Genomic DNA, 230686 nt, shown 5'->3' with positions numbered 1-230686 from the left:
CATTGAATAGCCTCATGATATTCAAACTTCTCAGCATGCGCGTGACCCTGTTGAAGAAGTCGTTCCACCGTTCCAGGAAACATGACGATTTTTTCGTTCTGATATATCTTCTGTTTTCTTTTCAACTTCGTCACTCTCCCCATTCTTCCATAGTTTATCATATGTGCTTTTACTGAACACGCAAAATCATGAAACAATTCATGTTGGTAGGTTTACAACGTTTTCGTCGGGGTATTTTATTATTAGAAATTCCCTTATTGGTGAAATGAGATTGTGTTCAACCCCAATGGCTCACTCGGCATTCCCCTTCTGAGTGAGCTTACATAGACCCTCTATATAAATAGAATCTATTCCCCAAAACTTTACTCAGATGTAATACCTGAGTCCCCACCCGTGCTTTAGGAGAAGCAACGTCCTCTAAAGCATTTTTATTTTGCCTCAACAAATGTATTGAAACAACAAAAAACGACTTCATGAGAACATTCTCATGAAGTCGTTTTATTCATTTCGGCTTAGTATACGATACCGTATAATGCTTTGATGTGTGATAAGTAACGAATGTTTGAAGCTTCTTTCATCAATGTTGCTGGTAAGCCACGTAATTCAGTGTTGCTTCCACCGACAGTTGCTACAGCATCTTTACGACCTAAAGAAGCTAATGTACCAGAGTTAACTGGAGTGAAGTCATTCATTTCACTACCTTTTAAGTATGCGAATACATTGTATCCAACTAATTCGCCCATTTGCCAAGCATTTTGAGCTGTTGGAGGGTATGGACGATCCGTTTCTTTGTTTGCACCTGGAGGGTATGCAGCTGCAGCGTCACCTACTACAAATACATCTTTATGTGATTCTGATTGTAGGAAGTCGTTTACTACTGCTTTACCACGGTTACATACAAGACCTGATTCTTCTACGATTGGGTACTGAGCTACGCCACCAGTCCAAACAAGTGTGTTTGCAGTAATTGTTTGACCGTCTTTAAGAGAGATCACGTTACCTTCAACACCTGTTACAGGAAGGCCTGTTAAGAACTCTACACCACGATTTTCAAGCGATTTTGTTGCGCGCTCGATTAACTCGTCTGGTAATACAGGTAAGATTTTTGGACCTGCTTCAACTAGCTTGATTTTTAAATCTGCTGGTTGTACGCCGTATTTAATTGCTTCTTTCGTCATGTGGTCAACGATTTCACCAACAAGCTCAACGCCTGTTAAACCACCGCCGCCGATTACGATTGTAGCATCTGCTTCGTTGCGAGTTTTTGCGTATTCTTTAATACGACCAATGATGTGCTCGCGAATTTTGTTTGCATCTTCAACTGATTTAAGAACCATTGAGTTTTCTTCTAATCCTGGGATACCGAAGAAACCTGTTTTAGAACCTACAGCTACTACTAATACATCATAAGTTAAAGTTTCGCCAGTTGATAATTTAACTGTTTTGTCGTCAGCTGAGAATGCATCAGCTTTTGCGATTTTAATGTTGATGTCTTTTCCTTTGAAAAGTTTAGAAAGTGGGAATGCTACCGCTTTCTCTTTAATAGTACCGCCAGCTAAACGGTGTAATTCAGTGATGATTTGGTGAGTTGGGAATTGGTTCACAACTGTGATTTCTACTTCTTCTTTAGTTGCAAATTGACGTAACGTTAATGCAGATAATACGCCGCCATAACCTGCACCTAGAATGACGATTTTTTTTGACATTATAGTTAAACCTCCATGTTACTAAGTGTTTTAAAAATTATTTTGAAGCTTTGTTTTCTTTTGAAACTTCTAAGAATGCGTTTGCGAAACGGAAGACACCCTGTACTTGTGGGTCTTTTAACAGTTTTAAAATACCGAATAAACCGATTGTTTCGTTGCTTTCAGCAGCACGATCTTTTGCTTCAATTGCAGTAGCAGCAAGTGATTTAGCAGAGTTTACGACTGGTTGAGCCATTTCTGTTACAGCACCAACAGCATCGCTGCGGAATACATCATCAGTAGCTAAAGTTTGTGCTACGTCATATGCTTTTGTTAAAGTTGTTACCATTTCTGTTAACTTTGGTAATTGGTCCACTAGTTGAGTTAGTGATTCTTGTACTTCAGGTTTTAATAATTGATCTAAAACGTCTAATTGTTGTTGGCTTACTGCCGGTTGTACTGATTGAGTAGTCTGTTCTGACATATCCAATTCTCCTTTACAATAGCTATTTCTTCTGTCGGGAATTCCCGAACGTTTTACTTACATAAGAGTCATATTATTCATACAATTCTCATCTTACTATTACATGATGCCATGTAATGGTAGCAACTGCAACATCTGTTTTCTAGACATATTTATTGCTTTTAAACACCTATAAACTAAAGGACTATACTGTCATATTTCTTTAATACCCTTTTTCGATTTATCATAAAAATATATGACGTATTTTTATTGAAAAATGAGAAAAATTCATATAAAAGAAAGAGAATTTCGAACTTAAATTTTATAGTGTGTTCACTTCATTTATAGCTTCCATGTTGCATTATACACCTCAATTTCAGGAATTCCAATAGAACTGAAAGCTTTTTTTCGCTCAACTATTCTATGACTTTGTTCAAAGTTTCACAAATCCTCACAACCATGCGTTTTCACGCCACTTTTTATTCTTAAAAAAATATTTTATCATTAAAGAATCTTAGACGTTCTAAATGATTTTCTCACCCTTTTCCCTAAGAAAACATGTATATATCTTATAAAGCTTACACAAAAATGTCACTTGCCTTTTTCATTAAAAAAAGTGATACAAACCTTGTATTCTCAACATTCTGAAATGTTAAAATGTGTTTAAATACTATAAAAAAACTTCCATACACAGATGAAAGTTTTCTTACTTTATTTAATAATTTGTTTGCGTAAAAAATAGGCAATAATCGGTTGAATAACGAATAAAATATAAAAAGCACGAAATACTTGATATCCCGCAACAATTGATAAATTTGCATGAATCGCATGCGCAATTGCCCCCATTTGATCCATACCACCTGGCGCTAAACTCAAAAGTGCTGTCGCGTAATCTAAATGATTTACTTGTGCAAAAATAATACCTAGTAGCATCGCTACAATAAATAATGCAGCTGCACTTGTTACAGCGAGCGCAATCGTCCGTCCTTTTTGCTCTAACTCCCTCGGTTTCATCATCATGCCGATATTAATCCCAATCATGAGTTGTGCAAATGACAAAATCGGATTCGCTAATTCCACTCCTACGACGCCTATGTTTTGTAAAATAGCGGTAACGAGCGCTGGTACAAGTAAAAAAGCAGTCGGAAATTTATATTTTTTACCTATAAAGGCTAATAATATACAAATAAGTAGAATGAGCACTGTTTCAAATGACATCCATTCCGATACATGCTCTGTTTGTGTCGGGACTGTTGTTAAATGAAACGTTGTCAATAGTAGTGGCATTCCAATGACAATAAATAATAAACGAATTGTCTGTGTCACCGTGACAACAGTTAAATTCACACTTTTCATTTCCTCAGCCATCATAATGATTTGCGTCATACCGCCTGGAATACTGCTTAGGAGTGCTGTAGGGTAGTTCACTGCTGACTTCTTTGATACAACCCATGCAATGCCCGCACTAAGTAAAATAAGTAAAGTCGTCATGCCAAACATATATGGTAATTGCCTGCCAATCTCTCGTACAGCCTCTCCTGTAAGTGCTTGACCGATTGTATAACCAATTAACACCATTCCAATACTTTTATACGATTTAGGCCAATAAAACCATTCTGAACGTAAACTATTACCTATCAAAACAAAGAGTAATGGTCCGAGTAGCCACGGTACAGGTATATGAAGTTTTGAAAATAGTAATCCTCCACATATGCCGACAATTGCTGTAAGTAAAATTCTTTGAAGTTTCAAAATCTCGTCGCCTCTTTTCAACTTTTACGTTATCACATTCTTTCGTGACTGAAAATAGTTGATATTTATTTAATCGGTGTAAGTCGTTCGAGTAATTGCTGACTTTGTAAATCGAGACCCGTAAACGTGACATGTACTCCTTCTTGTTCCAATTGATTCTTTATTTCAAGAACTTTCGTCACTGCGGTTTCATCCCAAATACGACTATTTGAAAAATCAAATTCTAACTTCTTTCCTTGAAAGTTTTCTACAATAGGTGCTAACTTTTCAGCTGAGGCAAAAAAGAGTGGACCTGTAATTGTGCATGTTTCACCTGTTAGTAAAAAAGTCGGCGTTGCGCTTTTCACCATGAAACGAATCGCACTCATCAACACGCCCACACCTACACCAATCGCTAAATTATGCGTTGCCAAAATCACTATTACAGTTGTAATCATAATGAAGCTCTCTGATTTTGGTGCTTTTCGTATGAAGCGAATCGTTTTAAAGTCAAATGTCGTAAAACTCACCATTATCATAACTCCTACTAAAACAGGCATCGGAATTTTAGAGACGACATCACCAAGAACCAATATTAAAAATAATAAAAAGACACCTGCTGTTAATGTAGATAGTCGACCTCGACCACCTGACTTTACATTGATGATAGATTGACCGATTAAAGCACAACCAGCCATACCACCGAAAAAGCCATTTACAATATTTGCGATTCCTTGACCGCGTGATTCTTTATTTTTATTTGACGTAGTTTTTGTATAACCGTCTAAAACTTGTGCAGTAAGTAAAGATTCAAGTAATCCAACAACTGCCAGTGCTAAAGCATACGGTAAAATAATTTGGAGTGTTTCAAAATTCAAAGGAATATCTGGTAAGAAGAATGTCGGTAATGTTGTTGGCATTGTGCCTAAATCACCAATTGTCAGTAATGAAAAGTTCCCAAATATCGCGAGCGATGTCATGATAACAATCGCAATGAGTGGTGCTGGAATTATTCGAATAAATCTTGGTATCACATAAACTAGAATCAATGTAACGATTGCAAAAGCATAAGTTGCAACTGAACCATTCTTTAAATATGGTAATTGCGCTAAGAAAATCATAATGCCTAGTGCATTAACGAATCCTAACATGACTGAATTAGGTATGAAGCGCATTAGTCTTGCAACTCCAAAAATCCCCATAAAAAACTGTATAATACCCGTTAAAATTGTTGCAGCAAGTACATATTGTAACCCGTGATTCGCCATTAGCGTGACGAGTATGAGCGCCATTGCTCCAGTCGCTGCAGAAATCATTGCGGGTCTTCCTCCGACAAAAGCCGTCATGACAGCCATTGTAAATGAAGCGTAGAGTGCGACTTTCGGATCGACACCGACAATGAACGAAAAGGCTAGAGCTTCTGGAATTAGCGCTAAACCTACTACAATCCCTGCTAAAACATCAGCACGAATAGATGAAAACCATTGTTCTTTTATAACTTGCAAAAAAATCACCTTTCTCATATGGAATAAAAATAGCGTACAATAGAAGTAATCGTAACAAAAAAAGTTTCATAAGTATATACTTTTGGGAAGGAGATTATTATGCGATATGGTTATAAAAGACCAACTGTTTGTGATAACGACGTTACACAACAGTTGGTACAAGTAAATTTGGATGATGTACATGAAGAGAAGCACGGTTTAGCAAAAAATAGAGAGGTATTTGAAGAACTTCTCATGCAATTAACAACAGAGGATGAGTTATATGTTCAAAACATTGAGGTGTTGGCAGATTCTACACAACAATTAATCGACGTCCTACAAATTGCTGAACGAGATGAATTTACAATTATTTTCTTGGATGAATGTATGTGTTCAACAGAATTATTTAAAAAATCATTATTAGATGGTTTACGTTACTTTTCAAAATTACAATCTATCTTTAAACGCCATGCTTCAACTTTCGCATTACAAGAGGCAAAAAAACGCGGAACTGTTATTGGGAGACCTAAAAAGTCAGATGTACAGATGCAACGTGCAATTGAAATGTATTATAGTAAACAATATACATTACACCAAATTAAAGAAGAAACAGGTATTTCAAAATCAACGCTCTATCGTCAACTCGATCAATAAAATAGCCATAATAAATGGGTTGAGACAAAACATTTCACTTTCCTTTTTAGCGTTTGCAACGAAAAACTGGAACCGCGCTACAGCACGATTCCAGTTTTTCTTATGTTCATGTGGGATGGTGTTTTTTACACGTATGTCCCAACCTGTTTTTCTAAATGTCCCAGATAGGAATTGAACCTACGACCTACAGCTTAGGAGGCTGTTGCTCTATCCTACTGAGCTACTGAGACAGTATACAACAGATAAGTATATGCCTCTTTTTTAAAGCTTTCAAGAATAATTCTATTACTTTTTACGTTCTGCTGCATATTCAGCTGTTGCTGTAAATACAACATCTGATGAAGAGTTTAATGCTGTTTCACAAGAGTCTTGAATGACGCTAATGACTAAACCTACTCCAATTACTTGAACAGCTAAATCATTCGGAATACCAAGCAAACCACATGCTAATGGGATTAATAATAGTGACCCCCCTGCAATACCTGAAGCACCAGCAGCTGAAATCGCTGTGACAACCATTAGGATGATTGCTGTTGCGATATCTACATTAACACCTAATGTATAAGCAGCTGACATCGTTAAGACAGAGATTGTAACTGCTGCACCTGCCATATTAATTGTTGCACCTAACGGAATCGAAATCGCATATGTGTTTTTATCTAAACCAAGTTTTTCACAAAGCTCCATATTCACTGGAATATTCGCTGCTGAACTACGTGTGAAGAATGCTGTTAAACCACTTGTTTTTAATGAAGCCCATATTAATGGATATGGATTACGACGCGCTACAACAAAAACAATTATCGGGTTGATAACAAGCGCAATTAATAACATTGAGCCAACTAAAATACCAATCAACACACCGTAATGCTTTAATTCTCCAAAACCACTCGTAACAATTGTATTATACATAATTCCAATAATACCGAATGGCGCTAAGTTGATTACCCAGTGAACTACTTTTGAAACAGCTTCTGATAAGTTCGTGATTACTGTTTTTGTTGTACTGCTTGCTGCTTTTAATGCTAGTCCTAAAACAACTGCCCATGCAAGAATACCTATGTAATTTGCATTGATTAATGCATCTACTGGATTCGATACAATATTATTTAAAAGTGTTTGCATAACGCCCCACACATTTTCTGGTGGTTGTAAATCTGTATCACCTGTTTTTAATGTTAATTTTACAGGGAATAATTTAGCGGCAATAACCCCCACAACACCTGCAATAAACGTTGCAAATAAATATAAGAAGACAATGCCCTTCATATTTGTTTTTTGTCCACCTACATGACTTGCTAATGCATTAATAACTAATACAAAAACTAAAATTGGTGCTACTGCTTTTAATGCACCTACAAACAATGTACCAAGCATCGCTAACCAAGTTGCACTTGGAAAGGCAACTGCTAAAACTGCACCAAGGATGATCCCCATAACGATACGTAGAACAAGACTTGTATCACTCCACTTTTGAAATAAATTCCCCATATTTTTTCCTCCAAAATTATACAAATATAAATAATAAATTCATTTTTCCACCTGAGAAAACACAATGTATTCTCATAGAATACAGTTTAACATAAACAATTTAAGTTTTATAGATTATTTTTTATATTAGAATATATTTTTTTCGTTTTTTCTTTTTACATAATTAATTATTCTGTAAAAACAAAATATTTTACACTATTTAAAAAGTGTAAAACTGAAAAAATAAAGTTCTTTTGAACTAATATTTATATACTCTTTTAAATTTATGTGTATTTTTTTACAAAAATATCTACATGTTTATTCATTTTTTAAAAAAAATTACATAAATACAGTATTTTAAACACGATTTTTACATTCAACAATGGTACTATAGATACAAATATAAAAAATAGGGGTGTTTTCCATGTTTTTCTTAAAATCAAAAGCAGCCACAGCTACATTGCAAACGAATGTAGAGCATGTTGGTATTTCATTAACCGATTCAGACTATCTGTTACAACTCGATATGATTGATTTAAAAAAACATGATTTGCAAATCGTTCAGGCACTTCATTCTTATATGTTGCCGCATATGCCAAAAATTGTAGAACATTTTTATAAAGCGATTTCTACTCCACCGCATCTGGCTAAAATGATTCAAAATCATAGCTCAGTTGAACGACTAAGCCAAACACTTTATGGTCATATTGAGCAAATGTTTGCTGGTAAAATTGATGCGGCATATATTCAAGCACGAAAACAAGTAGCACATGCCCATGTGAAAATTGGTTTATATCCTAAATGGTATTTAGGTGCTTTTCAAAAATTGGAATATGAAGTACGCCAAATTATAAAAACGCTTCCAATACCTATACATGAACAGTTCCAAGCAATCGATGCATTCGGTAAAATCTCTAGTTTTGAACAACAACTCGTTTTAGAAGAGTACAATCGTTATTCCGATCAATTAATTGAACAACAGCGAGAAGAAGTGAACCGGAAAGTACGAGAAGATTTAGGCTCTGTTGCTGATCATTTAAATACGCAAGCATCTCATACATCAGAAGCTGTAAATGAATTAATGAATCATACTGTCTGTGTAGAAAATAGCGTGAAAACAACTGTAAAGGAATCTTTAGATACGAAAGAAGCATCTGATAAAGGACTTGCACAAATGCAGCACCTAAGTGAACAAACTGAGGCAATCCATGTTAAGACAAATGAAATGACTTCGATGGTTCAGGCATTGAATAATTCTTCTACTGAAATGAAAGATGTGATTGAAATGGTTAAATCAATTGCAAACCAAACGAATTTACTAGCACTTAACTCTGCAATTGAAGCTGCGCGTGCTGGAGAACATGGAAAAGGTTTTGCAGTTGTTGCTGAAGAAGTACGTAAATTAGCCGATCAAACAAAAACATCTGTTGAGCAAATTGCTCTCTTAATAGAAGAATCCAATGAAGTAACAAGTGAAGTTGTGGAAGTGATTCATCAAATCCAACAACTTGTAATCCAAGGTACAGAACAAAATGAAGTGCTCAAAGAATCCTTTGATGATATTTCAAGTAATATTACAAAAACGATTGGTGATATTAAGGAAGTCGGCGAACAAGTAAGTGAATTAGCAAGCGGTATTTCTTCCATGTCTTCCACTTCAAGCGAACTACGAAATTCAGCTAAAGAGCTAAATGATACGATTCATGCATTTTAAAATAAAAATGAGGTACCGCTTAATCGCGATACCTCGTTTTTTAGTCTTCTAATTTTAAAGATTTTGTAGTTGATGCATGTAATTCTTTGAATAGAGCTTCATCTTCCACTAATTGTTTACCGTATGAAGGAATCATCTCTTTAATTTTTGGTTCCCATTCGTTCATTTTTTCTGGGAAACATTTGTTAATTACATCTAGCATAACTTGTACAGCTGTAGAAGCACCTGGTGAAGCACCTAATAAAGCTGCTACTGAACCATTTGCGCCAGTGATTACTTCTGTACCGAATTGTAGTGTACCTTTACCCTTGTCTGTGTCTTTGATTACTTGAACACGTTGACCAGCGATAACGATTTCCCATTCTTCATCTTTTGCTTGTGGAACGAATTTACGTAATTCTTCCACACGTTGTTTTTTATTTAACATTAATTGTTGAATTAAGTATTTTGTTAAGCCCATTTCTTTTGCACCACATGCAAGTAACGTGAAAATGTTATTCGGCTTAATTGATGTGAATAAGTCTAAGTTTGAACCTGTTTTTAAGAATTTTGGAGAGAATCCTGCGAACGGTCCAAATAATAAAGCTTTTTTACCATCGATATAGCGTGTATCTAAGTGAGGTACTGACATTGGAGGAGCACCTACTTCAGCTGTACTGTACACTTTACCGTGATGTTGATCTGCTACTTCTTGGTTATTACATACTAACCAAAGACCACTTACAGGGAAACCACCGATGTGTTTACTTTCAGGAATACCTGTTTTTTGTAATAAGTGTAAGCTACCGCCACCAGCACCTAAGAATACAAACTTCGCTGTTTGCGTAATGATTTTACCATCAGCTGTTTTCACTTTTACTTCCCAACGACCGTCAGCATTTTGTTTAATGTTTTCAACTGAAGCATTATAAGTTGCTTCTACACCATCTTGTTCTTCAAGACTAGACATTAAAATACGTGTTAATGAACCGAAGTTAACATCTGTACCTGATTCAATACGTGTTGCAGCGATTGGCTCGCTACTTGTACGACCATTCATGATTAATGGAATCCATTGTTTTAATGTTTCTTGATCTTCTGAGTATTCCATTCCATCGAATAAATGGATTTTTGACAGTGCTTCAAAACGCTTTTTAAGGAATGCTACATTATCTTCGCCTTGTACCATACTTAAGTGTGGAATTGGTTTAATGAATTCTTCTGGGTTTTGGATATGACCATTTTCCACTAAATAAGACCAAAATTGACGTGACACTTGGAATTGTTCATTTACGTTGACTGCTTTAGAAGTTTCAACAACACCATTTTTTTCAGGCGTGTAGTTTAACTCACATAATGCCGAGTGACCTGTACCCGCATTATTCCATTCATTCGAACTCTCAAGGCCTGGTTTATCAAGTTTCTCAAATACTTTAATGTTCCAGTCTGGTGCTAATTCTTTTAAAATTGTACCGAGAGTTGCACTCATGATACCAGCACCAACTAAAATAACGTCAGTCGAAGTTTGTTTGTTACTCATGCTTACCATCCTTATATACTAAATTTTGCCGAAAAAATGTATGCGCTAACACAAAGGGTCTTAACAAATTACATACTTACTACATTGCATACAATTTTCAATATCAAAAATATCCTTTTCCTAGTGTATCACAATTATTTTTAGAATAACACTAGACCGAAACAAGTGATAATTCTGTGAACAAGAATCAACAAAAAACATACATAACATAGATTTTTTTACCATTTAACTAACATAAATTGTGAATATATAATGGAAAAAATGTGATAAAAAGCGAAGAATAGACATTCATTTTTTGAATGACTGTTCATCAAGTTTGTTCAATGACCTTATTTTTTCACTTAAATTTATTATGAAATGTAGCAATTAAAGTTATATAACGATATAAATTCACATAGGTATAACGTCTTATTTTCCAACAAATTACCACTGCTCTATAACAGATAGACTAATTTTAGAAAATTTCTATTTTTTATGTTCCTATAAGCTTTTCTTGTATTATAATAATAAAAAATAAATGTTATACATGAGGAGATTTTATATGAAACTAAATGCTCAACAGATTGAGATTATTGAAATTTTAGAAAAAGATGCACGTATGCCTTTAGAAGATGTGGCAAAAATGGTGGGGTTCTCTTTAGAAGAAACAACAGCGATTGTCAAGCAATTAGAAGATGAGAAAATCCTTGTTCGCTACATCTCACTTGTTGACTGGACAAAGGTTGAAGAACACCCGGGTGTGCGTGCAATGATCGATGTGAAAGTAACGCCAAAACAAGGTGTGGGCTTCGATGATATCGCAGAACGTATTTATCGTTTTGACCAAGTTCAATCGGTTTATCTTATGTCAGGTGTCTATGATTTATCTGTTATAGTGGAAGGTAAATCAATGAACGAAGTTGCAAACTTTGTTTCACAAAAACTTTCAACACTTGATTCTGTTATTTCAACAACAACACACTTTATCCTAAAAAAATATAAACATGATGGCACTGTTTTAGAAACGGGTAAAGAAGATCAACGAATCGTGGTGTCACCTTAATGACATTAACCAAAAAATCTTACGTATCGAAAATGGTGAATGAACTTAAGCCATCAGGTATTCGCCGTTTTTTTGACCTTGCAGCAAGTATGGAAGGTGTCATCTCACTCGGTGTAGGTGAACCTGATTTTGTTACGCCTTGGCATGTGCGTGAAGAAGCCATTCGCTCGCTTGAGATGGGTTACACAGCCTATACTCCAAATGCCGGGCTACTTGAATTACGTCAAGAAATTGCACATTATATGGAAAAAGAATTTGATGTTTCATATCATCCTCAGAATGAAATTATCGTTACAGTTGGCGCAAGCTCCGCAATCGATATTGCGATGCGTACCATTTTAGATCCCGGAGACGAAGTCATTGTTGTTGAGCCATGTTTCGTATCTTATGTTCCAATGGTCGAACTTGCTGGTGGTAAAGCCATTACAGTTCAAGCAACAAAAGAACATGATTTTAAAATCTTACCGAGTCAATTAGAGGCAGTCGTTTCTGAGCGTACAAAAGCGATTATGTTATGCTCTCCTAATAACCCAACAGGTACAATGTTAAATAAAACTGAGCTTGAAGCCATTGCACAATTTGCGATTGAACACGATGTACTAATTATCGCCGATGAAATTTACGCTGAACTCGCTTATGATGAAGGGTACACAAGTATGGCAGCCATTCCTGGAATGCATGAGCGTACGATCTTAGTATCCGGATTTTCTAAAGGCTTTGCAATGACAGGATGGCGTTTAGGTTTTGTTTGCGCGCCTGAACCAATTGCTGAAGCAATGCTAAAAATCTTCCAATATCAATTAATGTGTGCTTCTACGATGTCACAATATGCAGCTATCGAAGCGTTGAAAAATGGTCGTTCAGAAGTTGAAAAGATGGTAAAAAGCTATCGTCGCCGTCGTAATTTCATCGTCCAATCTTTCAATGATATGGGGCTTTCATGCCATAACCCAGGCGGTGCATTCTATGCATTCCCTTCAATTAAATCTACTGGACTAACATCACAGGAGTTCGCTGCACAACTTTTACAACAAGAAAAAGTAGCTGTTGTACCAGGTGATGTTTTTGGTGAAAGTGGCGAAGGTCATATTCGTTGTTCATATGCTGCTTCACTTGAACAATTACAAGAGGCTTTAAAACGAATCGAACGTTTTATTCAAAACTTTAAATAAGCATGATTGGAATCATATACACATATGGTTCCGATTTTTTGTGTAGTCATATTGAATTCGGGTATGGATTAATGGTGTATTTTATGCCAATTCATAAGCATATTTCTTTTTTCTATTTCCAAAAAAGCATATACTACTAAATGTAGAACAGAATCGAAAGGATTGATAAATTTGCCACAATCATTAGAAGGTAAAGTAGCATTCATTACAGGAGCAGGACGAGGTATTGGTCGTGCTGTAGCAGAAGCATTAGCAAAACAAGGTGTAACAGTTGGGCTACTTGCTCGTACAGAACAACAAGTGAAAGAGGTAGCTGAAAAAATCATCGCTGATGGTGGTAAAGCTGCTTTTGTAACTGCAGATGTGACAAATTTAGAAGAAGTCGATGCAGCAATTGATTCACTAACAAAACAAACAGGTAAAGCAGATATTCTAATTAACAATGCAGGAATTGGTGAGTTCGGTACACTGTTAGACCAAGATCCATTAATGTGGAAGAAAATTGTTGATACAGGCATTTTCGGTACGTACCATGTAACACATGCAGTATTACCACAATTAATCGAGAAAAATGAAGGCGATATTATTAATATCTCGTCTACAAATGGTCTAAACGGCGCTGCAACATCTACTGCTTATTCAGCTGCTAAATTCGGTATTATCGGCTTAACTGAGTCATTAGCTCAAGAAGTACGCCGTAATAACATTCGTGTTACAGCGCTTGCACCAAGTACGGTTGTAACAGAATTAGCACGCGAATCTGGTTTAATTGATGAGTCAAAAGTAGATCGCATGATGCATCCTGAAGACTTTGCAGAAGTAATTGTTAACCAATTAACATTACCAAACCGTATTTATGTAAAACAAGCAACAATTTTAGGTACAAATCCATACTAAAATCTCTTGAACATAAAAAAGCTGGAATCGCGCTGTGGTGCGGTTCCAGTTTTTTGTTACAAACGCTAGTGAAATGTCTTGTCCCAGCTTGTTTTTTATGTACTTTATTTTACTTCATACATCGAAACGTCTACGTTCACAATATACTCTGGCTTTTCTTTACCACGATTATTGCGATGCCCTGCAATATGTTCTGGGCTTTTCTCCCACGCTTTCCATGCTTCTTCTGACTCCCAACGTACCATCATGATGACTTCTTCTTCACCACGACGTACTTTCTTTTGAAGAACAGTTTTATCAATAAAGCCAGGTTGTTGCTCCACTAATCCCCCACCCTGCTTAAATTTTTCAACTACAAGATGGCCATTTCCTTCTGTTACTGTAAAGCGACGTAATTGTACAATCATATGTAATCTTCCCTTCTTTTCCAATTATCTTTATCTTACTAAATAAATTGAATGACTGTCAATGAAAATGATTATCATTATTATTTAAAGATGATTAATTTGAGTTTCTTCCTATTATATATACAAAAAACTAGCATCGTAAAAATACGATGCTAGTTACATGATTAGAACATTTCTGAAGTTGTTTTTGCTTGCATGTGTAATTGTAAGTAATCTGGTCCGCCTGCTTTTGAGTCTGTACCTGACATATTGAAACCACCGAATGGTTGGTAACCTACAATCGCACCTGTACAACCGCGGTTGAAGTAAAGGTTTCCGACATGGAATTCTTTACGTGCTTTTTCTTGATTTAAACGGTTTTTCGTAATAACTGCACCTGTTAAACCGTACTCTGTATCGTTCGCAATTTGAATTGCTTCATCAAAGTCTTTTGCTTTTGCAATCGCTACTACTGGTCCGAAGATTTCTTCTTTCATAATACGTGCACTTGGCGCTACATCTGCAAATACTGTTGGGTGTACAAAGTAACCAACTGAATCGTCTGCTGTTCCACCTACTAATAATTTACCTTCTGTTTTACCAATTTCGATATATGAAGTAATCTTTTTAAACGCCGCTTCATCAATTACTGTTGCCATGAAGTTATCTGGGTTTGTTGGATCACCAATTGTTAATTCTTTTGTTAATTCTTCTACACGCTCTACTACTTCATCGTACACATCTTCTACGATGACTGCACGAGAACATGCTGAACATTTTTGACCTGAGAAGCCGAATGCTGATTTCACAATTGATTGCGCTGCTAATTCTAAATCTGCCTCTTTATCGACAACAATTGTATCTTTACCGCCCATTTCAGCGATAACACGTTTCATCCAAATTTGTCCTTCATTTAGTACTGAAGCACGTTGGTTAATACGTAAACCTACATCACGTGAACCTGTGAATGATACGAAGCGTGTGCGTGGGTGGTCAACTAAGTAGTCACCTACTTCTGCGCCAGAACCTGGTACATAGTTCACAACGCCTGCTGGAAGACCTGCTTCTTCTAATACTTCGATAAATTTATAAGCAACTACTGGTGTTGTAGAAGCTGGCTTTAATAATACTGTGTTACCGGTTACAACTGCTGCCACTGTTGTACCAGCCATGATTGCGAACGGGAAGTTCCATGGTGAGATTACAATCCCTACCCCTAGAGGAATGTAGTCGTAACGGTTGTATTCGCCCACGCGGCTCTCTACTTTTTGACCGTCTTTTAAACGAAGCATTTGGCGTGCATAATACTCTAAGAAGTCGATTGCTTCTGCTGTATCTGCATCTGCTTCATTCCACGGCTTACCTGCTTCAAGTGTTAATAGTGCTGAGAATTCAAATTTACGACGACGAATAATTGATGCCGCTTTGAATAATACATCTGCACGAATTTCTGGTTCTACTTGACTCCACATTTTGAATGTTTCATCTGCTACTTGCATCGCTTTTTCAGCTAAATCTTTCGTTGCTTTTGAAACTGTACCAATTACTTCTGTTTTCTTTGCTGGATTGTAAGAAGTGATTTGATCTTCAGTCGTTACACGTTCGCCACCAATAATGAGTGGATATGCTTGACCTAAGTAACCTTCTACTGTTGCTAATCCTTCTAAGTACGCTGCTTTATTCTCTTCTTTCGAAAAATCTGTAAATGGTTCGTGTTTGTATGGAATCATGTATATTTCCCCCTTGTTTTTGAAGTGCCAAATTATTTTGCACATAAATTTCTCAACTAAGTATATAATGCAATATTATTTAGCATTAATCAATAGGAATTTTCTAAATTTTTTAAAATTCCCTCAAAATTTTTAAACTGATGGTAAAATAAAGGGAAGAAGCGCGGTACAGGAGGAACATATGGAAAAGCAAAAACTATTACATATCTATCAATACATTATCGAACAAGGCGATACAGGAATCCGTGTTGTAGATGTAGAAGGAAACCTCATCATCTATAATCAAAAGATGCGTGAGCTTGAAGGCATCGATACGATTGACTTTGAAAACTATCGCGCCCATGAAATTATAGATTTTGAAAATGAACAAAGTGAAATTTATCATGTACTACAATCCGAAAAACCATTAATCAACCATAAAAAGACGTTTTGGAATAAGAAAAATCAAGAAGTCACATATATTAGCAACATCTATCCCCTACATGAACAACAAGAATTAATCGGAGCAGTAGAATTCGCACGCGATATTACACAACTCGAATTTATGATGTACCGTCCTCTTCGAAGGTACGGTGCTCCACTAACATTTGATATTATTACAGCGGTTTCTGCTGTCATGAAAGATGTCATTCAAAAAGCGAAAATCGTAGCACTAAGTAAGATGCCTGTTCTACTCATTGGCGAATCTGGAACAGGAATTGATATGATTGCGGAAGGTATTCATCATGATTTACAGCAACCAAACCAAGCTTTTGTTACGATGATTTGTCGTCGCGATGAAGAAACGATTTTAAAACAGTTTGAAAAATATATCGCAAAAGAAGAACAAATTACGTTCTTCGCTGAGCGCATTGAATATTTATCTATTGAGGCACAGGAAAAAATTGTAGCTTTATTTGAACAACATCCACATCATGGACATATGATGATTGCGAGTGTTGGTAAAGATCCCATTGATTTAATTCAGGAACAGGCACTTTCTAAAAACCTGTATCGTCTTTTTTCATCAATTACAATCTATATTCCGCCGCTACGCGAGCGAAAAGAAGATATTATGCCTTTCATTAACGATTATTTCCAGCGTCATCGCGATCAATACGGTTCATCAATCGAGGCACTCTCTCCTGAAGTAACGGAATTATTTTTAAATTATGATTGGCCTGGTAATTTAAAAGAGCTTGAAGTTCTTCTTGATGAAATGACGAACATCATTACAACTGAAACCGTCATTGATGTAAACTTACTCCCACCTCATTTCAAGTGGAAAATTCAAAATAGCTTACCGACAGAAGAACAAAATTCAAGTGAGTTATTTATTATTGAAAACTCGAACGACCTTCGCCCCCTCGACCACTACATGAAAGAAGTTGAGGCATATTACATTACAAAAGCACTCGAAATGCATGATGGGAATATTTCTAAAACAGCCGAAGCACTTGGCATTCGTCGCCAAAGCCTCCAATATCGCATGAAAAATTTTCAAATTGACGCAAAACAGTTTGTGAAGTAATAAGGTTTTGAGTAATAAGAAGACTTCAATTGACTAGTTTCATGTGAATTCGAACATTCGTACAGCAAAACGGGGCATTCGTTGATCGAAATGGGACATTCGAGAGCGGAAATAGGTCACTCACCTAAAAAATTGCATACAAAAAGGAGCCGCCATCATGTGCGACTCCTTTTTTGATTACTTTTTCGATTTTTTTGATAAGCGGCCTAGTAAGAATGTTGCTGCACCAACTGCAAGAACTGTATTTGTCTTTTTATTGAATACTTGTTTCGTTACAAGTGCCATATTTTGTGGACGTTCTGCTAAACGACGCATGAAATATCCATACCAGTCATTACCAAATGGTAAATATGTGCAGAAATTATAGCCTTCACGTGCTAAATCGTATTGCATTTCTTTACGGAAGCCGTATAACATTTGGAATTCGAACTTGCTATTTGGAATATTGTTGTCTTTTACGAATTTTTTCACATGATTGATTACGTTATGATCGTGTGTCGCAATCGATGTGAACTTGCCATTTAATAAATGCTGTTCGATTAGACGTAAATAGTTTTGATCGATATCTTCTTTTGATTGATACGCTACTTCTGGACTCTCTTTGTACGCACCTTTTACAATACGTAATCGGAAATTCTTATATTTTTCAATGTTTGCTTCTGATTCGAAGAAGTACGCTTGAATTACAGTACCTACATTGTCATATTCTTTGTGTAGTTCTTCAAGTAAGCTGAATGAGCTTTGAAGACGTGCATAGTTTTCCATATCGAAGTTTACGAAAATACCATATTGATGTGCTAAGGCTACAACTTCTTTTAAGTTTTCATAGCAGAAATCAACATCGATATCTTGACCTAATTGAGATGGTTTTAGTGAGATATGCGCATCTAAGTTTTCATCATGAATCGCTTGAATCACTTTTAAGATATTCTCTTTTGCTTCTGTTGCAGCTGATTTTTCAAATACAAATTCCCCTAAATTATCTACTGTACATGAAATGTTCGCCTTATTTAATTCTTTAATTGTTTTAACTACTTCTGGAATTGTTGTACCTGCTACAACACTTTGCGCCCCCATACGTAAACCATATTTTTGAGCCATTCCGTTTAATACTTGATTTTCAGATAAATACATAAATACATCACGTAATGCCATGAAAATTCCTCCCTAACACCCTAAATTTGTTTGCAACGAGATTATAACACTATATTTTTCGAAATTAAAAGAACAATTTTTATTTTTAAAAAAAGAAAAAGAAAAAAATTATTCTAAAATCCTTGATACACCTAGCTTTCAAAGACAACAAATTTTTTTCTTTGTAAACGCTTTTTTACGCTCTTACTTCATGCAATCTATTATTTTTCTGAAAAAACAATTTACTCGATGTAGTATATCTATTTACAAATTAAATGAGAACCTGTATCATATGATTAAAGTTTCTTTAAGGAAACATTTTTAGTTAAGGTGAATATTATTTTATATAAGAAAAAGAAAGGGTTGTGGGAAAGTGTTAACTGTTCAAAACTTAACCGTCTCTTATAGTGGTAATCGTCCAGCTGTTGAAGACGTATCATTTGAAATTAAAAAACCTGCACTCATCGGGATACTTGGTCCCAATGGTGCAGGCAAATCAACATTAATCAAAGGTATTTTAAAATTAGTATCGAGTAAAGGAACTGTCTTATTCAATCAACAGCCATTCAGTAAAATACAACGAGAAATTGCTTACGTTGAACAAAAAAGTGCGATTGATGATACATTTCCTATTACCGTACGCGAATGTGTCTCTTTAGGTCTCTACCCTAAAATGAGTTGGTTTAAAAAAATCTCGAAAACACAGTGGGAACAAGTCGATGCCGCTTTAGAAAAAGTAAATATGTTGTCTTACAAAAACAATCAAATTGGTGAGTTATCTGGTGGTCAATTCCAGCGCGTATTAATCGCTCGAACACTTGTACAACAAGCAAAATTCATCTTTCTAGATGAACCGTTTGTAGGAATTGATGCGACAAGTGAACAAGTCATCATGTCTCTACTTCGTGAACTGCGCGATGAGGGAAAAATGATTCTAATTGTGCATCATGACTTAAGTAAAGTCGATGATTATTTTGATGAAATTCTTATGATGGATCAACATCTTATTGCTAAAGGTCCCACAAAAGAAACATTTACAAAAGAACAGCTTGCTAAAACATATGGTGCTGCACTTGGATTAGGGGTGTTATAACATGTTCTCAAACTTTATTGATGGACTAACTAATTATGAGTTTTTACAAAATGCACTGGTCACATCGATTGTAATTGGTGTCGTCGCTGGTGTCGTTGGTTGCTTTATTATTTTACGCGGAATGTCTCTTATGGGGGACGCTATTTCACACGCAGTACTTCCCGGTGTCGCCATTTCGTATATCTTTAGTATCAATTTCTTTATTGGCGCTATTTTATTCGGTCTTTTCGCATCAATCATTATCACATTCATTTCGAACAATAGTAAAATAAAGGGCGATACAGCGATTGGAATCACCTTTAGTTCGTTCCTAGCACTAGGTGTTATTTTAATCGGGTTTGCGAACAGTTCAACAGATTTATTCCACATTTTATTTGGAAATGTTTTAGCTGTTCAAGATGTTGATAAGTGGTTAACTATTGGTATTGCTGCGATTGTACTTATCATTGTATGGCTGTTTTTCAAACCATTACTACTCACCTCTTTCGACCCAAATATGGCGAAAGCATTCGGTGTACGCGTCAATGCCTACCATTATTTACTAATGGCACTTTTAACTGTTGTATCTGTTACAGCGATGCAAAGTGTCGGAACCATTTTAATCGTAGCTCTACTCATAACACCTGCTGCTACTGCTTACCTCTATACAAAGAGTTTACGTAACATGATTTTCTTATCCGCCTTTTTCGGAGCGCTCGCTTCAGTAATCGGCTTATTCATTGGTTACTCATTCAATTTAGCAGTCGGTTCGACAATTGTTCTAACCGCTACTAGTATCTTTTTAATTAGCTTTTTAGTATCACCAAAACAAATTCATTTAAGAAAGAAGGTTCTTCGTTCATGAAAAAATCAACCATTTGGATGAGTCTTATATTGATTTTATCCATCGCTCTTGCTGCATGTGGTAACGGCGAAGCAAAAAAAACAGAGACAGATCGTAAACAAGTTGTTGTTACAAACTCGATTCTATATGATATGACGAAAGAAATTGCAGGTGATAAAGTCGATGTACATAGTATTGTACCTGTCGGAAAAGACCCACATGACTATGAAGTATTACCAGAAGATATTAAAAAAGCAACGGATGCTGACTTAATTCTTTATAACGGTTTAAACCTTGAAACAGGTGGTGACGCATGGTTCACAAAACTGATGAACAATGCAAATAAGAAAGAAAACCGCGATTACTTTGCTGTATCAGAAGGTGTTGAACCTCTTTATTTAGAAGGTAAAAATGCAGATGGTAAAGAAGATCCGCATGCATGGTTAAGTCTTGAAAACGGTATGATTTACGTGAATAACATTACACAAAAATTAGTGTTATTAGATAAGGATAATAAAGACTATTATGCTAAAAACGCTGCAGATTATACGCAAAAACTAATGAAATTACACCAAGAAGCGAAAGAAAAATTTAGTAAGATTCCAAAAGACAAGCGTATGGTTGTCACAAGTGAAGGTAGTTTTAAATACTTCTCTCTTGCATATCAAATTCCTTCAGCTTACATCTGGGAAATCAATACAGAAGAAGAAGGTACACCAGATCAAATTAAAAATTTAGTTGATCAATTACGTAAATCAAAAGTACCTGCCCTATTCGTTGAAAGTAGCGTAGATGATCGCCCAATGAAGACCATTTCAAAAGAAACAGGTATTCCAATTCATGCAAAAATCTTTACAGACTCTATTTCTGAAAAAGGCGATCATGGCGATAGTTACTACAACATGATGAAATGGAATTTCGACCAAATTTATGATGGCTTAATGAAAAAATAACACTTTTTAAAGCAGCGAGATAATTCTCGCTGCTTTTATTTTATTAAAATTTATATTAATTTAATTGATTTATCATATAATTAAAATTAAAATATTTAATATGAATTTTAAGGAGTGACGAATTTGGTTGAATTATTAACCCATTGCCCCATCTGTGATCAAACATTAACTGTTCAAAAACTACATTGCGAGAGTTGCCATACAATAATTGAAAATAACTTTTCATTATCACGACTGATGACCTTATCAAAAGAACAACTACATTTTGTCGAGACATTCTTACTTTGTCGAGGAAATATTAAAGAAATGGAAAAGAAACTACAGATTTCATATCCAACTGTTCGAAATCGCTTAGATGCCATTGTGGAATCTCTAGCGGATACACATACACATGATGTTTTAACGGATATTCAAAATAAAAAAATAGATGCAGATGAAGGTATTGAACAAATTCGCACATGGAAGGAAGAAAAATAATGCAAGAGAATTTAACACGTATTTTAACAATGGTTCAAGATGGTACAATCTCTGTTGAACAAGGAACTGAATTAATCGAATTATTAAAAACTCCTCCTCTAAAGGAATCCACTGACAAAATACTACGTGTTCGTATTCAGTCCGATCAAACTGAAAAAGTAGAAGTGAATTTACCAATCACACTGGCAAAAATACTTTTACAAACGAGCGAACAAATTTTACCGAACATACCACAATTGAAGGACTATGTGACACAAATCGACTTAGCACAACTGAGCTATGCTGTTGAACATGAATTAACTGGAACGATTGTTGACATTCAATCCGCAAATGGTGATTATGTTTCCATCTTTATTGAAGAACAATGATGCGTATTCATATTCAAACAACTGATTATAATTTGCGACTCCCGATTCCCTATTTATGTATGACAACTCTCTGTAAAGCGGCACAAATCACGCGCACTGCATCCTATATTGAAAGAAAAATACCGATGCTGCCAAAGTTTGATACTATTTTATATTTAGTTAGACATTGTAAAAAATATAAAGGGTTACATCTTATAGACCTTTCGACGAAAGACGGCACAGTCATTCAAGTAAGACTGTAATATTCCCCAGGAAATAAACGATTGTGAAGTCATTACAACGGGTATAGAGCCTCATAGAATAGTTGCTCTAGGAGGAAACTATATGACAAATCGTATGTATAGGATTGGCGAATGTGTCGTACTCAAAAAGACTTTAAAGATTAATATGGCATATGATGGTTTAATATATTTTCAAGAAATAGACGCTGAGTTAGGTCGTGAACCTTTTCTGATTATAAATGGTTTAAAAAATCGTTCTTATACTGTTCGTGAGTACGATTGGATGATTAATGATGAGATGATTGAAGGACGTGTCGGTGAAGTAGAGGAATGAAAGAAAGACTGCGACAATTTACTGTCACAGTCTTTTATTATTATGATTTTTTAGCTTGTTTTTTCTTCAAGTATAATTCACGCATCTTCTCCATCTTCTCTTGTTGGTTTGTGCGTGTTGGCTTTTGCTTTTCGTGGTATTTTGTCACCGCTGCTTGCCCTTTTGTATCTAATTGATATTTCCCCATTGAACTCACCTACTTTTTTTCAATGATTCTATTATACAATGAAAAATCATAACATATACATTTTTTTCAGTTTGTAGTTTTCTTCAAAGTGAGGTAAACTATTAAAAATTATAAAGGCGATGAAAAGAAGAGTAAATTTTGTATAAATCTACAGAGACCTCTATTAGCTGAAAAAGAGGGTTTTATACTTTATTGAACCAAGTCTTGGAGCTGTGTATCGGATTTAACATGATGGTACAACGGATTCTCACGTTACTGAGATAGAGTATCACTATTTTTTAGTCGTACTTGATAAGATTCCTATAGTGATATATGGAATAAACTGAGGTGGCACCGTGACTAAGTTCACCCTCAAGATTCATTTCTTGGGGGTGAACTTTTTTATTTCATATAATTTATAGAAATGTGGTGCTGACATTGAAAAAAACATACATTTTATTATTACTATTAGGTCTTGGTATCTCAAATATTGGTGCATGGATTTATTTAATTGCATTAAATTTAAAAATTTTTAATCAAACTCAATCTGCATTATCTATTGCTATTCTATATACCCTTTCCCCTGTCGCTATGCTAGTTGTTAGCTTTTGGGCAGGGTCACTCATTGATCGACTAAATATACGAAAAATGATGATTTTCTTAGATTGTTTTCGCGCTATCTGTATCTTATTCATTCCAACTACGAATTCACTAATCGGTATTTATATTTTATCTTTTTTAGTACAACTTAGTAACGCTATTTTCACAACCGCTTCCACTGTTTATATTACAAAACTCATTCCCGTTAATGAACGACAAAAGTTTAATTCACTCAAAATTCTTATTCAATCTTGTGGTGCTATTTTAGGTCCAATTATAGCAGGTGTCTTATTATTATTTATATCTACAAATCAAACAATTTATTTTAATACATGCATTTTACTTTTCTCTGCTAGTATTATCTACTTTTTGCCAAACGTACAAATATCTCAAACAGAAAATACAGATTTATCTTTCAAGGTAATTAAAAAAGATTTCCTCACTATTGTAATGTATAGTAAAAAAAATCACTTTATTTTCGTTATTTATTGCTTCTTCTTAGGTATGACTATTTTTATGACAGCGATTGATTCCATTGAGGCTGCTTTTTCTAAAAGCGTAATTGATTTAACAGATGCAGAATATGGGTTTTTACTTAGTATTTTTGGAACTGGTATTCTATTAGGTTCTCTTATTAATACGTTATTTGCAAAATATTTTTCATTATCTTTTTTGATTGGTATAGGTACGTTAACGACAAGTATTGGATACATCAGTTATTATAGCTCTTTCAACTTTTCACATGTTTTGATTAGTATGTTATTCATTGGATTTTGTCTTCCGTTTTCACAAACAGGCTTTATAACTTTTTATCAAAACAATATACCTACCTCTATTTTAGGAAGATTTCAAAGTATCGTTGGGGTTGTAGAAGCTATTGGAATCATTATTTTCACATTAACTCTTGGATATTTATCTACTCTGTTTTCATTGCGGCTAGTTGGCATAATCGGTTCTTTTCTATTTTTCTTATTTAGTTTATTCCTTTTTTATATAATATATTTTAAAAAGAAAAACTTCCCTTACTAAAGTCATATTATACCGTTTTCTCATTACAGATGATGGAATATTTGTTAGACTAGTAGAAAGGAGTGAACCGTTTATGATGTTTCTAACAGTTATGGCATTATTTTTATTTGGTATTATGGCGTTATCAGGTGTCATCCTACTAATTTTAGCCATTATCCGTCCAAAAACACGCAATACAAAATTCATCTTACCTATCGTTTTATTAGTCATTTCAGGTATTGGAATTGCTTCTATGATGAGTCTATTTTTCATTACACCTAAAGAAGGAACTGTGCAAGAGTATGAAAAAACAGAGAAGCTTACACAGAATATGACGATTGATGGAAATGCAGCGAAAGTGTTTGTTGAAGTTCCAAAATCAGCCGAAACACCTGATTTTTCAAAACAAGCAGATCAAATCGTACAATCTGTACGAAAAGAACATGCAAATGTACGTAAAGTGATTATTCTTTGGAATCGTGAAGGTTCCAATCAAAAAATAGCGAAATCTACATTCCATAAAGAAGGACAGGATTTCGTGTTAGATCATGAATGGTCTGAATAAAAAGTAAGAGGCTCTGGGATAACTCCCTAAGCCTCTTTTTTATACATTCTTTTGCTCTTGCCACATACTTAAAATGCCGAGTATTAATAATAAACAAACACCTGTGAATGTCAAAGATGACCATGTTAATCTCGGGTCGAGTAATTGAAAAAAGAAAGTGAAGACAAGAATGAAGCACAGCGACATCATGACGATGAACGTCTCACAATATTGAATGCCTTTCTGTAATAGATACATGGGAATTAATACCTCCATTATGGTCACCATCATAATCCACGCGATATTTTCGAGAAAATAAAGTATCAATGTATCATATGTAGCGATAAACGACAGAATAATAATAGCGATAAAACGCTTCGACAAAATCATCGAACTACTCCAACCAAGTGTACTTAATTGTTTTGAATAGATGGTACAAAGAACAGCTCCTAAGCCACAAAAAATACTCGTAACGATTCCCCAGCTATTTTCAACGCGCCATTCTGTCACGCCTGAATTCCCTGAAAAAATGGCGTAGATGAGTAATAGACAAGCTCCAAGTGTACCAAGTGCAATCCACCACTGTATGCGCGGAATATGAACGCGCGTTCGAAGTGCAATAACAAGAACAAATAGCGGTCCTACCCCATCTCCAAAGAACTGACAATCGCTGGTTCAATATATTTTAATGCAAAATAAAATCCCATAAATGCCAATACAGATGCTAGATTTAATTTTAATAATGGCAAAAAAGCTCGCTTCCACTCGACTTGCACACGTTGTTTCATCGCCACCATTTGAAAAAATATAGCGGTTATGAAAAAACTAATACCTGTGAATAGAAAAGGATGAACGAGTTGTACTTTATTCGCATAATAGACCTGACTAATCGATGTTAAAATAGCCGATGCTAATAAGCTCACAATCCCCACTACATACATTTTTCGCTGCTTCGATTGTACAATTTCCAACACGTTCTCCCCTCTCCGACATATTCCATTCATTATAGATGAATTGTCAGAAAATTCAAGAGATATATCATTTTATATCCATATTATATTGAATATACGCTAAAAATTCTTCAACTGTATATTTCTCTAATCCCTCTTGTTTATATCTACGTACTGTTACGCTATTTTGTTGTTGCTCTTCATCACCAAGTACGAGAATATAAGGAATTTTCTTCATCTGCGCCTCTCTTATTTTCTTCCCTAGTTTCTGGTTACGCTCGTCTACTGCTACACGAATATGTGCTTGTCGCAATTGATTCGCTACTTCCTCTACATACGCTGCATGTGTATCAGCGACTCCAATGACTTGAACTTGAATGGGAGCTAACCATAGCGGGAATGCTCCGTTAAAATGTTCAATAAGAATCCCTAAAAAGCGATCCAGTGAACCAAAGACAGCGCGATGAATCACAACAGGACGTACTTTTTCATTTTGCTCATTTACATAAGTTAAGTCGAACTTTTCAGGTAGTTGGAAGTCGAGTTGTACTGTTGCACATTGATGGCTACGCTGAATCGCATCTTGAATGTGAATATCGATTTTCGGACCGTAAAACGCACCGTCTCCTTCATTCACTGTATAAGCGACACCTCGTTTTTCTAACACACGCGAAAGAGCTGCTTCCGCTTCATCCCACACTTCTAAGTCTCCCATATAATCTTCTGGACGTGTCGAAAGTTCAATTGTGTAATCAAAATCAAAGACGCGATACACATGATCAATGATTTGAAGTGCCAGCTCAATCTCTCGTTCAATTTGGTCTGGTCTAACGAAAAGATGTGCATCATCTTGGCAAAATGAACGAACACGCAATAAACCATTCAATGCACCGCTAAACTCATGTCGATGTACATGACCGAATTCTGCCATACGAATCGGTAAATCTCGATAAGAGCGCAGCGTATTCTTATAAATTAACATGTGCCCTGGACAGTTCATCGGCTTCAATGCAAACTGTTGATTATCCACTTGTGTCACATACATATGCTCCTGATAATGTTGCCAATGTCCCGATTGCTCCCACAAACGCTGATTCATCATAAGCGGTGTTTCCACTTCTTCATAGCCATACATTGTCTGAACCTCACGCAAGAAATGTTCTAGTTCACGACGAATGACTTTACCATTTGCTAAGTAAAAAGGCATTCCCGGTGCTTCCTCTGAAAACATAAACAACTCAAGCTCTTTTCCAAGCTTACGATGATTTCTCTTTTCTGCCTCTTCTAAAAATTTGAAATGCGCCTGTAAATCTTCTTTTGACGCAAAAGCCACACCATAAATTCGCTGCAACATTTGACGATTCACATCACCACGCCAGTATGCCCCTGAAACATGCAATAATTTAAAATGCTGTAATTTCTGTGTTGTCGGTACATGTGGTCCACGACACAAATCGATGAATTCTCCTTGTTCATAAATCGTGATTACTTCACCTTCTGGAATGGCATCAAGCAGCTCCAACTTTAATGCATCCTCTTTAAATAATTGCTTCGCTTCCTCACGCGACACTTCTTTTCGTGTGATTGCTAGTTGTTCCTTCACAATTCGATGCATCTCACGCTCAATCTTTTTTAAATCCTCTGGTATAAGCGTATGCGCTAACTCGATATCATAATAAAAACCATAATCTATTACAGGCCCCACTCCAAAACAAGCATCTGGATACAGACGTTTTACTGCCTGCGCTAACAAATGAGCTGTTGAATGACGCAATACAGACAATCCCTCTGGTGACTCCGCATCATACAACCTAATTTCGGCATCCACAAGAATCGGCTCTGTCAAATCTGTTGTCGTCGTGTTCACACTACCTACAATTGATTTTTTCGCTAAACTCGGACGAATTGACTTAGCAATTTCGGTTAGCGTTACACCTTTGGCAAAGCTTTTTTGCTCGCCATTTGGAAACTGAATAACTACTTCTTGATTTGACATACGATCTCTCCTTTTCTTTTTTATAAAATAAAAAAGCACCTATCCATCCCAAAAGGGACGAATTGATGCTCTCATATCCGTGGTTCCACCCAAATTCCTACCGCCATTTACAGCAGTAGCTCATTGTCGCAGTTAACGCCTGTCTTACGTTACTAGTTTCCTAGTACAGCTCCAAGGGAGTAAAACGATTGGTCCAATCAGGGAACTTTCAGCCGGTGATTCCCCTCTCTTTCGATTTTCGCTCAAACGCCTCATATCCTCTTCAATGCTTTTGAAATTGAAATTAGTAACTAACTTAACCCATTCATTTTCAATTGTCAAATAGTTTTTTGAATTTTTTGAATAAAATATTAGAAATAGATTGAAAATGCCTTGTCCTTTATTTTGGCTCTAATTCAATAATCTCAGATTTATTATTGTATTGGATTCCAAATGGAATAGTTGAATCTTCTGTAATACCGCAGTCGTCACAAGCAACCTTTTCAAATTGAACTTTATTATCTTTTAACTCTAAATTCTCAGCTTTTCTATTGAATTTATTTGCAAGCGAATATTCGTAGTTAATCTTTGCAGGTGCTGGCTCTTTTCCTATGTACATAATAACTAAATCAAAATCCCCTGACTGATCATTATCAGAAGACACATATTTATTCTTCCAATCTTTCGACTCTCCACTAAATATCGTCGTATTTTCACAAGCCGTCAACAAAAATAGCTGCGAAAATAAAATAAAAGCAATTATTTTTTTCAAAATAGACCTCTATCTTATATGTAATATTTAAACATTATCATACAAATTAATTATAATAAAATCTAAATCAAATTTTTGATATACATTTATACACTTTTAAAGGATTATTTAACCATAAATACAAAAAGGTGGTTTAAAATGAAGGTTATAAAGACTCTTATTATATTATTTGTATTACTTATACTATCATCATGTACAAATAGCTCTACTATTAGTAAGCAAGAGATTATAAGTGCTGAAGAAAATGCATATCCAGAAGGGGTTAAAGACGGAACTGTAAGTACGAAATTCTACGAATCTTTTAAAAAGTGGCATTCGATATACAAAGAAACATCCACTACTTTTGACAAATCATTACGTGAAGTTTTATTTATACACCGTTCAACAACAGATGAACAAGCTCAAACTTTTTCTGACGAATTAAATTATATACTAATCTACAAACAGAAATGGGATCAAGTAAGTAATGACTTACTTTGGTCAACAAATACCCCAGCTGACGAAGCTATATTGAACGCTACCCAAAACATTGAATATTCTTTTGAAAATTACATGAATGCGGTCCTTGTTTTCATGGAGAACAAAGGTGAAAGCAAAAATTTAGATGCTGCTACTACCAAATATGGAATTGATAATAATCAGCTAGAAAAATTACTAAGTGATTATAAGATTTATGAATAGCCGCCTAAGTTTGTAAAAGAAAAGGTTATGATTCTAAAGTATAAAAGGAGAGATATTAAATTTTCTCTCCTTTTTCATTATTTTATCTTTACAATATAAATCTTCTATAAGAATATACTTTAAACAGAAGTAGTCTTAGAAACTTTAACCTAACGAATCATGAATGGTCTCCTGCTTCTTTCCTATAATATTTCTCATCAAACTCTGACAGAAATAGCGTAGGTTCAATAATTTTATATTCTTTATAATCAAAGTTTATATTATCTTTTCCAAACTCTATTCACTTCTTTAAGTTTTGTTTTTTCAAAAGTTAATTTATAAATATCTGGCATGCCAAGCTCTTTCCAAAAATCAAATCCATACCGCTTATCAAAAAAATTCATAATTAGAACCATAATATTACCATGTGTTCCTATTACAATATTTTTACCCTCATACTTTTCTAGTACTTCTATCGTTGCCTTAACGCCTCTTTTTTGAGCTATAAGATTAGACTCTCCACCTTCCCATGAAAATGTTTCATCTTCCCATACTTTTGTAATTGCTTCATCAAAATTTTCAATTGGCTTTTCAGACAAGTTTCTTTCTTTAAAGTCACTCTCAATTATTAATTCTTTATCTGTTAATTGAGCAATCCTCTCAATTGTTTGCACTGCTCTTTTATATGGACTGGATATTACATAATCAATATTTTCTTTTTCAAGTATCTCTGTAATTCTTTCTACATCAATTATACCTTGGCTGGATAAAGGTCTTTTTAATTCATCCACAGTATAAATAGAATGAGCATGCCTCACAAAATATAAATTTGTCATCAATTATTCTCTCCTAATCGGTTTATTACTATATTTTAATAAGAATATTCCATCAACTGATTGTAAATTAAAATAAAATTTAGTTATTTATATTAATACAAAATTGTATTAACTAATTCTTTTGACATACTATATCTCTTAATAAAATAAACTTGAAGATAAAAGAACTTTATAACGGTATTGTAAGAATTAAAAAAGATACTCGTATAGTGTTCTAAATTGTACAAGCTAGTGTAAAATTTGCATAAAGAACTTATTTTTATAGGTATCTTCTCTAAAACAGACCGAGTCTATGTCGGTTACTCAAAACTATGGTACTACATTATGTATTTAATAAGCACATCAAATTTAAGAATATTATACATTTGATAATCTACGTAATCTCTCGTATTTTTTAAGTGTTAACATCATTCGTATCATCTGTTCAAAGTCTTCTTTTTCTACCATTTTTTCGATAATTTCTAGCATTATATAGTATTCTATTAATTACCATTCTAAATCAGGTACTCTTTCAATAAATTTTTTCCCATCAATAATTCCATTCGTAAATAATTCTTCAGCTGTTAGGAACTCTTGTGTGTATGAATCCTTAGAACGTGTTAATAAATAGCTTTTTTCTTTACCGTATAGTCGACTTATCCACCATTCTTCTGATTTATAGGAAAAGCTTAGTTCCTGTTCTTCATCTACTATTCCTTCTTTAAATTCTTTCCACTCTTTTTCGCTCACTTCTTTCACCTCTTCACTTTTATTATTTTAGTACCTATTAAAATCGTATTATCATTTATGGAGATGAGCATGCTTTTTAGGATCACCATGATTTACATAATATATCTATGTCAGTTTTTCCCGTAGTACCTTCTGGTATTCAATTTTCCATCTTTATAACGATTTTTTGTTAATTTTTTCAAAACCAAATCAACCTTTAACTATAATTATAGGTTGATTTAAATAAAATATGAAAAAAAGAGTATTTTTGTTTCAGATAATTCCTTTACTTTTAGTCATACAAAAAAATCTTCCTAATATATTAGGAAGATGATTACATAAACTTATTCTTATTATAATCCATTTCAAAAAAGTAAGAAGGGATTATTTTAAGGATTTCACTACATTTTTTAATCCCCGTTATAATCCCTTCACGTTTGACAAATCCTTATACACCAAGGATTTAAACTCTCTAACTTGTATGTCCCAGGAGGGATTCGAACCCCCGACCGACGCCTTAGAAGGGCGTTGCTCTATCCAGCTGAGCTACTGAGACAGTGTTGCTTGAGAAAAGTGAATTTCTCAAGGACAATACTTATTATAGACAAAGCTAGATAATATGTCAACATTATTTTTTTGGTATAGAAAAATAGTGTTGTGAAATGATTTGTTGGTCGGGTGTTTTGAATGTGACTGTGAATTCGTCTTGATCTTCTTCCCATTCAATTGTTGCATAGCTCTTCGGATTGCCGCCTCTTGGTAACAGGAGACTTCCTGGGTTTAAAAAGAGTGTGCGTCCTACTTGTTGTGCGCCGAGTACGTGCGAGTGTCCGAATAATACGATGTCTGCTTCTACTTCTTGCGCTTTATAATCAAGCGGTGTCAGCGTCATTTTAATATTGTATAAATGTCCATGTGTCATGAAGATGCGGCGTTCTCCAATCGGTACAACGAGTTCATCTACATAGTCGGAATCAAAGTCGCAGTTCCCTTTTACGCGGTACATCTCGTGAAAACGGGGATCATCATAACTTAACTCACTGTCGCCACAATGAAAGAAAGCATTTGCTCCCTGTTCTTGTTCATATACTTGTTCAATGATTTCTGCATTACCATGTGTGTCACTTAACACAACCACTTTCATCTAGCCAACCACCTTATCGAATTAGAGATTGATTTTTTCTTGTAATAGCTTGAGTGCATTACCGCGGTGTGAGATTGCGCCTTTTTCAGCTGGTGACATTTGTGCCATTGTTAGTCCTTTTTCAGGTACGTAGAAAATTGGATCATAACCGAAGCCATTGTCGCCGCGACGTTCTTCTAAAATAATGCCTTCACATGTGCCGAATACTGTTTGTGTTGGATAATCTGGACCTGTGATGGCTAAGCAGCAACCAAAGCGTGCTGTGCGTTCTGCTTCCGGTACACCTTGTAAATTCTTTAATACTTTTTCGATATTTGCAGCATCGTCATGGTCGCCTGCATAACGTGCTGAATACACGCCTGGCTCGTCGTTTAACGCGTCAATCATCAGTCCGCTATCATCTGCTATTACAAGAAGATTCAACGCTTTAGAGAGTGTTTCTGCCTTTAAGATGGCATTCTCTTCAAATGTTGTTCCTGTTTCTTCTATTTCCATATCTGGGGCTACGTCAAACATCGTTACGACTTCATAACCAAGTGGTCCAAAGATTACTTCAAAATCTTTTGCTTTTCCTTTATTCTTTGTGGCAATTACTACTTTTTTCATTCTTCCTTACCTCCTGTACAATGTATGTCTATTTTAGCATAAACGGTGCATAGACACGAAAAAACATGCTGGAACAAAACAGGTCACTTCCCTTTTTTAGCGTTCACAACGAAAAACTGGAACCACGCCACAGCACGATTCCAGTTTTTCTTATACTCATATGGGATGTGTTTTTTGTACTTATGTCCCAGCATATTTTTATTTTGCATATATGTATGCAATTATAATTCAATTTTCTCTGCTTGCAGCTCAGGAAGCTGTAGCCAGTCATCTACAATCTGTTGAAACATCGGTACAGATCCTGTTGCAAAAAAACGATGCTTCGCATGATGTGTCGATTTGTTTTCTAGACTGTAATATGCAAGTAAATCTTTTGCATGGAGCGCCGTCTCTTTTGCGGATGACACAACATGTACATCTTCTCCTACTACTTTCTCAATGAGATGTTGAATAATTGGATAATGCGTACAGCCTAAAATCATCGTATCATAAGAGATTGTTTTCAACGGAGATAGCACTTCTTCTACAAGCTTTTCTGCAAAAGGCCCTTCATATTGACCACTTTCAACCATAGGTACAAGGGGTGGACATGCAAGCGAATAGATTTGACTTTTAGAATAAAGCGAACCAATCGCTTCCTCATACGCGCCACTCTTTACTGTCCCCACTGTTGCGATGACCGCAATTTGATGGGTTTTTGTCTCTTTCATTGCAGCCATAGCACCTGCATTAATTACGCCAATCACAGGAAAGTCACAGGTTTTTTGAAGTGGTTCAAGCGCTACTGCTGTTGCTGTATTACAAGCAATAACTAGCATCTTGATTCCCATCTCTTTTAACTTCTGTGCCATCTGTGTTGTAAACTCCACTACTTGTTTTGCCGTTCGTGGCCCATATGGACATCTGGCTGTATCGCCAATATAATAAATCGTCTCATTTGGTAGATAGCGAAGCATTTCTTTTGCAACGGTTAATCCACCTACACCCGAGTCAATCACACCGATGGGAGCATTCACACTAACCGCCTCTAATCTTTTATTGTTAATCTTCATTCATACGAACGTATAATTTTTGTAATAGTTCCGATAATTGTTGGATTTCTTCATTTTCAAAATCACTTACAATATCAACTAAATATAATTGTCTTTTTTCGATTACTTCTCGAATAATCTTTTCGCCTTCTGGTAAAAGATGAATGCGCACGACACGTCGATCTGCTGTGTCACGAACTCGTTGTACAAGTTCATTCTTCTCCATACGATCGATTAAATCTGTCGTTGTACTAAAAGCTAAATACATACGATTTGATAAATCTCCAATCGTCATATCGCCTAATTCATCAAGCCATTGTAAAGCGATGAATTGTGGTGGGGTAATCGTGTAATTCGTTAAAATTTCACGTCCCTTTTGTTTAATAATCGCTGCAATGTGTCTTAAGTCTTTTTCTAGTATACAGATATTTTGTGCATTTACATCGAAACCTTCTTCAGCCATTTAGTTCACTCCTATTTCGTACATAGTATTTCCATATACGAATGATCATTAATTATATTGTGAATGTATTTCTGAAAATTGGCAAGCCATCTCGTATAAATTCTTAAAAAACTTAATGAATTCGTTGGATTTGTGGCATGGACCACTTCTCTGCCCTTCCAGTATGTGCATTCATTTGAACGAGTGTACCACGTCCTGTTAGACGTACTTCTCCATTCACAACACCCATATAATGAATGTCTACTGATGAACTACCCAATTTTGCAAATTTCGCAAACATTTGAATGGTCTCTCCAAAGAAAATTTGCTTTAAAAAATCACATTGTAAATCAGCTACAACAGGAACAATCGGTGAATCAGGTGAAAGATTGGCTCCTACTAATTCATATTCTTTCATTAAAGCAATACGCGCCTGCTCAAAATAGACGAATGGAACCGTATTATTCAAATGTCCAAATAAATCGGTTTCTGAAAAGCGCACCTCAATATCAATTGAAAATGTAAACTCTTTTTGCCATGCTTCAAAATCTTGAATATAACTCTCTTTCATCTTTCATCCCTCCAAACTGAATAGTTATTCATATTGTAACAAATTTCAAGTTCTTTGAAAAAGAATAGCCTTTCGTCTGACGAAACAATCAAAAAGCAGGAACCGCTTATAGGCGATTCCTGCTTCGAATTATAACGTAAATTTACGTATTAAATTAGTCAACCATATGGTCAGAACCGAAGAAGTTTCTGAACATTTGAACTGTTGCTGAACGGTTAAGTGAAGCGATAGAAGTTGTCAAAGGAATACCTTTTGGACAAGCTGCTACACAGTTTTGAGAGTTACCGCAGTTAGATAAGCCGCCGTCTCCCATGATTGCATTTAAACGTTCGTCTTTGTTCATTGCACCTGTTGGATGTGCGTTGAATAGACGTACTTGAGATAATGGAGCTGGTCCCATGAATGAAGAGTGAGAGTTTACGTTAGGGCAAGACTCTAAGCAAACACCACAAGTCATACATTTTGAAAGTTCGTAAGCCCACTCACGTTTACGCTCTGGCATACGTGGACCTTCACCTAAATCGTAAGAACCATCGATTGGAATCCATGCTTTTACTTTTTTAAGTGAGTCGAACATACGAGAACGGTCGATTTGTAAGTCACGAATTACAGGGAATGTGCTCATTGGTTGTAATTTTAATGGTTGTGGTAACTTGTCAACAAGTGCTGAACAAGATTGACGTGGACGACCATTGATTACCATTGAGCAAGCGCCACATACTTCTTCTAGACAGTTCATGTCCCATGTTACTGGTGTTGTTTTCTTACCATCAGCAGTTACAGGGTTTTCACGAATCGCCATTAATACCGAAATTACGTTCATATTTGGACGGTATGGTACTTTGAATTTCTCCCAATATGGTTGAGAATCAGCGCTGTCTTGACGTTGTACTTCAACATCTAACATTTTTTGTTCTGCCATGATTAGTGAGCACCTCCAGTATAGTCACGTTTACGTGGTTTAATCATTGAACAATCTACTTCTTCATAGGTGATGATTGGATCGAATGAAGGTGTGAATTGAGCAATTGTTGTTTTTAAGAAGTTTTCATCGTCACGTTCTGGGAAGTCTGGTTTGTAGTGTGCACCACGAGACTCATCACGTAATAATGCTCCTTTAGCCATAACACGCGCAAGAGCAAGCATGTTTTTCAATTGGCGAGTGAATTGAGCACCTTGGTTAGACCATTTGTTTGTATCATTGATGTTAATGTTGTTCCAACGTTGTTGTAACTCCTCTAACTTCACTAATGTTTTTTCTAAACGGTCGTTATGACGTACAACTGTTACGTTTTCAGTCATTAATTCACCAAGTTCTTTGTGTAATAGGTAAGCATTTTCTGTACCGTTAAGGTTTAGAATTTCTTCCCATTTCTCTTCTTGTTCTTTTACTGCTGCAGCGTAAAGCTCTTCTGGAAGATCTTCAACGTGCTTATCTAGGCTCTTAATATATTCAGTTGCTTTTGGACCTGCTACTGAACCACCGTAGATTGCAGAAAGTAAAGAGTTTGCACCTAGACGGTTACCACCGTGTTGAGAGTAATCACACTCACCAGCAGCGAAACATCCAGGAATTGTTGTTTGTTGATCGTAGTCTACCCATAGACCGCCCATTGAATAGTGAACAGCTGGGAAGATTTTCATTGGTACTTTATGTGGATCGTCACCAACGAATTTTTGATAGATCTCGATGATACCACCAAGTTTAATATCTAACTCGTGTGGATCTTTGTGAGATAAATCTAGGTATACAACGTTTTCACCGTTGACACCAAGTTTTTGGTTGATACATACGTCGAAGATTTCACGAGTTGCAACGTCACGAGGAACTAAGTTACCGTACGCTGGATATTTTTCTTCTAGGAAGTACCAAGGTTTACCGTCTTTGTATGTCCAAATACGGCCACCTTCACCACGTGCTGATTCTGACATTAAACGTAGTTTATCATCGCCAGGGATTGCAGTTGGGTGGATTTGGATAAATTCACCGTTTGCATATTTAGCGCCTTGTTGATAAACGATTGATGCAGCAGAACCTGTGTTGATCATTGAGTTTGTTGATTTACCAAAGATAATACCAGGGCCACCTGTAGCCATGATTACAGCATCAGAACGGAATGCTCTGATTTCATGTGTAGTTAAATCTTGTGCTGTAATACCTTTACATACGCCATTCTCATCTAATACTAAACCTAGGAATTCCCAGCCTTCGTATTTCTTAACTAGACCTTCAACTTCCCATTTACGAACTTGTTCATCTAGTGCGTAAAGAAGTTGTTGACCTGTAGTCGCGCCTGCGAATGCAGTACGGTGATGTAGTGTACCACCGAAACGACGGAAATCAAGAAGACCTTCTGGTGTACGGTTAAACATAACGCCCATACGGTCAAATAGATGGATGATACCAGGTGCAGCATCACACATTGCCTTTACTGGTGGTTGGTTTGCTAAGAAGTCTCCACCGTAAACAGTATCGTCAAAGTGAATCCATGGAGAATCCCCTTCACCTTTAGTGTTTACAGCGCCATTAATTCCACCTTGCGCACATACAGAGTGTGAGCGTTTAACAGGAACTAATGAGAATAACTCAACTTCAGTGCCTAGCTCAGCAGCTTTCATAGAAGCCATTAAACCTGCTAGACCTCCACCAACTACTATTAATTTACTTTTCGCCATTTTCCTCTCACTCCTCGTTCAATTAGTAGTCAAGCGCTTTCATACTTTCATCATAAGAGTTAATTATGCGAAAGCTAAGATCGCCATTACGCCAACTACTGATAACAGTACAAAGAAAATCATTGTAATGTAAGTTGTAACTTTTTGTGATTTTGGAGATTGAATAAGTCCCCAGCTTACTAAGAATGACCAAATACCGTTTGATAAATGGAACGTAGCTGCAATGATACCAACAATGTAGAAAATAAGCATTCCTGGATTTGATACAACGTCAGCCATTAAGTTGTAATCAATTTCGGCACCATTGATTGTTTTTTGTAAACGTGTTTGGAAGATGTGCCAAGCGATGAAAATCACAAGGAAAATACCTGTTACACGTTGTAACATGAAGAACCAGTTACGAGTTGTTCCGAAACGGTTCAAGTTTGGTTTCGCAGTGAACGCAATGTATACACCATAGAATGCATGGAACATTAATGGGATATAGATTACTACCCACTCAACGATTGGTAAGAATGGAAGACTTTCCATTGTAGCTGAAGCTTTGTTGAATGCTGCTTCACCGTTTGTAGCTGAATAGTTGATTAACAAGTGGACCGTCACGAATAGACCTACAGGAATTAGACCTAGTAGAGAATGTAGACGACGCCAGTAAAACTCTCGATCTTTCGACAAGACTGTTACCCCCCTTAATACTTAAAGTAAATCCAAGTCAAAAACTTCACGACTAATTTGTCTGACATTCTTTGACTGTTTACTTTATCATGGTACAATATTATGACAAGTTCATTGTACTCCCACTCCCAATGAACGTCAAGGTTACCAACGTTTTTCAGCAGTATCAATTACTCCGAAAAAATAGTATCAAAGTCGATTTTTCGCTATTTGAAAGCGTTTTTTTCTAAAAAGGACAAAAATTCGACAAAAAATATGAAAGAAGGATTTACACATGTCTACAATGGAAATGAAAAATGTTACAGCTTTTGGTTACGAAATTATTCGCGACCATATTCTCTCAACAATTGTTGGTAAAAATGAGGCGGATATCCTCTACTGGTGCGGTAAAGAAACTGCACGTAAGTTCCCACTACTTGAAATTGAGGAATTACCTGCCTTTTTCGCTGAGGCGTCATGGGGTGTTCTCGAGCAAACGAAATTAGGTAAGTCTGAAGCTATCTATGTCTTAACAGGCGATGCAGATATTTTAAAATTTGAACAACGCTGTTTCCGAATTGAATCTGGTTTCATCGCTGAACAAATTCAAAAACATAATGGCTTCTTAACAGAATGTTATGAAGAAGTAGATGTAAAAAAAGGTCGCGTAACATTCCAAGTGAAATGGGATTTAAAAGATCCAATTCATCAAGAAGAAGTAAAATAATGCGTACATACAAAAAGCCCCTTCAAATTCGCAAGGGACTTTTTGTTTTATCCATTTAATTTTCTATTGCCACTGCTGCTTTTGATAATTCAAACTGTTCATGTAAGGCATTCGCCGCTTTAAACATCTCTTCTTGTGGTACAACGACGGATACTTTGATTTCAGATGTGCTGACCATCTTCACCGGAATGCCTAATCTAAATAAGCAATCAAACATCGTCGCTGCAACACCTGGATTGGATGCCATACCTGAACCGACAATCGATACTTTTGCAAGTTCTAGTTCATGATCAATATAATCATAACCTAATGTATTTTTATATTCCTTTAACACATTTAATGTTTCTTCTAATTGTTCTTTTTTCACTGAAAATGATACCGTTGGTGATGCGTTTGGAATGATGGATTGTACAATGATATCCACATTGATATGGTGCTTCGCTAATGTTGTGAAGATGTTCGCTAATGACCCCATATATGCTTCGCTAAAATAAACTGTTAAACGAACGATTTCTCCTTCGAATGCTACTCCTCGTACAACTAAATCTTTTTCCATTTGAACTTCCTCCTTTAAAACGGTTCCTTCTACTTGTTCATAACTTGAACGAACAGACATGGGCATTTGATAATTTTTCGCTAATTCAACAGAGCGTGGATGTAAAACACCTGCTCCTAAATGTGCTAATTCGAGCATTTCATCATAACTTAATTCTGCTAATTTACGTGCATTTGGTACGAAGCGTGGATCACTTGTATAAACCCCATCAACATCGGTATAAATATCACAGCGTTCTGCTTGAATCGCAGCTGCAATCGCGACAGCTGTTGTATCTGAGCCACCTCGACCAAGTGTCGTAATATTACCTTCATGATCAATCCCTTGAAAACCTGCTACAACGGCTACTTTCCCTTCATTTAAACAGGTCGTGATTTTCTCACAATCAATCTGTTCAATGCGTGCATTACTCGCAACATCATCGGTCATCATACCTGCCTGCCACCCTGTAAAAGACTGCGCAGGTACATCTAATTGGTGAAGCGCCATCGTCAGTAAAGCTGTTGTAACTTGTTCACCTGTAGATAGTAGTACATCCATCTCACGTTTTGATGGATGTGTCGATACATGGTTCGCCATCTCGACTAAATGATCTGTCGTTTTTCCCATCGCTGAAACGACAACAACCACTTTATTCCCCACTTCCACTTCTTGTAAAACTCTTTTCGCTACATTTTGAATACGTTCCGGTGTTGCCACCGATGTGCCACCAAATTTCATAACATAAGTTCCCATACGTTCTCCCCCTACATATTGTAATGTGGGTTCTCTCAATAAAAAAAGCAGCCAAACATCGAAATGTTGGGCTGCTTATGCATGTCTATTCAAAAATGAACATTCATGTGAGATAGCCCTCCAGAGTGTACACTCTGACAATTCTGCATTTATTCAATACAGAACCAGCAATGAAGTCGTAGTTCCTTCATCACTTCGGCAGTTTCCCCTTTCACCTTCTTTCACTGAGTTACTACACTCTCAAAAAGGCTACTCTTGACACCTGCTCCTCTATCATCACTTTTTCAGTGATTTTTAATTAACGTTACTTTATCACAATATTTGGCAAAAGACAATTATTTTTTCAGAAAATGCGCAATTACGGCACTAGCCAGATTTTTCGGTAATCCAGCAGCAATTAATTCTTCTTCTGTTGCCTCTTTAATTTTTTTCATCGAACCAAAGTGTTTTAACATTTGCTGTTTCCGCTTTGGCCCAACACCTGGAATGTCATCAAGTTGCGAAGTGAGTGCATTCTTCTCACGTAATTGACGGTGAAAATTAATCGCAAATCGATGCACTTCATCTTGAATACGTTGCAGCAAATAGAACCCTTCACTCGTTCTTTTCAGTGGAATAACTTGTGGCGGATTACCATAAAGTAACTGGGCTGTCTTATGCTTATCATCTTTTGCAAGACCTGCAATCGGAATATCAAGGCCTAGTTCATCTTCAAGTACTTCACGCGCGACTTCCATCTGTCCTTTCCCACCATCTGTTACAAGTAGATCTGGAAGTGGTAGTCCTTCTTTTACAACACGTTGATAACGTCTTCTTAATACTTCACGCATCGCACCGTAATCATCATGCGCAGAAGCTGTTTGAATTTTAAATTTACGATAGTCTTTTTTACGCGGGCGACCATCTTCAAATACGACCATCGCAGATACCGTATCCGAACCGAAAATATGTGAGTTATCAAATGCTTCAATGCGAAGTGGTGTTTGAATATTCATCGCATCACCTAATTCTTCACATGCACCAATTGTTCGCTCTTCTTGGCGCTGTAGCATATTAAATTTCTCATCAATTTTCACATGCGCATTTTGTGTTGCTAAATCGAGCATTTCTTTTTTATAGCCGCGATGTGGCGCATGTACTTTAATGTCTAAAGCCTGTTGCAACATCTCTGCGTCCACTTCTTTTGGTATGATAATTTCAGACGGTTTTAAATGGTTCGCTTCTTCATAAAAACGCGCAATAAAAGTTGTAAATTCGTCTAGTGGTTCACCATATGAAGGGAATAATGATACATCGCGCTCAATCAACTTCCCTTGACGAATAAAGAATACTTGAACACACATCCATCCTTTATCCACTGCAAAACCAAAAATATCACGATTCGTAAAGTCCGTCGTCTTCGTAATTTTTTGTTTCGCCATAATTTGGTCGATATTCGCAATTTGATCGCGTAACTCTTTTGCTCGTTCAAAATCGAGTGCTTCAGATGCTTTATACATCTTTTCCTCTAGTTCCGTCTTTACATGCTCATGTCCGCCATTTAAAAAGTCTGTAATCTCTTGAATCATCTCTTTATATGCATCTTTTGGTACATCTTTTACACAAGGGGCTAAACATTGTCCCATATGATAATATAGACAGACACGATTAGGCATGACATCACATTTTCGCAGTGGATAGATACGGTCTAATAACTTTTTCGTTTCTGCTGCTGCATAAGCATTCGGGTAGGGTCCAAAATATTTTGCACGGTCTTTCTTAACTTTTCGCACCATTAACAAACGTGGATGCGGTTCATTTGTTATTTTCAAATAAGGATACGTTTTATCATCTTTTAACATGATATTATATTTTGGATCATGTAATTTAATTAAGTTCAATTCAAGTAAAAAAGCCTCTAAATCAGAAGATGTTACAATGTAGTCGAAATCGACAATCTCTGAAACAAGGCGTGCTGTTTTCTCATTATGCGAGCCTGTAAAGTAAGAGCGCACACGATTTTTCAGTACTTTCGCTTTACCGACATAGATGACTGTTCCTTGACGATCCTTCATTAAATAGCAACCTGGTTGGTCAGGGAGAACAGCTAATTTTTGTTTGATTTCGTTCATTTCATCACCTTCAAAAAAAGAGACTGTACCTGTTATGCAGGACAGCCTCTATTCAAGTTTAATTCACGATTACATGTGTTTAGCTAGTAAATCTGCTAAAGCTTCTTTCGGGTGGAAGCCAACTGTTTTATCTACTGGTTTACCATCTTTGAAAACAAGTAGTGTTGGGATTGACATGATGCCAAATTGAGCAGCTGTCTCTTGGTTTTGGTCTACGTCCACTTTTACGATTGTTGCTTTACCATCTAAGTCTGCATCTAGTTCTTCAAGAACTGGCGCAATCATTTTACAAGGTCCGCACCAAGTAGCCCAAAAGTCTACTAGTACTACACCTTCTGCTACGTCTTGTTGGAATGATTCGTCTGTTGAATATACAATTGCCATAATTTATTTCCTCCTCTTATATAAACGATATGTTTGAATTATAGCATGGAACGACTTGAATTCGTATAAATATGCCTACATAATCGTCTCTTACTTCATTTTCATACAAAAATCTTGTATTTTATATTTCAAATCCATGATTTTATTTTATTATATTAAAAAAAGAGTTAACTTGCCAATCTTTCTGCTTCACTTTTGACAAAAGAAAACTGTTCCTCTGAAATTCAAAGGAACAGTTCTTTTTATTATACGCTCGCTTTTAATGCTTTTACTTCTTCAATTAATAGCGGCATCACTTCAAATAAGTCACCAACAATACCGTAGTCTGCTACTTTGAAAATATTCGCTTCTGGATCTTTATTAATCGCTACAATAATTTTCGAGTTCGACATACCAGCTAAATGTTGGATGGCACCTGAAATACCAACTGCGATATATAAGTCAGGTGTTACAACTTTACCTGTTTGACCGATTTGTAATGAGTAATCGCAATATTCTGCGTCACATGCACCACGTGATGCACCAACTGCACCGCCAAGTAAGTTTGCTAACTCTTTTAGAGGAGCAAAACCTTCTTCGCTTTTCACACCACGACCACCTGATACGATGACTTTTGCTTCTGATAAATCTACACCATCTGTTGCTTTACGAATTACGTTTTCAACAACTGTACGTAAATTTGTAATATCTACTGATAATGTATCGACTGTACCTGTTTTGCCTGCTTCTGCTTCAAGTGGTTCAATGTTATTTGGACGAACCGTTACGAATAACGGCTCGCTTGCTGCTTCCACTTTTTCAAAAGCTTTACCCGAGTAAATTGGACGAATGAACTGCGCATCGTCGCCTTCTCCTTCAATTGACGTTACATCCGAAATCAAGCCTGTTTGTAAACGACTTGCCACTTTTGGAGATAAGTCTTTACCAAGAGCTGTATGACCTAACACAATTGCTTCTGGCTTTTCTTGGTCTACAACTGCAAGTAGTGCCTGACTGTAACCATCTGCTGTATAGAAATTCAAGTGTGGATGTTCCACTAAAACAACGCGATCTGCGCCGTACTCGAATAATGAATTGGCTAAACCTGAAACATCTTGACCAAATAGCGCTACTACTACTTCGCCACCATCTGAAATTTTCTTCGCTGCGCTAATTGCTTCAAATGAAACATTACGTAATGCGCCTTCACGTGCTTCTGCTAATACAACTACTTTTTTAGACATATGTTCTTCCTCCAATCAATTTTTCATCGTTTGTTAAATGACTTTTGCTTCTGAACGTAATAACGAAATTAATTCTCTCGCTTGGTCACGAATCTCACCTTCGAGAACTCGACCAGCTTGTTTTTCTGGTGCTAAGAATACCTCTACAGTTTTGATTTTTGGTTCTACATCGTCTTCATCTAAATCTAAATCATCTAATTCTAATTCTTCTAAAGGTTTCTTTTTCGCCTTCATAATACCTGGTAATGAAGGGTAGCGTGGTTCGTTTAGTCCTTGTTGTGCTGTTACAAGAAGTGGTAGAGATGTTGTAATCTCTTCTGAGTCACCTTCTACATCACGCACAATTTTCACGTCACGTCCATTTAATTCAAAACCTGTAATTGTTGTTACATAGTTAATATCTAATAATTCTGCTAGACGTGGTCCGATTTGACCTGAGCCACCGTCAATTGCAACATTTCCTGCGAAGATTAAATCAACATCTTGCTCTTTTAAGTGAGCTGCTAAGATTGTTGCGACAGAGAATTGATCTAAGTCTTCTACATCTTCTTCTGCGTTGATGAGTACTGCTTGATCTGCACCCATCGCTAATGCTGTACGAAGTTGTTTTTCAGATTCGTCATTACCAACCGTAATAACTGTTACTGTCCCACCTTCGCTATCGCGCACTTTAATCGCTTCTTCAATCGCATACTCATCATACGGGTTGATGATGAATTCTGCGCCGTCTTCTTGAATTGCGCCACCTGAGATGACGATTTTTTCCTCGGTATCAAAAGTTCTTTTCACTAATACATAGATGTTCATAATGTAAACCTCCTAAATAGTATTATTTTCCTTTAAATACTGCTTGACGTTTCTCAACAAAGGCTGTGATTCCTTCTTTCGCATCCTCTGTTGCAAATACGCGACCAAATGCTTGTGCTTCTTCATCAATTCCAGTGTAAAAACGATCTGTTTTTGAGAAGTTCAGCATATCTATTGTAGCTTTCAAAGAGATTGGACTTTTTAGTGCGATCTTTTTCGCAATGTCGAGTGTTTTACCCAACAGTTCCTCTTCTTCAAATGCCGCATTGGCTAAGCCCCAGTTTACAGCTTCCTCTCCTAAGATTGGATCACTTGTAAACATCATTTCAGCAGCTTTCGCTGAGCCAACATACCGCGGAAGTCGCTGTGTTCCTCCGAAGCCAGGAATTAGTCCCAATGAGAGCTCAGGTAATCCAAGCTTTGCCGTTTTAGAAACATAGCGAAGATGACAGCTCATCGCCAATTCTAAACCGCCTCCTAAAGCTGCGCCATGAATCGAAGCGATGACAGGTTTTTCGAACGTTTCAAGACGTTCAAAAATAGATTGTGCTTCAGAAACATGTGCTGTGATATTTGGAACGGATAGAAATTCCTTAATATCTGCGCCGGCTGAGAAGAATCTTCCCTCGCCATGGATTACAACAACTCTCGTTGAATGGTTTTTCTCAATTTGATCAAGTGCTTCTGCAATCTCTTTTACAAGTTGTTGACTCATTGCATTTGCTGGTGGTCTTACGATTGTAACGATTGCGACACCGTCTTCATTGTTTAGCTTTAGAAATTCCATGTTCTTACCCCTTTTCGTATATGTTGTTATAGAAATATAGGTAAGTGGAAAAACTTACCTATATTCATTTTAACCTTTAATACCATTTAATAACAATTGATATACTTTTGGTGCTTGTGCAGTTAAGTCGAATTTGTGATCTTTCATAACCCATGATGTCGTCACTTCATCAACTGTTCCAAAAATCAATTGTCGTGCTAAGCGAAGATCCATATTGGCATCAAACTCGCCAGCTTTTACCCCTTCTTCTAAAATGGTATCCAGTTGTTCAAGATATTCTTTTAATACGGCGTTGATTTTTAGGCGAATATCACGATTCGATTGTCGTAATTCTAATTGTGTGACACGCGCTAAATATTTATCATTCGACAACACGCGGAAATGGTTCGTAATCATAAATTCGAGCTTTTCAGCCGCTGTCGTATTTTCTTGATTAACTTCTTGCAAGCTTTCAATAAATACAGCCATCTTTTCTCGGAACACCGAGATTAAAATATCTTCTTTGTTTTTAAAGTATAAATAGATTGTGCCATCTGCTACACCAGCTTGTTTTGCAATTTTAGATACTTGCGCTTGATGATAGCCATTATCTGCAATTACAATAACTGCGGCATCAATAATTTGCTTATACTTCGGTTTTTCTCTTTTCATACAAATCACACCACTTTTCCAAACAATAATGAATGGTTATTCATTCATAGTGTTATGATATTATTCATTGAAAATAATGTCAAGCATTCTCTGTCATTATGCCTGTTCTTGTCGTGATTGTTGCTGTTTTTCTTTTTCTTCATCAATTAAAGCGCGACGTAAAATTTTACCAACTGCTGTTTTTGGTAGCTCTGCTCTAAATTCGTAAATGCGCGGCACTTTATACGCAGCTAAGTTCTCACGGCAGAATTTATTCAAATCTGCTTCTGTTGTTGTCGCACCTTCACGCAATACGATATATGCTTTAACCGTCTCACCTCGATATGGATCTGGAACGCCGGCTGCTACACACTCTACTACATCTGGATGTTCATACAATACTTCCTCGACTTCACGCGGATAAATATTATAACCACCTGCAATAATCACATCTTTTTTACGGTCTACTACATAGAAAAAACCGTCATCATCCATATAACCAAGGTCGCCTGTTTTTAGCCACCCATCTTCTAATGTCATCGCATTTTCTTCTGGACGATTCCAATATCCCTTCATAACTTGTGGACCTTTTACAACGAGTTCACCGATTTCGCCGTTCGCTCTTGGACGTTCGATTGACCCATCAACAATCATGGCATCTGTATCTGGCCATGGAATACCGATTGAATTTTTCTGACGAATGTTCTCGAATAAGAGATTAGCATGTGTAACAGGTGATGATTCTGTTAAACCATAACCTTCGACTAATTTACCACCTGTCAATTCTTCAAACTGTTCTTGTACTTCTGCTGGTAGCGGAGCCGAACCACTAATACATGCTTTAATAGAAGAAAGATCATATTTTTTGATTTGCGGATGATTAATTAAGCCAATATAAATTGTTGGTGCGCCTGGGAATAATGTCGGACGCTGCTTTTGAATCGTCTTTAAAATCATCTCTGCATTAAACTTCGGTAATAGCACCATCTTGCCACCTTGCATGACTGTATACAGTAGAACGGTTGTCATACCATATACATGGAAAATTGGCAAAATTCCTAAAATAACAGGAGGTTCACTTTGGGCATTCGGTTCTGTTAACCATTCGGCACACATTCGTGTATTCGCAATGAGGTTTTTATGTGTCAGCATAACTCCTTTTGGAAAACCTGTCGTACCGCCTGTGTACTGAAGCAATGCTAAATCTTCTTCAAAATTAAAATCAATCGTTGGTTCAATCGCTTGTGACGTTTTTAAAATCTCCATAAACTGATGGCTAACTCCACTATGGGCAACGTGGACTTGCACACCTTGTTCTTTTTTCTGCACGTACGGATATAACAAATTTTTAGGGAATGGTAAGTAATCTTTAATACTTGTAATAATGACATTTTCAAGTGCCGTATTTTTAAATACTTTCATAATACGTGGATATAAAATATCTAAGCTAACAATTACTTTTGCACCTGAATCTTTTAGCTGATACTCAATTTCTCGCTCTGTGTATAACGGATTCGTCATGACAACTGTTGCACCGGCATAAAGTGCGCCGTAATAAGAGATGACCGTTTGGGGTGTATTCGGGAGCATAAGCGCGATTCGGTCTCCTTTTTCAATACCTAATTGTTGTAAGTATTGGGCAAACTTTAGTGCAGATTCATGTAACTCTTTGTACTTAATGTCTTTTCCCATAAAGTGAATAGCAATTTTTTCAGGGGTGTTCCTTGCGGCATTTGTTAAAAACTGTTGTAACGGAATTTCTTCATAATCCAAATTTGCACGAATATAATTTGGATAATGCTTCAACCAAACCTTCTCAGTCATTTCAATCCACTCCTTATAAAATTTGTTAAATATTACTTCTTATTATATAGAAGTTTGTGAACGCTTTCAAATGATGAATAAGAAAAAAATGCATTTTTCCAACAAAAACGAAACAAAACATACAAAGTTTTCACATTTTCCTATATACCAACACTTTAACACAAATGAATGACTATTCATAGAAAATGTTCAGAAAAATTCTATTTCATTATAAATAATTGTCTTTCATGTTCTTTTTACACTCGAATACGCTATGTTATTTATGAAAAAATAAAAAAACCAGCGTGATTTTTACATCACACTGATTTTCATTAAGAAATACTCGCACCGATGACAAAAGATAAACCGATGGAGATAGCAAAGGAAATAAAGCCAACTGAACGATTATCTTTTGCGATCTCTTCATCAATTTTAAATGAAGGTGTTAAAAACTCATATAATAAATAAGCAATAATTAAGAGAATAAAGCCGAATAGTCCCCACCCAAGCATTTCTGGGAGTGAATTATTCTTCTCAATCGAGTAGCGAAAAATATTGCAAATCCCTAAGATTTTACCTCCTGTTGCAAAAGCAACAGCCATATTACCATTTTTAATCTCTTGCCAATTTTTATAGCGTGTAACAGCTTCGAAAATAGCCATTGACACAATTAAACAAAGGACAACCACACTATAATATCCTGTCATAATAACAGCAGGATGTTGCCAAAACGCATCCATGAACGAAAACCTCCGTCCTTCTATCTATTTTAATTCGGCGATTGTAACACCGAACCCACCCTCGCTCGCTTCACCGAAATGATATGATTTTACACGTGGATGACGTTTTAATAAATCTTGTACACCTTTTCGTAATGCTCCGGTTCCTTTACCATGAATGATGGATACGCGATGATAGTTCGATAACAAGGCATCATCAATATATTTTTCTGTACGATATAGCGCATCTTCATAGCGCTCACCACGTAAATCAAGCTCTAATTTCACAGCTTCACGTCCACGTACATTCGTTACGTTAACAGACTCTTTTACTTTTTCAGGCTTGATGTATTCTAAATCTGCTTCATCTAGCTTCATTTTTAAAATACCCATCTGTACAACCCATTCATGATCCGATGCTTTTTCAATTAATACACCTTTTTGACCATAAGTTGTTACTTTGACTTCATCACCTTTTTGCAGTTGCTGTGCACGTTCTTGAATTTGACGTTGCTTTTTCAACACTTTATTTTCTGCTGGTGCAGCATCTTCTAAACGTTTACGCGCTTCAATAATTTCATGTTCTTTTACAACTTTATGTGCATTCATCTGCATTTTGTGTAACTCATCAATTACAGATTCTGCTTCACGTTTTGCTTCTTCTACAATTTTCTTCGCCTTTTCTTTTGCTTTTGCTTCTAATTGTTCTTTTAGCTCATCGTATTCTTTTAAGCGTGCATCTAAGTCTGCTTGTAAAATACGTGCTTCCTCTAATAGTCGCGCACTTTCTTCCGCATCTTTTTCAGATTTCAAACGAGATTCTTCTAATGAAGCAATCATCGATTCAACTTCATGTGTCTCTGTTCCTGTGTAAGAACGTGATGTTTCGATGATGTGTTCAGGTAGACCTAGTCGTTTCGAAATTTCAAAGGCATTTGAACGTCCAGGTACACCGATTAATAAGCGATATGTTGGACTTAATGTTTCGACATCAAACTCCACACTTGCATTAACGACAGCTGGACGATTAAATCCATAAGCTTTTAATTCCGGATAATGTGTTGTTGCCATAACGCGCGCACCACGTCCATGTACTTCATCTAAAATTGAAATAGCAAGTGCGGCACCTTCTTGTGGATCTGTTCCTGCACCTAATTCATCAAATAGGACAAGTGAATTCTCATCAAACTTTTGTAGAATATCTACGATGTTTACCATATGACTTGAGAATGTCGATAAACTTTGTTCGATTGACTGCTCGTCACCAATGTCTGCAAATAATTGATCAAATACGGCTAACTCTGAACCATCTAATGCAGGTACTGGAATACCTGATTGCGCCATCAATGTACATAGACCGACTGTTTTTAAAGTAACCGTCTTACCACCGGTATTTGGTCCTGTAATCACGATTGCTGTAAATTCGCGACCAAATTCAATATTATTGGCAACTGCAATATCACGATCAAGTAGCGGGTGTCTCGCTGCAGTTAATTTAATATAGCCGTCTGCATTCATTGTTGGTTTTGAACATTTATTCGCTTGTCCATATTTAGCTTTTGCTAAAATGACATCGATTTGACCTAGTACTTGTACCATGACGAATAATTCATGCGCCACTTCTTGTACCATACCTGATAGTACACCTAAAATACGCTCGATTTCTGCTTTTTCTTTCACTTTTAAACTATGAATTTCGTTATTCGCTTGCACGACTGAATCAGGTTCAATGTAAAGTGTTTGACCAGATGAAGATTGGTCATGCACAACACCACCATAGTGGCTACGATATTCAGCTTTTACAGGAATTACAAAGCGGTCATTACGAATCGTAATAATCGAATCTGATAACATTTTTGCAGCATTCGTGCCACGCGTTAAACTCGCTAAACGTTCACGTACACGTCCTTCTTGCATACGTAATTGCTGACGAATTGTACGAAGTGCTGAACTCGCTGAATCTGTCACATGAGCATTATCATCAATACAGCTATTAATCTCATGTTGTAGTCCTGTTAAAATCGGAAGTTGTTCCTTTTTCTCTTCAAAATAAGGAATCTCTAAGTCTTCGTCTATCATTATTTCTTCGATGAATTCTCTAAAAATACGACTAGCACGAATAGTTGACGAGATCTCCATCAATTCTGATGGACTAAGTACACCGCCAATTTGTGCACGTCTCGCGCTTGGACGAATATCAAAAATGCCACCAAGTGGTACATTCGAGCGAAGACGTAAAATGGCAAGTCCCTCGTCCATTTCATCTAATAAACGATTTACTTCTTCTAAAGTTGTTTCTGGTTTTAATTGTTCAATCGTTGATTTACCAATTGAATTCGTACAGTAATTAGCAACCTGTTCAATAATTTTTTCATATTCTAGTGTTTTCAATGCGCGTTCTGCAATCATTCAAAACACCTCCTCATTTATTCGTTAAAAACTCCATAAAGCGCTCAAATGACCATGTATTCACAATTAAATCTTTATGAAGCCATGCTTTTTGCGCATATTTTGTACCGATCTCCATATAACGTAACTGTTCAATAGCATGTGCATCTGTATTAATCGCAACTTTCACACCTGCTTTTGCAGCCATTTCTAAATGTTCGATACATAAGTCCAGTCGATACGGATTGGCATTCAGCTCTAAAATCTTACCGTATTCTTTTGCCCATGCAATCAATTGTTCCATATCTGGATTATATCCATCACGCTGATGAATAACCCGTCCTGTTGGATGGGCAATCATGTCAACATGTGGATTTTTCATCGCCGTATGCAATCGTTCCATAATTTGTTCTTGTGGTTGACTAAAACTTGAATGAATCGACGCAATAACAAAATCTAAATTCGCCAGTACATCATCTGAAAAATCAAGTGTGCCATCTGGTAAAATATCCATCTCTGTACCGCGTAATAAGTGAAAGCCTTCTACTTGTTTATTAAAAGTGAAGATTTCTTCTTGTTGTTGTAGCAGTCGTTCTGGTGTTAAACCATTCGCTACTTTTAAATATTGCGAGTGGTCGGTAATCACACCATGCGTATATCCCTTCTCGATTAAAGCTCGTCCCATTTCTTCGACTGTATGCGCACCGTCTGACCATGTCGTATGCATATGCAAATCTGCGCGAACATCTTCTATTGTAACAAGCTTTGGTATATCCGTATAGCTTTCAAACTCACGTTTTCCTTCACGTAAAGTCGGTGGAATGAAAGGTAAATCAAAGTGTGCGAAAAATTCTGTTTCGGTTTGGAAAGTTTGCATCGTACCATCTGCTAATTCCACACCATATTCACTAATTTTTTCACCGCGTTCTTTTGCGATTTGGCGCATGCGCACATTATGATCTTTAGAACCTGTAAAGTGGTGAAGTGCTGTTGCATACTGTTCAGGTTCTACAATGCGAAAATCGACATTCGGTGCATCTTCACCTGTTAAAACAACGGATATTTTTGTATCGCCAGCTGCAATTACTTCTGCTGCTTCTACTTGCGCTAAAATAGCTTCTTTTACAGCAGTCGGTTCATTTGTCGCAATCATATAATCTACATCTTTACTCGATTCTTTGATTCGTCGATAACTACCTGCCACTGAGAACGTATCGATTTCTTCAATTGAAGCAAGAATCGCATCTAACTTCGGCACGATTGTTTCTAATTGCCAAAGCGGATGACTTTCTGAACGCTTACCCAACTTTTCAAGTTCAGTGAGAATTTTTTCTTCGGTCTTTTTAGCAAAACCAGCAAGTTGCTGTACACGCCCTTCTTCACAAGCTGCTTTTAACGATTCAGCTGAATCAATGCCGAGTTCAGCGTATAATTTTGCAATTTTCTTACCGCCGAGTCCTGGGATTTTTAATAAAGGTGGCAGTCCTACAGGTACTTCTTGTTGTAATTGCTTCAACTCAGATGACTCGCCAGTTTCAAGCAATTCCGTAATAACGGAAGCCGTTCCTTTACCAATTCCTTTTAAAGCTGTTACGTCATCTATTTCTTCCATACTGCGCGGATCGTTTTCAAGTGCTGCACCTGCTTTACGATAGGCAGAAATTCGAAAGGCATTTGCGCCTTGTAACTCTAAATAGGTAGCAATCTTTTCTAGTACTTTGATAACTTCTTTTTTATTCATGTTCTTCAAACTCCTTCTGAAAAAAAGAGCTACTCACGAAAAACGGAGCAGCTCTCTTTGATTAGGTTGGTGGTATGTAATTACTGTAAATACACGAACCACATCTTTTGGAACATCGATGATAAAATCGGTGTAAATTCCAATATGACTTTCGTTAAAATTGAGCTTTCTACATATTTTTGAATCGAATCGATTGGTAGTAATGCTAACACATATAAAATGATGAATAACATAATATAGCATTGTACAAAACCAAGTAATGAACCGAGGAAGCGATTGAATACGCCGAGTACTGGTACATCCTTTAAGAAATCAAAAATTGAGAATAAGATGCTTAATACAATTTTAATAACAAAGAAAATAATAGCAAATGCAAGCAATTGATAGAATGTTAAATTCAAATCAAGTGCGTCATTGGCAAACTTCAGTGCCGTATTTTCCGTAACTGCTGGATATGGAACCCATAGTACGATTTTCTCTGCAAAAGGCTTATAATAAATATAAGCCACGATTAGCGCAACTAGTAGACCGACCAAGTTCAACAACTGCGTGATGAACCCTTTTTTATAGCCGGATACAAGTGCTGCTATAAATAATATAATGATAAGTAGGTCAATCATTCACTTCATCCTTTTGTTTATTCAGTTCCGCCTCTAAGGCTTCATATTTTTGTTGCAGCTTCATTAAATCATTTACTGCGTTGGCAGCAGTAAGTACAGCGAGTTGGGTACTGCTAAGCACAGGGTTTGCAAGTTTGATCTCTCGCATACGCTCATCTACTGTGGCAGCGACAGCACGCATATGAGCAGTTGACTCTGGTCCAACCATATTGTATGTTTGACCATATATTTCAATGGCAATGCGATTTTTCGGACAATCTCCCAACAGTATCCCTCCCTTAAAAATCTCATTCTCATCATACCATGAAATCATTCATTCTGTGAATAATGATACAACGAAAGGTGTTAAAAATATGTCTAATATTGTCATTCAACTAACAAAAGAAGCACAACAGAAAGTTCACGCGCATTACACACCCTATAAAGTCGAGCGTAATGCACCTGGGGTTGTATTTGCAGCAAAAGCAAATGGAGTCTCGATCACGTCTTATCGCTCTGGAAAAGTTATGTTCCAGGGTGGACGTGCGGCAGAAGAAGCGCAACAGTTCGGTATACCAAACCCATCAAAGAATGTGACGTCATCGAAGGGCGATACGTTGCCTGAAGATTTTGCATCAAAGTCTGTCATCGGTTCAGATGAAACAGGTACGGGTGATTACTTTGGCCCGATTACAGTTGCAGCTGTCTATGTTCCTGCTCATCAAATTGAACTGGTAAAAGAACTTGGCGTGAAAGATTCAAAAATGCTAACAGATGACTTCATGCGAAAGATTGCACCTGATTTGATTAAGACACTTACGTACTCACTACTCATCTTACACAATCCAAAGTATAATGAAGTGCAAGCGAAGGGCTGGTCTCAAGGGAAAATTAAAGCCGTTCTTCACAATCAGGCACTCAAAAAAGTCTTAGCTAAAATTGCACCTGAAAAACCTGAAGCCATCTTAATTGACCAATTTGCTGAGCGTAATACGTATTATAATCATTTGAAAAACGAAAAGGAAATCGTACGCGAAAATGTGTTATTTGCTACGAAGGCTGAACAACTTCATCTCTCTGTAGCTGCCGCTTCGATTATTGCACGCTATGCTTTTTTACGTGAGATGGACCGTCTATCAAAAGAAGTCGGTGTGACTTTACCAAAAGGAGCTAGTGCAAAGGTCGATGAAGTTGCTGCGCAAATTTTATTGACGCAAGGTGAGGACGCACTTTATGAAGTGACGAAATGGCACTTTGCGAACACGACGAAAGCTTCTCGAATCGCTTCTAAAAAACGTCTCATTTAATCAATACAACAAAAAGGAGGAATTCCCCCATAATGGAATTCCTCCTTTTCTTATGCTCGATTGATTATTCGCCTTTTACTGGTTCGTCAGCAGTTAATTCTACTTTTTCGATACCATCTTTTGCTAAGTAATCAATTGTCCAGTTTTTAACGCGTTTGTTCACAGGAATGATTTCCGTACGGAAGTACATTGGAACTGTTGCTGCGTTATCTGACATGAATTCTTGCCACTTACTGAATGCTTCTGCACGGTATTTTGGATCTAAAGCTTCTGGTGAATCGATGTCTAATAATAATTTTTCAAGTTCGGGTGAAGTATAACGGCTATAGTTGAACTGAGCTGCTTTTGAGTAAAGACCGATTGGTGATGGGTTTGTACCTGTACCCCATGCTGCCATATACATATCGATATCTTTATCGTCTGCTTTTACTTTTTCATAGAATGAGTTGAACTCAATTAGACGACCTGTTGATAATTCTACTTTTAGACCAACATCTTTCCAGTTTTGGATGTAGAATTGTACAATTTTATCATCTTTATCTGATCCAGCCATACCTGCTAACTTAATTGTAAGTGGTTTACCGTCTTTATCTTCACGGTAACCGTCGTTGTTTGTATCTTTATAACCTGCTGCGTCTAATAATTCTTCAGCCTTTTTCTTGTCGTATTTGTAGCCTTTTAATGAATCATCATAGAATGACGAGAATACTGGTGGAATTAAAGAGTTAGCACGTGTACGTAAACCATCATAATATACATCTGCTACTTCTTCGATATTCATTGCGTAAGCAATTGCTTGACGTAATTGTTTATCGTTCATTTTTGCATTTTCATCTACTACAACTTCTGATTTTTTAGAATCCCATTTACCTAGTTTGAAACCTAAGTAAGAGTAAGCTAATTCTGGACGACCTAAAATTTCAATGTTTTTGAAGTCTTTGATTGAAGCGTAATCATTTGCTGGGTAGTTTGGTACTGAAACATCGTATTTACCTGCTTTTAATGCTGCTGCCATTGAAGCTGAAGGAACAACTTCGATAACTACTTTGTCTAATTTTGGTTGACCTTTGTAGTAGTTTTTGTTCGCTACTAATTCTACTGATTCGCCTTTAACGATTTTGTTAATAACGAATGCACCTAATGTTACAGGGTTTTTACGTACTGCGTCTGATTTTTGTAAATCTTTTACAGCGATTTTTTCTAACTGATGTTTTGGAGCTGCGTAACCCCATAAACCGTCACCGCCAGAGTAGATTGCTGGTGAGATCTTTTTGAATGAGATTTCAGCTGTGTAATCATCAATCTTTTTAATACCTGAGATGTCTTTTGCTTTACCGTCATGGTATTCTTTTGCGCCTACGATATTTTGGAAGTCTGTATCGTAACGTACACCTGTGTAGTCTTTATCGCCGATGATATAGTAAGGATAGATAACATCATCAATTGTAAATGGTTGATCATCTGACCATTTAACGTCTTTTTTGATTGTAATTGTTGCTTTTTTAGCATCTGTATCTACATCTAATTTTGCAAGACCATCATTATCGATTAAGAAGTCTTCTTTTGTTGTGAAAATTGAGTTTGAAGTATAGCTTAAGATTTCTGCATCATATGCATCTTCATATACTTCGTAAAGGAATAAACCTTTGAATGGTGCATCTGATTGTAATGCTACTTTTAATGTACCACCCTTAATTGATTCGTCTTTATTCGTCGTTTGTAACGGGAATTTTGACGTATCTACTTTTTCTTTTTGGTTACTTTTTTCGCCGCTCTTGTCGCCGCCGCCACATGCTGCTAATACAAGCATGATCGCCGCAAGAACTGTTAGTAATAGCCAATTCTTTTTGTTCATTTCATTTCCTCCCCTTTTTTAACCTAATCTTTGTTTTGAATCTGCTGCTCGACGTAAAGCTTGTCCAACATAATTTATTGCCAGCATCAATACGAGAATGAGTATTGACGCGGGTAACCATACCCACCAATTGTTTTCAAGAACAACTGGGTTACTTGCAGCCCCTACCAATGTCCCTAAACTCGGTACATTTGGCGGTAGACCAAATCCTAAATACGTAAGACCTGTTTCAATGCCGACATTTCCGGCAAAGTTCAGTGTCAGCTCAACAATTAGTAATGAGCTAATGTTTGGCAAAATACCTTTTAACATAATGGCAAAATTGCCTGTCCCCATCGTTTTAGAGGCACTTACATAATCACGTTTCCCCTCGGAGAGCACTTTACTTCGAATTAACCTCGCTGTTCCTACCCACAAGAATGCGCTCATGATGAGTACAAATGTGGTGACATTATATTTTGGAACAATCGTTACGAACACGATGATGATCATCAATGTTGGTAATGTCATGTAGAAGTCCATAATACGCATGATGATGGCATCAACGATTCCGCCAAAGTATCCAGCGGCTAAACCAATACCAACACCAAGTACACCTGTAATTAACGTAATCGCAATGGCAATCGTTAACGAGTTACGTGTACCGAGAATTAACTGACCTAGGATGTCACTACCACCCTGATCTGCCCCTAGAATGAAACCATTCGTTCCCGGTTGTGCAAATTCATCATATAGACTAATTTGCATTAATTCTTCTCGGTCAATCGTGAATGCCCAAACGAATGTGACAACGATAATACCGACTAATACGATGAGTGAAGTCATCGCTAATTTATCTTTTTTAAACTCACGCCATACAACCTTTAATCCAGTTGCGGGCGTTCCTTCATCTTGTTGTAAGAGTGTTTTTTCTTCAATTTGTTGCATCTTTCTCACCTCTTTATTTTCGATTATGTCCTAATCAATACGGATTCGTGGATCAACGATACTCATTACAATGTCGGAAATTAAACTACCTAGTAAAGATAGGAATCCGAATAATAGTACGAGCGCTGTAATAACAGAATAGTCACGCTGCCCTAATGATTGAATGAATAGTTGCCCCATTCCTGGATAACCGAAAATTGTTTCGATAAAGATGGAACCACCAAGTAAACCTGTAATTGTAAAACCAATGAATGCTGCAATTGGTAATAATGAATTACGGAAAATGTGTTTTGAATAAATGACCTTCATCGGTACACCTTTACTTCGCGCTGTTTTTACATAATCTTGTGTTTTTGCATCGATTACTTCTGAGCGTAAGTATTGAATGATTGTTGTTGTACCTAATAAAGCGAATGTAATACCTGGTAAGATAAGATGATAAATTTTATTCCATACATAATCCCATGTGCCAGGGTCATATTTCACATCGACCGTTCCACTAGTTGGGAACCAATCGAGTTTATAACCAAATAAGAATAAGAAAATTAAGCCAAGTACAAATGTCGGAATCGCATATGTAATGAAGCTATATAATACTGTTCCTTTATCAAACCAAGTACCTTGATAACGACCTGCATAAATTCCAAGTGGAATCGCGATTAAATATAAAAGAATGACACTGAATAGTGATAACCAAAGTGTATTTAATGCACGTTCTCCGATTAGGCTAGATACGCTATCTTTGAATGCATAGCTTGTTCCAAAGTCCCCTTGAAGTGCATTCGTAATCCAATTCCAATACTGTACATACCATGGATCATTCCAGCCTGCTAACTCACGTAATTCTTCGATACGGTTCGGGTCTGTTTCAGGTGTTACAAGACCTGTTAATGGATCGCCCGGCATCAATTTAGCTAACCAGAAAATGATTAAACTTAATACAATTAGTTGAGGAATCATAATTAAGATTCGTCTGACGATGGTTTTCCACATACTATTGTGCCTCCTTCTCAGCTGCTGACATCGCTACTTTATGCGTAGCTGAAATGACTTGAAGTGGGTAAACCTTTCCGTCTGCATCATAGTACTTTTGAGCATTTTCACGGTAAGCTTGTTCCACTGCACGACGCTCCATTTTTCGTTCAAAGCGTGTCTCAGGTTCGATTGTTGGAATTGCAGATAATAAACGGTTCGTGTAAACATGTTTTGAATGTTTATAAATATCTTCTTTCGTTCCCTGTTCAACAAAACGTCCTTTATACATGATAGAGATATGATCACACATATGGCGAACAACACCTAAGTCATGCGAGATGAATAGATAACTTAACCCATATTCAGTTTGAATATCTTTCATAAAGTTCAGAACTTGTGCTTGTACTGATAAGTCAAGCGCTGATACAGGTTCATCGGCAATAATCATCTTCGGCTTACACGCTACTGCACGCGCAATTCCTAGACGCTGCTTTTGACCACCAGAGAATTCATGTGGATATTTTAATAAAGCTTCTTCTGACATCCCAACGATTTCAAGCAGCTCAATCATATGGCGCTTTTCTTCTGTTGGTGATAGATTCATAAAGTTACGAATCGGCTCTGCTAATACATCTTGTACACGTTTTCTAGGATTCATCGCTGACGTTGAATCTTGGAAAATCATTTGAATATCACGTGTGAATGCACTATTACGTGTACGACGTTTATTCGTTACATCTTCACCTTCATAAATCACTTGACCTGATGTAATTTTTTCGAGTCCAATAATTGCTTTTCCTGTTGTCGACTTCCCTGAACCTGATTCTCCGACTAAACCATAAGTTTTGCCTTTTTCAAATTCCATCGATACACCATCTACTGCATAGACATGGTCTACTACTGTATTAAAGAAGCCACCTCGAATTGGATAATGTACATGTAAATCTTTAATTTGTATGAAGCTCATGATTTAGTCCTCCTTCCTCATGTTCAAAATGGAAGTCTTTCCAGCACGTACAACGTACAAAATGTTCTGGACTGATTTCGTGTAGTGATGGATTGTCCTCATGTTTAGAAGGATCAATCCAAGGAATACGTGGTGCAAAACGACAACCCGTTCTTGGCATTTTCGTTAATGTTGGAACCATTCCATGGATAACTTCTAATCGATCTTGGTCGTGATCCACTTGTGGAATTGAATTTAATAATGAACGTGTATATGGGTGCTTTGGATGGCTGAACAGCTCTTCAACAGATGCGAGTTCAATAATTTGTCCAGCATACATAACTGCTACACGATCAGCCACTTCAGCTACTACACCTAAATCATGTGTAATCAAAATAATTCCCGAATTCGTTTCTTCTTGTAAGTCATTTAATAAATCTAAAATCTGTGCTTGAATCGTTACATCTAAAGCAGTTGTTGGTTCATCCGCAATCATAATTTTCGGTTTGCATGCAATCGCAATCGCAATGACAACACGCTGTCTCATCCCACCTGACAATTGATGTGGATATTGTCTTGCAACACGTTCTGGATGACTAATACCTACTTGATCTAATAATTCTAAAACACGTTTTTGACGTTCTTGTTCACTTAATTTTGTATGGTATTTTAATGTTTCGGCAATCTGATCGCCAATACGCATGAGTGGATTAAGGGCTGCAAGTGGGTCTTGGAAAATGAAGCCAATGTCATTTCCTCGAATTTTATTCAGTTGGTCTTCTTTTAATGTCGCTAGGTTCTGATCGTTGTATAAAATCTGACCATCTACTTTTGTATTGTTTGCCACATGTAAACCAACAATAGAAGTGGCTAACGTACTTTTACCACAACCTGACTCCCCTACAATTGCTAACACTTCATTCTCACGTAGTGTTAAATTGATATCTTCAATTGCTGCATAATACTGATCTTTGATTCGGAAACTTGTATGTAAGTTTTCAATTTTTAGTAATTCTTTTGATGTATTCAAAATATTGCCCCTTTCCAATCTAGCTCGAATATTCTAACTATTCAAAGCGTATGATTCTTTTTATACATACGATGTATAAATTTCGAATACCGAAACAATTAGACTTTTAAAATAAATTCCCTTATGCAATTCATGCATAAATTCCGATTATCGGAATTTTCTTAAAGGGAAATATGTTTTATTTGTCTTAATATAACACAATTTTTAATTTTTTGTCTATTTTTTGTAAAAAATTTTTAAAATATTCTTAAAAACGAGAAAATTGAGTTTACTTTTATGTAAATCCATTTCCTATATTTTGCATTATAGCATAGCAATAACATATAACATATACTTTTTTCCAAAAAAAGAAGAAGAAAACCACACAAAATAGAATTTTGTGTGGTTTAACGAGCATTTTAAATTATCGAACCTCTACATTCGCTTGTTCTTTTAACGCTGCCATTACTTCATCATGCACTGCTACGACTTCTTCATCCGTTAATGTTTTCTCTGGATTAAAGTACGTTAATGTAAATGCAAGTGACTTTTTGCCTTCTGGCATGTTTGCACCTTCATATAAATCGAATACATGTACTGATTTTAATAATGTACCACCAGCTTCACGAATAATTGCTTCAATTGTTCCTGCCTCTAATGTACGATCTACAACTAATGCAATATCACGTGAGATGGATGGGAAGCGTGGAATTGGTTGACAAACTAAAGGTTCCACTTCTGCTCCAGCTAATTGTTTAAAGTTTAGCTCTGCTACATATGTCTCTTTTAAGCCAAGTGCTTTTTGTTCTTTCGGGTGTAATTGTCCGAAGAAACCTACTACTTCACCATCTAATACGATTGATGCAGTACGACCTGGGTGCATACCTTCTTGTTTTGAAGTTACGTACTGAATACGCGCAGATAGACCTAATTTTTCAAGTAACCCTTCGATTACACCTTTTAACACGAAGAAGTCTACTTGCTTATGTTCGCCTTGCCATGCGTTTTCAAGCCATTTACCTGTCATAACGATTGATAGATGTTCTTCTTCATTTGGTAAGCCATCTTCGCCTTTACCTAGGAATACAGAACCAATTTCGTATAATGCGACTAATGGAATTTGACGTGATACATTATGCACTGCTGCCTCGATTAAATGTGGTAATAAACTTTGGCGTAATGTACTATGTGCCTCACTCATTGGCATCATAAGACGTGTTGTTTCTTCTGTTTTTAATGCGTATTTTTGCGCTAATTCATCTGATGTTAATGAGTATGTTAACGCTTGGAATAAACCACTGCCTTCTAAATGATGACGTGTTACGCGACGTTTTTCTTGATATGGTGTTAAGCCACCTACTGATGTTTCTGCTACAGGAATTGTTTTTGGAATCTCGTCGTAACCATACATACGCGCGATTTCTTCTACGATATCTTCTTCAATTTTAATATCTTGACGACGTGTTGGCGCATCTACGATTAATAAACCGTTCGCTGTTTCTACATCAAAACGTAGACGTTTTAAAATCGATACCATCTCATTTAATGAGATTTTCATACCTAGACGTGAGTTGATGAAGTCAGGTGACACAGCTACGCGAGCTGAAGTTTTATCTAATTCATCTACAAGTACTGTTCCTTCTAATACTGTTCCACCAGCGATTTCAGCCATTAACTGCGCTGCACGTTCTGCTGCTGGTAATACGCGGTTCGGGTCAATCCCTTTTTCAAAGCGCGCACTCGCATCACTACGTAAGCCTAAATCTTTTGATGTGTAACGAACAGATAACCCTTCAAAGTAAGCCGATTCAATCACAACGGTTGTTGTCTTATCTGTTACTTCTGAATCGAATCCACCCATAACACCTGCTACTGCAACTGGCTCTTCACCATTTGTAATTACAAGGTTCGAAGCTTTTAATGTGCGGTCTTTTCCGTCTAGTGTTTTAATGTTTTCGCCTTCTGTCGCTAAACGAACAACGATTTCACCTGTTTTTAGTGCATCGTAATCGAATGCATGAAGCGGTTGACCATATTCCATTAAAATATAGTTTGTAATATCAACTACGTTATTTAATGGACGAACGCCTACAGCCATTAATGCTTGTTGTAACCATAATGGTGATTCCGCAATTTTTACATTCTCCACAACTTTCGCTGCATATAGTGGATTTTGTTCTAATGCTTCTACACGTACATTTAATACGTCTGCTGCTTTTTTCGTTGTTGCTTCATACTTGATTTCAGGTAGGTGAATTTCACGATCTAGAATTGCCGCTACTTCATAAGCTACACCTAACATACTCATGGCATCTGAACGGTTTGGTGTAAGACCTAATTCTAATACCACATCATCTAAACCTAATACTTCAACTGCATCTGAACCTACTGGTGTATCTGATGGTAATACGTAAATACCTTCAGCATATGCTTTTGGTACAACTTTACCTTCGATACCTAGTTCTTGAAGTGAACAAATCATACCGTTTGATACTTGTCCACGTAATTTAGCTTTTTTAATTTTTCCGCCTGGTAAATGTGCGCCTGGGCGTGCAACAATGACTTTTTGTCCTACCGCTACATTCGGTGCACCACAAACGATTTGTGAATATTCTTCTTCGCCAAAATCAACTTGGCAAATATTTAATTTATCTGCTTCTGGGTGTTTTTCTTTTTCTTTTACTTCTCCAACCATTAGCTTTTTAAGACCAGCTGATAAGTCGATGATGCCATCTACTTCAATCCCTGCTCGTGTAATTTTTTCTGCTAATTCTGCTGGTTCAAAACCTGAAATGTCAACATACTGTGCTAACCATTTTAATGATACATACATGCGTTATTCCTCCTAATCTTCTGCTCTTTGGAATTGTTCTAAGAAACGAACGTCATTCGTATAGAAATCACGAATATCTTCTACACCGTAACGTAACATCGCAATACGTTCTTGTCCCATACCAAATGCAAAGCCTGTTACTTTTTTAGGATCATATCCTGCCATTTCAAGTACGTTCGGGTGAACCATACCTGCACCTAGAATTTCAATCCAACCTGTGTTTTTACATACATTACATCCTGAACCGCCACATTTGAAGCATGAGATATCCATCTCAACTGATGGCTCTGTGAACGGGAAATAGCTTGGACGTAAACGAATTTCGCGTTCGTCACCGAACATCTTCTTCGCAAATACATCTAATGTTCCTTTTAAATCACTCATACGAATGTTCTCACCGATCACTAAACCTTCAATTTGATTGAATTGGTGTGAATGTGTTGCATCATCGTTATCGCGACGGAATACTTTACCTGGGCAAATAATACGGATTGAAGAACCTTTTTTCTCTTCCATCGTACGCGCTTGTACAGGTGATGTATGTGTACGCATTAAGATTTCTTCTGAAATATAGAATGTATCTTGCATATCACGCGCTGGGTGACCTTTTGGTAAGTTTAATGCTTCAAAATTGTAGTAATCTTTTTCTACTTCTGGACCTTCTACTACTTCATAGCCCATACCGATGAATAAGTTTTCGATTTCTTCTGTTACACGTGTTAATGGATGTGCATTCCCTACTTTAATTGTGCGACCTGGTAGTGTTACATCAATTGTTTCTTGAGCTAATTGTGCTTCCACTGCTTTTTCTTCTAATTCAACCATACGTGCTTCTAATACTTCTTGTACTTCGCCACGTACTTCATTCACAAGAGCCCCCATTTTTGGGCGTTCTTCGGCAGGAAGTTTACCCATGCCTTTTAATAAATCTGTAATTGGACCTTTTTTACCTAAATAAGCAACACGTACATCATTTAATTCTTTTGTATTTGTTGCTGCTTGAATACGATCCAATGCTTCTTGTTTTAACTGTGTTAATTGTGCAGCCATTTCCATCGTAAAATTCCTCCTTTTATTGGATGATCAACCTGTTGTAAGCATAAAAAAATCGCCCCTTAAAAAAGGGACGAGGATTATATCGCGTTACCACCCTAGTTATTGCATACGTTCATGCAATCACTTCGTTGAATTAACGGCTCATTTGCCGGCGTACCTTTACAGCTAATGCTGGTCCCGGACGCTGCTAACGGGGTGAACTTCTTCTATTATAGAGGCACATCTCCACTTTCAGTCTATGGTGGACACTCCCTAATTGCTTATAATAGCGTACTTTTCCCGATCATCGCATTTGAATTATGTGTTCATACTCAACTATTATAAACGCTTTAATGCCATACTTCAAGTGTTACTCGGCAGTTGCAAAGTGATATAGAACAATTCCAGTCGCTACTGCTACATTTAATGACTCAGCGCCACCCATAATCGGAATGATGACATTCTTCGTCGTTTTTGTTAGTAATTCTTTTGAAATACCACTACCTTCATTCCCCATAATGACTGCAAATGAAGGTGTCTTTTGTACTTGGTTATATACCACAGATGTCGCATCAAGTGCTGTTCCATAAATCGGAATATCACGTTCTTGTAATTGTTCTACCCAATCTACTAGCTCACCGCGCAATACAGGTAAATGGAAAATAGAACCCTGTGTTGATCGAATTGTTTTCGGATTGAATGGGTCTGCACTACCTTTTCCTAAAATAACAGCATCCATCCCCGCTGCATCTGCTGTTCGAATCATCGTACCGACATTACCGGGGTCTTGTACAGCATCAATCAGTAAAAACTTCTTCCATGAAGACTTTACTTCAAAATCAGGTTGTTTGCAGTGTGCAAAAATGCCTTGTGTACGTTCTGTCTCTGCCAATTCTGCTGCGATTGCCGCTGTTACTTCTACCATATAAATGTTGTCAATATTCCATGTAGCAGGAATTTCAACACCTTCTCGTACAATTAAGTTTAAAACATCTGTACCTTGAAGTGCTTCTTCTACTAAATGGAAACCTTCTACTAAAAACTCACCAGATTGGTCACGTTCTTTGCGTGTTGTTGCTAATTTTTTCCAATATTTCACTAATGAATTTGATAATGATTCAATTCTTTTCATTCATAAACCGCCTTTTTACATCGTTAATACTATTTTGCCAAACTGTGTACTCTCTTGCAACTGCTGAAATGCTTGTGTCGCATGTTCGATGGCATATGTTTGTTCAACGATTGGGCGAATGTGATGTGCTTCCATGAAAGAAAGACATGCACGAAATTCTTCTCGACTCCCCATTGTCGTCCCATGTAATGTGTACTGACCGTAGAAAAAGTCACGTAAATTAATCGTTGTTTCATCTGCTGTTGTTGCGCCGAATGTTACTAGTGTACCACCCTTTTTTAAAACAGCCAATGAACGATTAAAAGTTGCTGCACCAACGCTATCAATGACAAGGTCGACTGTCTCATGCTGAAGTGCCGCGTTCCAGTCCTCTGCTGTATCAATTACGAGATCTACACCGAGTTGTCGTACTTTTTCACGCTTCTCTTCTGAACGTGAACTCGTAATAACTCGCGCGCCTATATTCTTCGCAAATTGAATCATAAATGTCGCAACACCGCTACTTCCACCTGGAATAAATACCGTCTGCCCTTTTTGTAATTGTCCTTTTGTAAAGAGTGCACGATAACCTGTTAATGGAGCAATCCCAATCGTCGCTGCTTCTTCCGTTGATAAGTAGTCCGGTTTTCGTTCAATTTGTTCTGCTGAAATGACGATTTTTTCTGCAAATGTCCCTTGATCTGGTAAACTTAAAATTTCAAAGTCCTCAGGTGGAGCAGGTGTATTATCGAACCAACGAAGAGAAGGATTTATAATAACTTCATCGCCGACTTGCCAACTCTCGATATCTGCTGATACCTGTTCAATAATACCTGTTGCATCTGAACCTAAAATTAAAGGTGCCGCATCTTTCGCTAAACGATTCGGTGTATAAAGGTCCCGACGATTAACACTCGCTGCTTGAATACGAACGAGTACTTCTCCATCTTTTAGTATAGGTTCTGGTCTTTCTCCTACGTGAATTTCGTTTTTTTCTGCATAAACCGCTTTCATTGACATTCTTCCCTTCATTTTTAGTTTATTTATTCATTATATCATTTTTTATATTGCTATTTTAAGAAAATTATATATACTTGAAATTATCAGAATTTTTTAAAAGGTGTGGATATGATGAAAGTTTTAGAATCAATTAGTTCATTTACAGGAAAGTACTTTGCTTTTCTTGTACTCGGAGTTGCTGTCATCTCATTCTTCTTCCCGACAGCATTCCTACCATTCGGAGGCTATATTACAATCATGTTAGGGATTGTCATGTTTGGAATGGGTTTAACATTAAGTGCAAAAGATTTTAAATTAGTTTTAACAAAGCCGCTACCCGTATTGATTGGGATTGTTGCACAGTTTACAGTGATGCCACTAACAGCTCTTGGTATTGCGTACTTACTACAATTGCCACCTGAATTAGCGGCAGGACTTGTATTACTTGGATCCGTACCAGGTGGAACTGCTTCAAACGTAATGGTTTATTTAGCAAAAGGAAATGTTCCTTTATCAATTACAATGACATCTGTATCCACATTATTAGCACCATTCTTTACACCGGTGATTTTATACTTCTTAGCTGGACAGTGGATGCCTGTTAATATGTCTTCGATGTTTATGTCGATTGTACAAGTTATTTTAGTACCGGTTGCACTTGGTATCATCGTTCGTAAATTAGCACCAAACTTAATCGACCGCAGTGTATCGGTTGTACCATTAATCTCAGTTGCTGCCATCATCTTAATCGTTGGTGCAGTAGTTGCAGGGAATCAAGAGAAAATCGCAACAGCTGGCTTAATTATTTTCTTAGCCGTATTCTTACACAATACAGCTGGTTTAGTTTTAGGTTATTACGCAGGAAAGATGTGCGGACTTTCATTATCAGACCAACGTGCCATCTCCATCGAGGTCGGTATGCAAAACTCTGGTTTAGGTGTAGCACTTGCTACAGCACACTTAGGACCACTTGCTGCTATTCCAAGTGCATTCGGTGCTGTATGGCATAATATTTCAGGACCAATTATCGCAAGTTACTGGGCACGTCGTCCGATTCCAAATGAATCAAAGCAACAAGTTTCAATTGAAAAGAAACATGCATAACAAAAAGAGAAGTGGGAGGTTAATCTCTCACTTCTCTTTTTTGTTCTCGTTTTATCCAAGTACGGATACAAGTACTGCTTTTTGTGCATGTAGACGATTCTCTGCTTGTTGGAAAATATATGAGTTTTCGCCGTCAATAACAGCTGTCGCAACTTCTTCTTCACGATGTGCTGGTAAACAGTGTAAAAACATATAATCTGGTTTCGCGTATGCAACAAGTTCAGAAGAGATTTGGAATCCTTCAAAGTCTCGTAGGCGTTTTGCTGATTCTTCTTCTTGGCCCATTGAAGTCCACACATCTGTGTAAATTACATCTGCATCTGTTGCCGCTTCAATTGGATCATTCGTAAATGATACCGTACTACCATTTTGTGCTGCGATTGTTGCTGCTTTTAACATGACTTGTTCGGATGGTTCATATCCTTTTGGTGCTGCTACAACGACATCCATTCCTACATGTGCTGCTGCTACCACAAGTGAATGTGCTACATTATTTCCGTCACCAATATACGCTAGTTTCAATCCTTTGAAGTGCCCTTTTACTTCTTTAATTGTTTCAAGATCAGCTAAAGCTTGGCATGGGTGTGAGATATCTGTTAAACCATTAATTACAGGAATTGATGCATGTTCTGCTAATTCTTTCACCATCGCATGTGAATTTGCACGAATCATAATACCATCTACATATCCTGATAATACATGTGCTGTATCATAAACCGACTCACCACGACCGATTTGTAAATCGCGTGCATTCATATACATACCTTTTCCGCCTAATTGGTGCATACCTACTTCAAACGAAATACGTGTACGTGTTGAATTTTTCTCAAAAATCATCGCAAGTGTTTTACCTTCTAATAGTTTCGGACACTTACCTTCTTTTGTAATCGTTTTTAATTGAATCGCTAAGTCGATTAATTGTTGTACTTCTTCACTTGAATAATTCACTAATGATAATAGATCTTTTCCTTTTAAGCTTGTGACAATTTGTAATTGTACCTCTTCTAATAATTTCACACTGCATCGCTCCTGTACGTTTAATTGTTAATTCTCATTATATGTATGTATATTTATTCTGTCAAATGAATTTTTATGTTTTATCTGACTATTTTATCATTTCTAGTAAGATTAGATAAAAAAAGAGTTCGAAGCAGCATATTCGCTTCGAACTCTTGTATGTTTATTCAAATGTAATACGTTGTACTGTTTCAGCATCTAGCTTTTTAATCACTTCAATCACTAATTTCACTGTATTTTCAAAGTCATCGCGATGTAAAATACCTGCATGTGAATGAATATAACGTGTCGCAATACCAATCGAGATTGCTGGTACACCGTTTGCTGTAATGTGAATAGAACCTGCATCCGTACCGCCACCTGGAATTGCTTCATACTGATATGGAATTCCTGCTTCTTCTGCTGTATCAACGACTAAGTCACGTAACCCCTTATGACCGACCATTGATGCATCATAGACAATGATTTGTGGACCTTCACCCATTTTAGAAGCTGCTTCTGAAGGTGAGATTCCTGGTGTATCTCCTGCAATACCGACATCTACTGCAAAACCAATCGCTGGATTGATTTGATGCGTAGCTGTTTTTGAGCCACGTAAGCCCACTTCTTCTTGTACAACACCACAACCGTAAACAACGTTTGGATGTTGTTCATCTTTTAAGCCTTTTAATACTTCAATCGCAATCGCACAACCGATACGGTTATCCCACGCTTTTGCTAGTAAGAATTTATCGTTTTTCATCACTGTAAAATCGAAGTATGGTGCAATCATATCACCAGGGCGAATCCCCCACTCCATTACTTCTTCTTTCGAAGTTGCACCAACATCAATAAACATCTGTTTAATGTCAACCGGCTTATTACGTTGTTCTGCTGGTAAAATGTGCGGTGGTTTTGAACCGATAACACCTGTGACTGTCTCACCTGAACGTGTGACGATTTGAACGCGCTGTGCCAACATTACTTGGCTCCACCAACCGCCAACTGTTTGGAATTTAATAAAACCACGATCATCAATTTGTGTCACCATAAAGCCCACTTCATCTAAGTGTCCAGCTACCATAATTTTCGGACCATCTTCTTGTCCCACTTTTTTTGCAATTAATGAACCGAGACCATCTGTTTCGATTGTATCTGCATACGGTTCAATGTATTGCTTCATGACATCGCGCGCTTCCTTTTCATTACCTGCAATCGCACGTGCATCGGTTAAATCTTTTAGCATGGTTAATGTTTGATCTAATTTCATCTTGAGAAATCCCCCTTGTTGAAGAATACTTCCATTATACAACAGCTTTTAATATCCTGTACGTTGTCGCTCATAATTTTTTTCGTTTTTCGAAATATATGCATCGATAATTTGCTGTGCATCGAATTGTAATGTGCGTGCAATCGCACCATAGCACTTCCAAATCTCTTCATAATTTTCGCGTTCCGGCTCATTTCCAAACACGATAATCGCTTGTTGTGTCTGTAAAAATAATTCTGTTAAAGAAGCATCACGTGCATCTGTTGGCCATTCTGTTAAATCATTAAAACCTTTCATAATACCAAGAGATAATAAAAAGTGTACTGAGTCTACGAATTCTTCTAAAATAACAGCATCTTCTGAAGGACCTTTTGTACTCCAAAATTTGAAACAGCGTGTTTCATTCGCAAGTTCTCCTAATTCTACTAATAACGCTAATGTTTTTTCACGAAAGACATCAAAATCAATCCCCTGTGTCTTTTCGATAAATGCATCTAATTCTTTTTGCATTGTAAATAATTGTTGTAAATTCACGTTCATCATCCTTTCATATGTATAGTATCGAAGTGATCAATAGCTGACAATAAAAAATACCCATCTATTAGAGCGAAGATTGTAAATCCAATAACAAAATGAAGCTTTCTTATTTTATGTCGCCAAATCATCATACCTAAAAATGTACCGAGTCCACCACCGACAATTGTTAAAATCCATAGTGTACGCTCTCTAATACGCCACTTGTGACGAATGGCTCTACTTTTATCAATGCCCATCACAATAAAACCAATCACTGATAATACAATAATCCAAATAGCCATATATACCTCATTTCTATTCGCTTGATTAGTATAACAAAAAAAGAAGAAGGAATCGCTTCGTTTGCGCCCTTCTTCTTACTTATTTTTATTTTTTCACAACATAGGCTTTATTCGCACTAATATATTGTCCTGTACCAATTTTTAAACGTGGCGTTCCTGCAGCGCTCCATGTAACTGCTGTCACTTGAAGTTTTTTACCTTTTGCAATCGTACGTGTCTTATTAGCGAATGACACAGATGTATAAACACCTACATTTGTTTTTGTTTGAATCGTTTTTGGATTTACATAATAATAATCTGAAATATTATTTACAACAGAGCGTGTATAAGCTTTGTTTGCACTCACATAATAACCAGTTGATGTTTTTAATCGTGGTGTTCCGCCATCTGTATAGTCGATGTCTTTAATCGTGAATACGCTATTTGTGCTGTAATTTTTTAATTTTGTCGATGTACTAAATGTCGTACTTTTGTATAAACCTTGTGTCACACGTAACAACGCTTTTTTCGGCACTTTTGTGATATATTCATCAATATCTGAACGTGTTTTCACAACATAGGTACGGTTTGCTGTAATATAGTTACCGTTTTTTAGTTTTAAACGTGGTGTTCCAGATGCACTCTTTTCAACAGCTACAATATCTAATAGCATATTTTTAGGGTGACGTTTTACTTTCGCACTTTCTTTAAAAGTACGTGAATTATATTCATATGCTACTGTTTTTGTTGCAATTTTTTTAGGGTTACTTGTATAGTAACGTGGATTTGAGACAGGTTTTGATGTTGATTGCGTGAAGTAACTTAGGCTTACACCATTTAAACGGTTTAAATCAACATATGTACCAATTCCATCTACTTTCCCTTGGTCTGTAAACTGCCATAATGCATGTGGATATGCTGGTTTAGTTGAACCATAGCGTGGAATCCAGACAAAATCTGCTTTTGATGTATCAAGATTTAATTTATCATATAGATGATTCGCTATGTATAAGCCGATTTTTTTATCTGTATATTTACGTAATTCCGCAACGAATGAATTGACGATTGCACGCATGCTCTCACCAGATTCACTTGTGAATTCTTCTACGTCAATCACATAAAAATTTGCATCTTTACTTGCACGGTTATAAAAATCACGCGCTTCTACTTTAGCATCTGCTGTGTCAGTTGCTAAATGATACGCATATACGCCAAATGGCACATTATATTTTTTAGCACTTGCCTCATAACTTTTATGCCAACGATCTTCTAATACACTTCCATATTGTGTACGAATAATCGCTAAATCAATAACTTTTGAAGCCTTTGCCCAGTCAATATTCCCTTGGTGATGCGAGATATCGACAATAACGGGATCTGTGTATGATTTTGTGCTTAGTGTACGACTTTTAGCGTTCACCGGGTTTGTATCTGTGACATATGGTGTGCCTTCCCATTCGATTTTACGATCAGGATTTGCTGGTGCTAACGTCCCATCTTGTTCTACTGCAGAAGCCGAATTACTTTGCCATGCGACTACTATAAATAACGCAAATAAAAGTGATAGACACCATTTCAATTGTTTTTTCATTTTCCACTCTCCTTTTCAAATTTTTGAGGATTTTATAGCCTGAATTGACTATCCAAATCATAACAAATTTTCCTCTTTACTTATGACACTTTTACGCGTCATTTTAATTTCATATATTAAAATAATATTACATTTTATTTCACCTTGTAATATCCATACTCTTTTTCTTCTATCTGGTTATCTTTTTGAAATAAATGCGTATTTTATATACGCTTTTCCTCATTTTTTAGTATGAATCAAAAAAAGAAGCTAGGTCCTAAAACCTAACTTCTTCTCTATTATTATTGTTCATACCAAGGGATTTGTTTAAATAATGTCTTTTTAGTTGAGACATATTTACCATCTGCTAATTTGAATCGTGGATAGCCTAACTTATTATAAACCACGTCTTGAATATCGAGTACTGTACCGACTGGAACCATCTCTGGATCTTTTTGTTGATCACCGAAAAGTAATGTATCGTATTTATAAATTACTTTTTGTGTACGTAACTTTAAAGATGAATCATATTCTAAGAAGTAGTTTTGAATAGTTGCTGGTACTTCGACTACATCATTTTTATCTGCTGAGATAAATCTGCCATTAATAATTGCAAAACGATTTTCGCCTGAACCATTATAAACTACACGACTTACATTAAAAATCGTATTCGCTGGAACAAACTCTGGTGATGTATTACTTGTTGATGAACGATATGAATATAAATTACGAATTGTCATGACTTGTTTTACATTATCATTTGTTGTATAGAAATTCGACGTAGCAGAAGTTTTTAATACTAAACTTTTACTAGCACTAATATATGAACCATCTGCTAGTTGAAGGCGTGGAATACCTGTTGAAGATTTCACTACCTTTTTAACTTTTAAACGTGTTCCCTCTTTGTAGCTTTTCTTTTTATTTTTTTTATCAAAGCTTGTTTTCTTATAAACATTTACAGGTTTCTTTAAAAGAACATATTTAGGATTCGTTACATAATATTTTTTAACGAGTTCTGAGTTTGAAATTGTTGTTACTTTATTTGTAAAGTATTCTAACTTTGTTCCACCTGCTAAACGATTTAAATCAACATTTCCATTGATTCCTGGAACGCGTCCGCTATCAGTATATTGCCAAAGTTGATGTTTATAAATGGGGCCTGAATAACCATAACGTGGAATCCAGACAAAATTAAATTTACTTGCATCTAATTTGAATGATGAATACTTGTGGTGCGCTACATATAAACCAATTTTTTTATTCGTTAATTTACGCATTTCCTTCATATACTCATTAATAATAGTACGCATAGAGTACCCTTTTTTATTCGTCTGTACTTCTACATCTAAAACATAAAATTCTGTATCTTTACTCGCACGATTATAGAATGAGCGCGCTTCTGCACGTGCTTCTGCTGGTGTACCAGCTCTTACAAAAGAATAAACACCAAATGGCACATTGTATTTTTTAGCATTGGATTCATATGTACGATGCATATAATCTTCTAATTTTCCATCTTGTGTACGAATAATCACTAAATCAAGCGCTTTTGATGCTTTTGACCAATCAATATTACCTTGCCATTTTGAAATATCTGCAATAACAGGATCATTTGCAGATTGTTTTACAAGTTTTGCATTGGCTGGGTATTCCCATTTCACAACACTCTCAGGTTTTGCAGTATTTTTATGTGTCTTGGCTTCACTATTTTGCGAGAATCCAAAGAGACTAAATACAACAAGTAATAGGGCTAAACCATAAACTTTTTTCATCTTTCCCTTCCTTTCACGTTCTCTCTATTCTTTCTTCTTTTATTATATCGTATAAGAAGAAAGAATTATTATTACAAACAAATAACATTTTATTTTTTATTATTTTTTTATCCATAAAACCTTATTTTAATATTATTACGTGAAATAATATTAAAAATTACTATGTATATACCTAAAAAAGCAAAAGAAAGTTCAATCAAAATAAGTATTAAGAATTAGTCATAATAATGGAATCAAAAGTAGGCTAAACAAAAATTTCACTTCGCTTTTTTAGCGTTCACAACACAAAACTGGAACCGCGCCACAGCGTGATTCCAGTTTTTCTTATGGTCATATGAGGTATTATTTTTACACGTATGTTCTAGCTTGTGTTATTTAATTTTTCAAACCCGATACAACTCCATGTTAAATCGAATTAAATATTCATTGCTGGTCCAAAGAATTCGTAATGAATTTGGTCACGACTCATGCCCAGTTCAGTTAGAGAAGCAATCACTTCGTGCATGAATCCTACAGGTCCACATAAATATACTTCACCTGTTAAATCAACTTGCTCAGCTAACATTTCTTTCGTAATTTTCCCTGCTACATCTGAAGCGTGTTGTACATATGTCACATTTTCAGGAATGGCAATACGGCATAACGCTTTTTCAAATGCATGCTCATTTAAGTGGGATGCACTATGAATCAATTTCACTGCGGCTTTATTTTCGCTTGCTGCTTTTTCAAACATACTAATTAATGGTGTAATTCCAACACCGCCTGCGATGAATGTGACTGGTTTTTCTGTTGCTTCATAAACAAATGAACCAGCTGGTGCACTAATTGATAGCGTATCGCCAACTTGTACATAGTCATGTAAATAGTTCGATGCTTTACCGATTGGTGTATTTTTTTGATCGCGTTTAACAGAGATACGGTAGCTTTCACCATCATATGATTTTGATAAGCTATATTGACGATTTAAAATATATTCTTCGTTTGGATCTTTTACTTGTACCGTAATATATTGTCCAGGTAAATATTCTGGTAATGCTGAACCATCTGCTGGTTGTAAATAGAATGATGTAATGAGTGCATTCTCAGCTACACGCTTCACAACTTTAAAGTCTTTAAATCCACGGAATCCACCTTGTTTATTTTCAGCTTCTTGATAAAGCGCTTCTTCTTCTTGGATAAAGACATCTGCGATTACACCATATGCTTCTCCCCAAGCTTGAATAATTTCATCTGTTGCTGCATCACCTAATACTTCTTTAATTGCACGTAGTAAAAATTCTCCTACGATTGGATAATGCTCTGGTAATACACCTAAACTACGGTGCTTTTGTGCGATTTGTTTTACAACTGGAATAATCGCAGGTAAGTTTTCAATGTGTACAGCTGCTGCATAAACTGTATTTGCTAAAGCTGTTTGTTGACGACCTTTTTCTTGGTTCGCGTGATTAAAAATGTTTAATAAAGCTGGATTTGCTTCAAATAAATTTTTATAAAAAGTTTTTGTAATTTCTACTCCGTGTACTTCTAATACAGGTGCAGTTGATTTTACGACGTCCATTGTGTGTTGAGATAACATGTGAATCATCCTCTCTTTTTTTTACACCCTTAGAATAATCCTATTTTTCATTTAAAGCAATATACAAAATACATCTTTAACAAAAAAGACATATTTAAAATACATCTTTAAAATTTATAAATTATTTTCTTTACATGCTATAATAAAAGGAGTTGGAGGTGAATTCTGTTGAGGTTGACACTATATACAGATTATTCTCTGCGCGTTTTGCTTTATCTTGGCGCAAAAAAGCCAGATGAATTATCGACAATTAAAGATATTTCCGATGCTTATGGTGTGTCTAAAAATCATTTAATGAAGGTGACACATGAATTAGGAAAAATGGGGTACATCGAGACAATCCGTGGTCGTGGTGGTGGTATTCGTCTCGCTATGCAACCTGAAGAAATTAATATTGGGAAGCTCGTCCGACAAACAGAAGAAGATTTTTATTTAGTCGATTGCTTTAATCCTGAATCTGTTGGTTGCGTTATTTCACCCGTTTGTAATTTAAAAGGCGCGTTAAATAAAGCACTACATGCATATATTGCTGTACTTGATGAATACCATCTAAGTGATTTTTTAACATCAAAAGAAAAATTAGCTGCGTTATTATTTGATTCTTAATATACAGCATCCTTTCCTTTTGAGGATTAAATATTTATATGTACAAAAAGAAGTGATAGGAATAAATTCCATCACTTCTTTTTTTGTTGCATATAAAAAAAGAGCCAAGTCCGAAGACTCGACTCTTTCATCATACCTGAATGTATGAATTATTTTGCGATTGCTTTTTTAGCAGCGTCTGCTAATTGAGCGAATGCAGCTGCATCGTTTACAGCTAAGTCAGCTAACATTTTACGGTTTACTTCGATTTCAGCAAGTTTTAAACCGTGCATTAAACGGCTGTAAGAAAGACCGTTGATGCGAGCAGCTGCGTTGATACGAGTGATCCATAATTTACGGAAATCACGTTTCTTTTGACGACGGTCACGGTATGCATATTGACCAGACTTCATTACTGCTTGGTTCGCTACTTTATAAAGTGTGTGTTTTGAACCGAAATAACCTTTTGCTAATTTTAAAACCTTTTTACGACGCTTGCGCGTTACTGTACCGCCTTTTACGCGTGGCATAGTTCATTACCTCCTGTATTTATCACTCTGATAAATAGTATATGTGTGTGTTTTCTTATTATTTCATGTAAGCTAATAAAGATTTGATGCGTTTGTAATCACCAGATGATACTAATGATTGTTTACGTAGGTGACGTTTAGCTTTTGTAGATTTGTTAGCAAATAAGTGAGAGCCGTATGCACGGTCACGTTTTAATTTACCAGTACCAGTTCTTTTGAAGCGTTTTGCAGCGCCACGGTGTGTTTTCATTTTTGGCATTTGGATTTCCTCCTATTACTCATAACTTTAATAATTATTGTTTCTCGTTCTTAGGTGCTAAGATCAAGAACATGCTGCGGCCTTCCATTTTCGCACGTTGTTCAACAGTTGCTACTTCTTTACAAGCCTCCGCAAAGCGATCTAATACGCGTTGACCAATCTCTTTGTGCGTAATAGCACGACCTTTAAAGCGAATAGATGCCTTTACTTTATCTCCTTTTTCAAGGAATTTGATTCCGTTGCGTAACTTCGTTTGGAAGTCATGCTCGTCAATCGATGGTGAAAGTCGTACTTCTTTAAGTGCAATAATCTTTTGATTTTTGCGAACTTCACGATCTTTCTTTTGTTGTTCGAATTTGAATTTACCGTAATCCATAATACGAGCAACTGGTGGCTTGGCTTGTGGAGCCACAAGGACAAGATCCAAATTTGCACGTTCTGCAAGTTGCAGTGCATCGTTTCGAGTTTTAACACCTAATTGATCGCCATTGTGATCGATTACGCGTAATTCGCGAGCACGGATACCTTCGTTTACATACATGTCTTTGCTAATAACAATCCACCTCCAAGTAGTATTAAAATACTGCGTTTGGGCAAGGAGCCCTGTTCGGTACAGATATTTCGATGTCCATAAAAAAAGACGGACATTAGTCGAAATGTCCGCCCGCGTATATGTTGACATGCGAAATATGCATGTTCGATTCATCAATTAACCTGTCAATACCTTCTAAAAGGATCGATTCTCAGGTGAGAAGCGGGCAGCCTCTACTTCAACCACAAACTCTGTATTTGTTTACCTCAATTATAATATCACCTTTTTTTAGGTAAGTCAAACATTATTCTGCTATAAACCATGCTAATTTTTTCTTTCCATTCAAACGATTTAAATCGACATAGCCTTCAATTCCCTTTATGCGTCCTCGTTCTGTGTACTGATGTAAGTCACACGGGAACTTCGGCTTTAAAATCGTTTTGCCATCTAGATGATAGCGTGGAATCCATATGAAGTCTGCTTTTGTTAGATCTAAACAAAAAGTATAGTATAGATGATGCGCAATGTAGATACCTACTTTTTTCGCACCTAAATTCCTTAGTGTACGAATAAAAGCATTCGTCCCTGCACGCATATCAGACATCGACTCCACTTCAACATCGGCCACATAAAACAAAGGCTGCTTTACTCGATTTGCACGCTCGTAAAAGTCTTGTGCTTCTTTTTCAGCGTCTTTAACAGACGTAAAACGCGCAAATGCATACACACCATACGGAATAGCAAATTGACTACAACCTTTCGCATGTTGTTCATATAAAACATCTTTTACATACGAACCATCCTGTACACGTAAAATGGCTAAATCACATACTTTCGAAAGCTCCTCATAGTTCACACGATTTTGCCATTTTGAAAAATCAACGATATACCCCATCTTCTTCATCTCCTTTTATATTTTATATAGAAGAAAAAAGATTGCGCGAGACAAAAAATGAGAAGCCGCTAGACAATACGACTTCTCATTTGAATACTTATTATTTTACTGTAATCTCTTTTGTAATTGCATCCACAAACTCGTCTAAAGAAACTGTTTCTGAATCTTTTGAGCCGTAACGACGAACATTTACTGCATTTGATTCAACTTCTTTATCCCCTAATACAAGCATGTAAGGAATTTTTTGCATTTGTGCTTCACGGATCTTGTAACCTAATTTTTCGTCACGGTAATCCATTTCTACACGTGCACCTGCAGCGATTAAACGTTCTTCAACTTGTTTTGCATAGTCAAAGTGCGCATCGTTTGATACAGGAATAATTTGAACTTGAACAGGTGCTAACCAAGTCGGGAATGCGCCTTTGTATTCTTCAATTAAGAAGGCTACAAAGCGTTCCATTGTTGATACAACACCGCGGTGAATAACGACTGGACGGTGTTGTTTACCATCTTCACCTACATAGTTTAAGTCGAAGCGTTCTGGTAATAAGAAGTCTAATTGTACTGTTGACAATGTTTCTTGTTTACCAATCGCTGTTTTTACTTGTACGTCTAGTTTTGGACCGTAGAATGCAGCTTCGCCTTCTGCTTCATAGTAATCTAATCCTAGCTCGTCCATCGCTTCTTTTAACATGCTTTGTGCTTTTTCCCACATTTCATCGTCATCGAAGTATTTCTCTGTATCTGCTGGATCACGATATGATAAACGGAATTCATAGTCTTCTAAGTTGAAGTCTTTATAAACCGCTTGGATTAACTCTACTACTTTTTTGAATTCATCTTTAATTTGATCTGGGCGAACAAATAAATGCGCATCATTTAAAGTCATACCTCGTACACGTTGTAAGCCTGATACTGCTCCTGACATTTCGTAGCGGTGCATTGTCCCAAGTTCTGCGATACGAAGTGGTAAGTCACGGTATGAACGCATTGCTGATTTGTACACCATCATGTGGTGAGGACAGTTCATTGGACGAAGTACGAATGTTTCGTGATCTACTTCCATTGGTGGGAACATATCTTCTTGGTAATGATCCCAGTGTCCTGAAGTTTCATATAATGATTTTGAACCTAAAACAGGTGTATATACGTGTTTGTAGCCTAATGCTAACTCTTTATCTACAATATAACGTTCAATTGTGCGACGTACTGTTGCACCGTTCGGTAACCATAATGGTAAACCTTGACCTACTAATTGGCTTGAAGTAAAGATGTCTAATTCCTTACCAATTTTACGGTGGTCACGCTCTTTTGCTTCTTCTAACATTTGAAGATGATGTTTTAAATCTTCTTTTGTGAAGAATGCAGTTCCGTAAATACGTTGTAGCATTTTGTTATCTGAATTCCCTCTCCAATATGCACCTGCAATTGATAGAAGTTTGAATTCTTTAATTTTATTTGTTGATGGTACGTGTACACCACGGCAAAGGTCGAAGAATTCGCCTTGTTCGTAGATTGACACTTGCTCATCTGCTGGAATTGCTTCTAGTAATTCTAATTTGTATTCGTCATCAATTTCTTCAAAACGACGTTGTGCTTCTGCACGAGATACATCATGGCGTACAACTTCTAAGTTTTCTGCGATGATTTTTTTCATCTCTTTTTCGATTTTAGGGAAATCTTCAGAAGTAATTGGTTCTTTCGAATCGATATCGTAGTAGAAACCACCTTCGATTACAGGACCAATACCTAATTTTACATCTGGGAATAGACGTTTTACTGCTTGTGCTAATAAATGGGCAGTTGAGTGACGTAACACTTCTAATGCTTCATCATCTGAAGGTGTAATAATCGCGATTGTGCCATCTTCATTTAGAGGTGTTTTTGTATCAACTAACTCACCATTGAATTTACCAACGATTGCTTTTTTACGTAATCCTGGGCTAATTGCCGCTGCTACTGCATCTGTTGTAATTCCTTTTTCGTACTCTTTTACAGACCCATCTGGGAATGTTAATTGAATCATTTCTGACATATCCATTCTCTCCTTTTTATTATTTCGAAAGCTACGGGCCACAAACGGGAGATTTTTTGCATACAAAAAAGCATCCTCCCTAAAGGGACGATGCTTGCGCTCGTGGTTCCACCCTTCTTCCTTCCATGCAGAAAAAAACCTGCAAAGACGAAGCTCTCGATCGGCTAACGGGCCGCTACCGTCGACAATTACTATTCGTTCACTGTCGCTGCTCCAAGGTGGTAAATCATTAGCCGTCACTAGAATACTCGCACCACTGTATTCCTCTCTGAAAGTCGCACTAATCATTGTTGTCCTTATCTGTGCATTTACATATTAATGTAACCTATTATAAAACTTCAGAATCGAACTCGCAACTATTTTTTAGAATTCAAGCACTTCTATGTTAAATCGCGTAAATTTAAGCCTTCCACTTGAATTGGTTCTGTAATTGCTTTGATTCGTTCCATAATTCGCTTCGCTTTAATTGGGTCCTGTCCACCACGTGCAGTCTGAGTAAAGAATACTTCAAGACCACTATAATCAAGATTCGATGTAATAAATGTCGGCAATTGTTCTGCCATACGATAATGCAGAATAGACCCTAAAATTTCATCTCGCGTCCATTCTGATAACTGTTCAGCTCCTAAATCATCAAGCATTAACACAGGTGCTTTTTTCACAAAATCAAACTTTTCTTCTAATTGTGGTGTACCAATCGCATTTTTTAATTCACGTAAAAATTCAGGTACATAGACAACGACAGATTGAATTTGCAAAGCTGCTAATTCATTCGCAATCGCTCCAATTAAGAAGGACTTCCCGACACCAAAATCACCATATAAATAAAATCCTTTACGTGGTAATTCCCCCGTCTGCTTCACTTGGTCAACAAAGTTTTGCGCTGCCTGCAATAAATTTTCACGATCTTCACTATAGACGCGTACATCTGATAATGTCGCACGTAACACATCTTTTGGCATGTGCATACTCGCAATCATCTTCTCCGTATGACGGCGTTCATCTTCAATACGTTTTTGCTGACAAGGTGTATATTCTAAATCAATTAAACCACGTGTTAGCGATAATTTTGGTGTAAAGCCATTGATTGTATTCACACACTGCTGTACAGAAGGACACTTCGAACAATCTTGTTGTTGATTTTTAAATTCATACAACTTGCCTAATCCACGTTCTAAAACAGAGCGTGTAATCGCACCTTCATTCTCTTTAAAAAATTGCTGAATAACAGGGTCTTTTAAAAGTTCTTCTTGAATCGACTGTAGACGTTCTTGAAATTTGGCATCCATTTGTTTTTGTAATTCATTTTGAATCGGTTTCAACGTACAACACCTCCTCAGGATTTCTTCTTCATACGATATTGACGTTCTAACTCTTCAAGTGATGCCTGACTTTTTGGCTTCTCTGATGAATTAATCCATGCTGGTAATTCTTTTTTCTCAGGATTCCCGTAAGTCGTACGGCTATATTTTTGAGCGCGTGACTTTCGATAATTTTGTCCATATTGAATGGCTGTTTCAATCGTTTGAACCGACTGTTTACGCCACCCTGAAGCAATCGCCTCTAAGAATGGTAAATTCAAATTCCCTTCACTTGAGAAATGAGCATAATGAATTAACGTATTTAATAAAGGTCGTTCCCATTCATACATCGAAGCAAACTGCGTCACTGCTTTTAATTCATGTGCAAAAGGCTCTTTGCCATCTGCCAACATTTGAAGAAGAACAGGTGGTTCAATTTTTTTCATTAAACTTTTGAAGGTCTCTTCGATATTTTTTAGTTTAGCAGCACTTGCTTTACCTGGTTCAAATTGATAAAGAACGTAAGCTGCCGCCTGAAGCAATTCAAACTCCGCATGCATATCTTCGATTGTAGTCGCCTTTTTCACTGTTGGATTTTTTTGATCCATGAATTGACGTGCCTCATTCATCGCTTGCGTAGCGGTTTCAATTCCTTTTTTACGCCAATCTGCTGCAATCGCTTGAATATACTTTTTACTAATATGACCTGGATTATTCAACGAGATATAATGAATTAATACATTCACAACAGGTGGTGTAATATCATATTGTGTAATTAAACTTTCATACATTTCAAGTTCATGGTCAAATACTTGCTTCCCGTCATTCACAGCGATTAAAACATCAATTGGTCGAGCTTGTTCAAAATACTGTACCAACTCGTCTTGTTTACTATTCCATTCCTTCGCCTGCTCATGTGCTTGTTCAGGTGGCAGCATTTTCGAAATAGCTGGTGGTGTTTTGGAAATCGTCAATTTATAATATTCACTCGCTGATTTACGCACCGCATCTGTCGTTAATTCATCATCACTATTCGCCATCATGAGTACATGCTTCATATCAATTGCTGATAAACCATACATAAATGCAACTTTTGCAATCGTTTCTTTAATCTCAGCGGTAATCAAACGATGTGGAATCATATTTTCAGATAACCCAGACATCAGTAACGGAAAATCAAAGGATTGATAGTAAAATGGTATTTTCGATGGTTTTTCAGCTATATCATGCACCATCATATTTTTTGGCATATGTTGTTGAATCGGTTGATAGACATCTGTAAATTGACGTGAAATTTCCGTCATTCCTTCGATTGCTACACGTTTCGGTGTAAAACGCTGCAATAAACGGCGATATGCATTCTCACCAATTTTACTGAATAAAAACATCGATAGAAGTGGATCTTCAAAGAAACGTCTTGCTTCTAAAGGTGGTAAAATTTCATACGAAAAATAATGTAAATCATCTGTTTCTTTTTTATACGTACGTAATAATCCAATCGCTTCAAGCGCAATACGTGCGTTGAAAATAGCTCCAATCGACATATCAAGTCCATTCATCAAATGGTAGTGTGTATAGTCTCTACCTTCTTCATCTTCCCCTTCAGCCCACAACAAAAAATACAGACTAATTGGTTCAGGTCCAATTAAAGGCTGATAAAGTAGCGTAATTAACTTTCTTTCATAACTTGAAAGAGGAAATGGAATGTGAATTGTAAATCGGTCTACAGAATGTAGTTCATTATTTAGTTTCAATTCAAACTCCTCCTCTTTTGTTTAATCTTCTTTTGAGTCCGATTCACTTTCTTGTCGCTCAATTAACTCACGTAACTCATGAATAAATACATTAATATCTTTGAACTGACGATAAACGGAAGCAAAACGCACGTAAGATACTTCGTCAATTTTTGCTAAGCGATCCATTACTTTTTCACCGACATCTTCTGATTTAACTTCCGCAATACCGGCACTTCGTAAGTCTTGTTCAATTGCAAAGACAACATCTTCAAGCTCACTTAATGCAACTGGTCTTTTTTCACATGCACGAATAAGTCCGCGCAACACTTTTTCGCGGCTAAATTCTTCACGCGAGCCGTCCTTTTTCACGACAACTAGCGGCATCTCTTCTACTTTTTCAAATGTGGTGTAGCGAAACCCGCATGATTCGCATTCGCGGCGACGACGAATGGCTTTATTATCATCGACAGGTCGGCTATCAATCACTTTTGTTCCATTGTACTGACAACTTGGACATCTCATAATTTTTCTCTCCTGAATTAAATACTATTTAGTTTATCTATTATAACAAAAAAACGTGTGATGTACCGAACAATCCCTATATTTTTTAAGGGAAATACTACTGAATACAGAACAATAAAAAAACTGTAAGCAAAACGACTTGCATCGTTCTACTTACAGTTTAAATTATTGCGATTAAATTAAGCTTGTACAGCTGCTAATTCACGCGCTACTTTTTGTGTTAAATCTACTACGCGAGTTGAGTAACCCCACTCGTTATCGTACCAAGCAAGTACTTTTACTTTGCGTGTACCCATAACCATAGTTGTTAAACCATCAACTGTTGCTGAAGCTGGGTTTGTATTGAAATCTACAGATACTAAAGGTTCTGTTGTGAAATCTAATACACCTTTTAATGATGTTTGAGAAGCTTCGATGAATGCAGCATTCACTTCTTCAACTGTTACATCTTTGTTTAAGTCTACTACTAAATCTACAAGTGATACATTTGGTGTTGGAACACGTAGAGCCATACCATGTAATTTACCTTGTAATTCAGGTAGTACAAGTGCTAATGCTTTTGCAGCACCTGTTGAAGTTGGAATAATTGATTCCGCACAAGCACGTGCACGACGTAAATCTTTGTGTGGGTTATCAATATTTTTTTGGTCATTTGTATAAGCATGAACTGTTGTCATAAGACCGTTATCAATACCGAACTTGTCATTTAAAACTTTTGCTACAGGAGCAAGGCAGTTAGTTGTACATGAAGCGTTTGAAATAACATCATGTTTTGATAAATCTAATTTGTCATCATTTACACCCATAACGACTGTAATATCTTCATTTTTACCAGGTGCAGTTAAAATAACTTTTTTCGCACCAGCTTCTAGATGTAAAGCAGCTTTGTCGCGTGCGTTAAATTTACCTGTTGCTTCGATTACAATATCCACACCTAGTTCTTTCCAAGGTAATTTTAATGGATCGCGCTCTGATACAAGTTGTACACGTTTACCGTTTACAATTAGTGCACCTTCAACCGCTTCAACAGTACCTTCGAAACGTCCGTGGTTTGTATCGTATTTTACTAAATGAGCTAATGTCTCCGATGGGTAACTCGCATTGATGGCAACGATGTTTAAATCATCTTGAAGTATCGCCTGACGGAACACCATACGTCCGATACGGCCAAATCCGTTAATAGCAATAGAAACTGTCATGAAATATATCCTCCTGTTTTAAAAGAAATTCTTTTAAATGTGTTATTTGAGAATTAGTATAACACATTTATCTGGAAGTAGAACATATTTACACACAAAAACAAAAGTTTTTATTTTCTGACAACTTTTTTCTATCACTTTTTTGATATTCTTTTATGTTTTATACTAAACCCCATTCTTTTAAAATATAGTTCAACTGCTGCTCTGTTTTTTCCAATGTACTTTCATTGTAGATGACCGCATCGGCACCTTCTTCTTTCACAGATAGAGGGAGTTGCGAGCTAATTCGCGCTCGCGCTTCTTCCTCATTCAATTGGTTCCGTTCCATCAAGCGCTCCAGCTGTTTTTCTTCTGATAACGATACCACAAGAATTTTTTCAACAAAGTGTTGTAACTTACTTTCAAACAATAATGGAATATCCATAATAACGACTTCAGCCCCGTTGTTAAGCCATTCATCACGCTGTCTCAACATCTCTTTTCGAATCGCCGGATGAATAATTCCATTTAAAATAGCTCGCTTTGATGGGTCATGAAAAATGAGATCGCCCAATTTCTTTCGATTCAATGAACCATCTTCTAATAAGATTTCTTCTCCAAAAGCAGCTACGATTTCTGTCAGTGCTGGCTCCCCTGGTTCTACAACAAGACGTGCTACTTGGTCCGCATCGACAATTGGAAAACGATATTTTTCGAGCATTTTCGCTACTGTACTTTTCCCACTTGCTATACTTCCTGTTAATCCAATAATCATTTTGACATCCCCTATTTTTGACAATTTGGACAGTAATACGAATTCCGTCCTGCTATGATTTTCTGTTCTGAATTAGTATGACACATTGGGCAAATATTCATCCCGTACATTTGTAAACGGTCCTGCATACCGCCTGCTTCACCATTAATATTTCGATAATCTGAGATTGATGACCCACCATATGCGATACTTTCGCTCAAAACTGCAACAATCTCGTCAAATAGCTGTTCTTTCTCCGCCCCGCTTAATTGGGATGTAATTCGTCCCGGATTAATTTTCGTTCGAAATAAAGCTTCCGTTGCATAGATATTGCCACAGCCACATAACACATGTGAATCCATAATGACCGCCTTAATTTCTTTTTTACTGTACTTCGGTAACGCACAATATGTTAAAAAATGGTCTTTCGCAATAGCATCGAATGGCTCAGGTGCTAACGCCATTAATGGCGGATGATCTTCAATCTTTTGTAAGAAGCGCATCTCACCAAAACGACGGATATCTGAATAGATCAGCTTCTTTCCATTATCAAGTGTAAATGTCACATGGGCATGTTTACGGAACTTTTCTTCTGGAATTTCCGATACATCATGTACATCAAAAAATGCACCGCTCATGCCCAAATGATTCACTAACTTATACGTGACACCCGCATACTCTAACGTAAAATAAATATATTTCGAACGACGTGCAACATCTTGAATCGTCATTCCTGTCACAGCTTCTACAAACTCATCCGGCTGCAACCCTTTAATAATACTTTGTTTACCTGCTTCATGGCTTGTATAAATCGTCGGCGAAATTGTCACACGTTCAATCGTTCTACCTGTTACAGTAGGTTGTAGTGAACGTACGACTCCTTCTACTTCTGGTAATTCTGGCATATCATTTCACTTCCTATTTCGCATCGTACCATGTATAACCAGCAGAATAATCTGCTCTCAGCGGCACATCTAACTTCACTGTATTCGCCATCACTTCTGGTACGAGCTTTTCTAAAATTGCAATTTCTTCTTCTGGTGCTTCAAAAATCAATTCATCATGTACTTGCAATAACATTTTCGCCTGTAATTGATGCTCTTTTAAAGCTGCATCCATATCAATCATCGCTTTTTTAATAATATCTGCTGCACTACCTTGAATTGGTGTATTCATCGCTGTACGTTCAGCAAAACTACGTAAATTGAAGTTACTTGACTTTAAATCAGGTAAATAACGTCGACGATTTAATAGCGTTGTGACATAACCTTTTTCTTTTGCCATCTTCACCATATCATCCATATATGTTTTAACACCTGGGAAACTTGCGAAATAACGTTCAATAAACTCTGCTGCTTCTTTTCTCGAGATATCTAAGTTTTGAGATAAACCGTAGTCACTGATTCCATAGACAATCCCAAAGTTAACTGCTTTCGCCGCACGTCGCATAGACGAAGTAACTTCATCTTCTTCTACATGGAATACGTTCATTGCTGTATTCGTATGGATATCTAATCCGTTTAAGAAAGCTTGCATCAAGTTCTCATCTTGTGACATATGCGCGAGTACACGTAACTCAATTTGTGAATAGTCGGCTGCGAATAGTTGCCACCCTTCCGTTTCAGGTACAAAGGCTTTACGAATTTTACGTCCTTCTTCTAAACGAATCGGGATGTTTTGTAAGTTTGGATCAGTTGAACTTAGACGACCTGTTGCAGTTAAAGCTTGTTGATAGCGTGTATGAATCTTATGGTCATCTTCATGAATTTCTTTCATTAACCCTTCAATATAAGTCGATTGTAACTTCCCTAATTGACGGTATTGTAAGATGTGTTCGATAATTTCATGTTCAGGTGCTAGCTTTTCTAAAACATCTGCTGCTGTTGAATAACCGGTTTTTGTCTTTTTTATAACTGGTAATTGAAGTGTTTCAAATAGAACAACACCTAGTTGTTTAGGCGAATTAATATTAAATTTTGTCCCTGCAAGCGTATAAATTGTCGCCTCAATTGCTTGTAGTTTTTCAGTTAATTCTTCGCCCATATCAGCTAATGTCTCTTTATTAACGCGAATACCACATGTCTCCATCTTCCCGAGAATATGTGCAAGCGGTAGTTCAATATCTGTATATAAATCATATTGTTCATTTTCTTTTAGCTTCGAAAGCAATGGTTCGCGCGTCGTATAAACGGCTAACGCTTGGCGACATACATGTTCTGCTAATACTTCTTCTGATGGTACTGCTCGTTTTGCGCCTTTCCCATAAATAGATTCTTCTGTTTGTACATTTGTATAGTTGTATGCACGTGAAACAGACGCAATATCTTCAGAGGCAAAAGCTGGATCATCAATGTATGCAGCTAGTAATAAATCGAATTCAACACCCTTTAATTCAATTTGATCACGCGCAAACGCAACTTGATGTTTTTTCAAATCAAATACATATTTTTTCTTTGCTTCACCTTGTAAATAAGCTTTTACTTCTTCCGATTGGAGTACATCTTCATATGGCATATAGTAAGCAGCTGTATCCGTAACGAATGCAAGTCCAAGTGCTTTTGACGTATGGTAATGCGCATTCTCCATCTCCAAATGAATGGCCATACCATCTACGAGCTGTTCAGCAGTTAAATTCGAAACAATTTGATGTTCGAGTACGGTTGTTTCCTGTGCTTCCGATTCATATTCGCTTTTTTCAAGTAATGTTTTAAAATCAAGCTCTTGCCATAAAGCGAATAGGGCATCTACATCTGGACCTTCCCAACCAAGTTCATCTACTACCACTTCAATTGGTGCATTTACTTCAATCGTCGCAAGTTGTTTACTCATTTTCGCTTGTTCTTCATTTGCAACTAACTTCTCTTGTAACTTTGCACCCTTCACTTCACTTACATGCGCATAAATCTCTTCTACTGTTGGGTATTCTTTCAATAGTTTAATTGCTGTTTTTTCTCCTACGCCTGGCACACCTGGAATATTATCAGATGAATCGCCCATAAGACCTTTCATATCAATAATCTGTTCAGGTGTTAAACCATACTTTTCTAAAATATGTGCTGGCGTATAGTGTTCGATATCCGTCATACCTTTACGCGTTATGTAGACGGTTGTTTTGTCTGTTGCCAGCTGTGTTAAGTCTTTATCACCTGAGATAATAACCACTTGCATATCTGCTTCTTCTGCTTGTTTCGCAAGTGTGCCAATGATATCGTCTGCTTCATACATTTCTAATTCATACTGCTTCATATTATAAGCCGATACAAGTTTTCGGACATATGGGAATTGTTCTGATAATTCTGGTGGTGTTTTTTGACGCCCACCTTTATATTCGGTGTACGTACTGTGACGGAACGTTGTTTTCCCTGCATCAAATGCTACAAGCATATGCGTTGGTTGTTCCTCTGCTAGAATTTTTTGTAACATCATTGTAAACCCATACACTGCATTCGTATGAATCCCTTGATGATTTGTTAATGGGGGTAAAGCAAAAAACGCACGATATGCTAAACTGTTTCCATCTAGCAACAGTAATTTTTTTTGTGTCATTCCCTCACACTCCTGTTCGTATTTTCTTCTTCTCTATTCTATCATGCTATGCAGTCAAAATAAAAAAAACGAAAGGAACTCACCTTTAGGGAAGGTTGAGTTTCTTTCGTATACAAGGGGTCTTTCTTTTTGGATTCATGTTATGAAGGGGGTTTCATGTGTTTAGTATAGCAAGTCGTTATGAAGTTTCTATTAGCCTTTTGTAAATTCCATGTAAATTACGATGCTAACGGAATATAAATACGCATCGTCGTTCCTACACCTTCTTCACTTTTTACAATAATTCGACCATTATGTGCTTCAACTAAATGTTTTACGATTGCAAGCCCTAAACCCGTTCCACCTGAATTACGACTTCTCGCACGATCTACACGGTAGAATCGTTCAAAAATACGCGGAATTTCTGCTTGTTTAATACCAATTCCTTGGTCAGCAATTTCGACTACACCGTATTCACCATGTGTTAGTACTTTTAAATCAATTCGTTTGTCTGGTTTCGAATAGGATACGGCATTCGCAAGTAAATTGACAACAATTTGCGTAAGGCGATTCGCATCTCCAAGTACACGAACCTCTCCTTCTTCTTCTAAATGTACATCCATATTCTTCTCTTCAATTTGAATATGCGCCATTTCCATCGCACTTTTTACAACTGCATTGAAAGAAGTTGGTGCTACATCAACTTTGAATCCTTCTTTTTCAATTTTCGACAGCTCTAATAAGTCTTGTACAAGCATTTGCAGTCGATTACTTTCTTTATACATAATCTCTAAAAACGATAACAATGTTTCTTCATCTTGGTAAGCACCATCTAGAAGTGTTTCTGAGAAGCCTTTAATCGATGTAATCGGCGTTCTTAGCTCATGTGACACATTCGCAACGAAGTCTTTTCGCACTTGTTCTAAGTTCTTCAGTTCCGTAATATCGTGCATGACAATTACAACACCTAGCCAATGACCATGCGCTCCAATAACAGGCGCGCCATACACTTCCATATGTTTAATTTGTTGATGAACGGTTATTTCAATTTGCTTACGATACGGTGTTTCCGTCATAAAAACATGATCGACAAACTCCTCTAAATTTTCATCAACACCAAGTTCTCGAAAAACATGTTTTTTAACGTCATCATGATTTTTATTGAATAACTTTAAAAAACCATCGTTTACAACAGAAATTTCACCTTCACGTCCAATCATAATTAAGGCACTTCCCATATTATTAATAAGGGTTTTGAGACGCTCTTGCTCAATCTCACGAATCATTGTCATATCTTGTAGATTACGCGCTAAAACATTAATCGACTTACTAAGTGCTGTTGTAGCTACATCAGATGATTCGTATGCACGTGCACGGTAATTCCCTTGCGCTAATTCTAAAGCGGTCTGTGTTACATGTTCCACAGATAGCGATAATTTCTTTAACAGTCGATTCGTTGTGAACATGAGTAAGACGAACGCAATAAATAGCACAATAACGAGGATGAGCCAAAAATGCCAGCGTGTTGTAATTAAATCATTTGATAAGAAACTATCTGGAAGTTGCTTCACTAGCTCTTGTTGTTGTTTATCCGTAATCGGAATTTTTTCAGAAGTAAAATAGTCACTTAAATGTTGCTGTGCTTCTTGTAAATTAGAACGCACTGTATTTTCCATATAAACAGGAAAAAGCTGGCCTAATACAAAGCCAAGACCAGCTAAAATTGCGGCATACAAGCACGCAAATGCAATTAATAGGCGTACTTTTAATGTATTCATGACCCTTTAGGCTCCTCAAACTTATAACCTAAACCACGAATCGTTTTAATATATTTCGGTTTACGACTATTTTCTTCGATTTGATCGCGTAAATGGCTAATATGCACGTCTACAATACGTGTATCTCCTGCAAAATCATAATGCCAAACGGCACTTAATAATTGATCTCTCGTTAACACACGGTTTTTATTCTCTAATAGATAAACTAGTAGTTCGAATTCTTTCGGTGTGAATTCAAGCTCTTTATTGTCTAATGATGCTTCAAAACGTTCAGGATATACGCTAAGCGGACCAATATGATACGTTTTTTCAGAGTCAGAAAGTTTTTCTTTCTCATCATTTGTTTGTGCAGATTCTACTACTTTTGAACGTCGTAAGACTGCCTTCACCCGTGCAATGACTTCACGCGGACTGAATGGCTTCGTCATATAGTCGTCTGCACCAAGTTCTAAACCTAATACTTTATCAAATTCATCATCTTTTGCTGTTAACATAATGATTGGTGTATCAATTTTTTGAATGCGTAACTCTTTACACACTTCCATACCATCTCTCTTTGGTAGCATGAGGTCTAGTAAGATCAAGTTTGGACGATGTTCGATTGCTTTTTGAAGCCCTTCTTCACCGTCATTCGCAATCATTACCTCATACCCTGCTTGCTTAAGATTGTACTGTAATAAAGTCGCAATCGATAGTTCATCTTCTACTACTAAGATTGTGTTTGTCATGTTTATGCCTCCGCTAATGTATTGAAACCCCCATTTCAAACATTCGTGCATATAATCTTACAATTTAGGTGGTATAACGTTTACAGTGCCAGATACAACAATCTGTTCTTCGTTATTTTTTCCTTCTACTTGTAAATGTAATTCATTCATTTCTGCATTCTTTACTACTACTTTTAACGATAGATGTAGCGTTTCGTAGTGATGCAATGGTTTAGGATAACGTAGTGAAATAGCTGATATATACGAACCAGGTCCAGGCATGTATTTGGAAATCGCAGATGTTACAATACCCGATAACATAATAACTGGTACAACAGGCTTTTCATATGTAGTAAGTGCTGCATATTCCTGCTGGATATATAGCGGGTTCTGATCATTCGTTAACCCTAAATATAACAATAAATCTTTACTCTCAATATTTTCTGTGATTTGCAGAGATGTGCCAACATCGATTTGATCGAATGTTTTACCCACTTTATAATCTTTGCTTAGTAACACAGAATTCCCCCTTTGTAATCTACCATATATTTATAGTATCAAGAATTGTATGAAAAATCGAGTTGTATTCGTAAAAGAAACAGGACTTTTATAATTTCCAAAATAAAAGAGGAACGCTGCTTCCGCAACATCCCTCTTTTTATATTTATTACACTAGCGCTTTCATTACATCACGAACAGCTTCTGCTGAATAATCGAGCGCTGTTTTTTCTTCTTCTGTTAGTTCAAGTTCATAAATTTTCTCAATTCCATTACTACCAAGTAATGTTGGAACACCTAAATATAAATCTTCATAGCCATACTCACCTTCTAAATAAGCAATAGATGGTAAAATACGACGTTGGTCTTTGATAATCGCTTCTGCCATTTCAACCATAGCAGCGGCTGGTGCATAATAAGCTGACCCATCACCTAATAAATTGACAATCTCTGCTCCACCTGTACGTGTACGGTTGACGATTTCTGTCAGACGTTCTTTTGGAATTAATGTTTCAAGCGGAATCCCCCCAGCAAAAGAGTAACGCGTTAAAGGAACCATTGTATCTCCGTGACCTCCTAATACGAAGCCTGATACATCTTTAACAGATACATTCAATTCTTCTGCTACAAATGCGCGGAAACGGGCTGTATCAAGTACACCCGATTGACCAATTACGCGATTTTTCGGGAAACCTGTTTCTTTAAAAATCGTATATGTCATCGCATCAACAGGGTTTGTTAAAACAATAATGACAGCATTTGGTGCATGTTTTACAATTTCTTTCGCAACAGATTTCATAACACCTTGATTAATTTGAACTAAATCATCGCGACTCATTCCTGGTTTACGTGCTACGCCTGCAGTAACTAGAATCACGTCAGAACCTTCAATACGCGCATAATCTGATGTCCCTGTTACACGTGCATCAAAATTTTGAACTGGTGATGCCTCATACATATCAAGTGCTTTCCCTTTAGTTGGGTTTTCTACTTTCGGAAGATCGACAATTACCACATCTGCTAATTCTTTTTGTGCAATTAAAAATGCAGCCGTTGCTCCTGTATAACCACTACCAATAACAGCAATCTTTTTACGTTTTAAAGACATGTGTAAAACACTCCTCATACTTTTCTTATTTTCGTTAGGTGACGAATACCTTTATTATACTTCATTCCCTCTTTTTATACCCTTCAAAAACGGAAAACAATCGCTAATCCTTTTAGATATGTCACGATTTTGTAAATTACATAAAAAAAGACCCGTTAGAATCAAATGATCCCAACGGGTTATAAAAGCCTTTAAATATTAAAGGTTTTTGATTAGTTCATCAGCGAACTCTGAACATTTCACTTCTGTAGCACCGTCCATTAGACGAGCGAAGTCGTAAGTTACAACTTTAGAAGAGATTGTTTTTTCTACTGAGTTAGTAATTAAGTCAGCAGCTTCTTGCCATCCTAAGTGTTCAAGCATTAATACGCCTGAAAGTAATACTGAAGATGGGTTTACCTTATCTTGACCAGCATATTTCGGAGCAGTACCGTGAGTAGCTTCGAAGATCGCGTGACCAGTTACATAGTTAATGTTAGCTCCTGGAGCGATACCGATACCACCAACTTGTGCAGCAAGTGCATCTGAAATGTAGTCACCGTTTAAGTTCATTGTTGCAACAACGTCGAACTCATTTGGACGAGTAAGGATTTGTTGTAAGAAGATATCAGCGATTGAATCTTTTACAATGATTTTGCCAGCAGCTTCTGCTTCAGCTTGTGCTTTATCAGCAGCTTCTTTACCTTCAGCTTCTACGATTGCATCGTATTGAGCCCAAGTGAATACTTGATCGCCGAATTCGTTAGCAGCTAAATCGTAACCCCATTGTTTGAATCCACCTTCAGTGAATTTCATGATGTTACCTTTGTGTACTAATGTTACAGAAGGTTTTTTGTGTTCGATTGCATAGTTGATTGCAGCACGAACTAAACGCTCTGTACCTTCTTTAGAAACTGGTTTAATACCTAAACCTGAAGTTTCTGGGAAACGAATTTTGTTAACGCCTAATTCATTTTGTAAGAAGTTTAATAGTTTCTTTTGCTCATCTGAACCAGCTTTGTACTCGATACCAGCGTAGATATCTTCAGTGTTTTCACGGAAGATTACCATGTCAACATCTTCTGGTTTTTTAACAGGTGAAGGAACACCGTCAAAGTGACGAACAGGACGTAAGCATACATATAAGTCAAGAGTTTGACGTAATGCTACGTTTAATGAACGGATACCGCCACCGATTGGTGTAGTAAGTGGACCTTTGATTGCGATTAAGTATTCGTTAATTTTGTCTAAAGTTTCTTGTGGTAACCATTCGCCTGTTTGGTTGAATGCTTTTTCACCAGCTAAAACTTCTAACCATTCGATTTTCTTTTCACCATTGTAAGCTTTGTTTACTGCAGCGTCGATAACGCGTGAAGCAGCGTGCCAGATATCAGGACCGATACCGTCACCGATGATGAATGGGATTGTTGGATTGTTTGGTACGTTTAAAACACCATTTTCTACTACGATTTTTTCAGACATGAATTGCGCCTCCTACTATATTCATAATCATAGGGCTAGTGCTATAACAGCCCCGCCCTATGACTTTTATATTATAACATAACAATCAAGAAGTCAGTATTATCTTTCTTCAATTGCTACGTATGTTTGCATTCCTGGTCCAACATACTCAGCACGTGGACGGATTAAACGGTTGTTAGCATATTGTTCTAAGATATGAGCTACCCAACCAGAAGTACGAGATACTGCGAATACTGGTGTGAATAGGTCATGTTCGATACCTAAAGAGTCGTAAACTGACGCTGAGAAGAAGTCAACGTTAGCTGGAAGACCTTTTTGAGTTACGATCATGTCATGGATTTTAACTGACATATCATATAATTCTGGTTTACCAGTTAATTTTGTTAATTTTTCAGACATTGCACGTAAGTGTGGTGCACGTGGGTCACCTTTACGGTATACGCGGTGTCCGAAGCCCATGATTTTTTCTTTATTATCTAATTTAGTTTGAATATATGTTTCAACGTTATCAACTGAACCGATTTCGCTTAACATTTTCATAACTTGCTCATTTGCACCACCGTGTAATGGACCTTTAAGAGCGCCGATTGCAGCAGTAACACCAGAGTAAACATCAGATAATGTAGCAACACATACACGTGCAGTGAATGTAGATGCATTTAATTCGTGGTCAGCGTGTAAGATTAAAGCTTTATCGAATGCTTCGATTTCGATTGGAGCTGGCTCTTCACCTTTTAGCATGTATAAGAAGTTTGCAGCGTAACCAAGTTCTGGTTTTGGAGCAATTGGTTCTTGACCGTTACGAACACGTGCAAAAGTTGTAACAACTGTAGCAATTTTCGCTTGTAGACGGATTGCTTTGCGGTAATTCGCTTCTGGTTCCATAACATCTGCTTCATCATCAAAAGTACCTAACATTGATACAGCTGTACGAAGAGCTGCCATTGGATGTACTGTTTTTAGAGGCATAGACTTGAATAATTCAACGATTGCTGAAGGAATTTCCATGTTATCAGCTAATTGTTGTTTTAGTTCAGCTAACTCGTCAGCTTTTGGAAGACGTGTATGCCATAATAAGAAAACTACCTCTTCAAATGTTGCATTGTTTGTTAAGTCATCGATGTTGTAACCTACATAAGTTAATGTGTCATCGATAATCGAACTAATCTTCGTTTCTGCAGCTACGATACCTTCTAAACCTTTAGTTGATGCCATAATATATCTCTCCTTTTTACATTTCTCTTTGTAACCATTCCCTAAAACGAGAAAGGCTACCCCAAAAATATCATATGAACCTATAAGTAAATCGCTTACATAAAACATTATAATCAATTTTGACGGCTTTGTGAATGAAAAGACATCATTTTATGCAAACACCACTTTTTATAGTATTTTCCATACATTAAACAGAAAAATGATGAATTTCAAAGCAGCCAAAAAGGTTCATTTTATCCTAAATTTTACTATTTTTTACTATTTTGTTCTAAATACTCGGCAAAAATCATGTTTTTATGGAAATAAAAGGTACTTTAAAACTTATAACTAAAATCAAGTTGCTACTTTACATCAAGAAAATGACACATAAATATCGTTTTTTTTCCAATCAAAAACGGAAATTAGAGGTCATTTTACCCTTCTAATTTCCGTTTTTTTACTCTTTATGCATCATGCGTGTACACTACTACGTTACTTGTTTGATATTTTTTCTTTAGCCAGCGAATCATCAGAGGTCTTAATGCATGACGAACTGGTTTTAAAATCAATAAGATGCCCAGTAAATCTGATAAGAACCCTGGCAAGATTAATAAAACTCCTGCAACTAAGACGAGAATTCCATCAATTAGCGCAAAACCGGGTGGTTGCCCTTGTCGCATACTTTGTTGAAAAGATTGTTTTGCTTTTAGACCTTCTTTTTTGAGTAAATAAATACCCAAAGCACCTGTTAACAAGATACAAGCAATTGTCCACCATGCACCGATTAACTTACCTGATAGTAAAACGAATGCAATCTCGACAATCGGTACAAGTAATAGTATAAATAAAAATTTACGCATTATTTTTCCTCCTTCAATTGAAGGGCGACGCTATTTTAAAGAATGCTTGAATAGCCGTGATAAATCACACCTGAAGTTGCATCCATTGAAATTTCTTGATCTGATTTAATTAATTTTGTTGCGTCCTTCACTCCTACAATAACAGGAATACCAAGTGATAGTCCAACAACAGCCGCATGAGAAGTTAATCCACCTTCTTCAGTAATCAGCCCTGCACAATTTGCCACTGCTGGCATCATGTCACGATCTGAACCAATTGTGACAATAATACGTCCTGTCGTATCGACTGCATTTGCTTCCTCTGCATCTTTTACAACAATTGCTTGGCCATTCGCAACTGATTTACCGATTCCTTGACCTTTTGTTAAAATATCGCCAATTACATGTACTTTCATTAAGTTTGTTGTACCTGCTTGACCAACTGGTACACCTGCTGTAATGACAACTACATCGCCATACGAGACAAAATGATGTTTTAAACTTTCTTGAACTGCTAATTCTAAAATACCATCTGTGTTACGTACTTTTTGTGCAACGATTGGCATAACACCCCAAACAAGCGCTAGTTTACGCGCAGTAATGTCAGAGGATGTCACCGCTACAACTGCTACACCTGGACGATATTTCGCAATTGTTTTCGCTGTATAACCACTCTCTGTTGGTGCTAAAATCGCAGATACTTGTAAATTAATTGACGTATATGCTACAGATTGTGCGATTGAATCCGTCATACTAATACCTTGTTCCTTACTTTGCGCGCGTACAATTGCTTTATGATCTAATGTATTTTCGATACGCTCTGCAATTTTCGCCATTGTTGCAACAGACTCTACAGGATATAGCCCCGCCGCTGTTTCACCTGAAAGCATGATTGCATCTGTACCATCTAAGATCGCATTTGCTACATCAGATGCTTCAGCACGTGTTGGACGTGGGTTACGTTGCATCGAGTCTAGCATTTGTGTTGCTGTAATAACAGGTTTACCTAGTTTATTACATTTTTTAATTAAACTTTTTTGAACTACTGGTACTTCTTCAGCTGGGATTTCTACACCTAAGTCTCCACGTGCAACCATTAAACCATCTGAAACTTTTAAAATTTCGTCGATGTTATCGACACCTTCTTGATTTTCAATCTTTGGAATGATTTGAATATGACCAGCATCATTCGACTCAAGTAACGTACGAATTTCTAAAACATCTTTTGGACGACGAACGAATGAAGCTGCTATGAAATCAACTTTTTGTTCAATTCCGAATAAAATATCGCTTGCATCTTTCTCCGTAATACCTGGTAACTGTACAGATACGCCTGGTACGTTTACGCCTTTTTTATTTTTAAGTGTTCCTGCATTTTCAACGATTGTATGAATTAATCCTTTTTCTGAATCAATAGATGTTACACGTAATTCGATTAATCCATCGTCTAATAAAATAATCGAGCCTTCTGATACATCCTCAATTAATTTGTCATATGTGATTGAAAAGACTTCTTGGTTACCAAGTACTTCTGTCATTGAAATCGCAATTTTTTGACCTGTAACTAAATCAATTGCATCATTTTCCATTTGGTGCGTGCGAATTTCAGGACCTTTTGTATCCAGTAAAATCGCGACGATTTTATTCATTTCTTCTGCTGCTTCGCGAATTGTTTTGATTCGTTCCGCATGTTCTTCATGACTACCATGTGAAAAGTTTAAACGCGCAACATTCATACCTGATGCAATTAATTTTTTTAATGTTTCTTTTGATTCACTTGCTGGACCAATTGTACAAACAATTTTAGTTTTTCTCATTACACGACCACTCCAATTTTATTAAATCGATAGTTCTTTCGATAACTTGTACATCTCGTTATCAAATTCAGGACTTTCTTCAAACACTTCTTCAAAATCATGTGCGACAATTTCGTGATTACGCATACCAACAGCTTTTCCGCCGTTATTTTGTAATAGTAACTCTACTGCTTTTGCACCCATCTGAGAAGCTAATACACGATCTCTAGCTGTTGGGGAACCGCCTCGTTGAATATGTCCAAGTACAGATACACGTGTTTCAATTCCCATCTCAAGCAATTTCACCTGTAAATCTTGTCCTGACATCACACCTTCTGCCACAATAATAATACTATGTTTTTTACCGCGATCTCGACCACGTTTCAGACGTTCCGCCATATCTTCTAAATCATGCGGCTCTTCTGGTATTAAGATTGTTTCTGCTCCACCTGCTAATCCTGCCCAAAGTGCTAAATCACCTGCGTCTCGTCCCATCACTTCAATAATAAAAGAACGATCATGGGATGTGGCAGTATCACGAATTTTATCAATGGCTTCAATGACCGTGTTAAGCGCTGTATCAAAACCAATCGTATAGTCTGTTCCTGCAATATCATTATCAATTGTTCCTGGAACACCGACACATGGAATTCCTCGCTTTGTTAATGCCTTCGCACCACGATAGGAACCATCACCACCAATGACAACTAAGCCATCAATTTCATGTGCACGTAATTGTTCAATGGCTTTTAATTGTCCCGCTTCTTCTTTGAATTCAAGACAACGTGCTGAATAAAGCATTGTTCCGCCACGTTGGATAATATCACCAACATCACCACGTTCTAATGGCTTTATATTTCCATCAATTAAGCCTTGATATCCATGAAAAATACCAGCAACTTCTAAACCATGATAAATCGCTTTACGTACGACTGCTCGAATTGCGGCATTCATACCAGGTGAATCGCCACCACTCGTTAAGACTCCGATTTTTTTCATGTTTTCCCCTCCTGCAAGTTTTTACACTTTACACAATAGCATAATGAATACAGATTAAGCAGCTATGTGTTGAAAGAATGAGGCTGTTACGATGAATATACTCTATTCTTCGAAACAGCCCTCCTCTTTATTTATACCCTATCATAACTGCTAAATCTTACTTTGGAAATATATTTTACAAATTTTTATTGTTCGAACGAGCCAATCGCACGGAATTTATCATAGCGTTGATTCACTAATTGTTCTTTCGAGAAGTCCTTAAAGTCTTGCAACCCTTGACGAATTGATACTGCGACAAATTCTGCCTGCTCCTCTGGGTTTTTATGTGCCCCACCTAAAACTTCAGGAATAATTTCATCGATTACAGCCATTTCTTTTAAGTTAGGAGCTGTAATTCGCATTGCTTCTGCCGCATCTTTTGCAAGTGAAGCATCCTTCCATAAAATCGATGCCGCACCTTCTGGTGAAATAACTGAGAATGTTGAGTTTTCAAGCATGTAAATGCGATTAGCTACACTAATACCAAGCGCACCACCACTACCGCCTTCTCCAATTACAACAGATAAAACAGGAACAGTTAAACCAGCCATCTCAACCAAGTTGCGGGCAATTGCTTCACTTTGTCCACGTTCTTCAGCTGCTTTACCAGGATAAGCTCCCTTTGTATCAACAAAACAAATAATTGGTCGGTTGAATTTTTCTGCCTGCTTCATTAGGCGAAGTGCTTTACGATAACCTTCTGGATGTGGCATACCAAAATTACGACGAATGTTTTCTTTCGTTGCCTTACCTCGTTGGTGTCCTATGACAGTTACAGCTTGTCCATCAATACTTGCAATTCCACCGATTAAAGCTTCATCATCTCCGTAGTTTCGATCACCATGAAGTTCGATAAAATCATCAAAGATGGCGTGAATGTAATCTAAGCTTGTTGGACGCATAGTGTGACGTGCAATTTGAACACGATCCCAAGGTTCTAAGTTTGAATAAATCTCTTTTTGAAGTGTTTCAAACTTCGTTTCAAGATGCTTAATTTCTTCTGTAAAATCAATGTCAGCGCTCTCCGTTACTGATTTTAACTCAGCAATTTTAGCTTGTAGTTCAATTAATGGTTTTTCAAATGGTAATGTTTGTTCCATGATTAGTTGTCTCCCTTCGTGTGTAAACGAACAATCGTACTTAATGTATCTTTCATCTCATGTCGAGGGACAATTTTATCTAATTGACCATGCTTTAATAAAAACTCTGCTGTTTGGAAATCATCCGGCAATTTTTCACGTACAGTCTGTTCAATAACACGACGACCTGCAAAGCCGATTAACGCTTGTGGTTCAGCTAAATTGATATCACCTACAGATGCAAAACTCGCTGATACGCCACCTGTCGTTGGGTGTGTCATAACCGATACATATAACTGACCTTCACGACTATGTTTTTCAAGTGCTACAGATGTTTTCGCCATTTGCATTAGCGATAATGCACCTTCTTGCATGCGTGCGCCACCACTTGCAGTAAAGATAATAAATGGTACTTTTAATTCCGTTGCTTTTTCAATCGCACGTGTGATTTTTTCACCGACTACTGACCCCATTGATCCCATACGGAAGAACGAATCCATAACTGCTAACACAATCGTTTGACCATCAATTTGGCCGATACCTGTTAACACTGCTTCATTCAAACCAGTCTTCGCTTGGTCTACTTGTACTTTTTCAACGTATCCTGGGAAGCCAAGTGGATTCGTTGTTTTTAAATTATCATCAATTGATTGGAATGTACCTTCGTCAATCACTAGATTCATTCGTTGTTGTGAATTGATTTTGTTATGATAATTACATTTTGGACAAACATATAAGTTCTTCTGTAATTCTTTTGTAACCATTACATGCTTACATTCTGAACATTGATGCATAACACCTGCTTTAATATCATTTTGAACCTGTGCTTTTTTTACTTTATTCGGTTTTGTTTTTGAAAATATATTTTTTATACTCATTCCATATTCTCCCCTTCAGTTAACAAATCAATCCATACCTCATAGGCCTGAACCGCCTGAGCAGGATTCCCTGCAATTAATTCACTTATAAATGTCGCTAGTACTTCTCGTTCCGCTGGAGTCGATTGTCCTCGATACGGTGACTTACCGAATTGATTTAAAATCATCCAAATTTTAAATACTAATCGATTATGTGATGATACCATCAATTCTCGAACTAAAATTTCTCGTTCAATTTGACCTTCAATAATTAACATATGTAGTAAACTTTCCCACACAGGTAATTTACAAAGCTTTTCGTCTGTTGCAACTTCAACAATCGCATCGCGCTCTAAAATTTGTTGTGTGTGATGAACATTTACTAAATCTTTTTCTTCTTGTAAAACAAATGTAGATAATACTTCTACTAATTTATGATTTCTAAAATCGGATAGGAATGTGCCACCACCATGTTTGGTTTCAATTAAGCCTAGCAGCTCCATACTTCGTAAAGCCTCACGTACAGAAGATCGCCCAACACCTAGTCTTTCTGCCAATACACGTTCTGAAGGCAGTTTATCACCTGGTCCAATTTCTTCAACTCGAATAATTTCTCGAAGCTCTTTCACTATTTGAATAAATCTTTTTGGCGCGGACTTCTCTACATTCATCGCTTCAACTCCCTATCTTCGTAAAAGTGGTCTGACCACTTTTTATAGCATACAAAAGTTTTTTTAGTTAGTAAAGTAAAATCATGTAATTCTAGACTTTTTACTCATTCATTTTTTGAATTGATTTTTAACGTTTTCATTATAAAACACAAAAAGTAAGTAGGTGTGCTTTGTTATAAAACACAGCCACTTACTTCTTATAATGACTTCATATCTTGTATTTTTTGAGCAATTAATTGTACTTGTTGCTGACGCGATTCTACTTTTCCTTCAATATATAAAATAGAATCTTCCTCTAATAAGGACTTGATTTGTTCAAACACCTTCGGGAAAATTGTAACGGATAGTGCCCCTGTTTCATCTTCGATTGTTAAGAACGCCATTTGCTCGCCATTTTTTGTACGAATTACTTTTATGTTTTGAACCGCTGCTATGACTTGAATCGTTGCACCTATTTTAATAGAAGAAACTCGATGTATTGGAACTACTGGTTGCCCCATTTTCGCTTTCAACTGCTCAACAGGGTGCTTGGAAATATAGAAACCAAGAACTTCTTTTTCACCTTGTAGTTTTTCTTTTTCAAGCATAGGTTCTGCTTCGGCATGTTTCGGTACACCGTAAATTCGCGTGTCATACAACACAGTCGTTTCTTCATCAGGCGCATACAATTTAGCAAGATTTTCAGCACGACTAACAGTAGCTAGAAGTGTTTGTCGGTCTTGTTCAAAATCATCTAAAGCGCCTGCTTTGATTAAAGCTTCGATTGTTTTTTCTTTAAAATGTTGTGCTGATATACTTAATGCCATATCAAAAATACTTTTCCACTCTTTTTTCTCTTGCTGCATTTGCTGTAATTTTTTCAAAAAAGTTTGGGGTACGCCACGAATTGCTCCTAATGCTAATCGGATACTACCGTTTTCAACACGGTAACTCTTTCCGCTTTTTTGAATCGAGGGGCGTAGTAATGGAATATCTTTTGCACGTACTTCTTGCAAGATTTTCAACTGCTTTTCTCGATCTCCCATAACACTTGTTAAGAGCGCCGCATAGAAATACGGTGCAAAATTGGCCTTTAAATAAGCCATTTGATACGTAATTAAACTATACGCAACAGCATGACTTTTCGGAAAACCATAATTCGCAAAGCGAACAATTAAATCATATACCTCATTTGCTACATTTTTAGCGTACCCATTCTGTAGAGCACCTTGTACAAAATGTTGACGTTCTTGATCTAATATATTTTTTTCTTTTTTACTAACTGCTCGTCTTAATACATCTGCTTCACCTAATGTAAAACCTGCAAAAACAGAAGCGATTCGCATAATCTGTTCTTGATAGACGATAACACCGTACGTTTCATTAAGAATGGGCGCAAGTATCGGGTGAGGTAAAACGGCCTGTTCTTGTCCATGCTTCCTTCTACTATAAACAGGAATAAAATCCATCGGACCTGGACGATACAACGCATTTACTGCTACTAAATCTAAAAAGCTAGTTGGATATACTTCTTTTAAAGCTTGTCGCATACCAGCCGACTCCAATTGGAATACCCCTGTTGTATCACCTTGTTGTAGTAATTGATACGTTCTCACATCATCTAAAGGAATTTTTTCAAAATCTAGTACACGTCGTTCACCTGCATAAATAAGATATCGAATATGGTCGAGTATGGATAAATTACGCAAACCTAAAAAGTCCATTTTCAATAATCCAACCGCTTCAACTTCTTTCATCGGCCATTGCGTCATATAGATGTCATCGCTACCTTTTTCAATTGGAACGATTTCAGGTAAAGCAATCGGTGATAAAATCACACCAGCAGCATGAGTCGAAGCGTTACGTGGTAAACCTTCTAAACGTTTCGCAATTTGTAGCCACTTCACCTTATGCTCATCTGTACCAATCCACTGTTCAAATGCTGGCTCAGCATCTCGTAACATTGTTCCTGGCTTTGAAGGTATGAGCGCAGAAATTTGAGCCATCTCCTCCATTGTAAAGCCTAGAACACGTGCGACGTCGCGTGCTACTGCTTTCGCTGATAATGTACCAAATGTAATAATTTGTGCTGTATGCGAGGCTCCGTACTTTTTCGCTACATACTCAATCACTTCTTGTCTTTTAGCGTCTGCAAAATCGACGTCAATATCAGGTAATGTAATACGCGCTGGATTCAAAAAACGCTCAAATAATAAATCATACTGTATCGGGTCAACATTCGTAATACGTAAACAATACGCAACGAGTGAACTCGCAGACGAACCACGACCTGGTCCTGTTAAAATACGTTTTGAACGCGCAAAAGCGATATAGTCTGCTACGATTAAGAAGTAATCTGCATAACCCATATCATTGATGACACGTAGTTCATATTGCAAACGCTCTTCATATATTTGTTGTCCTGTAAAACCACGCTCTTGTAAACCTTTTTTACATTGCTCCGCAAGTAAAACTTCGGCTGTCTTTCCTTCTTCTAATGGTTGAAACTTCGGCATATAATGCTGTTCATACGTTAACTCAACTTTACACTGATTTAATACTTCCGTTGTTGTATCTAACCATTCTGGTACATCTTGAAACCACTCTTTTAATTGCAACATTGTCGGTAAATAATGTGCACGTTCTATAGGATTAAGCGGTTCACGGTCCTCTACACGCACACCTTGCTGAATCGCTTTCGCTACTGTATAGGCCTCCACGTCTTCTTCGTTTAAAAAATGGACGCGCTGGGTTGCCATCACTTTTAGTTTTTCAGATTGTGCAACATCACGCCACAGTGATTCTTGTTCGTGGATGATTCCATTCGCTCGCTCAATCCCTAAATAGAAATATTCTAATTGTTCATGTAACTGTTGAACCATTTGTATGACTTCATCACAATGATGTGTCATTGCAACAGGTAACATGACAATTAGCCCCTTTTGATAACCAAGTAACCATTTTAACGGTAAATCTTCTTGCTCTCTTAATGAAATCGCAGAAGAAATTTTGATTAGATGTTGGTAACCTTGTTGATTCGCTGCATATAAAACAAGTGGTATCGTGAGATTTTCTTGGCACACAAGATCTACTGTCAGTCCTAAGACTGGTTGTATGTGTGCTTTTTTCATAACTTGATTGAAATGAAGTAAACCATACAACTTACGGTCTGTAATGGCAACTGTTGCATGCTCATACGATTGTAAAGCAGCTGATAATTCTTCGATTTTCACAATACTATCCAGCATACTTGCAGACGTTACGATTTGCGGAAAATGAGCATCCATTCATTTCTTCTCCTTTCTATTGCGCACAAACCTCATCTAATTGTGCGATTAAATCATCTGCTTCTGACCAATCATAAATTGTAGCCCCCGAAGCAAATGGGTGACCGCCGCCTCTAAATTGTTTAGCAATCGTATTAATAACTAAACCTTTCGAGCGTAAACGAACACGAATTTGATCTGGCTCTTCAACAAAAATAGCCCATGCACGAATTCCTTTTACATTTCCTAAAGAACTGACAAGCGCACTTGTTTCGAGCGCTGTGACTCCATATTCTTCTAGTAATTCTTTTGGCAACTTAATATAAGCTGCACCATTTTCGTTCATATGGAAATTTTGATAAATGTAGCCTTGTAATTGTAGCAATTCTTTACTCAATTCATACATACCATCAAATAGCGTAGAGCGATCAAAGTCATGCTTCACTAATTTACTTGCTGTTTTAAATGTTTTTTCTGTTGCACTTGGGAATTTAAAACGTCCTGTATCGCCTACAATTCCAGCAAATAAATAACGTGCTGCCTGTGCAGGAAGCCCCCAAGCACGATGTTCTTCCCCATATTCATATAGCTCATAAATCAATTCTGAGCAAGAACTCGCAGATGTGTCTACCCATGTAATGTCACCATAAGCATCGTCATTTGGATGATGGTCTATTTTAATTAATGTCTCACCCATTGTATAACGTTGATCATCAATACGTTCTTGATTCGCTGTATCTGTGACAATCACTAGAGCACCATTATATGCTTCATCTTCCACATGTACGGGTTCACCTAAATATGTAAGTGCCGGATCATGTGTACCAGGTGTGTACACTGTTTTTTCGGGATAATTTGATTGAATGAGTGCAGCTAGTCCCATTTGCGAACCATAGGCATCTTCATCTGGACGTACATGACGATGAATGATAATCGTTTGATACTTTTCAATACATTCAATAATTTGTTGTTTCATCTAAATCGCTCCCTTAAAATAAATTAACGAAAATACTACTTTCTATTTTAACAGTTTTTACATGAGGTGTATTTATTTCTGAGTTATTTTATCTGAAATCGTAAATAAAAAAAGTATTGGGCAACAAAATCGCCCAATACTCTTTATCGTTCTAATACTTGGAATGTCACAAGTGCCTTACATACTAATATTTCATCGCTATAAACTTCAAAATCAATTTTCGCAAATTTACGACTCATGTCTAAAATTTTCGGTAACACTTGAATGGTTTTTTCCATTTGCACAGGCTTCATGAAATAGATGGTCATATTTTCAACCACACTGTCGCCTCGCTTTGTTTTTTTCAAAGCGGCTGCCCCTGCTTCTACTAGTAATGTTGTGAAAGCTCCATATGAAATCGCACCAAACTGATTCGTCATTTGCGGTGTTACCGTAAATTCAACCGTTGAATCGTCTTCGTCTTTTTCAAGCTTCATCTCATTTTTCACAAGGTCATCAATCGTTTCGCCATGCTGTGGTTGACGCTGAGCCATTTGCATCGCCTTTAATACATCCTGACGACTTACAACGCCTTGTAACACGCCATGTTCGTCCGTAACAGGTAATAAATCGATTCCTTCCCAAATCATACGGTGTCCAGCTGTTGCTACACTCGTCTTCATTGTAACTGTAATTGGATTACGTGTCATCAAACGATCAATCGAGTCTGATTCTTGCTTACCAATTACGTCTTTTGATGTCACAATACCAACTGTTTTCTTCTGTTTATCAACAACTGGATAGCCACCATGCGTTGTACGAGAATTTAATTCATTAAAGTCACGTACTGTGTCAGTTGATTTTAAATATGAAGTGTCTTCAATTGGTACAACAATATCTTCAATTAATAGAATCTCTTTTTTGATTAACTGATCATAAATAGCACGGTTAATCATCGTTGCAACTGTAAAGGTATCGTAACTTGAAGAAATAATAGGTAAATCAAGTTCATCCGCTAAGCGACGCGCTTCTTCATCCGCATCAAAACCACCTGTAATTAATACAGCAGCTCCTGCTTTTAAAGCATTCAAATGCGTATTCGAACGGTTACCAACAATTAATAAACTGCCTGCATCCGTATAACGCATCATGTCATCTAACTTCATTGCACCAATAACAAATTTCGTTAATGTTTTATGCAATCCACTTTTACCACCTAATACTTGTCCATCTACAATGTTAACAATTTCAGCAAAAGTTAAACGTTCAATATTCTCTTTTTTCTTCTTCTCAATACGAATCGTCCCTACACGCTCAATCGTACTAACTAAGCGACGTGTCTCTGCTTCTTTAATCGCGCGATAAGCTGTTCCTTCACTTACTGCCATATCTTTTGCAATTTGACGTACAGAGATTTTATCACCTACAGGTAAAGTCTCGATGTATTGAATTATCTTTTCATGTTTAGTAGCCAAAGAATCACCTATTTTCCAACTTCATTCTACCCCTAGTGTACCATATTTCCTGTTTTGTCGTGCTGCTTTTTAAAACAAAAGTACAGTAAATTTGCTACAAATTTAGCGTTTTCAGTGGATTTCTCATAAAACTAGCGTTCGATTACATCCCCTGCGGACATAATTAATACTTCTGTTCCCTCAACTAATTTTGCAAAATGGGTTGGATCTTGCTCAATTACGGGGAATGTATTGTAGTGAATCGGTACAGCTAATTTTGGTTTTAAAAACGCTACTGCCGTCGCAGCATCTTCTGGTCCCATCGTAAAGTTGTCACCAATCGGTACAAACGCAACATCAATCGGATGTCGTTCACCAATTAATTTCATATCACTAAACAGCGCTGTATCACCTGCGTGATAGATTGTTTTATCCTCTGCTGTAAATAAAATACCACCTGGCATGCCCGTATAAATAATTTGTTTGTCTTCTGTTACATAAGAAGACCCGTGAAATGCTTGTGTATATTTGACTGTTCCAAAATCAAATGTATAAGCGCCACCAATATGCATATTATGAACGCGTACACCTTGCCAAGATAGATAATCTGCTAATTCGTTTGGAGCGACCACAAGGGCATCATGTTTTTTCGCCAACTCAACTGTATCACCAACATGATCATTGTGACCATGTGTTAGTAAGATTACATCTGGTGATTCTGACTCTACTTTTAAATCGGTTTGGCTATTTCCATTAATGAATGGGTCGATTAAAATGACCTTGTCATTCGTTTTGATTTTTACAACTGAATGTCCATGAAATGATATTTGCATTGAAAAATCCTCCTTAAAATATGGATTACATTACACACAAATGCTGTTTTTTTGATACACTGGTAAAGCGTTACACTTGTTTTAGATTGACGTGACTTCATGTGAAATGTACGTATTTCATTTGTAACATATTCTGTTACAAAATGGAAACCTAAGATAACTAGTACACACATTTTTTCTTACGTTTGTTCTATACCCAAGTCAGACGAAATTCAATTATAGAGATTTGAGAGGAGACGACATTATGTCATCTAAAATCGAAAAAATTCAACATCATTTACAAGCAGCAAACATTGATGCTGCATTCATCACAACTCCTGAAAATGTTTTTTATCTATCAGGATTTTTAAGTGATCCACATGAGCGCTTACTAGGCATTCTTATTTTTAAAGATGCTGCACCATTTATGATTTGTCCAAAAATGGAGGTTCCTGATGCGAAGGCAGCTGGCTGGACATACGATGTAGTAGGTCACGACGATCAGGAAGATGCTTTTGAAGTACTTGCAAATAAAGCAGCTCAATCTGTTAGTGCCATTCAAACATTAGCAATTGAAAAATCACATTTAACAGTAGAACGTTTAGATACTTTACAACGCTTCTATCCGAACAGTTCAGTTGTTGGAATTGATCAAGTATTAACAGATTTACGTATTGTTAAATCTGCTGATGAAGTGGAAAAAATTCGTGAAGCAGCAAAACTTGCTGACTATGCGATTCAAGTAGGTTGCGATGAATTAGCTGAAGGTAAAACAGAACTTGAAGTACTATCGGCAATCGAAGCTGCAATCCTTCAAAAAGGTTACTATATGTCATTCGATACAATGGTATTAACAGGATTAAATGCTGCTTCTCCACATGGCACGCCAGGTAACACAAAAATTAAAAAAGGTGACCTAGTACTGTTTGATTTAGGTGTTGTTTATGAAGGTTACTGTTCTGATATCACACGTACAGTTGCATTCGGTGAACCAAATGTAGAGCAAAAAGCAGTATATGATGCTGTACTAAGCGCGAATAAAGCCGCAATTGATTTAGTTAAACCAGGTGTTCGTACAATGGACTTAGACCGTGCAGCGCGTCAAAAAATTGAAGATGCTGGTTTTGGTGAATATTTCACACACCGTCTAGGACATGGTCTTGGAATTGGTTTACACGAAATTCCTTCTATCCACGGTTCAAATGAATTGCCTTTAGTGGAAGGTATGGTTTTCACGATTGAACCAGGTGTTTATAAAGGTGACACAGCTGGCGTACGTATCGAAGATGATGTTGTTGTGACAAAAGATGGTGTTGAAATTCTAACGTCATTCCCTAAAGAGTTACACATTGTTGAACCAAAATAAGTGTTAAAAAACAAAAGAGAAATTCCGCTGCCAATCGGCTTTGGAATTTCTCTTTTTTTATACAATGGATTGACTTATATCAATCTCTATTTATACGTTATCTACTCACAAACAAACTGACCCCTGATTCCCTTTGTATGAATCATTTTTGATTATGCTTTTGCTTGTAATAACGCGTCAGCTGGAACGTATTCGTAACCAAGCGCTTCTGCAACTGCATCGAACGTTACATGACCATCTAATACGTTTAAACCTTTACGTAATGCTTCATTATCTAAGCATGCTTTTACATAACCTTTATTCGCAATTTGTACTGCGTAAGGTACTGTGTTATTTGTTAAAGCCATTGTTGCTGTACGTGGTACTGCACCTGGCATATTTGCTACTGCATAGTGAACCACACCATGCTTCACATAAGTTGGCTCATCATGTGTTGTAATACGATCTGATGTTTCGAAAATACCACCTTGGTCGATTGCGATATCAACAACAACTGAACCTGGTGACATCGATTTAATCATCTCTTCTGTTACTAATTTCGGCGCTTTAGCACCTGGAATTAATACAGCACCGATTACTAAATCAGATTGTTTTACAGACTCTGCAATGTTATATGGGTTTGAAATAAGTGTATGAACATCTGTACCGAATTGATCATCTAATTCACGTAAACGTTCTGGGCTTAAGTCGATAATTGTTACATCAGCACCCATACCTACAGCGATTTTCGCAGCATTTGCGCCAGCCATACCACCGCCGATTACTGTTACTTTACCGCGTGACACCCCTGGTACGCCGCCTAGTAAAATACCTTTACCGCCTTCTTGTTTTTCTAAATACTGTGCACCGATTTGTGTTGCCATACGACCTGCAACTTCACTCATTGGTGTTAATAATGGTAGTGAACGGTTTGGTAATTGTACTGTTTCATAAGCAATCGCTGTCACTTTTTTATCGATTAATGCTTTTGTTAAAGCTGGTTCTGGTGCTAAGTGTAAATAAGTGAATAAGATTAAGCCTTCTGTAAAGAAGCTGTATTCTGATTCGATTGGTTCTTTAACTTTCATGACCATATCAACATTCCAAGCACCTGCTTGGTCTACCATTACTGCCCCTGCTTCAATATATTCTTCATCTGTAAATCCTGAACCAATACCAGCGCCCTTTTCTACGACAACATCGTGACCTGATACCTTAAAGTTCACAACGCCTGCTGGTGTAATTGCTACACGATTTTCATTGTTTTTGATTTCCTTTGGAATACCAATTTTCATGACCCATCCTCCTAAAGATAAAAGTATATATGAAGTTAAACTTATCTCTTCAAACAAATCTATCTTAACAGATTTTTACGACTTTTTGCAAAATAATTTTCAAGTTTTTTTCTTTTTTCCAAATAATTGCGTTTACAAAAGGATTATAAACTCTTTTTTTATGTAAAAATAACAAAATACGCTATTTAATTATATTAAATTTTTTGATTTTTCTAATTAATTTTTTGATGAAAAATTCACAATTTGTTCCAATTCCATTTAAAAAAGAGGGATTTGTGAATTGATATAGAATGTTATAATATGCTTATAAAAGCAAAGAGGAGGAATTTTATTATGGCAACTTATAACAACATTATTGTAGCAGTAGATGGTTCTGCAGAAGCAGAATACGCATTCAACAAAGCAGTAGAGGTAGCACAACGTAACGATGCGGTTTTACACTTAGTAAACATCATCGATACACGTTCTTTCGCAGCAATCGAAGCGTATGATCGCTCAATCGCTGAACGCGCTCAAAGCTTTGCTGAAGAAAAGTTAAACGAATATAAAACAATTGCTGAACAACATGGCGTAAAAGAAGTGAAAACATTAATCGAATACGGTTCACCAAAAACAATGATTACAAAAGACGTTGCTGAAAAAACAGTAGCTGATTTAATCGTATGTGGTGCGACTGGTCTAAATGCTGTAGAGCGCTTCCTAATCGGTAGTGTATCTGAAAGCATCGTACGCTCTGCAAAATGTGACGTATTAGTTGTACGTACACCAGCAGCTGAATAATCACCAATTAAAAAAGAGAAATCGCGATTCAATGCGATTTCTCTTTTTCTATTACTTTTCTTGTTCTTGCTCTTTAGTGAGCTTTTCACACAGGTAACCAACAATATGACCTCTTGGTGTTTTTTCTTCTAAGTCACCATTCTCAACTAATTCATCGAGTGATTGCCAAATGGTTGCCCATAATTCTGTGTTTTCATATTGTTTATATTGTGGATTCAATTTATTTCTTCTCTTCTTTCTTCCAATTTTGTACGCGTGCGAAGAAAGTTTCGAGTGCTTGAATATTGTCTAGTCTTGGAACTTTCGCGAGTAGCACATCTTTAACTGCTTGTTCGCCTTCTTTTTTCTTCTGTAAAATGAATAAGCTTTTTCCCATTTCTTTTTGTTTAAAAAGATTTTCAGGTAACTGGACAACCGCTTGAATCCACGCATGTTTTTGCACATAACTATAAAGTAAAGGTGCTTGTTCTGATTCAAATAAGTTATTCGGTACTAAGAAGAATAAGTAGCCACCATCTTTCGTATGGTTCATTGATTGCTCAATTAATAAATGGTGTGCATACGTCATACCATCTTCCTTATGAATTTCAAAGTTCTCTGCATATTCTGTATCTGGATAATATCCAACAGGTAGATCGCAAATTACTCCATCAACAGGATCGATTAAAAGGTGTTGTAACGCATCTTGACGATATAAAGCAACCGGTTGCTCTTGTAAATCAGCTGAAACTGCAGCGAGTTGAATTAATAGTTCATCAATCTCTACACCAATTCCTTCAATTTTACCGTCTAAATGATTCATCACAGTCATCATTAGGTTCCCTGTTCCAATGGTTGGATCAAGTAATGTAACCTTCTCTTGCTCTTTTAATTGCTTTTCAAAGAACTGCTCGACAAAATAACCTACTAAAAAACCAAGAGAATCGGGTGTCATTTGATGATTTGGCTGTACATTTTTACGCATGCCTTTTAATAAAGCGAGTTGAATTGCCTTTCTCACTTGCTCTTTTGATACTTCTTTTAGAATAGATGATTCAGGTTCTTCCACTAATTGCGTTAGAGTAGATAGAAGACCGTCTAAATACGTAACATCAAATTCTTTGCTTACTTTTTTAGATTGCTCATCTAAATAAGTGAAAATATTTTCTATTTTTTCCATTTGATACTCCTAAACACGAAAGGGACTATCCTTTACAGGACAGGCCCTAACGTTCATGTTTTTAATTAAAGTGCTTTTAAAGCTTCTAAAGCACGATCGTAATCTGGGTGGTTTGTGCCTTCTGGAACATATTCTGTGTAAGTGACTTCACCAGCTTCATTAATTACGAAGATTGAACGAGCTAATAAGCGAAGTTCTTTCATTAATACGCCATAAGCTTCACCAAATGATGCATCGCGGTGATCTGATAATGTAATAACATTTTCAATACCGTTTGCGCCACACCAACGTTTTTGTGCGAATGGTAAGTCCATTGAAATCGTCAGTACCACAACATCATCACCGAATGATGCCGCTTCTTCATTGAAACGACGTGTTTGTGCATCACAAACGCCTGTGTCTAAAGAAGGTACAACTGAAATTAACACTTTTTTACCAGCGAAATCTTTCCATGTTTTTTCACCTAAACCGTTATCTACAACTTTAAAATCAGGTGCTTTTGAACCTACAGTTACTTCTTCGCCTACTAGTGTTACTGGATTATTAATAAATGTTACATTTGCCATTCTCAAAACGCCTCCTCAAAATTTCTACTTCCAATTCTACTAAAATTACACTTTACTACGCAACTATGAAGCCTTAATTCTTTATACTTCGACTGTTTGCGATACTACTTGTTCTTTTTTACTATATGCTCTTTCATGGATAACATGTGTATCTGCAATGAAATCATGGACAGCTTTATGCTTTGGTGTGAATGGAATGATTAAATATAAAATTTTCACTGTCATCGAAATAAAGCGCCCTACACCTTCGCGAAATAGCACAGTAGACCATGAAAGAGGTTCACCATCATCTCGTACGACTTTTAAACCAAAAATCATCTTACCTAATGTCTGACTTAAAAATTTTGTCATCAAGATGAAGTAAATGTAAAACATCACGCCTGATAAAACAGCTGAAATCGAGATATATAAAATCAATTCATTTTCCCAAATCGACTTGGGAATAATGTTTTGTAACAGCAGACCGACTAGGACAGTGTTTACTAATAATACATCAATTAAAAAAGCGAAAAAGCGAACCCAAAATCCCGCTGATTTATGTTCAAAAATAGCGGATTCTTGCATTTCGATTTGCGTTGCAAATTGTGTCATGCGAAAACCTCCTATTCTTCACCATACATATACATGAGACGTGGGCCATTTTTTGCATTTGATAAAATGTGTTGAACCATTTGTGCATCAACTGAGCCACCACCTAATAACGACTGCACTTTTGTTGCAAATAAGCTTGTGATGGAATCGCTTGTACTGTATTCATATACTTTTGAACCTGTTAAACCTTTTTCTTTCTTCATTGCAGCAATCGCATCTTCTGTATAACCGAATTCATCTGCTAATCCTACTTTTACAGCTTGTGAACCATTATATACGCGACCATCTGCCACTTTTTTAACTTTTTCCATCGGCATGTTACGACCATCTGCTACAACTTTTAAGAAACGTTGGTATGAGTCATCAACCATTGATTGTAAGATTTTACGGTCGCCTTCTGTCATCTCACGAGAGCCACTCATAATATCTTTATACGGACCTGTTTTAATCGTTTCGAATTTCACGCCGTATTTATCAGCTAATTTACTGTAGTTAATTGACTGCATGATAACGCCGATTGAACCTGTTAACGTCTCTTCATCGATAAAGATTTTATCTGTTGGCGCTGAGATATAGTAACCACCTGAAGCGGCCATTGATCCCATTGATGTATAGATTGGAATATTACGCGTCTTTTGAATATCTTTGATTTTTTCATAGATTTGTTTTGACTCGACAACGCCACCACCTGGTGAATTCACATATAATACAACACCTTTTACAGTTGTATCTTTTTTCACATCATCTAACTGTTTTAAAAACTGTTTATGATTATATCCCTTTGACCCTGTAAACGCTGAAGCTTCACCTGTATCTTGAATTGCTCCATCTACTTTTAAAACTGCAATTTGTGATGTTTCTTTTCCTTCTTGTACTGTTGTACGTTCAAGTGAAGATTCTTCACCCATTACTTGCACCATAGCATCAGAAAATTTTACTTTACTAAAATTAATCAAGCCACTAATTACCGTAGAACCAACCAGTAAAAAGGCTGCTATTCCAAGTGCAATCCATCTTTTTGCATTCATAAACTCATCTCCTCTGACTGTTTATACGCATTATTTTTCCAAATGTTTCATTTTCAGGCTAAATTTTTTGATTTTTTCGCCTCTACAATTGTAGCATATGAGAAAACAATAATGGCAAGCCAGATACAGCCAAATGCAATGAAATCATGAAGTCCAAATTTTTCATGATAAATAAATGTACCGATTAACAATGTCATAGTTGGCGCAATATATTGGAAGAATCCAACTAAATAAAGTGGAATATTTTGTGCACCTACTGCAAATAAGATTAATGGGATTGCTGTAATGACACCTGTACCAATTAATAGTAATGTTGTTACCCAGTCTAAGTGGAACATTGCCGATTCACCTTTTGCAATTAGGTAAATATAATATCCAAGTGCTAGCGGCAAGATGAATAATGTCTCAATTACTAAACCGCGTGTGGCATCTAGTTTGATTTGTTTCTTTAATAACCCATAAATACCAAATGAAAAAGCAAGTCCAAGTGCTACAAATGGGAACTTTCCATTTGAAATAATGAGAACTGCTACACCGGCAAATGCAATGATACACGCTAAAACTTGCGCCTTTGATAAACGCTCTTTCAAGAAAATAACACCTAGTAATACAGAAACTAATGGATTAATATAATAACCCATACTTGTCTCTACAATATGATTATGATTCACTGCCCAAATAAATATGTACCAGTTTGCTGATATTAAATAGGAAGCTGCAACTAATGACCAAAATGATTTTTGATGTTGCCACAGTGTTTGAACATCTTGTAATAAATCTTTTCCTTGTCGAATGGCTACGACAAAGATGAGCGTTAAAATAAATGACCAGATAATACGACTCGTAATAATTTCGTTACTACTCACCATGTCTAGTTGTTTCCAATAAATCGGTACAAGTCCCCAAATAATATACGCAAACGTTGCGGACAAAATACCTTTTTTTGTTGAATCCATTCTCGTTTCATCTCTTTTCTTCTTTCTAGTGTTTCTATAGTATAGTAATATTTGTTTGCATATGTAAATAATTTTTTCTTCGTTTAACGAAAGTTTTAAATATGAATAAGCCTGCATGCATCTACTACTGCATACAGGCTTATTTGTTCTATTTCATTACACTGTTTTTTTCATTTCGCGTTCGCGCAATTCTACACGGCGAATTTTACCTGAAGCTGTTTTTGGTAATTCATCAACGAATTCAATTGCGCGTGGATATTTATAAGGAGCTGTTGCTTCTTTTGCAAAGCTTTGTAGCTCTTTAATAAATCCTTCTTCGTTAGCGCGTTCTTTGTTTTGTAAGATGATATATGCTTTAACAATCGTTCCACGAATTTCATCTGGACTTCCAACTACTGCACATTCTTGTACATCAGGGTGTTTCACAAGTGCATCCTCTACTTCGAATGGCCCAATTGTATAGCCTGAACTGATAATAATATCATCGCTACGCCCTTCAAACCAGAAGTAACCATCTTCGTCTACTTTAGCTTGATCACCTGTAATGTAGTAATCGCCTCTAAATTGACCTTGTGTACGCTCAGGATCGCGATAATATTCTTTGAATAATGCAGGTGTTGTTTTATGGATGGCGATATCTCCTACTGTATTTGGCGCACATGGTTTACCGTTCTCATCGACCACTACTACCATGTTTCCTGGTGTTGGTTTACCCATCGAACCAGCTTTTGCTTCCATGCCCTTCATTGTACCGATTAGTAATGTGTTTTCAGTTTGACCATAACCATCGCGTACTTGTAAGTCAAATGTCTGTTGGAATTTATTAATAACCTCAACATTTAATGGTTCACCAGCAGATACTGCACTGTGTAAGCTACTTAAATCAAAGTCGGCTAAATTTTCAACTTTCGCCATAACACGATACTCAGTCGGTGTACAGCACAATACATTAATTTTATGTTCTTGAATAAGTGACAGATATGTTTGTGCATCAAAACGACTGTTATAAACAAAGCCTGTTGCTCCGCTACCTAATACAGATAAGAATGGACTCCAAATCCATTTTTGCCATCCTGGACTTGCCGTTGCCCAAACTAAATCACCTTTTTGAATTCCTAACCAGTGAGAAGCAGCTGTGCGTAAATGCGCATAAGCCCATGCATGTGTGTGAACAGCTGCTTTTGGATTACCCGTCGTGCCGCTTGTATAAGATAGGAATGCTGTATCCGTACTTAACGTATCGCACATTTCAAATGATGTAGAAGCTTCCTTTACCTCTTCTAATAAAGGAACCCACGGTGTATGTGCATGACCAATTACAAATTGTTTTACACCTTCTAAATTGCGTACTTGATCGAATTGATCAATATATGGTTCGTATGACACAATCGCTTTTGCTGAACTGTGTTCAATACGGTATTCAATATCTTTTGTACGTAGCATTTCAGAACTTGGAATCACAATAATTCCGGATTTAATCGCAGCAATATACGTAACATATGCTTCAATTAAACGTGGAACCATGACAATCATAACGTCTCCTTTTTTTAGTCCATGTGCTTGAAACACATTGGCCATTTGATTCGCTTGTTGAATGAGAGCATCGTATGTGATTTCTTTGTGTTGTCCTTCTACGTCTTCATATTTGACTGCTATGGCACCTTCACCTGTTGCGAACTGTTCAAACTCTGATACCAAGTTATAATGTTCTGGTGCTAATAAATCCTCTCTGTTCATAACGAACTCCCCCTAAATTTAAGATTTCTGCTTAATTATTATAACTAAGCACTCCCGATTGCACAACCTATTACTATAACTTATTATTATTACTAGGTCTTAATATCAAAAGAAAAATATTTTCAATTACCTAATAATTCCCAAAATTATAACATATTAAAAAAGTAAAATACCATTATAAACTATAGAGAAAAGTGTGTTTTTCAACAAAATTATTCAAAAGACGAGCATTAAACACTCAAAGTAGTTATTTCATGTAACTTTAGATTCTTGAATTCTGATGTATTCATCAATAAATAAACAATTAAAAACAATTTATTTACTTAACTAAAAGATTTTTCAGTACAAAAAAATCCGCATAAAAAATTATACGGATTTTTCGCTTTTTATTTAAAGTAAATCGTCAAACGCATCTACTTCTTTTTTACGTGGGAAGTCATGAATTTCGCGATTTTGTATCGCGCGTTCAATCATTTCATCGAAATCTGTAAAGCTTTCATAATAATTCATTTTGTCGATCTTAGGTTTAGTTTTTGGACTTGCTGGTGTAAATACCGTACAGCAATCCTCATATGGACGAATCGATGTTTCATACGTACCAATTTTTTGTGCGATATCAATAATTTCAAGCTTATCATATGTGATTAGCGGACGTAAAATAGGCGTTGTTGTTACATCATTAATAGCTGCTAAACTCTCTAATGTTTGACTCGCTACCTGTCCTAAATTCTCCCCTGTCACTAAGACTTTTGCGTCAATTTCTTTACGAACTAAATCAGAAATTTTCATCATCATACGGCGCGTTGAAGTCATCGTTACATTCTCCGGTACATTTTGTTGAATCGTTTGCTGAATTTCTGTAAATGGAATAATGTGTAGACGAACTTTACCACCAAATTGACTGATTTGTTGACAAAGATCTTTAACTTTTTCAAGTGATTGGTCACTTGTGAATGGCGGACTAAAGAAGTGAATCGCTTCAATTCGCACACCACGCTTCATAATGAAGTACGCTGCTACGGGGCTATCAATCCCACCTGATAATAATAGAAGTGCTTTACCATTTGAACCAACTGGTAAACCTGTAGCACCTGGAATTTTCTCCACCATCATATATGTGCCATTTTCACGTACTTCCACAACTAATTCAATTTCTGGATTTTTCATTTGAACCGTCATGCCTGGCAGTGTCGTTAACACATGTCCTGCTAAATCACGATTTAATTCATATGTGTCTAATTCAAATTTTTTATAAGCACGACGTACATTCACTTTGAATGTTTTACCTTTGTAATCGATTCCTTCAACAATCTTTACAGCGAGTGCTTTCATTTCTTCTAAATCGGTTTTACATTCTGCTACTGGGCTAAATGATTGTATGCCGAAAACACGTGGTAAACGTTCTAATAAAATTGCCATCTCATGTTCATGACTACTTCTTAAATACATACGATCATGCTCTGAACGAATACGTAAATCTGTTACATCTTGAAAAACAAAACGTAGATTTTCACGTAGACGACTAATGAATTGTTTACGGTTCTTTCCTTTTGTTGAAATTTCACCGTAACGAATTAAAATTTCATGCCATTTCATACTTTTTGACCTCTCCCTTAACTTGCTGAATCACGCGTTCTATAATGTCTTTTACTTGCTGAATTTCCTCATCTGTATTAAACATCCCAAAGCTAATACGCACAACACCACGTGCATATTCATGTGGTACATTCATCGCAGATACAACATGACTAACCTTTGTATCTTTTGAATGACAAGCACTTGAAGTAGAAATAATGACATTATGTGCTTGCATCGCATTGATCATCACTTCACCTTTGATACCTGAAACTGCATAACTAACAATATGAGGTGCACCATGATTCGTTGATAGTACACGAATTGCTTCAAATTGCTGTAAAAATTCATGTAGCTCATTGCGCCACATGCTATATTTCTTCGCATTCACTTGTTGCTGTTCAGCAGCTAAACGAATCGCTTTTGATAATGCCACATACTGAGGAACCGCTACTGTACCGCTGCGCAATCCCATCTCTTGACCACCACCATGAATAAGTGGTTCAAGTGTCATTTGTTTACGAAAAACTGCTACACCTGTTCCTTTTAGTGCGTGTAATTTATGACCGGAAATTGTAATCGCATCTGGCCCTGCTTCACTTGCAAAACGGATTGGTAACTTACCAAAACTTTGCACCGCATCTACATGGAAAAAAGCACGACTTTCTCGATGAACAATTTGTGCAATTTGTTCAATCGGTTGAATCGCACCCACTTCATTATTCACATGCATGACACTCACAAGTACCGTATCTTTTTGTAATTTTCGCTGTAAATCTTCTAAGTCGACAATACCTGTTGTTGTGACGTCCACATAATCAACTGTAAATCCTTCTTGTTCTAAAGCACGTACACTTTCTAATACCGACGCATGCTCAATCGTTGAAACTAGAATATGCTTCCCTCGATGTGTATTTGCTCGTGCAATGCCTTTTATAATAAAATTATTCGATTCTGAACCACCTGAAGTAAATACAACTTGTTCAGCTGTTGTGCCAAAAACATCGGCTACTTGTTGGCGAGAACGACTTAATAATTTATTTGTTTCGACACCCATTTCATGCAATGAAGCTGGATTTGCGTAAAAACGTTCATTCGCTTGAATAAACGCGCGCATAACTTGTTCATCTGGCTTCGTCGTTGCACTGTTGTCTAAATAAATCATATTGACCCTTCCTTCTATCGTACATATTCAATTATTATATCAAAAAGAATAACAGATGTCTTACACCTTTTCTTGCAATATAAAAGAGGCTAGAGCAGACATTTGCTCCAACCTCTAATTAAATGTGTATTAAACGCGTGTCACCGTTTGTTTCGCTAAACCTTCGATTCGTTTTAAAGCACCCGGTTCAGCTGCTTCTACTGCCGTCGCAACCACTTCTAAAGCTTTCGTATAACGTAAATTAGTAAAAGCTAGTTCTGCTTCTGTTAATTTTTCATCCATACCAGGTTTTGAAGTACGGTAACGATTACCATATTGAATCAATAATTCAATCAACTGAACATTACTTAACATTTCTTCAATTACTCCTTCTGCTTCAGTAATTAATTCATTTGATTTTTTTAAGTTTGCGGCAATCACACCTACATTAATCGGTACTTCTAATAATTCTTGCTTCACAACATCTAATTGCTGATCAGCTTCTTTAAAGCGAGCAATAATCTCATCTGGAATACCTGGCATATTCGCTTTTTGAATTCTACGTTCTAGTAAACGAAGTCGTTGTTCAAATGATTCTAGCTGTTCGCGTCCTTCATTTTCATGAACACGTAAGTCTACTAATTTTTTAGAAAATTCTTCAATCTCTTTTTTCTTAATTTCAACAAGCTTATCTAAATCTTCTAATTCTTCTTTTAGAATAGAGTAAGCAGATTGTTCTTCTTTTACTTCTACACATAATAAATCGTATCGTTGCTTATACGTATTTAAAGCTGAACGGCATTGACGAGGCATTGCAAGTTCCTGTGTTGTTAAATGATAACTTTTTTGAACAACTTCTGCTTCATACTGCATTTCATCTACAGCTAAAAGTAAATCTTCTAAACGTGTGCCTAACTTTGTAAAATTAGAATCCACAAATTGTTTTGCATGGACTTCATTTTCAAGTGCTTCATAATAGGCATCAATATCTTTTTTCATTTGTTCTACTTGTTCAATTGCAACTTCAGTTTCTAACTGCACCAACTGCTCTTTTAATATAGGTAATTGCGCTTCAATTGCATCCAATTTTTCTGGCAACTCTAAGTGTAAGAGGAAGAATGATTGCTGTTCCATCGAACGATAACCATTACGTAAGTCGGATAAATCATTTGGTATCTTATGTTGCACATCTGTCAACAATGTTGGAATCTCCGTAATTAAGCGTAGAATTTCTTTACCTTCATGATCCAACTCTTTCACAATTTCTTTCGCTTCTAAATAGTTACCTTCTGCTGTTAGTCGCTCATAAGCTTCAAATTTTTCTGGGAATACAGCTAAACGACTTTCAAGTAGATTACCCGCTTCCCCAAATGAATATTGATGTGCGAGTAAAGTCTTGCGTGATGTACGATAATCTAATTTTAAATTTTCGATTTCCACACGACTTTTCTTTTCGCTTTCAATTAAATCATTTAGTTCTGTTAGAATGTTTTCGAGCTCACCATCACAAGCATCAATGCGCTGTTCCACTTCTTCTTCAATTTGTGTAGCTTTTTTAAATTGGAACTTATCTACAGTTTCTTCTGCTTGGATTAGTTGTTGTTCAATTTGAACTAAGTCATCATCCATCATGTCAGTCCATTTATTGCGCCATCTCTCAAACATTTCTTCTGCTTGACCACTCATATTTAACTTTTTCACTTTCGATAATTCCTCTAAAACTGGTTTGTTTTGAAGGTCTAACCTTTTTTGATCCAATCTACTAATCTCAGTATGATGTTTTTTGCGGTACACAAAAAGTACGACCACAAAAATCAATAGTACGATGACAATTGGAATGATATAATTGTACATCATATGCCCCCTATCTCTTCTATCAGGTTTTCTGCCTACTTATATTATTTTAATATTACCATGTTTCATTTCTTTTTGTTCACCATTTGTATGCGATTTTGTGTTTTTTTCAATTTTTTGTACTTTTTTTAAGCCATTAGGAGGTTTTCTCATGAAAAGGAACGGACATATTCATACACCTTTCTGCCCACATGGCACGAAAGATTCTTTCGAGCAATATATTGAACAGGCAATTCAAGCAGGTTTTGAAGATATTACTTTTACAGAACATGCTCCTTTACCAACAAATTTTGTAGATCCAACACCTTTACAAGATAGTGGTATGCAACAAAAAGATGTAGATACGTATATTAAAACATTGCAAAACTTACAAGTTCAATATGCGAACAACATAAAAATCCGCATTGGTTTTGAAGTTGATTATATAATGGGATATGAAGAAGAAACAAAACAATGGTTACATACATATGGTCCTGTAATAGACGACGCTATTTTATCTGTTCATTTTTTAAAAATTAACGGAGAGTATGTTTGTATTGATTACTCAGATAGTGTTTTTATGGATACCGTTCAAAAAGTCGGCTCAGTTGAACGATTATATCATATGTATTATGATACAGTTCAGCAGTCGATTGAAGCCGATTTAGGGACTTTTAAACCAAAGAGAATTGGACATCCAACACTCATCCATAAATTTCAACATGCTCATCACGAAACGATTGAAGATCACGAACAGATTGAACATGTTTTACAATCCATCAAGCATCATAACTATGAGCTTGACGTAAATAGTGCGGGATATGCTAAGAAATTTTGTTTAGAATCTTACCCACCTATTCGTTATATCGAACACGCAAAACAATTACAAATTCCTCTCGTTTTTGGTTCAGATGCTCATCAAGCAAAAGACTTTGACCAGTTCTTTGAGGAATTACAACCGTATTTATAGAAAAGGAAGTGGCTTTATATGTTTACACCTCAAAATATTGAAGGTTCATCAAAAGAAAAATATGTTATGTTATCAAAACAACTAGCAGCATTAACAGAAGGCGAAACAGATCACATCGCTATTTTAAGTAATGCATCAGCTTTATTAAACCAAGCGCTTGATACAATTAACTGGTGTGGCTTTTATTTATATAAAAATGACGAGTTATTATTAGGTCCATTCCAAGGCTTACCAGCTTGTGTACACATTACTCTTGGTCGTGGTGTTTGCGGTACAGCTGCAAGCGAATTAAAAACATATCGTGTAGAAGACGTGCATGCTTTCCCAGGACACATCGCTTGTGATGCTGCATCCAATTCTGAAATTGTCGTACCAATTGTAATCAACGGAGAACTATACGGCGTACTTGACATTGATAGCCCAATCAAAAATCGCTTCTCAGAAGAAGACCAAGAAGGTATTGAGCTATTTGTCGAAACACTTCAAAAATTCTTAGTATAAGCAAACACAAAAAGAGAAATCCCTTTAAAAATAATGGGACTTCTCTTTTTTTCAATTCTTTTTATCTATTAAAGACTCTCTTTAATTTCCATCTTTTTCGTGTATATTTGAGCTTGATTTTTCCCATTACCTTTTGCAAAATATAACGCTGCATCCGCCTCTTTAAATAGACTTTGATATGTTACATGCTTTCGGTGATGATTCCAATAAGAAATTCCTGCAGAAACTGTTACTTTAGGAACTGTCTCGGTAGCAATACGTTGTGAAATACGCGCTACGATTTGTTGACTATTCAGCAACTGATTATTCGGTAGATAAACAGCCAGTTCTTCCCCGCCCCAACGCGCTCCAATTCCACACTCCCCTACTTCTTCTTGAATAATTTTTGCTACATGCTCTAAAACACGGTCTCCTTGATGATGACCGAATTTATCATTTACTTGTTTGAAGTCATCAATGTCAAATAATACAAAAACACCTTGTCTATCGATGTGCATCGCCTTCTCAACAAAGCTATCTAGATAATGGCGCGCAAAAAGTTTGGTTAAATTATCGCGGTTTACCATCTCCTGTAGCTGTTCACGTAAAATAACATTTGAAATTGCCAAAGAAGAGTGACGAATAATCGATTGAATCAATTTATAACTATCAAAGGAGAAGTAATAAGCTTCTTCATGTACTAATAACACAAAGCCATGCACTTTCTCTCGAATAATGATAGGTACAGCCATCAATGATGCGTATGGTATTTCTAAATCAATTAATTCTTGAAAATCCGCAACAAACAGTGGCTCATTCGTTCTTGAAAAGTGCTCACCAATATACTCCAAATAAACAGCTGATTCATTTGAGTAAAAATAAGGTGTTGTTCCTGTCTCCATCTCTAATCGTTGGTTCATAAAAACAAATGCCAATTCAGAAGGTTTAAATGCTTTTGAAATTTGTTTCGACAAATATTCAAGCATTTCTTTTTGTGATAAGTTCATATTCAAATCATGAAATGACTCATTAATAAACTGTAAATCGCTGACAAGTCGATGCGATTGCCCATATAACTTTGCATTTTCTAACGCTTTACCTGATGTATCGCCTAAAAAACTTAGTTTTCGTTCATCATATTCTGTAAATTGGTATTTCTCATGCTTTTCAATGCGGATTACACCGTATGTTCCTTGACGACCCTTGATTGGAGCACATAAAGATGTTAGTCCATGTTCTTCAAAATTTTCATGCACCAAATGACCCGATACAAACGATTCCGTTGTCGCAGGTCTTTCATTAATATAGTCATATACCGATACATTTTTAGGTAGTTGATGTTCTTGATCATTTGATAAAATCAATTGATGTTCATATTGAGGAAACTTACTTTCTAATTCTTGTAAAAGCGCATCTATAATATGCTCAACATTCATTGTTGAGTGGAATAATTCTGTCATTTTCAACAATTCTTTATTCAAACGATTTTCTGCACGATTTTGATATTGTTGCTTAATTGTACGTGCAGACTCATAAAATGACTCCATTAATTCCGCAAAGTAATCACTTTGTTTGAATTCTTCCCATTTAGGTGAAGAAGTAAAAAACAACACTCCTTCTACATCGCCTTTTTGTCGAATGATTAAAGCATCATTCACTTCTGGATGATGTATTTGTACGCTTGATACAAGATGATGAATTGAATTATTTTGTATGTGTGTGAGAATACAATCTAAAGCAATATGATGAGATTGAAAATCTTGTTGATGATGTCTTAGCTTTCGTAGTTGTTTTTCTTCTATAAAATAGTACTCTACATTTTTTAATTGGAATTGTTGATACAATAATTCATTTAAATAACTATAATATGAGAAGGTATTAAATCCATCGCGATGAATTTCAATCCATAAGTCCAATATATGCCCTTTAATTGCATCCATAATATGTTGATCTCGCAAATGTAATCACCTATTTTCGTTTAATAGACACAAGATTCTTAACTGTATTATACACAAATAGGTTCTTTTATACTACTTCTATTTAACCAAGTTCAAAAAAACTATTTTTATTAATTAATTTGTCCGTTATTTTTTTCATTTTCTTGACATACCAATCTATACGCTATAGAATAGAGTTTGTGTAAAATAAACGCAGCGGTTGTATGGTATTGTCGTTTATTCTGTTCCTCTAGTTCTGCTAGACGGAGTAGGAGTAATTCTTAGGCTGCATGAACGAAACTACTTGAATATAGAATAACTGCTTTGCTAAATACAGCTGATTTTTGTTTTATGCCAAATAAAAATCATAGGAGGGACTTTAAATGTCTCGTTATACAGGTCCATCTTGGAAACTATCTCGTCGTTTAGGCATTTCTTTAAGCGGTACTGGTAAAGAAATCGAAAAGCGTCCATACGCTCCAGGTCAACACGGTCCAACTCAACGTAAAAAATTATCTGAGTATGGTCTACAATTACAAGAAAAACAAAAACTTCGTCATATGTACGGTATGACTGAACGTCAATTCCACAACTTATTCGTTAAAGCTGGTAAAATGAATGGTGTACATGGTGAAAACTTCATGATCCTTCTTGAAACTCGCTTAGACAACCTAGTTTACCGTCTTGGCTTAGCTCGCACTCGTCGCGGCGCTCGTCAATTGGTAAACCACGGTCACGTAACAGTTGATGGTAAACGCGTTGATATCCCATCATACAGCGTAAAACCAGGTCAAGTTATTTCTCTTCGTGAAAAATCTCTTAACCTTACTGCTGTAAACGAAGCAATCGAAGCTAACGCATTCGTTCCAGAATACTTAACTTTCGATGCTGACAACAAAGTTGGTACTTTCACTCGCCTACCAGAGCGCTCTGAATTATCAGCTGAAATCAACGAAGCTTACATCGTAGAGTTCTACTCTCGTTAATCTTTTTGATTCAAAAACCTTTGAAAACGTTGTTTTCAAAGGTTTTTTTGTTGTTTAAATACATAATTTATAACAAAAATACACTTATTTTCATTCATCGATAAACATATTTTCTCTTTCCATACCTCACCTTTCACTTAAAAAGATTAAATCCTACTAAAAAAGGGCAAATAAACAAAGAACAGTCTAAATTCTATTTCGGGAGGGTTTACTATGCGTAAGTCATTAGTTGCTTTACCATTGGTTGCACTTTTTTTATTAAGCGCTTGCGGTAATGCAACAGAAGAAAAAAATGGCGAAAAAGCAGAAAGTTCATCAACAACTGATACATCGAAAAATGGTACAAAATATGAAATAGGACATACGGTGAAAATTGATCATGTTGATTTCACCATTACATCTGCAAAATTATCGGATGGTGAAAAAAATATAAAGCCTAAAGGCAAGGCTCTTACACTAGATGTAACTGCAAAAAATGAATCAGACAAAAAAGTACTACTTGCTTCTACAGAATTTACACTTTATAAAAACGGTAAGAAACAAGAAAGTTACTTCGGTGAAACAAATCATCTAGATGGTAATTTAGATAGAAACAAAACAGTTAAAGGTGTATTACAATATGATGTTGAAGGTGCTGGAGAATATGAGCTTATTTATAAACCAGCCTATATAAATGACAAAAAAGAATATAAGTGGCATATTGAAGTAAAATAAATCTATTTAATTGAAAGGAAGATAATTTATGGGACGCTACTACTCAATTAACTTTGGATTAGGCAATGCTTTTGAAGGTTTGTTTGAAGATATTGGAGAAGCTAAGTCATACGCAGAAGAAAATGTGGAACTAAATCGCCAACATATTAAAATCCGTGATGATGAAGGGAAACTCCTTAGCACATCGCATTGGAATGGTGTTGCTCCTACTGCTGACGAAGATGTACTTGTTGATTTCGGTAAACATGGTTACTACAGTAATTGGATGGATGTATAAATAAAAAACAGGTTAAAAAAACTGGAACTGCGTCACAACGCGATTCCAGTTTTTCTTATGCTCATGTGGACTCATATTTTGTATACTTATGTTTCAATCTGCTTAAATTCTATAGTTGTGTAAGACCTAAAAAGATTCCTACACAAGCAAATATAATAGCAGAAATGACAACCACTGATAAAATCATCGTAAAGAACGCTTTCCATTTGGAGAATTGATGTACTTCCGATAACATAACAATCCCTACAATGAACGTATAGATAGAACAAATAACCGCTAAAATAACCACGATAATTGCTAACGTAACTGATCCAGCTGTCTGATCTAAATCCGTATTATAAAAATTAGCCGGATATGCAATTAAATAAATAATTACAAATGGGAAAAGTAAAAAGTGAGGGAATGTTAGGAACATCGAACCTTTATATAAAGCTACAAAACTACCTGTTCCCTTTAAAATTTTACCCGCTAACCAATAAAAGAATGCTGTAAAAATACTACCTACAATTAAAGCAAAAATGGCACCGACTGCTCCAGCGAATATAATGATGAAAGAGTTTGGTAAGTCACCTGAACTTGTCACCATATTCTTTTGATCCATTGTTCCAAATAAACTTGTTGCCCATGCACCTAAGAAAGCAAGAAAGAATATACCCCAAAAACTGCGTTCCATCAATACGCTTTTCACCGTATCAACTGGATGAAACCAGAGATGTGTAAAGGGATTTACTTTTTTACGCATGCTCATCCTCCTAATTAATAAGACATGAATTTTTTGATGTTATTAGGATTTACCCTGATTTCTTTTAGGACAAACAGCCTTCATTTATTGTTACTTTACAAAAAAAGAAGAACCACAACATTGTGTGATTCTTCCAAATTGAGTATTGATTATTCTACTTCTCCGCCCCACATCATCATACCGCCATTCATATTCGTTACATCGTAACCTTGTTGCTCTAAAAATTGTGTCGCTTGACCTGAGCGTCCACCTGAGCGACATACCATAATATATGGTGTATTTTTATCTAATTCATGCATTCTAAATTCTAATAAACCTAATGGAATATGAATAATGCCAGGAATTTTCCCTGCTTCTACTTCTTCTACTTCGCGTACATCGATTAAATGTAATTCCTCGCCTGCTGCTAACTTTTCTTGTACTTCTGTTGTTGTAATAGTTTTCATTCTATATGCTCCTCTTTTATACTTACGGGGGTATTAAAAATAGTAAAAAGAAGTACGAAACGACTTCTTTTTAGCGACTTTTCACAAGAAGATTCACAGCTTCTTGAATTAACTCTTCATGTGTTTTATCGTCTGTATTCCCTTCACCTTGGATACAGTGTACTAAATTCGTACTAACGACTAAGCCAATTGTACGATCGATTGCTGAACGAGCAGCAGATAATTGTGTAATGACTTGTTTACAGTCTTTACCTTCATCCATCATGCGTAAAATCCCTTGAATCTGTCCATCGATGCGTTTCAGTCTGTTTCGAACTTGTTGATCATATTCCACTATTTTTACCTCCCATCATTTATTTATATTGCTATGATATACCCCGTAAGGTATTTAGTCAAGCATTTAAAATTCAGAAGTTCATCATACACTATGTTATAATTTTTGAAAAGAAATGTGAAGGAGGATTTTCATGCGTATTATCTCCATTTGTCCAAGTAATACAGAAATCGTTGCTTTACTCGGCTTGACTGATTCACTCATCGCTGTTGATGATTTTTCAGATTGGCCACAGACTGTAAATACATTACCCAAATTAGGACCTGATTTATCCATTGATTTAGATGCATTAGAGGCATTACAACCAGACCTCGTTCTATCTTCTCTCAGTGTTCCTGGTATGGAAAAGAATGTTGACGGTTTAAAAGAACGCGGGATTCCTCAACTCGTTTTAAATGCAAATTCACTCGATGAGATCATTGAAGAAGTCCGTCTTGTTGGGAAAGCTTGCGGTGTTGCAGATCGTGCGGAAGAAGTTGCAACAGCCTATGAAGCAAAAAGACATGAACTACATACCATTTCTCAATCAATCAATGAACATCCTTCACTTTATTGGGAATGGTGGCCCAATCCTATTTTCACACCTGGAAAAGTGAATTGGCTAACAGAAATCAGTCAACTTGCAGGTGGTCGTAATACGTTTGAAGATGTTGAATTAGCTAGTATCATGACTGATTTTGACGATGTAAAAAAGAGAAATCCTGATTATATTTTTTTATCATGGGTGGGAGTAGCTTATGAACGAATCAATCCAAAAGTCGTATTAAAGCGTGATGGATGGCAAGAGATGGATGCTGTAAAAAATGAACGTATTTTTAAAATGGAAGAATGGCTTTACTGTCGCCCCTCTCCACGTCTTTTAATTGGTGCAATTCAACTTGCCAAACGAATTCATCCAAAGGCATATGCTCATGTCGAAATCCCATCTTTTTTAACAATATAATAGGAAGAAACTCATTTTTCATGCATAAAAAAAGAAGGAATCGACTAGTTGCGATTCCTTCTTTTTTGCGTTCAAATGAGATTGTATTATGAAAACTTCACCATGAAGTATTTTTTCTTACCACGACGAATGATTGTAAATGCATCCTCTAAACGATCTTTTGCGTCAACTGTGTAGTCAAGGTCTTGTACTTTCTCACCGTTTACGGAAATAGCACCGTTTGTTACATCTTCACGCGCTTGACGTTTTGAAGGTGAGATTTTAGCTTCTACTAATAATTCAACAATATTTGTATCTGCTTTCGTTACTTCTACAGATGGGACACCTGAGAATGCAACTTTCATCTCATCTGCTGATAAAGCTTTTAAGTCACCTGAGAATAGCGCAGCTGTAATTTTTAATGCTTGCTCTAAACCTTCTTCACCGTGAATCATTTTTGTCATTTCAGCAGCTAATGTTTTTTGAGCTTCACGTAAATGCGCTTCTGTTTCTACTTTTTCAGCTAAAGCTTCAATTTCAGCACGTGTTAAGAATGTAAAGATTTTTAAGTATTTCACAACATCTGCATCTGCTGTGTTTAACCAGAATTGGTAGAATTCATATGGAGATGTTTTTTCACCATCTAACCAAATCGCACCACCAGCTGTTTTACCAAATTTCGTACCATCTGCTTTTGTCACAAGTGGAATTGTAAAACCGAATGCTTTTGCCTCTTCATCATGTGTTTTACGAATTACTTCTAAACCTGTTGTAATATTACCCCATTGATCAGAGCCACCTACTTGAATACGTACATTGTGGTGATCGTATAAATGATTAAAGTCCATACCTTGAATTAGTGTGTATGTGAATTCAGTGAATGATAGACCTGATTCTAAGCGAGAAGAAATCGTATCCTTACCTAGCATGTAATTAATATTAATTAATTTACCATAGTCACGTAAAAATTCGATTGTTGTCATATTGCCGAACCAATCGTAGTTATTCACTAATTTTGCGCCATTCGCTTCATCTTTGAAGTCGAAAATACGACCTAGTTGTCCTTTGATACAGTCTACATTGTGTTGAATTTGTTCTTCTGTTAATAAATTACGCTCTGAAGAACGACCTGATGGGTCACCAATCATTCCTGTTGCACCACCTACTAGTAATACAGGTTGATGACCAGCTTGTTGGAAACGACGTAATGTTAGCATTGGAACGATGTGACCGATATGCATCGAATCTGCTGTTGGATCTACACCTACGTATAACGATACTTTTTCTTCTTCTAGTAATTTCGCCATGCCTTCTTCATCTGTTTGCTGGTACAACAAACCACGCCATGTTAAGTCTTCAATTAATGCATTTGTCATTGTTATTCCTCCTAATAATAAAAAAATCGTCCCTGCCATCATATATTGATGCAGGGACGTTAGGGACGAATAACGCGGTACCACCCGGCTTGGAGAAATGCTTGTCATCTCTCCCGCTCTGTCGCTTTAACGCAGCGGCTACGTCGTTACTCCAAATGTGTAATTCAAAACAAAATTATGGTTAGCTTGCACCGACCGCTAACTCTCTAAACAGGGAATTTTGTTTCTACTGCGCATTTTTCTCCGTACGAAATATATACCTGTTACTTTACTTTAGTTCATTTTTTTTGTCAATGTTTAAATTGTTCACACATAAGTGAGTCATTTTCATGTAATATTAAGTATGTATGCAAAAATTTTAACCGTCTATTATTTGGAATATATTTGCTATAAGTAGGGTAAAATATTGTATACTATTTTTACGTAAGAGATGCTAAAGTTAATAACGGTTCATACATATGCTAATTGCATCGATTCATTTATAATTAAAAAAAAGAAAAATCGATTGTATTATACAGTCTTGTGACCAGTTAAAAAATGTATAGTTGCAATACCTTTTTTAACCTGATTTAAACTGAAGGAGGAAGGTCATTTTTAAAGTAGCAATGCTCTCAAAAGAGTTTTAAAAATGATCGTTCGAGTGATATCCATGAAAAAGCTATTAGAGAGTTGGGATCAACATATACAAGCATTTTCCGACAAACCATTTATGAAATATTTCCGTATTTCATCCAGCGTAATTTGGAATTTATTCTTATTATTCTTAACGCTTATGCTTGTCGGAATTGTCTTTTTAGGTTCTATTGGTGCAGGTTATTTTGCATCACTAGTAAAAGACGAAAAGCTCTCATCAAAGCAAGAAATGCGTGAGACCATTTTTAACTATGATGAGACCAGTCAGTTATACTTCGCTAATAATCAATATTTAGGGAAGATGCGAACTGATTTAGAAAGAACGGAAACAACTTTAAAACAAGTATCACCAAAAGTAATTGATGCTGTACTTGCGACAGAAGATGAATACTTCTATGAACATAACGGAATTGTACCAAAGGCTGTATTCCGTGGTTTATTACAAGATGTATCGAATTCGTCTATGCAAACTGGTGGTTCGACACTGACACAACAATTAATTAAAAACCAAGTCTTAACGAATGAAGTATCTTATGAACGTAAAGCAAAAGAATTACTGCTTGCCATGCGTTTAGAGCACTTCATGACAAAAGATGAGATTTTAGAAGCATATTTGAATATTATCCCGTATGGTCGTAATTCGGCTGGTCGTAATATTGCAGGTGTTGAAACAGCTTCAAAAGGAATTTTCAATAAGAGCGCTTCAGACTTGAATTTACCACAAGCTGCTTATATTGCTGGGATTCCGCAATCTCCATTTGCTTATACACCTTATACGCAAACTGGACAATTAAAAGATAAAAAGATGTTACAACTTGGCGTAAATCGTATGAAAACAGTACTTTATCGTATGCATGAAACAGGTTATATTTCAGATGCAGAATATAAAAAAGCACTTAAATATAACATTGTGAAAGATTTCCGCGCACGCGAAAAACAAGCGACAGAAAAATATCCATACGTAACATATGAAATTGAAGATCAAGCAAAAGATATTATGGCAAAAATTTTGGCGAAAAAAGATGGGATTGAAGCAAAACGTATTGATAAAGAATCCAAATTACGTGAAAAATACACAATTTTAGCTGACCGTGAATTACGCTCAAAAGGTTATAAAATTTATTCGACAATTGATAAAAAATTGTATGACGCGATGGATAAAGCGAAGGACTCATTCCCTTATTACGGAGCTACGTACACGAAGAATGTAACAGACCCTGAAACAGGCGAAACGAAGCCTGTAGCCGATCCTGTTCAAGTAGGTGGCGTAGTCATCGAAAATGAGACAGGTCGCTTATTAAGCTTCATCGGTGGTCGAGACTTCAAACTTGAAGAACTCAACCATGCAACACAAGCAAAACGTTCAAATGGTTCAACAATGAAACCTTTACTTGTTTATGCACCTGCAATTGAATATGGTCGTATTGGTGCTGGTAGTCCTGTAGCCGATGTGAAATTTAATTATGGTGGTTGGCAACCTTCTAACTTTGATGTGAATGAAGAACGTGGTATTGTTTCTGCACGTGACGCTTTAAAAGACTCATTAAACTTACCTGCGATTCGTTTATACGCTCAAATTATGGCGAATAAACCTGCAAACTTCTTAGAAAAAATGGGCTTCTCAAATCTAGATGCAGATGATTATACAAACTACTCAACATCGATTGGTGCTTTAAAATACGGCGTAACAGTAGAAGAAAATGCCAATGCATTTGCGACATTCGCAAACGGCGGAGATTTCGTTGATGCGTATGTGGTTGAAAAAATTGTAGACCGTAACGGTAAAACGATTTACAAACACAAGTCGAAAAAGAAACGCGTATTCTCTGAAGAAACATCGTATATCATTACAGATATGCTACGAGATGTATTCAATGGCGGTACAGGTTCAAAAGCAAAAGGTAGCCTAAACTTTAGTGGTGATTTTGCTGGTAAAACAGGTACATCTCAAGAATATAAAGATGTATGGTTAGTCGGCTACAACCCGAAAATCACATTAGGTGTGTGGATGGGTTATGACCAACCAAAAACATTAAATCAATATAACGGCGCTTATTTCGATCCAAGTACACGTATCAACTTATTCTGGGCACGTGTTATGAACTCGATTTATAGTACAGATCCAAAACTTGCAACAGCTGGTGGTAGCTCATTTACACGCCCTCCAAATGTTGTGAATCGTTCATTCTGTGCAGATACTGGTGGTTATTCTGGATGTGGTAACATGACATCTGATTTATTCAATGGTTCATTGTCTGTTCCTCCAGTAACTATCTCTTCTCTATTATCACCATTCGGTGGTACGCTACCAGCGAAAAAAGAAGAAAAGAAAAATGCAAATAACACTACGACAGATAAAAAGAATGAAGACAAAAATAAAAATGAATCATCTAGCAATAATTCGAATTCATCAAGTTCGAATAATACTCAAACAAATAAACCGTCTACTGGTGGTTCAAATAATTCAACAGGTTCTGATAACACATCAAAACCAGAATCAAACAATAAGCCACCAGCTACCAACAATGGTGGTAGTGGCAATAGTTCGAATAAACCAAGTACAGGTACAGAAGAAAAACCAAGTACAGGCGGTGGAAATTCAGGTAGCGGTTCTAACGAATCTACTGAAAAACCAAAGCCAAAACCAGATGATTCAAAAGAAGATAAAGAATAGTAAAAGAGAAGTGGGGTCTACCTACTTCTCTTTTCATTTCTTAAAAAATAAAAAAACCGCACCATCGCGATTTTTTTATTATTACACATATCATTTTTTAATCATCTTCCATTGTAGACAAATCACCTGTCGGTAAATTTAATTCCCATGCTTTTAATACACGACGCATAATTTTACCACTTCTTGTTTTTGGTAACTTCTCTTTAAACTCAATTTCACGTGGCGCTGCATGTGCTGCCAAACCCTTCTTTACAAAATCCTTAATATTCGCTTCAAGCTCTGGTGTTGGTGTAACACCTTCACGTAGGGCAATAAAAGCTTTAATAATTTCCCCTCTTACTGGATCCGGCTTTCCAATAACACCGGCCTCCACAACATCAGGATGTTCTAATAATTTACTCTCTACTTCAAACGGTCCGACACGCTCTCCGGCTGTCATAATCACATCATCAATTCTCCCTTGGAACCAGAAGTAACCTTCATCATCCATATAAGCGGAATCTCCTGAAACATACCATTCGTCTTTTAAAAAGTACGAATCATAGCGTTCTGGATTATTCCAAACTTGGCGCATCATTGATGGCCACCCCTTTTTAATCGCTAAGTTCCCCATTGTGAACGGTGGTACTTCTATTCCTTGATCATCTACAATTGTCGCTTCAATACCTGGTAATGGTTTTCCCATAGAACCTGGCTTAATATCCATTGAAGGATAATTACAAATCATCTGCGCTCCTGTCTCCGTCATCCACCATGTATCATGAATACGATGATGTAACACTTCTTTTCCCCATTTAATAACTTCTGGGTTTAATGGCTCCCCTACAGATAATACATGACGTAAATGACTTAAATCATACTGTTCAACCACATGATTACCTGCCCCCATTAACATTCGAAATGCTGTAGGCGCACTATACCATACCGTTACTTTATACTTTTCTAATGCACCATACCAAGATTCCGGTGAAAATCGTCCCCCAACGATGACCATCGAAATACCATGTAACCATGGTGCAAAAATGCCATAAGCTGTTCCCGTTACCCAACCTGGGTCAGCTGTACACCAATAAATATCATCATCTTTTAAATCTAAAACCCATTTAGCACTTTGATATTGCTGAATCATTGCATTGTGTACATGTAAAACCCCTTTTGGTTTACCAGTTGAACCAGACGTATAATGTAGAACAGCTCCGTCTTCTAGCGTTACCCACTCTACTGAGAATTGATCCGAAGCTTGCTCCATTAATCGATTAAAATCAAAAATTTGTTCTGTTTCTTCGATTTCTTCTCCTACTACAAAAATCTTTTTCAAATGTGGTAGTCGATCAACTGGAACACGCGGTAACAACTCTGGTGTCGTTACTAAAACAGAAGCTTCACTATCATATAGACGATCATATACTGCTACTTCCATAAAAGCTTCAAACAAAGGCCCTACAATAACACCTTTTTTAACTGCACCAAGTAAGGCAATATAAAGTTCTGGTGTTCGTGGCATAAAGATAAATAAGCGATCCCCTTTTTTCAAATCTGTATAATTTGAAAATACATTCGCTGCTCGATTAGATAACTTTTTCATTTCCCCAAATGAATAGGCTTCTTTTCGATGTGCATCTTCATAATATAAAGCAATACGATTTTCTTTCTCTGAATCAGCATGGCGATCGATTGCTTCATGCGCCAAATTGACAAGACCTGTTGTGCTCCATGAAAAAACTTCATTCACTTTCTCCCAATTGAATGTGGCTTTTTCTTTGTCATAATCTACAAGATTAAAATCACCCTTCGTTGCTACTAGTGGTTCAATTCTCATATTTTAACCCCCTTGTTCGATTAATACCCTTTTATTATATAACAGATAAACCTGTGTTATAATAGATTATATAAAATTGACTGAATAATTCAAAAAAATAAGGATTTTTCGAATTTAAACAGCAAATTTCAGTTAAAATTATACTTTTAGAATGAATATCCTTTTTTGTACACATTTTCGCACTAATCTATCATTTCTTCTCATTTACGTTATTTTTTTCTTTTCACATGATGTATAATAAAAAACAAACGTATCGAAAAGGAGCGGTGGACATTGGAACATATTCGTACATTTTATTCTGAAATCATCGATACCTCACGTGGCCCAGTCATAGTAGAAGGTCCTGTATTACCTGAAAATTTAGAAAAAATGACATTTCATGAAGATTTAGCTGCATTTCGTCCAGCACCACAACAATTTAAAGCTATTTTGGGCATCTCAAAGCTACCCGAAGGTCGTATCATTGTGTGCAGACAAGATCAGCTGGTCGTCGGTTATACAACATTTGTTTACCCAGACCCACTTGAACGATGGGCTGAAGGCAATATGGAAAATTTAATTGAGCTAGGTGCAATCGAAGTGATTAATGACTTCAGAGGTAGTGGTTTAGGAAAAGCAATGTTACGTGTTTCAATGTTAGATGACGCGATGGAAGACTATATCATTATTACCACTGAATATTATTGGCATTGGGATTTAAAGAGAACAGGGTTAAATGTATGGGATTATCGCAAAGTTATGGAGAAAATGATGAATGAAGGCGGACTAGAATATTATGCAACAGACGACCCTGAAATTTCTGCTCATCCTGCAAACTGTCTTATGGCGCGTATCGGTAGTCGAGTAGACCGTGCAAGTATTGAAAAATTTGATCGTTTACGTTTTTCAAATCGTTTGATGTATTAAGTAAAGGAGGGAATCATCATGATTGTTGAAAGAATTATGACGAAAGATGTTTTTACGCTTACACCTGAGCATACTTTACAAGATGCTAACCAATTAATGCGTGAAAAAAAGATTCGACATTTACCAATTATTAATACAGAGAAACAACTTGTTGGCTTAGTTGCACAACGCGATATTAAAAATACAATTACGCATTTATTGAATCAAGATGAAGAAAAAAAGATTCTTCAAACACCTATTTCAGAAATTATGACTAAACACCCTTTAGTTGGACATCCACTCGATTTTGTCGAAGAAGTTGCCCTTCTATTTTATGAACACAAAATTGGTTGTTTACCGATTATTAGTCATAAAAAGTTAGTTGGAATCTTAACAGATAGTGATTTACTTTATAATTACATTGAATTGACAGGTGCTACAAAACCAAGTTCACGAATTGATATACGAATTAAAGATGAGGCAGGGATTTTACATGACATTACTGGCGTGATTGCACAATATAATGCAAATATTTTAAGTATCTTACTACACCCAGATATTTCTCCTAATCATCAGGTAATCTCGATTCGTGTAAAAAGCATGAATCCTGTTCCAATCATTCGTGCATTACGTAAGGAAGGATTTGATGTGTTATGGCCAAATACACCAGGAATGGACCTTTAGAACAAGATGCAGTCTTTATTTATTCACCAGAGCAACTTGATTATAAATTTTCAGAAACACATCCTTTTAATCAAAAACGTCTTCAATTAACAATGGATTTACTAAAGCAGATTAATGCACTTCAACCCGAACAAATCAAAACAGCTCGTGTTGCTACGGATGAAGAATTGTTGCTCGGTCATGATGCTGCTTATATTGATATTGTCAAAAGAGCAGGTCATGGTGAATTGCGTAATGGTGAGGGCGAAGTTTACGGAATTGGTACAGAAGATACACCTATTTTTAAAAATATGCATGAAGCAAGTGCCATGTTTGTAGGTGGTACGCTTACAGCTTGTGATTATGTGATGCAAGGCAAAACAAATCATGCACTCAACCTTGGTGGCGGATTACATCATGGTTTTCATGGGAAAGCTTCTGGTTTTTGTATTTATAATGATAGTACAGTTGCCATCAAATATATGCAAAAAAAATATGATGCACGCGTACTTTACATAGATACAGATGCGCATCACGGGGATGGTGTACAATGGAGCTTTTACGATGATCCGAATGTATGTACACTATCTATTCATGAAACAGGACGATATCTATTTCCTGGAACGGGTGCGGTAACAGAACGTGGGAATGGTGAAGGGTATGGCACTTCCTTTAATATTCCGCTCGATGCTTTTACAGAAGATGGCTCTTTTTTAGAAGTCTATGAGACAGCCATTCGAGAAGTCATTGCACACTTTAAACCGGATGTTATTTTGACTCAAAATGGTGCAGATGCACATTATTTTGATCCACTTACGCATCTTTACAGTACAATTAAAACATATGAAGTCATACCAAAAATCGCCCATGAACTAGCTCATGAATTTTGTGAAGGGCGCTGGATTGCAGTTGGCGGTGGTGGCTATGATATTTGGCGCGTTGTTCCACGCGCATGGTCAATGGTATGGCTTGCGATGACGAATCAACAAGTTCCAACAGGCGCTATTCCAAAAGAATGGTTAGACAATTGGCAAAAAGAAGCACCTGTTACACTCATACCTACATGGGAAGATCCTGAAGATTTATATGAACCAATCCCACGTAAAGAAGAAATTACAGAAAAAAATCAGCAAACACTTGAAAAAGCGTTATACATGATTCGCCAAAATTAAAAGACAGGGATCACGAGTATTTGTGATTCCTGTCTTTTATATTTTATGCTTTTGTTGAATTTCGCTCTTCCATACGGTGTGGTAGAACAACTTGTAATTGTTCTGTCTGTTCTTTGTTCATAATTTTTGTGAGTAAACGCATCGATACAGCACCGATATCATACAGTGGTAATACCATACTTGTAAGTTGTGGACGTACCATACGTGCTAATTTTGAGTTTTCAAAACTAATCACTTCAATATCGTCTGGTACAGACTTACCAACATCTTGTGCTGCATGAATAATGCCAATCGCTAACTCATCACTACCTGTAAAATAAGCTGTTGGCGGGTCTGCTAATTCATTTGCATGCGTAAAGTCTTCCATACCACTATCATATGAATCTTCTGCTGCTAATACAAGGTTATCATCCAGTGCAATACCTGCTTCTTCTAATGCTTTTTGATACCCTACAAACTTATGCTCTTTATTAATTGTTGATGTGAATGGTCCCGATACGAAGGCAATACGCTTATGACCGTTATCAATCAATTTTTTCACTGCTTCATATGCTGCCTGTACATAATCAATATTCACAGCTGGAATCTGTTTAGAATCTTCAACAGAACCCGCTAAAACGATTGGTGAAGGTGAATGACTCATTTTGTCTAGAATTGCTTCTGATACATTTTCACTCATCATCACAATCCCATCTACTTGCTTTCCGTACATTGTATCCAATAATTCAATTTCTTTTGCTTCGTTTTGATCAGAATTGGATAAGATAATATTATAACGATACATCGTTGCAATATCCTCAATTCCGCGTGCTAACTCTGCGTAGAATACATTTGAAATATCAGGAATAATAACGCCCACTGTTGTTGTTTTCTTACTTGCTAAGCCACGTGCAACGGCATTTGGACGATATTCTAAACGATCAATTACTTCTAATACTTTTTTTCTAGTTGTAGGTTTTACATTGGGATTCCCATTGACTACCCTAGATACCGTTGCCATCGAAACATTTGCTTCACGTGCAACATCATAAATTGTTACGGTCACCGATGACCCTCCTTTTTCGAACTACTTCTAATCATAATATATTGTGTCAACGATTTTCAACAGCTAGTCAAGCAAAAAAGTGACGATTCAAAGGATTTCGAATCGCCACTTACAAATTATGCTTTAATATCGTGTGTTTTCATGAATGTTTGCAATGTATCATAGAATGCATCGAATGTTTCAAAGTCCATTTGTTGTTGCGAATCTGATAGCGCTACTGCTGGATCTGGGTGTACTTCGGCCATCACACCGTCTGCACCAATTGCAATTGCTGCTTTCGCACATGGTAATAATAAATCACGACGACCTGTAGAATGTGTAACATCTACAAATACAGGTAAATGTGTTTCTTGTTTTAAAATTGGAACAGCTGAAATATCTAATGTATTACGTGTTGCTTTTTCGTAAGTACGAATACCACGTTCACATAAAATAATTTGCTCATTCCCTTTTGACATAATGTATTCTGCTGCATGGATGAACTCATCAATTGTTGCTGCTAAACCGCGTTTTAATAAAACTGGTTTATTCGTTTGTCCTGCTGCTTTTAATAATTCAAAGTTTTGCATATTACGTGCACCAATTTGAATAACATCTACATAGTCTAATGCTTCTTCTAAATGTGTTGGCGTAACAATTTCAGATACAATACCTAGACCGTATTTTTGACCAACTTCTTTTAGAATTTTTAACCCTTCTAACCCAAGTCCTTGGAAATCGTATGGTGATGTTCTTGGTTTGTATGCACCACCGCGCATTAATTTCAAACCTTTTTTCGCAATTTCTGCACCGACTGCATCTACTTGTTCGTAAGATTCTACTGCACATGGACCGAATACAAATGATGGCGCTCCTGTACCAATCGGTTCTCCATTCACATTCACGATTGTATCTTCTTTTTTACGTTTACGAGATACTAGTAATTCTTTTTTCGTATTCGTTTGTTGTAAATCTAATGCTTGTTTGAAAATTTCTTTAAATATATGACTAACCGCACCTTCTGTTAGCGGTCCTTGATTATTTTCTTTAATTAAATCGAGCATGTGACGTTCACGTAAAGGATCAAATCGGTTAACACCTTGCTTTTCCTTTGTTTTACCAATCTCTTCAACTAGCTCTGCACGCTTGTTAATCAAGTTTAAAATCTCTAAGTTAATTTCGTCTACTTGATTTCTTAAGTTCTCTAAAATTTCATGACTCATAACCGTTCTCCTCTCTCCTTACGTATCTAGTACTTCCAGCCCACTGAAATGTATGATACATTTTATGATATACATGTATTATAAGCAATCCATTCTTAAAAGTCACGAACTTTTTCTTTAACGCTTCAACGCGAAAAAGTGAAAAGGTTTTATTTCACAAAATTTCGCAATAATCGAGCAAAGGATGTGTAAACAAAAATGACAGAAAAATTATTCGCACTAGACATCGGAACGCGTTCTGTTGTCGGTATTATATTAGAACAGATTGATGAAGGTTATCATGTTGTTGATTTGATTTCTAAAGAGCATAAAGAGCGCGCAATGGTTGATGGACAAATACATAATGTTGTCTATGTTGCAAATGTCATTTCACAAGTGAAAGCAGAATTAGAAGAAAGGCATGGTCCTCTTACGAAAGTATCTGTCGCTGCTGCAGGTCGTTCTTTAAAAACAGAACAAGCAAGCTCTAAGCTATCCATTCAACATCGCCCTGCACTAACAGAAACGGATATAGACCGACTTGAATTAGCTGCTGTACAAGAAGCACAAGCAAAATTACTAGAACATAAGGAAGATTTAAAAGGGAGCCATTATTATTGTGTTGGCTACTCTGTTCTTTATTATCGTTTAGATGGCGAGGAAATCGGTAGCTTAATCGATCAACAAGGTACAGAAGCTTCCATCGAAGTCATCGCCACATTTTTACCACGTGTAGTGGTTGAATCACTGATTGCTGCTTTAAAACGTGCAAATTTAGAGATGGATGGATTAACTTTAGAGCCGATTGCAGCAATTAATGCACTCATTCCCCCTTCGATGCGACGTTTAAATGTTGCACTCGTTGATATAGGTGCTGGAACGTCCGATATTGCCATTACAGATCAAAGTACAGTTATAGCTTACGGAATGGTTCCAACAGCTGGAGATGAGATTACAGAGGCTTTAAGTGATCATTACTTATTAGACTTCCCTGTTGCTGAAACTGTAAAAAGAGAACTATCTGTTTCAGAACATGTTACGATTACAGATATTTTAGGTTTTGAACAACAAATCCATTCAACTGAAGTAATTTCACATATTCAGGGAGCCATTCAACATCTCTCGACGAATATTGCCCAGGAAATAAAACGTCTCAACTCTGGTCAGTCACCAAAAGCTGTTTTATTAATTGGTGGCGGTAGTTTAACACCAAATATTACAAAAGAAATTAGTCTAGCGCTTGATTTACCTGACCAACGTGTAGCAGTACGTGATTTAAATGCCATTCAAAATTTAACACGAGAAAACCATATTCCAGCTACTCCAGAGTTAGTGACACCAATCGGTATTGCGATTGCTGCACAAAATACACCGATTAAATACATGTCACTTACTGTCAACGAGCAAGTTGTGCGTCTTTTTGAATTAAAAGAAATGACTGTAACAGACGCGCTACTTGCTGCAAATATTGTTGCTTCCAAACTATATGGTAAACCAGGTCTTGCGATGTCGGTTCAATTAAATGGACAGACAATTCATATACCTGGCAATCTAGGAAGTCCAACACGTATTTTAATTAATGGCGAAGAAGCATCTATGAAGGCAACGATTGAAAATGGTGACTTTATTGAATTGATTGAAGGTCAAGATGGTAAACCTGCAACTGCAACAATTGCTGATTTATTAGATGAAGCATCTAATAAAGTTATTAAGGTTAATGATCAAACCTATACCATTTCTTCTACAATTCTTGTGAATGGCGTTCCGGCAAATAAGGACACTGCTTTACAAGAAGGCGATGTCATTTTTGTTTCAACAGATACAACGGTAGAAGAAGCATTACAACAGTTTGGTTTTGAACATAGCGCTCATTACAATGAACCAACTTATTATTACTTAAATGACCAAAAACTTAACATGACTGCTTTTCAAGCTCAACTAACTGTAAATGGTTTAACTGTACAAGGACACCATATTTTACAAGATGGTGACCATATCCTATTACAAGAAGCAATCAAACCTACAGTAGAAGATTTTACAAAGCAATTAAATATGACTTTACTCGATCAATGCCAACTTACATTCCAACATGAAGAAATTGTCTTACAAAGACCGCTATATAATATCTATGTGAATGGACAAGAATGTTCACTCGATACGATCTTATCAATTGGAGATCGTATTCAATTCGTTCAAATCGAATATAGTCAATGGACGTTCCAAGACGTTTTTAAATATACGAATTGGTCGTTACCACGTGATTTCAAAGGAACGTTTGAACTACTTAGAAATGGTGAAAAAGCTCAATTTGATGCACCTGTTTTTGGTGGAGATACGCTTAATCTACAATTAATTCCCACAACACTCGTTTAAATTTGAAGAAGAATTCATAAAAAAGTGATTGAGGCAACACGTTTCATTCTACTTTTTTTAGCATTCGTAAAGAAAAATCGGAACCGCATAACGCGATTCCGATTTTTCTTATAATTAGATCTAGTCGTATTTCATACGTATATCCAATCTACTTTTAAATTAGTGTTGATCTTTTTCTGTTTTTTCATATTCATGAATTGTATTCTCAACAGTTTCCATGAATTCCATTTGATCTTCACCATCTGCAAATGCCGTTCCATCATCTAAAGGTGGTGTAACATTGTTACCTTTTAATGATTTTACTTTATTTACAACTGGTGCTGCTTGTTCCTGTACTTTTTTTACGACAGGTGCAGCTTGCTCTTGCACTTTTTTCGTTAATTCTGAGGATTTTTGTTTTGCTTGTGAAGTGATGTCAGAGCTTTTCACTTTCACGTCATTACGTAAATCTTTACCAGATTTTGGTGCCAAAAATAATGCTGCTGCTGCTCCAATTACACCACCGACGAATGCGCCAATCACAAAATCTTTACTACTCGTACACGATGAGTTATCTTCATAAAGTGCATCTTGTTTTGATACGTATGTTTCGGGTAAATAAAGCGACTGTCCTGTATTTTCTAATTGTTCACGGACTTCACTATAGTTTAATTTTGATCCTGACATGCAAGTTCCTCCTCTATCTAATTAACAACTTTATTTTTCTTCATTTTGTTACGTAGACTTAAAATGGTTGTACCCCATTGTACCACATTCGCAATTTGATCGCGATTTTGGTCAACACTTGTATTAATTGTAGATGTAACATTTTGTACAGTATTGTTTAAACCAGATACAGAATCACCAAATCCTTTTACTGCACCAACTAATGAGTTCAGTTGTTCTGACTTATGTTGAACATCTGCTGCAAGTGCATTTGTTGTATGAAGTAATACTTCTGTTTCCTTTGTAATACCTTGCATCTGACCTTCAATACCTTCCATTGTTTTTGCAACACTAGTTAATGTTCTTTTCACAGAACTTAGTGTTACAGCCAAGCTAATACATAGCACTAATACGGCTATCGCAAAAATAAGTGCTGCGATGTAGAGAATGCTAATCATGCTTTTCCCCTCCTACATGGTAATACTACTCAAATTTCCACAATTTTACGTTACCTAAACATTGTGTGATATCTATATTCTACTATTTTTCTCTAAATCCTTCCAACAATATCATTATCGTAAGCAAATATTCTTTCAAAAAATTTAATACAAAAGAAAAAAAGAGGCTGGAATGACTCCATACCTCTCCTAATTTACACCAATACTTCTTCGAATGCTTTTTGGAATTTACCAATGTCGCCTGCACCCATAAATAAGAATACAGCTTCTTCATGTGCTTTTAAATCTTCAATGTTTTCTGTACGTAATATGTGGCTTCCTGGAATTAATGCTGCTAAATCTTCAATCGTTAATTCTCCTGCATTTTCACGTGCAGAACCGAAAATATCACATAAGTAAACACAATCTGCTCCACTTAAACTTTCGGCAAAGTTCTCTAAAAACGCTTTTGTACGTGAGAATGTGTGTGGTTGGAATACTGCTACCACTTCACGATTTGGATATTTTTGACGTGCTGACTGAATCGTTGCACGAATTTCTGTTGGATGATGTGCATAATCATCAATTAATATTTGCTCGCCTTTGATTGTTTCAGAAAAACGACGCTTTACACCATGATATGTGTTTAATTGCTCTTGAATCATTGTAGCTGGAATACCTTCATACTCACATAGAGAGATAACAGCTAATGTATTTAAAACATTGTGATCTCCGAATAATGGAATATGGAATTGACTATAAAACTCATTACGAACGAATACATCAAATGTCGTACCTGTCGTATCTTTTTCAAGATTGCGTGCTTCAAAGTCATTTTCAGAGCCAAAGCCATAATAAACAACTGGAACATTTGCTTGAATACGTTGTAAGTTTTCATCGTCACCACATGCAATGATGGCTTTTTTCACTTGTAGTGCCATCTCTTGGAATGCACTAAATACATCGTCAATACTTGTATAATAATCTGGATGGTCAAAATCAATATTTAACATAACCGCATAATCTGGGTGGTATGCTAAGAAATGACGACGGTATTCACACGCCTCCATTACGAAGTTTTTTGCATCTACTGCTCCTCGTCCTGTACCATCACCAATTAAATAAGATGTCGGTTCATTACCTGCTAGTACATGTGCCATCAAACCTGTTGTAGATGTTTTACCATGTGCGCCTGTAATTGCTACAGATGTATATTTTTCAAGATAATTCCCTAAAAATTCATGGTAACGAATAACCTCGACACCTAATTCTTTTGCACGCACAAGTTCTACGTGATCATCTGGAAAAGCATTTCCTGCAATGACGGTCATACCTTCTTCAATGTTATTCGCATCGAAAGGTAACACACGAATACCACGTTCATGTAGTGGCTCCTCAGTGAAGAAATGTTTTTCTATATCAGATCCTTGTACCTTCTCACCAGAATCAAATAAAATTTGTGCTAATGAACTCATACCAGAACCTTTAATTCCAGTAAAATGATATAATGTCATGTTGAAACCTCCTGAGAGTCTGTTTTTCACTCTCTTTTTTTCATCGTTCTTAATTGTTATTTACAGTAATAGATTCATTGATTTTTCAAAACATCTAATATTATAGCACGAAACGAATCATTTCAAAAACTTCCGTTCATTTTACTTCCATATACCTATATTTCGCGAAACTTTTCAACATATAAGAGTGATTTTCGTATTACTGTTGGAAGATTGAATCGACTTGGTCTGGTGTTAAAAATACTTCACGTGGTTTCGTGCCTTTTGCTTCTGACACAAAGCCGTGAGCATCCATCATTTCTACTAATCGTGCTGCTCGGTTATAACCAATGCGATATTTACGTTGTAAAGATGAGATGGATACACTACCTTCTTCTGCAACTGAACGACAAACTTCCTCAAACAATTCATCTTGCTCTTCTGCCTGTTCTACTTTTTGAACAAGCTCCTCTGGTGCGAAAGCATAATTTGGTTTGCCTAATGAACGAATATATTCTGTAATTTGTTCAATTTCCTCATCTGTTACAAACGTTCCTTGTAAACGAACCGTATCTGATTTACCATACCCTAAATACAATAAATCACCGCGTCCTAAAAGACGTTCTGCACCTTGTGAGTCAATAATTGTACGTGAATCAATTTGAGATGATACAGAGAATGCTATACGTGTTGGGATATTCGATTTAATTAATCCTGTAATGACATCAACAGATGGTCTTTGTGTAGCAAGTACTAAATGAATTCCGCATGCACGTGCTTTTTGTGCAATACGACAAATCGATTCTTCTACTTCTGCTGGAGCCATCATCATTAAGTCTGCTAACTCATCAATTACTATAACAAGATACGGCATTTTTAATGAGAATCTTCTTTGTTCTTCAACGATTTCATTATAGCGTGTAATATGACGAACCTTCATATGATGGAATAATTGATAACGACGTTCCATTTCATCTACTGCCCATTTTAATGCGGCTGTCGCTGCTTTTACATCTGTAATTACAGGACTCACTAAATGAGGTAGTTCATCGTATACAGCTAACTCAACAATTTTCGGATCAATTAACATCAGCTTGACATCTTGTGGACTCGCCTTCATTAACAAGCTAATTAAAATAGAATTAATACAGACGGACTTACCTGAACCAGTCGCTCCAGCAATTAATCCATGTGGCATTTCACTTAAATCAAATGTTACAGGTTGACCTGTAATATCGAGTCCTAAAGCTACTTCCAAATCTTTGTTAGAATCTCTAAAACTGTTATTACCCACAATTTCCGATAGTCTAACCGGTCTTGCTTTTGCATTCGGTATTTCAATACCAATTGAACGTTTTCCTGGAATTGGTGCTTCAATTCGAATATCACGTGCAGCAAGTGCTAACTTTAGATTATCCGAAAGATTTTTAATTTTACTTATTTTCACGCCATGACCAACTGTAATTTCAAATTGTGTAACAGTTGGACCTTGTACGATATTTTCAATTTCTGCTGGAACATTAAACTCTGCTAAAACTTCAACTAATAACTGTCCCTGTTCTTCCATCCACTCTACATCAGCTTGTTGAAATTCTGGTTCACGTAATAACTGCAATGTTTCATCGTAAACTTGCCATTCGATTTTTTCTTGTACTTCTTCTATTACATTTGCCTCAATTGTGCTTGGTAAGGGTAACTCCTCTTCTAAAACTTTGGTGGGTGAATCCTCATCTTCTACTTTTACAGAATCTTCTGTAGTTCGCTTTACTGACGGTACAGCATAACGATTTGTAGGTGCTTTGGAATCTTTCCAGCTTGGTAGAACGATTTCCTTCGCCTGTGCTTGCTGTAACTTTTCTTTGTCTGATTTCAACATAACCACATTAATTGGTGTCTTACTTCTTTCTCTTACTGGAGTTTCTATTGGCATCTGAGCTGGTACAAGTTCTTGTACTTCTTCTCGCTCTGGTTCTTGCTCTGTTACGAGTTCTTGTACTTCTTCTCGCTCTGGTTCTTGCTCTGTTACGAGTTCTTGTACTTCTTCTCGCTCTGATACTTGTTCTTGCACAAGTTCTTTTACTTCTTCTCGCTCTGGTTCTTGTTCTTGTACCAGTTCCTCTACTTCTTCTCGCTCTAGTTCTTGTTCTTGTACCAGTTCCTCTACTTCTTCTCGCTCTAGTTCTTGCTCTTGTACCAGTTCCTCTACTTCTTCTCGCTCTGACACTTGCTCTGTTACAAGTTCTTGTACTTCAGCTGTTGCTAACTCGATTGTTTCTTTCTCTTGAACTAGCAATGCTACTTCTACTTCTTCCACTACTTGTTCAGAAGGTGAGATTATCTCAACAGCTTCATTTGTTGTAGTGACTTTTGCTACTTCATCTATTTGAATTGTTTTAGGCTGTTCATGTACTTTAGATTCCAATTTTGGTAGTGTCACTAGAATTTCATCGTGCTTTTTAATCGTTAAAGATTCTGACTTTTGTTCAGTAGGCTTTGGCGTAGTTGGAACAGACATGCGACTCGCTTCTAATCTTTCCTCTCTACGCACACGATTTTGCACTAATTGATCTGCCAATGTGCCACGATTTTTCTTACGTTCTGCTTGTAATCGCTCCTGTACCTTTCGCTCATATGGCGTAAGTGTTGATGGCTTTTTAAATCCAAACACTGGTGATGGTACATCACTTGGTACAAACCGTTTTTTCGGTTGTACCGCTGGCTCGATTGGCACTGGTGTTTTATTTAATTGTGGTTTCACTACTGGTTCGTCTTTTATCTCTACTTTTGTAGTAGGCGTACTTGATTTTTTAAATGGATTATAGTGTTCACGTGACATACCATGTGCAACGTGTTGTGAATTACCTGGCGCTGTAAAAGGTGAGTAATGCTCTTTTGAACTTACTGGCGTTGTTCCTCTATTTAAACGTAATGGTTTAGATTCAACTGCTGGTTGTTCAATTAATTGATTCACTTCATTTGAATGAGTAGAAGAATCCGTAACAACATCGTCTATTAATGGGAATCGAAAGTTACCTTTAGATGTTTTCGGCTGTTCTTCTCGTTGTTGCTCTTCATAGGTTTCATAAGAAAAGTCTTCTTCTGCTTCTTCATATGTATTTCGATCATACATCTCTTGTCCATCTTCATCTGTTACTTTATTAAAAAGGTTTTTAAACCATTTCATATCCAATCAACTCATTTCCAAATAATTGACTTTATTTTATCAGTTATAAAGCAGATGGTGCAACGTTCACACAGAATTTAAACATCTTTTTTCCCAATAAAGTAATCTTTTTTGTAATTTTCATCTTTTTTTCATAAAAATTAGCATGCTCAGACAAAAACTTTTATATACAAAAAGGGATTACGCATGTGCATAATCCCTCTTTTACACTTTATGCTTTAAAAGCAGTACCTACTTGTGCGCTGTCTTCTAAAACTAAAATTCCTTTTACTTGTGGGGCATTTGGAATTGCTAATTCACGAGCTGAACAAAGCATTCCAAACGAATCCACACCACGGAGTGCAGATTCTTTAATCACCATACCTGATGGCATCACTGCACCGACTTTTGCGACAACAACTTTTTGGTTTTGTGCAACATTTGGTGCGCCGCATACGATTTGAAGTGGTTCTGCTTCACCTACGTCTACTTTTGTAATGTGTAGTTTATCAGCGTTTGGATGTTTTTCAATTTCCACAACATGACCAACAACGAATTTTGGTGAAAAATCAACATGTAAATCAATTTGTACATCTGCTTCTGTTAGTGCTTTTTCCAGTGATTGTACAAACTCTTTTGTAATATCAATATTCCCTACAACACCGTCTAAATTCATTTTTTCACTCGCGTTAAATAAGTTAAAGCCCTTCACTTCTGAAGTAGCTTCTTCTGTTAAAATTGCGACGTCACCGCGACGGTCCACAATTGTTTTTACAGCTGGTTCTGTTGATAGTTCTACTAGTAACACGTCACCGACATGTTCTTTATTATATGATGCAATCATTGCTTATTCTTTCTCCTTTTTCACACTGTTTTTCGCCATAATGAATATTGGCTCTAATTTTTGGTTTTCGTAAATGAATGATAATGATGTGATGGGCACAGCACCTACTGAGAAGAAGTGCATTGTCATCTGTGCTAAAACATCATATCCCTCTTTATTTCGTATGTCTCCAATAATGAGTACATCTTGATGTGGTACAGAAACGGTCATATCACCTTCAACCTTATTCGCCATCTCTTGTAAGAAGGCTTCGTTTAAAATACGGCTCGCATCATATCCATCATTATGATTCAAGAAGTAAAATACATTGCCAGCGACTTCATCTTGTTTGACGTCTGTTTTTAAAGAACGTACTTGAAAACGCGCCATTTCTTTTACTTGTGTCTCTGTTAAATTTAATTGACTGAGCATACTCTCATCAATTAGACGATACGTATTTCCTAAATCAAGCGCAAAGAAAATCGTCGTTTCAGCAGTATGCTTTTCGGTAATGAAAGGAATGCCGTCTTTTGTTTTCTTCGGGAATGAACCTGAACGAATGGCTGGATAAATCGTAATATTTTGCCCAAATCCCTCTGCCTGTTCACGTAACATCGCTTCGAAAGTTTGTTCAATAATATATACGACCTCGTCAATCGCAGCTTCTTGACGCTGTTCGTACTTATTCAGTACATCGCCAAGCATTAAGTCCATACCTTTTTGTAACGCTCGATGTTCAATGCGTAGTTTATTCGTCTTCCCATCTAATTCCCACGCATACGTATCTTCACCTAAACGTTCTTTCAACGCTTGAATTAATTCAGGTGCTTTCATGTCATCACTCCATTATTGTGCAAGAAGAAATTCTTCAATTTCTTGTTGTGTTTTACGATCTTTTGATACAAAGCGACCTGTTTCTTGACCATCTTTATAAGCGATAAAACTTGGAATACCAAAAATATCAAGTTCGATACATAAATCGATAAACTGATCACGATCTACTAATACAAATTCAAAATCGTTAAATTTTGTTTCCAAAGCTGGCATAAACGGTTCGATAAAACGACAATCTGGACACCAGCCTGCTGAAAATACAAATACCGTTTTGCCTTGTGCTTTGATTGTTTCAAATTGCTCTACACTTTGTAATGTTTTCATTTTTCTAACCTCCGTATCAAATATAGGACTTCCTCATTCTAACTGTACCATCTATTCCTTTGCAACTCTACTGTTTCGACCAATAACGATACTGACCTACTAACATTTCCACAATTGGTTCAAACATCTGTGCACGATCAATTAATCCATCTGTAAATACACCAATCGCACCTGCATGTTGTCTCGTATCTTGTTCTTTTGTGTAACGATCCATAACAGGTCCAAGCTCTTCACCTGCAATTAATGATTGGACGATTTCGATTGGTAAGGGTATTTGTGCACCTGCTGCTGTATAAGTACGTTCCTTTGTTGCAAGAGCTGCCCAATTACATAAGTAGAGCTCTTTACCAATCCACTTCACACCGCCTTCTAAACCAAAGGCAAGGTCTGCTCTTGATGTCTGTAACGTCTGCTTTGCTCGATTAATCGCACCAAGACGCGTTTCTTCATCTGAAAAAGGTTGTGCGCTTACACCTGAGTCTACATCATAGCCAGTGATACTTGAAATTTCGATGAGTGTACGATTTACTACTGTTTCCACTGCTTTTAATTTTGCTTTATTTTTTGTTCCTACTGCGATCTTCACATTCATCACTCCTGCATCTTTCATGTAACTTGAAGAAATGAAAGAAGAAATCGCAACCGTTCACGACTTCTTCTTTCAAAGTTATTTAACCATTTTGTTGGATTGTTTCCCATGTTGTGCGGTCTGCATTACGTACAAGTGTCACGATTAATTCTTTTGCTGCATCAATATCATCTGTATGAATAATTGAAGCGTGTGTATGAATATAACGTGAACAAATACCAATAACAGAAGACGGTACACCATTATTTGAGATATGAACATTCCCTGCATCTGTACCACCTGGTGATACAAAATATTGATATGGAATATTATTTGATTCTGCTGTATCTAGAATATATTCACGCATGCCTTTATGTGTCACCATCGTACGATCAAAAATACGTAATAATGCACCTTTACCTAACTGACCAAATTGATTACGGTCACCTGTTACATCATTTGCTGGACTTGCATCAAGCGCAAAGAATAAATCTGGTTTAATCATATTAGCTGAAACTTTTGCACCGCGAAGCCCTACTTCTTCCATTACATTTGCGCCTGAATATAATGTATTTGGTAATTTTTCATCTTTTACTTCTTTTAGGAGTTCAATTGCTAAACCACAGCCATAGCGATTATCCCAAGCTTTTGCCATGATTTTTTTAGGATTTGCCATTTGAACAAATTGACTTGCTGGAATAATCGATTGTCCTGGTTTAATGCCCATCGACATCGCATCATCTTTATCATCTGCACCAACATCAATTAGCATATTTTTAATTTCTGTCGGTTTTTTCGCCATCTCGGGCGTTAATAAATGTGGTGGCACTGAACTAATAACCCCTGGAATCACACCTTGGTCACCATAGATATCTACGCGCTGCGCAAGCATCACTTGATTTGACCAACCACCTAATGGTTGAAAACGAATCATACCGTTATCTGTAATTTGTGTCACCATGAATGCTACTTCATCCATATGTCCCGCAACTAAAATACGTGGCCCATTATCGTCACCCTTTTTTAATCCGAAAATCCCACCTAATTGATCTTGTACAATTTCGTCTGCATACTTTGATAATTCCTCACGCATAAAAGCTCGTACTGCATGTTCATTACCAGGTGCACCTGGTAATTCTGTTAATGTTTTAAATAATTGTAATGTGTCTTGATTCAATGAAATAGCCCCCTTAATTACATAAGCAATACCCTTATTTTAATATTAATATTTCCAAAAAACCACTGATAGTTTCGAAAACCGTAATATTCGACACTGTTTTCAATACCATAATTCCCCTTATTTATGGTACACTAACAAAGAATAGAACTAATGAGGGGGTATTCAAATTATGAAAGCACGTGACTTTATAATTGGTGTTGTTACAGGTGTAGCAGCTGCTTATGTCGTAAAAGAGGCGACGAAACAAGTGAATCCAAATCGCAATCCGAATGCCATTTTGGAAGAAATCAAGCAAGAGTTTAAAAAACAAGGACCAATCGATGGTTCGTGGATTTTCATGCAACCCGAAACATTCTATAAAGAAGATATTCCAATCTCTGTTTATAAGGGTGGAATTTCACGCATCGAAAATGGCGAAAGCGTAAACTTTGAATTCGCTGCTGATAGCAAAAGCGGTGTCATCGTTGACTTAGTACGCGTCGCATAATTTTTTTATATGTAGCTGTTAGTCAACCTAACATTTTTTACAAGGACACTCATGATTTCATGAGCGTCTTTTTTTATAACTAAAAAGAGAATGCGGAATTGCATTCTCCCATTACACTTATTGAACTGGATTTTTCTCTGTTACAACAAGCTCGTCAATGACTTCCTTACCTGTTGGGTCCCATTTAATCAGACGCTTATGTGCATCATGGTAGAAGCTCACGAAGTAACCGTTCTCAAGAATTTCTGATACAAGCTCATCTTTTGCAAAAACAGATGTCATTGGATAATCATCATATGCCAGTACCCACAGTGGATTTTGATGTGCATGTGTTGGCATTAAATCTGCCATATGAATAATTGTCTCGCCATTTTGTGATAGACGAATAATTGCATGACCGTCACTATGTCCACCTGTATGAATCATTTGAATACCTTCAGCTACGTCCAACTTGTCTTCATATGTCTGTACTTGATGAACGATTGGCTCCCAGTTCTCTTTCCAATATGTGTTTTGTGAGCGAATATTCGGATTACGCATCTCATCCCATTCTACTTGTGTTGTGTAGATTGTCGCATTTGGAAAAACTGGAACAAGTTTTTCACCTTCATATTTTGTTAAACCACATGCATGATCAAAATGAAGATGTGTCATTAATACATAATCGATATCCGCAGGTGTTAAATTCAACTTTGCTAGGTCTTCTTCAATATGTGATTGATCTGTTACACCGTAATTGCGTAGTTGTTTTTCTGTGAATTTGCCATTACCTACACCTGAATCAATTAAATAATTTTTACCACCATATTGGATCAAAATTGGATGTGTTGGTAATTCAATTTGATTTTTGTCATTCACAGGATACTTTCTAGACCATAGTGGTTTTGGTACTACCCCAAACATCGCCCCACCATCTAAAAATGTAACACCACCATTTAGCCACGTTAATGTCATATCATGAAATTTGTAAGAATCCATCTGTTTATCCCCCTTGTTATGATTCGACTTCACTTCTATATTTTACCATGAAAAGCTCGAAAAAGTAATTATTTTCTTTTTTAAGTCGTGAAACCATCATTTTTATTTGGAGAACGATAGCGTAAAAAGGCTTTTGCTTGAATGATAGACTTCTCAATACAACACTCAATTGCACAATCCTCTTGTATCTCTTTTACGAGTAATTTCACTAACTTCGCCTGATTTTCTAGAATAATCTGTAATTCTGGTGTCATCTGAGAAAGTTCAATATTTTCTACTAAATAATACGTTTTAGTGCATAAATTCCTCATCAACATCTCATCATAAGCATGTTTCTCCATAATTTTACGTTTCCAAGCGTGTACATAATCCGTTAAAAAGCACGCCACAACAAAACGTTCTTTTCTTGTAAAGCGATCTAGAATCATTAAATACATTTCGGTTTTTTCAATTTCTTGAATACAAAAAATATTCACAGTATGAGAAAAAGTTTTAATATGATCGATGATGAGACATTCTTCTTGACTAATTAATAGTAACCAATGATTAAAAGCTGCTGCCCATGTATCCACTTCTGAATGAGTCAGATTAAATGCCGGTTGTAAGTCGTGGTAGTCTTGTGAATACTGTTGGAATTCTTCGACCAATATAGGATCAATCATGAATAGACTATGCTCTACTGATAGTTCCCTATACATCACTAACGCCTCCAGTTCGTTAACAATCGCCTAAAAAAAATAGATAACGTATTCATCACGTTACCTATTTTCTGTGTATTTAATCTTTTTTTGTGATAAATTGTGCTTCAACGCGATAAATTGGCTGACCTTTTGCAGAGAATTTTTCTTCATATTCTGTCATGATATTATCGGCTGGGTTATCCGCATGTAAATCAAGTGATACAAGTTTTAACTTCATGCCATAGTCTGTCATACTAATTAATGAATATTCAAATAAACCACGATTATCTGTTTTAAAATGAATTTCACCATTATCGACTAATACCGCTTCGTATAATTTTAAGAAACCTTCATGTGTTAAACGACGTTTTGCATGACGTGATTTTGGCCATGGATCTGAGAAGTTTAGGTATAAACGATCGACATCATTTTTTGCAAAATACTTTTCTAAATCTGCACCATTTACACGCAGTAAACGTAAATTCGATGGTGAACCTGCATCTAATGCTTTCTCGCAAGCTTTCATCATAACACTATCAAATAATTCGATACCGATATAATTCACCTCTGGATTAGCAAGTGCCATTCCTGTAACGAATTGTCCTTTACCTGTTCCTACTTCGATGTGTAGTGGATGGTCATTACCGAATAATTCATTCCAGCGTCCACGATAATTTTCTGGATTTTGTACAACTATTTCAGGATGCGCATCTAAAAATTGTGGCGCATTTGGATTATTTCTAAGTCTCAAGCGTATTTCCTCATTTCTTTTTTACTTATCATCTGTTCATTTTAAAGAAACTATTCATTTAGTCAAGTGTGTTCACTGCTAATTGCCATTCATGTGGCATAATTTCGTAGTGGATTGTTTGACCGTACACAGTTTTGTCAATAAATTCGCCATCAACATGTCCATATACTTCACCGTGAATTGTCACGTCAAAAGAAGTTGCTTGCATCTGCTGTACTGCTTTAAACCGTGTATGTTTGCCAAAAAAGACAGTTCCAAAAATTAATAATAATTTCCACTTCGCAATATTATATACAATTGTTAGTTCAAGTAAATGATCATCTGCCTTGGATTGAGGTGAAATTTTCATTCCTCCACCAAAATAAGGTTGATTACTTACTACGACAAAATAACATGATGTGTAAGTTTTTTCATTGTTTATTGTAAGATCAAATGGTGTAAAACGGATTAGTTCTTGAAAAACAATCCAAGCATAAGCTACTTTACCGAGAGAGAACCGGTTCAATAGCTTTTTCAATTTAGATTGATTCGTGCGATATGTGACAAGTGCATCAAAGCCAAATCCACCATTATTAATAAAAAGAGACTGTTTCGTTCCTTTTATGAGTTTTCCTAAATCCATCGGAACGACTTCATGGCGCAAAAGAAATTGTTCAATCTGCTGTGCATTTTTAAATGTTGGATAAGCTCGACTAAAATCATTACCTGAACCGCCTTTTACCATACCGACAATTGCATGAGAATGGGCATGTGCACCTTCAACTACTTCATGCATCGTTCCGTCCCCACCAATTGCAATAAATAATATTTTTCGCTTATCTATCAGATGCTTTTCAACAATCTCCGCTGCATGTCCTGTGTAAGCAGTTCTCTCTAGCGTAAAAGGAACGGTTAATTCTTTTGTAATTTTTTCACATTGTTTTTTAGCACGACCATGCCCTGCTTGTTCATTCACAATAATGACTACTTCCATCGCTATTCTCCATCTGTAAACCATTCTGCACGCATAAATGACGTTGTTTGCATATGGTCTAGTAATAATTGTGCTGCTCTAAATTGCGTGTGTTTCATCGGTGAGCGATGATTTTTTAATTGCTCAAACCACTGGTCATAATGTCTTCGATCAATAAACTGCACCCCATACGAAGAACCTGGATAATCAATATATCCTCGTCTTGATAAAACAACTTTTTTAATACCTAGATGTAAATCATGATGTTCAAAAAAGGGCTTTAAAAGACTTTCCATTCGATTCAAACCAATTAGTGGATTGACAATATTTTTTGTTCGTTCACCAATTCGCTTCACCCAAAAGCGATCTGTATTAATACCAGAGAATGTCGCACGTTCTTCCGCATCAATCACTTGAATACAGTAGCAGTCTGTTGGTGTCAAAATCAAAATACCCAGTTCTACAGGTGCTTTTTTCACAAGAAGAATCGGTTCATATAATACAAAGAAAGTATCTGGTAGCTGTTGTAATAATTCTTTTAAAAATACGTCTCTTTGATAGCGCGGATCAATATTTGATTTTTCGCGCATCGTCGTACTTGCCCAGTTTAGTTGAAAACCAAACAACTGGTCCAAATACATGCGACGTAAATCTTGAATGGTCTGCGGACGGTACAATAGGTTCGGCTCAAAAGCAAAGCCAATATCTTCTTCCTCTTCTTGTTTTGGCTTTTCAAAAATTTCTTCTTCATGATCATCATATTCAAAATCTTGTTTTCGTTTTTTAAACGGATTTAATTTTTTAAAGAATTTTTTAGGTGTTGATTCATCATCTTCCCAAAGAATTTCTTCCTCTTCTTCCCATGTCTCTTCAAAAAGTGGTTTCGTTTCCCACTCTTTTTTCATGCGTTCCCACTTCGCCTGTTTCATTCGAATATACTGTGTTGGATAACGCGTCGCATCAACTTGATATCTCGAGATATAGTCTTGTAATTTAATAAGTTGTGCCATGTTATTCTCTCCTTAACATTCATCCATTCATTTCTAAAAAAGAGATTGTCCTGCTATTTATTTCGGACAATCTCTCATTTATTTACATCATTACTGCTGTTTTTACTTTTAATTCAAATGCCTGCTGTAAACGACGTGTCCATTCACCTGGTAAGCCATCTGCAATGGGGTGACAATCTACTTCAATAATGGGTGTCACTTCGGAAGTAGTCGATGTAAGTAATAATTCATCCATCTCTAAAGCCCGTTCACAAGTCATCGCTTCTTCTACAACAGGTAAACCTATTTCTTCGCAACATTGAAGTAATACGTGACGTGTAATACCATTCAAAATATAATTATTTACTGGATGTGTATAGAGCACCCCGTCTTTAATACCAAAAATATTCGAAGAAGAACCTTCTGTAATGACACCATCACGATGTAAAATCGCTTCATAGCAACCTTGCTCATGTGCTTTTTGCTTTGACAATACAGCGCCGAGTAAATTAAGTGATTTAATATCGCAACGTAACCAACGAATATCCTCATCAAAAATTGTTCTAACACCACGTTGTAAATTTTGTAGAGGTCTATCACCTTGTTGTGTATATGCGACAAATGTTGGAGCTACATCACTCGGGAAAAAATGTGTACGACTTGCTACACCGCGTGTAATTTGCATATACACATGCCCTACTTCTAACTCATTTTCTTCAACTAAGTCATATAACATTTTGTGTAGTAAATCTTTTGTATAAGGAATAACGATTTGTAATTTTTCAGCGCATGTATAAAAACGGTCGATATGTTCTTTAATTGTGAACAACGAACCATTATAAACTTTAATCACTTCATAAATTCCGTCACCAAACTGAAAACCGCGATCTTCTATGTGAATATGTGCATCTTCAGCCTGTATCATTTGATTATTTAATAAAATTGTACGCAAAACTTTCCACTTCCTCATTTCTGTCTTCTTAGTTATTATGACAAATAATTTGATTTTGTGAAAGATACGATTCGAATCATCTCTAAATGCTGTATAAAAAATAAGTAACCAACACAAAACCGAACATGTTATGGATGCCAGTTGTTCATATATGTTCGGTTCTTGTATGTGTCAATTCTATTGTTTTATAATCGTTACCTTTTTCGGATTTGTATAAACTAAATATTGATCAGAAATTCGAATAAAATATTCATCTAAATCTTTTCCTATATTTGTTTCTAACGCGCGAATCGCTTCTTCATCAAGTCGATCATAGATAATTTCATACTCCTCTGCGTTCACATTATTACGCCAAGGAAGAAATTGCATTGCTCTTCCGACATTTTCAAATGTATTATGTTCATAACGTGGCGCATAAGAACCACTCGACAGAATACCTCTTTTTCCAGATTGTCCTACTGCAATATTTTTAAAATAGTTTTGTGAAATAATTGGTCCATCCCAATTCATCGCACGAATTGCATCATTACGAATGTCCATAAATATATTATTTTGGATGACAATGCCTTTATGAGGTTTTGATTCATAATGTACTCCTTTGATTATGCCTTCTCCTGAATATTTGTGCGTGCCAATTGCACGGTCAATATTTTTAAAAGTAGAGTCTTGAATTGTCACCCGGTTTACAGGGGTACGGTCAAAACTGCTCCATTCAGAATTAAATCCTTTCGTTGCTCGGTCAGGTGTATCAATGTTAATTGCTTCTTTCACCATATTTTCAGAAGGAGTAGAGTCTTCAAATGTACACGCATCAATTAATACATCTTGAGAAGCATCTAATTCAATAAAATGCCCAGAATTCATATTACGAAAATCGATATTTTTAAATACCACATTATTTGTATGTGCCATAATTACACCAAAACTAAAATATTTATGCTGCAAATCAATTGTTACACGTCCTTGTGAATAAATCTTAATATTTTGAGAACCATCATACTCTCGGACACTAGCTTTTTTATTTGCTTTAGATGGTGGAACTAATTGGAATATCGAATTAGATAGCGGCATTGTTGTTGCATCTGTTTCTAATGCTTTTTTTAAAATAACACCATCTTCTAATTCTACTGTCACATTCGATGGTATAAATAATGTATTCGTAAGCATATACGTACCCTTCTCAATATAAACTGTTCCACCGTTTTGCTTTTCTAATTGTTCAAAAATCGAACGTAAAACATAATAATCCTTTGTCATTGATGTGTAAGAAGGTCTTAATTCATACGTACGATTTAATGGCTTTGTATCATGATTCACATGATAAACGTCTTTTTGAAATTCTGCTTCATCCATAATTTCTGCTTTATTTCCCGTTTGATTATAGCTACCTGAGGGTAAAATGATGATATTTTGCTTTACTTGCCTTGCTTTGTTTGTTAATAAATCACGTTTATTATCTAGTGTAAAGGTATTTTTTGTAGCTGAAAGACCTAACTGTAAACTTTCAGATAATGTGCGGAATGCAACCATTTGATTTGAACGAATAAACATATTTTTTCGAATAACAGGTGTTTGAACTGCACGCAACTCAATTGTTGCGTTTGCCTTCCCCATCGTATCGTCAAACTGATTATGGTCAATAATTGGATTGGTCCAACCAACTAAGTATAGTGAAGTATTGTTCATACGTTTTAATTGATTACTTTCAATTATTATTCCTGTTTGATGTGCTTTTTTGTTGTAAGTACTCGTTCTTACAGCCATGTACTGTGAATCGAATTGATTGTTTGATATGGTTACATACTGATTTGTTACTTGATCATGCTTAATCCATGCATAGTTCAAAACAGCCGCATGCTTCATTGCAGATTCTAATCGAATAGCAGGTGTTGTCGTTTGCTTTGTAGCATATAAAAAATGATTATTTTCAATATTTTGCTTCATTGAACCTATTATATGAATGAATGTGCCTTTGTGATTATTTCTAAATTGAATACCTGTTATACGCACATTATTTGTATGAGCACTCACAATCCCCTGTGCTTTTTCAATTTTCCCTAAATCTATTGTTGCACTACCATACCCTTTAATTGTAATATTTTTACTTCCTGCATACCCATTCACCTGTTTACCTTTTTTAACGGTTTGAGAAGGCACAAGAAGGAATAGTGATTTACTTGCTTTAAAATTCGCTTTACCTGTTTGGTTATATTTTTGGACTTTCGTTCCATCTTTTAATTCAAGTGTTGTATTTGAAGGAATATATAAGTTATTTGAAATTTTATACGTTCCTTTTTTTAAAATAAGTTTACCTCCACCTTCTTTTTCAATACGTTCTAAATAACCTTTTAGTAGATAATAATGTTTAGTGTGCTGATTACTATTTTTAGTTTTAATAAGCGGTTTACTATTCGGTGTCACTTGATATGTTTTTGCTTGTGCAACTTCTCCACTTACAAGCACAACAAATGATAGAGTGAACACACAAAGAAAGATAGCGCGCCAATTGATGCGAATTGTCATCTGTCCTCTCCTTTATCATATTCATATATGCTCATTTCCTTATGTAAAAATACATGAAACATTTTACGAGAAAATCGAATTAAAGATAGATTAATAGTTTAAAGCTTTCATTATAACCCGTCAATATTGTCTCTACAACTTAAACTCTTATGGACTCTTTATCACTATTATATTTTACTTATATTAAAATTATTGCAAACTATATTTATTTACAATGCTTTTCCACTATCCACACTATAATTGTTCGTTACAATATTAATTTTTACCTAAATTATACAATAAAATAACTTTTCTATCGTTAAAAATAGTATATTTACACCTATAAAACGTACATTAATTGAATGTAAATATATAATCGTACGCCTTTTACTGTAAAGCTATTGTAAAAAAAGCTTTTTCTATACTTTTTTATGGAAAAATAGTGCATAATCCGTTATAATATGATTGTCAGATAATACTGACGAAAAAACCGAAAAGGGAGATGTCTAAGGCAAAATAAATTTCGCCTACAGATCGCAATTTCTATCGTCCGCTAGTCTTGAGAATATAAGATGAAGGAGTGGTTCACCAATGAAACCAACAACTGATCGGATGCTTAACCGTATTAAAGATGTGTATAAATACATCCATGATAATGGAACTGTAACAACACAGGATTTAGTCGACGAATTCGGCATCACTCCTCGCACCATTCAAAGAGATTTGAATGTGTTAGCCTTTAATGACTTAGTTGAAAGTCCATCTAGAGGTAAATGGACAACGACGCGTAAAAAAGTGAAAATGACATCTTAGAAAGGTTACAATGAGTTTTATCTCACACTGACTCGTTGTATTGAGAAGCCAACAAGCCCTAAGAATAACATGCTGAGGCCAACTTCTCATATTACTCAAATCAACTATAAATGAACTTGTAAAAAAAGAATGACCCTGCTGCGTCGCGAGGTCATTCTTTTTGTTTTAATTTTTCTACTTCTTCTGTTGTTAATTCTCTATACTCGCCAAGCTCTAAATTTTCATCTAATTCGAGTGGTCCCATCGACAAGCGCTTTAAGTATGTCACTGTTTTACCAACTGACTCGAACATACGCTTCACTTGATGAAACTTACCTTCTGAAATCTCGAGCTCAATTTCAGATTGTTCCCCAGCTTTTAAAATCTTTAATTTCCCTGGTTTTGTATGATATCCGTCTTCTAATGTCACACCTTGTGCGAAAGCTTCAATATCTGCTTCGACTACTTCTCCTTCAATTTGAGCATAATACACTTTCGGTACGTGCTTTTTCGGAGACAAAAGATTGTGTGATAATTGACCATCGTTTGTAATGAGTAAAAAACCTTCTGTATCCTTATCTAAACGTCCAACAGGGAATGGTTTGAAATGTTGATGAAATGGATCTAACAAGTCAATGACTGTTTGATCATACATATCTTCTGTTGCTGAAATAACGCCCGGCGGCTTGTTCATCATCAAGTAAATAAACTCTTGATAATGAACGCGCTCACCATAGACCATCACTTCTTGTTTTTCTGGATCGACATGTTTTGCTACATCTTTCGTAACAACCCCATCTACTTTTACTGCTTGGCCTTTTAATAAAGCTTTTACTTCTTTACGAGAGCCAAAGCCCATATTCGATAATAATTTATCTAAACGCATATTTCCTCCTACATACCTAGTTTGCGTGCGATTTTCGTCACGCGACTACCTAATAATTTTTGTGCTAAACCGATACGCAGTGATAAATACCCATAAACAGCCACACCTACAGAACCACAGACAATAATATAAATCATTGCTGTAAAGCGTGTTTCTACTTCAGGTAAAATGAGTGATAATCCTTCGCGAGTTAGCCATACAATCAATGTCATAACCGCTGTTAAAATAACAATTAAAATAGAACGTCGAATGACCACTTGTGGTTTGTAATCTAATACTTTACTTAAAACAATTAAATTGATACCAATCGATACCATATAACCAATGGTTGTTGCTAAAATCGCACCATCTGCTTCTAACCATTGAATCATTGGGATGTTTATGGATAACTTCACTAAAATCCCTGTTAATAAACTTAAAATAATCCACTTTTGATAGTCAATTCCTTGTAACAATGCAGCCGTTACTTGGAAGAATGCGAATAAGATTGCTACTGGTGCATAATGAGCTAATACGCTCGCTCCCATTGCATCTGGTTCATATAACATCGTATACACATCATACGATAAAATCGAAATACCAATAACTGCTGGAAGTGTGATAAATAATAGAATTTGATATGTCTTATCTACAGCATCAATCAATTCACCACGCTGTTTTTGCGTATAATAACGTGTAATTGTCGGGACAAGTGCCATTGAAAATCCCGTTGCTAACATAACAGGGATAATGACAATCTTATGTGTAGTAAAGTTCAACATGCCAAGAATATTATCTGAAATTTTCGCTAAACCAATACTCGACATCGCTTGGTTAAACGTGAACATATCAACTAATTGGAATAGTGGATTTGCAACCCCTACAAAAATGTAAGGAATCGAATACGTAATAACTTCTTTATAAATCTTTTTGTAGCTGAGTTCTCCAGACGGGACACTCTCAGCTAACTTCAAATCAAATTCCGGCTTCAATTTACGCCAGTAATAATATAAACATAATAAACCACCAATAGCACCAATAAATGCTGAGAATACAGCAAATGATACTGCTGTTTGTGCCTGACCAGCAAACACATTCATTACTAAGAATGAGCCGACTAACAGCACAACAATTCGTACAATTTGTTCGACTAATTGTGATACTGCTGTTGGTGACATATGGTTATAACCTTGGAAGAATCCACGTAATAAACTCATAAATGGTACTGCGATTAATGCAAAACTTACCCAACGAATCACACTCGCAATTTGTGGCACTGTGAAAATTTGATCGTCATCTTTAATAACTAACTCTGCAATCGGTGTTGCTAGAGAATATAATGCGATAAACGATAAAATACCAGTTCCAAGCATAATCATTAAACCCGACTTGACGAGTTTTCTACCCGACTCATAATCACCCATACTATTATATTTAGCGACGAATTTCGAAACAGCTACAGGTGCTCCTGAAATGGCAATCGACAACATAATTGAATAAGGAATATATGCATAAGAATATAGTGTAACATTCTCTTGACCGATAATCGCGTAGAACGGGAATATGTATACAAGACCTAATACTTTTGATAAAAACATACCAATCGTAAGAATGGCAGTTCCCTTCATTAATGATGACATAAAATCCTTCCATTCTGTCCAAATCTAATAAAACCTAAACTATAGTTTACAACTCGATATACAATTACTCAAATAGTTTCTTCATTTCATGTATAATAAAATAAAAAAAGAAAGTGAGCTAGAAAAATGTATGATGTAATTGTAATTGGCGGTGGACCATCTGGACTAATGGCCGCAATCGCTGCTGGGTCTAAAGGTAAAAAAGTATTGTTGCTTGAAAAAGGTAAAAAACTAGGGCAGAAATTAGCGATTTCTGGAGGTGGTCGTTGTAATGTAACGAACCGCCTACCTGTTGAGGAAATTGTTAAACATATTCCTGGTAACGGCCGCTTTCTTTATAGTCCTTTTACGGTATTTAATAACGAAGATATTATCGCATTCTTTGAAAATCTAGGTGTTGCTTTAAAAGAAGAAGATCACGGGCGTATGTTTCCTGTATCAAATCGCGCACTAGATGTTGTAGATGCGCTGTTACGCGAACTTGATCGTCTTCACGTCGAAGTACGCAAATTAACAAAAGTAAGTAAGTTACTCATGGACGATGAAAAAGTGATTGGCGTTCGTTTAGAAGATGGTACCGAAATCAAATCACAAGCAGTTATTGTCGCAGTTGGTGGTAAAGCTGTACCTCAAACTGGTTCAACAGGTGACGGTTATCCATGGGCTGAAAAAGCTGGACACACTGTAACAGATCTCTATCCAACAGAAGTTCCCTTACTATCAAATGATGACTTTATCCAATCAAAAGAACTTCAAGGTTTAGCACTTCGCGATGCCGCTGTATCCATTCTTAAAAAAAATGGTAAACCGATTGTAACACATACAATGGACATGCTTTTTACACATTTCGGTTTAAGTGGTCCAGCCATTCTTCGTTGTAGCCAATATGTTGTAAAAGAACTTAAGAAAAATGGTCAGAAACCTGTTACGATGCGCATTGCAGCTTTACCAGAACATAATGCTGAATCCGCTTTTCAAATGCTCTTTAAATTGGCAAAAGATGAGCCGAAAAAAGCGTTAAAAAACGTCTGGAAAGGCATTGTTCCAGAGCGCTGGTTACTTTTTTTAATGCAGCGTGCAAATATCGATGAAGCATTAACAGGAGCGGATTTATCTGCTGAGCAAACGCGCACGCTCGCACAATCACTTGTCGCATTCGAAATGACTGTCTACGGTACACAACCAATTGAAAAAGCTTTTGTAACAGGTGGTGGTGTATCTACGAAAGAAATCGAACCACAAACAATGGCTTCTAAGAAAAAACACGGTCTATTTTTCTGCGGCGAAATTTTAGACGTACATGGTTACACAGGTGGTTATAATATCACTGCAGCTCTAGTCACAGGACATATTGCAGGCGATAGCGCAGCTTCTCTCTCATACCCTATTTAACGTTTTTTAAGTACGAATCGTTTCCATACGATTCGTATTTTTTATGCCAAAATCTATTTCTGTCACAAATTTGTACGTTATATATATGAACATATTGTTTTTAATTCTTTTTAAGCACATAAATTCTATATTATGGTATTCTATAGGAATAAGTAAACAACTAAGAATTGGAGTGCATTGCATGAAAAAGTTATTTGCGAATTTATCACATTCGCCTCCAGCATCGATTTATATTCAACGTGAATTTGCCAAACAAAATATTAAAAGATTATTTCTTGTTTCGATATTTTCGTTATTTATGCTTTCCGCTATTTTTTTTATTAACTTATATGCACACACACATACTACATATCATTTTAAAGACTACAAAGGATATGTTATTTGTTACATTCTTATTATAGCTATTAATATTTTTACATTAATTTATGCTTTTAAACATCGAAGAAAACAGGCAATCTCGATTGAACAAACTAAAAACATCAATGCGATCATCTTTTTATACGTTTGGATTACCCTTTTGAGCAGTTGCTATATTTCAAATTATGACCAACAATTACATGGACAAATTGTGATTTACTTAGTCTATGCTTTCTTATGTTCATGTGTTGTAATTATACCTCTCAGAAAAACGATGATTCCGATTTTATTTTGCACAATTTTACTTAGTATAGCTATTATTTTCAACTCAAACTTTATTACATACGGACAATTTAATTTAATCTTATTACTATTAATTACTATTTTAACACTCTCTTTAAATTACTTAAATTATCGTATTATGAAACAACACTTAGAGCAAAATCAACGTCTTGTTGAAGAAAAGCAAGTATCAAAAATGTTAACAAAAGAACTTAGAGCTGCTGCTTATACAGATGAATTAACTAATTTATCAAATCGTCGCGGCTATTTACATCATTTAGATTATTTACAAACACAACTTCCTTGTAAAATGACCGTGCTCATGATTGATATTGATTGTTTTAAAAAATATAATGATTACTATGGACATGCGTATGGAGATATCGTACTTGCAAAAGTCGCTTCTACACTACATGATTTATGTGCAGGTCCGAATCGATTTGCTTCACGTTGGGGTGGAGAAGAGTTTTTAGTACTCCTTCAAAATCATACAGAGAATGAAGTACATCGATTTTATAAGCAATTTTTAAACCAGATTAATTCATACCACATCCAACATGTAGCTTCTGAAACTGCCGATTATTTAACTTTTAGTATTGGTGGGAATTCACAGACTATTATACATGTAGATGATATGAATACTTGCATATTACATGCTGACGAAGCTCAATATATGGTAAAACATTCAACAAAAAATGATTTTGTTTTAATGGAAAATGGGAAGATTATTTCTATGCCAGACTCTATTGCACAATGTCAATAAACGGAACTTTTTATGTTTATAAACGTTTTAATTGTAATCGCGTAAAATAAAAGGAGATCAACATGCGAAAAGCTTCACAATTACTCATTGGAATTATTATTGCTCTTAGTCTTTTTATTTTTTGTGTCGTGTTATTAGTTAAAACACTTATATTTAATAACGAAGCACAACCTAAACCAGTAGAATCAAAGAAAGTCGGTTACACAGAAAAAGAATTTATCAAAAAAATTGCACCAACTGCTCAAAAAATTGCAGACCGCTATGGTTTATACGCTTCTGTTATGATTGCACAAGCAACACTCGAAAGTAACTCCGGAAACAGTGAACTTGCTAGTGCACCCAATTACAATCTTTTTGGAATTAAAGGAACGTATAAAGGTGAAAGTGTTCTACTACCTACTCAAGAAGATGATGGTAAAGGGAATTTACGTACCATTGATGCTGCATTTCGAAAGTACAATTCTTACGAAGAGAGCATGAAAGATTATGCAACACTTTTAAAGAACGGCACTTCATGGAACAAGAAATTTTATAAAAAAACATTCAAGTCTTCCGCTTCTACCTATCAAGAAGCAACAGAAGCATTAACAGGTAGTTATGCTACCGACACAAAGTATAATAAAAAATTAAATGCGATGATTCAGCAGTATAACTTACAAAAATATGATGAATCGAAGAACTAACTTCTATAAGCACAAAAGGAAGAAGAACCTCGCTCAATGCGTTGGCTCATCTTCCTTTTTATTTATGTATATATGCAAGCTAACTTAAAAACGTCTTTGAATAGCTATCAATTTGATTAAAAATCATGAATTCCGCCATTGTTTTAATCTGTTCAATTATCTTTTGATCGTCTGTCAAAGCTAATTCAAAGTCTGCTGCGTTCTTTTCAATCTGAATAACCCCATTTGATAAATCAACAGCTACAGATAAATACATCTGCTGATCAACCGTTACCTTCGCTTCTACTTTCTTTTTTTCTAAATCAATAAATGGATAATGATATGTAATCGTATTCTCTGTAACACTTTGTTTTTTTGAATTGATCATATGCTTTCCTCCACTTCCACAACCACACTATAAACATCCTTATTACAAACAATAATGAAATCTATTAAAAAACGCAACTTTTTCATAGAAAAAAGCGAGTTGTCAGACCTATAACAACTCGCCTTCATTTAAAATGTGCGACGAATATTGTACACAAGACTTAATAGATATTGGAATAAGTTAATGAAATCTAAATATAAATTTAGTGCAATCATCGGTATATCTTCATCTTTAATTGGTTGTTTTGCAATTCGGTTCATATCGAAAATTGTATAAACAGTAAATACAATGACACCTAATGCACTAACGAAAATCCACACAACTGATGAGAATTTCACAAAAATCGCGATGATTGAGAATGCGATTAAACCAACTAATAAGATGAATAAGATACTTCCTTTATTCGTAAAGTCTCGTTTTGTATAGTAACCATATAAACCGGCTGCGATGAAGATGATGGCAGTCGTCCCTAAAATGAGTAAGACCACTCCTCCACCTAATGCACCTAGATAAAAATTTAATGCACTATAAAATGTAATACCGACTAATGTTGCGACAATAATCGATATGAATCTTCCTAATCTTCTCATTGTACGACTAAACATCATCGCAATTAGTAAGATTAACGTCACAATGCTAAGTGGTAATATAAAGACTTGTGGTAATACAGTCCCTATTAATAATCCAATAATTGTAAAAACCCATAATACTGTGAAGAATTGTAGCACTTTATTGAATTGTTGTTTTTCCATCGGCGTTCGCCTCCATTACCTTACTTACTGTTTTTATACCCGATTTGTTTCATTTTTCATCAAAAAATTTGTTATGATACTTTTATGACATAATTTAGGAGTGGGTCAATTGAAAATTCAACAAGTAGCAATTGTAGGGCTTGGTGCACTTGGTGTACTGTATGCAGAACATTTTTCAAAACGTTTACCAAAAGAATGTGTAGAAGTAATTGCAGATGCTAAACGCATTGAACGCTATAAACGAGACGGTATTTTTTGTAATGGCAAACCTTGTACATTCCATTATGTAACACCTGAACAAGCGACACCAGCAGATTTGATTTTAATCGCAACAAAGTTTGATGGTTTATCTGAAGCCATTGAGATAATTCGTCCAATCGTACAAAAACAAACGATTATTCTCTCTGTATTAAATGGCATTATTAGTGAAGAAGAAATTGCAAAAGTTTTCGGTGTCGAACATACACTATATTGTGTAGCACAAGGAATGGATGCTTTAAAAACAGGCAACCATATGACTTATGTCAATAAAGGCTTACTTTGCATCGGGGCAGACTTGGAAGGAATGGAACTTGAACGCTTACATACCGTTACAAAATTCTTCGATGAAACGGAATTCCCTTATGAAGTCGATCCACAAATGCGCCATCGCTTATGGGGGAAATTCATGTTAAATGTTGGTGTGAACCAAACTGTTGCTGCAATTGAAGGTACATTCCATGATGTTCAAATCGAAGGTGAAGCGCGCGATATGATGATTAGTGCCATGCGAGAAGTAATCAAAATTGGACAAGCAGAAGGAATCGCACTATCCGAAAAAGATTTAGCTTATTGGCTTGATATTCTAGCAACGCTTAACCCAGAAGGAAAACCTTCCATGGCACAGGATGTCGACGCAAAAAGAAAAAGCGAGCTACCACTTTTTGCAGGAACAATCCGAAAATTAGGTGTAAAACATCAAATTGCTACACCAACGAATGATAAACTTTACGCAATTATCCAGGCAAAAGAATCAAATTATTAGCATGAAAGCACTTTCATTTCCTTTTGTTTTATTATAATATAACAGTAAGCATTATTTTTCTTTATATCATACATAGAGAAATGTAATGCTTATTTTATTTTTACATAAAGGGGATGAATGGATGAAATTAGCAAAACGTATTTTAATTGCACTTGCATTAGGGGCTATTGTAGGTGTTGTCATTAACGCCTTTTTTCCGAGTATTTTTAAACCTTTAGATGGTTATTTATTTACACCACTTGGCACAATTTTCTTAAACTTAATTAAGATGGTGATTGTACCACTTGTATTCTTCTCGATTGTGACAGGTGTTGCGAATATTGGTGATCCTAAAAAACTGGGCAGAATTGGCATTAAGACGATTACATTCTTTTTAACAACAACAGCTATCGCGATTACAATCGGAATTGTTTTAGCACTGATTTTAAAACCAGGTCTTGCTGGAACTTTTCAAACAGATAATTTAAACTATGAACCAACAAAAGCACCGCCCGTATCAGAGACATTCCTCGGTATCATTCCAGTTAACCCAATTGCTGCAATGGCAGAAGGTGCAATGCTACAAATTATCTTCTTCGCTGTTTTCATCGGCTTTGCGATTAGCTATTTAGGTAAAAAAGTAGAGGGTATTGCAAAACTAATGGAACAAGGAAACGAAATTATGATGTTCTTAGTCAACCTTGTCATGAAGTTTGCACCGTTTGGTACATTCGGTTTAATCGCCTCTGCAGTTGGTCAACTCGGATTTAGTGCATTAAAAGCAATGTTCTTATACATGCTTGTTGTATTGCTGGCACTTGCTGTCCACTTCTTCTTCGTTTACGGCGGTGCTATGAAGTTTTTAGCGAAACGTAATCCAGTACAGGTAATTAAAACGTATTCGCCTGCAATGGCTGTATCGTTTAGTACATCAAGTAGTAGTGCTACACTACCTGTCGCTATGGAAATTGCGCAGAAAAAACTTGGCGTCCCTCGTTCAATTAGTTCATTCGTACAACCACTCGGTGCAACGATTAACATGGATGGAACTGCGATTATGCAAGGGGTTGCAACAATCTTTATTGCACAAGTTTTCTCGGTTGATTTATCCATTACAGCACTAATTACAGTCGTATTAACAGCTGTACTCGCAAGTATTGGAACTGCTGCTGTTCCAGGCGCTGGTCTTATCATGCTTGCTATGGTATTAACAGCGGTTGGCTTACCTGTAGAAGGTATTGCTTTAATCATCGGTATTGATCGTCTACTCGATATGACACGTACGATGGTAAATTCAACAGGTGACCTAGCATGTACGCTCTATGTAACAACAAGTGAAGAAAATAAAGGTGAGGTATTTGACGATGTTTACGAATCTGGAGAAGATGATTTTGCAAAATCGTAAACGAAGAGTTAGAGAGAAAAGTCGCGCTTCGGTGCGATTTTTTTCTTTTCCTCCTTGAAACAAAATTCAAAGTCATTCGTATATTTACTAACGAAAGGATGGATGTGTATGTTTTTTGTAACGACATTAATTGCTTTTTTATATGAAGCCTATCTCGCAATTCCGATTGTAGGAGGAGCTACAGTACTTGCTACTGGCTATGCAACTGTATGGGTTGCTCTTGTCATTCATGCCATTGTACTCATCGTTCGTATGGGGACAATCCAATCAAAAGTAGTTCCAATCATTGCGATTTTCTTAACTTGTTTCACATGGATTCCTATACTTGGGTGGGGTATTCATCTATGTATCGCAATTCTTTACTTCATTGATTTATTGCTCGGGAAATATTCAATTCGTCGACTGTAATCATTTACTTCACAATCCGAAATATTTAGAATATAATGAAAAGACTAAATATAAGGAGTGAAGTGATATGAAGTTACCTGTTCGTGAAGCTGTGCCGTTAGAAGAAACTTGGGATTTAACACGTTTAGTCAAAGATGAAGATGAGTTTAATGAAAGAGTTGAGGTATTGTTAGAAGCTGTACATCAATTCCAAGTAAATTATGAAGATCACTTAAACGCTGCTACATCGATTGCACAAGCACTAAAAGATTACGAAAAAATCTTTGAGCAATTTGTGATTGTGCATACATATGCCAATCTCTCATGGGAAACAAACCAAGGCGATGAAGCGGCGCAAGCACGTGTCTCTCGCATGAATCAAGTGACGGCGACTCTCTTTAGTAAGACATCTTTTTTCAAAACAACATTACTAAGTACATCTGAGGACGTATTGAATGAAGCAGTTGAACAAGCACCTCACTTAAAACATTTTGTAGAAGACATCTTACGAAAACAACCGTACCAATTACACCCAGAAGTCGAAAAGGCATTCGCATCACTTAATGTCGCTTTTGATGCACCTTATGCACTCTATAATGCAACAAAAGCACTCGACCTTCGCTTCCCTGATGTTGACGTAGACGGTGAACAGTTCCCATTAAGCTATAGCTCATTTGAAAATAATTGGGAACAAGAAGTCGACTTCAGTAAACGTCATGCAGCTTTCCAAACATTTTACGGGAAATTGCGTGATTATGAAGCAACAACCGCAAAAGCCTATGATACACAAGTACAAATTGAAAAACGTATGGCGGATTTACGTGGTTTTGATTCTGTCTTCCATTCTCTACTCCACGAACAAAAGGTGACGGAAAATTTATACCACAGACAAATTGATGTCATTATGAACGAATTAGCACCGCATATGCGCCGCTATGCTAAGTTACTTCAAAAAGTGCATGGACTCGACCAAATGACTTTTGCTGACTTAAAAATCTCACTAGACCCTGAGTATGAACCGACTGTTACGAAAAAAGAAGCCGAAAAAATGATTTTAGAAGCATTACAACCAATGGGTGAAAACTATACAAAGATGTTGCAACGTGCATATGATGAGCGCTGGATTGACTATGCACCGAATGAAGGCAAACGAACAGGCGCATTTTGTGCAAGCCCTTATGGCGCAAACTCGTACATCTTGATGTCATGGAATAATCATATGAGTAATGTTTTCACACTCGCACATGAGCTAGGACATGCGGGGCATTTCCAACAAGCCTATCAAAAACAAAATGTTTTTGACGGACGTGTATCACGTTACTTTGTAGAAGCTCCTTCAACATTGAATGAACTACTAGTCGCAGAACATCTCGTTACAACAAAAGAGGATCTTCGTTTTAAACGCTGGATTATTTCAAATATGGTATCAAAAACGTATTACCATAACTTTGTAACACACTTATTAGAAGCGGCGTATCAACGCGAAGTATATCGTATTGTTGATGCAGGTGGTGCTGTCACAGCGAAACGCCTCAATGAATTAAAACGACAAGTGCTGGAACAATTCTGGGGTGAAGATATTCTTATCAATGAAGGTGCTGAACGCACATGGATGCGCCAACCACATTACTATATGGGCTTATATCCGTACACATACAGCGCTGGCTTAACGATTGCTACACAAGTAGCACAACGAGTCATCCATAAAGACGAAAACGCCGTAGACGACTGGCTACGCGTTCTACAAGCAGGTGGCACAACCACACCTGAAGAACTCGCTAAAATGGCAGGCGTTGACGTATCAACAGATGAACCACTCCGCAACACCATCGCTTATATCGGACAACTGATTACACAGTTGGAAGAACTAACGGAGGAGTTAGAAAAAGCATAAACAGAGAAAACCCGTAACGACTGCAATCGTTACGGGTTTTGTTATATTTTCTATTCATATTGTACCCATATACTTCAAATAAAGATTAAAATTCAAACTAAAAATACACTATTTTTTTCTCTTGATATAATGACTAATAAAAAATGTATTTAATAAACTATATTCAATACTATTCAAATTTGGAGAAATCGTTGATGTTAGAAGAGAAGTTTATGTATCCTTTAGAACTATAAACCTCATTTGAATTTTTCATATTAAAACCAATGTTTACTCTTCCATCTGGCATTATATTGAATTGATTGATTAAATTTTTAAATTCTGTTTTATTCAAAACTATATGTATAAAATCTGAATTATCTGTTAACAAAGTAAAGATCGCTCCATCACTTTTTTCAATTGCATTTTCTCTTAATGTAAACCAATGAGTTTCTTCATTTTTATGGTTTTGAAAACTAGAAAATTTAGTAATTAACTTTAATTTATCTCCATGTTTTTCAAATAATTTAAATTCACTTCCTACCATACGTATTGTTTTCAGCTTTGATCCAACTCTTATTATTAAATCTTCATTAATTCGCTTTTTTATAGTTAATTTTTCATCTAAATTTCCTTGTATTAATTCCATTTCTTTTAATATATTTAAGGCTTCTTTTTTATTTTCATCTAACTTATTAATTAACATTTTCTGCGCCTCAATAATTTTATTTAAATCCATCTTAAAACCTCCTAAATTTTACTTACGTTCTAAATAAAATATCTACACAATCAAAAAAAGAAAAACTATTCTGTATTTCCTAGCTATAGAAAACGAGTAAAGTCTATAAGACTTTACTCGAATTGCAATTCACTTTAGCTTTCTCTGATTCAAGAATAGAATCAATTTCATCAATTTGTTTAAATATACTTTCTAACACATCTACCACAATACTATTACCTGCTAAGCGAATTAACTTCGACGTTGGCAAAATATACTTTGAATCATTAACTTTAATATTGTGCTCCATTAATAAATCAAATTGACTTTCTTTAAAGCCCATTAATAAGAAGCATTCTCTGGGTGTTAAGTTTCTATATTTTGTATTAATTTCTGTCAATACTAATTCATTATATTCAATTATACCTGAATTGGGATGACGATCTTGTTTTGTTGTTATAGTTCTTGCATAAAGATTATCGTATGCTTTATTATCTGAAGCTAAAATAACATTATTTTCATATATTTTTACTCTAGAAGGAGTTAAAGCTGGAGTGCTATCAATTGCCTCATTAAGATACTTTTCCACAGAGTAATCTAAACGAAGATATTTGCTAATTTTTTTACTTTTGGTCGGATCTAGTTGAAAAGATTCTAAATTATTAACAATAAAAAAATCATTCACTAGATTCTCTTCTTCTTTTGTACTAACTAATACACTTACGAGATAAGTACGAATTCTAGATTGCGGAACCCCAAAATCTCTCGCGTTTAATGTATATATTTGATTTACATAACCTAAACTTCTAAGAAATTCTTGCCACTCATTAAAATTCCCAATATGTTTTTCAGAAAGAATATTACTTACATTTTCCATCAATAAAAATTTTGGAAGACCTTTATCTTCTTCCACAAATTCTTTTAGTATTCTTTCAATTTGCCATAACAAAGTTGATCTATTATTGGCATCTCGATCTATACCACCTGTATTTTTATGCCAATGCCCACTAACTGACAAATCTTGACATGGAAATGAATAAGTTAATATATCCGCTTCTGGCAAATCTCTTGCTTTCACTGCTGTGATATCTACTAGGTTGTTATTTCTTTCGATTGCACAAAGTATAGACTTCATCTGAATAACACTCATTGAATTTAATGCTCTTTCACTTAGGGGCTCTTTTCCATCCCCTGATAAGTTATATTGTTGTAGCTCAGAAATCAACGAAAGTTTCGTATGATGTCTATAAGGGGTTAGATCTTGAGGTCCATTATGAATAATGTCATATGCATACATTGCTCCAATTTCCCATTCTACTATTGCTTCCACACTATAATCAATATTACTATTCTTAAGAGCTTGTACTTGGCTTCCAATGCCACTAAAAGTTTCGATAAGTCTTAACATCGAATACTTCAACCTCCTAAAAACTATACTTAACTAACTTCAAAATTCAATATATATCTACCTTCATCTAACTTTTCAAATAGAATAGTATTTCTACCATATAAATCTAAATCAGTTTTACAAATAGGTCTATTTTCAAAAATGCCTATTCTATTTCGAATATAATTAAGTATGTCAAATTCTATAAACCTAATTTTTTTACTAAAAGCTCCAAACAATTCTGCTTCAATAGTTATACCATCATCTGTGATAATCTTAAATCTTTCTTTAGATGGTAATACTTCTGAAAAAGACTTACCTGGACCCTGTTGTAAATAAGATTCACCATCTCCAAATATACCATTAATCCCTGAAGTCGACCAGCGTGGATCATGCTCTTTTTCTTTAACTATTTCAACTTCAACACTGTTATATTGCTTATAACTTAAACTATTTCGCCATTTTTTAATTAATGTTATATTTTTCTCAACTGTATTCTCGATATCTTTTTCTAAAGAAGGTGAGTCATAATTAACTTCTTGTTCAAAAATAAACTGAGGGAGATTGTCTACTTTATAAAAATCAATATAATTTGAAACTTCATCAGAAGTACATAAAAGTGAATTTCTCTCTTGCTCAGCAAAAAATATTTGCGAATCAAAATGGACTTTAGCCATAATTTCTTTTTGATCACCAAAACCATTAGAAGAAAAATTTGCAGAACCAATATAAGTAGATTCTGCAAATTCATCACTAAATTTCAAGAGTTTAATATGTGTTGGTACACCTTCGATTTGATAATACACTTTTACCAAATTACTATTCAAAGTTAGATTTTGATAAATTCTATGGTCTTCTTGTGAAATTCCTTGCGTTGACATTCCTATAAAAACTTTTAAATTAAGTAGGGGAAAATCCGTCGTTACTTTTTTTAAAAAATCGCCTGATGAATAACCTGTTATTACATCTAAATGACTAAAATTCATTGCTTCAATTTCAAGAATATTTTCGTATAATTTTTTTGAAAAAACCGCCACATTTATGCACCCTTTACTGTTTCAAAAAGCTCTGTTACATATTGCTTAACTCCACCTTCAACTAATTCAGGGGAAGTCGTCATTATTCTAGCTGTATTTAATTTCAAAATATTTCTAAATAAATCTCGATCTGAATCACCATATCTATGATATTGAAGCATTATTTCTCTATACATCTCTACATAATATCCTACTCCTGGACGTTCTACTAACTGTAGAATTGTGTCCGTCGAATTATTTTTTAAGATTTCATAAGTTTGTTTAGAGTCATTTTGCCACGATAAATGAATGTACCACCAAATTGTTTTTAGCCAAATTCTTCTCGGTGTCTTATAAAAGTGATCTGCGTTTAATGACCACCTAGAATGTACAATATCAGGAACTATGCAAACTGATAAATATCTCCAAACATCATCATCTGTAGCAATTCGATTTGAAAACCCAATAGATTCATTTAATATTTCATATAACTTTAATCCAAATAGTAAATCAAAATTATAGTCTAATTTATTCGCGCTATCCATTCCGTGCTCTTCAAAAATATCATTTCTTGCAGCTATTAAACTTTCTCTAAGTTCAGTGAATTTTTCATTTACACTAATAGGTTCGACAGATTTTGATTTAACTACCAAGCATTCAAAATCTTTTTTCGCACTATTTATATCGTATTTAATAGCACTCCAATTAATCATTTTATCCTTCTCCTTCCATCATTTCTTTATCCCAATACTTTCTAATTGAGTTTGAAACAGAGGATATTGAAGATATATCGACTTCAAATGTTTCAACCCAATATTTAACAGCAGAAAGAATTGTATCATTTCTATCTTCAACATCTTCTAAACTTTTTTGTTCAATAATTAAAGTTTGAGAAATAATTATTGACATAGCTTGAATCATAATATCTCCCATCATAGACCTAGCTATTCTTGTTTTACCGTCTTTTAAGATATTAAATAGATAATGACCTACATTCAATTCTAAGTTCACATTAGCAATATCGAATGAATCATACTCTGCATCCGCCCAGTTACATTCTAATCTCCACAGTGGTCCATTTTTGTCATTAAATTCACTGATTGGAAAAATAGAACCTTCTCCGTCCACTATCAATATAAAACTATATAAATCATCAGAAGTAAGGACCATTCCAACAGACGAAGCTTGTAATGGATTACAATGCTTTAATTCTTTTAAAAATAAAAAGAAGTCAAATTGAATGCTCCCTCTTAATTCGCCTTGTGAAAACGAATGTTGAAATTCTAAACTTAACGGTTGTGTTTGATTTTCTATAGTACCTATATCTATAGTTTTTTGGAAACTAGCGGTTTTGGAGTAGCAGTGGACACCCAAACCTATTTTACTACCTTCTAATGCTAAGCTATTTTCTCCAAATAAATAATTTGGTTTCAGAAATTTAAATGTTTGAGATATATTCATATTATGTTCGGTGGGTGACCAATTAACATCATATTCATTTACATTGATTACATCTATATAAGAATCATCTAAAGTGATTTTTCTATATTCATCATCTAAATTATAAGTAATCTGCGGTTTTTCAATTTGAATATTAACTAACTCTGCTAAATTATTATCTAATTTTTTATATAACGAAATTTGATTTGTTGAATTTTGCATTATTAATTATCCTTTCCTACCTGATTCTCACTTTTTATCGATAAGACAGGAATATATTGAGTTGATTGTGTCTCTAATATAAAACTTCCTTTAACAACAGTACTCTTTTCACCTTCATAATTAATATGGATTGAAGATTGATCTTTTTCATTGATTATAATAGTTAGTTCTGGAGTTATTTCAGTTTCATCAAATGAGTTTATATTTTTTTCAACATCTTTTTCAATCTTTAACTCCTTAATAGAGAAAGGGAATTTATTACTTTCTCCAAAAGTTTTATTCCAAACTATAGAATCCATAAAACCATCTTGGGAATTTATTTGAACAAGCACCTTACTAATACTTACAGGTTTCAATAAAATTTCGAACTCTACTTTAACATGAGAAGTATCTATTAAAGTAGTTGAAATAATATCTATTTCACTTCGTTTAGATTTTGTAACTCCTTCATTATTAATTTTGCGTGTTCCACTTTTTCCCCTAGATGCCTTACCATAATTTTTAGGCGGCATTAGTTGCTTACCAAACTTTCTTGATAACCCTGAAGTTACCGAGCTTCTAGCTGAATCATTATTATCTTGATAGGTATCTCGAATTGCTTTAAGTAAATATTTTTTAGTTCTTTGAATTAATGTTATTCCATGCTCATCTTCCCAATTTGCATGATCTGAATTTTCTATTGCTCTTAAATAACTTTCAACATTTAAATATCCTTTATCTTGATGCATTTTAGATAATTCACTGGATGAACATGGTACGAAACAACCAATTAACATATGATTATCTTTTTGTACATCTTCAGATGGTGACCAATCACCATCCACATTAAACTCCACCACCATACCAGGCTTTCTACAATATGCGATTACTTTAGAGTTATGATTTTCTATTTTATTTTTATCTTTTATACCAAAGTAAGCTAAAGGAGAGTGATTGTTTCTAGGTGGTATCATCCCTGCATCTTCTCTACTTACTTCAGAAAAAGCAATATGACCAATAGGTTTACCATTTGCTTTTAAAGCTTCTCTTGGTATAACTACTTCTTTGACAATAATTTTATCATTGGTAGAAGAACCTTTTAATGCCGAGTTGTATATCTCTCTAAATAAAACAAAAATATTTTCCATATTTGGAGCAAATTCATCTGAAATCAATTTCCCATTCACTGAACAATATAATTTACTGTTTCCTAATTCTTCAAGATATATTTCGTTACTTATTCTTGGAAAGTACCATCTTTGAATAGCCATTTCGACTTCATCTTCTCTACTATTCTCCCAAGGAACTTCTAAACCACTTTCATTATTTTTATATTTATTCAAATAAGGAATAATAATTGTTGTCCCTGTTTCTTGATTAGTATAATTGTTCAAATTAAAAATTTTTAATATTTCACTTATTTCTTCACTATTCGTAATTGGTAGTATTTTTTCACCTGTTTTATCGTATTCTCCCCACCATGCTATCCCTCGTTCACTTCCAGGAAGTACTCTATTTTTAGATTTAGGACTTTCAATTAAAGAAGCTATAAGTCTTTCTTCAAATGTACCATCTTGATTTTTGACTCTTGTATAGTAAAAAACGATACCTATCCCCATACGGAAATAACTAGTCTTTCCTAGTCCCCAACTACCACCCGCACCTTCCTTACTTTGATTTTTACCAATACCAAAAACTAATTTATGGAAATTGCTACCATTTAAAATTTCTTGGTTGTCTGATATATAATCACCTGTTAACCCTGTAGTATTTTTATCACTGATAGCAATAAAGTGTTGTTCTCCTGGATAATTTTCTTTTAATTTCTGTTCAATATTTTCTAGATGTGGAGATAATAAATTGGAATCAAAAGTATTAATAGTAAAATCAACCTTTGTAATATCCGATTCTTCCAACGAAGCATCTAAGCTATTTTGTAAGGACTCGCGTACCATTAAATCAATTTCAGGTAATTTATTATTTTGTAAAGATCGTAATATTGCATCACCATCTTGTGCCATACTTTGCACATCATTTGGTGCCATCTTTAACTTCATTATTCTTCCTCCTCAAGATATTTTGATTCATCAATAAATTGATTTTCAGCTATTTTAATATTTGCAGAAACATAAGTTGAAAATTGGGTTTTCCGTGTTTCTCCAGGAATCATGATATTTAAGCCAATAATATCATGTGTAAAATTCAGTGGTTCTCTATTTTTTGACTTTATAGTTGCTAATTCTTCTTTAGATAGAGTACCTTTATCCACTTTATAGATAATTAATTGAGGAATATTTGCATAACCGTATTTTTCACGAATCTTTTGAATATCCTCTACCTTTGCACTTCCTTTTTCTTCTTGTGTTAATTCTTCATCAATATCTGAAAGCAAATCGCTTGGAACTCTAAGTACACCAATATTTGAGATTTCTTCAGTACTTCTATTTTTTAATTGGGTACGTTTAGAAGCTTTTGGAGAGTAACCGTGTATATTCCAACTATCCTCTTCTGTTGCCTTTTGATTCTTTATTTCTCCGACACTAGAGTAAATAACATTCCAAGAAGGTAGTTTATTTTCATTTTCTTCTAACCAATTCAATAAATTAGGTAAATTAGACATTTTAATATCCATATTGCATACTTTATAGTTCTCTAAAAATTCTTTGACCGCTTCACTAGGAACATTATTCCAAATCATCTTACTATTATTAATTTTAGGTGTTTTTAACGAATTCATAAACTTCTTAGCTTGTGATAAATTATTTTGCAAATCAATTTCGTTTCTCTCAAAATAAATTGTTTGTGAATTAAAACCTGCAAAGTTAAAATCTGTTTCTTCTGCAGATTGGCTCTTATTACTTGAAGTAATTCTAATTAATTTTCGATCTGGTGATTGTTTTACTTTTGGAGCATATTCTAATGGTGTCAGTCCATTTTCTTCATAATTTTTTATTTCTCTTCTTAATTCTTCATTAATTTGAGAAATAAATTCAAAACGCTGATTCGCAGAAACGTCTAACCATACTCTTGGAAAAATCTCATAACCTTTACGATACCCAAACCATCTAGCCATTTGCAATAACGTATCTGCTTGGTTAGTTGTTCTTAAAAAATAAGTTGATGTTAGCCCCTCTAAAGTAAGCCCTCGTGAAAGGGTATTTCCTCCAACAACAATAAATGCTGGTGCATGAGTAGGCATATTTTTTCCTGTTGGATATACTAGTCTAACAATTTGGTTGTCTGCTTTAGATTTGCTATTATCAATCGTTAAATGAATACCATTATGATATTTTGGTTCTCCTTCTTCTCCTAATAAAATATGACTCACATACTCTTTTCCATCATATCGTACTAATCTTATTAAATATCTTTCAATTTCTTCCCAAGATGGATAGTCAGGTATTTCTTCAATGGTTGAATAACCTTTCATTGCCTCTATAAACGTATTTTTTTTAAAATCGATTATTTCATTTTCATACAAAACTTTAATATCTTTGATTATTTTAGAAAAATTATTTTTTATTTCTATTAAATATTCTTCAATTTTTTTGGCAATTATTTGATGATGAGAAATTTTAAAACTAGTATGTACTAACATTGTTATAGGTTTTTTATAATTTAATGCCCTCATTCCTGCCACTGTAATAAGATACCAATGAATCGAATCTTTAAAACTTTGTGGCAAGTCTGTACAGTTCTCTCCTTGTTGTAATTCCTCAACATCTATTTTATCCTCATTTGTTATTTCTCTAATGATATTTATTTTAGGGTGAGTTTCAGGAGATTCAATACCAAATATTTCTTTCGGACCCATGTAATCTTCTGATGGTTCAAGTAATGTAATAAAATCTTTTGGATATAGTGATTCTTTAGAAGTTTCATTCAATATATTAGCAAAAGGTGTTGCAGTATAAGCAATATAATTTACACTACCAAATACTTTTGAATTTACCAAATCTAATAGTTGCTCATTAATTGCTGAGTTGGTCTCTTCCTCGATATTTTTAGTATTTATACTTGCTTGGTCTGCTTCATCATCTATAATTAATATTTTCATTTGTTTTGCTTTATTAGGATCTGATTTTAACCATTTTATAAGGCTTTGCAACCTACTTTTATTTTTTAAGCTAACTGTAAAATATCTATTTTTGCTTTTTTCTACATCTAATTGAAATTTTTCAAGTTGATGTCCTGGATTAGAAGAACTTAAACTCGGTTTATCAACTTGAATCCAATGCAAGTTTCCTCTACCAGAAGAGTTCATATCATTAAATAAACGAGTTGATGTTTGTTGCCTTAAATTTTCAATTACGCCAGATAAAACAATAAAGTAATTAAATCCGTTATCTGCTGCCATAGCCATTAAACCAGCCATATTTGCTGTTTTACCTGACTGAACGTTACCTATTACCAAACCTTTAACGGCACCTGTTTCAGATGTATCGGTTGAAAGATGCTGTAAAATTTGAAAAGATGTTTGTTTTATACTTGCTATAGATTTTAAAGACCATTTTTTATTTCTTAAACTGTTTTCATATAATTTCCAAGCAGAATATTTCTCTGTAGGTATTTTCACATTATTCTTTGTTGCTTCACCTAATTTTACTACTCTTGAATTTTTATCAATACTCATTAAATAATCAACAATCTCCACCCATTCTTCAACAGAAGATATATTAATAACAGACATGTCTTTTAATACATTTATTTTCATTTGTGACTCTTCCGTTCCTGAATTACCGAATTTATTTCTTATTTCTTCCCAGCTGAGCTTTTCTTTTTCTCTTAAAGTAGTTTCAATGTACTCAATTTCTCTTTCATACTTTATAGCATCCACTGTTAACACTCCTAGTATTCAATATATTCTTTAATTACAATTCTAACATAACTAAATATTTTTAATAGATATATTTTACTATTTTTTTGCCATATCATAATTTTAAAAGTTGCTTTTATCAAAATCCAATCAAAAAACCGTAACGCTACAGTTTTTCTGTACACGTTACGGTTTTCTTTTTACACTATTATTTCGCTACAATATTAACTAATTTACCTGGTACAGCAATTAATTTTTTAATTTCTTTACCGTCGATGTGTTCTTGTACGTTTTCATTTTCAAGTGCAGCTTTTTCAAGGTCTTCGCGTGAAGCGTCTTTTGCTACAAGTAGTTTCGCACGTACTTTACCGTTGATTTGAACAACGATTTCTACTTCGTCGTCTACTAGTTTTGTTTCATCATATGTTGGCCATTCAGCATATGTGATTGATTCTGTGTGACCTAGTTTCGCCCATAATTCTTCTGCAAGGTGTGGTGCGATCGGTGATAACATTTTTACGAAGCCTTCTGCATAAGCTGTTGGTACAACTTCTGCTTTGTAACATTCGTTGATGAATACCATCATTTGTGAAATTGATGTATTGAAACGGATGTTTTCATTGTTATCTGTTACTTTTTGAACTGTTTGGTTGTACACTTTTTCAAGTGTTGTGTCGTTCGAATCTTGAATCTTATCTGCTAATTCACCTGTTTCCTCATTGATGAATAAACGCCAAATACGATCTAAGAAGCGACGTGCTCCGTCAAGTCCATTTGTAGACCATGGAATCGATGCTTCAAGTGGTCCCATGAACATTTCGTATAAACGAAGTGTATCTGCACCATGTGATTCGATAATATCATCAGGGTTTACAACATTCCCTTTTGATTTTGACATTTTTTCGTTACCTTCACCAAGAATCATCCCTTGGTTGAATAATTTTTGGAATGGCTCTTTCGTTGGAACAACGCCTAGATCGTATAACACTTTATGCCAGAAACGAGCATATAGTAAGTGAAGTACTGCGTGTTCTTGTCCGCCAATATAGATATCAACTGGTAACCAGCGTTTTAATAGCTCTGGGTCTGCGATTGCTTCTGTATTGTGTGGATCGATATAGCGTAAGAAGTACCATGATGAACCTGCCCATTGTGGCATTGTGTTCGTTTCACGACGACCTTTCATACCTGTTTCAGGGTCTACAACATTTACCCACTCTGCGATATTCGCAAGTGGTGATTCACCTGTACCTGATGGGTGAATATCTTTTGTCTTTGGTAATTCAAGTGGTAGTTGATCTTCTGGAACTGTTGTAATTGAACCATCTTCCCAATGGATAATTGGAATCGGTTCACCCCAGTAACGTTGACGAGAGAATAACCAGTCACGTAAACGATACGTTACTTTCTTCTCACCCACTTTATTTTCTTCCAACCAAGCGATGGCTTTTTGAATGCCTTCTTCTTTATCAAGTCCATTTAAGAAGCCTGAATTAATGTGTGGACCATCTTCTGTGAATGCCGCTTCTTCAATGTTGCCGCCTTCTAATACAGGGATGATTGGTAAGTCGAATTGTTTCGCAAACTCGTAGTCACGCTCATCATGTGCTGGAACAGCCATGATTGCACCTGTACCGTATGAAGCAAGTACATAATCTGCAATCCAAATCGGCACTTCTTGACCGTTAATTGGGTTGATTGCATAAGCACCTGTGAACACACCTGTTTTTTCTTTTGCAAGGTCTGTACGTTCAAGATCTGACTTCATCTTCACTTGATCTAAGTAAGCTTGTACTGCTTCTTTTTGTTCTGGTGTTGTGATGTCTTTTACAAATTCATGTTCTGGCGCTAAAACTGTGTAAGTTGCACCGAATAATGTATCTGGACGTGTTGTGAATACGCGGAATTGCTTATCTGTTCCTTTAATTTTAAAGTCTACTTCCGCACCTTCAGAACGACCAATCCAGTGGCGTTGCATATCTTTAATATTTTCAGGCCAATCCACATCTTCTAAATCGTCAATTAGACGGTCTGCATAAGCAGTGATTTTCAGCATCCATTGTTTCATCGGACGACGTTCTACTGGATGTCCACCACGCTCTGATTTACCATCGATGACTTCTTCATTTGCAAGAACTGTCCCAAGTGCTGGGCACCAGTTTACAGCTACTTCATCAATGTAAGCTAATCCCTTTTTATATAATTGGATGAAAATCCATTGTGTCCACTTGTAGTATGAAGGGTCTGTTGTATTAATTTCGCGATCCCAATCATAACTAAAGCCAAGCTCTTGGATTTGGCGTTTGAACGTTGCAATGTTTTGCTCTGTAAATTCAGCAGGGTCATTCCCAGTATCCAGTGCATATTGCTCTGCTGGTAAACCGAACGCATCCCATCCCATTGGGTGAAGTACGTTGTAACCTTGCATACGTTTGAAGCGAGATAAAATATCTGTCGCTGTATAACCTTCAGGGTGTCCTACGTGTAGACCTGATCCTGATGGATATGGGAACATATCAAGTGCATAAAATTTTGGTTTTGAATCGTCATTGACTGTTTTAAAAGATTGGTGTTCATCCCAATACTTTTGCCACTTCTTCTCAATCTCTTGATGATTAAAGCTCATGTTTTTTCCTCCTTTAATATAAGAACGCATTCACCAATGACGGAAAATAAAAAGTCCCGTCCCTTGAAAAAGGGACGAGACATATAATTCCCGCGGTACCACCCAAATTAGTGAAAACACTCAACTTGAATCCTTATCGCGGATTAACGGCGTAGGTCAATCATTCCTATGCAGACTCCCAAGGCAAGTTCGATTCCATCCGTTATTAGCTCCCACCAACCGCTAACTCTCTAAAAACTTCCGTTATCTACTACTCCTGATCTTCGTCCTATTAGTATAATGCCTTTATTTTATCTGAAAAGCCTTAAAATAACAAGTCCATTTCTTTAACTCGTTACTTTCTTCCTTTTAAGTGGAAAATCGTAGAAGAAGAATGGAATTGCCGCAAGGAATAGAATACCGATTAATACGATAAACGTCACTTGCATACCATAAGCTTGCGCAAGTACACCACCTACAACCGGTCCTAGCATACGCCCGAATGTCGCAAAACCATTAATCAATCCTTGGAAGAAACCATCTTTCCCCTTTGGTGCGAGCACACTTGCCAATGTTGGAACGACTGGCCAGATGAACATTTCACCGAATGTTAGAATGACCATTGCGACAATAAACATCGTGAATGTTTTTGCAAAAATTAATACAACAAACGACACGATGAAAATGGATAAACCAAATAAGATTTGTGCTTTATAACGCCCTTCTAATTTGCGTACAATTGGTGCAATTAATGGCTGACCAAGAACGATTAGGAAGCCATTCACAGCCCAAAGTGCACTATATTGTTTTAACGATAAACCGAGATCTTGTGTATAAGTTGAAATCGTTGATACCCATTGTGAGTACACAAGCCATCCAAGTAAGAAGCCGACACCTAAAATACATAGCGCAATGAGTGGTGCACGATTTTTCAACTCACCTTTAGGTAATGCTGCTGTTGGACCATACGCATCTTCTGTTTGGATTTTTTTGAACTTGAATGCAATGCCTAAGAAAAGAATATACATAATTAAGTTGGCAACAAATAAATAATCAAAACTATACGAAGCTACAACACCTGCTAATACAGGACCCACTGCTACTCCAAGATTTTGCGCTAAGTAAATGGCATTGAATCCTTTTCGGCCACCTTCTGGCCACGCAACACCAACAAGCGCGAACATACTTGGAAATACAATCCCGCCACTAAAACCAATAAGTGCAAGTAGCCATACATATTGCGGCCATCCATGCCAAATCGTTAAAAGTGCGAGACCCACAATCGTCAAAATAATACCAAATAAAATCGTTTTATAACCGCCTATTTTATCAAATAAATAGCCGCCGAGTAGATTCCCTACTACGCCAGCTGCTGCATTTAACATTAATACAAGCCCTGCTACTGTTAAACTCTGACCGAGGTGGTCATGCAGATAAATTGTATTCATTGGCCATAAAAAAGAGTTACCTGTCGTATTTACAAGCATTCCGATTACTAAAAGCCAAACTGTTTTTGGCATTTTCATGCATAAACCCCCTCCTATAATCTCAAAATGAGATGATATCTATCTCGTAATATTAAAGGAGAAATCACCTCGATACAACCCCAAATATTCCGATTTCCGAAAAATATTTTAACAAACACTTTTTAGCATATCGAAAGCATTTCATGTTAAAATAAATCGTTAGAGGAGATGACAGAAACAATGACAGAAAATCAATTTCCTTTCCCTTCAGATGGAAAGCGATATTATACATGGAATCGTTACTTACGCAATGAATTCGGTTCAAAAGTATTCAAAGTAGCACTTGATGCTGGGTTCGATTGTCCAAACCGAGATGGTACTGTAGCATTCGGCGGTTGTACATTCTGTTCAGCTGCTGGTTCAGGTGACTTTGCAGGTGATCGTGTAGATCCAATCGACGTACAATTTGCTAAAATCAAAGAGAAGATGGAGCATAAGTGGAAGGGTGGCAAAACGATGGCCTACTTCCAAGCCTATACGAATACACATGCACCACTTCCTGTATTAAAAGAAAAATTTGAAGCAGCGCTTGCATGTGAGGGTGTTGTCGGTCTAAGTATCGCAACGCGTCCAGACTGTTTACCAGATGATGTTGTTGAATATTTAGCCGAGTTGAACCAACGTACTTATTTATGGGTAGAATTAGGTTTACAAACAGTACATGAAAAAACAGCGAATTTAATTAATCGCGCGCATGACTATCAAACATACGTTGAAGGTGTTAATAAACTCCGGAAACATGGTATTCGTATTTGCACCCATATCATTAACGGTCTCCCTCTTGAAGACTACGATATGATGATGGAAACAGCACGTGAAGTAGCCAAGCTAGATGTACAAGGCATTAAAATTCATTTACTTCATTTATTAAAAGGAACGCCACTTGTCAAACAATACGAAAAAGGCCAATTGGAATTAATGGACCAAGATGCCTATACGCAACTTGTTGCAGACCAATTAGAAGTCATTCCACCAAGCATGGTCGTACAGCGTATTACAGGTGATGGACCGATCGATTTAATGATTGGACCAATGTGGTCAGTGAATAAATGGGAAGTATTAAACGGTATTGATGCAGAACTTGCAAAACATGATAGTTGGCAAGGTAAGCACTATGTACCTGCGGAGATGACGTCTTCATGCGATTAGAACGTGTTTTACAATATGCTAAAACTCTATTAAGAGATACAATCGAAATCGGTGATACAGTTGTCGATGCCACTGCTGGTAATGGACATGATACATTATTCTTAGCTGAACTTGTTGGCGATACAGGTCGCGTCTATGCATTTGATGTACAACAACAAGCTGTTGATGCGACAATGAATCGTCTTGCGGAAGCTGGTGTACAAGCAAGATGTGAAGTCATTCTTGATGGACATGAACAAGTAGCCAACTATGTATCTAAACCGATTAAAGCAGCTGTTTTCAATCTTGGTTATTTACCCGGTGCAGCACATGATGTGATTACAAAACCTTCTACGACGGTGGCAGCACTTGAATCACTGCTTCAACAACTCGTTGTAGGCGGTATGATTGTCTTAGTCATTTACTACGGACATGAAGGTGGTAAAGAAGAACGTGACCGCGTACTCGATTACGTCGCTTCTCTCCCTCAAAAACAAGTCCATGTACTGCGCTATGAATTCATCAATCAACAAAATGATCCACCATTCGTTATCGCACTTGAAAAAGTAAAAGAATTTCCTAAATAAAAAGGAGGCATTCACTCAATTGAGCGATGCCTCCTTCTATCTTATTTATACTTCTTCAACTTGTTCACCATTTAAAATAAGCGAATGTGTAATTTCTGCTTTTAATGAAGCGGAAACCGCACAATATTTTTCTTCACCTAATTTAATCGCACGCCATACTTTTTTAGCTGTAATATCACCATCAACTGTGAACGTAATATGTGCTTTTGTAAAAGCAGTTGGCATTTCCTCTTTACGTTCACCATCTACTGTAATATCTAATTTTGTAATTTGGTCTAAATGTGGTTTTAAAATCATCGTCACATCAATACCAATACATCCTGCTAAAGCACTCAATAACATCTCTGTTGGTGTTGGTGCAGATGAATCGCCACCATATTTTTCAGTGGCATCCATTAACATCGGAAATCCTGAATCGCCTTTTGCTTCAAAAGCACGTCCACCTTGCCAAGTTGCTTGAATTCTCATTTCTATTCCTCCTAAAATTCGTTTACTTTACGAATAAATTGTTGTGCACGTTCTGTTGTTGGTTTCGTAAAGAACGCTTTCGGGTCTTGTGAATCTTCTACAATTCGACCATCTGCCATAAAGACGATACGATCGGCAACATCACGCGCGAAATTCATCTCATGCGTCACAATCACCATCGTCATACCGTCTTCAGCAAGATTCTTCATAACACGTAGTACATCGCCTACTAATTCAGGATCTAGCGCTGACGTAGGTTCATCAAATAACATCAATTGTGGTTCCATCGCAAGTGCACGCGCAATCGCAACTCGTTGTTGTTGACCACCCGATAATTGCGAAGGATAGTTATCTAATTTCTCAAGTAACCCGACTTTGTCAAGTAAACGCTCTGCACGTACTTGCGCTTCTTCTTTTTTTAATTTTTTTACAACAATTAAAGATTCCATCACATTTTCGATGACCGTCTTATGCGGATATAAGTTGAACTGTTGAAATACCATTCCCGTCTCTTGACGAATCCCATAAATCATTTGCTTTAACTCTTTTTTATTCATATTGGCTTCAACCGTATGTTGACCGACTGTAATTTTACCTTCTGTTAAAATTTCTAGACCATTCAAACAGCGTAAAAATGTACTTTTCCCAGAACCTGAAGGCCCAATTACTGCAACTACTTGATGTGCTGGAATTGTAATCGATAAATCATGTAATACTTCTAGTTCATCAAATTTTTTTGATAAATGTTCTACTGTAATCATATGGACACTCCTAATAAACGGATAAACGTTTTTCAACTCGGTTTAAAATGAATGTGAAGAACACACTCATCGCCCAATACATTAAAGCAATCATAATGTAAAACGGCATATATACATAATATTGCGCGACTAATAACTGAGCCGCGCGCATTAATTCCGTTACAGCAATTGCTGATACAAGCGATGTTTCTTTTAACATACCGACGAATGTATTCCCAATTGGTGGAATAGCGTAGCGAACTGCTTGCGGAATAATGATTCGCTTCATCGCCTGTCCTTCTGTCATACCTGATGCAACAGCTGCCTCTAATTGTCCTTTTGGTACAGACTGTAAAGCACCTCGGAAAGCTTCTGCGATATACGCTGCAATATTAATACTTAACGCGATACAAGCTGCTACAATGGATGGTAATTCAATACCATAATCACTCAATCCATAATAAACAATGAAAATTTGAACAAGCGGTGGAGTACCTCGAATAATCGAGACATAGAATCGTGCAATATTACGTAAAAATGTATTGCCTTTTACACGCATGATGGCAATGATTAAACCTAAAATTAAACCAAAAAACATTGAAACAACGGTAATCAATAATGTATAGTAGGCACCTTGTAAAAGGAAACGCCAATTATCTAGTACGAGCTCCATATTTAGTCCCTACCTTGCTATTTTGTATATTCTGCTGGTGGTTCTTCGTTAAACCATTTTTTATAGATTTTTGTGTATGTTCCGTCTTTCTCCATATCATTTAACGCTTTATTTAATTGATCCACTAGCTCTGTTTGACCTTTTTTCACTGCGATACCAGCTTTATCTGATTTTAAAGCTCCACCAACAGCTTTAATTTTATAGCCATTTTCTTCAACAATCGGTTTTAAAGCAAATACGTTATTAATCGTTGCATCAATACGTCCAACATTTAAATCTTTTAATGTTGTGATAACATCGTCATACGTATTAATTTTGAATTCGCCTACTTTTTTCATTAAGTCATTACGAAGATATGCTTCATCGTTTGTACCTAAACCTACACCGATTGTTTTCCCTTTGAAGTCTTCTGCTGATTTAATCGTTGTATTATCATCTTTTACGATAGCTTTTACTTCATTTGTAATATATGGCTCTGTAAAATCAACTTGTTTTTTACGATCATCTGTAATCGTTACTTGGCTTACTAACATATCAAACTTCCCTTTTTGTAAGCCCGGAATCAATCCTGAAAAATCTTGTGCGACAAACTTCGCTTTTTTATCTAAACGTTTTGCAACTTCTTTTGCAATATCAACATCAAAACCTGTATATTGCTTATCTTTATCTAAGTAGTTATAAGGTGCATATGTCCCCATAATCCCTACTGTTAATTCTTCTTTTTTCGATACATCCTCTTTACTCGTATCGTTTTTTGATCCACAAGCTCCTAGTACTAATGCAGATGCTGCTACAAGTGATGCTAACCAACCTAATTTTTTCATCTATAATTCCTCCCTTTTTTAAACACCAAAAATGCCAAAAAACTCAAAGTGAACCGTCTGTTGAACGAGTTCCTCTAACGTTAACTCTTGAAATGCTGCTTCATGATCCACCCAACGACTTAGTACACCCTCAATTAAACTCATAATAAAAACCGCTAATACTTTTGGATTTTTATGTTCTGCTATCATATGAAATTTTTGTGCTTGCTGAATGTTATGCACAAATGCTTCTTCCATATTCTTTTTAATGCGCAAAATTTGCTGTTGTAATAATTCTTCTGATGATAAGCCTTTAAAAAGTAACATTGTAAAAAAGCGATTTTCTTCTGCAAAGTGAAACAGTGCTTCAAATAATCGAGTAGATGAATTCACTGACTGCTCTACTGGAACGCGTGTATTTTGAAATCCTAGTGAAATCATTTGCAATATTTGCTGATTCCCTCTTTCTAAAATATAGAGCGCTATTTCTTCTTTACTTTTAAAGTGCCAATAAAAAGTGCCCTGTGATACACCTGCTAACGCAACTATGTCTGAGATTTTCGTCTTCGTATAACCAACTGTCGCGAATTGTTCTAATGCAATCTCAATCAATTGCTGCTTTCTTTCTTCTCTCGTAATCCGCTTTGTCATCATCACCAATCCCCTAACTGATTCATCAGTCAATTAATTCCTATGGAAATACTATAGTTTATATTATCTCGAATTGCAACTATTTATTCCGATAAATTTAATAAGATTTTAATGTAATCAAAATAACCCACGAGATTTTAAAGGAATCTCGTGGGTTATTTTTTCATTTTCTTTTAAATAAACCTTTCATAAAGCCAGTCGGCTCTGGTTCAACCTCTTGTACTTCTTCTTTCAATTTTTGAACGGTTAATTTATTTAACACTGACATGATTGCACTATTTTGTGATTCAACGCGGTCCAACTGGCGTTTATAATCCACTTTTGGCTCTTCTAATTGATGCTTCATCATACTCATTTCTTCTTTTAACCATTCATTTTGTTGGTGTTGCATTTGTATAAGTTGTAGCAATTGTGCATTTTGCGCTTCAATACCTTGAATATGATCTGCCAGTAATTCCATTGTTTTTGATAAATCATCGTATTTTTCAACAACTTGTGTATGATACTCTCGTTTAGCTGGTAACATCTCTGCATCTTGCACAATCGTATCATCGCCAATAATAACAGCTGCTGCTTCTTTTAATGTCATGCCTTTTTCTTGATGCAACTGTTTATAATTTTGAAAAACATGTACATCTTCTTCCGTAAATAAACGATAATTTCGGTGATCTCGCTTTACATGGTAACCACTATTTTCTAATATCGAAATATAATGCTTGAGTGAAGATTTCGTTACGCCAACTTGTATAGCGAACTCGGCAGTACCGAACATTTTTTCCATAATAATCAAATTCCTTCTTTCTTTACAAAACTATCTCTATTCTCTCAAAAATTATATTAAAATACTATGATTACACAATAAAAAAAGAGAGACGATTACGTAAATCGTCCCTCGCTCATTATTTATTTCTCCCAAAATGTCGCATTTTTAATCCCAACTTTTCGTGGGTCAAATACAGGATCTAGCCCCATACGTTTTTGTTGTTCATAATCTTTCAAAGCAAGAACGGCTGGTTTTGCCATAAATAGTATCGCAATGACGTTCACCCATACCATAATCCCTAAACCAATATCTCCAAGCACCCAAGCTGCCGCTGCTGGTCGTACAGCGCCAAAATAAGTAGCTAAAAGAATAACAATCTGTACAACGCGCACACCGATTTTTTGTTTTTTACCATCAAATAAATACGCCACATTCGTTTCAGCAATATAGTAGTAAGCCATCGTTGTTGTAAAGGCAAAGAAGAATAGAGCAAAAGCTACGAAGATTGTACCAAAACCTGCAATTGGGAATGCTGCATCTACAGCATGTTGTGTGAAGGCTGTTCCTGCTTCTACACCAGGTAGATGTTCTACAATAAATGTTCCCTTGCCATCATCTTCTTGTACATTGTACATACCTGTGAACAAAATCATAAAGGCTGTTGCTGTACAAACTAAGAATGTATCCAAGTAAACTGAAGCCGCTTGTACTAAACCTTGTTTTACAGGGTGTGATACTTCTGCTGCTGCTGCTGAATGTGGTCCTGTACCTTGACCAGCTTCATTCGCATAAATACCACGCTTTACACCCCAAGCAATGGCAGCCCCTACCATACCACTAAACATTTGCTCAGCACCAAAAGCACTTTTGAAAATTAAAGCGAAGATGTATGGCACTTCTGAAATATTCATTGCAATGATGATTGCGGCCACTAAAATATATGCAATCGCCATGAAAGGAACAATAATTGAAGCAGCAGTTGCGATTCGTTTTACACCGCCAATAATGATTGCACCTAAAATTACACAAACTACTAAACCAGAAACCCATTTTGGTAACTCAAATGCATTGTACATCGCATCAGCAATCGCATTTGCTTGAACGGTTGGTTGTAAAAATGACATAGCGATTAATGCTGCAATGGCAAAAATCATACCTAGCCAACGTTTACCTGTGAACTTATGTATGTAAAAAGCAGGGCCACCACGATAAACACCGTTTTTCTCTTCTTTATAAATTTGCGCAAGTGTCGACTCAACGTAAGCTGTGGCTGAACCAATGAAAGCAATTGCCCACATCCAGAAGATTGCACCAGGTCCACCGAAAGCAATCGCTGTTGCTGTCCCTGCAATATTCCCCGTCCCTATTCGACCTGATAACGCCATTGTCATCGCTTGGAATGATGAAACACCTGCATCTGATTTTTTGCCTGTGAAAATTTGACCGAACATATCTTTTAAGAATCGAACTTGTACTCCCCTAGTTCTCACAGTAAATATAAGTCCCACGATGAGAATACCGTAAATCATCCACGGACCCCAGAGTAGTTCATAGATGGTATTAATGATTGCTTCCATGTAAATCCTCCTAAATACGAACATTTTAAATATAAAACATATTAAACGTACGTTTTTGTCAATTACTATATTGTTCTATTATATAAAAGTATTATGTCTTTTTAAAGAGATAGTTCTACATTTTTTCGCTCACTCATACATTTTTCCTCTAATTGTACTTTCAGAGAATACAATTAAGTCATTTTTAAACCTTTATTTTATGTGTTTTATATATATTTAATATTTTTGTATTTCTAGAGTAAACTACAGAAAAAAGAAAAGGAATCATGCCACTTATAAAACGTGACATAATTCCTTTTTAAACGATATACCCTATTGTTCGTAGTCTGTTCAAAATAAAATCTTCTGTATATTGATAAATCAAATCACGTTCTGGTTCTTGGAACAAATCATGATAACAGTTCGCCCACTCTTTGTAAGCATACTCAGATAATTTCTGTTTCTCCAACCATTGACGATTGTATTGAATATCAATAATTTTATCGCTCTTTCCATTCATCATTAAGACAGGTATGTCTTTAAAATGATTTTCTAATTGATAAATGGCTTTCATAAATTGTTGAACATCATGGTACCAACGAATGGTTACATTAGAGTTGTAATAAGGGTCTCGTCCCATTTCTGTATAAAACTCATAACTACGTGATAAAAGCTTCGTATTCATCTCATGATGCATTTTAAAGCTCCCTGCAATCTTACTCACTCCTTTTAAGGCTGCAGCGAATTTTGATGGTTGATGCTGTAAATGTAGCCAAGGTGACGTCAAGATGGCTCCTGCAATCTCATATTTAAATTCACCTACTGCATACATCGCTAATGTTGCCCCAAGACCATGCCCTAAAATAAATAATGGTAAGTTATATTGTGTCGCTTCATAAATCATTAACTTTATATATTTTTCATATTGTTTTAAATATTCATCATGGGCGGATTTCACTTTACTTTCTTCACCATGCCCAGGTAAGTCCCCTGTGATCACATGAAAACCTGCTACACGAAATTTTTCAATTAACCATGCGTATCTTCTATGATGTTCATACGCACTATGTACGATTACAATAACTGCTTTTGCATGTCCGTCTGCTTCCCATTTCCACATAAACTTCTCTCCTTCATAGTACTCATTCTTATTGTAACGCATTCCTCTACTTTTTCGTTCCATAAATCCATGATGTTTGATACGATTATGTTACAGTTCAAAGGAAAGAGGGATGAATATGTTATACCCATACAAGGGAAAAGAACCAAAAATTGATCCGACTGCTTTCATCGGTGATAATGTTGTTATTACAGGTGATGTGACAATTGGAGAAGGTTCATCTATTTTTTATAATACTGTGATTCGTGGTGATGTGTCATCTACAATCATTGGAAAAAAGGTAAATATTCAAGATTTATGCTGTTTACACCAAAGTCCAGCTCATCCATTAATTATTGAAGACGAAGCTTCAATTGGACATCAAGTAACACTTCACAGCTGTCATATTAAAAAAGGGGCTTTGATTGGTATGGCTTCGATTGTTTTAGATGGTGCTGAAATCGGCGAAGGTGCTTTTATCGGTGCTGGTAGTCTTGTAACACAAGGTAAAGTGATCCCACCGAATACACTTGCATTTGGTCGCCCTGCGAAGGTTGTACGTGAATTAAATGAAGAGGATAAAAAAGATATGCAGCGCATTTTAAACGAATATTATGAAAAAGGACAATACTATAAATCTGTTCAAAAGAAATAACCTTAGTATTTTTATACCCTTCACTTCTTTTTTTTAACATTTAAAATACTATTTCCTAAAAAAACTAAAAGAAGGTGCTTCTCTTAAACTAGCATCTTCTTTTTATTATTTATACTATCAAAAGAAAAAACCAGCCTTCCTAGGGGGATACCCGAAAGGCTGGTTTTATTCTTCTGTAAATTAGTATCCCCAGATCATAGCGAATAATGAACCGAATACTGTTACTAAACCAATAACTACTGAATATAGTGTAATGACGTAAATTGAACCTTTATCGTCTGTTTCACCAATATGCATGAATAGTACTAGTTGCAATGAAGCTTGAGCAAGTGCTGTTACCCAAAGAATAACTAAACCTGCTGTTAATGATACATCAAACTGCACAACGGACAGTGCAGCGATTGTTAAAATGATTGATCCAATAAACCCAAGGACATGTTCTTTTGGAAATAATTGTGCCATTTTACATCATTCCTTTCAAGTAAATAAAGCTGAATAGGAAGATCCAAACAACATCTAGGAAGTGCCAGTATAAAGAGAAGATGAACGCTTTATTGGCAGTACGCTTATTAATACCGTGCTTAGCAACTTGAATAATAATCGCAATTCCCCATAGTAAACCAAACGATACGTGGGCACCGTGAGTACCTAGTAAAGTCATTAAACTTGAAGTAAATGCACTTGTTTGAATCGTAGCATCTTCGTGATAGATATAAGTGATAAACTCATCTACCTCTACCGCGATGAATCCTGCACCAAGAATTAATGTAATGATGTAGAATACGATCATTGGTTTAACACGGCCTAAACGCATTGCGTGAACACCTAAACCAATTGTGAAACTAGATGTTAAAAGTAAGAATGTTTCTAGAATTACTGGTGGTAATTCAAAAAGGTCAACGCCTGTTGGACCTGAACCTGTACGGTCAACTAATGTGAAATACGCTGTGAATAAAGTTGCGAAAAGAACAATTTCTGCGCCTAAGAATACCCAGAAACCGAAGATTTTCAAATCATTTTCTTCACCTTGGTACTCCAATGGCACTGAATTATTATGTTTTGACATTATCGGTCACCTCTCAATTGACGCTCTGTTTCTTTTAGCTTACGCTCTGTTTCTTCGATTTCTTCAACATGGATATGACGACCATTATCAATTTCAAATGAACGGTAAGCCATGAATAGTAGTGTCACAATACCTAAGATAATTGCGATACCAATTTCGTTGAATACGAAGAAGAATGATGCTAATCCCATAACAACTGATTGCCAGAATGGCGCGGCAGAGTCATTAGGCATATGAATATCTTTAATTTCGCCTGCTTGTAAATCGCGGCCTTCTTTTTTAGCAAACCAGAATTCATCAAGACGAGAAATTTTTGGAATAACTGCGAAGTTATACTCAGGAACTGGAGAATGAGTAGCCCATTCAAGTGAACGACCATCCCATGGATCGCCAGTAACTTTTAATTCTTCTCTGTGACGAACACTGTAGTAGATGTTGTAGCAAAGCGCTAAGAAACCAAGAGCTAATACTAATGCACCAATGAATGAAATCATGTTTAATGTACCATAGCCTGTTTCAGCTGAGTACGTGTACATTCGACGGGCGTAACCATCTAAACCTAAGATGAACATAGGGAAGAATGTTACGTTGAAACCAATTGCAATTAACCAGAAACCAACTTTACCGATTGAATCTTTAAGTTGGAAACCGAAGATTTTAGACCACCAGAAGTGGTAACCAGCTAGTACACCAAATACTGTACCAGGAATTAATACATAGTGGAAGTGGGCAACTAAGAATAATGTATTGTGATATTGATAGTCAGCACTTGCCATTGCTAGCATTACCCCAGTAACCCCACCGATTGTGAAGATTGGAATAAAGCCTAAAGAATATAACATTGGTGTTGTGAATGTAATACGACCATGACGCATTGTTAATAACCAGTTGAAAATTTTAACCCCAGTTGGAACTGCGATTAACATTGTAGTGATTGAGAATACGCCGTTTACTGCTACGTTTTGACCCATTGTGTAGAAATGGTGAGCCCATACTAAGAATGATAGTAACGAGATGATGATCATAGAAGCAACCATCGAACCATAACCGAATAAGTTTTTACGAGCAAATGTAGAGATTACCTCACTAAATACACCGAATGCTGGAAGAATTACGATGTATACCTCTGGATGTCCCCATACCCAGAAGATGTTCGCCCAAAGCATGTCCATACCGCCATCTTCTGTAGCGAAGAATTTAGTACCGAACTGGCGATCCATTGTCATCATTACAAGTGCTACTGTTAACACTGGGAATGCAAATACGATGATAATGTTTGCGATGAATGATGACCAAGTGAACATTGGAACTTTCATCCATGTCATACCTGGAGCACGCATTTTCACGATTGTTGTTACAAAGTTAATCCCTGTCATTAATGTACCTAGACCCGAGATTTGTAGTGACCAAGCATAATAGTTATTGTTTACGCCTGGGTTAAATTCAATACCTGCAAGTGGGAAATAAGAAGTCCAACCTGCGTTTGGAGATCCACCAATGATGAATGAAACGTTAATTAACACTGCACCCATTGCGAATAACCAGAAAGATAATGCGTTAAGACGTGGGAATGCTACGTCGCGCGCACCAATTTGTAGTGGAATAACTACGTTGAACAAACCAAATAAGAATGGCATTGCTACGAAGATAATCATTAACACACCATGTGTACTGAAAATCTCATTGTAGTGTTCAGAGTTTAATAATTTATTATCCGGAACAGCAGTTTGAGCACGCATTAATAACGCCTCAACCCCACCTTTGAATAACATTAGTAATGCTACGAAAATGTACATTACGCCGATTTTTTTATGGTCTACTGTCTTTACGTAGTTAGTATATAACCAACCCCATAACTTGAAATATGTTAGACCTGCAACTACTGCGATTACACCAACTAAAATACCGATCGCCGTACCCATGATCAGTGGTTCTTTAAGCGGTGCAAATACTTCACTCATTGTCATTTTGGTAAACAATTTGGTTAACTCCTTTCATACATCTACTATTTAGTAAATAACATGTTGTATCAATGTAATCGGATTATTCACCGATATCGTCCATTTCTTCCATGTCGTGAGAATCTAAATCTAAATTACCATTTTGAGCTTTTTTAGATTCATTATATTTCTCAGCATCCATCATCTTAGAGTGATCCATAGGTGGTGAAGAGAAACCTAAATGAGTAGAAGAGAAGCTCTTACGTCCAACAACACTTGCTTTAAGTAAGTTACTGAACTCTTTTTCTGTTAATTTTGGTTCATTTGCTTTTACATCTTTAACCCACTGATCGAATTCACCTTGTTTTTGAGCAGTGATTTCGAATTGCATTGCCTCGAATCCTTCACCGTTGAAGTTCGAGTTACGACCCCAATAGTCTCCCTCGTGGTCTGCTGCTAAATGGATTGTTGTTAACATGTCTGTCATCGCATATTTCTGACCAGCTAATTGTGGAACCCAGAAACTTGTGATTGTACCATATGAGTATAAACGGAACTCAATTGGACGATCTGTTGGAATATGTGCATAGTTTACAGTTTCAATTCCTTCTTCAGGATAACTGAAATGCCATTTCCATTGTGATGATGACGCATAAATTACTAGAGGTTTCTTGTCTCCGTAACCTTCTGGTTTACTTTCTACATCCTTTAATGTGATGATTGTTACAACTGATAAGAAAGCAACTGTTAGGATTGGAATAACTGTCCAGAAAATTTCTAGTTTGTGGTTACCTGCTTCGTGTGGTGGCTCATAGTCCGCCGCTTGTTTTCCAGCACGGTATTTAACTAACATATTGATTAATAAAACATAGACAACTGCTAATACACATAACATTGTCCCGATAGAGATCCAGATCGTGTTCGATAATGTTTGTGCGTTAGGTCCTTTTGGATTTAGTACCATTAGTGGTTCACATCCAGATAAAAACACTGCTAACAAACCTGCAACGATTGGCATAATTAACACTTTTTTACTCATGTTGTACTCCCTTCTAAAACAACCTTCTTTTAATTTAAGTGCAGAATGTTGAATGGATATTGAAGTGTTTCCCCCTAACCTATTCTATGTAGAATAAGCAAGTTTATGAACTGCTGAGATGATTGAACATTTTTTACTCTTATTCGTCTTAATCATTGAGTCGTTCTAATTTCTTTTATAATTGCTATAGAACGAAAATAAGTTAAACTAAAACGATTGTTAAGACGAAGTATAAGACGAGTAAAGCAACCCAAGCTCTCTAACCCTCTTCTTACACTAAGAAGCATTCAACCTTCTTTTCAATTCAAATGAATTATAAACCTAATATCTACCGAAAAGAATAAAAATATCTATAATTTCACATTTTCTTTGAAAGTTTTTGAACGTTCTGTGGACGACTTCTATTTCTAGCAATTTTCAAGCACTTTTTAGTTACTTTAGAACTATATAATTACCTTTTAATAACTTAATTAGTTTTCATAAACCAATATTTCTTTTGCAACTTTTTATAAATTCTAGAATACACTGCAAAAAATAGGTCGTTCTTACACGAAAAACTCTTGAAAATGGAAAAAGTCACAAACAAACGACATAAACCTTACAAAACCACAGTCTATTCGTTTGAATTGTAAATCTTTTCGATTGAAGGAGTTTACTCATATATTATATAGGAAAAACTTCTTACCCATTATAACATTGTTCTTCTTTTCTTCAATACTCAATTCTAAATTCAACTTCTTCTAAAATAGTCTGTAAAATCTGGCTTTTAAATAGAGTTTCTTCTATTTAAATAGTACATATGCTACTATACGTATTTTTCTTATTCACCCCCCTCTATTTTCATACGCATATAAAATATCAGACCATACCTCCTTATTCATTTTTTACCATCTCCATTATTTTCCCTTATTCCATAATTTTACTCATAAAACACCTAGGAATTTTCAATCAAAATACAAAAAGAGCGTAAGATAAGAATGTTTTTAATACAGTAAATCCCGTATAGTTTTTCGTAACCATACGGGACTATCCATTAGTGTCAACTTTCATTTTGCAAAGCGAATAGAAATAAGCAAGAAAAAATGAAACAGCTTATTGTAAATCTTATCACTATATCGAATAGCAGTTGTGAGAATAGCTTGAATTATTTTTTATATGTTCAAATGATTTAATTTTAGATACTTTGATTTTACTCTATTAGAGTATTTTTAAATCGTTTTTCTTAGTACACTTTCCGGAAAATAGACACGGTCAGTTTGACGTGAGCCATCTGGTTGGACATTATATTTTATATAAATCATCTTACTCAACATGTTTTGAAGTGTATTTGTTAATAAATCTTTTTTATTTTTTTCTGTTACTTCACAGTAAATCAACTTATTCGTGCCAACACCATTGTTTACATATAGTGTAAACAAAACAGATGAATTGAAATAATAAAATATATTTTTACGAATGGTTATATTGATTGTGCCATTTGCATTAAATATTTTCGCATGCTTTTTACTCATCTTAAATGTATTTTTTCGATTAATGTATTCGACCAATTCATTGCATGAATCGGATCTTTTCGTAAATTATAAAAAAACATTCGACCGAATAATTACTTAGTTGTGTAATTTTTTATACGAATATTTATGCGTACCAATCGCGCATAGTATATTTGAAAACTCATTCTTACACTATTTTATACTGCTAAAAATTGATGTGAAAGATAAAAAAATGGCAGGAGTTTCATGTTTTTGCATGACTCCTACCATTTTACTTTATTATTTTAAAAGTTTTGCTTTTAATGCATCTGCTTTGTCTGTTGCTTCCCATGGAACATTTAAATCCGTGCGTCCAAAATGACCATAAGCTGCTGTTTGTTTATATATAGGACGACGTAAATCAAGCATTTTAATAATACCTGCTGGACGTAAGTCAAATAATTCACGAACAGCTTCTACAAGTTCTGCTTCTGTTACTTTGCCTGTGCCGAATGTATCGATTGCGATTGATACAGGTTGTGCTACACCGATTGCATATGCTAGCTGTACTTCTGCTTTATCTGCAAGACCAGCAGCTACGATGTTTTTCGCTACATAGCGCGCTGCATAAGCACCTGAGCGGTCAACTTTTGTAGCATCTTTACCAGAGAATGCACCACCACCATGACGTGCATAACCACCGTAAGTATCAACAATAATTTTACGACCTGTTAAACCTGCATCACCTTTTGGTCCACCAATTACAAAGCGACCTGTTGGATTAATAAAGTATTTTGTATCTGCATCTAATAATTCAGCAGGTACAACTTCCGCAATCACATGTTTACGAAGGTCTTCATTGATTTGTTCTAATGTTACTTCCTCATCATGTTGTGTTGAGATAACGATTGTATCCACACGTACAGGGTGGTTATTTTCATCGTATTCTACCGTTACTTGTGTTTTACCATCTGGACGTAAATACTTTAATAATCCTGATTTGCGAACTTCTGTTAAGCGACGTGATAATTTATGCGCTAGGCTAATTGGTAGCGGCATTAGTTCAGGTGTTTCATTATTTGCATAACCGAACATTAAACCTTGGTCGCCAGCACCGATTGCTTCGATATCTTCATCTGTCATGCTTCCTTCACGTGCTTCTAAAGCTTGGTCAACACCTTGTGCGATATCAGGTGACTGTTCACCGATTGCCACAAGTACAGCTAGGTTTTCTGCATCAAAACCATATTTACCACGTGTATAACCGATTTCTTGAACTGTTTCACGAACAATTCCTTTAATATCTACATACGTAGATGTTGTAATTTCTCCTGCTACTAACACAAGTCCTGTTGTAACAGTTGTTTCACATGCTACACGAGCATTTGGATCTTTTGCGATGATTGCATCTAAAATCGCATCTGAAATTTGGTCACAAATTTTATCAGGGTGTCCTTCCGTAACACTTTCTGATGTAAATAATCGACGTTGAGCCATAATTGGTTTCCTCCTATACGAGATCGCCTCGAAAAAAGATACGGTACTCTTTATCCATGTGTGTTTCTTCTATATAAATGTAGAAAAAACTCCAAGCCAGCCTATGCTGCTTTTTACACGAGGATTTTTTATAGAAAGTGCCAGTATATACGTAATAAAAAGGTAGTTGTTCCACCACCATATATTTTGAAATAAAAAAACCCTCTCACTCATACAGTATGAGAGAAAGGGGTTATTTCGTAAGCACCTTTCACTCTTATCGTTCAAGGAATGAATCCTTGCATTCAGATTAGCACCAGCGCATCTCGTGAAATGAAATGCAGGTTGCCGGGTTTCATAGGGCCTGACCCTCCACCAGCTCGGGATAAGAGTATCCGTTCATAGCCTATGTTAGTAGAATTATACGTCGATGTCAACCTCAATCTGAATATGACTTAAATGTTATACCTATATATAGAGTGTTTTAAATAAAGTATATATATAATTTGTCCTAAACATGGTAAAATGTTAAAAAAATAAAAAAACATATCATATTAGTATAGACTAATTCTTTTAATGTGTTATACTAATTCCATAAATGATGACTAACCACATTTGTGGGTACAATAAATACGAAAAAAGGATGGTATATACACATTATGAATTCAGTAGAAATGATGAATGAACTGAACACACTTCTATCAGGTAATAACATTAAAGAACAACTAACTGTTCCAGAATTAGTTGAAAAAGCAACATCTCGCGGTGAAGCGATTTTAACAGTTGATGGTGCATTACGTGCTAACACAGGTAAATATACAGGTCGTTCTCCTAAAGATAAGTTTATGGTTGAAGAAGCGTCTTCAAAAGATCATATTGATTGGGGTTCAGTAAACCGTCCAATCTCATCTGAAGTATTTGATGCCCTTTATACAAAAGTAATTAATTATCTTAAAGAAAAAGAAGAAGTGTTCGTATTCAAAGGTTTTGCTGGTGCTGACGCTGAAACACGTTTAGCAATCCGCGTTGTGAACGAATATGCTTGGCATAATCTATTTGCACATAATCTATTCATTCGTCCAACAGAAGAAGAAGCTGCAAACCATATTGCTGATTTCACAATCGTATCAGCTCCAACATTCCATGCAAACCCAGCTATAGACGGTACAGAATCAGAAACATTTATTATGGTTTCACTTGAAAAGAAAATTATCTTAATCGGCGGTACAGAATACGCAGGAGAAATGAAAAAATCAATCTTCGGTATTATGAACTACTTATTACCACAACAAGGTATTTTATCAATGCACTGCTCAGCAAACGTTGGTGAAAAAGGTGATACAACTTTATTCTTCGGACTTTCTGGTACAGGTAAAACTACTTTATCTGCAGACGCAAACCGTAAATTAGTTGGTGACGATGAGCATGGTTGGTCAGATAATGGCGTATTCAACATTGAAGGTGGTTGCTATGCAAAAACAATCAACCTTTCAGCTGAAAAAGAACCTGAAATTTATAACGCAATTCGTTTCGGTACAGTACTTGAAAACGTAGTAGTAGATGAAGAAACACGTATCCCAGATTATGATGATGAAACACCTACTCAAAATACACGTGCTGCTTATCCGATTACGAATATTGATAATATTGTATTACCATCTGTTGCAGGTCACCCAAATACAATCATCTTCTTAACTGCAGATGCATTTGGTGTATTACCTCCAATCTCTAAATTAACAAAAGAACAAGCAATGTATCACTTTATCTCTGGCTTCACTTCAAAAACACCTGGTACAGAACGTGGTGTTGTAGAACCAGAACCAGCATTCTCTACTTGCTTCGGTTCTCCATTCTTACCATTACCAGCAACAGTATATGCTGAAATGTTAGGTAAGAAAATTGATGAACATAATGTTAATGTATTCCTAGTAAACACTGGTTGGACTGGTGGTTCATTCGGTACAGGTACACGTATGAAACTTTCTTATACACGTGCAATGGTTAATGCTGCAATCGAAGGTAAATTAAATGATGTACCAACTGAAAAAGATGCATTCTTTGGTTTAGCAATTCCAACTTCAATTGAAGGCGTACCAACTGAATTATTAAATCCTCGCAATGCTTGGGCTGATAAAGATGCTTATGACATCAAAGCAACACAACTTGCTGGTATGTTCCACGAGAACTTCAAAAAATTCGGTGAAGTAGCTGAAGATATCGCAACAAAAGGCGCTCCTTTAGTTTAAGATTAGTTACACCCAAATATCATATGGTTTAAATAGAAAAGAGGCTCTTTCCCAAAGAGAGCCTCTTTTATTGTTGTTTAATTTAATGAAATTGTATGACCTAATTGACTTGACCACTTTTCCTGCGTTTTTTCCAGAGCTTCTTTCATACCTTGTTCTTCTATTACTTCTTCTTTTAATATTTCTCGAACTACACATTCAAAAGCCGACTCGCCTTGTTCTTTCCATGCTTGTTGTAAGTTTTTATGCATATGTGTTCCGCTATTTAATTGAAAAATAATTCCGTTCAATCGTTTTAGATTATTTAATGAACCGATATATATGTCTCCAGTTTGCTTATTTGTAATCGTATAAATACCTGCTTCAATTTTTATTTCTTTATACTGCTCTTTTAATATTTTTCGTTGATCCATTCCATTCATCTCTTTTCTTATTTTTTCACCCAATAAGCACTACCATCATTTTCTCGGTCTACAAAACCATATTCAATTAAATAACGACGAATTGTTACATAATCCGGATCATATTTAGCAATCGCTGCATTTAATTCTTGCTCTGTATATCTTTTCGTTTGATCAAGCATCGATGTAATTGCGCGTAATACGATTACTTTTTGCTTCTGTTTTTTGGGGAAACGCACTAATTGTCCCTCTAAACCATTCGGGAAAAGTTTTCTTAGTACTTCTTCTTCCTCCTCACGCGTTACATGATAGCGTTCATCTACCATTGTAGCTGTTGCATGGATTGGCACATATTCCACTGGATTCTCCTCCTGTTCTTTTAATAAAGTCATCATCGCTAAAAATGTTTTTGCTTGGCGCTCTTTTTCTCTCAATGCAAAACGATATTGGCGAATTGTAGAGGCACTACCAATCGCTAATTCTTGCTGAATTTGCTGATCTGTTTTACCTTCATAAAAAGCTTTCATTACATGGCTTTGTTGTTCTGTTAACCCCGTCATTTTTTTATTAAGCTGAATAAAATAATGAAAAGGTGATTGATGTTGCGTTTGAATATGAACTTCCATATATTTTTGTGCTTCTAATAAACGCTCATTGTGTGGGTAAATAATGCCCTTTTCAATAACATCACCACAAAAAATACATGTATAGCTTTGTTCATCTTCTATAAAACCTTTTACTAATTGTTCGACAGTCGCCTGCTCAAATATATCTTTCTCCATCATACACCTCCTATTTATATAAACAATATAACATTTTGTTTATAAATTTGTAAACTTAAATTTAAAACGTTTATTAAAAAAGAAGAATTACGCCTAAGCATAATTCTTCCTTTTTAAAAAATTAATTAATCTTGTTCATCTTTTACAAACACGGCATTCGCATTTCCTTCTTGGAAAAGCTCAATGACTGGCTGTGCATCTTCAATCGATATTTGATTAAAAATCACTTCTGTACCATAATCACGAATCTCTAATCTTTCAACACCTTCACAATCTGTAAAAGTCATCATAAACCATTTTAATTTTCGTCCATCATATGAATCATCTCGCAAAAATAAAAAATGTTCCTTTGTGAGTTCAATTGAATGAATATGCACAAGTCCTTCTTGTTGTGTATTCTCTGCTACTGCGTGTAGCTCATGAATTTGCTTAGTTTCTTCATTCCAACATTGTACTTGTACCTCTGCTAATTTCACTGCGTATCGATTCCATAATCGTTCCCAATACCAATAATTTTTTGAAAAAGGTGTATGACCATTTTGATTAATATCAATTTTCGCACGAAAATAACCCACTCATATTCACCCTTCCATCATTGTCTTTTCATCCACTGTAGTGCTTTTACAAGAACCTGATGGTTTAATTTACCCGGAAAGAAATGATTCAACTCAGGATAGTACCATGTCTCTATTCTTTTATGATGTTTTTTTAGCAACTTTTCTAAAAGATGTGCATGTGTCACTCGAACATTCAAATCTTTTTCACCATGAATAACTAAGACTGGTGCATGAATGTGTTCTAATTGTTTTAAAGCAGAGCGCTTATTATAAATATCAGGCACACGACTCGGTGTACCACCAATTACTCGCTTCATCATACGACGCATATCGACTCGTTCTTCATACGTTAATTCTAATGACGACACACCTCCCCATGTGACCACAGAGGTTATATCATCTCGTAAAATAGCTGTCCATAATGCCATAATCCCACCGCGTGAGAATGCAAATAGATGAATTTTTGAAGAATTATATCGCCTTTTTAGTACATCTACTCCATGAACAGCATCATATACATCTACTCCACCAAATTGATCCTTGCCTTCTCCACCACGGTTTCCTCGGTAATAAGGTGCAAAAACAACAAAACCTTGTGATGCAATTTCAGCAATTCGTGCAGGACGTACCATACCGATTGATTGAATACCACCACGTAAATAAAGAACGCCTTCATAATCGCCTTTTCGTACGGGTTCTGCTAGCATTCCTTTCACGCGAACTCCCTCAGACCAATACGTAATTTCTGTTAATCGAATATGTGGACTAGGTGATGGATAAATTCGTTCCGTTACAATCATGGCATTCTTCACACGCGTTCGCTCTCCTTCTCTAGCATCTTCTTCATTCCAGCATCTTTCATATAAAAGCTTAAATGCTCTTCATTCATTAAATCTTCTGTTGGACAAAGAACAGCCCCTAATGTTTCGTATCTTTTGAAATCTTCATCTAGCAACTGTACTTCTGCTGTATAGACTGCTTTTACAAAAGGTTCTTCACATTGCACATAATAAGAAGCAAACCACTCAATATTCGTAAGGGTAGCTCCTGTTTCTTCATACGCTTCACGAATAACTGCTTCTGTTAAGGTTTCTCCTACCTCTACCTTGCCACCCGGAAATTCAAGTCCTCTTTTTGGATGATTCGTTAATAGCCACTGATTTTGTTTTTTAGCTAATATTAAAATATGCGTCGGTTCTATTTCAAATGCCTCTTTTTTAAAAGATAAAGTGACACCATAACCATTTAAATCTGTAAATTTAAACAAGAAAATCACTCCCTTATACAAAGTGTAACGAAAAATACATAGAGAAACAACGATACAAAAAAGAGTATCGCGTATTAAGCCATACTCTTACTTTGTCTTTATACTGACATATCAAATAACTGACCACGATTCGGGTCTTGTGCGACTGGAATTTCTGACATTGTTTCAATTAGAGCTGTTGCATTTTGCTCTTGAAAATCCATTGCTTTTCCCACAACACTAAGCTGTACTTGCTGTTGTAATTGCATCGCTGATAAAGCAGATGACATTGCTGCTACGTCCATTTTTACACCTCTTTTACATTCGTGACCTTGTCTTTAATTATACATATTTTTTTACAAAATATACTATACCATCTTTACATAAACAGTGTATATTAATCTAGCAAGAAAAAAAGCAAAAGGAGGCTATATGAATAATGAAAAAGATCATTATTTTCGAGGTACAAGGCGGCAGCGACAAAGGTCCAGACGGTTATAGAAAAGATACGATGCCCATGGTACAAGCTTTACAACAACGTGGATTTGAAGCAGAGGTTGTTTTCTACGATTTTGAACGCCAACAAGAGATTTTAAACGACGTTTTAGAAAATGCCTGTGCATATGTATCGCGTATTAATCCCGGTAACTTAAAGCATGAATCAGCATACTTTTCTATGCTACGCCAGCTTTGTGAAAATGGCATAATCGGTATGCCACATCCAGACGCTATGATTGGCTATGGCGCAAAAGATGCCCTTGTTAAATTAACAAATACGTCACTCGTGCCAGCAGACACGTATGCATATTATTCATTACAGGAGCTATTCGAGCAATTTCCTTCATCACTAGCAAAAGGAGAACGTGTATTAAAACAAAATCGTGGATCTACAGGCGAAGGTATCTGGCGAGTTTCACTAGTTGATGAAGGCGAAGTTCCACATGCAAAATCAAAAATTAAGTGTACAGAAGCAAAAGATAACCATGTGGAACATTGGGAACTCAAAGACTTTATGTATTTCTGCGAACAATATATTACAGGTGATAATGGTATGCTTGTTGATATGCCGTTCTTACCACGCATTAAAGAAGGCGAAATTCGTTTATTAATGCTAAAAGATCGCCCAATTAATGTTGTGCATAAAAAACCTCAAGACCATGAAGATGCTTTTAGTGCTACATTATTTTCTGGTGCTGCCTATCGTTATGATTCACCAGAAGAGTGGCAAGAGCTTGTAACATCATTTTTAATGCAGTTACCTGACGTTACAAAACAGTTAGGCGGTTATGATTTACCATTACTTTGGACTGCGGACTTTATTCTAGACACAAATCCAGATGGAACAGATTGTTATGTACTTGGTGAGATGAATTGTTCATGTGTTGGATTCACATCAGAACTTGAATTAGCTCATGATATTGCAGAAGCAATTATCGACCGAGTGGCTACTTCAACGTATTAAAAAAAGAGGCTAAGTTTTAAACTTAGCCTCTTTCTCTTCTTTTCAAACTCTTAGAGAGTATAATGGGTTTTTAAATAAAAGAAATGGATAATTACTTCTTAGCTGTAGCTCTCATAATAAAGCTGACAATTAAAATTAAAATAATACTACCGATTAATGCTGGGAACACGTAGAATTTACTTACTTGCCATCCCCAATCTCCTAGTAATACACTACCAAGCCATGCGCCGACGATACCTGCTAGAATATTTCCTAGAATACCACCAGGCACATCTCTTTTAACAATAAGTCCTGCTAGCCAACCCAAGATGCCCCCTATAATGATGTACCAAAGAAATGAAAACATAATACCCTTCTCCTCTCATATATAGGTTCTATAATCTATTTCCTAAAAGTTGCTAGTCTAAACATTTTTATTTAATTTTTTTAAAATCATTCTATTGGGGATTTTTCAAAAAATCGAGTATACTAAAAGAAGGTATTCTAAGTTCATAATAGAAAGAAGTTTGATGATGAAACAAATTTTTATTTTCCTATTTCGTGTTTATCAAAAAGTGATTTCTCCTTTAAAACCGCCTAGTTGCCGCTTCTATCCAACATGTTCTAACTATGGAATTGAAGCGATGCGTAAACATGGTGCAATCAAAGGCACGATTTTAACTGTATATCGTATTCTACGCTGTCAACCGTTCTCAAAAGGCGGTTATGATCCTGTACCAGAAGAATGGCCATCGAAAAAAAAATAATTTCGATGGTTTTTCTATTGTCAAAAAGTATTTTTTCTAGTATATTCATAAGAGTAAATCGTAACCATTACTATTTAAGGAGGAAATTATGAAGAAACTCTCACTACTTTTACTCGTAGCTGTTTTAACTATTTTTACAGCAGCGTGTGGTAATACAGAAAAAGAAAACAACGCTTCGAAAAATCAAATCAAAATTTATACTACGGTGTATCCTTTACAATATTTCGCAGAAAGAATTGGTGGCGATCACGTCAATGTATCATCAATTTATCCACCTGGTTCAAACGAGCATACATTTGAGCCAACACAAAAAGACATGATTGCATTAGCAGATGCAGATTTATTCTTTTATATTGGTTTAGGTCTAGAAGGTTTTGTAAGTAATGCACAAAAAACATTAAAAAATGAAAATGTTAAAATGATAGAAACAACAAAAGATGTACCCGAGAGCGCTTTAGATGTAAGTACTGCTTCAAAAGAGCATGATCATGATGAACATGAAGGTGAAGCACATGAAGATGAACATGACCACGGTGGTGTTGATCCGCACGTATGGTTATCTCCTATTATTTCACAAGATTTAGCAAAGTCGATTAAAGATAGCCTTGTTCAAAAAGATGCGACTCATAAAGCGGATTACGAAAAAAATTATGAAGCATTGATTAAAGACTTGAAAGATTTAAATACAGACTATAAAGAAATGGCTGACAATGCGAAACGTAAAGAGTTCTTTGTTTCACATGCAGCATTCGGCTATATTGCTGGGACATATGGTTTAAAACAAGAATCAATTGCAGGATTAAATTCACAAGATGAACCTTCTCAAAAAGAATTAACAAAAATTGCAGATGAAGCGAAAAAAGATAATATTCAATATATCTTATTCGAACAGAATGTATCTTCTAAACTTGCAGAAGTATTAAAGAATGATATTGGTGCTGAGAGTTTAACAGTTAATAACTTGAGTGTTTTAACAAAAGAAGATATCGCTGCGAAAAAAAATTATGTATCGATTATGAAAGAAAACTTAGAAACATTTAAAAAAGCGTTACAATAATAAAATAAGTGTTAAACATCTTCTCATATGAGCATAAAAAAAACGAAATCGCATCGTAATGCGGTTTCGTTTTTTTTTTCGTTACAAACCCTAAAAGAGCGAATGAAATATTTTATCAAAGCCTCTTTATGCATTTACTCGCAATTTAATCCATTCATGCACACAAGTTGTCGCTATCCCCTGCTCATACGTTTGTTCAAAAAATTCGATTTTATCTTCCATCAAACGAAGTACAGTCGTACAACGTGTGCCGTAACCTTCTCGTTTGACAAAGATTGAAGATAAATCTCGTTCTAACAAGAGACCTGCTCCTGTATTAGGTAATCGTTCATCATTCGGCTTTATATCATCTAATCCAATCTGCGCAAGTTCTTCTGTTGTAGCTTGTTGTTCTAATTGATGCGCAACTAACATCTTCATGCGCTCTAATTTTGGCCATGGTGTATTCAATGTCGCATTACTTACACAATGAATACCAGGTTCAATTGTATGTAACACATTTTCGATATTATTATAATGCATGAATGTTTCACCGTCGTAAACAAGTACATTCATTGCACCGTAACGTGTGCGTTCTTGCTGAATCGCTTCCAAGAAGGCTTCTGGATATTCAGTGCCTGCCACAAAATTTTTGACAATTTCACCACGCGACTTCTCACCTACAGGATCCATTGAAAAGTCACGATAATTTGTGACAGCGGCAAAGCGCCCATTTTCTTGAACTGCAAGCCAGCCACCCATCTTTTCTAAATCACGCCCACCAAATATATTCGGTTCATCTTCCCAAAAAGCAGCTTCTTTTGCTGGTCTTTCATAGAATTCATCGCGGTTGGCTACAACAATGAGTGGCTGATTTTCTACTACTTTATAAGCAAATGTAATGATACACATCATTTTCAACTCCTTGAATAATGTACGTTCTTTCTACACCATAACCGAAATTTCTCCTATAAGTCAAAATTAAAAAAGTGGGCTTAAGTTCCCCCCACCTAAGCTCACTTTTATGCTACTATTAATTTCGAACCGAACATATACATCACATATAGACCAATTCCCATTAAGACAGCTGTTGAAGGCTTGAAATGGCTCGAAAAAATATAAATTGCAACAATCAGAATGACCATACCTACTGCACCGATAATGCCATTTCGTTGCGTTTCATGAAAGGCTTCTTGTGACATATGTTGAACTTGCAGTTTTAAATTAAGCAATGTCAAAATCGGTAGTAGTGTAATGACTCCTGATAAGAATAAATATTTCGACTGACTTAAAATCGTAGCGAGCAGCATAACTGAACCGCCAATGATGAATTGGATGACATACCCCATATGTTTGAAATCTCCCTTTGTGTTTTGTAAATGTCGCTTCTCTTGTATTGTAATTTCATATTTAATATAAGTAAATTGAATTTATTATATAGTTAACATTACATTTTTCTATAGTTAGGTGATTACATGAGTATTTTAAAATTAAAAGCATACATTGCAGCTGTACAATTTGGTTCATTAACGAAAGCGGCAGAGGCACTTGATTATACACAGCCAAGTATTAGTCATATGATTCATTCTTTAGAAGATGATTATGGCTTTTCGTTATTAACACGTAGCAAAAGTGGTGTGACACCCACTGATAATGGGCTTGAGCTTCTTCCAATCATGCAAGATATCGTACAACGCTATGAACATCTCTCTGAAGCCGTTTGTGCCATTCATGGTTTAGATGTCGGAGCCATTCGGATTGGCGCTTATACGTCCATTTGCGTTCATTGGATGCCTTATTTATTAAAGGAATTCCATAAAAGTTATCCTAAAATTGATATTCACTTATTCGAAGGGAACTCAGATGAGATTCATGCATGGCTTGAAGAAGGCCATATTGATTTTGCGATTAGCACGATTCAGCGTCCAGAAGAATTTCATTTTTTACCACTCATGGAAGATCGTATGATGGCAATTCTTCCTGAAAATCATACACTTGCAGAAAATCATGCATTTGCAATTGAGCAATTTGCAGAAGAACCTTGCATTATTCCATATGAAGATACACATAAGGATGTACAACGTATTTTTAAACAAGCAAATGTTAAGCCAAATATTGCGTATCAAATTCGTGGTGATGAAGCGATTATTGCCATGGTTAAACAAGGTCTTGGTATCTCTTTATTATCAGAGCTACTCATTCAAGACCACGCTGATGATATGATAAGCCTACCTCTTGAACCAAACCATGTTCGTACACTCGGCATTACATCAAAAGACGATTTAAAAAGTTTGTCACCTGCTTCTAAAAAATTCATTCCATTCATGCAAGAGTGGCTTAAAAAACAAAAAAATGCATACTAAAAGAGGAATCGTATAAAAATGATTCCTCTTTTTCAATATTATTTTGGTATTAACTCAACTAATTTACGACGAAGTAATTTCCCTGTACCATTTCGTGGTAATTCTTCGACGAAATGAATTTGTTTGGGTAGTTTATATTTTGCTAATTTATCTTCGCAAAAGGATAAAATCGTTTCTGCATTCAATGTTGTCTCTTTTGACATAATAAAGGCAGCCGGAACTTGTCCCCATATCTCATCTTGGACACCACATACACCAACTGCGGCAATATGAGGATGCCCTGCTAATACATTTTCAATTTCAGCTGGATAAATATTTTCTCCACCTGAGATAATTAAATCTGAACGACGATCGGCTACATAAAGATAACCTTCATCATCAAAATAGCCAATATCTCCTGTGTGTAAAAAACCATCTACCTGTGTTTTAATATGGGCATGTTGTCCAACATAACCTGGTGTAACACTATCCCCTCTTACACAAATCTCACCATGGTCAAATGGTCTTTCTGCTCCTGCAATACAAATCTCATTAAACATCAGTGGTTTTCCAACAGAACCCACTTTACGAAGCGCGTCTTTACTGGATAGTGTCGCTACTTGGCTTGCTGTTTCCGTCATTCCGTATGTTTGTGCTACACGTAGATCAATGGCTTCTGCACGTGTTAAATAGCTTTTGGGAACAGGACCACCGCCTACTAATAGTAATTGGAACTTTGGCGATACACGCTGTCCTTGCTCTTCAATATAAGACACTAACTTCTCTAACATAACTGCGACAGCTGACATACGAGTCGCAGTACCTTCAATTAATTGTAATGCCACTTCTTCAACTGTATATTTCTCATACAAATCTAGTCGAACACCATGTAAAATACATTTGCACAGCATAGAGAACCCGCTAATATGAAAAATAGGGACTGTACAAATCCATCCTTCATCTTCTACTAAACCTGTATTATAAAGTGCTGAGGTCGCACTCGCCATATGATTACCAATCGTTTGACGAACACCTTTTGGCTGACTAGTTGTACCTGATGTGTACATGATAGTCATTGTTTCATCTCGTGACCAATGTTTAATTACCTCTGCCTTTTCTTGTGAGGTCATTAAATCAGAAAATAGAATTTGCAATTTATGCGTAGAAGGTAATTGTTCTACTAAATCGTCATCCACAAGTAATGCATCTACTTGTGCATCTTGAATTTGATAAGCAAGTTCTGCTTCTGTTAATCGTAAGTTTAATAACACCATCTCGATACGCAATTGCATACATGCAAAAATCGTACGAATAAGATGCGGTGTTGACCGCCCAAAAATGGCAACGCGTTGTCCTTCATGTAAACCGGCAGCTTTTATAGCACCAGCATAATATTTTGATTGTTCGGATAGCTGTTCATACGTCCATTTCTCATCTTGAAAAGTTAATGCTACACGATGAGGTGTTAATGACGTGCGTTGCTCAATCCAGTTTGGTATCATTTTTTTCATCCCTAACTCTATTGTTTTCATCCTTTCTTATTCTAATACGAAACATGTGAAATACAAAACGGAAACCCCTCAAATCGAAAGGTTTCCGTTCGTATATTATTTTGTTTTATTTAATTCAACTGCGATTTGAGCACCGACATGCGCATTGTGTTTTACTAATGCAATGTTAGCTACTAGGCTCTTACCTTCTGTTAACTCTTTTACTTTACCTAATAAGAATGGCGTAACTGATTTACCTTGAATATTATTTTCTTCTGCTTCTTTTAATGCTTCATGAATAATATTTGTAATGAAGTCATGGTCTAATGCATCTTCTTCTGGGATTGGGTTAGCGATTACTGCGCCACCAGCCATATTTAAATTCCATTTTGTACGTAAAGTTGCTGCAACTTCTGCAGGTGTATCTTGACGGAAGTTTACATCAAATCCTGATTTACGTGTGAAGAATGCTGGTAATTCGTCTGTACCATATCCAATAACAGGCACACCTTTTGTTTCTAAGAATTCAAGTGTTAAACCAATATCTAAAATTGATTTTGCACCTGCACATACAACACCTACTTTAGAAGTTGCTAATTCTTCTAAGTCAGCTGAAATATCCATTGTTGTTTCTGCGCCGCGGTGAACGCCACCAATACCACCTGTTACGAATAACTCGATTCCTGCTAATTCAGCTGCAATCATTGTCGCTGCTACTGTTGTCGCACCGATTTTTTTCGTTGCGATTAAGTATGGAATATCACGACGAGAAGCTTTTGCTACATTATCCGCATTACCGAACATTTCTAATTCTTCATCTGATAAACCGATTTTGATTTTACCGTCGATGATTGCGATTGTTGCTGGAACTGCGCCATGTTCACGAATGATTTGTTCTACTTCACGTGCTGTTTGTACATTTTGTGGGTATGGCATACCGTGTGAGATAATTGTTGATTCTAATGCAACGATAGCTTTACCAGCGTCCATTCCTTCTTGTACTTCTTTTGATAATTCGATGTATTGTTTCATAATTAATCCTCCAGTTCTTGTTCTAACGATTGTTTTGTTAATTCAGGACGTACAGTAAACTTAGATTCAAGCGTATTTTTCGCATTGATTAATCCTGCTTGAATCGTCTGTTCAAATGTGTACTTCTCTAACCAAGCATGTACAACTGCTGAGACGAATGCATCTCCTGCGCCTGTAACATCCTCAATTTGATTTGCTGCTCGTGCTTCAAAATGTGTTGGCATCAAGTTCTTGTTTGCAGCATAAACTCCCTTTGCGCCAGCCGTAATTACGACATTTTCTACGCCCATCTGAGCGATTTCTTGAATTGCTTGTAAATAATCTGCTTCTGATGTAATCGTACGATTTGTTAATGTTTCGGCTTCATCTGTATTACAGATGAACCATGTAACGCCTTCTAATGTTGTTGGCATACGGTTCATCTTTGGAGAAGATACCGGCACAATAATAAGAGGTACTTCTCTCGTTACTGCAAATTGTTGAATATAATCAACTGTTTCTTTCGGACAATTCAAATCAACTATAATTGCCGGAGCAGTCGATAAAACATGTTCATGCTTCATTAGAATTTGTGGTGTTAATGCATCATAGACGTCCATATTCGCTGTTGCCATAACCAACTCGCCTTGTTCATCCATAATGGCTGTGTAAGAACCTGTTGAACATTGTTCCAACTGCTCGACTTCTTCTAAATGAATGAAAGCATTCGAAGCTGCAACAATTGCTTGCCAATCAGAATCTTTTCCAGCAGTCGTCAGTAAACTCACTTGATGTCCAAGCCTTCCCAAGTTTTCAGCAATATTTCGCGCTACGCCACCTACACTTTCTGTAGATGTTACAGGATTTGATGTCCCCATCTGAACCTGTCCCTTCAAATGAAGTTTTCGGTCCATATTGGCTCCACCAATACATATAATTTTGTTTTCTTTTGGCAATACGTATGCTCTCCCTATAATCTTACCCTTTTTCACTAACCCCGATATTAAGTTAGCTAGAGCCGGTCTCGACATTTCTAATTTTTCAGCCATCTCTTGTTGCTGCATAAACGGGTTTTCCTTAATGAGTTGAATCAGTGCTTGTTCTCTCTCCGTCAATGTCATCACCCTAAGTTTTATTTGTTTACATCATAAACAAAATTAAGTCTCGTGTCAAATGTTTATAAAAACAAACTTTTGTTTAAAATCAATATAAATAATAAACAAATTTGACAATATAAACCTTATAAGTTAGTATTCAATGTAACTTAATAGGTCTACACTAGGGGTGTTATTTAACTGAGATGAGTCCTACTCAAACCCTTTGAACCTGAACTAGTTAATACTAGCGTAGGAAAGTGTCAATTCTATACATACTGAAAAAAGTCTGTACTTTTTTGTTATGCAATGATTTGTTATACACAACTTTCCTACGAAGGTTGTGTATTTTTTATTTAAGTTGAAATAAATAAGAGGAGTTGTTTTAAATGAAAAAAACAGTAGTAGTTACAGGCGGAAGTAGAGGGTTAGGTGCAGTTATTGTCAAAACACTTGCACAACAAGATTTTCAAGTTGTCATTAATTATTATCAAAGTAAAGAAGCTGCTGAAAAATTAGTAGCTGAAATTGGTGGAGACAAAGCGATTGCTATTCAAGCTGATGTAACGAATCGGAAAGAAGTCGATCAATTAATGAACATGGCAACAGAACACTTTGGTCAAATAGACGCTGTTGTAAATAATGCATTAATCGACTTTAAATTCGATCCGATTAAACAAAAATCTTTTAAAGACCTTTCTTGGGATGATTATCAAAAACAGCTGGATGGTACGTTAAAAGCTGCATTCAATACAAGCCAGAGTGTGATTCCACAGTTTATTGAAAGAAAAAACGGTAGCATTATTAGCATTGGTACTAATTTATTTCAAAACCCTGTCGTGCCTTATCATGAATATACAACTGCTAAAGCAGCTTTGATTGGTTTCACACGTAATCTCGCTTCAGAATTAGGCGTCTATGGCATCCGAGCAAATGTTGTTTCAGGAGGTCTTTTAAAAACAACAGATGCCAGTGCTGTTACAACACCTGAAGTATTCGATTTAATCTCTCAATCTACACCTTTAAGAAAAGTAACCACGCCACAAGATGTTGCGAATATGGTAGCTTATCTATGTTCCGAAAAAGCACATGGAATTACAGGACAAAACTTTACAGTAGATGGTGGTTTAACAATGAACTAATCACTATCCAAATAAATTGAGGTGTAAATCATGTTAAAAACTACAAAAAAACAGTTACATATAGGTGTTTTACTATATGGTTGTGGTCATCATCAAGCAGCTTGGCTAATGGACAATTCACGCATTGAGGATATTGGAAGTATCTCTTATTATCAAGAATTAGCTCAACTAGCGGAAAAAGGATTATTGGACGCTGTATTTTTTGCAGATCATCATGCTTTTCCAGCAAATGATGCACAAGTCATGCCTGCATTTTGGTTTGATCCGCTAATTAATTTAACAGCTATTTCTCAAGTAACGCATCATATTGGTTTAGTTGCCACTATTTCAAGTACTTTTTCTAATCCCTATACAGTTTCTAGACAGCTATTAAGTTTAGATCATCTCACTAAAGGGCGCGTAGGTTGGAATCTTGTTACATCAATGAGTGATAATGAAGCTCGTAATCACAGTATGGAAGCATTACCTCTCCATAATCAACGATATGAAAAAGCTGAAGAATTTTCGATACTTATGGATCAACTATTTTTATCTTGGGATGCTTGTGATTTTGTCCATAATCGTGAAGAAAATAAAATTATCAATGCTTCAAATATTCACTCTTTTAATCACAGTGGTCATTATTTTCAAGTTGCAGGTCCTTCTACTGTACCAAAAAGTCCACAAGGTGCACCGGTCAAAATGCAAGCAGGTGCTTCAAAACAGGGCGTTGCTTTAGCTGCTAATCATGCTGAAGTAGTCTATTCAGTCTCTTGGAACCTCAAGCAAGCTAAAAATTTTCGACATAAATTAAATGACGCAATTGAAAAATCATCTAAACCTAAGAAACATATTAAAATTTTACCTGGATTAGTAACATATGTAGGTCATACACATGAAGAAGCTTTAGCTAAAAAAGAAGCATTGGACCAAGCTCTCCCAATTGAAGTTGCTTTAAAACAATTAAGCTCATTTATTCAGCAAGACTGTTTAAATTGGAATATTGATGAAAAGGTCCCTCCATTACCTTCTGTAGAAGCATTCAATGGACCTGTGGGACGCTATGAAACGATTCTAGAAATCATTCGTGATACCGATCCAACTGTGAAAGAATTACTCGGTTACTTAAATGCTGGCGGTGGACATTGTACATTGATTGGTACACCAAAGGAAATTGTTGACCAAATGGAGATCTGGTTTAAGGAAGGCGTAGCTGATGGATTTAACCTCATGCCTCCAACATTACCTGACAGTTTAGAAGATTTTGTTGAAATGATTGTTCCTGAAATGCAAAAAAGAGGACTTTTTAGAGAGGCTTATACGGAGCATACATTTCGTGAACGTATGGGATTATGATAATAAAAAAGTAGCGTAAACCATCCAAAGGTCTACGCTACTTTTTATAATTATTTAAGTTCTATGGGAAACGTGGGAACTGACCGAAGTCTGGTTGACGTTTTTCTTTGAATGCATCGCGACCTTCTTTTGCTTCATCTGATGTGTAGTAAAGAAGTGTTGCGTCACCTGCAAGTTGTTGAATACCTGCAAGACCGTCTGAATCTGCATTGAATGCACCTTTTAACATACGAAGAGCCATTGGTGACAGTGCAAGCATTTCTTCACACCATTTCACTGTTTCGTCTTCTAACTGCTCGTAAGGTACTACTGTATTAACTAAGCCCATATCAAGTGCTTCTTGTGCATCATATTGACGGCATAAGAACCAAATTTCACGTGCTTTTTTATGACCGATAATACGTGCTAAGTAACCTGCACCGTAACCACCGTCAAATGAACCTACGCGAGGACCTGTTTGACCGAAGCGTGCATTATCAGCTGCGATTGTTAAGTCACAAACAACATGTAATACGTGACCTCCACCGATTGCATAACCTGCTACCATCGCAACTACTGGTTTTGGAATTTTACGAATTAATGTTTGTAAATCTAATACATTTAGACGTGGAATATTATCGTCACCTACGTAACCACCGTTACCACGTACTTTTTGGTCACCGCCTGAACAGAATGCTTTTTCGCCTTCACCTGTTAAGATGATAGCACCGATTTTCGCATCATCACGCGCACGTGTGAAAGCATCAATCATTTCAGCAGTTGTTTTTGGACGGAATGCATTACGAACCTCTGGACGGTTAATCGTAATTTTTGCGATTCCATTGTATGATTCATATTTAATGTCTTCATAGACATGTTCTGTTACCCATTGACGAGTCATTATGAACTCCTCCTACTATTATAGATGTAATTGCTCTTTTACTATTGTAGCAAAAGATTGTGGATTTTCCACATGAATTGCATGCCCAACTTTTGGTACCACAATTTGTTGAGCATTTGGAAATAGTCCCTTCATCTGCTCAGAAATTGTTATAAACTTCAAGTCAAGCTCTCCATTTAATAATACCACATTTTTCTCGAATTTTGACAACTCCGGCCAATATGAATTTTGTTGCCCTGTTCCCATTCCACGTAAACTATTCGCTAAGCCAATCTCTTGTTGGTTCAAGCGTTCTTCTCGAATCGCATGTTGCTTTTCTTCAGATAATAACTTTTGTGTTTGGAATAACGGGATATCTTGCCAATAATCAACAAAATCCACAATACCTCGCTGTTCAATTCGATCTGCCAGTAAATGATCCAACTGAATACGCTGCTCACGTTCTTCAATCGTTTTTAAACCCGGTGACGCATTTTCTAAAATTAGCGTATGAATACGTTGTGGATAATTCATTGCATAAGCTAACGCCACACGTCCTCCCATTGAATAACCAATTAAATCGAATTGTTCGATTTGTTTCCATTCGAAGAAGGCTTCTAGTATTTCAACTTGTTCTTGCATAGAATAATAGCGCAATAATTTCGGTGCATCCGTCTGACCATGTCCAACTAAGTCAATTGTAATCAGACGATGTGTAGCAGGAAGTTGTTCAATCACTTCATCCCACGTGCGTGTACTACCTGTAAAGCCATGTAAAAAGACAATTGTTTGTTCTTGTCGTGCATTGTGCACTTCATAATGTACATCAATGCCACGTATATTCGTTATTACACTTGCCATAATTGATTAAGCTCCTCATTCATGCTTGCCCATAGTTTACGATGTGTGACAACATTATCTTCACGATTCGTTTGTACTTCAATGATTCGAAGATTTTTTTCTTTCGGTTGTTGTAAAACAGACTTAAATTCTTCCTTCGTATGAACATGCTCATACTGTGCGTCATACATACGTGCCAATTCCTCAAAGCCAAGTCCTGTAGGTGTACCAAATAGTTGTTCATAATGCGCTTCAACAGACGATTGTGCTAAATAAGAGAAAATACCACCACCATCATTGTTCATCACAATAATCGTTAACTGTGTATCTTGATAACGACTCGCAAGCAAACCATTCGCATCATGTAAAAACGCTAAATCACCAATTAATAAATACGTGTCGCGCATCGTACCTAATTGCGCGCCAATTGCAGTAGATACAACACCATCAATACCATTTGCACCACGATTCGCAAATATACGAATATCACGTTCTGTTTGGTAGAAGAATGTATCTACATCACGTATTGGCATACTGCTGCTCACAACTAAATCACTTTCATTTGGTAAGTATTCAAACAGCATTCCTGCCAGTGCACCTTCATCATGTTCTTTAGCAATATAGACCTTCACATGTTGACACGCAATTTCATTTGCTCGTGTAAAGATTTGTTGGTACTCCGCGTCATAGTTCATCTCATCTACATTAAAATCAGACATCCAAGAACCGATTTCTGCTTGAATGTGTGTAGTTGTAACACCTAACGGATCTCTAAATAAACTATCTTCATCTACTGTAATAAAAGTACGTGGTTTCACTGCTTTTAAAAATAGTGTTAGCGGCTTTGAAACAGGCTGCGCACCAAATCGAATGACCGTATCTGGATGCATGTTCTTTTTAAATACATCATTTTTTAAGATACTATCATAATGTTCAATCACATAATGCTTACAGTCATTTGGCACTTGGGTACGTAGCTGCGATAAACTTTCAACTAAGACAGGCCACTTTAATGTACGAATAAATGACCAAACTTCGTTTAAATCTGTACCTTCTGCTAATTCCCCCATTACAACAAAACCTTTTCTGGCTTGTTGAATAGCCTCTTTCCAAAATTGTAGTGCATCATTACTTGGTACGAGTTTTGCAGTAAATGACTGATGAAAAGTTGGCTTTGGTAATTCATCTTGAAAATCAATCAAAAGTGGTTCTCTAAAAGGAATATTTAAATGTACAGGTCCTTTAGGAGAAGCCATTGACACCGTTGTAGCGCGTGCAATATGACGCTCAATATGAGGCAGTGTCGCTTCATATTCATCTGGAATTGGTAAATCAACAGACCATTTCACATGATGTCCATATAAGTCTGGTTGATTAATCGCTTGCGGTGCACCAACATCACGCAGTTCATGCGGACGATCTGCTGTTAAAATAATAAGTGGAACTCGTGCATAATATGCTTCTACAATCGCAGGAAAGTAGTTGGCTGCTGCTGTTCCTGATGTACAGAGTAACGCAACAGGCTTTGCTTTTGTTTTCGCCATACCTAGCGCTAAAAAGGCTGCTGAGCGCTCATCTACTTGTCGAAATACGTTAAACTCTTTAGAAGATGCAAACCCATAAGCAAGAGGTGTCGAACGTGATCCTGGACTTATAACAACATCGGTTACGCCATACTCTGCTAATGAGCCGATGATTCGATAAACATAATCCGATAGAATTTGCTTATTCATCATTCAACTTTCCTCCTAATGTACGTAACATCGGTCTAAACTTCACCAATGTTTCCTCGTATTCACTTTGTGGTTCAGAATCTTCCACAATGCCGCCGCCTGCATATAAATAAGCTTTTTTATCTTGTAATAATGCTGAACGAATCGCAACAGCAAACTCACCGTCGCCATCTGCGTTAAGCCAACCAATTGGTGCTGCATATACACCACGATTCATCGGTTCATACTGGCGAATCATCTCCATCGCAACTTCACGTGGTGATCCTCCAAGCGCAGGCGTTGGATGTAATTTTTCAACCATTTGTAAGATTGTTGCATCTTCTTTTAAAATCCCTTCAATTGGCGTATGAAGATGCTGAATATCACGAATCTTTAATAAATCTGGATGATTTGGTAACGTGTACTGTTCACACGTTTCTTTAAATGAATTTGAAATCATATCTACAACATACTGATGTTCTTGTAAATTCTTCGTATCATTTAAAAGAATGCGCCCAAACTCCTCATCTTCTTGAACCGTTGCACCACGTCGAATCGAACCCGCTACACAAGATGAATACGCTTTTTTATGATTTACAAAAACTAGTCGCTCAGGTGTGGCACCTAAAAACAAGTCCTGCCCTTGCTCCTGTGCAAATAAATAACTTTCTGGTTGTTCTTCTGAAAGTTGTGCTAATAAATTCGACGTATTTACTTCCTCGTCAAACGTCAGCGCAAGTGAGCGCGCAATCACGACTTTATCTGCTTGTTTTGCTTTGATTTGATTTGTTACTTGTGTAATAGATTGAAGATATTCCTCTTTATACGGTTCTTCTGTTAATACAACATGTGGTTTGATATACGTCTTTAATGTACGCCCTTTCGCTTGCTCAAGCAATGCTTCTCGTTCTTCTCGTGCAAGCTCAATATCTTCATTTGTAATGACTTCCTCTGATACAAGATGTGTATTCATGTAAAAGCGTCCATTTGACTCTACTAATTGGTGTTTTGCCAGTGCGAAATTCGCATGTGAAAAATTAGCCCATTCATCCGACACACCTTTTTTTGGATCAAAGGTAAAGCTACCAAATAAAATGGGTTGTTGTTTAATTCCTTTTAATGATGTTGAATGAATCAAATGTTTCCATGCTTTTTCAACATCTTCATAGCGAGCATCTGCATCATTACTTTTAATTGTATAAGCATGACCTAGCCCAACTAATGTGAAATCTTTATCTTTGTTTTGCCAATAAAAACATTGTCCCTTAAACTTTTCTTCGCCGATTTCAAAAAATATTAAAGTAGATTGTGTTTCTAACTCTTTCGACTCAATATAAAAGTGGACTGTCGACTGATCAGTTTTACTTAGATCGCCGTTTATCGTCGACAATTTACGATTCATCAAAATTACCTCCGTCAGTAGATTCTAAATCTACTCGTACATACTTACTTCATATACTATCATACAACTTTATAAGCTATTCAGCACATAATAAATCCTAGCTTCTTTCGATTTTAGAAATAAAATGTTGAAAGTTTTCAGCTGCAATTCCTTTTATTTCTTCTGTTGTAAAAATACCCTCTAATGCTTGTAAAAGATTCGGTATTTCTTCTGTTCTCGTAAGATTTTCAACATACAAATCAATTCCCTCAAAATCTGAGCCAAGACCAACTCTAGATGGTGTGATGATTTTAGCAAGATGTTTAATATGCTTTACTAAATCGTCAATTGTCACAGATGCTTCATTACTAATGAAAGGAGGATAGAATACACAATGTACGTGCCCACCTTTTTCAGCGATTGCTCTTAATTGTTGATCATATAAATTACGTGGATGATCTTGAATAGTACGTGCATTTGAATGACTAGCAATCACATATGTTGCTTCTTGCAACGTATCCCAAAAACCTTGTTCATTTAAATGCGATACATCGATAATAATGTGATGTGCATTTAATAAAGCAATGACTTCTCGACCAAAAGGTTTAATTCCTTTTGTAGGATCTTCTTCAGCGCCATAAGCTACTGCATTTTCATGATTCCAAGTTAATCCACATAATAAAATGCCTGCATCTATAAAGGTTTGAAGTTTTCGCAGATCTGAGCCAATCGCATCACAACCCTCTAAACTTAAAACAGCGCCGATTTGATTCGGTTGTAATTGTTCTAATTGTTTCCAATCTGTAATGTGTACCATTTCTTCATAAGGTGTTATGATTTCCTGGTGAAAAATTTCTACTTGGCGAATCGCTTCTAAATATCGTTGATTTTCATTTAGTGTATCGTCTATAAAAATCGCAAATACTTGTAATTTTGTATTTGTCTTTTTTAATTGTTCTAACGTTACTTCTAGCTTCTCATTGTTTTTAAAAGAGATTGGTTCTTCTGCTTGTGATAATGTATAAAGAACGTCACAATGCAAATCAATTATTTCCATTCTTACACCTCGTTTTACTATTCCATTACTTTAACTATATAGATGTTTTAGATATTGTTCTAGTAAATATAAGAAAAAAGTCAAAACAATATCGTTCTGTAACGACATCGTTTCGACTTTTATTTAATAGCAGAATATAATGTTATTGCATCTACAATGTGCATTGGTTCTCCACTTGCAGCCCCTTTCGCATTAAGAGTGATTAATGCGTAAGTCTTTCCCTTTTTATTAGCAACTGAAGCAAGTGACAACCCACTCTCTAATGTATATCCTGTTTTTCCACCTACAAATGTAAAAGAACGCTTTTTATTAGGGCTTATTTTATTAAACAGTGTGCTTGAGAATGAAAAGCCTTGAGGACGTAAATTTGTTTTTTGAACACCGTACTGTTTAGCAGAGAAGATTTCTTTAAATGTTGGGTTTTTCATTCCATATTGAAGCAATTTCATTAAGTCATGTGCAGTTGAATAATGATTGTCATGATGGAGACCTTCAACATTTTCAAAATGAGTTTGATCCATATCAAGTTCTTTTGCTTTCTCATTCATTAAATGAACGAAGTTTTTTTCATCACCTGCAACATATTTTGCAATAGCTAAAGATGCATCTGCTCCTGAAGGTAACATAACACCATATAGTATATCTTCAACTGTCACTTTTTCATTAGGCTTAAATCCAGCAATCGAAGCGTTTGCTTGTTGAATATAATCAAAAATTGAATCGGGAACTGTTACTTGATTTTGTAAATTCGGTATATTTTCTAATGCAACAATAACAGTCATTAATTTTGTTAACGATGCTGGATAGGCTCTTTTTTCAGCTTCTTTTGCATAAAGTACTTGATTCGTATTTAAGTTAATTAAAAGAGCTTCTTTACTTTTAATATTCTTTTTTAAGGTATTTATATTTTGAATAGGTAGCGCTTTATTTTTTTCTTCTATACTTTTTTTCATAGCAATCTGTATGGTTTTTTCATTAGCAAATAACTCCTGAACTTGCATTACGGCAATAATGAATCCAGATAAAATAATCGCTGTCACTGAAATATAAAGAATTTTTTTCATATGAAAACTCCTTACTTTATATGGTTCTATTAATAATAGATATTTGTTAGAATACCCTACCAAATAATTTAAAAAACAAAAAAATAATCGATTGCATATTATATGCAATCGATTATTAGTATGACCCCTACGGGATTCGAACCCGTGTTACCGCCGTGAAAGGGCGGTGTCTTAACCGCTTGACCAAGGGGCCAATATGGCGGAGAAGGAGGGATTTGAACCCTCGCGCCGGTTGCCCGACCTACACCCTTAGCAGGGGCGCCTCTTCAGCCACTTGAGTACTTCCCCATATGGCTCCGTTGGCAGGACTCGAACCTGCGACCCTCTGATTAACAGTCAGATGCTACTACCAACTGAGCTACAACGGAATCATATAAATGGTGGGCCTAAATGGACTCGAACCATCGACCTCACGCTTATCAGGCGTGCGCTCTAACCAGCTGAGCTATAGGCCCATTTTGGAGCGGGTGAGGAGAATCGAACTCCCGACAACAGCTTGGAAGGCTGTGGTTTTACCACTAAACTACACCCGCAATCATGGTGGGTTTGGACGGAATCGAACCGCCGACACTTAGAGCTTCAATCTAATGCTCTACCAACTGAGCTACAAACCCATGATTGATTGTACTTATGTATATTTTTAAAAATGGCGGTCCGGACGGGACTCGAACCCGCGACCTCCTGCGTGACAGGCAGGCATTCTAACCAGCTGAACTACCGGACCATTTTTAATTGGTTGCGGGGACAGGATTTGAACCTGCGACCTTCGGGTTATGAGCCCGACGAGCTACCGAACTGCTCCACCCCGCGATAATAATATTTATATTGTATGGTTAATATGGAGGAGGAAGAGGGATTCGAACCCCCGCGCGGTTTGACCCGCCTGTCGGTTTTCAAGACCGATCCCTTCAGCCAGACTTGGGTATTCCTCCGAGATAGTATATGAAGTTCTTACTTGGTGGACCTTGCAGGACTCGAACCTGCGACCGGACGGTTATGAGCCGTCTGCTCTAACCAACTGAGCTAAAGGTCCTTTAGGTAATATGGCGGCCGAGGGGATCGAACCCCCGACCTCCCGGGTATGAACCGGACGCTCTAGCCAGCTGAGCTAGGCCGCCATAATAATATTGGTTAAAGTTTTAAATTGGTGGAGCCTAGCGGGATCGAACCGCTGACCTCCTGCGTGCAAGGCAGGCGCTCTCCCAGCTGAGCTAAGGCCCCAATATAATGGGTATGTTGTTAATGGTCGGAATGACAGGATTCGAACCTGCGACCCCTTGGTCCCAAACCAAGTGCTCTACCAAGCTGAGCTACATTCCGGAAATGGTGCGCCCGGCAGAAGTCGAATCCACAACCTTCTGATCCGTAGTCAGACGCTCTATCCAATTGAGCTACGGGCGCAAAAATAAGTATATACGGTTTTTAAAAATGGTGCCGAGGGCCGGAATCGAACCGGCACGGTGATCACTCACCGCAGGATTTTAAGTCCTGTGCGTCTGCCAGTTCCGCCACCCCGGCATATTTGGAGCGGAAGACGAGGTTCGAACTCGCGACCCCCACCTTGGCAAGGTGGTGTTCTACCACTGAACTACTTCCGCAATATGCTTAGATATTTTTTATCTGACAGTTATGAAATTATAAGAAACTATGGTGCGGGTGAAGGGAGTCGAACCCCCACGCCTTGCGGCGCTAGATCCTAAGTCTAGTGCGTCTGCCAATTCCGCCACACCCGCATAGTAAATATTAAAGTGGTGAGTCATGCAGGATTCGAACCTGCGACCCTCTGATTAAAAGTCAGATGCTCTACCAACTGAGCTAATGACTCAAAATGGTGCCGGCGAAAGGAGTCGAACCCTCGACCTACTGATTACAAGTCAGTTGCTCTACCAACTGAGCTACACCGGCATATTTTGATGGTGGAGGATGACGGGATCGAACCGCCGACCCCCTGCTTGTAAGGCAGGTGCTCTCCCAGCTGAGCTAATCCTCCATTATATAACAGCCCGGCAGCGTCCTACTCTCACAGGGGGAAACCCCCAACTACCATCGGCGCTAAAGAGCTTGACTTCCGTGTTCGGCATGGGAACGGGTATGACCTCTTTGCTATCGCCACCAGACTATTTTCTTAAGATTTCTCTTAAGGACAAGAATTATTATATCAGTTTAACGAGTGAATGTCAATCGTTTTTCTAAAATAATTTTTATTTTTTCAAAACTGGATAAACGGTTCATTGAAACACACAATTGTTTTGGTTAAGTCCTCGATCG

General features: G+C 36.2%; 213 protein-coding genes, 22 tRNA genes, 2 rRNA genes, 3 riboswitches and 4 other annotated features (2 of these 244 running past the window's edge). Of the genes, 51 read left to right on the top strand and 186 right to left on the bottom strand.

Going from position 1 to position 230686, the window contains the following annotated elements:
• The 5 genes from ASO14_RS04855 to ASO14_RS04835 all read right to left on the bottom strand — a co-directional run.
• Positions 1–125, bottom strand: partial view of a tetratricopeptide repeat protein gene (locus ASO14_RS04855; protein ID WP_068452203.1) — the beginning only. Its footprint begins 874 nt before the window's first position; the window shows 125 of its 999 coding nt (coding positions 1–125); its start codon is at positions 123–125; its stop codon lies off the left edge, out of view.
• Between the two features lie 387 nt (positions 126–512).
• Positions 513–1706 carry an NAD(P)/FAD-dependent oxidoreductase gene (locus ASO14_RS04850; RefSeq protein ID WP_068452199.1) on the bottom strand — a complete coding sequence of 398 codons (1194 nt, stop codon included), beginning with the start codon at positions 1704–1706 and terminating at the stop codon, positions 513–515.
• A gap of 37 nt (positions 1707–1743) precedes the next feature.
• Positions 1744–2169, bottom strand: coding sequence for a DUF1641 domain-containing protein (locus tag ASO14_RS04845; protein ID WP_068452196.1), 426 nt, complete (start codon positions 2167–2169; stop codon positions 1744–1746).
• Between the two features lie 690 nt (positions 2170–2859).
• On the bottom strand, positions 2860–3900 hold the full coding sequence (locus tag ASO14_RS04840) for an AbrB family transcriptional regulator (protein ID WP_068452193.1): 1041 nt from the start codon (positions 3898–3900) through the stop codon (positions 2860–2862).
• Between the two features lie 65 nt (positions 3901–3965).
• Positions 3966–5384, bottom strand: coding sequence for a SulP family inorganic anion transporter (locus ASO14_RS04835; RefSeq protein ID WP_068452190.1), 1419 nt, complete (start codon positions 5382–5384; stop codon positions 3966–3968).
• Between the two features lie 99 nt (positions 5385–5483).
• Here ASO14_RS04835 and ASO14_RS04830 point away from each other — a divergent pair, with 99 nt between their 5' ends.
• Entirely contained in the window at positions 5484–6017 is a 534-nt protein-coding gene (locus ASO14_RS04830) for a recombinase family protein (protein WP_068452187.1), read from the top strand.
• A gap of 156 nt (positions 6018–6173) precedes the next feature.
• On the opposite strand, the gene ASO14_RS04825 is transcribed toward ASO14_RS04830, so the two are convergent.
• Positions 6174–6247 (bottom strand) — tRNA-Arg (locus tag ASO14_RS04825).
• Positions 6248–6302: 55 nt separating this feature from the next.
• Positions 6303–7508, bottom strand: coding sequence for a serine/threonine transporter SstT (gene sstT / locus ASO14_RS04820; protein WP_068452184.1), 1206 nt, complete (start codon positions 7506–7508; stop codon positions 6303–6305).
• 403 nt (positions 7509–7911) lie between these two features.
• Here sstT and ASO14_RS04815 point away from each other — a divergent pair, with 403 nt between their 5' ends.
• Complete coding sequence (locus ASO14_RS04815) at positions 7912–9201, top strand: globin-coupled sensor protein (protein ID WP_068452181.1); 1290 nt, start codon at positions 7912–7914, stop codon at positions 9199–9201.
• Between the two features lie 40 nt (positions 9202–9241).
• On the opposite strand, the gene mqo is transcribed toward ASO14_RS04815, so the two are convergent.
• Positions 9242–10720, bottom strand: a complete 1479-nt coding sequence (gene mqo, locus ASO14_RS04810; protein WP_068452178.1) for a malate dehydrogenase (quinone) — start codon at positions 10718–10720, stop codon at positions 9242–9244.
• A gap of 541 nt (positions 10721–11261) precedes the next feature.
• On the opposite strand from mqo, the gene ASO14_RS04805 reads away from it, so the two are divergent.
• From ASO14_RS04805 to ASO14_RS04795, 3 genes are all read left to right on the top strand, one after another.
• Positions 11262–11762 (top strand): Lrp/AsnC family transcriptional regulator, encoded by a 501-nt coding sequence (locus ASO14_RS04805; protein ID WP_068452175.1) that lies wholly within the window; start codon positions 11262–11264, stop codon positions 11760–11762.
• Entirely contained in the window at positions 11762–12934 is a 1173-nt protein-coding gene (locus tag ASO14_RS04800) for an aminotransferase (protein ID WP_068452172.1), read from the top strand. Before ASO14_RS04805 ends, ASO14_RS04800 begins: the two co-directional genes overlap by 1 nt.
• Positions 12935–13105: 171 nt before the next feature.
• Complete coding sequence (locus ASO14_RS04795) at positions 13106–13831, top strand: 3-ketoacyl-ACP reductase (protein ID WP_068452169.1); 726 nt, start codon at positions 13106–13108, stop codon at positions 13829–13831.
• 104 nt (positions 13832–13935) lie between these two features.
• Here the strand turns inward: ASO14_RS04795 and ASO14_RS04790 are convergent, their stop codons facing one another.
• Together ASO14_RS04790 and pruA are read right to left on the bottom strand one after the other, a co-directional pair.
• A complete protein-coding gene (locus ASO14_RS04790) occupies positions 13936–14238 on the bottom strand; it encodes an antibiotic biosynthesis monooxygenase family protein (protein ID WP_068452166.1) in 303 nt (100 codons plus the stop codon).
• A gap of 164 nt (positions 14239–14402) precedes the next feature.
• A complete protein-coding gene (gene pruA, locus ASO14_RS04785) occupies positions 14403–15947 on the bottom strand; it encodes an L-glutamate gamma-semialdehyde dehydrogenase (RefSeq protein WP_068452163.1) in 1545 nt (514 codons plus the stop codon).
• Positions 15948–16128: 181 nt separating this feature from the next.
• Between pruA and ASO14_RS04780 the strand changes: the two genes are divergently transcribed.
• Complete coding sequence (locus ASO14_RS04780; protein ID WP_068452161.1) at positions 16129–17457, top strand: AAA-type ATPase lid domain-containing protein; 1329 nt, start codon at positions 16129–16131, stop codon at positions 17455–17457.
• 177 nt (positions 17458–17634) lie between these two features.
• On the opposite strand, the gene ASO14_RS04775 is transcribed toward ASO14_RS04780, so the two are convergent.
• Complete coding sequence (locus tag ASO14_RS04775) at positions 17635–18612, bottom strand: proline dehydrogenase family protein (RefSeq protein ID WP_068452158.1); 978 nt, start codon at positions 18610–18612, stop codon at positions 17635–17637.
• Positions 18613–18964: 352 nt separating this feature from the next.
• Here ASO14_RS04775 and ASO14_RS04770 point away from each other — a divergent pair, with 352 nt between their 5' ends.
• The 6 genes from ASO14_RS04770 (at position 18965) to ASO14_RS04745 (ending at position 22860) form a co-directional block, all read left to right on the top strand.
• The gene (locus tag ASO14_RS04770) at positions 18965–19684 is read left to right on the top strand and encodes a metal ABC transporter ATP-binding protein (RefSeq protein ID WP_068452156.1); all 720 of its coding nucleotides are present in this window, start codon (positions 18965–18967) and stop codon (positions 19682–19684) included.
• Position 19685: 1 nt separating this feature from the next.
• Positions 19686–20528 carry a metal ABC transporter permease gene (locus ASO14_RS04765; protein ID WP_068452153.1) on the top strand — a complete coding sequence of 281 codons (843 nt, stop codon included), beginning with the start codon at positions 19686–19688 and terminating at the stop codon, positions 20526–20528.
• Positions 20525–21460 carry a metal ABC transporter substrate-binding protein gene (locus ASO14_RS04760; protein ID WP_068452150.1) on the top strand — a complete coding sequence of 312 codons (936 nt, stop codon included), beginning with the start codon at positions 20525–20527 and terminating at the stop codon, positions 21458–21460. Before ASO14_RS04765 ends, ASO14_RS04760 begins: the two co-directional genes overlap by 4 nt.
• Positions 21461–21583: 123 nt before the next feature.
• Positions 21584–21937 carry a DUF2089 domain-containing protein gene (locus ASO14_RS04755; RefSeq protein WP_068452147.1) on the top strand — a complete coding sequence of 118 codons (354 nt, stop codon included), beginning with the start codon at positions 21584–21586 and terminating at the stop codon, positions 21935–21937.
• Complete coding sequence (locus tag ASO14_RS04750) at positions 21937–22305, top strand: SHOCT-like domain-containing protein (protein ID WP_068452144.1); 369 nt, start codon at positions 21937–21939, stop codon at positions 22303–22305. The genes ASO14_RS04755 and ASO14_RS04750 overlap by 1 nt, the downstream gene beginning before the upstream one ends.
• 324 nt (positions 22306–22629) lie before the next feature.
• A complete protein-coding gene (locus ASO14_RS04745) occupies positions 22630–22860 on the top strand; it encodes a hypothetical protein (protein ID WP_068452141.1) in 231 nt (76 codons plus the stop codon).
• A 40-nt stretch (positions 22861–22900) separates the two neighbouring features.
• Here the strand turns inward: ASO14_RS04745 and ASO14_RS15120 are convergent, their stop codons facing one another.
• Positions 22901–23047: an alcohol dehydrogenase gene (locus tag ASO14_RS15120; protein ID WP_068452138.1), complete on the bottom strand. Its 147-nt coding sequence runs from the start codon at positions 23045–23047 to the stop codon at positions 22901–22903.
• Positions 23048–23157: 110 nt separating this feature from the next.
• Positions 23158–23403 (top strand) — a binding site (T-box leader).
• A gap of 61 nt (positions 23404–23464) precedes the next feature.
• On the opposite strand from ASO14_RS15120, the gene ASO14_RS04735 reads away from it, so the two are divergent.
• Both ASO14_RS04735 and ASO14_RS04730 read left to right on the top strand, forming a co-directional pair.
• Positions 23465–24655 carry an MFS transporter gene (locus ASO14_RS04735; RefSeq protein WP_068452135.1) on the top strand — a complete coding sequence of 397 codons (1191 nt, stop codon included), beginning with the start codon at positions 23465–23467 and terminating at the stop codon, positions 24653–24655.
• A 73-nt stretch (positions 24656–24728) separates the two neighbouring features.
• Entirely contained in the window at positions 24729–25199 is a 471-nt protein-coding gene (locus tag ASO14_RS04730) for a hypothetical protein (protein WP_068452132.1), read from the top strand.
• A 39-nt stretch (positions 25200–25238) separates the two neighbouring features.
• Here ASO14_RS04730 and ASO14_RS04725 read toward each other — a convergent pair whose 3' ends face one another.
• From ASO14_RS04725 to ASO14_RS04710, 4 genes are all read right to left on the bottom strand, one after another.
• Positions 25239–25688, bottom strand: a complete 450-nt coding sequence (locus ASO14_RS04725) for a hypothetical protein (RefSeq protein ID WP_156422331.1) — start codon at positions 25686–25688, stop codon at positions 25239–25241.
• A 131-nt stretch (positions 25689–25819) separates the two neighbouring features.
• Positions 25820–26152: an EamA family transporter gene (locus ASO14_RS04720; RefSeq protein ID WP_197409939.1), complete on the bottom strand. Its 333-nt coding sequence runs from the start codon at positions 26150–26152 to the stop codon at positions 25820–25822.
• Positions 26153–26216: 64 nt separating this feature from the next.
• Positions 26217–28124: a threonine--tRNA ligase gene (thrS, locus tag ASO14_RS04715; protein ID WP_068452123.1), complete on the bottom strand. Its 1908-nt coding sequence runs from the start codon at positions 28122–28124 to the stop codon at positions 26217–26219.
• Between the two features lie 379 nt (positions 28125–28503).
• Positions 28504–28875, bottom strand: a complete 372-nt coding sequence (locus tag ASO14_RS04710) for a hypothetical protein (protein ID WP_068452120.1) — start codon at positions 28873–28875, stop codon at positions 28504–28506.
• Between the two features lie 138 nt (positions 28876–29013).
• On the opposite strand from ASO14_RS04710, the gene ASO14_RS04705 reads away from it, so the two are divergent.
• Positions 29014–29556, top strand: a complete 543-nt coding sequence (locus ASO14_RS04705) for a hypothetical protein (RefSeq protein ID WP_068452117.1) — start codon at positions 29014–29016, stop codon at positions 29554–29556.
• A 260-nt stretch (positions 29557–29816) separates the two neighbouring features.
• Here the strand turns inward: ASO14_RS04705 and ASO14_RS04700 are convergent, their stop codons facing one another.
• From ASO14_RS04700 to ASO14_RS04650, 11 genes are all read right to left on the bottom strand, one after another.
• Positions 29817–30374: a histidine phosphatase family protein gene (locus ASO14_RS04700; RefSeq protein ID WP_068452113.1), complete on the bottom strand. Its 558-nt coding sequence runs from the start codon at positions 30372–30374 to the stop codon at positions 29817–29819.
• A 483-nt stretch (positions 30375–30857) separates the two neighbouring features.
• A complete protein-coding gene (locus tag ASO14_RS04695) occupies positions 30858–31100 on the bottom strand; it encodes a hypothetical protein (RefSeq protein ID WP_068452109.1) in 243 nt (80 codons plus the stop codon).
• Positions 31101–31561: 461 nt separating this feature from the next.
• Positions 31562–31635, bottom strand: a tRNA-Arg gene (locus tag ASO14_RS04690).
• Positions 31636–31707: 72 nt separating this feature from the next.
• Positions 31708–32223: a metallophosphoesterase gene (locus ASO14_RS04685; protein WP_068452106.1), complete on the bottom strand. Its 516-nt coding sequence runs from the start codon at positions 32221–32223 to the stop codon at positions 31708–31710.
• Positions 32224–32244: 21 nt separating this feature from the next.
• Positions 32245–32829 (bottom strand): XTP/dITP diphosphatase, encoded by a 585-nt coding sequence (locus ASO14_RS04680; RefSeq protein WP_068452103.1) that lies wholly within the window; start codon positions 32827–32829, stop codon positions 32245–32247.
• Between the two features lie 221 nt (positions 32830–33050).
• On the bottom strand, positions 33051–33845 hold the full coding sequence (gene racE, locus ASO14_RS04675) for a glutamate racemase (protein WP_068452100.1): 795 nt from the start codon (positions 33843–33845) through the stop codon (positions 33051–33053).
• A gap of 25 nt (positions 33846–33870) precedes the next feature.
• Positions 33871–34323 carry a MarR family winged helix-turn-helix transcriptional regulator gene (locus ASO14_RS04670; RefSeq protein ID WP_068452098.1) on the bottom strand — a complete coding sequence of 151 codons (453 nt, stop codon included), beginning with the start codon at positions 34321–34323 and terminating at the stop codon, positions 33871–33873.
• A 112-nt stretch (positions 34324–34435) separates the two neighbouring features.
• A complete protein-coding gene (locus tag ASO14_RS04665) occupies positions 34436–34873 on the bottom strand; it encodes an acyl-CoA thioesterase (protein ID WP_068452095.1) in 438 nt (145 codons plus the stop codon).
• A gap of 154 nt (positions 34874–35027) precedes the next feature.
• Positions 35028–35795: a succinate dehydrogenase iron-sulfur subunit gene (sdhB, locus tag ASO14_RS04660; RefSeq protein WP_068452092.1), complete on the bottom strand. Its 768-nt coding sequence runs from the start codon at positions 35793–35795 to the stop codon at positions 35028–35030.
• A gap of 2 nt (positions 35796–35797) precedes the next feature.
• Positions 35798–37549 carry a succinate dehydrogenase flavoprotein subunit gene (gene sdhA / locus ASO14_RS04655; protein WP_068452089.1) on the bottom strand — a complete coding sequence of 584 codons (1752 nt, stop codon included), beginning with the start codon at positions 37547–37549 and terminating at the stop codon, positions 35798–35800.
• 63 nt (positions 37550–37612) lie between these two features.
• Entirely contained in the window at positions 37613–38224 is a 612-nt protein-coding gene (locus tag ASO14_RS04650) for a succinate dehydrogenase cytochrome b558 subunit (protein WP_068452087.1), read from the bottom strand.
• A gap of 274 nt (positions 38225–38498) precedes the next feature.
• Here ASO14_RS04650 and ASO14_RS04645 point away from each other — a divergent pair, with 274 nt between their 5' ends.
• Positions 38499–38930, top strand: coding sequence for a YslB family protein (locus tag ASO14_RS04645; protein ID WP_068452083.1), 432 nt, complete (start codon positions 38499–38501; stop codon positions 38928–38930).
• A gap of 55 nt (positions 38931–38985) precedes the next feature.
• Here ASO14_RS04645 and ASO14_RS04640 read toward each other — a convergent pair whose 3' ends face one another.
• The 13 genes from ASO14_RS04640 to zapA form a co-directional block, all read right to left on the bottom strand.
• Positions 38986–40221, bottom strand: a complete 1236-nt coding sequence (locus tag ASO14_RS04640) for an aspartate kinase (RefSeq protein WP_068452079.1) — start codon at positions 40219–40221, stop codon at positions 38986–38988.
• Between the two features lie 105 nt (positions 40222–40326).
• A riboswitch (Lysine riboswitch) is annotated at positions 40327–40502 on the bottom strand.
• Positions 40503–40556: 54 nt separating this feature from the next.
• Entirely contained in the window at positions 40557–42332 is a 1776-nt protein-coding gene (uvrC, locus tag ASO14_RS04635; RefSeq protein WP_068452076.1) for an excinuclease ABC subunit UvrC, read from the bottom strand.
• A gap of 69 nt (positions 42333–42401) precedes the next feature.
• Positions 42402–42716: a thioredoxin gene (gene trxA / locus ASO14_RS04630; protein WP_068452072.1), complete on the bottom strand. Its 315-nt coding sequence runs from the start codon at positions 42714–42716 to the stop codon at positions 42402–42404.
• 245 nt (positions 42717–42961) lie between these two features.
• Complete coding sequence (locus ASO14_RS04625) at positions 42962–43939, bottom strand: electron transfer flavoprotein subunit alpha/FixB family protein (protein WP_068452069.1); 978 nt, start codon at positions 43937–43939, stop codon at positions 42962–42964.
• Positions 43940–43972: 33 nt separating this feature from the next.
• On the bottom strand, positions 43973–44746 hold the full coding sequence (locus ASO14_RS04620) for an electron transfer flavoprotein subunit beta/FixA family protein (RefSeq protein ID WP_068452066.1): 774 nt from the start codon (positions 44744–44746) through the stop codon (positions 43973–43975).
• 22 nt (positions 44747–44768) lie between these two features.
• Entirely contained in the window at positions 44769–45533 is a 765-nt protein-coding gene (locus ASO14_RS04615) for an enoyl-CoA hydratase (protein WP_068452063.1), read from the bottom strand.
• A gap of 69 nt (positions 45534–45602) precedes the next feature.
• Positions 45603–46184 carry a fatty acid metabolism transcriptional regulator FadR gene (locus tag ASO14_RS04610; RefSeq protein WP_068452060.1) on the bottom strand — a complete coding sequence of 194 codons (582 nt, stop codon included), beginning with the start codon at positions 46182–46184 and terminating at the stop codon, positions 45603–45605.
• A gap of 96 nt (positions 46185–46280) precedes the next feature.
• A complete protein-coding gene (locus ASO14_RS04605) occupies positions 46281–47987 on the bottom strand; it encodes a long-chain-fatty-acid--CoA ligase (protein WP_068452057.1) in 1707 nt (568 codons plus the stop codon).
• Positions 47988–48298: 311 nt separating this feature from the next.
• Positions 48299–48706 carry a DUF350 domain-containing protein gene (locus tag ASO14_RS04600; protein ID WP_068452054.1) on the bottom strand — a complete coding sequence of 136 codons (408 nt, stop codon included), beginning with the start codon at positions 48704–48706 and terminating at the stop codon, positions 48299–48301.
• 24 nt (positions 48707–48730) lie between these two features.
• The gene (locus ASO14_RS04595) at positions 48731–51094 is read right to left on the bottom strand and encodes an endonuclease MutS2 (RefSeq protein ID WP_068452051.1); all 2364 of its coding nucleotides are present in this window, start codon (positions 51092–51094) and stop codon (positions 48731–48733) included.
• Positions 51095–51107: 13 nt separating this feature from the next.
• The gene (gene polX / locus ASO14_RS04590; protein WP_068452048.1) at positions 51108–52814 is read right to left on the bottom strand and encodes a DNA polymerase/3'-5' exonuclease PolX; all 1707 of its coding nucleotides are present in this window, start codon (positions 52812–52814) and stop codon (positions 51108–51110) included.
• 80 nt (positions 52815–52894) lie between these two features.
• Positions 52895–53434, bottom strand: a complete 540-nt coding sequence (locus tag ASO14_RS04585) for a CvpA family protein (RefSeq protein WP_068452046.1) — start codon at positions 53432–53434, stop codon at positions 52895–52897.
• Positions 53427–53699, bottom strand: a complete 273-nt coding sequence (zapA, locus tag ASO14_RS04580) for a cell division protein ZapA (RefSeq protein ID WP_068452044.1) — start codon at positions 53697–53699, stop codon at positions 53427–53429. Before zapA ends, ASO14_RS04585 begins: the two co-directional genes overlap by 8 nt.
• 88 nt (positions 53700–53787) lie before the next feature.
• On the opposite strand from zapA, the gene rnhC reads away from it, so the two are divergent.
• Positions 53788–54720 carry a ribonuclease HIII gene (gene rnhC, locus ASO14_RS04575; RefSeq protein WP_068452041.1) on the top strand — a complete coding sequence of 311 codons (933 nt, stop codon included), beginning with the start codon at positions 53788–53790 and terminating at the stop codon, positions 54718–54720.
• 64 nt (positions 54721–54784) lie between these two features.
• On the opposite strand, the gene ASO14_RS04570 is transcribed toward rnhC, so the two are convergent.
• From ASO14_RS04570 to ASO14_RS04530, 9 genes are all read right to left on the bottom strand, one after another.
• Positions 54785–56575, bottom strand: a complete 1791-nt coding sequence (locus tag ASO14_RS04570; RefSeq protein ID WP_068452038.1) for an oligopeptide ABC transporter substrate-binding protein — start codon at positions 56573–56575, stop codon at positions 54785–54787.
• A gap of 18 nt (positions 56576–56593) precedes the next feature.
• Positions 56594–57502: an ABC transporter permease gene (locus ASO14_RS04565; protein WP_082701379.1), complete on the bottom strand. Its 909-nt coding sequence runs from the start codon at positions 57500–57502 to the stop codon at positions 56594–56596.
• A gap of 30 nt (positions 57503–57532) precedes the next feature.
• Positions 57533–58495: an oligopeptide ABC transporter permease gene (gene opp4B, locus ASO14_RS04560; RefSeq protein ID WP_068452035.1), complete on the bottom strand. Its 963-nt coding sequence runs from the start codon at positions 58493–58495 to the stop codon at positions 57533–57535.
• A gap of 1 nt (position 58496) precedes the next feature.
• Entirely contained in the window at positions 58497–59444 is a 948-nt protein-coding gene (locus ASO14_RS04555) for an ATP-binding cassette domain-containing protein (RefSeq protein WP_068452032.1), read from the bottom strand.
• Positions 59425–60453, bottom strand: coding sequence for an ABC transporter ATP-binding protein (locus tag ASO14_RS04550; protein ID WP_068452030.1), 1029 nt, complete (start codon positions 60451–60453; stop codon positions 59425–59427). The genes ASO14_RS04555 and ASO14_RS04550 overlap by 20 nt, the downstream gene beginning before the upstream one ends.
• A gap of 403 nt (positions 60454–60856) precedes the next feature.
• On the bottom strand, positions 60857–63265 hold the full coding sequence (gene pheT, locus ASO14_RS04545; RefSeq protein WP_068452027.1) for a phenylalanine--tRNA ligase subunit beta: 2409 nt from the start codon (positions 63263–63265) through the stop codon (positions 60857–60859).
• Positions 63266–63277: 12 nt separating this feature from the next.
• Positions 63278–64315 carry a phenylalanine--tRNA ligase subunit alpha gene (pheS, locus tag ASO14_RS04540; protein WP_068457291.1) on the bottom strand — a complete coding sequence of 346 codons (1038 nt, stop codon included), beginning with the start codon at positions 64313–64315 and terminating at the stop codon, positions 63278–63280.
• Between the two features lie 355 nt (positions 64316–64670).
• Positions 64671–65432: a TrmH family RNA methyltransferase gene (locus ASO14_RS04535; RefSeq protein ID WP_068452024.1), complete on the bottom strand. Its 762-nt coding sequence runs from the start codon at positions 65430–65432 to the stop codon at positions 64671–64673.
• 15 nt (positions 65433–65447) lie between these two features.
• Positions 65448–66425 carry a zinc-binding dehydrogenase gene (locus ASO14_RS04530; protein ID WP_068452021.1) on the bottom strand — a complete coding sequence of 326 codons (978 nt, stop codon included), beginning with the start codon at positions 66423–66425 and terminating at the stop codon, positions 65448–65450.
• A 117-nt stretch (positions 66426–66542) separates the two neighbouring features.
• On the opposite strand from ASO14_RS04530, the gene ASO14_RS04525 reads away from it, so the two are divergent.
• Positions 66543–67514 (top strand): bile acid:sodium symporter family protein, encoded by a 972-nt coding sequence (locus ASO14_RS04525; protein WP_068452019.1) that lies wholly within the window; start codon positions 66543–66545, stop codon positions 67512–67514.
• 51 nt (positions 67515–67565) lie between these two features.
• Here the strand turns inward: ASO14_RS04525 and argF are convergent, their stop codons facing one another.
• From argF to hmpA, 7 genes are all read right to left on the bottom strand, one after another.
• Positions 67566–68531, bottom strand: a complete 966-nt coding sequence (argF, locus tag ASO14_RS04520; protein WP_068452016.1) for an ornithine carbamoyltransferase — start codon at positions 68529–68531, stop codon at positions 67566–67568.
• Positions 68532–68694: 163 nt separating this feature from the next.
• The gene (locus ASO14_RS04515; RefSeq protein WP_068452013.1) at positions 68695–69780 is read right to left on the bottom strand and encodes a M42 family metallopeptidase; all 1086 of its coding nucleotides are present in this window, start codon (positions 69778–69780) and stop codon (positions 68695–68697) included.
• A gap of 48 nt (positions 69781–69828) precedes the next feature.
• Entirely contained in the window at positions 69829–70314 is a 486-nt protein-coding gene (locus ASO14_RS04510; protein WP_068452010.1) for a dUTP diphosphatase, read from the bottom strand.
• A 5-nt stretch (positions 70315–70319) separates the two neighbouring features.
• Positions 70320–70598: a DUF1294 domain-containing protein gene (locus ASO14_RS04505; RefSeq protein WP_082701378.1), complete on the bottom strand. Its 279-nt coding sequence runs from the start codon at positions 70596–70598 to the stop codon at positions 70320–70322.
• An 85-nt stretch (positions 70599–70683) separates the two neighbouring features.
• Positions 70684–72168, bottom strand: coding sequence for a DUF5776 domain-containing protein (locus ASO14_RS04500; protein WP_068452007.1), 1485 nt, complete (start codon positions 72166–72168; stop codon positions 70684–70686).
• 281 nt (positions 72169–72449) lie between these two features.
• Positions 72450–73919 (bottom strand): DUF5776 domain-containing protein, encoded by a 1470-nt coding sequence (locus tag ASO14_RS04495; protein ID WP_068452005.1) that lies wholly within the window; start codon positions 73917–73919, stop codon positions 72450–72452.
• Positions 73920–74334: 415 nt separating this feature from the next.
• Complete coding sequence (hmpA, locus tag ASO14_RS04490; protein ID WP_068452001.1) at positions 74335–75495, bottom strand: NO-inducible flavohemoprotein; 1161 nt, start codon at positions 75493–75495, stop codon at positions 74335–74337.
• Positions 75496–75663: 168 nt separating this feature from the next.
• Between hmpA and ASO14_RS04485 the strand changes: the two genes are divergently transcribed.
• Entirely contained in the window at positions 75664–76101 is a 438-nt protein-coding gene (locus tag ASO14_RS04485; protein ID WP_068451998.1) for an RrF2 family transcriptional regulator, read from the top strand.
• Between the two features lie 149 nt (positions 76102–76250).
• On the opposite strand, the gene rplT is transcribed toward ASO14_RS04485, so the two are convergent.
• The 28 genes from rplT to ASO14_RS04345 form a co-directional block, all read right to left on the bottom strand.
• On the bottom strand, positions 76251–76610 hold the full coding sequence (gene rplT / locus ASO14_RS04480) for a 50S ribosomal protein L20 (protein WP_068451995.1): 360 nt from the start codon (positions 76608–76610) through the stop codon (positions 76251–76253).
• Between the two features lie 58 nt (positions 76611–76668).
• Positions 76669–76869, bottom strand: coding sequence for a 50S ribosomal protein L35 (gene rpmI, locus ASO14_RS04475; protein WP_068451992.1), 201 nt, complete (start codon positions 76867–76869; stop codon positions 76669–76671).
• A gap of 34 nt (positions 76870–76903) precedes the next feature.
• The gene (infC, locus tag ASO14_RS04470) at positions 76904–77410 is read right to left on the bottom strand and encodes a translation initiation factor IF-3 (RefSeq protein WP_068451989.1); all 507 of its coding nucleotides are present in this window, start codon (positions 77408–77410) and stop codon (positions 76904–76906) included.
• Between the two features lie 295 nt (positions 77411–77705).
• Positions 77706–78296: a glycoside hydrolase family 25 protein gene (locus ASO14_RS04465; protein WP_068451986.1), complete on the bottom strand. Its 591-nt coding sequence runs from the start codon at positions 78294–78296 to the stop codon at positions 77706–77708.
• Between the two features lie 100 nt (positions 78297–78396).
• Complete coding sequence (gene thrS / locus ASO14_RS04460; RefSeq protein WP_068451984.1) at positions 78397–80331, bottom strand: threonine--tRNA ligase; 1935 nt, start codon at positions 80329–80331, stop codon at positions 78397–78399.
• Positions 80332–80411: 80 nt separating this feature from the next.
• Positions 80412–80643: a binding site (T-box leader), on the bottom strand.
• Between the two features lie 68 nt (positions 80644–80711).
• A complete protein-coding gene (gene dnaI / locus ASO14_RS04455) occupies positions 80712–81653 on the bottom strand; it encodes a primosomal protein DnaI (RefSeq protein ID WP_068451981.1) in 942 nt (313 codons plus the stop codon).
• 14 nt (positions 81654–81667) lie between these two features.
• Positions 81668–83386 (bottom strand): DnaD domain protein, encoded by a 1719-nt coding sequence (locus tag ASO14_RS04450; RefSeq protein ID WP_068451978.1) that lies wholly within the window; start codon positions 83384–83386, stop codon positions 81668–81670.
• A 21-nt stretch (positions 83387–83407) separates the two neighbouring features.
• A complete protein-coding gene (gene nrdR / locus ASO14_RS04445) occupies positions 83408–83890 on the bottom strand; it encodes a transcriptional regulator NrdR (protein WP_068451972.1) in 483 nt (160 codons plus the stop codon).
• 179 nt (positions 83891–84069) lie between these two features.
• A complete protein-coding gene (locus ASO14_RS04440) occupies positions 84070–85089 on the bottom strand; it encodes a glyceraldehyde-3-phosphate dehydrogenase (RefSeq protein WP_068451971.1) in 1020 nt (339 codons plus the stop codon).
• Between the two features lie 160 nt (positions 85090–85249).
• On the bottom strand, positions 85250–85843 hold the full coding sequence (coaE, locus tag ASO14_RS04435) for a dephospho-CoA kinase (RefSeq protein WP_068451970.1): 594 nt from the start codon (positions 85841–85843) through the stop codon (positions 85250–85252).
• Between the two features lie 11 nt (positions 85844–85854).
• On the bottom strand, positions 85855–86727 hold the full coding sequence (gene mutM, locus ASO14_RS04430) for a bifunctional DNA-formamidopyrimidine glycosylase/DNA-(apurinic or apyrimidinic site) lyase (protein WP_068451969.1): 873 nt from the start codon (positions 86725–86727) through the stop codon (positions 85855–85857).
• A gap of 13 nt (positions 86728–86740) precedes the next feature.
• Complete coding sequence (gene polA / locus ASO14_RS04425) at positions 86741–89368, bottom strand: DNA polymerase I (protein WP_068451964.1); 2628 nt, start codon at positions 89366–89368, stop codon at positions 86741–86743.
• 218 nt (positions 89369–89586) lie between these two features.
• The gene (gene pnpS / locus ASO14_RS04420) at positions 89587–91125 is read right to left on the bottom strand and encodes a two-component system histidine kinase PnpS (protein WP_068451961.1); all 1539 of its coding nucleotides are present in this window, start codon (positions 91123–91125) and stop codon (positions 89587–89589) included.
• On the bottom strand, positions 91122–91853 hold the full coding sequence (locus ASO14_RS04415) for a response regulator transcription factor (protein ID WP_068451957.1): 732 nt from the start codon (positions 91851–91853) through the stop codon (positions 91122–91124). Before ASO14_RS04415 ends, pnpS begins: the two co-directional genes overlap by 4 nt.
• Before the next feature lie 57 nt (positions 91854–91910).
• Positions 91911–92351, bottom strand: a complete 441-nt coding sequence (locus tag ASO14_RS04410) for a MaoC/PaaZ C-terminal domain-containing protein (protein ID WP_068451954.1) — start codon at positions 92349–92351, stop codon at positions 91911–91913.
• 148 nt (positions 92352–92499) lie between these two features.
• On the bottom strand, positions 92500–93438 hold the full coding sequence (mdh, locus tag ASO14_RS04405; RefSeq protein WP_068451951.1) for a malate dehydrogenase: 939 nt from the start codon (positions 93436–93438) through the stop codon (positions 92500–92502).
• 198 nt (positions 93439–93636) lie between these two features.
• Entirely contained in the window at positions 93637–94899 is a 1263-nt protein-coding gene (icd, locus tag ASO14_RS04400; protein ID WP_068451948.1) for an NADP-dependent isocitrate dehydrogenase, read from the bottom strand.
• Positions 94900–94998: 99 nt separating this feature from the next.
• On the bottom strand, positions 94999–96114 hold the full coding sequence (citZ, locus tag ASO14_RS04395; protein WP_068451942.1) for a citrate synthase: 1116 nt from the start codon (positions 96112–96114) through the stop codon (positions 94999–95001).
• A gap of 443 nt (positions 96115–96557) precedes the next feature.
• Positions 96558–96953: an FxsA family protein gene (locus ASO14_RS04390; protein ID WP_068451939.1), complete on the bottom strand. Its 396-nt coding sequence runs from the start codon at positions 96951–96953 to the stop codon at positions 96558–96560.
• A gap of 35 nt (positions 96954–96988) precedes the next feature.
• Entirely contained in the window at positions 96989–98749 is a 1761-nt protein-coding gene (gene pyk, locus ASO14_RS04385) for a pyruvate kinase (RefSeq protein ID WP_068451935.1), read from the bottom strand.
• Positions 98750–98770: 21 nt separating this feature from the next.
• On the bottom strand, positions 98771–99727 hold the full coding sequence (gene pfkA / locus ASO14_RS04380; protein ID WP_068451933.1) for a 6-phosphofructokinase: 957 nt from the start codon (positions 99725–99727) through the stop codon (positions 98771–98773).
• A 185-nt stretch (positions 99728–99912) separates the two neighbouring features.
• Entirely contained in the window at positions 99913–100866 is a 954-nt protein-coding gene (gene accA, locus ASO14_RS04375) for an acetyl-CoA carboxylase carboxyl transferase subunit alpha (protein ID WP_068451930.1), read from the bottom strand.
• A gap of 2 nt (positions 100867–100868) precedes the next feature.
• Positions 100869–101723, bottom strand: a complete 855-nt coding sequence (gene accD, locus ASO14_RS04370; RefSeq protein ID WP_068451927.1) for an acetyl-CoA carboxylase, carboxyltransferase subunit beta — start codon at positions 101721–101723, stop codon at positions 100869–100871.
• Positions 101720–102373 (bottom strand): FadR/GntR family transcriptional regulator, encoded by a 654-nt coding sequence (locus ASO14_RS04365; RefSeq protein WP_068451924.1) that lies wholly within the window; start codon positions 102371–102373, stop codon positions 101720–101722. Before ASO14_RS04365 ends, accD begins: the two co-directional genes overlap by 4 nt.
• 197 nt (positions 102374–102570) lie before the next feature.
• Positions 102571–105639, bottom strand: a complete 3069-nt coding sequence (gene dnaE, locus ASO14_RS04360) for a DNA polymerase III subunit alpha (RefSeq protein ID WP_068451922.1) — start codon at positions 105637–105639, stop codon at positions 102571–102573.
• A gap of 16 nt (positions 105640–105655) precedes the next feature.
• Positions 105656–106594, bottom strand: coding sequence for a DHH family phosphoesterase (locus ASO14_RS04355; RefSeq protein ID WP_068451920.1), 939 nt, complete (start codon positions 106592–106594; stop codon positions 105656–105658).
• A 143-nt stretch (positions 106595–106737) separates the two neighbouring features.
• A complete protein-coding gene (locus ASO14_RS04350; RefSeq protein WP_068451918.1) occupies positions 106738–108048 on the bottom strand; it encodes a DRTGG domain-containing protein in 1311 nt (436 codons plus the stop codon).
• A gap of 131 nt (positions 108049–108179) precedes the next feature.
• Entirely contained in the window at positions 108180–108860 is a 681-nt protein-coding gene (locus tag ASO14_RS04345; protein WP_068451914.1) for a metal-dependent hydrolase, read from the bottom strand.
• A gap of 244 nt (positions 108861–109104) precedes the next feature.
• Here ASO14_RS04345 and ASO14_RS04340 point away from each other — a divergent pair, with 244 nt between their 5' ends.
• Positions 109105–110205: a M24 family metallopeptidase gene (locus ASO14_RS04340; protein ID WP_068451911.1), complete on the top strand. Its 1101-nt coding sequence runs from the start codon at positions 109105–109107 to the stop codon at positions 110203–110205.
• Positions 110206–110357: 152 nt separating this feature from the next.
• Here ASO14_RS04340 and ald read toward each other — a convergent pair whose 3' ends face one another.
• The gene (gene ald, locus ASO14_RS04335; RefSeq protein WP_068451906.1) at positions 110358–111479 is read right to left on the bottom strand and encodes an alanine dehydrogenase; all 1122 of its coding nucleotides are present in this window, start codon (positions 111477–111479) and stop codon (positions 110358–110360) included.
• 333 nt (positions 111480–111812) lie between these two features.
• Here ald and ASO14_RS04330 point away from each other — a divergent pair, with 333 nt between their 5' ends.
• A complete protein-coding gene (locus ASO14_RS04330) occupies positions 111813–112259 on the top strand; it encodes a universal stress protein (protein ID WP_068451904.1) in 447 nt (148 codons plus the stop codon).
• Positions 112260–112310: 51 nt separating this feature from the next.
• Here the strand turns inward: ASO14_RS04330 and ASO14_RS15115 are convergent, their stop codons facing one another.
• The 10 genes from ASO14_RS15115 to ASO14_RS04285 all read right to left on the bottom strand — a co-directional run bounded on the left by ASO14_RS15115 (position 112311) and on the right by ASO14_RS04285 (position 122869).
• The gene (locus ASO14_RS15115) at positions 112311–112478 is read right to left on the bottom strand and encodes a hypothetical protein (RefSeq protein ID WP_165442694.1); all 168 of its coding nucleotides are present in this window, start codon (positions 112476–112478) and stop codon (positions 112311–112313) included.
• A gap of 1 nt (position 112479) precedes the next feature.
• Entirely contained in the window at positions 112480–113418 is a 939-nt protein-coding gene (locus tag ASO14_RS04325; protein ID WP_068451902.1) for a class I SAM-dependent methyltransferase, read from the bottom strand.
• A gap of 65 nt (positions 113419–113483) precedes the next feature.
• The gene (gene tpx, locus ASO14_RS04320) at positions 113484–113984 is read right to left on the bottom strand and encodes a thiol peroxidase (RefSeq protein ID WP_068451900.1); all 501 of its coding nucleotides are present in this window, start codon (positions 113982–113984) and stop codon (positions 113484–113486) included.
• Between the two features lie 81 nt (positions 113985–114065).
• Positions 114066–114575 carry an RDD family protein gene (locus ASO14_RS04315; protein WP_082701376.1) on the bottom strand — a complete coding sequence of 170 codons (510 nt, stop codon included), beginning with the start codon at positions 114573–114575 and terminating at the stop codon, positions 114066–114068.
• An 11-nt stretch (positions 114576–114586) separates the two neighbouring features.
• Positions 114587–115603 (bottom strand): signal peptide peptidase SppA, encoded by a 1017-nt coding sequence (gene sppA / locus ASO14_RS04310; protein WP_068451897.1) that lies wholly within the window; start codon positions 115601–115603, stop codon positions 114587–114589.
• A 53-nt stretch (positions 115604–115656) separates the two neighbouring features.
• Complete coding sequence (gene rarD / locus ASO14_RS04305) at positions 115657–116559, bottom strand: EamA family transporter RarD (protein ID WP_068451894.1); 903 nt, start codon at positions 116557–116559, stop codon at positions 115657–115659.
• A gap of 156 nt (positions 116560–116715) precedes the next feature.
• Positions 116716–118296: an acyl-CoA synthetase MbcS gene (gene mbcS / locus ASO14_RS04300; protein WP_068451890.1), complete on the bottom strand. Its 1581-nt coding sequence runs from the start codon at positions 118294–118296 to the stop codon at positions 116716–116718.
• Between the two features lie 390 nt (positions 118297–118686).
• The gene (gene thiI / locus ASO14_RS04295) at positions 118687–119892 is read right to left on the bottom strand and encodes a tRNA uracil 4-sulfurtransferase ThiI (protein WP_068451887.1); all 1206 of its coding nucleotides are present in this window, start codon (positions 119890–119892) and stop codon (positions 118687–118689) included.
• Positions 119879–121036, bottom strand: coding sequence for a cysteine desulfurase family protein (locus ASO14_RS04290; protein ID WP_068451885.1), 1158 nt, complete (start codon positions 121034–121036; stop codon positions 119879–119881). The genes thiI and ASO14_RS04290 overlap by 14 nt, the downstream gene beginning before the upstream one ends.
• Before the next feature lie 129 nt (positions 121037–121165).
• Complete coding sequence (locus ASO14_RS04285) at positions 121166–122869, bottom strand: septation ring formation regulator EzrA (protein ID WP_068451883.1); 1704 nt, start codon at positions 122867–122869, stop codon at positions 121166–121168.
• A 151-nt stretch (positions 122870–123020) separates the two neighbouring features.
• Here ASO14_RS04285 and hisJ point away from each other — a divergent pair, with 151 nt between their 5' ends.
• Together hisJ and ASO14_RS04275 are read left to right on the top strand one after the other, a co-directional pair.
• A complete protein-coding gene (gene hisJ / locus ASO14_RS04280) occupies positions 123021–123818 on the top strand; it encodes a histidinol-phosphatase HisJ (RefSeq protein WP_068451880.1) in 798 nt (265 codons plus the stop codon).
• A gap of 18 nt (positions 123819–123836) precedes the next feature.
• The gene (locus ASO14_RS04275; protein WP_068451877.1) at positions 123837–124319 is read left to right on the top strand and encodes a GAF domain-containing protein; all 483 of its coding nucleotides are present in this window, start codon (positions 123837–123839) and stop codon (positions 124317–124319) included.
• Positions 124320–124387: 68 nt separating this feature from the next.
• Here ASO14_RS04275 and ASO14_RS04270 read toward each other — a convergent pair whose 3' ends face one another.
• Positions 124388–126256, bottom strand: a complete 1869-nt coding sequence (locus tag ASO14_RS04270; RefSeq protein ID WP_068451875.1) for a sensor domain-containing diguanylate cyclase — start codon at positions 126254–126256, stop codon at positions 124388–124390.
• 362 nt (positions 126257–126618) lie between these two features.
• Between ASO14_RS04270 and rpsD the strand changes: the two genes are divergently transcribed.
• The 3 genes from rpsD to ASO14_RS04255 all read left to right on the top strand — a co-directional run bounded on the left by rpsD (position 126619) and on the right by ASO14_RS04255 (position 128212).
• Entirely contained in the window at positions 126619–127221 is a 603-nt protein-coding gene (rpsD, locus tag ASO14_RS04265) for a 30S ribosomal protein S4 (protein WP_068451873.1), read from the top strand.
• A gap of 213 nt (positions 127222–127434) precedes the next feature.
• Positions 127435–127935: a DUF4352 domain-containing protein gene (locus tag ASO14_RS04260; RefSeq protein WP_068451871.1), complete on the top strand. Its 501-nt coding sequence runs from the start codon at positions 127435–127437 to the stop codon at positions 127933–127935.
• Between the two features lie 28 nt (positions 127936–127963).
• Positions 127964–128212 carry a hypothetical protein gene (locus ASO14_RS04255; RefSeq protein WP_068451867.1) on the top strand — a complete coding sequence of 83 codons (249 nt, stop codon included), beginning with the start codon at positions 127964–127966 and terminating at the stop codon, positions 128210–128212.
• Between the two features lie 109 nt (positions 128213–128321).
• Here the strand turns inward: ASO14_RS04255 and ASO14_RS04250 are convergent, their stop codons facing one another.
• The 3 genes from ASO14_RS04250 to ASO14_RS04240 all read right to left on the bottom strand — a co-directional run bounded on the left by ASO14_RS04250 (position 128322) and on the right by ASO14_RS04240 (position 129734).
• Positions 128322–128954 (bottom strand): YIP1 family protein, encoded by a 633-nt coding sequence (locus ASO14_RS04250; protein WP_068451861.1) that lies wholly within the window; start codon positions 128952–128954, stop codon positions 128322–128324.
• A 149-nt stretch (positions 128955–129103) separates the two neighbouring features.
• Entirely contained in the window at positions 129104–129400 is a 297-nt protein-coding gene (locus ASO14_RS04245) for a rhodanese-like domain-containing protein (RefSeq protein ID WP_068451857.1), read from the bottom strand.
• Between the two features lie 70 nt (positions 129401–129470).
• The gene (locus ASO14_RS04240) at positions 129471–129734 is read right to left on the bottom strand and encodes a metal-sensitive transcriptional regulator (protein WP_068451854.1); all 264 of its coding nucleotides are present in this window, start codon (positions 129732–129734) and stop codon (positions 129471–129473) included.
• A 133-nt stretch (positions 129735–129867) separates the two neighbouring features.
• Here ASO14_RS04240 and ASO14_RS04235 point away from each other — a divergent pair, with 133 nt between their 5' ends.
• Positions 129868–130677 carry a cobalamin-binding protein gene (locus tag ASO14_RS04235; RefSeq protein ID WP_068451850.1) on the top strand — a complete coding sequence of 270 codons (810 nt, stop codon included), beginning with the start codon at positions 129868–129870 and terminating at the stop codon, positions 130675–130677.
• 86 nt (positions 130678–130763) lie between these two features.
• Here the strand turns inward: ASO14_RS04235 and tyrS are convergent, their stop codons facing one another.
• Positions 130764–132032 (bottom strand): tyrosine--tRNA ligase, encoded by a 1269-nt coding sequence (tyrS, locus tag ASO14_RS04230; RefSeq protein WP_068451847.1) that lies wholly within the window; start codon positions 132030–132032, stop codon positions 130764–130766.
• 49 nt (positions 132033–132081) lie between these two features.
• Positions 132082–132285, bottom strand: a binding site (T-box leader).
• Between the two features lie 396 nt (positions 132286–132681).
• Between tyrS and ASO14_RS04225 the strand changes: the two genes are divergently transcribed.
• Positions 132682–135339, top strand: coding sequence for a transglycosylase domain-containing protein (locus ASO14_RS04225; protein WP_068457285.1), 2658 nt, complete (start codon positions 132682–132684; stop codon positions 135337–135339).
• 97 nt (positions 135340–135436) lie between these two features.
• Here the strand turns inward: ASO14_RS04225 and acsA are convergent, their stop codons facing one another.
• A complete protein-coding gene (acsA, locus tag ASO14_RS04220; RefSeq protein WP_068451844.1) occupies positions 135437–137158 on the bottom strand; it encodes an acetate--CoA ligase in 1722 nt (573 codons plus the stop codon).
• Positions 137159–137431: 273 nt separating this feature from the next.
• Here acsA and ASO14_RS04215 point away from each other — a divergent pair, with 273 nt between their 5' ends.
• Genes ASO14_RS04215 through ASO14_RS04205 form a run of 3 tightly spaced genes read left to right on the top strand, consistent with a single transcriptional unit; the run spans position 137432 to position 139878 of the window.
• The gene (locus tag ASO14_RS04215) at positions 137432–138064 is read left to right on the top strand and encodes a GNAT family N-acetyltransferase (protein WP_068451839.1); all 633 of its coding nucleotides are present in this window, start codon (positions 137432–137434) and stop codon (positions 138062–138064) included.
• A gap of 18 nt (positions 138065–138082) precedes the next feature.
• Entirely contained in the window at positions 138083–138727 is a 645-nt protein-coding gene (locus tag ASO14_RS04210; RefSeq protein ID WP_068451836.1) for a CBS and ACT domain-containing protein, read from the top strand.
• Complete coding sequence (locus ASO14_RS04205) at positions 138697–139878, top strand: acetoin utilization protein AcuC (RefSeq protein ID WP_068451833.1); 1182 nt, start codon at positions 138697–138699, stop codon at positions 139876–139878. The genes ASO14_RS04210 and ASO14_RS04205 overlap by 31 nt, the downstream gene beginning before the upstream one ends.
• Before the next feature lie 43 nt (positions 139879–139921).
• On the opposite strand, the gene ccpA is transcribed toward ASO14_RS04205, so the two are convergent.
• Both ccpA and ASO14_RS04195 read right to left on the bottom strand, forming a co-directional pair.
• Positions 139922–140923, bottom strand: coding sequence for a catabolite control protein A (gene ccpA, locus ASO14_RS04200; protein ID WP_068451830.1), 1002 nt, complete (start codon positions 140921–140923; stop codon positions 139922–139924).
• Positions 140924–141039: 116 nt separating this feature from the next.
• Complete coding sequence (locus ASO14_RS04195) at positions 141040–142125, bottom strand: bifunctional 3-deoxy-7-phosphoheptulonate synthase/chorismate mutase (protein WP_068451826.1); 1086 nt, start codon at positions 142123–142125, stop codon at positions 141040–141042.
• A 198-nt stretch (positions 142126–142323) separates the two neighbouring features.
• Between ASO14_RS04195 and pilM the strand changes: the two genes are divergently transcribed.
• Positions 142324–144477 (top strand): cell division protein FtsA, encoded by a 2154-nt coding sequence (pilM, locus tag ASO14_RS04190; protein ID WP_068451823.1) that lies wholly within the window; start codon positions 142324–142326, stop codon positions 144475–144477.
• Between the two features lie 159 nt (positions 144478–144636).
• Here pilM and ASO14_RS04185 read toward each other — a convergent pair whose 3' ends face one another.
• The 9 genes from ASO14_RS04185 to ASO14_RS04145 all read right to left on the bottom strand — a co-directional run bounded on the left by ASO14_RS04185 (position 144637) and on the right by ASO14_RS04145 (position 153941).
• A complete protein-coding gene (locus ASO14_RS04185; protein ID WP_068451820.1) occupies positions 144637–145143 on the bottom strand; it encodes a YtxH domain-containing protein in 507 nt (168 codons plus the stop codon).
• Positions 145144–145160: 17 nt separating this feature from the next.
• Positions 145161–145580 (bottom strand): DUF948 domain-containing protein, encoded by a 420-nt coding sequence (locus ASO14_RS04180; protein ID WP_068451817.1) that lies wholly within the window; start codon positions 145578–145580, stop codon positions 145161–145163.
• 194 nt (positions 145581–145774) lie between these two features.
• Positions 145775–147073: a UDP-N-acetylmuramate--L-alanine ligase gene (murC, locus tag ASO14_RS04175; protein ID WP_068451814.1), complete on the bottom strand. Its 1299-nt coding sequence runs from the start codon at positions 147071–147073 to the stop codon at positions 145775–145777.
• A gap of 199 nt (positions 147074–147272) precedes the next feature.
• Entirely contained in the window at positions 147273–150236 is a 2964-nt protein-coding gene (locus ASO14_RS15170) for a DNA translocase FtsK (protein ID WP_068451812.1), read from the bottom strand.
• 211 nt (positions 150237–150447) lie between these two features.
• Entirely contained in the window at positions 150448–151059 is a 612-nt protein-coding gene (gene ytpR, locus ASO14_RS04165) for a YtpR family tRNA-binding protein (RefSeq protein ID WP_068451809.1), read from the bottom strand.
• 3 nt (positions 151060–151062) lie between these two features.
• The gene (locus ASO14_RS04160) at positions 151063–151872 is read right to left on the bottom strand and encodes a DUF1444 family protein (protein ID WP_068451807.1); all 810 of its coding nucleotides are present in this window, start codon (positions 151870–151872) and stop codon (positions 151063–151065) included.
• A gap of 12 nt (positions 151873–151884) precedes the next feature.
• Positions 151885–152196, bottom strand: coding sequence for a thioredoxin family protein (locus tag ASO14_RS04155; protein WP_068451804.1), 312 nt, complete (start codon positions 152194–152196; stop codon positions 151885–151887).
• Positions 152197–152263: 67 nt separating this feature from the next.
• Positions 152264–152788 (bottom strand): DUF84 family protein, encoded by a 525-nt coding sequence (locus ASO14_RS04150; RefSeq protein WP_082701373.1) that lies wholly within the window; start codon positions 152786–152788, stop codon positions 152264–152266.
• Between the two features lie 79 nt (positions 152789–152867).
• A complete protein-coding gene (locus tag ASO14_RS04145) occupies positions 152868–153941 on the bottom strand; it encodes a M42 family metallopeptidase (protein WP_068451798.1) in 1074 nt (357 codons plus the stop codon).
• A gap of 172 nt (positions 153942–154113) precedes the next feature.
• On the opposite strand from ASO14_RS04145, the gene ASO14_RS04140 reads away from it, so the two are divergent.
• Positions 154114–154431 carry a peptidase M4 gene (locus ASO14_RS04140; protein WP_068451794.1) on the top strand — a complete coding sequence of 106 codons (318 nt, stop codon included), beginning with the start codon at positions 154114–154116 and terminating at the stop codon, positions 154429–154431.
• A 117-nt stretch (positions 154432–154548) separates the two neighbouring features.
• Here the strand turns inward: ASO14_RS04140 and ASO14_RS04135 are convergent, their stop codons facing one another.
• The 7 genes from ASO14_RS04135 to ASO14_RS04105 form a co-directional block, all read right to left on the bottom strand.
• A complete protein-coding gene (locus ASO14_RS04135) occupies positions 154549–155409 on the bottom strand; it encodes a YtnP family quorum-quenching lactonase (protein ID WP_068451791.1) in 861 nt (286 codons plus the stop codon).
• An 80-nt stretch (positions 155410–155489) separates the two neighbouring features.
• Positions 155490–156107 carry a hypothetical protein gene (locus tag ASO14_RS04130; protein WP_068451788.1) on the bottom strand — a complete coding sequence of 206 codons (618 nt, stop codon included), beginning with the start codon at positions 156105–156107 and terminating at the stop codon, positions 155490–155492.
• Positions 156108–156186: 79 nt separating this feature from the next.
• Positions 156187–156840 (bottom strand): tRNA (guanosine(46)-N7)-methyltransferase TrmB, encoded by a 654-nt coding sequence (gene trmB / locus ASO14_RS04125; protein WP_068451785.1) that lies wholly within the window; start codon positions 156838–156840, stop codon positions 156187–156189.
• Between the two features lie 58 nt (positions 156841–156898).
• Entirely contained in the window at positions 156899–157813 is a 915-nt protein-coding gene (locus ASO14_RS04120; protein WP_068451782.1) for a diacylglycerol/lipid kinase family protein, read from the bottom strand.
• A 2-nt stretch (positions 157814–157815) separates the two neighbouring features.
• The gene (locus tag ASO14_RS04115; protein ID WP_068451780.1) at positions 157816–158802 is read right to left on the bottom strand and encodes an NERD domain-containing protein; all 987 of its coding nucleotides are present in this window, start codon (positions 158800–158802) and stop codon (positions 157816–157818) included.
• Positions 158803–158884: 82 nt separating this feature from the next.
• The gene (dat, locus tag ASO14_RS04110) at positions 158885–159751 is read right to left on the bottom strand and encodes a D-amino-acid transaminase (protein WP_068451777.1); all 867 of its coding nucleotides are present in this window, start codon (positions 159749–159751) and stop codon (positions 158885–158887) included.
• A gap of 159 nt (positions 159752–159910) precedes the next feature.
• A complete protein-coding gene (locus ASO14_RS04105; protein ID WP_068451774.1) occupies positions 159911–162256 on the bottom strand; it encodes a glycoside hydrolase family protein in 2346 nt (781 codons plus the stop codon).
• A gap of 570 nt (positions 162257–162826) precedes the next feature.
• Between ASO14_RS04105 and ASO14_RS04100 the strand changes: the two genes are divergently transcribed.
• On the top strand, positions 162827–163048 hold the full coding sequence (locus tag ASO14_RS04100) for a DeoR family transcriptional regulator (RefSeq protein ID WP_068451771.1): 222 nt from the start codon (positions 162827–162829) through the stop codon (positions 163046–163048).
• 151 nt (positions 163049–163199) lie between these two features.
• Here the strand turns inward: ASO14_RS04100 and ASO14_RS04095 are convergent, their stop codons facing one another.
• A complete protein-coding gene (locus tag ASO14_RS04095; protein WP_068451768.1) occupies positions 163200–163913 on the bottom strand; it encodes a pseudouridine synthase in 714 nt (237 codons plus the stop codon).
• Positions 163914–163921: 8 nt separating this feature from the next.
• Positions 163922–165532: a putative polysaccharide biosynthesis protein gene (locus ASO14_RS04090; RefSeq protein WP_068451765.1), complete on the bottom strand. Its 1611-nt coding sequence runs from the start codon at positions 165530–165532 to the stop codon at positions 163922–163924.
• Between the two features lie 126 nt (positions 165533–165658).
• Here ASO14_RS04090 and ASO14_RS04085 point away from each other — a divergent pair, with 126 nt between their 5' ends.
• From ASO14_RS04085 to ASO14_RS04075, 3 genes are all read left to right on the top strand, one after another.
• Entirely contained in the window at positions 165659–166924 is a 1266-nt protein-coding gene (locus ASO14_RS04085) for a BaiN/RdsA family NAD(P)/FAD-dependent oxidoreductase (protein ID WP_068451763.1), read from the top strand.
• A gap of 181 nt (positions 166925–167105) precedes the next feature.
• Positions 167106–168326, top strand: coding sequence for a GGDEF domain-containing protein (locus ASO14_RS04080; protein WP_068451761.1), 1221 nt, complete (start codon positions 167106–167108; stop codon positions 168324–168326).
• A 62-nt stretch (positions 168327–168388) separates the two neighbouring features.
• Positions 168389–169009, top strand: coding sequence for a glucosaminidase domain-containing protein (locus ASO14_RS04075; RefSeq protein WP_068451758.1), 621 nt, complete (start codon positions 168389–168391; stop codon positions 169007–169009).
• A gap of 79 nt (positions 169010–169088) precedes the next feature.
• Here the strand turns inward: ASO14_RS04075 and ASO14_RS04070 are convergent, their stop codons facing one another.
• Both ASO14_RS04070 and ASO14_RS04065 read right to left on the bottom strand, forming a co-directional pair.
• Positions 169089–169376 carry a hypothetical protein gene (locus tag ASO14_RS04070; RefSeq protein ID WP_068451755.1) on the bottom strand — a complete coding sequence of 96 codons (288 nt, stop codon included), beginning with the start codon at positions 169374–169376 and terminating at the stop codon, positions 169089–169091.
• A gap of 128 nt (positions 169377–169504) precedes the next feature.
• Positions 169505–170128 carry a Bax inhibitor-1/YccA family protein gene (locus tag ASO14_RS04065; RefSeq protein WP_068451752.1) on the bottom strand — a complete coding sequence of 208 codons (624 nt, stop codon included), beginning with the start codon at positions 170126–170128 and terminating at the stop codon, positions 169505–169507.
• Positions 170129–170228: 100 nt separating this feature from the next.
• Here ASO14_RS04065 and ASO14_RS04060 point away from each other — a divergent pair, with 100 nt between their 5' ends.
• The 4 genes from ASO14_RS04060 (at position 170229) to pepF (ending at position 174817) form a co-directional block, all read left to right on the top strand.
• Positions 170229–171152 carry a ketopantoate reductase family protein gene (locus ASO14_RS04060; RefSeq protein WP_335339058.1) on the top strand — a complete coding sequence of 308 codons (924 nt, stop codon included), beginning with the start codon at positions 170229–170231 and terminating at the stop codon, positions 171150–171152.
• Between the two features lie 121 nt (positions 171153–171273).
• Positions 171274–172536: a dicarboxylate/amino acid:cation symporter gene (locus ASO14_RS04055; RefSeq protein WP_068457283.1), complete on the top strand. Its 1263-nt coding sequence runs from the start codon at positions 171274–171276 to the stop codon at positions 172534–172536.
• 108 nt (positions 172537–172644) lie between these two features.
• A complete protein-coding gene (locus ASO14_RS04050) occupies positions 172645–172944 on the top strand; it encodes a hypothetical protein (RefSeq protein ID WP_068451745.1) in 300 nt (99 codons plus the stop codon).
• 67 nt (positions 172945–173011) lie between these two features.
• A complete protein-coding gene (pepF, locus tag ASO14_RS04045) occupies positions 173012–174817 on the top strand; it encodes an oligoendopeptidase F (protein WP_068451741.1) in 1806 nt (601 codons plus the stop codon).
• 169 nt (positions 174818–174986) lie between these two features.
• On the opposite strand, the gene ASO14_RS04040 is transcribed toward pepF, so the two are convergent.
• The 9 genes from ASO14_RS04040 to ASO14_RS04000 all read right to left on the bottom strand — a co-directional run bounded on the left by ASO14_RS04040 (position 174987) and on the right by ASO14_RS04000 (position 188496).
• Positions 174987–175532: a hypothetical protein gene (locus tag ASO14_RS04040; RefSeq protein ID WP_068451738.1), complete on the bottom strand. Its 546-nt coding sequence runs from the start codon at positions 175530–175532 to the stop codon at positions 174987–174989.
• A gap of 103 nt (positions 175533–175635) precedes the next feature.
• Entirely contained in the window at positions 175636–176919 is a 1284-nt protein-coding gene (dcm, locus tag ASO14_RS04035; protein WP_068451735.1) for a DNA (cytosine-5-)-methyltransferase, read from the bottom strand.
• A 29-nt stretch (positions 176920–176948) separates the two neighbouring features.
• Positions 176949–177935, bottom strand: coding sequence for a restriction endonuclease PLD domain-containing protein (locus ASO14_RS04030; RefSeq protein ID WP_068451732.1), 987 nt, complete (start codon positions 177933–177935; stop codon positions 176949–176951).
• A 2-nt stretch (positions 177936–177937) separates the two neighbouring features.
• Positions 177938–178627, bottom strand: a complete 690-nt coding sequence (locus ASO14_RS04025; RefSeq protein WP_068451730.1) for a DUF6339 family protein — start codon at positions 178625–178627, stop codon at positions 177938–177940.
• Position 178628: 1 nt separating this feature from the next.
• Positions 178629–179576 (bottom strand): hypothetical protein, encoded by a 948-nt coding sequence (locus tag ASO14_RS04020; protein WP_068451727.1) that lies wholly within the window; start codon positions 179574–179576, stop codon positions 178629–178631.
• A 2-nt stretch (positions 179577–179578) separates the two neighbouring features.
• Positions 179579–181612: a hypothetical protein gene (locus tag ASO14_RS04015; RefSeq protein ID WP_068451726.1), complete on the bottom strand. Its 2034-nt coding sequence runs from the start codon at positions 181610–181612 to the stop codon at positions 179579–179581.
• Positions 181612–184392, bottom strand: a complete 2781-nt coding sequence (locus tag ASO14_RS04010) for a Z1 domain-containing protein (RefSeq protein WP_231726981.1) — start codon at positions 184390–184392, stop codon at positions 181612–181614. Before ASO14_RS04010 ends, ASO14_RS04015 begins: the two co-directional genes overlap by 1 nt.
• A 187-nt stretch (positions 184393–184579) precedes the next feature.
• Positions 184580–186997, bottom strand: coding sequence for a leucine--tRNA ligase (gene leuS, locus ASO14_RS04005; RefSeq protein WP_068451725.1), 2418 nt, complete (start codon positions 186995–186997; stop codon positions 184580–184582).
• Positions 186998–187064: 67 nt separating this feature from the next.
• Positions 187065–187270, bottom strand: a binding site (T-box leader).
• 53 nt (positions 187271–187323) lie between these two features.
• Entirely contained in the window at positions 187324–188496 is a 1173-nt protein-coding gene (locus ASO14_RS04000) for an MDR family MFS transporter (protein ID WP_068457278.1), read from the bottom strand.
• Between the two features lie 186 nt (positions 188497–188682).
• Between ASO14_RS04000 and ASO14_RS03995 the strand changes: the two genes are divergently transcribed.
• Both ASO14_RS03995 and ASO14_RS03990 read left to right on the top strand, forming a co-directional pair.
• Complete coding sequence (locus ASO14_RS03995) at positions 188683–189651, top strand: tRNA modification radical SAM protein MnmL/YtqA (RefSeq protein WP_068451722.1); 969 nt, start codon at positions 188683–188685, stop codon at positions 189649–189651.
• The gene (locus ASO14_RS03990; protein WP_068451720.1) at positions 189642–190217 is read left to right on the top strand and encodes a tRNA 5-(aminomethyl)-2-thiouridylate-methyltransferase MnmM; all 576 of its coding nucleotides are present in this window, start codon (positions 189642–189644) and stop codon (positions 190215–190217) included. Before ASO14_RS03995 ends, ASO14_RS03990 begins: the two co-directional genes overlap by 10 nt.
• A 45-nt stretch (positions 190218–190262) precedes the next feature.
• On the opposite strand, the gene ASO14_RS03985 is transcribed toward ASO14_RS03990, so the two are convergent.
• The 8 genes from ASO14_RS03985 to ASO14_RS03950 all read right to left on the bottom strand — a co-directional run bounded on the left by ASO14_RS03985 (position 190263) and on the right by ASO14_RS03950 (position 196991).
• Positions 190263–190685: an OsmC family protein gene (locus ASO14_RS03985; RefSeq protein ID WP_068451717.1), complete on the bottom strand. Its 423-nt coding sequence runs from the start codon at positions 190683–190685 to the stop codon at positions 190263–190265.
• A gap of 11 nt (positions 190686–190696) precedes the next feature.
• Entirely contained in the window at positions 190697–191446 is a 750-nt protein-coding gene (locus ASO14_RS03980; RefSeq protein WP_068451711.1) for an amino acid ABC transporter ATP-binding protein, read from the bottom strand.
• 10 nt (positions 191447–191456) lie between these two features.
• A complete protein-coding gene (locus tag ASO14_RS03975; protein ID WP_068451709.1) occupies positions 191457–192098 on the bottom strand; it encodes an amino acid ABC transporter permease in 642 nt (213 codons plus the stop codon).
• Between the two features lie 17 nt (positions 192099–192115).
• Complete coding sequence (locus ASO14_RS03970; RefSeq protein WP_068451706.1) at positions 192116–192922, bottom strand: substrate-binding periplasmic protein; 807 nt, start codon at positions 192920–192922, stop codon at positions 192116–192118.
• Positions 192923–192940: 18 nt separating this feature from the next.
• Complete coding sequence (locus tag ASO14_RS03965; protein WP_068451703.1) at positions 192941–193552, bottom strand: TetR/AcrR family transcriptional regulator; 612 nt, start codon at positions 193550–193552, stop codon at positions 192941–192943.
• Between the two features lie 163 nt (positions 193553–193715).
• Positions 193716–194333: a MerR family transcriptional regulator gene (locus tag ASO14_RS03960; protein WP_068451700.1), complete on the bottom strand. Its 618-nt coding sequence runs from the start codon at positions 194331–194333 to the stop codon at positions 193716–193718.
• Positions 194334–194455: 122 nt separating this feature from the next.
• Positions 194456–195892 carry an alanine/glycine:cation symporter family protein gene (locus ASO14_RS03955; RefSeq protein WP_068451697.1) on the bottom strand — a complete coding sequence of 479 codons (1437 nt, stop codon included), beginning with the start codon at positions 195890–195892 and terminating at the stop codon, positions 194456–194458.
• Positions 195893–196190: 298 nt separating this feature from the next.
• Positions 196191–196991: an alpha/beta hydrolase gene (locus ASO14_RS03950; RefSeq protein ID WP_068451691.1), complete on the bottom strand. Its 801-nt coding sequence runs from the start codon at positions 196989–196991 to the stop codon at positions 196191–196193.
• Positions 196992–197109: 118 nt separating this feature from the next.
• On the opposite strand from ASO14_RS03950, the gene ASO14_RS03945 reads away from it, so the two are divergent.
• Positions 197110–197625 (top strand): gamma carbonic anhydrase, encoded by a 516-nt coding sequence (locus tag ASO14_RS03945; protein ID WP_068451689.1) that lies wholly within the window; start codon positions 197110–197112, stop codon positions 197623–197625.
• Between the two features lie 180 nt (positions 197626–197805).
• Here the strand turns inward: ASO14_RS03945 and qoxD are convergent, their stop codons facing one another.
• From qoxD to metK, 6 genes are all read right to left on the bottom strand, one after another.
• Positions 197806–198087, bottom strand: a complete 282-nt coding sequence (gene qoxD / locus ASO14_RS03940; protein WP_068451687.1) for a cytochrome aa3 quinol oxidase subunit IV — start codon at positions 198085–198087, stop codon at positions 197806–197808.
• 1 nt (position 198088) lies between these two features.
• Complete coding sequence (locus ASO14_RS03935; RefSeq protein WP_068451683.1) at positions 198089–198691, bottom strand: cytochrome (ubi)quinol oxidase subunit III; 603 nt, start codon at positions 198689–198691, stop codon at positions 198089–198091.
• Complete coding sequence (qoxB, locus tag ASO14_RS03930; protein ID WP_068457275.1) at positions 198691–200658, bottom strand: cytochrome aa3 quinol oxidase subunit I; 1968 nt, start codon at positions 200656–200658, stop codon at positions 198691–198693. The genes ASO14_RS03935 and qoxB overlap by 1 nt, the downstream gene beginning before the upstream one ends.
• Positions 200659–200734: 76 nt before the next feature.
• On the bottom strand, positions 200735–201670 hold the full coding sequence (gene qoxA / locus ASO14_RS03925) for a cytochrome aa3 quinol oxidase subunit II (RefSeq protein WP_068451680.1): 936 nt from the start codon (positions 201668–201670) through the stop codon (positions 200735–200737).
• 1208 nt (positions 201671–202878) lie between these two features.
• Positions 202879–203181 carry a hypothetical protein gene (locus tag ASO14_RS03920; RefSeq protein ID WP_068451673.1) on the bottom strand — a complete coding sequence of 101 codons (303 nt, stop codon included), beginning with the start codon at positions 203179–203181 and terminating at the stop codon, positions 202879–202881.
• Between the two features lie 258 nt (positions 203182–203439).
• Positions 203440–204636: a methionine adenosyltransferase gene (gene metK, locus ASO14_RS03915; RefSeq protein ID WP_068451670.1), complete on the bottom strand. Its 1197-nt coding sequence runs from the start codon at positions 204634–204636 to the stop codon at positions 203440–203442.
• Positions 204637–204889: 253 nt separating this feature from the next.
• Positions 204890–205007, bottom strand: a riboswitch (SAM riboswitch).
• 267 nt (positions 205008–205274) lie between these two features.
• On the opposite strand from metK, the gene pckA reads away from it, so the two are divergent.
• Positions 205275–206861, top strand: a complete 1587-nt coding sequence (gene pckA, locus ASO14_RS03910) for a phosphoenolpyruvate carboxykinase (ATP) (protein WP_068451667.1) — start codon at positions 205275–205277, stop codon at positions 206859–206861.
• 77 nt (positions 206862–206938) lie between these two features.
• On the opposite strand, the gene ASO14_RS03905 is transcribed toward pckA, so the two are convergent.
• The 6 genes from ASO14_RS03905 to ASO14_RS03880 all read right to left on the bottom strand — a co-directional run bounded on the left by ASO14_RS03905 (position 206939) and on the right by ASO14_RS03880 (position 210152).
• A complete protein-coding gene (locus tag ASO14_RS03905; protein WP_068451663.1) occupies positions 206939–207274 on the bottom strand; it encodes a GIY-YIG nuclease family protein in 336 nt (111 codons plus the stop codon).
• A gap of 17 nt (positions 207275–207291) precedes the next feature.
• Positions 207292–208047 carry a DUF2087 domain-containing protein gene (locus ASO14_RS03900; protein WP_068451662.1) on the bottom strand — a complete coding sequence of 252 codons (756 nt, stop codon included), beginning with the start codon at positions 208045–208047 and terminating at the stop codon, positions 207292–207294.
• 122 nt (positions 208048–208169) lie between these two features.
• Positions 208170–208619, bottom strand: a complete 450-nt coding sequence (locus ASO14_RS03895) for a hypothetical protein (protein WP_068451660.1) — start codon at positions 208617–208619, stop codon at positions 208170–208172.
• Between the two features lie 17 nt (positions 208620–208636).
• Positions 208637–209401, bottom strand: a complete 765-nt coding sequence (locus ASO14_RS03890) for an alpha/beta hydrolase family protein (protein ID WP_068457273.1) — start codon at positions 209399–209401, stop codon at positions 208637–208639.
• Between the two features lie 8 nt (positions 209402–209409).
• On the bottom strand, positions 209410–209868 hold the full coding sequence (gene ytkD / locus ASO14_RS03885) for an RNA deprotection pyrophosphohydrolase (RefSeq protein ID WP_068451649.1): 459 nt from the start codon (positions 209866–209868) through the stop codon (positions 209410–209412).
• 98 nt (positions 209869–209966) lie between these two features.
• A complete protein-coding gene (locus tag ASO14_RS03880; protein ID WP_068451646.1) occupies positions 209967–210152 on the bottom strand; it encodes a putative motility protein in 186 nt (61 codons plus the stop codon).
• A 134-nt stretch (positions 210153–210286) separates the two neighbouring features.
• On the opposite strand from ASO14_RS03880, the gene ASO14_RS03875 reads away from it, so the two are divergent.
• Entirely contained in the window at positions 210287–211309 is a 1023-nt protein-coding gene (locus tag ASO14_RS03875; RefSeq protein WP_231726980.1) for a Cj0069 family protein, read from the top strand.
• 91 nt (positions 211310–211400) lie between these two features.
• Here ASO14_RS03875 and ASO14_RS03870 read toward each other — a convergent pair whose 3' ends face one another.
• On the bottom strand, positions 211401–211655 hold the full coding sequence (locus tag ASO14_RS03870) for a GlsB/YeaQ/YmgE family stress response membrane protein (protein ID WP_068451639.1): 255 nt from the start codon (positions 211653–211655) through the stop codon (positions 211401–211403).
• Between the two features lie 166 nt (positions 211656–211821).
• On the opposite strand from ASO14_RS03870, the gene yidD reads away from it, so the two are divergent.
• Both yidD and ASO14_RS03860 read left to right on the top strand, forming a co-directional pair.
• On the top strand, positions 211822–212055 hold the full coding sequence (yidD, locus tag ASO14_RS03865) for a membrane protein insertion efficiency factor YidD (RefSeq protein ID WP_068451636.1): 234 nt from the start codon (positions 211822–211824) through the stop codon (positions 212053–212055).
• Positions 212056–212143: 88 nt separating this feature from the next.
• Positions 212144–213112, top strand: coding sequence for a metal ABC transporter solute-binding protein, Zn/Mn family (locus ASO14_RS03860; RefSeq protein ID WP_068451633.1), 969 nt, complete (start codon positions 212144–212146; stop codon positions 213110–213112).
• A 126-nt stretch (positions 213113–213238) separates the two neighbouring features.
• Here the strand turns inward: ASO14_RS03860 and ASO14_RS03855 are convergent, their stop codons facing one another.
• Together ASO14_RS03855 and ASO14_RS03850 are read right to left on the bottom strand one after the other, a co-directional pair.
• Positions 213239–214003, bottom strand: coding sequence for an NRDE family protein (locus ASO14_RS03855; protein ID WP_068451631.1), 765 nt, complete (start codon positions 214001–214003; stop codon positions 213239–213241).
• A gap of 110 nt (positions 214004–214113) precedes the next feature.
• The gene (locus tag ASO14_RS03850; protein ID WP_068451628.1) at positions 214114–214440 is read right to left on the bottom strand and encodes a GlpM family protein; all 327 of its coding nucleotides are present in this window, start codon (positions 214438–214440) and stop codon (positions 214114–214116) included.
• Positions 214441–214566: 126 nt separating this feature from the next.
• Here ASO14_RS03850 and ASO14_RS03845 point away from each other — a divergent pair, with 126 nt between their 5' ends.
• Positions 214567–215454 carry a LysR family transcriptional regulator gene (locus ASO14_RS03845; protein WP_068451625.1) on the top strand — a complete coding sequence of 296 codons (888 nt, stop codon included), beginning with the start codon at positions 214567–214569 and terminating at the stop codon, positions 215452–215454.
• Positions 215455–215492: 38 nt separating this feature from the next.
• On the opposite strand, the gene ASO14_RS03840 is transcribed toward ASO14_RS03845, so the two are convergent.
• The 3 genes from ASO14_RS03840 to ASO14_RS03830 all read right to left on the bottom strand — a co-directional run bounded on the left by ASO14_RS03840 (position 215493) and on the right by ASO14_RS03830 (position 219055).
• A complete protein-coding gene (locus ASO14_RS03840) occupies positions 215493–216944 on the bottom strand; it encodes an o-succinylbenzoate--CoA ligase (protein ID WP_335339057.1) in 1452 nt (483 codons plus the stop codon).
• A 96-nt stretch (positions 216945–217040) separates the two neighbouring features.
• Positions 217041–217955, bottom strand: coding sequence for a pseudouridine-5'-phosphate glycosidase (locus ASO14_RS03835; protein WP_068451622.1), 915 nt, complete (start codon positions 217953–217955; stop codon positions 217041–217043).
• 2 nt (positions 217956–217957) lie between these two features.
• On the bottom strand, positions 217958–219055 hold the full coding sequence (locus ASO14_RS03830) for a PfkB family carbohydrate kinase (RefSeq protein ID WP_068451619.1): 1098 nt from the start codon (positions 219053–219055) through the stop codon (positions 217958–217960).
• Positions 219056–219204: 149 nt separating this feature from the next.
• Positions 219205–219304, top strand: a riboswitch (TPP riboswitch).
• Positions 219305–219417: 113 nt separating this feature from the next.
• Here ASO14_RS03830 and ASO14_RS03825 point away from each other — a divergent pair.
• Together ASO14_RS03825 and ASO14_RS03820 are read left to right on the top strand one after the other, a co-directional pair.
• A complete protein-coding gene (locus tag ASO14_RS03825) occupies positions 219418–220170 on the top strand; it encodes a 3-oxoacyl-ACP reductase (protein WP_068451616.1) in 753 nt (250 codons plus the stop codon).
• A 30-nt stretch (positions 220171–220200) separates the two neighbouring features.
• Complete coding sequence (locus tag ASO14_RS03820; protein ID WP_068451613.1) at positions 220201–221505, top strand: NtaA/DmoA family FMN-dependent monooxygenase; 1305 nt, start codon at positions 220201–220203, stop codon at positions 221503–221505.
• 61 nt (positions 221506–221566) lie between these two features.
• On the opposite strand, the gene menB is transcribed toward ASO14_RS03820, so the two are convergent.
• The 28 genes from menB to ASO14_RS03680 all read right to left on the bottom strand — a co-directional run.
• Positions 221567–222385 carry a 1,4-dihydroxy-2-naphthoyl-CoA synthase gene (menB, locus tag ASO14_RS03815; protein ID WP_068451610.1) on the bottom strand — a complete coding sequence of 273 codons (819 nt, stop codon included), beginning with the start codon at positions 222383–222385 and terminating at the stop codon, positions 221567–221569.
• An 18-nt stretch (positions 222386–222403) separates the two neighbouring features.
• The gene (gene menH, locus ASO14_RS03810; protein WP_068451608.1) at positions 222404–223225 is read right to left on the bottom strand and encodes a 2-succinyl-6-hydroxy-2,4-cyclohexadiene-1-carboxylate synthase; all 822 of its coding nucleotides are present in this window, start codon (positions 223223–223225) and stop codon (positions 222404–222406) included.
• Positions 223213–224940, bottom strand: a complete 1728-nt coding sequence (menD, locus tag ASO14_RS03805; protein WP_068451604.1) for a 2-succinyl-5-enolpyruvyl-6-hydroxy-3-cyclohexene-1-carboxylic-acid synthase — start codon at positions 224938–224940, stop codon at positions 223213–223215. The genes menH and menD overlap by 13 nt, the downstream gene beginning before the upstream one ends.
• Positions 224930–226318 (bottom strand): isochorismate synthase, encoded by a 1389-nt coding sequence (locus ASO14_RS03800; protein WP_082701362.1) that lies wholly within the window; start codon positions 226316–226318, stop codon positions 224930–224932. Before ASO14_RS03800 ends, menD begins: the two co-directional genes overlap by 11 nt.
• A 97-nt stretch (positions 226319–226415) precedes the next feature.
• Positions 226416–227354: a dipeptidase gene (locus tag ASO14_RS03795; protein WP_068451601.1), complete on the bottom strand. Its 939-nt coding sequence runs from the start codon at positions 227352–227354 to the stop codon at positions 226416–226418.
• A gap of 119 nt (positions 227355–227473) precedes the next feature.
• Entirely contained in the window at positions 227474–228418 is a 945-nt protein-coding gene (locus ASO14_RS03790) for a D-alanyl-D-alanine carboxypeptidase family protein (RefSeq protein WP_068451598.1), read from the bottom strand.
• A 121-nt stretch (positions 228419–228539) separates the two neighbouring features.
• Positions 228540–228611, bottom strand: a tRNA-Glu gene (locus ASO14_RS03785).
• 4 nt (positions 228612–228615) lie between these two features.
• A tRNA-Ser gene (locus ASO14_RS03780) sits at positions 228616–228706 on the bottom strand.
• Between the two features lie 3 nt (positions 228707–228709).
• A tRNA-Asn gene (locus tag ASO14_RS03775) sits at positions 228710–228786 on the bottom strand.
• Positions 228787–228796: 10 nt separating this feature from the next.
• A tRNA-Ile gene (locus ASO14_RS03770) sits at positions 228797–228873 on the bottom strand.
• Between the two features lie 4 nt (positions 228874–228877).
• Positions 228878–228951, bottom strand: a tRNA-Gly gene (locus ASO14_RS03765).
• A 5-nt stretch (positions 228952–228956) separates the two neighbouring features.
• Positions 228957–229032, bottom strand: a tRNA-Phe gene (locus ASO14_RS03760).
• 33 nt (positions 229033–229065) lie between these two features.
• Positions 229066–229142 (bottom strand) — tRNA-Asp (locus ASO14_RS03755).
• 9 nt (positions 229143–229151) lie between these two features.
• Positions 229152–229228 (bottom strand) — tRNA-Met (locus ASO14_RS03750).
• Between the two features lie 29 nt (positions 229229–229257).
• A tRNA-Ser gene (locus ASO14_RS03745) sits at positions 229258–229350 on the bottom strand.
• Positions 229351–229374: 24 nt separating this feature from the next.
• Positions 229375–229451 (bottom strand) — tRNA-Ile (locus tag ASO14_RS03740).
• A gap of 11 nt (positions 229452–229462) precedes the next feature.
• Positions 229463–229536 (bottom strand) — tRNA-Met (locus tag ASO14_RS03735).
• A gap of 27 nt (positions 229537–229563) precedes the next feature.
• Positions 229564–229639, bottom strand: a tRNA-Ala gene (locus ASO14_RS03730).
• 22 nt (positions 229640–229661) lie between these two features.
• Positions 229662–229738 (bottom strand) — tRNA-Pro (locus ASO14_RS03725).
• Between the two features lie 4 nt (positions 229739–229742).
• Positions 229743–229819, bottom strand: a tRNA-Arg gene (locus ASO14_RS03720).
• A gap of 28 nt (positions 229820–229847) precedes the next feature.
• Positions 229848–229936: transfer RNA gene (locus tag ASO14_RS03715), tRNA-Leu, on the bottom strand.
• 5 nt (positions 229937–229941) lie between these two features.
• A tRNA-Gly gene (locus tag ASO14_RS03710) sits at positions 229942–230016 on the bottom strand.
• Positions 230017–230066: 50 nt separating this feature from the next.
• Positions 230067–230151, bottom strand: a tRNA-Leu gene (locus ASO14_RS03705).
• Positions 230152–230167: 16 nt separating this feature from the next.
• A tRNA-Lys gene (locus ASO14_RS03700) sits at positions 230168–230243 on the bottom strand.
• A 4-nt stretch (positions 230244–230247) separates the two neighbouring features.
• Positions 230248–230323: transfer RNA gene (locus ASO14_RS03695), tRNA-Thr, on the bottom strand.
• Between the two features lie 9 nt (positions 230324–230332).
• Positions 230333–230408, bottom strand: a tRNA-Val gene (locus ASO14_RS03690).
• Between the two features lie 11 nt (positions 230409–230419).
• Positions 230420–230535, bottom strand: a 5S ribosomal RNA gene (rrf, locus tag ASO14_RS03685).
• Between the two features lie 132 nt (positions 230536–230667).
• A 23S ribosomal RNA gene (locus ASO14_RS03680) occupies positions 230668–230686 on the bottom strand (it continues 2911 nt past the right edge of the window).

It is taken from the genome of Kurthia sp. 11kri321, assembly GCF_001534765.1.
Taxonomy (GTDB): domain Bacteria; phylum Bacillota; class Bacilli; order Bacillales_A; family Planococcaceae; genus Kurthia; species Kurthia gibsonii.
This window is presented reverse-complemented; position numbering and strand designations above follow the sequence as displayed.

Bases quoted from the DNA above. Each gene is read 5' to 3' on its own strand.
- ASO14_RS04850 (WP_068452199.1), bottom strand. From the start codon at position 1,706: ATGTCAAAAAAAATCGTCATTCTAGGTGCAGGTTATGGCGGCGTATTA.
- ASO14_RS04845 (WP_068452196.1), bottom strand. From the start codon at position 2,169: ATGTCAGAACAGACTACTCAATCAGTACAACCGGCAGTAAGCCAACAA.
- ASO14_RS04830 (WP_068452187.1), top strand. From the start codon at position 5,484: ATGCGATATGGTTATAAAAGACCAACTGTTTGTGATAACGACGTTACA.
- sstT (WP_068452184.1), bottom strand. From the start codon at position 7,508: ATGGGGAATTTATTTCAAAAGTGGAGTGATACAAGTCTTGTTCTACGT.
- ASO14_RS04815 (WP_068452181.1), top strand. From the start codon at position 7,912: ATGTTTTTCTTAAAATCAAAAGCAGCCACAGCTACATTGCAAACGAAT.
- mqo (WP_068452178.1), bottom strand. From the start codon at position 10,720: ATGAGTAACAAACAAACTTCGACTGACGTTATTTTAGTTGGTGCTGGT.
- ASO14_RS04805 (WP_068452175.1), top strand. From the start codon at position 11,262: ATGAAACTAAATGCTCAACAGATTGAGATTATTGAAATTTTAGAAAAA.
- ASO14_RS04800 (WP_068452172.1), top strand. From the start codon at position 11,762: ATGACATTAACCAAAAAATCTTACGTATCGAAAATGGTGAATGAACTT.
- ASO14_RS04790 (WP_068452166.1), bottom strand. From the start codon at position 14,238: ATGATTGTACAATTACGTCGCTTTACAGTAACAGAAGGAAATGGCCAT.
- pruA (WP_068452163.1), bottom strand. From the start codon at position 15,947: ATGATTCCATACAAACACGAACCATTTACAGATTTTTCGAAAGAAGAG.
- ASO14_RS04780 (WP_068452161.1), top strand. From the start codon at position 16,129: ATGGAAAAGCAAAAACTATTACATATCTATCAATACATTATCGAACAA.
- ASO14_RS04775 (WP_068452158.1), bottom strand. From the start codon at position 18,612: ATGGCATTACGTGATGTATTTATGTATTTATCTGAAAATCAAGTATTA.
- ASO14_RS04765 (WP_068452153.1), top strand. From the start codon at position 19,686: ATGTTCTCAAACTTTATTGATGGACTAACTAATTATGAGTTTTTACAA.
- ASO14_RS04760 (WP_068452150.1), top strand. From the start codon at position 20,525: ATGAAAAAATCAACCATTTGGATGAGTCTTATATTGATTTTATCCATC.
- ASO14_RS04750 (WP_068452144.1), top strand. From the start codon at position 21,937: ATGCAAGAGAATTTAACACGTATTTTAACAATGGTTCAAGATGGTACA.
- ASO14_RS04745 (WP_068452141.1), top strand. From the start codon at position 22,630: ATGACAAATCGTATGTATAGGATTGGCGAATGTGTCGTACTCAAAAAG.
- ASO14_RS15120 (WP_068452138.1), bottom strand. From the start codon at position 23,047: ATGGGGAAATATCAATTAGATACAAAAGGGCAAGCAGCGGTGACAAAA.
- ASO14_RS04730 (WP_068452132.1), top strand. From the start codon at position 24,729: ATGATGTTTCTAACAGTTATGGCATTATTTTTATTTGGTATTATGGCG.
- thrS (WP_068452123.1), bottom strand. From the start codon at position 28,124: ATGTCAAATCAAGAAGTAGTTATTCAGTTTCCAAATGGCGAGCAAAAA.
- ASO14_RS04705 (WP_068452117.1), top strand. From the start codon at position 29,014: ATGAAGGTTATAAAGACTCTTATTATATTATTTGTATTACTTATACTA.
- ASO14_RS04685 (WP_068452106.1), bottom strand. From the start codon at position 32,223: ATGAAAGTGGTTGTGTTAAGTGACACACATGGTAATGCAGAAATCATT.
- ASO14_RS04680 (WP_068452103.1), bottom strand. From the start codon at position 32,829: ATGAAAAAAGTAGTAATTGCCACAAAGAATAAAGGAAAAGCAAAAGAT.
- ASO14_RS04670 (WP_068452098.1), bottom strand. From the start codon at position 34,323: ATGGCTGAAGAAGGTTTCGATGTAAATGCACAAAATATCTGTATACTA.
- ASO14_RS04665 (WP_068452095.1), bottom strand. From the start codon at position 34,873: ATGAAAGAGAGTTATATTCAAGATTTTGAAGCATGGCAAAAAGAGTTT.
- sdhB (WP_068452092.1), bottom strand. From the start codon at position 35,795: ATGGCAGAACAAAAAATGTTAGATGTTGAAGTACAACGTCAAGACAGC.
- sdhA (WP_068452089.1), bottom strand. From the start codon at position 37,549: ATGGCGAAAAGTAAATTAATAGTAGTTGGTGGAGGTCTAGCAGGTTTA.
- ASO14_RS04645 (WP_068452083.1), top strand. From the start codon at position 38,499: ATGTCTACAATGGAAATGAAAAATGTTACAGCTTTTGGTTACGAAATT.
- ASO14_RS04640 (WP_068452079.1), bottom strand. From the start codon at position 40,221: ATGGGAACTTATGTTATGAAATTTGGTGGCACATCGGTGGCAACACCG.
- uvrC (WP_068452076.1), bottom strand. From the start codon at position 42,332: ATGAACGAAATCAAACAAAAATTAGCTGTTCTCCCTGACCAACCAGGT.
- trxA (WP_068452072.1), bottom strand. From the start codon at position 42,716: ATGGCAATTGTATATTCAACAGACGAATCATTCCAACAAGACGTAGCA.
- ASO14_RS04625 (WP_068452069.1), bottom strand. From the start codon at position 43,939: ATGTCTAAAAAAGTAGTTGTATTAGCAGAAGCACGTGAAGGCGCATTA.
- ASO14_RS04620 (WP_068452066.1), bottom strand. From the start codon at position 44,746: ATGAACATCTATGTATTAGTGAAAAGAACTTTTGATACCGAGGAAAAA.
- ASO14_RS04615 (WP_068452063.1), bottom strand. From the start codon at position 45,533: ATGGAATTTCTAAAGCTAAACAATGAAGACGGTGTCGCAATCGTTACA.
- ASO14_RS04610 (WP_068452060.1), bottom strand. From the start codon at position 46,184: ATGAAAAGAGAAAAACCGAAGTATAAGCAAATTATTGATGCCGCAGTT.
- ASO14_RS04605 (WP_068452057.1), bottom strand. From the start codon at position 47,987: ATGACTGAGAAGGTTTGGTTGAAGCATTATCCAAATTATATTCGTGCA.
- ASO14_RS04600 (WP_068452054.1), bottom strand. From the start codon at position 48,706: ATGGATGCGTTTTGGCAACATCCTGCTGTTATTATGACAGGATATTAT.
- ASO14_RS04595 (WP_068452051.1), bottom strand. From the start codon at position 51,094: ATGATTGCAGAACGCGCATTGAAAACACTAGAATATGAAAAAATTATT.
- polX (WP_068452048.1), bottom strand. From the start codon at position 52,814: ATGAATAAAAAAGAAGTTATCAAAGTACTAGAAAAGATTGCTACCTAT.
- ASO14_RS04585 (WP_068452046.1), bottom strand. From the start codon at position 53,434: ATGATTGACCTACTTATCATTATATTATTTATAGCAGCACTTGTATCC.
- rnhC (WP_068452041.1), top strand. From the start codon at position 53,788: ATGTCTAATATTGTCATTCAACTAACAAAAGAAGCACAACAGAAAGTT.
- ASO14_RS04570 (WP_068452038.1), bottom strand. From the start codon at position 56,575: ATGAACAAAAAGAATTGGCTATTACTAACAGTTCTTGCGGCGATCATG.
- ASO14_RS04565 (WP_082701379.1), bottom strand. From the start codon at position 57,502: ATGCAACAAATTGAAGAAAAAACACTCTTACAACAAGATGAAGGAACG.
- opp4B (WP_068452035.1), bottom strand. From the start codon at position 58,495: ATGTGGAAAACCATCGTCAGACGAATCTTAATTATGATTCCTCAACTA.
- ASO14_RS04555 (WP_068452032.1), bottom strand. From the start codon at position 59,444: ATGAGCTTCATACAAATTAAAGATTTACATGTACATTATCCAATTCGA.
- pheT (WP_068452027.1), bottom strand. From the start codon at position 63,265: ATGTATGTATCATTAAAATGGTTAGCACAGTATGTTGACATTTCAGGT.
- pheS (WP_068457291.1), bottom strand. From the start codon at position 64,315: ATGGCTGCACAATTAACACAGTTAAAACAAGAAGCATTGGATCGTATT.
- ASO14_RS04535 (WP_068452024.1), bottom strand. From the start codon at position 65,432: ATGAAAAGAATTGAATCATTATCAAATTCATTAGTGAAATATTGGAAA.
- ASO14_RS04530 (WP_068452021.1), bottom strand. From the start codon at position 66,425: ATGAAAGCGGTTTATGCAGAAAAAAACGAAATTCACGTAGGAGAAAGA.
- ASO14_RS04525 (WP_068452019.1), top strand. From the start codon at position 66,543: ATGAAAGTTTTAGAATCAATTAGTTCATTTACAGGAAAGTACTTTGCT.
- ASO14_RS04515 (WP_068452013.1), bottom strand. From the start codon at position 69,780: ATGAAATTAGATCAAACATTAACCATGCTAAAAGATTTAACCGATGCA.
- ASO14_RS04505 (WP_082701378.1), bottom strand. From the start codon at position 70,598: ATGGCTATTTGGATTATTGTATTATCAGTGATTGGTTTTATTGTGATG.
- ASO14_RS04500 (WP_068452007.1), bottom strand. From the start codon at position 72,168: ATGAAAAAACAATTGAAATGGTGTCTATCACTTTTATTTGCGTTATTT.
- ASO14_RS04495 (WP_068452005.1), bottom strand. From the start codon at position 73,919: ATGAAAAAAGTTTATGGTTTAGCCCTATTACTTGTTGTATTTAGTCTC.
- hmpA (WP_068452001.1), bottom strand. From the start codon at position 75,495: ATGTTATCTCAACACACAATGGACGTCGTAAAATCAACTGCACCTGTA.
- rplT (WP_068451995.1), bottom strand. From the start codon at position 76,610: ATGCCACGCGTAAAAGGCGGTACAGTAACGCGCAAGCGTCGTAAAAAG.
- rpmI (WP_068451992.1), bottom strand. From the start codon at position 76,869: ATGCCAAAAATGAAAACACACCGTGGCGCTGCAAAACGCTTCAAAAGA.
- infC (WP_068451989.1), bottom strand. From the start codon at position 77,410: ATGTATGTAAACGAAGGTATCCGTGCTCGCGAATTACGCGTAATCGAT.
- ASO14_RS04465 (WP_068451986.1), bottom strand. From the start codon at position 78,296: ATGGGGTATATCGTTGATTTTTCAAAATGGCAAAATCGTGTGAACTAT.
- thrS (WP_068451984.1), bottom strand. From the start codon at position 80,331: ATGTCAGAAATGATTCAATTAACATTCCCAGATGGGTCTGTAAAAGAG.
- nrdR (WP_068451972.1), bottom strand. From the start codon at position 83,890: ATGAGATGTCCAAGTTGTCAGTACAATGGAACAAAAGTGATTGATAGC.
- ASO14_RS04440 (WP_068451971.1), bottom strand. From the start codon at position 85,089: ATGACAGTTTCTATTGCTATTAACGGATTTGGCCGTATCGGACGTATG.
- coaE (WP_068451970.1), bottom strand. From the start codon at position 85,843: ATGATTATTGGATTAACAGGAAGTATAGCAAGTGGGAAAAGTACAGTA.
- mutM (WP_068451969.1), bottom strand. From the start codon at position 86,727: ATGCCAGAATTACCAGAAGTAGAAGGAGTCGTACGTTCACTACAACCT.
- polA (WP_068451964.1), bottom strand. From the start codon at position 89,368: ATGACACAAAAAAAATTACTGTTGCTAGATGGAAACAGTTTAGCATAT.
- pnpS (WP_068451961.1), bottom strand. From the start codon at position 91,125: ATGAATACATTAAAAGTACGCCTATTAATTGCATTTGCGTGCTTGTAT.
- ASO14_RS04415 (WP_068451957.1), bottom strand. From the start codon at position 91,853: ATGACAAACACAATCTTAGTAGTAGAAGATGAACTATCGATTGCGACT.
- mdh (WP_068451951.1), bottom strand. From the start codon at position 93,438: ATGTCTTTAAAACGTAAAAAGATTGCTGTTATTGGTAGTGGTTATACA.
- icd (WP_068451948.1), bottom strand. From the start codon at position 94,899: ATGTCTGAAAAAATCGTAGTAGAAAATGGTGTTTTAAACGTACCAAAC.
- citZ (WP_068451942.1), bottom strand. From the start codon at position 96,114: ATGGCATCAACTAAAGGTTTAGAAGGTATCGTAGCTGCAGAAACGAAG.
- ASO14_RS04390 (WP_068451939.1), bottom strand. From the start codon at position 96,953: ATGCGTAAATTTTTATTTATACTATTACTTGTACCGATTGTCGAGATT.
- pyk (WP_068451935.1), bottom strand. From the start codon at position 98,749: ATGAGAAAAACTAAAATTGTTTGTACAATTGGTCCAGCAAGTGAATCA.
- pfkA (WP_068451933.1), bottom strand. From the start codon at position 99,727: ATGAAAAAAATCGGAGTCTTAACGAGTGGTGGCGATTCACCTGGTATG.
- accA (WP_068451930.1), bottom strand. From the start codon at position 100,866: ATGGAACAAACATTACCATTTGAAAAACCATTAATTGAACTACAAGCT.
- accD (WP_068451927.1), bottom strand. From the start codon at position 101,723: ATGAGTATAAAAAATATATTTTCAAAAACAAAACCGAATAAAGTAAAA.
- ASO14_RS04365 (WP_068451924.1), bottom strand. From the start codon at position 102,373: ATGAATGTAGAGAAGTCCGCGCCAAAAAGATTTATTCAAATAGTGAAA.
- dnaE (WP_068451922.1), bottom strand. From the start codon at position 105,639: ATGGATGCTCATTTTCCGCAAATCGTAACGTCTGCAAGTATGCTGGAT.
- ASO14_RS04355 (WP_068451920.1), bottom strand. From the start codon at position 106,594: ATGAAACAACAAATTATTGAATGTATTGAAAAGTATCAAACGATTATC.
- ASO14_RS04345 (WP_068451914.1), bottom strand. From the start codon at position 108,860: ATGCAAATATCATTTCATGGACATTCAGTTGTAAAAATCAAAACGAAT.
- ASO14_RS04340 (WP_068451911.1), top strand. From the start codon at position 109,105: ATGTCATCTAAAATCGAAAAAATTCAACATCATTTACAAGCAGCAAAC.
- ald (WP_068451906.1), bottom strand. From the start codon at position 111,479: ATGAAAATTGGTATTCCAAAGGAAATCAAAAACAATGAAAATCGTGTA.
- ASO14_RS04330 (WP_068451904.1), top strand. From the start codon at position 111,813: ATGGCAACTTATAACAACATTATTGTAGCAGTAGATGGTTCTGCAGAA.
- ASO14_RS04325 (WP_068451902.1), bottom strand. From the start codon at position 113,418: ATGGAAAAAATAGAAAATATTTTCACTTATTTAGATGAGCAATCTAAA.
- tpx (WP_068451900.1), bottom strand. From the start codon at position 113,984: ATGGCAAATGTAACATTTATTAATAATCCAGTAACACTAGTAGGCGAA.
- ASO14_RS04315 (WP_082701376.1), bottom strand. From the start codon at position 114,575: ATGACACAATTTGCAACGCAAATCGAAATGCAAGAATCCGCTATTTTT.
- sppA (WP_068451897.1), bottom strand. From the start codon at position 115,603: ATGAATGCAAAAAGATGGATTGCACTTGGAATAGCAGCCTTTTTACTG.
- rarD (WP_068451894.1), bottom strand. From the start codon at position 116,559: ATGGATTCAACAAAAAAAGGTATTTTGTCCGCAACGTTTGCGTATATT.
- mbcS (WP_068451890.1), bottom strand. From the start codon at position 118,296: ATGAACAGAGAGGATTTATTAGCACCAGAACATTATAACTTGGTATCA.
- thiI (WP_068451887.1), bottom strand. From the start codon at position 119,892: ATGAAATGGCATGAAATTTTAATTCGTTACGGTGAAATTTCAACAAAA.
- ASO14_RS04290 (WP_068451885.1), bottom strand. From the start codon at position 121,036: ATGATTTATTTAGACAACAGTGCAACGACGAAGCCAGATGAACAAGTT.
- ASO14_RS04285 (WP_068451883.1), bottom strand. From the start codon at position 122,869: ATGTACAATTATATCATTCCAATTGTCATCGTACTATTGATTTTTGTG.
- hisJ (WP_068451880.1), top strand. From the start codon at position 123,021: ATGAAAAGGAACGGACATATTCATACACCTTTCTGCCCACATGGCACG.
- ASO14_RS04275 (WP_068451877.1), top strand. From the start codon at position 123,837: ATGTTTACACCTCAAAATATTGAAGGTTCATCAAAAGAAAAATATGTT.
- rpsD (WP_068451873.1), top strand. From the start codon at position 126,619: ATGTCTCGTTATACAGGTCCATCTTGGAAACTATCTCGTCGTTTAGGC.
- ASO14_RS04260 (WP_068451871.1), top strand. From the start codon at position 127,435: ATGCGTAAGTCATTAGTTGCTTTACCATTGGTTGCACTTTTTTTATTA.
- ASO14_RS04255 (WP_068451867.1), top strand. From the start codon at position 127,964: ATGGGACGCTACTACTCAATTAACTTTGGATTAGGCAATGCTTTTGAA.
- ASO14_RS04250 (WP_068451861.1), bottom strand. From the start codon at position 128,954: ATGCGTAAAAAAGTAAATCCCTTTACACATCTCTGGTTTCATCCAGTT.
- ASO14_RS04245 (WP_068451857.1), bottom strand. From the start codon at position 129,400: ATGAAAACTATTACAACAACAGAAGTACAAGAAAAGTTAGCAGCAGGC.
- ASO14_RS04235 (WP_068451850.1), top strand. From the start codon at position 129,868: ATGCGTATTATCTCCATTTGTCCAAGTAATACAGAAATCGTTGCTTTA.
- tyrS (WP_068451847.1), bottom strand. From the start codon at position 132,032: ATGACAAATGCATTAATTGAAGACTTAACATGGCGTGGTTTGTTGTAC.
- ASO14_RS04225 (WP_068457285.1), top strand. From the start codon at position 132,682: ATGAAAAAGCTATTAGAGAGTTGGGATCAACATATACAAGCATTTTCC.
- acsA (WP_068451844.1), bottom strand. From the start codon at position 137,158: ATGAGAATTGAACCACTAGTAGCAACGAAGGGTGATTTTAATCTTGTA.
- ASO14_RS04210 (WP_068451836.1), top strand. From the start codon at position 138,083: ATGATTGTTGAAAGAATTATGACGAAAGATGTTTTTACGCTTACACCT.
- ASO14_RS04205 (WP_068451833.1), top strand. From the start codon at position 138,697: ATGGCCAAATACACCAGGAATGGACCTTTAGAACAAGATGCAGTCTTT.
- ASO14_RS04195 (WP_068451826.1), bottom strand. From the start codon at position 142,125: ATGAGTCATGAAATTTTAGAGAACTTAAGAAATCAAGTAGACGAAATT.
- pilM (WP_068451823.1), top strand. From the start codon at position 142,324: ATGACAGAAAAATTATTCGCACTAGACATCGGAACGCGTTCTGTTGTC.
- ASO14_RS04185 (WP_068451820.1), bottom strand. From the start codon at position 145,143: ATGTCAGGATCAAAATTAAACTATAGTGAAGTCCGTGAACAATTAGAA.
- ASO14_RS04180 (WP_068451817.1), bottom strand. From the start codon at position 145,580: ATGATTAGCATTCTCTACATCGCAGCACTTATTTTTGCGATAGCCGTA.
- murC (WP_068451814.1), bottom strand. From the start codon at position 147,073: ATGACATTATATCATTTTACTGGAATTAAAGGTTCTGGTATGAGTTCA.
- ASO14_RS15170 (WP_068451812.1), bottom strand. From the start codon at position 150,236: ATGAAATGGTTTAAAAACCTTTTTAATAAAGTAACAGATGAAGATGGA.
- ytpR (WP_068451809.1), bottom strand. From the start codon at position 151,059: ATGATTGCATCATATAATAAAGAACATGTCGGTGACGTGTTACTAGTA.
- ASO14_RS04160 (WP_068451807.1), bottom strand. From the start codon at position 151,872: ATGAAAGCACCTGAATTAATTCAAGCGTTGAAAGAACGTTTAGGTGAA.
- ASO14_RS04155 (WP_068451804.1), bottom strand. From the start codon at position 152,196: ATGAAAACATTACAAAGTGTAGAGCAATTTGAAACAATCAAAGCACAA.
- ASO14_RS04150 (WP_082701373.1), bottom strand. From the start codon at position 152,788: ATGAATGTGAAGATCGCAGTAGGAACAAAAAATAAAGCAAAATTAAAA.
- ASO14_RS04140 (WP_068451794.1), top strand. From the start codon at position 154,114: ATGAAAGCACGTGACTTTATAATTGGTGTTGTTACAGGTGTAGCAGCT.
- ASO14_RS04135 (WP_068451791.1), bottom strand. From the start codon at position 155,409: ATGGATTCTTACAAATTTCATGATATGACATTAACGTGGCTAAATGGT.
- ASO14_RS04130 (WP_068451788.1), bottom strand. From the start codon at position 156,107: ATGTATAGGGAACTATCAGTAGAGCATAGTCTATTCATGATTGATCCT.
- ASO14_RS04120 (WP_068451782.1), bottom strand. From the start codon at position 157,813: ATGGAAGTAGTCATTATTGTGAATGAACAAGCAGGGCATGGTCGTGCT.
- ASO14_RS04115 (WP_068451780.1), bottom strand. From the start codon at position 158,802: ATGGCACAACTTATTAAATTACAAGACTATATCTCGAGATATCAAGTT.
- dat (WP_068451777.1), bottom strand. From the start codon at position 159,751: ATGAGGAAGTGGAAAGTTTTGCGTACAATTTTATTAAATAATCAAATG.
- ASO14_RS04105 (WP_068451774.1), bottom strand. From the start codon at position 162,256: ATGACAATTCGCATCAATTGGCGCGCTATCTTTCTTTGTGTGTTCACT.
- ASO14_RS04100 (WP_068451771.1), top strand. From the start codon at position 162,827: ATGAAACCAACAACTGATCGGATGCTTAACCGTATTAAAGATGTGTAT.
- ASO14_RS04095 (WP_068451768.1), bottom strand. From the start codon at position 163,913: ATGCGTTTAGATAAATTATTATCGAATATGGGCTTTGGCTCTCGTAAA.
- ASO14_RS04090 (WP_068451765.1), bottom strand. From the start codon at position 165,532: ATGTCATCATTAATGAAGGGAACTGCCATTCTTACGATTGGTATGTTT.
- ASO14_RS04085 (WP_068451763.1), top strand. From the start codon at position 165,659: ATGTATGATGTAATTGTAATTGGCGGTGGACCATCTGGACTAATGGCC.
- ASO14_RS04080 (WP_068451761.1), top strand. From the start codon at position 167,106: ATGAAAAAGTTATTTGCGAATTTATCACATTCGCCTCCAGCATCGATT.
- ASO14_RS04075 (WP_068451758.1), top strand. From the start codon at position 168,389: ATGCGAAAAGCTTCACAATTACTCATTGGAATTATTATTGCTCTTAGT.
- ASO14_RS04070 (WP_068451755.1), bottom strand. From the start codon at position 169,376: ATGATCAATTCAAAAAAACAAAGTGTTACAGAGAATACGATTACATAT.
- ASO14_RS04065 (WP_068451752.1), bottom strand. From the start codon at position 170,128: ATGGAAAAACAACAATTCAATAAAGTGCTACAATTCTTCACAGTATTA.
- ASO14_RS04055 (WP_068457283.1), top strand. From the start codon at position 171,274: ATGAAATTAGCAAAACGTATTTTAATTGCACTTGCATTAGGGGCTATT.
- ASO14_RS04050 (WP_068451745.1), top strand. From the start codon at position 172,645: ATGTTTTTTGTAACGACATTAATTGCTTTTTTATATGAAGCCTATCTC.
- pepF (WP_068451741.1), top strand. From the start codon at position 173,012: ATGAAGTTACCTGTTCGTGAAGCTGTGCCGTTAGAAGAAACTTGGGAT.
- ASO14_RS04040 (WP_068451738.1), bottom strand. From the start codon at position 175,532: ATGGATTTAAATAAAATTATTGAGGCGCAGAAAATGTTAATTAATAAG.
- dcm (WP_068451735.1), bottom strand. From the start codon at position 176,919: ATGTTAAGACTTATCGAAACTTTTAGTGGCATTGGAAGCCAAGTACAA.
- ASO14_RS04025 (WP_068451730.1), bottom strand. From the start codon at position 178,627: ATGATTAATTGGAGTGCTATTAAATACGATATAAATAGTGCGAAAAAA.
- ASO14_RS04020 (WP_068451727.1), bottom strand. From the start codon at position 179,576: ATGCAAAATTCAACAAATCAAATTTCGTTATATAAAAAATTAGATAAT.
- ASO14_RS04015 (WP_068451726.1), bottom strand. From the start codon at position 181,612: ATGAAGTTAAAGATGGCACCAAATGATGTGCAAAGTATGGCACAAGAT.
- leuS (WP_068451725.1), bottom strand. From the start codon at position 186,997: ATGAGCTTTAATCATCAAGAGATTGAGAAGAAGTGGCAAAAGTATTGG.
- ASO14_RS04000 (WP_068457278.1), bottom strand. From the start codon at position 188,496: ATGCCAAAAACAGTTTGGCTTTTAGTAATCGGAATGCTTGTAAATACG.
- ASO14_RS03995 (WP_068451722.1), top strand. From the start codon at position 188,683: ATGACAGAAAATCAATTTCCTTTCCCTTCAGATGGAAAGCGATATTAT.
- ASO14_RS03990 (WP_068451720.1), top strand. From the start codon at position 189,642: ATGCGATTAGAACGTGTTTTACAATATGCTAAAACTCTATTAAGAGAT.
- ASO14_RS03985 (WP_068451717.1), bottom strand. From the start codon at position 190,685: ATGAGAATTCAAGCAACTTGGCAAGGTGGACGTGCTTTTGAAGCAAAA.
- ASO14_RS03980 (WP_068451711.1), bottom strand. From the start codon at position 191,446: ATGATTACAGTAGAACATTTATCAAAAAAATTTGATGAACTAGAAGTA.
- ASO14_RS03975 (WP_068451709.1), bottom strand. From the start codon at position 192,098: ATGGAGCTCGTACTAGATAATTGGCGTTTCCTTTTACAAGGTGCCTAC.
- ASO14_RS03970 (WP_068451706.1), bottom strand. From the start codon at position 192,922: ATGAAAAAATTAGGTTGGTTAGCATCACTTGTAGCAGCATCTGCATTA.
- ASO14_RS03965 (WP_068451703.1), bottom strand. From the start codon at position 193,552: ATGACAAAGCGGATTACGAGAGAAGAAAGAAAGCAGCAATTGATTGAG.
- ASO14_RS03960 (WP_068451700.1), bottom strand. From the start codon at position 194,333: ATGGAAAAAATGTTCGGTACTGCCGAGTTCGCTATACAAGTTGGCGTA.
- ASO14_RS03955 (WP_068451697.1), bottom strand. From the start codon at position 195,892: ATGGAAGCAATCATTAATACCATCTATGAACTACTCTGGGGTCCGTGG.
- ASO14_RS03950 (WP_068451691.1), bottom strand. From the start codon at position 196,991: ATGTGGAAATGGGAAGCAGACGGACATGCAAAAGCAGTTATTGTAATC.
- ASO14_RS03945 (WP_068451689.1), top strand. From the start codon at position 197,110: ATGTTATACCCATACAAGGGAAAAGAACCAAAAATTGATCCGACTGCT.
- qoxD (WP_068451687.1), bottom strand. From the start codon at position 198,087: ATGGCACAATTATTTCCAAAAGAACATGTCCTTGGGTTTATTGGATCA.
- ASO14_RS03935 (WP_068451683.1), bottom strand. From the start codon at position 198,691: ATGTCAAAACATAATAATTCAGTGCCATTGGAGTACCAAGGTGAAGAA.
- qoxB (WP_068457275.1), bottom strand. From the start codon at position 200,658: ATGACAATGAGTGAAGTATTTGCACCGCTTAAAGAACCACTGATCATG.
- qoxA (WP_068451680.1), bottom strand. From the start codon at position 201,670: ATGAGTAAAAAAGTGTTAATTATGCCAATCGTTGCAGGTTTGTTAGCA.
- ASO14_RS03920 (WP_068451673.1), bottom strand. From the start codon at position 203,181: ATGAGTAAAAAGCATGCGAAAATATTTAATGCAAATGGCACAATCAAT.
- metK (WP_068451670.1), bottom strand. From the start codon at position 204,636: ATGGCTCAACGTCGATTATTTACATCAGAAAGTGTTACGGAAGGACAC.
- pckA (WP_068451667.1), top strand. From the start codon at position 205,275: ATGAATTCAGTAGAAATGATGAATGAACTGAACACACTTCTATCAGGT.
- ASO14_RS03905 (WP_068451663.1), bottom strand. From the start codon at position 207,274: ATGGATCAACGAAAAATATTAAAAGAGCAGTATAAAGAAATAAAAATT.
- ASO14_RS03900 (WP_068451662.1), bottom strand. From the start codon at position 208,047: ATGATGGAGAAAGATATATTTGAGCAGGCGACTGTCGAACAATTAGTA.
- ASO14_RS03890 (WP_068457273.1), bottom strand. From the start codon at position 209,401: ATGATTGTAACGGAACGAATTTATCCATCACCTAGTCCACATATTCGA.
- ASO14_RS03880 (WP_068451646.1), bottom strand. From the start codon at position 210,152: ATGGACGTAGCAGCAATGTCATCTGCTTTATCAGCGATGCAATTACAA.
- ASO14_RS03875 (WP_231726980.1), top strand. From the start codon at position 210,287: ATGAAAAAGATCATTATTTTCGAGGTACAAGGCGGCAGCGACAAAGGT.
- ASO14_RS03870 (WP_068451639.1), bottom strand. From the start codon at position 211,655: ATGTTTTCATTTCTTTGGTACATCATTATAGGGGGCATCTTGGGTTGG.
- yidD (WP_068451636.1), top strand. From the start codon at position 211,822: ATGAAACAAATTTTTATTTTCCTATTTCGTGTTTATCAAAAAGTGATT.
- ASO14_RS03860 (WP_068451633.1), top strand. From the start codon at position 212,144: ATGAAGAAACTCTCACTACTTTTACTCGTAGCTGTTTTAACTATTTTT.
- ASO14_RS03855 (WP_068451631.1), bottom strand. From the start codon at position 214,003: ATGTGTATCATTACATTTGCTTATAAAGTAGTAGAAAATCAGCCACTC.
- ASO14_RS03850 (WP_068451628.1), bottom strand. From the start codon at position 214,440: ATGGGGTATGTCATCCAATTCATCATTGGCGGTTCAGTTATGCTGCTC.
- ASO14_RS03845 (WP_068451625.1), top strand. From the start codon at position 214,567: ATGAGTATTTTAAAATTAAAAGCATACATTGCAGCTGTACAATTTGGT.
- ASO14_RS03840 (WP_335339057.1), bottom strand. From the start codon at position 216,944: ATGAAAAAAATGATACCAAACTGGATTGAGCAACGCACGTCATTAACA.
- ASO14_RS03835 (WP_068451622.1), bottom strand. From the start codon at position 217,955: ATGAAACAATACATCGAATTATCAAAAGAAGTACAAGAAGGAATGGAC.
- ASO14_RS03830 (WP_068451619.1), bottom strand. From the start codon at position 219,055: ATGACATTGACGGAGAGAGAACAAGCACTGATTCAACTCATTAAGGAA.
- ASO14_RS03825 (WP_068451616.1), top strand. From the start codon at position 219,418: ATGAAAAAAACAGTAGTAGTTACAGGCGGAAGTAGAGGGTTAGGTGCA.
- ASO14_RS03820 (WP_068451613.1), top strand. From the start codon at position 220,201: ATGTTAAAAACTACAAAAAAACAGTTACATATAGGTGTTTTACTATAT.
- menB (WP_068451610.1), bottom strand. From the start codon at position 222,385: ATGACTCGTCAATGGGTAACAGAACATGTCTATGAAGACATTAAATAT.
- menH (WP_068451608.1), bottom strand. From the start codon at position 223,225: ATGGCAAGTGTAATAACGAATATACGTGGCATTGATGTACATTATGAA.
- menD (WP_068451604.1), bottom strand. From the start codon at position 224,940: ATGATGAATAAGCAAATTCTATCGGATTATGTTTATCGAATCATCGGC.
- ASO14_RS03800 (WP_082701362.1), bottom strand. From the start codon at position 226,318: ATGAATCGTAAATTGTCGACGATAAACGGCGATCTAAGTAAAACTGAT.
- ASO14_RS03795 (WP_068451601.1), bottom strand. From the start codon at position 227,354: ATGGAAATAATTGATTTGCATTGTGACGTTCTTTATACATTATCACAA.
- ASO14_RS03790 (WP_068451598.1), bottom strand. From the start codon at position 228,418: ATGAAAAAAATTCTTTATATTTCAGTGACAGCGATTATTTTATCTGGA.